The sequence below is a fragment of the Pseudomonas syringae genome (genome assembly GCF_002157375.1).
In the GTDB taxonomy this organism is placed as follows: Bacteria; Pseudomonadota; Gammaproteobacteria; order Pseudomonadales; family Pseudomonadaceae; genus Aquipseudomonas; species Aquipseudomonas syringae_T.
Genome location: NZ_MTSA01000014.1, coordinates 1 through 173,965 on the forward strand (window position 1 = coordinate 1; position 173,965 = coordinate 173,965).

Consider the following 173,965-nt stretch of genomic DNA (forward strand, 5'->3'; position numbering starts at 1 on the left):
GTCGAGGCGCGGGGCATTGTCAGGCGTCTGAGCGCCTGGTTCCGAATCATTCATAACGCTCCCTGCCAACATGCCTCAAGCACGGGCAAATCTAATCAGATGGTCAATAAGTGTAATGACCCACTTTTGTAGGTTTGACGCCTGCACAGCCAACGTCGCCAGGCCACTGAAACTTCCGATAAGCGACGTCAGAACCTCAACTGCCCGGCGGCAAAAAATCGCGGGCCGGGTCGTAGTCCTGTTTCAAGTAATGCGCGAGTGCGTTCAAATCATCGGGACCGAGGGTGCCCGCAGCCTGTTTCAGCTTGAGCGTGTCGAGAATATAGTCATAACGGGCATCGTTATAATCGCGCACGGCCGCATACAGCTGGCGCTGCGCATTGAGTACGTCTGCAATGTTGCGCGACCCCACGTCAACGCCGACCTGATTGGCTTCCACCGACTTCTGCCCGGAAACAATGCTCTGACGGCGGGCCGAGATCTGCTCTATGCCGGCGTTGATACCGCGAAACGCATTACGCGTGTTCAGTACTACTTCGCGGCGGCGGTCTTCCTGTTCGTCCTGAGTTTGATAAAGACGCTCGGTGGACTCCTTGATCTGGGAGTGGGTCATTCCGCCCGAGTAAAGAGGGATATTGAGTTCAATGCCGATGCTGCTTTGCGCAACCCGGTCGCGATAACCATTACTGCCAAAGTCAGTCGGGTTGCTGTAACCAAAGCTGTCATTGTCCCCCTTTCGATAGGACGCCACTGCGTCGATCGTGGGGGCATGACCGGACTTTCGCTGACTGAGCGTGTGTGTCGCCGCGCTGACCGCGTATTCGCTGGCCTGAAGTTCCAGATTTTGCCGAATAGCGGTATCCACCCAGACGCGAGCGTCATTAGGCACAGGCGCTTCGATCGGTAGTTGATGCCCCATGCCGGCAATCGAGGTGTAAGTGTGCCGGGTCAGACGCTCTAATGCTTCATAAGCGTCATCCACTTTGCGCTGAAACTGTTGTCGATTGGCGCGCGCATTGTCATAAGCAGCCTGGGCGTCATACACGTCGGTAATACTTGAGGCGCCGTCTTCAAGGCGCCCCTGCGCCTGATCACGTTGGCGCAGCAACGCAGCCTCTTCCGCTTGAGCGGCAGCATAAGCATCCAGTTGCCTGAGCGTTTCAAAATAGGCTTGAGCAGCCGTCAGCACCAGCGTTTGCTCTTGGGCGGAAAGCTCAAGCTCCGCTTGGCTCACACTCGATTGCGCAGCCTTCAGTTGAAACCAGCGATCGATACGAAACAACGGCTGACTGAGATTTGCACGAACCGTTGTCCCGCTGCGCTCGCGGCTCAGAGCAGGCTCATCACGCTTCAGGTTGGTGACTTCCGTTGTGGCGCCGGCAGTTACGTTCGGCAAAAGACCGGCGCGTGCCTGAGGGACTGCCTCGCGCTCCGCTTTGTAAGCATGGCGCGCAGCAGACAGTCGCGCATCATTGTAAGAGGCAGCCTCATATACGCTTAAAAGATCCGCGCGCGACGTTGTCGTATCCTGCCGCTGGCGAGCACGGTCCAGCGCACTTGATGTATCAACCTGGGCAGAGGCTGCAGACAAGGGCGCAGCGATAACAGCGAACGAGAGCAGCAGCACCGTTTTGAAAGCAGGTAAGTACACAGCGCATCCTTGCAGTAGCATATCGACATCAAAAAGGTGAGAAATATTAGATCGCCATCACGTTGGCGTCAAATAATTGTATCGACCGTGTATCCGGTTTATTGAACTTTATTTAACAACTAATCGCTGCCCTATTCCCTCTCCTCCTGCTCCTTCAATCCCGGCCTATCTCATCAAAAAAACAGATAGGCCCGCACGGCAAACACAACTAATATTTGCCAATGATCAAAGAACTGAAAACCCTCATCGCCGTTGCCCGGGAAGGCACGTTTGCCGCTGCCGGTGACCGCATCGGTTTGACCCAGGCGGCGGTCAGCGCGCAGATGCAGCGCCTTGAAGCGGAACTGGGTGTCGAACTGTTCGACCGCAAGGGACGTTCGGCGCAGTTGAACCGGATGGGCCAGCAAGTGCTGCTGCAAGGTCAGGAACTGGTGCGGCTTTACGGCAACCTGGGCAGTGCCGCCGTCGGCTTCGCCCCCGATGTGCTGGTGACGCTCGGGGCCATTGCATCGGTGCAGCGCTCGTTCCTGCCGGACGCGCTGGCGCTGTTTCATCAGCAATGCCCGCAGTGCCGGACGCGCGTCGTTCCTGGCCTGTCAATGGACCTGGTCAATCAGGTGGACGCCGGCGAAATCGATCTGGCGGCGATCATTCGTCCACCCTTTTCGCTGCACAGCGACCTGCGCTGGACCACCCTGACACGCGAACCCTATTGCCTCATCGTCCCGGCCGATGTGCAGGGAGACGACTGGTCAGCGCTGATCTCGAATCAGCCCTTCATCCGTTACGACCGGTCATCGTTCGGCGGGCGGCAAGTCGATCGCTTTTTGCGTCAGACGCACGTTTCGTTACGTGAGGTGTGCGAGCTGGATGAGCTGGACGCGATCGTCAAACTGGTCGCCAACGGCGTAGGCGTTGCACTGGTGCCGGAAACGGCCACCCTTCAGGCATGGCCCGCCGGGGTGCGGGCTGTGGGCCTGGGGCCGCATACGTTTCATCGGGATATCGGCCTGGTGCATCGGGCACGCCGAAGCCTCGCGGAACCGGTGAAAATCCTCGCCCGGCTGCTGACGGCACAGGTTCAGGAAGCGCAGTGACCGAGGTCACTGCGGGCACGTGAAAATCATTTGGCGAACAGCTGGCTCATGTCCTTGAATGCCTTGAACTCAAGCGCATTGCCGCACGGGTCAAACAAAAACATGGTGGCCTGCTCGCCAACCTGCCCTTTGAAACGAATGTAAGGTTCGATCACGAACTGAGTGCCGAATGACTTCAACCGCTCGGCCAGCGCCTCCCACTGTGCCCACTCCAGAATGATGCCGAAATGCGGGACGGGTACGTCATGCCCATCCACCGGATTGCTGTGAACGCTTTCCTGGGAGTGGGTCTTGGGATGCTCGTGGATGACCAGTTGATGGCCGTAGAAATCGAAATCGACCCATTGCGCACTGGAACGGCCTTCGGCGAGCCCAAACACTTCACCGTAGAACGTGCGGGCGGCGGCCAGGTCATAGACGGGAATGGCCAGATGGAAAGGAGAAAGGCTCATCAGAACTCCGGGGGCATTTTTATGGGAGGCGGACGTCGAAGCGCCGCTGTTGCGCTGCAACCACCCGCTTGATCTGTCGCCATCCTAGAGTCGGCGAGTGAAAAATAAAATCAACATGTTTTATTGAGAAGCACAAATAATATTTGTGCTTCTCAGGCATCAGCCGTTCAGGCCTGGCACGTCAAGGTTGACCGGAAAGCTTCATGATCATCCGCGACAGCAGGTAGATCCGCGGTGCCACGCTGCCCACTTCGGCATACTCTTCAGGCGTGTGGATATTGCCGCCGACAATGCCGAAGCCGTCCAGCGTTGGTGTGCCCACGCTGGCAGACAGGCTTGAGTCCGCCGCGCCGCCGCTGCCTTCGATGGTCAGCGTACGGCCTAATTCGCCATAGATGCCCTGCGCCATCGCAACCAGCGCATCGGACTTCGCCGTTTGTGGCATCGGCGGCAGGCCGCGCACCAGGCTGGTCTTGACCTGAGTATCAGGCACCAGCTTATTGGCAGATACTTTGGCGAGGTCTTGCTCGATCCGGTCGAACTCCTCCGGCACCGCTGCGCGAACGTCGGCTTTGGCGCTGGCCTGATCCGGAATCACATTGGTGCGATCACCCGCCTTGAGCACCGTGAAGTTGATGGTGGTTTTCTTCTCTTCATCACCCAGCTTGCCGAGTTGCAGGATCTGATGCGCCACTTCGGTGGCCGCGTTGCGACCCAGCTCCGGCGCGACGCCGGCGTGCGAGGCCTTGCCGGTGACTTCGACCAGCGCGGTGGCAGAGCCTTTGCGCCATACCACCAGCCCGTCCGCTGGGCGACCTGGCTCCAGGTTCAGCGTGACATCGTGTTCTTTGGCCGTTTTCTTGATCAGTTCGGTCGCGACCACCGAGCCGGTTTCTTCACTGGCGTCGAGCAGTACGGTGATTTGCGCGTAGTCGGTGAACTTCAGGTTGTGCAAAACCTTCAGCGCGTAGATCGCGGCGACGATGCCGCCCTTGTCGTCCATTACGCCGGGGCCGTAAGCGCGGCCGTCCTTGATATGAAACGGCCGCTCTGCCGCCGTACCTTCCTTGAAGACGGTGTCCATGTGCGCCATCAACAGGATTTTCGCCTTGCCGGTGCCCTTCAGGGTGGCGATGACATGATGACTGGCTTCAGGCGTGTTCGGAACGAGTTCGATGCTTGCACCGAGCTTTTTCAGCTCTTCGATAGCGATATCGCTGACCTTGGTCAGGCCCGGCACGTAGCCGGAACCCGAATCGATATTCACCAGCCGCTCCAGCAGTTTCAAGGCGTCGTCCTGGTAGTGCTCGGCATCCGCCTGAATCGCTTTGTGAGGCTCGGCCATCGCCATCGGTGCCGACGCAGTCAACGCCAGGGCCAAGGCCAACCGGGCAGCCAGTGGCGAGCGGAGAAATGAGCGCATGGTTATCTATCCTTGCTTGAATGAGCGGGCTTTTCAGGACCATACCCTACCGCGCTATCAGCCGTCATGAGTGCGATGCGTCTACACCGCACACTCAACCCCCCTTCAGGTCCGGTCACGTCCGCGCTCAAGCTTTTCGAACAGCAGCCAGTAAAGGATGGGAATCAGGCCCAGCGTCACCAGCGTGCCCAACGCCAGCCCGCCCATAATAGTGATTGCCATGCCTTCCCAGAGCGGACCGGCGAACAGCATCAGCGGGATCAGACCGATGATGCAGGTCAGTTTGGTCATCACGATTGGCCGCAGTCGCTTGATCGCTGCCGTGACCACGGACTCACGCACCGAATGCCCGTTTTCGCGCTCGACCTCGATACGCTCCAGCAGCAGTACCGCGTTATTGACAATGATCCCCGCCAGCGACAGCAGCCCGAACGTGGCCATGAAACCGAACGGATACCCGGTGAGTACCAGCGCCAATGCCACGCCGATCAGCACAAAGGGCACGCTGGAAATGACAATCAGCAATTTGCGAAACGAATTGAATTGCCAGATAAACAACAGCAGCATCGCCACCAGCGCGTGGGGCATGTATTGCAGCAGCGCCTGGTTGGCTTCAGCCGAGTCTTCTATCTCGCCCCCCAATTCAATGCGATAACCCGCTGGCACGTTGAGCGCAGCCACTTGCGGTGCCAGTTGCTCTACGATGGACGTCGCCGTCAGCGACGGATTGTGTCCGACCACGGTGATGGCCCGCTCCAGATTGCGGCGCTGAATGGTCGACGCTTCGGCCTTGGGCTCGACAGTGGCAATGGCGGACAACATCAGCGGCGCAGCCCCTGAAGACGGATAGATCAGCGTGCCGTCCAGATCGTCGGCCGGCATGCCCGGTGTCCCCTGCTCTCGAGCCACAATGGCCACCGCCGTTTCGCCATCCTGCAGCGAGGACACTGTCAACCCGTCATTTCTCAGCTGCAACGCCTGCGCAATGTCCTGAGTGGAAACACCGGCCTGCAATGCCTTGTACGGGTCCACCGCCACGTCATACCGCAGCAGCCGGGTACGCCAGTCATCGCGTACGTCCAGCGTCCCCGGTAACGCCGATAACGCCTGCTCGATCCTGCGGGCAATATTTCGCAGGACCTTTTCGTCCGGGCCAATCACCCGGTAGATCGCGACACCCGCCTCGGTGGTTCCCAGTGAGAACCGTTTGGGCTGTGCTTCGATTTCGGGGTGCTGTGACAGAAGAAAATGCCGGGTTCGCTCAATCACCGCATCGACGTCGGCACTTTCGCGCACGCTGACCGTGAAATAGGCAATGTCAGGGGCAGACAACGGCGGGTTGAGGCCCAGAACGATTCGTGGACCGCCGTCGGCCACATAGCCGATGCTGTCTTTGACATCCTTGTCGTTGCTCAGCCACTGACTGATATCGCGCACCGCCCGTGACGTCGCGCGCGAACTGCTGCCGGGTTCCAGCACCAGCGGAATCTGGAACTGCATGCGGTCCGACTTCGGCAGAAAGTCGTAGGGCACGTGAGTCAGCACCAGGACGGCGATTGCCAACAACCCCATCATGCTGGCGATAAAGATCAGGTAATGATTCAGCAGCCCCTCGATAATCTTCCGATAGCCGCGGTAAAAACCGGAGGCATATTCATCGGCCGCAGGCGCCACGGCAACGGTCGGAGACCGGGCGAAGTAGAAACACAACAGGGGCGTTACCGTCACGCTGAGCAGCCAGGAACTGATCAGCGTGGTCGCCAGTACGATCGCCAGTGAACGCAGGTACTCATTGGTACTGGTCTGGCCCAGAAAGAATGGCGAAAACGCCAGCACGATGACCAGTGACGAGGTCAGCAAAGGGATCATCAGCGTGCGCCCCGCCTCCTCACAGGCGCGTCGTCGATCTTCTCCGGCATGCAATCGCCGTTCGATGTCCTCGGCGATGACAATACCGTTGTCCACCAGCAACCCCAGGGCCAGGATGATCGCGGCAATCGACACCGTCTGCAGCTCGATGCCCAGCGCACGCATGACAAGCAGCGTACTGAGGATGGTCAACGGCACAATCACCCCGACCACCAGCCCGGTACGCCAGCCGAGGAACAGCATGACCACGCACATCACGATCACCACCGTTTCAGCCATGACGTGGTACATCTTGCCCATCTCGTGCTGAACCACGTCGGACTGGAATGTCACGATGTGCAGGGTAAAACCGGCCGGAAGTTGTTGTTCGAGTTCACCGAGTCGTTTGCGCAACGCGCTGCCGAAGGTCTGAACATTGAGGCCTGGCTGCATGGAAACCGCCAGTACGACGGCGTCCTGACCTTGGTAGACGGCTTCGGTGTCCGGTGGATCGACGGCGGCCACTGACACGCGGCTAAGGCTGTGCAACGCAACCTTCTGACCGTCGGCCAGTTGCACGGGAAACTGGCGCAATTGCTCCAGCGAAAGGATTTCGCCACTGACCGAGAGTGTGGTGCTTTGCTGACCGATAACCGGATTGCCTCCCGGCGCGATCACATTTCTGGCCTGCAATTGCTGTAACAACTGTTGAGGCGACAGTCCGGCAGCGGCCAGCGTCTGATGATTGAAATCCAGGTAGATACGCTCATCCTGCAAGCCGTACAGCTCGACCTGATCGACGCCTTTAAGCGCGTAAAGCTGATTGCGCAGCCGTTTTATCGGGCTGCGCATTTCGCTCATGCTGAAACCCGGAGCGGTGACCGCAACGGATGCCACCGCAACCCGACCAAAATCGTCATTCACGAAGGGACCTTGGGTGCCCGGCGGAAAAACACCACTCGTTTCGCCCACCTTGGCGCGCAGTCTCTGCCACAAGAGCCCGAGGTCCTTGACGCTGTCGTACGCCGTTACCTGCACGATCACCCGGCCCGGCTTGACCGTGGTGACCACGTTCCTGATCTCCGCCAGTTCGCGGATTTTCTCTTCGAGCGGCCTGGCAAGCAGCTCCTCGGTGCGTTCTGCGGAGAGCCCGGGCAGAGCGACACTGACCAACGCGTCCCGGACGGTCACCGAAGGTTCTTCCTGAGAAGGGAAACCCAGAAAAGTGGCAACACCGGCCAGCAAAATCAGGCAGGCAGCAAACAGGGTCAGGCGACTTGCGCCCATTGCTCGGTGGGTAAGGTTCATGGCGCACTTCCGTCCAGACGGGTTTCAGGCTGAAACAAACTGACGGTCTGCCCGTCCTGCAGAAAAGCGGCCCCGGCGGTCACCACTCGCTCACCGACTGTCAGCCCGCTGGCAATGACCGCTCGCCCTTCCCTGACCGCCCCCAGAGAAACCGAGCGGATCGACACCGTTCCACCGGGCTGATAGACAAACACCTCGGCGGTGTCGTGGCCAGCCCCCATCCACAGCGCCTGAACAGAAATCGACAGAGGTTGCGGGCCTGAATCAGGGTGTATCTGCACGAGCAGCGTGATGCCGCTGGGCAGTCGGCTGGCTGGACGCAACACACGAAACACTGCCGTTCTGACCAGACCGTCATCGGCTCGCGGGGAGATCCCCTCAAGCGCCAGATCGAAGCCGGACGTATTGTCGGCCGCGCTTGACGCGCGGGCGAGATCACCGGGTTTGAGTGCCTCGGCAAGTGCCACCGGCACAGCCGCCACCACCTGTTGCCCCTCGCCAGACTCGATGTCCAGCACCGCCTGCCCGGCAGGCAATACGCTGCGCGGTTCTGCGCGACGTGCCACCACTCGCCCGGCAAAAGGTGCGAGCAATTGGGCGTGACTCAGTTCACGACGCGCCAGTTCCAGTTCGGCTTGTGCGCGAACCTGCTCGCCCCGAGCCTGCTCGCGGGAAGACAGCGCCGACTCGACCACGCTTTGCGCCACACTGCCTGCCGCGAACAGGCGCTGCTGGCGCTGATAGTTTTGCTCACGCTCGACCGCTTGCGCGGTGGCCAGGCGGGCGCTGGCCTGCGCCTGCTGCACGCGCAATGTGGCGGGCTGCCGATCAAGGCTGGCGAGTACCTGCCCTTTCTCCACGGCATCGCCGACATCGACCCGCAGCTCGGCCAAAGTGCCTGCCGATTCAAATGCCAGACTGGCGCGCTCCTGCTGCCGAACGGTGCCGATAAAACGCACCGTGGCCCCCTCGCCTGCACGCACCGCCTCAACCTTGACGGCACGAACGGCAGCAACGCTGGCCGGATGTTTATCGCTGCATCCACCGACCAGCAAGGCGATCAGTGCAAGGCTGCAAGCCTGTGCAACACATCGGCGTGAAACAGAAAACGCGTCAGGATGAAATCGCATGGCAGGCGTCCACTCGTCAGAAGGCGTAGTTCAAGGCAAGCAGGCCGCTGCCTTCCGCATCGGTCTCGATCAGCGGGCTGCCACGGGTCTGGTCGGTGTAGTGAGTCACCCCGACGCTGGCAACGGTTGACCAGTGCGCGTCGAAGGTGTGCTGCCAGGCGAGCGCCGCCGAGTAGGCGTAAATGCCGCTGTCTGCGGTGAATCTGGAAAAGCCGGTGCGCTGGCTCTGAAACGGGCTGACCCCGAAGTACGTCTGGTTGTAACGGCTGTCACCGGCATGCGCATCAATGTCGAGCGTCACCGTATCGGTCTGACTGTGGTAGGCAATGCCCTCGAAACCAAGGCGGTAGCGGTTGCCACGCTTTTCACCTGCGACCCGTAATTCGGCCTCGGCACTGGCCGACAACCAGGGCGTGAGCTGCTGAGAGACCATGAAGTCGCCAACGGTTGCGCCCTCGACGGTGCCCATGCCCCTGAGTTCGTTGGAGCCAGGGCGATTCGTACTGTTTTTCTCGGTACGGCCGAAGTCGTAATTGAGCGCCGCGCTGGCACCGAATCCGGACGCTGATTGAAACTGAAGCCCGACACCGCGCGTGGTGTCAGCGAAGAAGATCCCGCGCTGGATCGTGAGCATTGGCAGCACCTGACTGCGGTATTCATCCGCGCCCATGTAGCGAGGCAACACGGCCATGCCCAGACCGAAATTGACGTTGAACCTGTCACCTAGAATGGACGAGGTGCCGGCAGAGTCGCCCTCCTGGGCATAGACGTGCCCCATCAAGGTCATCGCCGCGGATGCGATCAACACGTTGAGCAACGGCTTGAGCACAGCGGTTCGTGCAGGGGAATGGGAGAGGTCATGGTTCATGGTGATACTCCGGTCAGTCAGGATTTCGAGAGGGTGGTGGGTTCTGCGCCGTGAAGCGCCCGGAACAGATCGATCCGGTTCTGCTGCCATTCATCAACGGACTTGCGACATGCCGCATCGGCTTCGGCGATGCGAATGCTGGAAGCCAGCAATGCCGTACGGTCGGCGGCACCGGCATTCAGTTCAAAGGACAGACGCCGCACTTTTTCCTGAATCAGCGCGACGCGTTCGATCTCGTTCCGGGCATGGGCCAGCGCCTGCTGACGTCGGCTCAGCACTCCGGACATTTCGCGAAAAGCGTTCTGGACAGCCTTCTCGTATTCGGCGACAGCGATCTGCTGGCGCACATGGGCAAGGTCCAGATTGGACTGATTGCGCCCGCCGTCGAACAGCGGCAGGTTCAGTTGCGGGCTGAACAGCCAGGCACCGCTGCCGCCGCTGAACAGAGTGCGCAGGCTGTCGCTCTGGAGGCCGACGCCGGTGCTGAGTTTTATGGACGGAAAGAACGCCGCGCGCGCAGCCCCGATATTGGCATTGCTGGCTTTGAGCGCTTCCTCGCGCTGGCGGATGTCGAATCGCTCCAGCAGACGCTGTGACGGCAGATTCGCCAGCCAGGCGGGCGTGTCCAGCAGCGCGCCGGTCAGCGCAGGCGCCTCCGCTGGTGTGGTCGGCAGTGCTGTCGAGTAGCCCGTCAGCAACAGCAACGCCTGCGCTGCGTTCGCATGTTCGCTGACGGCATCCTGCGCCTGCTGCTGCGCACTCAACGCCTCCATGCGCTGCGCCAGCAGGTCATCCAGAGAGACAGCGCCTTGACGCTGCTGCTCTTCGACCGCGTTCACCCACATCTGCCGGGCGTCACGAACAGCCTGGGCATCCTGCTGCAAAGCAGCGCTCAGGCGCTCCGCCAGCCAGGCGCGCGCCACTTCCGCGACCAGCGCACTTCGCGCGGCCTGCTGACCATAAACGCTGGCCAGATAATCATGCCGCGCCGCTTCGGACAGGCTGCGCACACGGCCAAAGAAGTCCAGCTCGAAGTCGGAAATACCCAGCGAGGCAATGGCGATGTCCTGGCCATATCGCTCGTCCGCAGCGGCATTGTCGAAGTGCTGACGGTCACGCTCGACGCCTGCGGCAATGGTTGGAAAACGGTCGGCGCGGCTGATACCGCGCATGGCTCTGGCCTCGTCCACGCGCAGTGCCGCCATACGAAAGTCGCGATTGAACGCCAGAGACGACGTCAACAACGCCCGCAACTCGCCGTTGGGAGACAGCTCGGTCACCAGCGCCTCTTCGTCTGCGCTCAATACGACATCAAGGGCTTTCCGGCTAGCAGGCGCCACACTTGAGGAGAGGTCCGCAGGGACCGGCGGCGCCGGGCGCTGGTAGTCCGGAATCAGCGAACAGGCAGAAACAGTCAGGCTCAGAAGCACTGCCAGGCAACGGCATCCGGGGTTGCAGATACGCTTGGACAGCGGTGTACTCATCGGCATAGGATCTGTCCGCGACAGTGGGGTCTGGACGCCATCCTGAACGCCGACTTTCAATAAACCGTTCGCGAATTATCAAGATTTGATCAAGAGGCACTCTCGTGTCAGGAAAACGCATTCTTATCGTCGAAGACGATGCCGACAGCGCCAGCATTCTGGAGGCCTATCTGCGTCGTGATGGCTTCACCGTAGGACTGGCGGAAAACGGCCAGCGCGGCATCGACATGCACCGTCAATGGAAGCCCGACCTGATGCTGCTGGACGTGATGCTGCCGCTGGTCAGCGGCACCGACGTGCTGTCGGCGGTCAGGCGCTGCAGCGATACGCCAGTGATCATGGTGACGGCCATGGGCGACGAGCCGGAAAAGCTCGGTGCCCTGCGCTACGGCGCCGACGATTACGTGGTCAAACCCTACAACCCTAAAGAAGTGGTCGCCCGGGTGCATGCGGTGCTCAGGCGCTCCCAGCAAAATGGCAATAACGACCGTCACCTGCGTCATCAGCAATTGCTGGTGGACCTCGAATCGGTGACCGCCGTGATCGAAAACGCCGATACCGCAGACACCGTACTCGACCTCACGCCCACCGAATTCAAGATTCTCTCCACCCTGCTGAAAACCCCGTCCAAGGCTTTCACCCGCGAAGAACTGCTTGAGATCTGTCTGCCCGACAGCGAGGCGCTGGCCAGAGTGGTCGATGCACACGTGCATAACCTGCGACGCAAACTCGAAATTCATGGCGTGGATAACGTGCTGGTGACAGTGCGTTCGGTCGGCTATCGGTTCAGGTAAATCCCATGCGACCTTTTTCCCGGCACAGGCAGCAACCGTTGTGGCATTGGGTCGGCATGCGCATGAGCATGCTGGCGGTCGGTGCCGTCATCGTCATCGCGTTTTGCATGTGGCTGCACGTGACCGTGTCTGACTGGATGACGGTGCAGGCCATGCCGGTCGAGGTGCGCAGTGAACTCCTGCGGTTACAGACCGAGCCCGAAGCCAACATTGCCAGACTTCGCGAACTGTTCGTTCAGTACTACCCCGTCGAATACCTCCTGCCGGGCATAGCCAACAAAGAGTGGTGGGTCTTGGCGGGGCTGGTGATGGCGGCCATTCCCATCGTCATCTTTTTCGGGTTTCTGTTCTCACGCCCGCTTTCCAGTCAGTTCTCTTCGATTGCCAGAGGCGCGCGACGCGTGGCTCAGGGCGACTTCAAGACCCGACTGCCGATGGATGCCAACGGGCCGGACGAACTTCAGGCGTTGGTCAGCGACTTCAACACCATGACCACGCAACTGGGCCGTTACGAACTGGAGGTCAGCGAGTCCAGCGCGATGATCGCTCATGAACTGAGAACCCCGCTGAACGCCGCCATGGGCCGCGTTCAGGGCATGATCGATGAAGTCTTCCCGCGCGATCTCGCCCAATTGGAGATGGTCCATCGGCAGCTTCACCAACTGAACAAACTGGTCAGCGACCTGCACCTGCTGTCACTGGCCAGTGCCGGCCAGTTGACGCTGGACAAGTCAGCGTTCTCCCTGCAGAAACTGGTGGCCGAACGCTTGAGCTGGTTCGCCACGCCACTTGACGAAGCAAACATCCGCGTGGCCATCGACATACCGCAAGGGTTGGCCATTACGGCAGACCGGGACCGTATCGGCCAGGTGGTCAATATCCTCGTGGATAACGCGCTGCGCTATTCGGCGCTGGGCGGCGAGCTGCTGATAGTGGCCAGAGCAACCGCCCGGAATGTCGAGCTGACCTTCTCGGACCGCGGCCCCGGTTTCGGCTCGGAAAACCTTGAGCAGGTGTTCGACCGTTTCTGGCGTGCAGAACGTTCGCGGGCACGCTATTCAGGTGGCAGCGGCCTTGGACTGTCCATCGCCCGCGCCATATGTGTCGAACACGGTGCGCGCATCGAGGTGCAGGACAGGCCCGGCGGCGGGTCAATCATCCGGATTGAAATGCCGGAGTGATCCGGCCATGCGGATATCAATGCCCCATCAATGAATCAATGCCGTCCGGTTTGTCATGCACGCCAAACCGGTCCACCAGTGTCGCCGTGGCGCGGTTCATGCCGACCACGTCCACACTGACGCCGGCCTTTCTCAGCTTCAACACCACCTTGTCCAGCGCAGCCACCGCCGTGATGTCCCAGAAATGCGCCTCGCGCAGGTCGATGGCCAGTGTGTCGAGGTTTTCCCGCAGATCGAATGACGCCATGAAGCGGTCGGAGGAAGCGAAGAACACCTGGCCGGTGACGTAGTAAGTGCGGTGGCTGTGGAAGGGATCACGGTGCGACGTCACATCAAGGTAGTGGGCGATTTTGCTGGCAAAGAACATCGCGGCCAGCAAAGAGCCGACCAGCACGCCATACGCCAGGTTGTGGGTCGCCACGACCACCACCACGGTGACGACCATCACGATGTTGGTCGAGAGCGGGTACTCTTTGAGGTGGCGGATCGACGCCCAACTGAAGGTGCTGATGGATACCATGATCATGACCGCCACCAGCGCAGCCATCGGAATGCGCGCCAGCCAGTCACCCAGAAACAGCATCATGATCAACAGCAGCACACCCGCACTGAGCGTTGAAAGGCGCGTCTTGCCGCCGGACTTCACGTTGATCATCGACTGACCGATCATCGCGCAGCCGGCCATCCCGCCAATCAACCCACTGACGATGTTGGCAATGCCCTGCCCTTTGCACTCACGATTACGGTCACTGGGGGTATCGGTCAGGTCATCAACAATGGTTGCGGTCATCATGGACTCAAGCAGGCCCACCACCGCCAGCGCGGCGGAATACGGCAGGATGATCAGCAGCGTGTCGAGATTCAGCGGCACGTCCGGCCACATAAACGTCGGCAGACTGTCAGGCATCGCGCCCATGTCGCCCACTGTCCGGACATGAAGCCCCATGTACATGGAGATCGCGGTGAGCACCAGAATGCACACCAGCGGCGAAGGCAGCAGCTTGCCCACTGCCGGCACGCGCGGGAACAGATAGATGATTGCCAGGCCTGCGGCGGTCATCGCATAAACCGGCCAGGTCACATGCGTCAGCTCCGGCAACTGAGCCATGAAGATCAGGATCGCCAAGGCGTTCACAAAACCGGTGACAACTGATCGCGACACAAAGCGCATCAACTGCCCCAGCCGCAGGTACCCGGCAATGATCTGCAACACACCGCACAGCAACGAGGCCGCCAGTAAATACTGAAGACCATGCTCTTTCACCAGGTTCACCATCAACAGAGCCATCGCCCCCGTAGCAGCGGAGATCATGGCCGGACGGCCACCCACCAACGCGATGATCGTGCAGATACAGAACGACGCGTACAGCCCGACTTTCGGGTCCACGCCGGTAATGATCGAGAACGCAATGGCCTCTGGAATCAGCGCCAGGGCAACGACCAGCCCGGCCAGAACATCGGCCCGGACATTGGAAAACCACGCAGTTTTGATTTTTTCGAGCATAGAAATACCTGTGACAGACGCAGCAGGACGCACAGCAGCGAGTGCCGGACGAGCAAGAGCATCAGTTTTCGATTGATTGATAAGGGGCGTGGCAGCGACCGTAAAACGGACACAGCAACAGGCGACCGCAACCAGTGGCAGTCAGGGTGTGGCGAGGGGGCGTAGCGCTAAGGCGGCGTAGGCAGCCAGTTGGAACGGGGCACGAATACTTCCTTACAGGGATGGAAGGACGGCCGCATGATAGACCCATCCGTTTGAGGGGTTCAAGCAGGTTTGCCCGCCTGATCGCCTGTGCTGACGGATGGTTCAGCGCCTGTACCGGTCAGCAAACATCATCTGATACGGCTTTTTGCGTAGATGTTGCCTCTGTTCGCCAAGGCTTCTTTCACTCATGATGCCTGCATCACTCAACCGACGCCGATCATGAAGCGCTACGAACAATTTGCCGCCGACATCTCGGAAATGATTCGCAGCGGCGTGCTGCCCGCCGGTGAAAAAATCCCCTCTGTCAGGGTCGCGAGTCGTACCTGGTCGGTCAGCCCGGCCACTGTCTTCAAGGCGTATTACCTGCTGGAAGACAAGGGGCTGATTCAGGCCCGCGCACGCTCCGGCTATTACGTGCGAGAACATGCCACCCATGCACTGACCGAACCTGAACTGGTCCGGCATGCCAGCGAAGGCACCGATCTGGGGGTCAGTGACCTGATCTTTTCGGTGCTGGGGTCACTCAAGGACCCTGAAACGGTGCCTTTCGGTTCGGCGTTTCCCAGCCCGCATTTGTATCCATTGCCCCGTCTGGCGAAGTCGATGGCCTCCGCCGTACGAGCAATGACGCCCGCCGGCATCGTCAGTGACATGACCACCGGAAATGCCGAACTGCGCCGACAGATCGCCCTGCGTTACATGATCAGCGGCTCGCGCCTGTCTGCCGATGAGCTGGTGATTACCAACGGCGCGATGGAAGCCCTGAACCTGTGCCTGCAATGCGTCACCGAACCCGGCGATCTGGTCGCCATCGAAGCTCCGGCGTTTTACGCCTGCCTGCAAGTGCTCGAGCGGCTCAAGCTCAAAGCCGTCGAGATTCCCGTGCATCCGCGTGACGGTGTGGACCTGGACTCGTTGCAGGACAGCCTCGCGCGATTGCCGATCAAGGCCTGCTGGTTCATGAGCAGCTTCCAGAACCCGCTGGGCGCGAGCATGAATCAGGAGAAAAAAGTCAGGCTCTATGACCTGCTTGAGCGGCAGCAGATACCGTTGATTGAAGACGATGTATACGCCGAGCTTTACTACGGTGCCAAAGCGCCCCACCCGATCAAGAGCCTGGATCGCAGCGGGCTGGTCATGCACTGCAGCTCATTCTCCAAAACCCTCGCCCCCGGCTACCGGGTGGGCTGGGTCGCTGGCGGACGTTATACCGGGCAGATTGACCGTCTGAAACTGATGACCACCCTTTCACCTTCTGTGCCCGCTCAGGCCGCCATTGCCGATTACCTCAAGCACGGCGGCTACGACCGGCACCTGCGCAAACTGCGCGACACCCTTGAACTCCAGCAAGGCGCAATGCTGGCCGCTGCCGCCCGTTACTTTCCGTCCGGAACGCGCGTGACGAAACCGGTTGGCGGCTATTTTCTGTGGTTTGAATTCCCCGAGCAGGTGGATTCGTTGCAGCTGTTCCAGTTGGCGCTGGCACAAGGCATCAGCCTCGCGCCCGGCCCGATTTTCTCGGCCTCGCACCGGTTCAAAAACTGCGCACGCCTGAATTACGGCACACCGTGGGATGAACGCAGCGAACAAGCGATGGCGATGCTCGGGCGGATTATCGCGTCGTTTTAAACGCTGAAAAAACCTGGCTTTCCGACAACTGATCCGTATTTTTCATTTCTTTCTGAATCTGTACCAGAAATTGATCGCATCGGATAATAGCAGCGTATTCAAATGCGCAGCCCACCGCCATTGACTGGCGTCTGCGGCCTGCGATTTCACACTGCAGCGGGAGACGCTCATGGGCAAGCTCGGACTTTCATTGATAGGCTTTTTGTTATTGGCGATTGGGGTGGGCCTGCTAGGGACTATTTCGCCGTATTGATAAGCCGCAGAAACAGGCCCGGATCGCAGTAACGCTCGCCACGGCACTCTGCGCCCGCGTTATGACTGAAACGAAAAAACCCGCCAAAAGGCGGGTTTTTTTCAGGGTTCAGACGCTTTTAAAACCGCCTCTGAACCCGCATATGGCTCCACGACCTGGACTCGAACCAGGGACCCAGTGATTAACAGTCACTTGCTCTACCAACTGAGCTATCGCGGAATGAGCGCTATGTTACTGATTCGGAAAAGGAAGTCAAGCAAGGCCTGAAAAATTTTCGGCGCTGAGGCTCGAGGGATATCAGGCGTGTTCAAGGTTCGGACTTCACCCCTGCCAGCGGTTCGGCATCGAGCTGATGCGATGCGCTGTCGGCTCAATGTGAAGCAGCGCGTCACGAACTGCTTGCCGACGCGGAGCCATCGACACGATAGTCATCCAAAGCCCCGTAGATGACGGTCAGCGTGCATAACGGGAGCTTTGTCACTTCGTACTGAAGTTGGCACTTATGTCACATCAAGAAACACTTTCGCCAGCCGACATCAGACCTAGACAGCTCCCTTTCCACGGCTCAGGTATAACAAAAAAATGGCCTCGCTCAAGACAGTTCAAGCTCGCTACACCGCCACCTTCGTGGGGTTCATGGCCTTGGTGATCGTTCTGACGGTTTATGGCATCGGTCAGTTCGTCTCCCCCAGGCTCACCGCCAACGATGAAAACATGCTGACCGTCAAGGCAGCGGACATCAGTAACGAGATCAAGACCGAGCTGGCCCGCGTACAGGCGCAGGCGCGGGTGATTACCGAACTGGTGCCACAGCTTTCCAGCGACGATATTGATCGCCTGCTGCCCTTCATGGTCAACCAGTACGGTGAGGCCAAGGTATTCGGTGGCGGTATCTGGCCTTTGCCGAACGTGCGCACGCCCGGTCGCGCCAAGCACAGCACCTTTTACCACCGCGATGCGTCGGGCAAGTTGATCGTCAACACCCACTGGAACTCGCCTGAGTCGCTCAATTATTTCGAACAGGGCTGGCACAAAGGCGGTTTGAACGCCCCTGCCGGTCAATGCGCCTGGGCGCCGGCCTATCAGGACGCCGCCAGCCCGGAACCGCGCACCAACTGCGCCATGGCCATCGTCAAGGACGGCCAGCCGTGGGGCGTGTCGACCATCGACGTGACGCTGGGCTTCTTCAACAAGCTGGTTGAAGCCAAAGAGCAGGAAGTCCACGGCCGGATCATGATCATCGAAGCAGATGGCAAGATTCTGTCCAACGTGCCAGGCAGCAGCGACAAGATCGTGTTGCGCAATGTCTCCGAACTGGCCGCGCAGTCGCCGTTCATCAATGGCATCAAGTCGGCGCTGGCCGCTAAAGGTGCAGGCACTTCGCGCCTGACTTACCAGAACAGCGATGGCGAGGAGTCGACCCTGTTTATGATGCCGATCGCAGGCACGCCCTGGCTATTGGCGGTCGCGCAAAATACCGATTTGCTGAAAAGCCAGAGCGAGACGGTCCTCAAGACCCTGGCCTGGCTGCAGATCCCGATGGTTCTGGTCCTGCTGATACTGATGATCGTCGCGCTGCGCACGCTGATGAATCGCCTGAGCGTACTCAAAGTCAATATCGACACGCTGTCGGCTGGCGATGCCGACCTGACTCGGCGCATTGCCGTCAAAGGGCATGATGAAGTCGATCAGGTGGGCGAGTCGGTCAACAGCTTCATTGCCTATTTGCAACGCATGATGCTCGACGTCAGCAGTTCCACCAGTGAGATTGCCAGCGGTATCGAACAATTGCGCAGTCAGGCAGGCGTGACCAATGCGATTCTGATCCGTCACGCCAACGAGACTGATCAGGCCGTCACGGCGATCACCGAGATGTCCTCCACCGCTGACGAAGTGGCCCGCAGCGCAGCGCAGACCGCAAGCTTCACTCAGTCGGCCAACGAAAACGCGCAGGTATCGAAAACCGTGGTTGCGCAGGCGTCGGACAGCGTGAATGCACTGATCAGCGAAGTCGACTCGGCGACCGTCAAAGTGCAATCAATGGAGCAGGACGCCAAGCGCATCAACGCGGTGCTGGCGGTGATCGGCGAAATCGCCGGGCAGACCAACCTGCTGGCGCTCAATGCGGCCATCGAAGCGGCGCGTGCCGGTGAACAGGGTCGCGGTTTTGCGGTGGTCGCCGATGAGGTCCGCGCCCTCGCCGCCCGAACCCAAGCCAGTACGTCAGAAATCAACGAAATGCTCAGCAGCCTGCAGCAGGGCGTCAGCGCTGCCGTTGCGGCAATGGAAAAAACCCGTCAAAGCTGCCAGGCCACAGCGGGCAAGACCACCGCCGTGACCACCGGGCTGGACGACATGACCCGCTCGGTTCTGCAGATCAACGACCTGAGCACGCAAATCGCCACGGCGGCCGAAGAGCAAAGCGCGGTGTCAGAGGAAATCAGCCGCAACATCATCGCCGTGCGCCACATCGTCGAGGAACTGGTCGAAGGTGGCTCCAGCAACGAGCGAAGCACGGCGGCACTGTCCGAGTCCAATACCCGTCTGATTGCGCTGGTACGACGCTTCAAAGTCAGTTGAGGCGTGTGCGGGCCTGACGCGCCTTGCGTCAGGTCCGCTTGCTACTTGATCCGGTAATGAAACGTGTTCTTCACCCCGGACACCGTCACGGCCCTGCCCTCGATAATCCTTGGCTGATAACGAAACGTTTCTGCTGCGGCCAGTGACGGGCGGATAAACAGGGGATGGCAGGTGCCTTGTACTTGCGGGTTGACCACATTGCCTTGCGGCGACACGTCGTAGACCACCGTGCAATCGCCCTCGATGCCTTTGTCCAGTGCCCGCTCCGGGTAGTCCGGGGCTTCTTTGCTCAGCGGCTGGTATTGGCTGCTGTCCGCGGCGGCTTGTTGCCGGGTTTGCGGTGGTGTCTGTTGCTGCGTCTGCGATTGGCGAGCCTGCTCGGCGGCCTGACGTTGCAGCTCAAGCTGAGCCTGTTGACGCTGCTGTTCTTGCCGCTTTTGCTGCTCGGCGTCCCGTGTTCTTTGGGCATTCTGGCGCTGTTCCAGATCACGCTCGCGCTTTTGGTCATCCACACGCTTGCGCGCCAGAGCCGCCTGCTCCACCTTGCGCTGGGGATCGGCCTGCGGGCGCGGTGTTTCAAGCGGTTTGGCCACAGGTGCTGGCGCGGGGACTGGCGCTTGAACGGGTTCGGTTACCGCCGCCAATGCTGCTGGCTGCGGTGCGGGCGCGGGCGGCAGGATCAGCAACTGAGTGGTCAGGGTTCTGACGGGTTCAGGCAGTTTCTCCCGCACACTCCAACCCGGCATCAGTAACCCGCCCAGCAGCACGCCATGCAGCGCCAGCGCGACAGCAGCCGCCAGGCCGTTGCTGCGCAGCCAGGGCCAGCTCACCCCTTCGCGGTCAGGCCGGGCACAGTCGAGGGTCATGCTGCTCATTGCGGCGCCTCGGTCACCAACCCCAGTTGCGTGACACCGCTGCGTTGCAGCGCGGCCATGGCAGCGACCACCCGACCATAATCGGCTTTGTCATCGGCCCGAATGAACACTTGAGTGTCTTTTCGCTCGGCCACCAGTTGCGCAATGCGCCCCTGCATGTCTTCCAGGCTGGCGGCCTGATCGGTTTGCGACTGCGTGTCGACCGTGTCGCCCAGGTTCCAGGAATAACCGCCCTGCGCCTTGACTGACAACGTAACGATGCGTTGCCGGGTATCGCTGGCGAGGGCTTCGCTGGCGACTTTCGGCAACTCGATCTTCACGCCCTGAGTGAGCATCGGCGCGGTGACCATGAAAATCACCAGCAGCACCAGCATCACGTCGATATAGGGCACGACGTTCATTTCGGCTTTCGGACCGTGTTTGCGTTGCGGTTTGACCAACATGGCGAGTCCTCAGGCCGCAGCGGCCAGGTTGCGTGGCAGGCCTTGCAGCGTGCGGTTCAGGCGCACCTGCAGTTCGTTGCCGAAGGTGTAGTAACGCGCGGTCAGGGTCTGGCCACGTGCGGCAAAGCGGTTGTAGGCGATGACCGCTGGTATGGCGGCAAACAGGCCGATGGCGGTGGCAATCAAGGCTTCGGCAATGCCCGGCGCAACCGTTGACAACGTGGCCTGCTGCACCTGCGACAAGCCGATGAAAGAGTTCATGATCCCCCAGACAGTGCCGAACAGGCCGATGTAGGGGCTGACCGAGCCGACCGTGGCGAGAAACTGCAAGCCCTTTTCCAGTTGCAGCTCCTGCTCGCTGATGGCGACCTGCAACGAGCGCTCGACGCCCGACAGCACGACATCAGGCTCGATGCCCGGACGCTGTTTGAGCTGCACATACTCGGCATAGCCGGCCTGGAACACCTGCCCGACTCCGCCTGCCTCGTTGCGGGCTGCGCTCACCTGCGCGTGCAGCGCTGCCAGTTCGCCTTCGCTGCGAAAGCGCTGCTGAAAGGCATCCATCGCGCGCTCGTAATGGCGCAGGGCAAGGCTGCGCTGGACGATCAGAAACCAGCTGACCAGCGACGCGAGCAGCAGAAGCAGCATCACGGCCTTGACCAGCAGGCTGGCGTCGCTGATCAGGCCCCACAGGGTCATGTGTTCGAGGGTGGCGTGCATCGGGGTATTCCTCTGTGTTGAACGAATGATTAGCACCGCTTGATGACAAACGACTTACGGCAGCGACAGGGTTTTCACCACCTCGCTCCACGGCACAAACTTGAAGTTTTGCGCCTGCTCCGGCATGCGCTTGCGCCCGTCCTGAACCACCAGTATGCCGGTGCTCCAGGGCCCGCCCAGGTTCAAGGACGTCACGTCGATGCCGTCGGTCTCCGACGTGCCGTCAATCCCGGCCTCTGCGTTCAGACCGACCCGAAAGGCGCCGCGCAAGGCATACGGCGGCTCGGCGTCGACCACCACGTAGCTGTCATTGCCCTGGCTGGAGATCACCAGATAGTCGTGCTTGTCGCTCTGATAGAGCGCCAGCCCCTCGACATCGGCATGCACGGCCTCGCCGACTTTGATCACGCTGGACAGCGTCGCTGGCTGATCGGCACGCGCATCGACTTCCCACACGCCCACGTCCTCTTCGCCAAGGAACAGGCGCTGACGCTGGTCGTCGGCAACGCAGCCTTCGGGTTGGGTATCGACCTTGAAGCGGCGCACCAGCTCGCCGCGGGCCTTGCCGTCCGGCGCACTGAGCCGGTACTGCAGAAAGTTGCCATCCTTGCCGTTGGCGAAGGCATACAGTTCGCCGCTGGCCGGCTTGAACAGGCACACACCGTAGATGTCCGCCAATGGCGTGGGAATTTCGCCGGCTTCGCGGACCACGCCACTGGTGCGGTCGATGCTGAACAGGCTCAGGCTGTTGTGATCGCGATTGCTGGCCACCGCCAGATCGACCTTTTTCTTGCCCAGCATGAAACCGGGCCGCACATCGACGTTGTTCAGGCGCCCGACCGGCAGTTCCTGCAATTGCTTGCCACTCAGGTCGTAAGCCAGCAGGCCCTGTTTCTTGTTGGTGCCCAGCACCCGGCTGTGCGCAGGATTCTGCGGGTTGACCCAGATCGCCGGATCATCGGCCGCGTCACCCTGGCGACCCACCGGCTGGCTCTGGCTGACCGGCAGGACACTCGGCAGCGGCGCAGCGATGGCCACCGGTGTGGGCGTCCAGCTCAACTCGCCCTGATACAGCCGCTCGCCGTCGTTGTCGTTGACCAGCAGCTGCAAGCCAGCCTTGTCTTCACGTGCAGACAGGCCTTCGGGCTTTTTCAGGTTCATCAGGGACAGGTCAGCGACCGGCGTCCAGCCCTGCGCAGGCCCTTGTTGCTGATAAAGGTGCAAAGACTTGCCTTTCGGGTCCAGCGCCAGCAGCCCGCCCGGAACAACGGCCATCGCACCTGCCGCCTGTTTCAGCTCGCCGAACGGTTCGCGCAAGGCCACCGGCTGGCGAGCGACATCGGCTTCGGGGTGCGCCGGGTAAGCCCACCAACCGATATTTTTTTCGTTGACGAACAAACGGTGCGCAGCGTCGTCCACCTGACAGAACTCGGCGTTGGGCGGCAGCGGCAGATGGCGAACCAGACGCGGTGCTTTATTGAGCCTGTCGCCCGCACCGACCAGCCATTGCTCGCCCTTGCCCTCCTCGCCGACCAGAAACACGAACAGGTTGCTGGCGTCGTCGCGGTACAGGCACAGACCGGCCACCGAGTAATCGCGAGCGGGCAGATACACGGGCTTCGACCACTGCGCGTTCACCGGGTCGAGCAGTGTCAGCATCGCCTGCTGGCGGTCGTTGTCCAGTGTCGCCACCAGCACACTGGCACCTGTCAGGCGACTGTCGAGCCCTTGAAAAGACCCCGGCAGGTTCGCCAGTTCGCGGCCCTGATCGTCCAGCATCAACAGCCCGGCCTTGACGCTGGCGGCCAGGCGTCGCGTTCCATCGCTGCCAGGCATGAAGGCCGCAGATTGTGCCTTGAACGGCATGTTCTCGGCCCAGCGCGTCAGGTTCAGGTCGGTGGGCGGTGAAGCCTGGACAACCCCGGCGATGAGGCTCAGCCACAGCAACAGACGAGCCGGTTTGGGCGATAACGAAATCATCATGAACGGTTGAATCCTTGAATGAGCGCTTCAGGTCGATCAGAAATGGGTGAAGGTCAGGCCGACTTTGTAGGTCGGGCCGTACTCTTCGTACTGGCCGTTGTAGGCGCGATGGCCGCTGTAGAAGAAGTACGGCTGATCAGTAAGGTTCTGTGCCTCGAAGCTGACCTTGAGGTTCTTGGTCAGCGAGTAGCGCGCGCTGAAATCGACGAAGGTCTGCGCGTCTACGTATTGGTCATGGTCCTTGTCGCCGATGGCCGCCAGCTCATAGAGATAGGCCGACTTGTAGTTGGCCGACAGACGCAGGCTCAGCTTTTCGTTTTCCCAGCCGAGCATGACGTTGCCGACGGTTTTCGACTGGCTGGGCAGGTCGATGTCACGCTTGCGGTCAGTGCCGGTGCTCTGATCAAAACCGTTGATGCTCGCGTCGGAGCGGCTCAACGTGGCGTTGGCCCCCAACAGCAACCCGTTCCAGGGCGACGGCAGCCAGTCGAGCTTCTGTGAATAGGCCAGTTCCAGCCCATACAGCTTGGCCTTGTCGCCGTTGGCATAGGTGTTGGCTTCGGAGAAGTTCGCCCACTGGCCGGTGCCCGCCAGGTCGGTGTTGTAGACGAAGTTCTGAATGTCCTTGTAGAACACGAACGCCGACACCGTGCCCGCACGGCCCATGAAATGTTCGATGCCCAGGTCCAGATTGCTGGATTCCAGCGGCTTCAGAGTGGGGTTGCCAAAGGACGCTTCGTCGTCATCGATCACAAACCCCGGCGCCAGTTGCCCGAAGGTCGGGCGCACCACGGTCTTGGTCCAGGCAGCGCGTACTTGGGTGCTCTTGTCGATCTGGTAACGGGCATGCAGCCCGGGCAACCAGTGGTGATACCGGCGTTGGGTAACATCGGACTCGAAAGCACCGTCGCGCACGCCCGTGCCCTTGGCGTCCATTTCCGTCCCCTCGTAGCGCAGGCCGGCGATGAAACGCCACTTGTCGACATCCAGGGTGTTCATGAAATAGCCGGCGTTGATGTCTTCGCTGATCTTGAAGTCGTTGGCGCGGGACTCGGCCTGATCATAGGCATCGGCGGCGTTCAGCCCGCCTATCAGCCCCTTGACCGCACCAGGACGGATGCCGCTGCCGAAATCGCCCAACCGGTAATCGATGCTGCCTTTCTGGAACCGGGTCAGGTTCAGTTGCTCGTCACTGAGCCCCAGCTCATCGAAGTCCTCGTACTTCCAGACTTCCAGGTCGTTGCTCTTATCGCGGCGACTGACCTTGCCGCCAAACTTGAACTGCGAGGCGTAACCCTTGAAGTCGTAGTCGCGGGCCAGGTCCAGCCGCAGGTTCTTTTCGGTGTCCTGGGTGTACTGCTTCTCCCAGTCGACCTTGTCCAGGGTGAAATTCGAATTGTCGTAGAACGAAGCGCCGACGATCGGCCTGGGCTTGTCGCGGTCGTAGAATCCGGTGTCGGTAAAGTCATCGTTGCCGACAAACGTGGCGCCTGCGATATGGCCGGGGCTGTCTTCGCTGGATTGGCTGTAACCGGCCTGGCCGCTGAGGGTCCACAGGCCAACCATGCGCTCGCCGCCGAAGACGTAGGACTGGATTTCCTGGGTTTCAGTGCGCGCCTTGAGTTTGCGTGTGCCCTCGGCATCGCCGGTCTCGCCTGCGGCTTGCGCGTCGGCAAACTCGAAACCGTTGGTGGTGCGGACTTCGTCGTCCTTGAAGCGGCTGTACAGGGTGCGCAGGTAATATTGGCTGACGTCATCGGGCTTGTAATCAAAGTTCAAACCGCCACCTGCGCGCTCGCGGCTGATGCCGTAGTCGCGCTGCTCGAATGATTGCAGGCGCGCACCGTCCCAGTCACCGCCGGTTTCGACGTTGTCGGAGCCGAAGTCGCGTTTTTGCCAGCTCAGCGCTGCTGCCACGCCGAAGTTGTCGACACCGTCGCCCAGGCTGAAGCGATTGCTCGCCGCGCCGGAGAACTTGGGGCTGGTCTGGCGGGTGTTCTTGTCGTAGCTGGCTTCGCTGCTGCCGGTGTAGAACAGGCCTTTGTGGTCGAAGGCCGACAGGCTCTCGACATCGATCGTACCGCCCAGCGAGTTGGCGTCCATGTCCGGGGTGAGGGTCTTGATCACTGACAGCGACTGCACCAGTTCGGCAGGCAGAACGTCCAGTGCCACAGCGCGGCGACCGCTTTCCGGGGCGGGCACCAGCGTGCCATTGATGGTCACGCTGTTGAGGTCGGGGGCCAGGCCACGAACCGTGACAAAGCGCCCCTCGCCCTGATCGCGCTCGACGCTGACGCCTGGCAGGCGCTGCACCGCTTCGGCGACGTTCTGGTCCGGTAACTGCGCGACGCCATCGGCGTGAACGACGCTTTTGATGCTGTCGGCACTGCGCTGTTCCTTGAGTGCGCTGTCGATACTCGCCGCCTGCCCGACCACTTGAACGTGTTCGGTGGCGTTGGCATCGGCAGCCTGCAGTCGTTCGCTGGCGATGGCCAACGCCAGTGAACCGAGTGTGAAGCCGACCAGTTGAGCCTTGCTGCGACGCCTGTGCATGTAAGTCCTCCCCCATAATCTCGACAGGCCAGGCAAATGGCCCGGCAACTGGAGGCGCACGCTAGAGTCGTGCAATGACGGTTCTGTGACAGGTCACGGGCGCGGGGGCTGAAACCAGCGGGTTTGAGGGGGATCGGGCAGGTAAATGAGCTGATTTGACTTTAGGGTGACGCTGGCCGGAATCAAAAGCCGACGTGTGACGCGGAGCGTCACGAACGGCGTGCCCACGCAGAGCGTCGGCACGATAATCAACAATCTCATGCCGTGCCCGCCGTTGCTGCCAACGCAGTGCTTTTCGAACGCGATGGCACTGGCGACGCAGAGTGCGACGTAAGTGACGGCTGAGTCCTGGCGCTGATCCGGGGGTAGCCTGGCAGGACGCCAGGCTAGCCGCACCGGGCCATGGATGGCCCGTTGCGGCGACCCCCGGATCAGTGTCAGGACGAAGTCGGGCCGGAAACGGAGCCAAGGGCTTTGGTTACTTTGGCCCCATCAAAGTAACTCGCCGAGGGGCGAAAAGGTGACCTGAGTCGAACCTTGATCTACCTGAAGCCGCAGAACCGCTGTGTGACGCAGAGCGTCACGAACTGCATGTGTTCGGCACGCGAACCAGCCGGGATGTCCCTCAGGCCCTTAGAAAAACCTGCAACACAGGTGAGCTGATTCGACCTTCGGTCATTCGTGCGACCCGTCACCCAAACGTCATGTGCATCTGTTCTGCTGGCCGACAGTCAGCACATCAGGAGCCGTCTTTTCATGTTCAGGATCATCCAACCTCATCGCTGGAAGCTCGCCGTGCTGATGATTGCCGCCAATCTGGGGCTGCTGGCTTTTCTGGCATTCGGCAATATCAAGCCGGTCAGTGAATGGCAATGGCTCGACATCGTCGGCGAAGGCGGCTCGGCGCTGCTGTCGCTGGTCTGGCTGTTTCTGGTGTTCAAGAGCCGCCCTGCCGGGCGAGTGACCAATTACCTGTCGGTGGGCCTGAGCTGTGTGTTTTTTTCTTGGTGGATCGACGCGCTGGATGAATTCATTCGCCTGCCCGCCGCTATCGAATGGGACCACTGGCTGGAGTCCGGCCCCATGCCGGTCGGGCTTATTTTGCTGACCCTTGGCATCTACCACTGGCACCGCGAGCAACTGGCGATCAGCGCGCAGATGGAAAAGCGCGAACGCGGCTTTCGTGAGCATCGGCTGTACGACAAGCTCACGCCACTGGGCAGCGCCGATTACCTGAAACGCCAACTGGTGGTGGGCATGGAGCAAAGCGTCTGCGAGCAGCAACCGCTGTCGTTGCTGGCGCTGGACGTGGACAATTTCAGCGCCATCAATAACGCCTTCGGCCACGCCGAGGGAGACGAAGTGCTGTCCGCGCTGAGCCATCTGCTGGTGCTCAACCTGCGACGTCACGACCTGCTCTGTCGTCTGGCGGGCGACCGGTTTGTGGTGCTGCTGCCGAATACCGGCGAGAGCCAGGCAAAAATGCTGGCACTTGAGCTGCAGCAAGCCGTCGCCAGCCTCGCACACAAGACCCGGCAACAAGGGGAACGCCTTCACCTGTCGGCCAGTGTGGCGGTGGTGATGGCGCTCAATGAAACGCCAGACAACCTGCTGCGGCGCCTCAATCTGTCGCTGGCACGCGCCCGGCGTCCGCTGACGCGCACTGCCTGAGCCGCGGCCGTGACCATCAAGAGCGCCTGGTACGAGGCCGACAGCCGCTTCATACCCGGCCACTACCAGCCCGCCACGTTGATCGACCTGGCCTTGTCACGCGGGATCGACAGCCATCACCTGCTCAAAGGCACCCGCCTGTTCTACGAAGACATTGTGGCCGGCAAGGCACGGCTCAGCCCGCAGCAGTTTTTCGCCCTGATCGGTAATACGCAACGCCAGATGGACGCCGATGACACCAGCTTTCTGTTCGGTCAGCGGCTGTTTCCCGGCCACTATGGCGCGGCCAGTCATGCCTTGCGCCATGCGCAGAATCTGCATCAGGCTCTGGAGATTCTGATCCGTCAGCACGCTTTGCTCAGCCCGCTGCTGACCCCGCGTCTGGAGCTGGACGAACACTTCGCCTACCTCTACTGGAGGGACAATTGCGGCGCAGGCGAACAGCAGCGCTTCCTTCTGGAAGCGAGCATGACCGCGCTGGTCGCGATGAGCCAGCTACTGGGCGGCGAGCGCCTGCCGTGGGAGTGCAGTTTTTGTCACGAAGAGCCGCGCTACATCGAGCAATACTGGGTTCATCTGGGTGAAAATACGGTATTCAATCGCCCGCTGGACATGATGCGTCTGCCCCGGCATTGCCTCACGCACCCGTGGCCGGGCGAATCGCCCATTGCTGCGCAGGTGGCCCGGCAGGAAGCCGCTGCGCAACTGGCCGCGCTGGGCATGCAGGCCAGCCTGCTGGATCGGCTGCATGAGCATTTGCTCGCTCACGTGCGTGACGTCACCGGCCTTGAACAGGTGGCGCAGGCGTTCGCCATGAGCCCGGCCACGCTCAAGCGCAAGTTGCAGAAACACGGCACCTGCTTTCAGGCCCAGCATGACCTGGCGCGCAAACAAGTGGCGCTGTACCTGTATCAGATCAAGGGAATGAGCAACGAAGCGGTGGCCGATTACCTGAATTTCAACGACCCGGCCAACTTTCGCCGCGCGTTCAAGCGCTGGACCGGCAGCACACCCACGCTGATCCAGCGACTATTCAACTTCAACTGAGGCCTGTCAACGCTGTACGCACAGCTTGTAGCCAAGCCCGTGGGCAGTGTGCAACAGCGGCGTCTCATGGCCGCTGTCCAGCGTGCGTCTGAGGATGTGAATACTGCTGCGCAGGCTGCTGGTGTTCGGAGCATCGTGTCCCCAAAGCGCTTTTTCCAGCTCGACGTGCTTCACAATGTGCGGGCTTTTGCGCATCAACAATTCCAGCAGTTTCATGCTGGTGGGGTTGAGCTTCAATAACGTGCCATTACGGGTCACCTCGAGGGTGTCCAGGTCAAACCGCAGGTCGGCGACCATCAGCACCCGGCTGTCCTTGCGCTGCCGCCGACCCACCACCGCTTCGATCCGGGCCAGTACTTCGGACATCGCAAAAGGCTTGGTGATGTAGTCATCCGCACCGACCTTGAAACCGGTCAGACGATCATCCAGTTCATCGCGAGCGCTGAGCATGACAATCGCCACTTCCGACTTCGAATACTGGCGCAGGCTTCGGCAAATCTGATTGCCGTCAATGCCAGGCAACATGATGTCGAGAAGGATTGCATCAAAGCGTTTCGAGGCAGCCAGGTGCAGCCCGCTCAACCCGTCCAGCGCACCTTCGACCGCGTGCCCCCGGAGTTCGAAAAACTCCAGAAGGTTGTCGTGGATATCGCGGTGGTCTTCAATCACCAGAATGTTCATTGCAGCATCTTCCTGTTTTCCTATCCGACCGACCGGGACACCGCAGTTGGGGCCTTCAGAGGGGCGGCGACAGGCCGGTCGCTGCCGAGCGACCGCGATGCCTTGCGGATCGGCTGTTGCAGCCGGGCCCGACCGTAGAAGCACAAGGCAACCAGCAATGAACTCAACCACACCACGATGCCCGCCCAGAACGTGTGCGACATAAAGTGCCAGCCCTGCAGCACCCGTGTCGTGCCGTAGATCATGCCCAGCAGCAAAATCCCGGCCAGCAACAGGTTCGAATGCCGCCAGGCATAGCGTCGCGCCACGAAGTACAAGGCCAGCAGGCTGAATGCACTGGACGCATGACCGCCCGGCCAGCAACGTCCGGCACCCGCTTCATGCAGCAGGTTGAAGTTCCTGAACCATTCAACATGCGCCTGAGTGCCGCCGTACAACGTTGTTTCAACCGGGCAATACACGCTGGTGTGGCTTTTCAGGTAATGAATCATGCCTGTGCTGAGCGCGAACGCGACCGTCACAAAGAAGAAATCGAGGCGATGCCTGCGGGCAAACCGCAAAGGGGTTTCAAGCCGTGCTCGTAGTGCAAGCCGTGTCAGGGCCGAGTCACGACGCTTCTCCAGCAGTGGCCACACGAACGACACGATGGCGCCGATGATCGCCAGTTCGCCGGTGAGGTTGGGAATGATCCTGGCCCATTTGTGGGTGATGGTCTCGAACAAATGAATCTGCCCGATAGGAAATACACCGGCTGCCGAGTCAAACAGCATGTCACTCAATTGCCGGTCGACAGTGGTCAGGTCGAACGTCACGAAGACCAGTAACGCCAAGAACACCGGCACCCCCAGGTTGATGCCGTAAAACCGCAGTCTGGCACTGTTCGTTGTCATCAATTGAATTGCTCGCTGTTGAGGTTTGCCCATTGTTCGGCGTTCAGGGAGCCGAGCAGCCTGGGTCGATGGTGATCATCCATCTGCACGAAAAACGCTTCGGCGTAGTCACTCGAGCGCTCGCCGCCCGGCACACCGATCTTGCGTTCAAACTGGTCGATGCAACCACTGTGGGTGACCAGTACCAGGTTTTCACCGCTGACTTTGTGAGCCTGCACCGCTTTCAGGAAGCCGCTGTCGCAGTCGTTGATCCAGTCCTGCCCGCCGACCGCATGCCCTGCCAGCAGTTCTGCTGTCTGTTGGGTGCGAACCTTCGGGCTGGCGATCATCCGGGCATGGGCCATGCCCATCTTCTGCATACCGGCACCGACCGCCAGCGCCGCGTCCCGGCCTTTGGAAGTGATGCCTTCGGCACTGGCCATGCAAGGGTTGCTCGAGCGGTCACAGCGTTCGGCGTGGCGAATCATCACCACCACGTCGCCGTGCAACCAGTGCTCTCGCAAACCGGACGTCTTCAGATTGTTACCGAAACCAAGATCCACTACATGCACGCCTGAAAACGAGGTGTAACACCACGCACAAAGCGCTGCCAGAACGACCACCACGGACAACGAAGCGATGTGCTGATGCATTTTGAAACGCTGGCGAATACCCGCATCGGGAAGCAGATTCTTGTTATTGATTAGCGTGTCAGCCAAGTGACCACTCCTACACTGAGCCTATGTGTGGCGGTGACCCGGAACGCACCCAAAGTCGTTACCGCCCCTGCGGAGCAAACATAGGTTCAGCATGGTGTCGAAGCGGTGAAGAAGATGTGAAAACCGTGTTGTAAGCGAACACCCCGATTCCCTCTGAACGCCATGTAACACGTGGCTTCCGGGATTTTCGGCGTTCGAACATGAAGATAATTTAAGCGTTTTCACGCACCTTGAGCGTTACGGAACCGGCTCGCGTGCTGCGGGCGTGTGCTTTTCCGCCAGAACCCCGCCTGTTGACGCAAAGCATTAGCCACTAAAACCCTTATCGTTTACCATGCCGGCCGTCGGTTTCCGAGAGGAACTAACAGGGAATTCGCAGCCTTTGTTTCTACAAGGCCAAAACGAAACTGCCCCCGCAACTGTAGGCATCGAGCCAGCTCCATGACTGCCACTGGATTGATCTCCGGGAAGGCCGGAGCCCGGCGATGACATGCCAGTCAGGAGACCTGCCGACCCGATTCAACCTAACTAACCGGCGGGGTGTCCGGGAAGGACATCCGCACGCGTCGGCGATTCTCTGCCGTGCCCGGTCTTTTTTGACAGGTCGGGGATGTGTTTTCCTGATGTGCATTGCGCCTTGGCACCTGCCCCAATGGAGACCGCATTTCATGTCGCTGCCCCGCCTCGCCGCCTTCGCCGCCTGCCTCACCCTGTCTGCGCTGACCTTCGCCGCACCCACGTCGTACCCGCTGACGCTGGAGAACTGTGGCTCGACCCTGACCTTCGCCCAGGCGCCCACCAAGGCCGTGACCATCGGCCAGGCCGGTACCGAAATGCTGTATGAGCTGGGCCTGGGCGACACACTGGTGGGTACTTCACTGTGGTTCAACAACGTGCTGCCTCGTTTCAAGGCGCAGAACGACAAGGTAGAGCGCCTGGCCGACAACGACCCCAGCTTTGAAGCGGTGATCGGCAAACGCCCTGAACTGGTGGTGGTGCAACTGGAGTGGATGGTCGGCAAACAGGGCGTGGTCGGCACCCGCGAGCAGTTTCATGACCTGAAGATACCCACTTATATTCTGCCGTCCGATTGCGAAGGCAAAAACAACCTGGTCGGCGCCGATGGCACGCGCATCGAGCCGTTTCGCATTGAAACCATCTACAAGAGCATTGAACAACTGGCGCAGATTTTCGACGTGCAGGAGCGCGGCGAAAAGCTGGTCACTGACCTCAAGGCGCGCTTGAGCGCGGCGATTGCCAACGTCAGGCAGAACCAGGCAAACGATGTCTCGGCGCTGTTCTGGTTCTCCAGCTCCGATCTCGCCAGCGACCCGTTTGTGGCGGGCCGCAAAGGCATCCCGGACTTCATGCTCAACAGCCTGGGCATGCGCAACATCGTGCAGTCCGACGAAGAATGGCCGACCGTGGGCTGGGAAACCATTGCCAAGGCCAACCCGAGCATTCTGGTGATTGCACGCATGGATCGCCGCCGCTTTCCGGCCGACGACTACCTGAAGAAAATCGAATTCCTCAAGACCGACCCGGTCACGCGCAACATGGACGCGGTCAAGCATGACCGCATCGTGATCATTGATGCCGAGGGCATGCAGGCGGGCCTGCGCCTGTTCACTGGTTTCGAAGAACTGGCTGACGCCGCCAACCGTTTCAACGCCGCACAATGAAGCTGACTGCGGCGCTGGGCCACACCCTTTGGGTTTCAGCTGTGCTGGTGCTGGCCATTATGATCGGCGCTGCGATTGGCGAGACCTCGATCAGCCTGCCAGTGGTTTTTCAGGTGCTGGCCAACAAATTGTGGGCAGCCGGTTATGTGCTCGACCCCATCGATGAAGGCATCGTCTGGAATTACCGGCTGACCCGCGCCATCGTCGCGGCAGCCTGTGGGGCGGGTCTGGCGATCTGCGGCGTGGTGCTGCAATCGTTGCTGCGCAATCCGCTCGCCGATCCTTATTTGCTGGGCATTTCCGCCGGGGCCTCGACCGGCGCGGTACTGGTTGCCATTCTGGGTTTCGGCGCTGGCGCGATTTCCATGTCTGCCGGCGCCTTCGCCGGGGCTGTGGCGGCGTTTTCGCTGGTTGCCCTGCTGGCGCATTCATCACGGGGCACCACCGCAGCCGGGCAAATCATTCTGGCCGGCATCGCCGGTTCACAATTGTTCAACGCGCTGACCTCCTTTCTGATCACCAAATCCGCCAGCTCGGAGCAAGCGCGCGGCATCATGTTCTGGCTGTTGGGCAACCTCAGTGGCGTGCGCTGGCACTCGGTATGGCTGGCGGTGCCGACGGTATTGGTCGGTCTGCTGGTCTGCCTGTGGTACCGACGTGCGCTGGACGCGTTCACTTTCGGCAGCGATTCTGCCGCTTCGCTCGGCATTGCGGTGCGACGTGTGCAGATCATCCTGATTGCCACGGCAGCGCTGGTCACGGCGGTGATGGTCTCGATTGTCGGCTCCATCGGTTTTGTCGGGCTGGTCATCCCCCACGCCGTGCGCATGCTGGTCGGCGTACGTCACGCACGGCTGGTGCCGTTGAGTGCCTTGAGCGGCGCGCTGTTTCTGATCGCCGCCGACATCCTCTCGCGCACCCTGATCAAGGGGCAAGCGCTGCCGATCGGGGTGATCACCGCGCTGATTGGCGCACCGGTCTTTGCATTGATTCTCATCCGGGGCAACAGCACACGATGAACGCCTTTCCTCATCTGTCCGGCGCGCCGGTACTCGGTTGTTCCGGGCTGGGCTACTCGGTACGTGGCACCACGCTACTGCGGGATGTCGACCTGAGCATCACCAAGGGCGAAACACTGGCGGTGGTCGGCCCGAACGGTTCGGGCAAATCCACCCTGCTCAAGCTGCTGGCCGGCATTCAGAAGCCGGTCAGCGGTGCGGTCACGCTGGGCAAGCAGCCACTTGCCACCATGAGCCGCAGGGACGTCGCACGCCTGCTGGCGGTGGTCGAGCAACAGGCCGAAACCAGTGACGCCGTCACGGTGCAGGATGCGGTGGAGCTGGGGCGCACGCCCTGGCTGTCGGCGCTGGAGCCGTGGAGCGCCGAAGACGACGCCATTGTTCGCCAGGCCTTGCAGGACGTGGACATGCTGCACATGCAAAAGCGTGCCTGGCACACGTTATCCGGAGGTGAGCGGCAACGCGTCCATATCGCCCGAGCGCTGGCACAACGGCCACAAATTCTGCTGCTGGACGAACCGACCAACCATCTGGATATCCAGCATCAACTGACCATCCTCGGACTGGTCAGGGCATTGCCGGTGACCACGGTGATTGCCCTGCACGACCTGAATCAGGCGCTGGATTGCGACCGGGTGGCGGTCATGGAAAAAGGCCGGCTGGTGGCGCTGGGCGCGCCGGTGGACGTCCTGACCCCGGAACGCCTGCTGAGTACCTTTGGTGTCGTGGCGCATTGGCTGACCGACCCGTACGACGGCGCGAAAATCCTGCGCTTGCGTTCCCGCTGAAGAAGCGCCGACGGTCAGCCCGTGCGCCGTCGGCATCGTCAACAGGTGCGCCGCGCGGCCTGTCGCACTACAATGCGCGCTTTGCTCGCCGCCGGATCCCGTAGCCATGTCGTTACCCAAGCACCACCTGGAATTGCTCAGCCCTGCCCGGGACGTGACCATCGCCCGTGAAGCCATCCTGCATGGCGCCGACGCGGTGTACATCGGCGGGCCCAGCTTTGGTGCGCGGCACAACGCCTGCAACGAGGTCAGCGACATTGCCGAGCTGGTGACATTCGCCCATCGCTATCACGCGCGAATCTTCACCACGATCAACACCATCCTGCATGACGACGAGCTGGAGCCAGCCCGCAAGCTGATCCACCAGCTCTACGACGCAGGCGTGGACGCACTGATCGTGCAGGACCTCGGGGTAATGGAGCTGGATATTCCGCCCATCGAACTGCACGCCAGCACGCAGACCGACATCCGCACCCTGGGCCGGGCCAAATTTCTCGATCAGGCCGGGTTCTCGCAGCTGGTGCTGGCCCGCGAGCTGAACCTCCAGGAAATTCGTGAAATCGCCCGTGAAACCGATGCCGCCATCGAGTTTTTCATTCACGGCGCGCTGTGCGTGGCGTTCTCCGGCCAGTGCAACATTTCCCACGCGCAAAATGGCCGCAGCGCCAACCGTGGCGATTGCTCGCAAGCCTGCCGCCTGCCCTACACGCTCAAGGATGACCAAGGCCGTGTTGTCGCGTTCGAAAAGCATTTGCTGTCGATGAAAGACAATAACCAGAGCGCCAACTTGCGCGACCTGGTGGATGCCGGCGTGCGCTCGTTCAAGATCGAAGGCCGTTACAAAGACGCGGGTTACGTCAAAAACATTACGGCCTATTACCGCCAGCGTCTGGACGAGATTCTTGAAGACCGTCCGGACCTGGCGCGTGCGTCCAGCGGCCGCACTGCGCACTTCTTCGTCCCGGACCCGGAGAAGACGTTTCACCGTGGCAGCACCGATTACTTCGTCAGCGACCGCAAGATCGACATCGGCGCATTCGACACGCCGACGTTTACCGGTCTGGCAGTGGGCACCGTCGAAAAACTCGGCAAGCGGGACCTGATCGTTGTCGCCCACGAGCCGCTGTCCAACGGTGACGGCCTCAATGTGCAGATCAAGCGCGAAGTGGTGGGCTTCCGGGCCAACATCGCCGAGCTCAAGGGCGAGTTTGAAGAGGACGGTCAGAAGCGCTGGCGCTATCGCGTAGAGCCGAACGAAATGCCGGCAGGCCTTTCCCGCGTGCGCCCGAACCATCCGCTGAACCGCAACCTGGACCACAACTGGCAGCAGGCGCTGCTCAAGACTTCTGCCGAACGCCGCATCGGCATTCAGTGGCAGGTGATGCTGCGTGAAGATCGCCTGAGCCTGAACGCCATCAGCGAAGAAGGCGTGAGCGTGACGGTCGGGCTGGACGGCCCGTTCGGGGCAGCCAACAAACCCGAGCAGGCGCTGGATCAGCTGCGTGACCTGCTGACTCAACTGGGCACCACGATCTATCACGCTCAGGACGTCAGACTGGATGCGCCTCAGGCGTTTTTCGTGCCGAACTCGCAGCTCAAGACCCTGCGCCGCGACGCCATCGAAGCGCTGACAGAAGCCCGGGTCAAGGCGCACCCGCGCGGCGGGCGCAAGGCCGAGACCACCCCGCCACCGGTTTACCCTGAGTCACACCTGTCTTTTCTGGCCAACGTCTATAACCAGAAGGCCCGTGATTTCTACCACCGTCACGGCGTGCAGTTGATTGATGCGGCGTACGAGGCTCACGAGGAAACCGGCGAGGTGCCGGTGATGATCACCAAACACTGCCTGCGCTTCTCCTTCAACCTGTGCCCGAAACAGGCCAAAGGCGTGACGGGCGTGCGCACCAAGGTCGCGCCGATGCAACTGGTGCAGGGTGATGAAGTGCTGACCCTGAAGTTCGACTGCAAGCCTTGTGAAATGCACGTCATCGGCAAGATGAAAGGCCACATCCTCGACCTGCCGCTGCCCGGTAGCGCTGCGGCCAAGTCAGTGGTCGGGCACATCACGCCCGAAGACCTGCTCAAGACCGCCCGCCAGCGTCATCCACGCTGATCGGTTAAAGGGGGCCGGCTCGCCCCCGCCCTCTTACGTGTTACAGCACGCGCTCCATGTGCGTGGTGTTCCACACCGGGTCGCTTTCCACGTCGGTCACGGCAAAGCCCTGCTTTTCCCAAAAGCGGATGGCGCCGGGTAAAAACGGGTGGGTGTGCAGGTACAAAACCTCGATATCATCCGCCTCGGCATGCACCCAAAGCGCCTGACACAGGCGACTGGCCAGCCCGTCACCGCGAAACTCAGGCATGACGTACAGCCTCACGATCTCCACGGTCCTGCGGCCCGAGTAGTCGAGCTGCGGGAAGCGATGGTCGAACGGCAGATAGCCCACGGCAGCGATGATTTGCTCGTCACAGCGGGCAATCAGAAACTTTCCGTCCTTGCCACTCAGATAAACCTGCTCGAAACCGGCCAGGTCAGGCGGCACGGTCACGGTGTCGAGCAAAGGAAATATCTCGGCGCGGGCGCGCATGACGAAATCGACGGTTTGCGGGATGTCGGCGGGCTGTACTTCGGTGATGCTGATCTTCATGGCTACTGGCCTGGCTGAGTTGACGCAGGGTAATACAAAAGTTGCGCCAGACTGGAGTGAGCCAGCTGACTCTCGCTACTGCTCTGTTTTACAAAATCCCCGATGCCCTCGTGAAACGGTACTCAGACCTCGACGAATCTCGTTCCCACGCTCCGCGTGGTATTGCATTTCGTGACGCTCCGCGTCACACAGCGGTTCTGCGATGTCAGTGATGTTCGTTCACGGCTCAAGGCACCTTTTCGCCCCTCGGCGACTCACTTTGAAGGGGCCAAAGTGAGCAAAGCCCCTGGCTCCGTTTCCGGCCCGACTTCGTCGGGTTCCTTCGCCCTGCCACTGATCCGGGGGTCGCCGCAACGGGCCATCCATGGCCCGGTGCGGCTAGCCTGGCGTCCTGCCAGGCTACCCCCGGATCAGCGCCAGGACTCAGCCGTCACTTACGTCGCACTCTGCGTCGTCAGTGCCATCGCGATAAAAAAGCGCTTTGACTATCGTGCCGACGCTCTGCGTCGGTACGCCCTTCTGGACGCTCTGCGTCCGATCTTGAGTGTGCCTGACGCGGGGCGTGATCTCGACCGCATTTGAAGCAGCGAACAGGCCATACGCACCAATCCAAGGCAATAACCGGAGCGGACTGTCCCGGCATGTTGCCCCGCAAACACCGCTATACCGCAGCCAGAAGGCCCCAACCACAAACTGGCACATCCTCTGCATAACCCTGAATAGCCCCACCATGAATGTGGTCGGGCTTGCCCCGGCGGATCGAAGCAGATCGCTAGTCTCGCAGAGACCGAAGGGCGACTCAGGTGCATCCGGCAACGTGGCTCGATGGCACCCCGAACACCCCATAAGAGAACAGGCAAAGGCGCCTGGAACCGAAAGGTTCCGGGCGCTTTTTTTTTGCTTTGAAAACCTGATTGGCCTCGGCCGGGACTCGCTATGAACACAGTCTTCCCCCTCAACGATGTAAAAACCCTGATCGTCGTCGGCAACGGAATGGTCGGGCATCATTGCGTCGAGCAGTTGATCGCAGGCGGCGCCCTTGAGCGCTATCGCATTCATGTGTTCGGCGAAGAAGCACAGCGTGCCTATGACCGCGTGCATCTGTCCGAATACTTCACCGGCCGCGATGCCGAATCGCTGGCCATGAGCGAAATGTCTGTCTACGAGCAGGCAGGCCTGACCTTGCACCTCGGCGTTCCTGTGCTGGAGATTGACCGCGACCGTCACGAGATCATCACCGCCGAAGGTTGCTTCAGCTACGACAAGCTGATCCTCGCCACCGGTTCCTACCCTTTCGTGCCGCCGATTGAAGGCGCACAGGGCAACTCGCGGCTGGTCTATCGCACACTCGAAGACCTGGACAACATCCGTTACGCCGCCACCAAGGCACGGCGCGGCGTGGTGGTCGGTGGTGGTTTACTGGGGCTGGAAGCGGCCAACGCCCTGAAGTCTCTCGGGCTTGAAGCGCACGTGGTCGAGTTCGCCCCGCGCCTGATGCCGGTGCAGTTGGACGATCATGGCGGTGCCGCGTTGAAGGCGCGCATCGAAGCGCTGGGCGTCGGCGTGCATCTGTCACGCGCCACACAGTCGATCAGTGACGGCAAGCAATATCGCTACCGCATGAACTTTGCCAATGACGAATTTCTTGAAACCGATTTGATCGTGTTTTCTGCCGGCATCCGCCCGCAGGATGCGCTGGCTCGTCAGTGCGAACTGCAACTGGGCCCACGCGGCGGTGTTGAGATCGACGAACACTGCCGCACCAGCGACGCCGACATCTACGCGATTGGCGAGTGCGCGGCGTGGAACGGCAGCGTGTTCGGCCTCGTGGCACCCGGCTATCAAATGGCCCGTGGCGTGGCAGCGCAATTGTGCGAAAAAGACACCGAACCGTTCTTCGGCGCCGACATGTCCACCAAGCTCAAACTGCTGGGCGTGGATGTCGGCTCCATCGGTGACGCGCATGGCGCACTGGCCGGTGCAGTGAGCTATCGCTACATCGACGAAGCCACCGCCAGCTACCGCCGACTGGTCGTTTCGGCCGACGGAAAACAGGTACTCGGTGCCGTGCTGGTCGGCGACAACAGCTATTACGACACGCTGCTGCAATACGCTCAGAACGGCATCACCCTGCCCGCCGATCCCTCGAGTCTGATCCTGCCGCGCGGCGAAGGCGCGCCAACGCTGGGCGTCGATGCGTTGCCTGCGACCGCGACGGTGTGTTCCTGCCACAACGTCAGCAAAGGCTCGATCTGTTCGGCCATCGATAACGGCTGCACCGACCTCGCCGGCATCAAGGCCTGCACCAAGGCCGCGACCGGTTGCGGCGGTTGCACGGCGTTGCTCAAGCAGGTTTTCGAGCACGAACTTGTCGCCCGAGGCGTCGCGGTCGACAAGAGCCTGTGCGAACACTTTGCCTACACCCGCCAGGAGCTTTACTCGATGGTGCGCGTCGAGGGCATCGAAACCTTCGAGGCACTGCTGACCCGTCACGGCAAAGGCGCCCACGGCTGCGACATCTGCAAGCCTGCAGTCGGCTCGATTCTCGCGTCGTGCTGGAACCGTCCGATCACCGAGCCTTCGCTGGTGCCGTTGCAGGACACCAATGACACGTTCATGGCCAACATGCAGAAGAACGGCACCTACTCGGTGGTGCCGCGCATTCCGGGCGGCGAAATCACCCCGGACGGGCTGATCGCAATCGGTGCAGTGGCCAAGAAATACGACCTGTACACCAAAATCACCGGTGGTCAGCGCATCGACCTGTTCGGTGCGCAACTGCATGAACTGCCGGACATCTGGAGCGAACTGATCGCCGCCGGTTTCGAGACCGGTCATGCCTACGGCAAATCGACCCGCACCGTGAAGTCCTGCGTCGGCAGCACCTGGTGCCGCTATGGCGTGCAGGACAGCGTCGCGATGGCATTGCGCATTGAGGACCGCTACAAGGGCTTGCGCTCGCCGCACAAGCTCAAGTTTGCGGTGTCCGGTTGCACCCGCGAATGCGCTGAAGCACAGAGCAAAGACGTCGGTGTCATCGCCACCGAGAACGGCTGGAACCTGTACCTGTGCGGCAACGGCGGCATGCGCCCGCGTCATGCCGAACTGTTTGCCACCGACCTGGATGACGAAACGCTGATCCGCTACATCGACCGCTTCCTGATGCTCTACATCCGCACCGCCGACAAGCTGCAACGCACATCAGTCTGGCGAGAAACACTGGAAGGCGGCCTGGACTACCTCAAGGCGGTGATCCTCGACGACAGTCTGGGCCTGGCCGAAGAGCTGGAAGCGCAGATGCAACTGGTGGTCGACCGCTACGAATGCGAATGGGCCAATGCGCTCAAGGACCCGGAGAAACTCAAGCGTTTCCGCACATTCGTCAACGATGGCCGAAGCGATCCCGACGTGCAGTTCGTCAAGGAGCGCGCCCAGCGGCGCCCGGCAAAACCTGAAGAACTGGCGCTTATTCCGTTGTTCAAGGAGGTGGTGTAATGAACTCGACCGAAACAGCATTCGCTGAACAAAACGCATGCGCTGTACAGCATCAACACTGGAACGCCTTGTGCGCACGCAAGGACCTGGTCGCCAACTCAGGTGTTGTGGCCTGGCTGGACGGCAAGCAGATCGCGCTCATCTACCTGCCTGAGGCAGCAGAGGGCGAACAGCTCTTTGCCATCGACAACCGCGACCCGAAATCCGGGGCCAATGTGATCGGGCGCGGGCTGATCGGCCAGATCGGCGGTGAGCTGGTCATTGCGTCGCCGTTGTACAAGCAGCACTTTCGCCTCCACGACGGCAGCTGCATCGAGTACCCGGAGCAGCGCCTGGACGTCTGGCCGGTGCGCCTGAATGACGAACAGGTCGAGATCGCGGTCTAGCGTGCAGGCCTGTCGGCCACAGCCTGATCGTTGCGGATCAGGTTGTGGCGTTACATGCTTCGCGGCTTACTTGAGTTCGGACACCAGCGAAGCATTGAAGCCTGCCGGGTCTTCCATCTGCGGGGCATGGCCCATGCCTTTGAACTCTACGAGTCTGGCGCCCGGAATCATCTGCGTGACCTGCTTGCCCAACACGTTGTAGTGACCGATCTTCGCCTTGACCTCTGGCGGCGCAATGTCGCTGCCGATGGCGGTGGTGTCGACATCGCCGATCATCAACACCGTTGGCACCTGCAACTTCGGAAATTCGTAGAACACCGGCTGGGTGAAAATCATGTCGTAGATCAGCGCCGAGTTCCAGGCAACGATCTTGTGACCCGGCCCCCTGTTCAGACCGGCCAGCATGTCCACCCACTTGTCATACTCCGGCTTCCAGCGCCCGTCGTAGTAGGTTTTCTGTTCGTAGGCGCGAATGCCTTCGGCGGTGGTCTTCAGTTCGCGCTCATACCATTGATCTACGCTGCGATACGGCACACCCAGCGCCTTCCAGTCTTCCAGACCAATAGGGTTGACCATCACCAGCTTTTCGGTCTGTTTCGGGTACATCAGCGCGTACCGGGTGGCCAGCATCCCGCCGGTGGAATGACCGATCACTGACACCTTGTCGACCCCCAGCTTTTCAAGCAGCGCATGGGTGTTCATCGACAGTTGCTGGAAGCTGTACTGATAGTGCTCCGGTTTGGTCGAAGTGCAGAAACCGATCTGATCCGGCGCAATGACGCGATAGCCCGCCGCACTCAAGCCCTTGATGGTGTCTTCCCACGTGGCGGCGCAGAAGTTCTTGCCATGCATCAAGACCGCGGTGCGGCCGTTGGCTTTGCCTGTGGGTTTCACGTCCATGTAACCCATTTCCAGAGACTGGCCCTGCGAATCGAACGGAAACTTCATCAACGGGTGAGGATAGGCGAAACCTTCCAGTTGCTGACCGTATCCGGGCGTGTCGGCCAGGGCCGTGGCTGACAGTGTCAGAGACATCAACATACCGGCAATCTTTGCAGCCCGCATAAGGGGCACCTCCTGTAAATGGAATCAGATGCTTGAACCGCTGTACTGCATGCGGCAGACCTGCAAGTAGACCCTGTTTCCCACAACAGATTCGCCCCTTTCCTACCAATAGAACCGTAAGCAGACGTTTCGTCATACAGCCCCCGCCAAGGCAAATCGCTGGACGCCTCACGCCGTGCTTGCCTAGACTGAGCCGTCCGTTACGGGCCGTCGTGGCCAGCAGGGTCTGATGCCAAGGAATAGCAATGAACCGAAATGAACTGCGCAAGGCTGACATCAACCTGATGGTGGTCTTCGAGACCTTGATGCAGGAACGTAACGTGACCCGTGCAGCGGAAAAACTGTTTCTTGGCCAACCCACGATCAGCGCGGCGTTGAACCGTCTGCGCAGTCAGCTCAATGACCCGCTGTTCATCCGGGTCGGCCATCGCATGGAGCCGACCGCTCGCGCCCATGAAATCCTCAAGCACCTCACCCCCGCGCTGGACGCCATGTCCACTGCGCTGAGCCTGACCACCGATTTCGAGCCTTCGGTCAGCAAGATGACCTTCCGCATCGGCTTGAGCGATGACGTGGAGTTCGGCTTGCTGCCGGCCATGCTCAAGGCCATTCGCCAGGAAGCACCAGGGGTGGTGATCGTGGTCAAGCACGTCGACTACCTGAATATCTCCGAAGTATTGATGTCCGGCGACATTACCGTCGGCGTCTGCCTGACTCGCGAGCTGCCGGCCAATGCCAAGCGCAAGACGCTGCGCAACGTGCAGCCACGCCTGGTGCGCGCCGACAAACCTTCCGGGCCTATGAGCATGGACGAATACTGCTCACGCCCACACGTGGTGGTGTCGCACGTGGCGAGTGTCAGCAGTTTTGCGGATGAGTGGCTGACCGCACTGGGTCGCAAGCGTCAGGTGGTGCTGTCGGTGCCGCAATTCACGACGCTGCCCGCGCTGATGGCCGGCACTGACCTGATCTCGGGTTTGTCCGACTACGCGGCCAAGGCCATGAGCGCGCTGGGTTTGCTGTATGACGAACCGCTGCCCTTCCCCACACCAGGGCTGGACCTGTCGATGACATGGCTGAGCGTGATGGACAGCGATCCTGCCGAGCGCTGGTTGCGCGACAGGATCGAGGAATTCATGGGCGAGCGCCGTGAGACGCCCGCCCTGACAGGCTGATCAGCCGAAACGACCGGTGATGTAGTCTTCGGTCTGGGTCTTGGAGGGCTTGGTGAAGATGGTGTCGGTGTCGCCGTGTTCGATCAGTTCGCCCATGAACATGAACGCCGTGTAATCCGAGCAACGCGCCGCCTGCTGCATGTTGTGCGTCACGATGATCACGGTGAACTGCTCTTTCAGCTCGGTGATCAGTTGCTCGATACGACCGGTGGAAATCGGGTCGAGCGCAGAAGTCGGCTCATCCAGCAGCAGCACCTGAGGGCGCAACGCGATGGTACGGGCGATGCACAGACGCTGCTGCTGACCGCCGGACAGGCCGGTCGCGCTTTGCTTGAGCTTGTCCTTGACCTCGTCCCACAGCGCGGCACCGCGCAGCGCCTGCTCGACGCGATCTTCCATTTCGCGACGCGACAGCTTTTCGTGGTGCTTGATGGCGTAGGAAATGTTGTCGTAGATCGACATCGGGAACGGTACAGGCTTCTGGAACACCATGCCCACATGACTGCGCAGGCGGTTCATCGAGTAGCCCGGCGCCAGGATGTTCTCGCCATTGAGCAGCACTTCGCCGCGCGCTTCCTGTTTCGGGTACATCGCGTAGATGCGGTTGAACACGCGCAACAGCGTTGATTTACCGCAACCCGACGGGCCGATGATCGCAGTGATGCGCTTCTCGGGAATGGTCATGTCGATGGACTTCAACGACTTCTGGTTGTTATAGAAAAACTCCAGACCGCGTACTTGGATCTTGGTTTTTTCGTTGGCCAGGGAAAGGTTGTTCATCAGGACGCCCTATTGCGCAGAAGAATTAAGCGAGACAGCAGACTCAGTATCAGTACGAACAGCGTCATGACCAGCGCACCGGCCCATGCCAGGGAGTGCCAGTCGTCGAACGGGCTCATGGCGTACTGGAAAACCACCACCGGAACACTGGCGATTGGCTTGAGCAGATCACTGCTCCAGAACTGGTTGCCGAAAGCGGTAAACAGCAACGGCGCGGTTTCGCCGGTGATGCGTGCAAGTGCCAGCAAGATGCCTGTGACCACGCCGGCCTTGGCCGCACGCAGGACAATTTGCAGGGTCAGCTTCCATTGCGGCACACCCAGCGCCAGCGCCGCTTCACGCATGGTCGAAGGCTGCAATTGCATCATTTCGTCGGTGGTGCGCACCACCACCGGGATCACCAGCAGCGCCAGCGCCAAAGCGCCTGCGAGTGCCGAAAAGCCGACCTGATGCCCGGTCACCGCGTTGAGTGGCAATACCACAACGGTGTAGACGAACAGACCAAGCACGATGGAAGGTGCCGACAGCAGGATGTCGTTGATAAAGCGTACGGCATTGCCCAGCTTGGTGTAACGGGCAAACTCGGCCAGCCAGATACCCGCCATCAGACCGATCGGCGTACCGATCAGCAGACCTATGCCAGACATCAGAAGGCTGCCGTAGAACGCGTTGGCCAAACCACCCGGGGTACCCGGCGGCGGGGTCATGCCGGTGAACAGTTGCAGGTTGAGCGCGTCGATGCCTTTGATGATGGTAGTCAGCAGAATCCACACCAGCCACAACAGGCCGAACGCAGTGGCGCCGCAACTGAGCACCATCGCTATTTTGTTTTTAAAGTTGCGAGCCCGATAAATGCGCTCGCTACCCGTCATGTCCTTACTCATAACCCCTCCTTACGCGAAAGGCGCGACAGCATCAGACGTGCGAGGGCCAGCACGATAAAGGTGACGACAAACAACAGGAAGCCCAGAGCGATCAATGCCGAGCGGTGCAAGTCGGTGTAAGCCTCGTTGAACTCGTTAGCGATTACCGAAGCGATGGAGCTGCTCGGCATCATCAGCGACGCCGAAAACTGATGCGAGTTACCCAACACAAAAGTGACTGCCATGGTTTCGCCCAGCGCACGTCCCAAGCCGAGGAAAATGCCACCGACCACTGCCGAACGGGTGTAAGGCAGCACGATGTCCCAGACGACTTCCCAAGTGGTGCCGCCCAATGCGTAGGCAGACTCCTTGAGGGCAACGGGCACGGTGCGAAAAACTTCCTGCATCACCGAGGTAATGAACGGGATGATCATGATCGCCAGAACGATGCCGGCGGTCAGCATCCCGATGCCCAATGGTGGGCCCTGAAACATCGGGCCGATCAGTGGCAGTGCGCCGAGGTTTTCGCTGATCCAGGGGGACAGGTGTTCAGCCATGAACGGGCCGAATACAAACAGCCCCCACATGCCATAGATGATCGAAGGGATACCGGCCAGCAGTTCGATTGCCGAGGCAATCGGCATGCGCAGCCAGGGCGGAGCCACTTCGGTCAGAAAGATTGCGATGCCGAAGCTCACCGGAACGGCGATCAGCAACGCCAGAAAAGAAGTCACCAGGGTGCCGTAGATCGGAACCAGCGCGCCAAACTTGCCAGCGTTCACGTCCCAATCGGTACTGGTCAGAAATTCAAAGCCGAAGGTCTGGAACGCCAGACTGCCGCCCCACAGGGTCGACAAGGCAATACAACCCAGCAAAGCAAGCACCAGCATCGCTGCGGCTTGCAATGAACGCTTGAACCACAGGTCATGACGATGATCCCGTTTGGCGCGCTTCTCGCCCTCGGACTCACCAGCGGAGACATTCGCGGACAGGTATTGGGTGTTTTCAGTCATGTAGAGGCCACTCGCAAGGAAAAGCCCCTGTCACCGAGCCGATATCGCGGCTGGTGACAGGGGTGGTACGGGTTGAATCACTTACTTGGTGAATTCCGTTTTCCAGTACTCTTCCACTTTCGTAACCAGTGATTTCGGCAAAGCGACATAGTCCAGTTTCTCGGCCTGTTGCTGGCCGTTTTCCAGGGACCATTTGAAGAAGTCGAAAGCGGCGACGCTTTTCTCTTCGTTCTTGGCTTTCTTGTACATGATGATCCAGGTCGTCGCCGTGATCGGCCACGCAGTGTCACCCGGAGCATTGGTCATGAGCAGGTTGAAGTCCTTGGCATCTTCCCACTTGGCCGAGTCGGCAGCGGCCGCGAACGCTTTGGCGTCTGGTTTGATGAATTTGCCAGCAGCGTTCTTCAACTGGGTGTAGGACAGCTTGTTGGTAACGGCGTAAGAGTATTCAACGTAACCGATCGCACCCTTGATCTGCTTCACGTAGGCAGAAACACCTTCGTTACCCTTGCCGCCAACGCCGACAGGCCACTTAACGGTTGAACCGAAGTTAAGCTTCTCTTTCCACTCCGGGCTGACCTTGCTCAGGTAGTTGGTGAAGTTGTAGGTGGTGCCCGAGCCGTCAGAGCGTTGAACGACGGTGATCGCGGTGTCCGGAAGTTTCACGCCAGGGTTGAGGTCCACGATTGCCGGGTCGTTCCACTTCTTGATTTCACCCATGAAGATCTTGGCCAGCACAGCGCCATCGAGCTTCAATTCGCCGCTTTCAACGCCTTCGACGTTGACGATCGGCACGATACCGCCGATCACGCTTGGGAACTGGCCCAGGCCGCCTGCTTGCAGGTCTTCAGCGGACATAGGGGCATCGGATGCGCCGAAATCAACGGTCGCTGCCTTGATCTGAGCGATACCACCGCCCGAACCGATCGACTGATAGTTGATACGATTTTTGGCGTCGTTGCTTTTGCTGTAGTCCTGGGACCACGCGGAAATAACCGGGAAAACGAAACTCGAACCAGCGCCTGTGACGTCAGTCGCATGGGCCACACCACTGAGGCACAGCGAAGCAATCAGAAGCGACAAGCGTTTTTTAGTCAGCAGTATCACGGTAATACCTCAGTCCAGGAGATTGTGTGGTGGTCCACTTAAGGAGGCCCGAGGCGGATTTAAAACCTGAAATGTTGCTGTTTAATGACAATCAAACGATTGGTGTCGGATCGGGAACTTTTTTGTCGCATTTTTTTCGAGGCATTTGGGTTGAAAAAACAGGTATCGACCCGTGTTTACAGCGAGATCACGCCTTTCAGAGTGAAATAGCGTATTGCCACCTACAGGCCGATAGCTGAAAGCCATCACCGTTATAAAAGTGTAAGAAAGTGTGCATTTTTAGACCCGATATAAATGACTGATCAGTCACGTTATAGCTAAATTGACTTAAAAACCGGCTTGAGAACGCCCGCACACACAACGTGAAAACGTACGGAAAAGACTGGCTCAGAAATGCGGCTACCACGTCATGTCATGATGGCTGACTTACCGTTCGTCGGGTTGGAGGGCACCTATGGCCACTGGCCAATGACCAACGTGGGTACTTTAAAACAACGGAGCAAACATCATGATCAAGACCAAACTGACTGCCCTCACCCTGGCTGGCCTGATGGCTGTGGCTTCCGGTGCAGCTTTCGCTGAATCGACAACCAGCACCGAGACGCCAATCAACAAGAACGCCACCAAACTGCCGGGCACCAACACCCAGCCAATGGACCGCACCTCGTCCGAAACCCCTGGCGCGCAGACTGACAGCAAGAAAGCGGCTGCCGAAAAGTCGATGAACCACGACAAAGGCGCCCACGGCACCCACGACAAGAGCAACGTTACCGAGAAAACCAAGACTCAGTAATTCGACAGCTCACGCGGACAGGGCGACGCCCTGCCCGCTGGTCGGCTGCCCCTTCGATGTACTGCACCCTGAGCCGCGCTGACCGCCCAATGATGTAGCGACCCCACACATAGAGGTTTTCATCATGATGGATAAACGACTGACGGCACTAAGTCTCGCAGCGCTGTTGGCGTGTGCCAGCGCCAGCGCTATGGCAGGCTCGACCGGCCCTACCCACCCGGACAGCGGTATGCAACCTTTGCCGGGAACCGGTATGGACAAGAATGTAGACGGGTCCAGCACGGGTGCAAAAGGCACCAGCCCCGGCACCAAAGGCATGGACCCTGAGCCTGGCAAGAAAGGCAGCGTAAGTGGCCAGCCACATGATTCAAAGAAAACAACCGACATGGGCGATGACGACGATCAGGATGATGACAAGGCGCCTTGACTGATCGGCTGCTCAGCATTTTTCTGCGCCCACTGCACGTAACACACCTCCACCGGCATGCCATGCTCGGCACAGAAGTCCAGCCAGCGCAGTTGGTTGTCCTGGAGACGGTCGCCCGGACCTTTGACCTCAATCATCCGATAGCGGCGCTGTTCCGGAAAAAACTGGATCAGGTCCGGCATTCCGGTCCGGTTGGCTTTCATATCCTGCAACAAACGACGAAACCAGCGAAGCAAATGCTCCGCCGGCAGGCAATACAGTGCCTGTTCGAGCAGCTCTGGCGTTAATGCGCCCCAGAAAACGAAAGGCGATTGCAGGCCAGCCTTGCTCTGGAAATGCTCACGAATTGTCGCCAGGTACTCATCGGATTCCAGTTGTTTCAGACAGGCATCGAATAATGCGGCTCTGCGCGGGTAGAAATCCGGGCTGTAGAGGTCGCTGGGCGCACTGTGAAACGGGTGGAAGAATGCGCCCGGCAACGGGGCGAAAATGGCCTGCCAGCACAGCAACCCGAACAATGAATTGATCAACGCATTCTCGACGTAATGCACTTCGCCACCCTGCGCCTCTTCAAGGTGCAGGCGTATCAGGCGCTCGACACTGACGCCCGGCAAGGGTGTGATTTCCACGTCCAGACGCGAAACGGTGCGTGCCGCACGCCGTCCCCCGGCGGCCAGGCCGAGCTTGCGCTGCAGCCGTGGCATGACGCGTGACAGGTGCTGGACCTCGGCGTCGTTTTCCGGTGCCAGTCGGGCCTGCTCCGCCAGCGTCAGGGCTTCGACGTACTCAGCGTTGCGCTCCAGCACCCGAATCTGTCGTGAGCGCGCTCCGGGGTAACGGCATTCGCGGTATACCGACATCGCCAAAGGCCAGTCCTGCACGCGCTCGGCCTGTTGTCCGATGCGAAACAACACTTTGGCGCGGCGCATCTGCAGCCAGGGGTTCTGGCACTGAATCGCGAGGGCGCGTTCTGCAAGCTCATGCAGCTCGCTGCAGGTTTCCAGCGCTTCACGGCAGTCGTGCAATTGCACGCAGACATCGATGTCGGCGCGCGCGTTGATCGCCCGCGACGCCAGTGAGAACTCGACCTTTTCGTACCTGTAGATGCCCAGGTCGGCCAGAACGAATTCAGACCACTCCTGATACAGATTGCCGAAATACAATAAACGCAGACGATCACAGAGCGGCATGATCTTCAGGCCAAAAACCGCGTCGGACAATTGCGGGTGCCACTGCTCAAGAGCCTGCGATGACTCGTACAGCGGTTGCAGGCGCGCCCTCCATTCGTGCTTGCGCTCCGGGCCTTTGACCGCATGGCTCTTGAAGCACTGGCTCAGTTCTTCCCTGCGCAGCAGTTGGAACAGTTCGTTCAGGCACAATGGCGGACTCGTATCGACCCAACCGCGCGCCAGCAGTGGTAACACCGCTTCACGGGGGTCGCCAATCTCGACATAACTCAGTTTGCTGGCCCGAAACAGCACCCCTTTGCGCATCACCATGCGCACCAGCAATCCCTGAGCGGAGACCGGCAGTTCAGCAAACTCTCTGATGAATCGACGTTCGGACGCGTCGAGCAAATCATCGTAACGCTGCACGATCCAGTCGAGGACGTGACGGAAGTTTTCGAGGTAATAAAAGGGATTGTCGAGAGGTGACATATTCAAGGCCAGCGTTCACACCGCAGATGAGCAGACCGCATAAGGATACTGGTTATCCGTACAGATTCCAGCGTAAACGCCGAATGATTGCCTGCTGACCGATCAGCGGCGTGTATCCCGGACCACCAGTGCGTCGTAGTATTAGCCGGATTTTATCGGCAGCAGAGAGTCGGATATGCAAGCGCCCCTGGTTTATCTCGCAGGTTTTGACGTGTTCAGGCCGGATGCAGTCGAACACGGTTGCTACCTCAAAGCGCTGTGTACCGCGCATGGGCTTGAGGGTTTGTACCCTTTCGACAATGAGGTCATGCCTGAACGAACGCCTCATGAAACCGCGCAGCAGATCTACGCGATGAACGTTGCGATGATCCACCGCTGCTCCGCAGTGCTTGCCAACCTGAACGTGTTTCGCGGTCTGGAGCCGGATTCAGGAACGGCGTTTGAAATTGGCATGGCGGCTGCCCTGAACAAGCCGGTGTGGGCGTACTTTGATCCCGTGGATTCGTTACGCGAACTGGTGCCTCATGATGAAAACGGTCTGGACCAGGACGGTTTCACGGTTGAAGACTTCGGGTTGCCACGCAACCTGATGCTCGCCTGTAGCTGGACAGGAACCAGCTCGACCGTTGAATTGGGGGCCGAGGCGCTGGCGAAGTACCTGAGTACGCTGTGAAGCTGGCTTATTCCCACCCCAGAAAATCGCCACCGTTATCGCGCAGCATTTGCAACATCCCTTCGGCGGCGGGCGACAGGTAGCCACCCTTGCGCAGGGTCACGCCGATGGTGCGTTTCAGTGTGGTCTGCTCCAGCGGCACCTCACGTAAATGTTGCATGGTCTTGCCAAACTCCAGCGACTCGCGAGCGATGAAGCTCAGCAGGTTGCCTTGAGCAATCAACCCCGGCAGCAGGGAAATCGAGTTAGCTTCGATCTGCACCGTCGGCAACGGCAGGCCGTGAGCAGCAAAGGTTGCGTCCAGCCATTTGCGCGATGAAACGCTGACCGGCGGCAGTACCCAGCGGTACGCACACAGGTCACTCATCTTCAGCGGGGCCTTGAAGATCGGGTGATGCTTGCTGGCAACCACCACGGCTTCGTCCCTGAGAATCGCAAAGCTGGTGACGTCATCGGTGTCGGGGGCCAGGGCGCAAATGATCATGTCCAGTTGACCGGAGCGCAGGGATTCGCGCAACAGGTCATCCTGGCCTATCACCAGCTTGAACGTGACGTCCGGCGTCCGCTGCAACAAGGCCGACGTCAGTTTCGGCATCAGGTATTCCGCCATCGTCGCAGCGCAGCCAACGCGAATATTACCCACCATGCCGCTGGCAAAGTCCCGCACCTCACGCTGCGTCTGAGCCACGCTTTGCTGTAACTCCTTGCCCCGGGCCTGCAGCAGCTCGCCGACAGGGGTCAGTTTGATCCGCCGGCCGTCTCGCTGAAAGAGCTTCGTTCCAAACGATTCTTCCAGGCGCTGAATGCTCTTTGTCAGCGCCGGCTGGCTGCGATTGAGCTTTTCCGCCGCCCGACCGAGGTGGCCCAGCTCAGCAATGGTTTCGAAGTAATTGAGATCGCGCAGGTCCATATTCATCAACCAAAGTTATTAATTCATGATTATTAGAAAATAGACTTGATCGGTTTCGATGTCGATACTGGTGGCCTGAAACTCATACCGCTCAAGGAGACCGTCCTTGTCACAGGCTGCACGCTTTTCGATGTCCACCCTTCCCCCACTCGCCCAATGGGCGGGTCTCATCCTGCTGGCCGGTACTGCCGGACACCTGCTTAAACTGTTCGACATGCCCGCCGCGATGTTCCTCGGCCCCATGCTGGTCGCCATCGGTTTTGGCGTATCGGGTGCCACTATTCGTTTGCACAAAAGAGTGTTTCAACTGGGTCAGGGCACGGTCGGCGTACTCATCGCCCACGCGATGTCGGCCAGCGTACTGCTGACCGCACTGCAATCCTGGCCAGTCATGCTGTTGGCGACGATTCTTACCGTCATGCTCAGCGCAGCAGTCGGTCTGGTATTGGTGCGCTTTGCCGGCATCCCGAGCAACACGGCAGCCTGGGGGACCTCACCGGGCGCCGCGTCGGCGATGGTCGCCATGTCCGAGGATTACGGCGCCGATTCACGCGTCGTGGCAACCATGCAATACGTACGAGTGGTCTGCGTAGTGACCATTGGCGCGCTGGTCAGCCACTTCATCGGCGCAGCGGATTCCGGCGCTGACCTGCACAGCAGCGTCGCCGTCGCACAGAGCCTGAGCCTGCCCGATCTGGGGTTGAGCCTCGCGGTGATTGTCGCAGGCGTGGTACTGGGTTCGCGCTTGCCTGCGGGTGCCTTGCTGGTGCCATTGATGCTGGGCGGCGCACTGCAATTGAGCGGCGTGATGCAAATCACCATTCCGGACTGGCTGCTGCCCATAGGTTACGGCGCAATCGGGTGCTACGTCGGATTGCGCTTCGATCAACCCACCGTGCGGTACGTCTGGAGAAGGCTGCCGATGATGATACTGGCCTCGCTGCTGCTGATCGTGCTTTGCGCGCTGTCGGCCTGGTTGATCGCCGTCATGATGGACAAGGACTACCTCTCGGTGTACTTGGCGACCAGCCCGGGTGGCCTGGATACGATGGCAATCATTGCCATCGACACACACGCCGACGTCGGGTTTGTGCTGGCCATGCAGACCCTGCGCCTGTTCGGTGTGATTCTGACCGGCAGCTTCCTGGCCCGGCAGATCATTCGCCTGACCGACAAGCGCATCCCTGCGCTCTGACACTTATGCCTACAGCGCCCCTTCAGGCGCTGACAGTGCGCTGGCCAGACTGGGCGCAAGAGGCAACACCGGCAATAACGTGGCTTGATACGCGTGATACAAGTCAGGCTTGCCCGGCCAGATATCCTCGCTGGGCTCGTTGCGTTCATTCAGCTCGTGACGCCAACTGCCATGTTCATGGTCGATGAACAGGGTCTCGTTGAACTCCCAGAAACAGCGATACCAGTTTTCATACTGCTGCTCGCCAGTGCGTTGCAACAGGGCAGCGGCAGCAGCGGCAGCTTCACAATGAACCCAGTGAAGGCGGTGGCGAACCACCGGCGCGTTTTGCCAATCGAGGGTGTAGACAACGCCGGGGTTCCCGTCCACATCCCAGCCATAGCGACAGGCGTTGGCGAAAAGCTGCCGGGCATCATCGAGCAACCATTCAGGACTGCTACGCCCTGCACGCCGCCGCGCGGCCTCCAGGTGCAGCACCAGGCGTGCCCACTCGAAGGCGTGGCCAGGCGTGGTGCCAAAAGGTCGAAAACCGTCAGCCGGGTTTTCACGGTTGTAATCGGGCAGCGGTTCCCAGTCTCGGGAAAAATGCTCGATGACCTGAAAGTCATTGGCACCGGCATGTTGATGGATGACCCGCTCAACAATGCTCAGTGCCCGGTCGAGCCATTGCGCATCGCCCGTCACGTCTGCCAGGGCGAGAAACGCTTCGGTGCTGTGCATGTTGCTGTTGGCGCCGCGATAGGACTCTTCACCGCTCCAGTCTTGCGCGAATGACTCGCGCATTGCACCTTCCTGATCACTCCAGAAGCGGGTCTGAATCACATTGATGGCGTCGGACAGCAAGGCTTGCGCGCCAGGGCGCCCGGCGACCACCGCCGAGCTGGCAGCCAGTGCAACAAAGGCATGCAGGTAAGCCTGTTTGTCGGTCCTGCCGCCATCTTCAAGCGCGGCACTGAACCAGCCGTCGTGCTGCGCATCACGCAGCGGCCCCTGTAATGCCGCGATGCCGTGATCGACCAGCGCCGCACAACCGGGTATGCCTTGCGCGTGCGCCATGGCAAAACAATGGGTCATGCGTGCGGTGTTCATGGTTTCGGCCGTGGCGCCCACCATCAGACGGCCATAGTCATCAAGACTGCCAAAACCGTTTTCAAGCCTGGCGGCCTTGGCAAAGGCCAGCAGGCGATTGCCTTCCAGTGCCAGCCACTGCTGATGGGCTGGAGAGCGCAACCAACTGCTGAAGGTATGATTGTTATTGTCCATGACGCGATGCCACCCCCTTCGATAAGGTATGTGCCCAGACTGTACCGGCGGTCATTTTGACCGTGGGCATAATGCGCGCACGGTCGAGCGGCGGCAAGCGGACACAACCTGTATCAATGTAGGGTTTTACACCTTGAAGCGTGAGACCACTTGGTTCAGGTCTGCTGCCAGACGCGACAATTCGTGGCTCGACGCGCTGATCTGGTTGGCGCCCTGAGTCGACTGCATCGACAGATCACGAATGTTGACGATGTTGCGGTCGACCTCTCGCGACACTTGGGCCTGCTCTTCCGCAGCACTGGCAATAACCAGATTGCGCTCGGAAATCTGATTGATCGACGACGTGATTTCACTCAACGACTCGCCCGCCCCCTTGGCCAGCGCCAAGGTCGAATCAGCCCGGTCGCGGCTGGTGTTCATCGAGTCCAGCGCCTGCGCGGAACCGCTGCGCATGGCGTTGACCATCGAATCGATCTCCAGCGTCGACTGTTGAGTACGGTGCGCCAGCGCTCGCACTTCGTCAGCCACCACCGCAAAGCCGCGACCCGACTCACCCGCGCGTGCCGCCTCGATCGCCGCATTGAGCGCCAGCAGGTTGGTTTGTTCAGCGATCGAGCGAATCACGTCCAGCACCTTGCCGATGTCCTGGGACTGGTTGGCGAGGCTCTGTACCAGGGTCGAGGTTGCCTGCACGTTGTCGGTCAGCGTCTGGATCGACTGCACGGTTTCGATCACCCGCGTCTGCCCCGCACGCGCCGACGTGCTGGACTGGTTGGATGCGTCGGAAGTGGACACTGCGTTGCGCGCCACCTCTTCCACTGCGGAGGTCATTTCGTTGATGGCAGTGGCGGCCTGATCAATTTCTGCGTTCTGCTGGTTCAACCCGCGGTAGCTGTCTTCAGTCACGGAGTTGAGTTCAGTGGCGGCCGACGCCAGTTGGGTGGCCGAGCTGCCGATATGGCGCATGGCTTCTCGCAGGTTGACTTGCATCATCGCCAACGCACGCAACAGACGGGTGACTTCGTCATCGCCGTCGACTTCGATGCTGTGGGTCAGGTCACCGTTGGCAACCTGCTCGGCGGCCGTGACGGCACGCTGCAACGGACGAACGATACTGCGAGTCAGCCACAGCGCCAGACCGATGGTGCAGAGTGCTGCGAGGACAACAAAAGCAATCACGATATCGCGCGATTTGTCGTATTGGGCCTCGGCTGACTTGCCTTCCGCATCGACCCTGGTGACATAGAAATCGGCCAGATCATTGAGCTGCTTGCCGGAGCCGTCGACGATCTGTTTCATATCGACCAGCAGCAGCTTGTTCAGCCCGGCACTGTTGCCCTGGCCTGCGAGTGCAAACGAGTTGTCCAGCGCGCTGCGGTATTGGCCCATGGTCACCATGAACTGATCGGTCAGGGATTTTTCTTCAGGGGTGTCAACGAACGTCTTGAGGGTGTCCAGCTTCTTGTTCAGGTCGCCCAGACGCACGTCCATTTGCCCACGATAGGTCGGAATACTCGCCGGATCAGTGTCCAGTGCCATGCGCAGAGAGATGGTACGGATACGCAGCATGATTTCCCGGATATCGTTGACCACCCGCATACTGGGCAGCCAGTTGGTTTCCACCGCCACCTCGCTCTGGCGAATGGTCGACATCTGCGCCAGCGCGAACCAGCCGAGCAACGCCACCAAGAGGGAAATGAGGGTAAAACCCAGACCGGCACGACGAGCGATAGTGAGTTTGCGTAAGTTCATGACCAGGGCTCTTTTGTATTTGGAGGGCGATGCCTGAGGTAAAGTTGTCAGACAACCGACAGCATATCGTCGGTGCCTGACAATTCTTTAGCGCGGTCAGTGAACTTTTAGCTTTTTACTCAAACATGCCCGAGCGCCTCATGGCAGAGGCTGCCATCAGCGTCTGCCCGCAAGCTGCCAAAGCAGCGCCACGTCCCGCGCGCGATCATGCAGCAGGCGACGAGCATCGCGACAGGCTTGCTCAAGGCTCATTGGGCCGCTGGCCAGCGCAAACGCGGCGCTGATGCCGTGAGAGTAAAGCTGCTCGTACCCCTCGCCCAGCGTTCCCGCCAGCACAATGACCGGCACTCCCTGACGCTGCGCGACTCTGGCTACGCCGAGGGGCGTCTTGCCGCGCAGGGTCTGGGCATCGAATCGGCCTTCGCCCGTAATCACCAGATCGGCCCCTGTCAACAAAGGCTCAAGCCCGGTCAGGTCGGCAACCACCTCAACGCCTGCGCGAAACGAAGCATTCAGGTAGGCCTTGGCTGCAAAGCCCATTCCCCCCGCCGCACCGCTGCCGGGGCTGTCGCGCAGGTCCTGGCCAAGGATTTGCGCCGAATGATCGGCGAAGCACCCCAGTGCAGCGTCAAGCGCCATCACCTGTGCCGGCGATGCACCTTTTTGCGGACCGAAGACATGTGACGCGCCATTCGGTCCGCACAGCGGATTATCGACATCGGCGGCAATTTCGACTTGCACGGCAGACAAGCGAGGATCGAAACCGCTCAGGTCGATACGGGCCAGATCGGCCAGGGCCAGCCCGCCGGGCGGCAACGGCGTGTTTTCGACGTCGAGAAAGCGTGCGCCCAATGCCGAGAGCATGCCGCTGCCACCATCGTTGGTGGCGCTGCCGCCGATGGCCAGAATAATTCGTTGGGCACCTGCGTCCAGCGCCGCCAGAATCAACTGCCCGGTGCCTCGCGTGCTGCTCACACACGCGTTGCGCTGCTCAAGCGCCAGCAGCTGCAAGCCACTGGCCATGGCCATTTCAATGATTGCCGTCCGGCTGTCCGCCAACCAGCCCCACCGGGCATCGACCGGATCGCCCAGCGGTCCGCTGACGCTGGCGCTCATGAGTCTGCCGTTGCAGGCCGCCAGCAGTGCTTCTATGGTCCCTTCCCCGCCATCTGCCATCGGGCACTTGATCAGCTCCGCCTCGGGCCAGGCTTCGGCCAGGCCGGTGGCGATGGCATCGGCAACGGCCTGGGCGCTGAGGCTGTCCTTGAACGAGTCGGGGGCGATCACTATTTTCATTGTTGTTCTCCATATCGATGCCCGCATGCTCTCACCCCAAGAGCGGTTTGCCCCTGGGCCTTCGCACAATGATCCTTGATGCTTAACCGGCATTTGACCAAAAAACCGTTTATGCCTGGCGAGTGATCATCTGCGCGCCCAGATAGAGGCGCAGCACGTCATCGGTCTTGTAGGGATCACAGCCGGTCAGTCCGGCAATCTTTTCCAGCCGATAGCGCAAGCTGTTGCGATGGATGCCCAAGGCTTCTGCGCAGGCCTGACTCTCGCCGCTGTGTTCGAACCACTGGCACAAGGTGTCGAGCAGTAGCGCATGGTTGTGCAAACGCCTCATCGGCTCGGCGACCTCCTCGGCCAGCCAGTCATGGCGGTAGCGCCAGAACAGCACCGGCAGGCGGAACGCTTCAAGACGCAGAAGGCGTTGCGCCGGTCGGGCCTGAGCGGCGTACTCCAGCAAGTCCCGCGCCGCTGCGCAGGCATGACGCAAGGCGGCGAGGTCAGCAGACGGCGCGACCGTTGCCATGCGCAGCACCGACCAGCCCTGATCATCAAGTTGCTTGAGCAACAGCCCGTCGTCACGGTCCTTGATCACCGTGCGGCACCAGTACAGCACACCGGGTTCGCGCAGCACGCACCAGCTGTCGGCGTACCGCGCGCCAAGCCAGCTGGCAATCCGGCTGGCGCATGCGCCCTGCGGGTCGACCTGAATCAAGACGGCCTGGCGCCGCACCTGCGGCTGTAGGCCTAATTGCCTGGCCTCGTCCACCAGGCTCTCGGGGCAATCCGGCAACAGCAACCGGGCCAGCAGTTCCTCGCTGCGTTGCGCACGCCACTGCCGGTCAGCCTGCTGACGACGCTGTTCCATGAGCATTTCGGCGGTCATCTTCACCAGTTCGCCATACACGCGAACCTCGTCCGGCTCACCGGTAATCCCGAGTACACCGACCAGTTGATGATCGAGCATCAAAGGCAGATTGACGCCAGGCTTGACGCCACCCAACTGCAACGCCGCCTGAGCGTCGATCTCTACAATCCGACTGCTGGCCAGGACTCTTTGCGCGCCTTCATGCCGAGTACACAGCCGCTCCGGATCACCGCTGCCGATGATGATGCCGAGATAGTCCATGACGTTGACGTTGTAAGGCAGAATGGTCATCGCACGGTCGACGATGTCTTGGGCCAGCGCTCGATCAAGGGCAAACATGAAAGGCTCCCGCCGCCGGGAACGGCTTGCAATGGTGCGACATGGGGTTTCATTTTTATTGAAGTGATTGAGCGCCCGAGTGTGCCTGAAAGTGCTGCGACGCGCGATGTGCGGGCTGGGCAGACCGCTGTGGCGCCCAGGCCCATATCGGGCCGGCAAGACTTGCGCAACGCCTGGCCCCCTACTCCAGCGGCACCAATCGCTCACGACTGTTGCTCAGGTGTGTCCACATGGCGGCGCGGGCCGCGTCCGGGTCCTTGCGGCGAATCGCGCTGAGCAGCGCTTCGTGTTCCAGATTGGCCAGGTAGCCCTGATGCGCCAGGTTGCTGCCGGCCCTTTCGCTTGAGGCGATGCGGCTGCGCGGGATAACCGCACTGCCGAGGTGCTGCATGATTTCCATGAAATACGGGTTGCCGGTCGCTTCGGCAATCAGCATGTGGAAGCGCTTGTCGGCCTCGACACAACTGTCGTCATTGGCCAGCAGGTCCTGATAATCGTCCAGGGCCTGACGCATGGCCGCCAGTTGCTCATCGGTGCGACGCACGGCGGCCAGCGCCACGGCTTGAGTTTCGAGGCCGATGCGAAGCTCGATGATGTCGCGCACTCGCGAAACAGTCTCGACTTTCAGGCGCAGGCCGGTCTGATCGGCGCGTTCCAGCACAAAGGTGCCGATGCCGTGATGGGTCACGACCAACCCCGACGCCTGCAACTTGGAAATCGCTTCGCGCACCACGGTGCGGCTGACGCCGTGCTCGCGGACGATCTGATTTTCGGAGGGCAACTTCTGACCCGGGGCGATCTTGCCCAGCAAGATGCGCTGGCTCAGTTCGGTGACCAGATCCGTGGCCAGACTGTGCTGACGGCGCTTGGGCGCTGCGCTGACGGGTTCCTGCATGGCGAGTGATTCCTGACTTGTCTGATTGTGCAGCCCTGTCCTGCCCGAACGGGCGCGGACATGCCGGTCGGTGCGCTCAATCGCCGGGTTTTACAGCCCTGATGAGTTGTTCAACTTGTATTACAAGTAGCTTGCCACTGTCAAAAACTCTTTTCTCGTCCAAACCTTCACGCTTAACAGCCCAGTAGCGGTAAATCCGCTGAAGCAAGGCTCACCTTTTTTCTGTAATCCTTCCTAAAACCCATGTTCATAGGCATTTTCTTTTATATTGTTACTGTCATACCAGTTGCTCCGGACCTTCCTTACCAACTTGCAAAACGCCCGGTATCTTTCCAATCAACTGCGTTGGGGGGATTGCGCGACAAACTTTTACTTGTATGATGACCGACAATGCAAAGGACACGCTTTGCACATACCCGCATAAAAACAACGAGTGGGAGATTCAACTGTGAGCACATCCAATTCCAGGATGGCCGACGGCTCAGATTCGGTCCTGAGTTCAGCCGTTTCGAAAGTCAAACGTCATGTCCTGCCGCTTTTCGTCATCATGTTCATCGTCAACTACATCGACCGGGTGAACATCGGTTTCGTGCGCTCTCATATGGAACACGACCTGGGGATCGGCGCTGCCGCCTACGGGCTGGGCGCCGGGCTGTTCTTCATCGGCTACGCCCTGTTCGAAGTCCCTTCCAATATCCTGCTGCAAAAAGTTGGCGCGCGCATCTGGCTGACGCGGATCATGCTCACTTGGGGCATCGTGGCCGCCTGCATGGCCTTCATCCAGAACGAAACGCACTTTTACATCCTGCGATTTTTGCTCGGCGTGGCCGAGGCCGGGTTCTTTCCGGGCGTGATCTATTACTTTACGCGCTGGCTGCCAGGCGTTGAGCGCGGCAAGGCCATCGCCATTTTTCTGAGTGGTTCGGCCATCGCCTCGCTGATTTCCGGCCCGCTGTCCGGCCTGCTGCTGCAGATCACGGGGCTCGGCCTGAAAGGCTGGCAATGGATGTACTTCATCGAAGGCATGTTCTCGGTCGGCCTGTGCTTCTTTGTCTGGTTCTGGCTGGACTCCAAACCGCACGATGCCAAGTGGCTGACCCGAGAAGAACAGGACGCGCTGGTCAATGCCATCGATGCCGAGCAAGCCGCCCGTGAAGCAGCAACACCGGTCAAGGCCTCCATCGGCAAACTGCTCAAGGACAGCCAGATCATTCTGTTTTGCCTGATCTACTTCTTCATTCAGTTGACCATCTACGCCGCGACCTTCTGGCTGCCGAGCATCATCAGAAAAATGGGCAACATGACTGACTTTGAAGTCGGCATGTTCAACTCCATTCCGTGGCTGCTGTCAATCATCGGCATGTACGTATTCGCCACGCTCTCAGCCAAATGGAAACGCCAACAGGCCTGGGTCGCGATTGCCCTGCTGATCGCCGCCGCCGGGATGTTCATGTCCACCACCGGCAGCCCGATCTTCGCCTTCGTTGCCATCTGCTTTGCCGCACTGGGTTTCAAGTCCGCCTCTTCGCTGTTCTGGCCTATTCCGCAGGCGTATCTGGACGCGCGAATCGCTGCTGCAGTCATCGCGCTGATCAACTCGGTCGGCAACCTCGGCGGTTTCGTGGCGCCGACCACGTTCGGGTTGCTGGAAGAACACACCGGTTCGATTCAGGGCGGGCTGTATGGCTTGACCGCCACGTCGATCATCGCCGCAATCATCGTCTTCGCGGCACGCAACACACCCAAACCGGGCGCGACGCCGGTGGCCGCCATTCAGACCCCGGCGACTCATTGATACGCGCGCGCAGCGACGCTTTTACAGATCATATTTTTCTACAGGATCAGCCATGAACACTCAGCACTCCAACATCATCGGCAAGGCTCCCGTCATCACTGACATGCAGGTTGTGCCGGTGGCCGGGCATGACGACATGCTGCTCAATCTCAGCGGCGCGCACGGTCCCTACTTCACCCGCAATATTGTGATCCTCAAGGACAACGCCGGGCATGTCGGCGTCGGCGAAGTGCCTGGCGGCGAGCTGATCCGCCAGACCCTGGAAGATGCCCGCTCGCTGGTGGTCGGCAACAGCATCGGCACCTACCAGAAGATTCTCAACGAGGCACGCAAAGCCTTCGCCGATCGCGATTCCGGCGGTCGCGGCCTGCAGACCTTCGACCTGCGCATTGCGATCCACGCGGTGACCGCACTGGAAGCCGCGCTGCTCGACCTGCTGGGCCAGTACCTGGAAGTGCCGGTTGCTGCCTTGCTGGGTGAAGGTCAGCAACGCGATCAGGTCGAGATGCTTGGCTACCTGTTCTATGTCGGCGACCAGCGCAAGACCGATCTGGCCTACCGCAGCGAACCCGACGCGGACAACGACTGGTTCCGCATCCGCCATGAAGAAGCGCTGACCCCGGACGCCGTGGTGCGCCTGGCCGAAGCGGCGCATCAGCGTTATGGTTTTCAGGACTTCAAGCTCAAGGGCGGGGTTTTGAGCGGCGACCAGGAAATCGAAGCCGTCACCGCTCTGGCCGAGCGTTTCCCCGAGGCACGCATCACGCTGGACCCCAACGGCGCCTGGTCGCTCAAGGAAGCCATCCGCCTGTGCCGCGATCAACACCACGTGCTGGCGTATGCCGAAGACCCATGCGGCGCGGAAAACGGCTTTTCCGGTCGCGAAGTCATGGCCGAGTTCCGACGCGCCACCGGCCTTAAGACCGCCACCAACATGATCGCCACCGACTGGCGGGAAATGGGCCATGCCATTCAGTTGCAATCAGTGGACATCCCCCTCGCCGACCCGCACTTCTGGACGATGCAGGGCTCGGTGCGTGTGGCGCAGATGTGCAATGAGTGGGGGCTGACCTGGGGCTCGCATTCCAATAACCATTTCGATATCTCACTGGCCATGTTCACTCATGTGGCTGCCGCTGCACCGGGCAACATCACAGCAATCGATACCCACTGGATCTGGCAGGACGGCCAGCGCCTGACCAAAGCTCCGCTGCAAATCATCGGCGGCAAGGTTGATGTGCCGAAGAAACCGGGGCTGGGCGTCGAACTGGACACGGATCAATTGGCCAAGGCTCACGAACTGTATAAAGGCATGGGCCTGGGCGCCCGCAACGACGCCGTCGCCATGCAGTTTCTGATCGCGGACTGGAAATTCAACAACAAGCAGCCTTGTCTGGTGCGTTGAGCCTGACCGTCATTCATCACTGACTCGCCACACTGCTGGCACACGGCGCGCAACCCCCTTGCGCGCCGTTTTTTTCAAATCGAATGGGGCATGCTCATCTGGCGTGCTACTGTCTTGCAACATCCAGTAACGACTAGACCGCATGCGCCACCTCGCCCGCACCCGTCCTCGCTTGACCCTTGCTGCTTTGGTTGGCGTGATCGCCGGTATCGCCTGGTCCTGGCTTATCCCCCACGCAACACTCACGCAGAGCCTGCTGACGGGCTGGGACACTGGCGTGTGGCTGTACCTGATCCTGATTTTTGTCCGTACGCTGCGCAGTAACGCTGAAGACGTTCGCCGGGTTGCGCTGATGGAAGACGAAAATGCCGGCGTCATTCTGGTCACGGTGTGCGTCGCGGCGCTGGCCAGTCTGGCCGCAATCATTGTTGAAATCGCGGCCAGCAAGGGGCTTTCCAGCGATGCACGCATGCTTCATCACGCGTTTACCGGTGTGACCGTCATCGGTTCCTGGTTGATGATCGGCGTGATCTTCAGCCTGCACTACGCACGCGTGTTCTATACCTGGAAAGGCAAGGAACCGTCGCTGGCCTTTGTCGGCGGTGAGCAGCACCCTGACTACTGGGACTTCCTGTATTTCTCGTTCACCATCAGCGTCGCGGTACAGACCTCCGACGTGGGCGTGGCAACACGTGAAATGCGCAAGGTCGTGCTGGGCCAGTCGTTGATCTGCTTCGTCTTCAACACCGCTATTCTGGGTTTCTCGATCAACATTGCCGCCAGCCTGTTCAACTAGCCTTTTCAGCCAACTCCGCCATGAGGACTGCAGACATGACCCCATTGAACATCGCCGTGCTTGATGACTGGCAGAACGTCGCCAGTGACGTGGTGGACTGGTCGGCACTCGACTCGGTGGGGGAAGTCAGCTTTTTGCACGACTACCCTGCCGACACCGCGACGATGGTGCGGCGCCTGCAGGATTTCGACATTATCTGCGTGATGCGCGAACGAACCCTGTTCGACGAGGCACTGCTCAGTCAACTGCCCCGGCTCAAATTGCTGGTCACTGGCGGTATGCGCAATGCGGCCATTGATACGGCAGCCGCCAAGCGTCAGGGCATTGCCGTATGTGGCACTGAAAGCTACAAAAACGCGGCGCCGGAGCTGACCTGGGCGCTGATCATGGGCATTACCCGCAACCTGGTCAGCGAAGCCAATTCGCTGCGCGCAGGCCACTGGCAAGTCGGGTTGGGCAGTGACCTGCACGGCAAGACGCTTGGCATTCTCGGACTGGGCAGCATCGGCAAGTGGATCGCTCGCTACGGGCAAGCGTTCGGCATGAAGGTCATTGCCTGGAGCCAGAACCTGACCCCCGAAGCCGCTGCCGAAGCGGGCGTTACTTACGTCAGCAAACAGCAATTGTTCGAACAGGCCGACGTGCTGTCCGTGCATCTGGTGCTCAGCGACCGCAGCCGAGGACTGGTAAACGCAGAAGCGCTGGGCTGGATGAAACCGGGCGCTTATCTGATCAACTCGTCGCGCGGCCCGATCATCGATCAGACCGCCCTGATCGAGACGCTGCAACAGCGTAAGATTGCAGGCGCAGCACTGGACGTCTTCGACATCGAGCCGCTGCCCGCCGATCACCCGTTCCGCACGCTGGATAACGTGCTGGCAACGCCGCATATCGGTTACGTTACTGAAAACAACTACCGAACCTTTTACGGGCAGATGATCGAAGACATTCGGGCGTGGCATGCGGGGACGCCGATTCGGGTGTTTGGGTGACGTGTGCTGCCACATGGCGACGCTGCGCCGGCCCCCGGACTCTGCGTCGCCCTGATCATTCAGCTATAGCTGAAAATGCCTCAACCTCTCGTTCAGCCCATTGGCAAGCTCTGCGAGTATCTGACTGGCGCTGGTGGTCTTGTCCGCGCGAGTGGCCGACTGAGCCGCCAAATCCCGAATGCGCACCAGGTTGCTATCGACCTCACGGGCGACTTGCGTTTGCTCTTCGCAGGCGCTGGCGATTACCAGATTACGATCATCAATGATCATCACCGAGCTGGCGATAGAGGCCAGCGCAGCATTGGCCAATTCTGCCTGGGCTTTCGTGCGATGGGCCTGCTCGCGGCTCAGCGACAACGCCGTTACGGTATCCTGGGTGCCTTTCTGTACGTGCTCGATCATGCTCTCGATCTCCCGTGTTGAGTCACTGGTGCGGTGAGCCAACGCACGAACCTCATCCGCAACAACGGCAAACCCTCGACCGGCGTCACCAGCACGGGCAGCTTCAATGGCTGCATTCAAGGCAAGCAGATTCGTCTGTTCGGAAACAGACCTTATAACTTCCAGCACTTTCGAAATTTCCAGCGTGCTGACGGCCAGTAGTTGTGCCTGCCGGGTGGCCTGCTGCACGTCTTCCGTCAGTTGTGTAATCGAACCCACTGTCAGACCGAGTTCACCCTGTCCTTCCCGCGCAGCGCGAGCCGAAGCCCTTGACTCTTCTGAAGTGGAAACAGCATTGCGCGTCACTTCCTGTACCGCTTGGCTCATCTCGGTAACCGCCGCCGCAGACATCTCTATTTCACTGTTTTGAACACGCAGGTCAGCGTTGTTATCACGCATCAGTATGTTCAATTCTTCTGTCGCCGCGAACAATTGCCCCGCCACCTGCCCGACGTGACTCAGCGTGTGCCTTAGGTTTTCGCGCATTCGAACCATCGACTGGAGTAACAGGGCCGCCTCATCGCTGCCCCTGCTGTCGATGTGTTCGATGCGAAGATCGCCTGCAGCGATCATTTCGGATGCCGCCAATGCCTGTCTTATCGGACCCGACAGGCTGACAGTCAGTCGCCAGGCAAGGATCAGGGTCACCATCAGCGCGAACCCCATTGTAAACAACGTGACCCGGTTGGCAGTGGCATAGGTATGACTGGCGCTGGTGCTGGCTTCGACTTGCGAAGCATCATTGAGCTGTTTCAGATCTTCCAATTGCCCCATCAGAGACTTTGCGGTATTTGCCATCTCATTCCAGGCCAGCAGACGGCCTGCGTCCTCCTGTCCTGCCGTGATCATCGCGTGAACCTGTTCGGCATGACCCGCATAGTCCCGGAAAGTCTTCTCCACGCCCTCAACAAGATCACGCTCGCCTGGCGAGTCGATGAATGGCCGATACGCGTCTATGGCTTTTGCGAACGCTGACTCGCGCTGCATCAACTCGTCTCGCGCCTGAACCCGTTGTTCGGCAGTGCGAGCGGATAACATTTTCATCACGTCGTAACGCGTATTCGAAAACGCCAGAGCAATCGCATCGCCCAAGGCTATCCCAGGCAACGAGTCGTTTTCGATTTCAAGCCCTTTGGCACGGATACTGGATAACTGCACGAGATTGAAAACACCCAACCCCAGTACCAGCAACACCATGATTGCAAAGCAGGCCAACGTTCGCGTGGCTATTTTAAAACGTCGCAGGGACATCACACTTCCTCTTGATAGAACGTGCCAGGCACGCACTGACGTACCGCCAACACCCTAAGGGCAGGCAAACAGTTTCCTCACCGAGTTAAATAATTGACGACGCGCCTGACATCACAGGCCACACACCAATACTTTTTAACAACGAGACCAATACTTTCTTGCCCACGAGGGCGAATGAATAAGCGTCCTGCGCAGGGCAATTAATCAGACCCGTGGCGCAACACAAAAATCCCGGCAATTAATCCAGAACTTCCGCCATTAAGCCACTTATTTTTAAGTCCTAAACAACACTCAACACTTTAAAAGTAAGACTATTTATTCGGCCTCCTACACGTAACTTATAATTGCCCATTCACCCTACCCATAACACCCAACACAACAGCACACCTCCGTGCCTTGATCTTATAAAAAAACACTCCACCTCGGCGCCCGCAAAATCAACACGCGCATCCATTTCAACCCCTTACATGAACATTGACATTTAACAATTAACAACCCCGCCCACTGAGCGCTTTTCTTTTTAATGACTTGAAATAAGTAATGGCCACCTCTAGCATCGCCGCGCCCCCTTTAAGAGACAGTTGATGAATATCAATTCAATCCGGTCCTATGACCTCACGATGGCCGCGACAGAACGATCTGCTGCCACCACCAAGACCGTCCTGCCCGTGGACGCTGACAACCGTGATCCCCATACGAACAGGCAGGCAAAACTTGATGTGTACACGCCCTCAGACAGGCACGACTCTTCAGGGAGCTCCACAGAGGCGCCGGAAGCCTTTCCGGTCTATACAAGAACACTGCTCAATCGCAACGCCGAGTTACAAAGGTCAACGGTCTCATCGGAGACTGTTTCGGTCCGCCAACAGAGCTTTGCAACTGCAGCCATAGCAAACGTTCTCCAGGGCAATGTTGCAACGGTCGACGCAAAGACTTCAAACCCGGCCGCCGCTGTCAAAGCGGCGGATACCGGCTCGCAGGGTGGCGCCAATGTTGATCCTGATGACATCGCCACACCTGCTGCTGCAACCAAAATGATTCAAGACCTGAAAGGAATTGGAGGCGGGACTTTACGTATTCAGATGACGCACGATCACCTCCAGAACGCCCAACAGATGGATAAACTCACTGCCTTGATTAATGAAGGGGACAAGCAAGGCGTTAAGGTTCAATTTGCGCTTCGTGACAATGCAAACGGAGGGGGCGGAAGTGTGCTGGCGGGGGACGCGTTGAAACAAGCCTCGACCGATATCAGCAACGTCGTCAAAACGTTCGGCCATCGCCCCAGCCTTGTATTGGACACGTTCAATGAAGGTGGTACAAAAGCCAGTCAGGACTGGGCCGACATGGAAAGTACATTAATCAGATCGGCACGCAGCGCCGGTTATAAAGGAAGTATCGTTGTTGAGGACAGCAACTGGGGAGGCGGTTTGACCGCAGGCCCCGACAGTGGCTTGGTGAAATACGCCGATCAATTAAAGGCCGCCAACGGTAAAGGCAACCCAGGCCTGATTGGCAGCATTCACGAATATGCCAATGATGCAAACGCCTCTGCCCGCTTGGCCAGCGAGATCAAAGCACTGCAAAATGCCGGCTATAAACCTCAAATCGGCGAAGTGGGCAATGCTAACTGGCTGGGGGGAAATAAGTTTGAGGAAAGGGACGGCGCCACTCAAGCAGTGCGGGATAATCTTGCCGCACTTAAAGCGGCGGGAGCAGACATATTGCCTTGGAAGGACCAGTTCCAGGATGGCAAACTTCGCCACCATGTCGGCTTTTCAAAGTCCGATCAATACTGATGATTCAAGGCTCCGAGCGACTGACCGCAGTAGTTCATGACGCACGCCGCCGAACCCGCCCCCGAAAAGGGCGGGCTTTCCATGCAGAACCCGATACCGGCGGCGTCACAACGTATACGCAATCCCCACCTGCACCGTCCGCGGTGCTCCCGGATACGCGTAGACGTTACCAAACGCGCCCTCCTCGTACTCGGTATTGAAAACGTTCTTCAGGTCGAGGTTGAGTTTCACGTTCGGGTTGACCTTGTAGTAGGCCAGCAGGTCAAACACGGTGTAGCTGTCCATCGAAAAGGCGACGTTGGCGGTGCGGCCAGCGCGCTGATCGACATAGCGACCACCGGCGCCCAGCCCCAGACCACGCAAGGCACCGTCCTGAAACTCATAGACATTGAGCAGGCTGAAGGTCTGTTCGGGGATGTTCATCAGGCGTGTGCCGGAGCGCAGCGTGTTGTCCTTGGTCACTTCCGCGTCGACATAGGCGTAGCTGCCCATCATCCGCCACTCGGGGGTCAGGTTGCCGACTGCATTGAGGTCCAGGCCACGGCTGCGCACTTCGCCTGCCGCCACACTGAAGGTGGAATCGACCGGATCGGTGGTCAGCACGTTGCGTTTCTCGATCTGGTAAATCGCCGCATCGACGCTCAACTGTCCCTCCAGTGCCTCCCACTTGGTTCCGATTTCATAAGACTTGCCTTCTTCCGGCTTGAAGCCGCCACCCAAACGGCTGGCACCGCTGTTGGGTTTGAACGAACGCGCCGTGTTGGCGTACACCGCGACGGTGTCGGTCAGGTCATAGCTGAGACCGATCCGTGGCGTGACCGCATTGTCGCTGGCAGTCCAGCTGCTGGTGCCGGGCAGAAAGGAATCGTAATCATGCTCGAAGCGCTCCAGGCGCACGCCGCCCAACAGTTTCAGGCGCTCGGTCAACGCCACCTGATCCTGCACGAAGGCAGCCCAGGTTTTCAGGTTTTCCTTGTCGTGGGTGGTGGTTCGGGTCAGTGCAGGCCGAGCCTGGCCGTAGACCGGGTTGAAAATATCGATGGGGTAGGCACTGACCGCGCCACTGGAGCGCTGGATGATTGATTTGTAGTCGTAGTCTTCGTATTCGACGCCGGTCAGCAGCGTGTGGTCGAAGCCGCCAGCGGAAAAATACCCGGTCAGGTTCAGTTGCACATCGCGGTCAGTCCACTCCAGTTTGCGGTAATTGAAGTTGCGTCCAAGGGTGCGCCCGTCAGCAGCCAGCCCGTTGGCCTCGATGGCGTCGCCCTGCAGCGAGCCGTCGAGTATCTGCACGCCGCCGCCCAGTTTCCAGTCAGCGTTCAGGTCGTGATCGAAGCGCAATTGCGCCATGTTGTTATCGTTATGCAACTTGCCCACGCTCTTCTCGCCGAAGAACGTGTCGCGCGAGGCCGTACTCGTCTGGTTGGCATAGCGCGTCAGGCCTCGGTCCAGCGGCGCATTGTTGCGCATGAAGTCACCCTCGAACGTAATGCGCGTGGCGTCATTGACCTGCCAGCTCAATACCGGTGCAACACCGTAACGCTCGGTGTCGACATGATCCCGAAAGGTATCACCGCCCTCGCCCACGACATTCAGGCGATAAGCGAAGCGCCCCTCGTCATCCAGCGGGCCGGAAGCGTCCAGTGTGCCGCGCTTCATGCCTTGGTCATTGAGCTGGCTGCCCAATGTGACCTTGCGTTCGGCCAACGGCTGTTTTGAGACGACGTTGAACGTGCCTCCGGGATCGCCGCGACCATACAGCGTGGTCGCCGGACCGCGCAGCACTTCAAGGCGTTCGAGGGTGTTGGCGTCCGGCATGTTCGGATAGCCACGGTTGATGGGGAAGCCGTTGCGATAGAACTCGCCAGTGGTAAAACCGCGAACGGTAAACGTCGTCAGGCCCTGGCCGCCGAAATTGTTGGCCCGCCCGACCCCGCCCGCATAATCGAGCGCGTCCTGCAGGCGCGTGGAACCAATGTCTTCTACCGCGTCTCGGGTCATGACGCTGACGGATTGCGGGGTTTCATGCAAAGACGTGTCGGTGCGTGTCGCACTGGCAGAACGTGTGGCCCGATAACCCTCGACCGGCCCCTGCGCCGTCTCGGTGCTGGCGGTGCTCTGGATGTCGATGTTCTGCAATTCCAGTGAAGGCTGCCCGGCAGCAACCTCCTCAGCCCAGGCAGTTTGAGAAATGGCTTGAATGATAAAAAGAGAAACGAGAGTACGACGCATCGACGTGCAGCCCTTGGCAAGAAACCGGGCCTCATAGGACCTGGCAGGATTTTTTTGCGAATAGTACAGATTCGTATTAGTACTTGATACAAATTCCCAAAAATGACACTTCAGGCTACGCATCTTGCTGAGCAAACTCAGGGACAAACAGGCAAACTGACGCCCTGATCAGCCCTCCGCCGAGAAAACCGACAATGCCCCTTTCCAACAAGCCTGCCGACCCTCGCTGCGCCTTGCTGGTGATCGACATGCAATATGACTTCATGCCCGGCGGGCAACTGGCAGTGGCCGATGGCGATGCGTTGTTGCCGCTGATCAACCGCCTGGGTCAACGCTTCGCACAGGTGATCGTCACTCAGGACTGGCACCCGGCCGGGCATATTTCGTTTGCTTCCCGTCACCCGCAACGTGTGCCGTTCGAGAGCATCACCCTGCCCTATGGCCCACAGACCCTGTGGCCAGACCACTGCGTGCAGGGCAGCCACGGCGCGCAATTGCATGCCGACCTCGATCTGCCTCACGCGCAACTGATCCTGCGCAAAGGCTGCAATGCGCATATCGACAGTTATTCAGCCTTTCTGGAAGCCGATCGCACCACGACTACCGGGCTTGCCGGGTATCTGAAGGAGCGCAGTGTCGACACGTTGTTCGTGGTCGGGCTGGCGCTGGACTTCTGCGTCGCGTGGTCGGCGCAAGACGCGCGCAGTGCCGGTTTCACTACGTACGTGATCGAAGATGCCTGTCGCGCCATCGACATGAACGGCTCGCTGGAACAGGCCTGGAAGACCCTGTCGGGCATGGGCGTGGAGCGCGTGCAGAGCGCCGACCTGCTGGGCCAGGCCCAGGAATAACCGGACGTGTTCATACTGCGCTCGATGTGTAAAGCCGTTAGCGAACGACGGCGCGCTACACCTGTCTGAAGCATCGGACTGACGCCACTCGCGCAGGACCATTCATCACTTGCGCTGAGGACGTTGTATGGATCATGAAGTAGACGGCAAGACCCCCGGCCTTTCCGCCGAGGAAGAGCGCGAGATTGACGAGAACCAACCGCCTCGTGCGGCGGTGCTGCACGAGACGATCCGTATTCAGGGCGATCACGAGCTGGAGCGCAGTGTTGCCGCGTTGTGGTGGTCAGCGCTGGCTGCAGGCCTGACCATGGGCCTGTCGCTGATGGCGATGGGGCTGCTGAGTTCTCGCCTCGAAGGCATCCCCGGCAGTCATGTGATCAGCAGCCTGGGCTACTCGGCTGGGTTTCTGGCGGTGATTCTGGCACGCCAGCAACTGTTCACGGAAAACACCATTACCGCTGTGCTGCCCGTCATGAGCAAACTCAACCTGGCCAACATCGGACGGTTGTTTCGGCTGTGGGGTGTGGTGCTGACCGGCAACCTGGTCGGCACACTGCTGGTGGCCTATGTCATGCTCAATCTGCCGATCTTCGATGCCAGCACAGACAAGGCGTTTCTGGAGATCGGCCGCAAGGTCATGGAAAACGACATCAGCCAGATGTTTTCCAAGGGCATCGTGTCCGGCTGGATGATCGCGACCATGGTCTGGATGATTGCCTCCATGGAAAACGCCAAGATCGCCATCATTGTGCTCATTACCTACCTGATGGCGCTCGGAGATTTCACCCACATCGTGGTGGGTTCGGCCGAAGTGTCCTATCTGGTGTTTGCCGGAGAGCTGGGCTGGAAGGACTTCTGGTTTGCCTTCGCTGCGCCTACGCTGGCAGGCAATATCATCGGTGGCAGCTTTATTTTCGCCCTGATCAGCCATGCGCAGATTCGCAGTGAAAAAGACACCACGGCCAGAATGGAACGCGATCGCAAAAACAAGGTGGAAAAACTTCGTCGGGAAAAAGAGCAAAGGCTCAAGGACGCTGATGCCGGGGCAAATAAAGAGATATGATCCCTGTCATTAAACTTTCTTTCAGAAACGGCGCCTTCTTTTAGAGGCAGAATGACGCTTTGAACGCACCTATTCAGGCAGGGACCATGACCCGAATTCTGGCAATCGAAGATGATGCCATCACCGCCAAGGAAATCGTCACAGAACTCAACAGCCACGGGCTGGAAGTGGATTGGGTCGACAATGGCCGTGATGGCCTGGCGCGTGCAGTGAGTGGCGATTACGACCTTATTACCCTGGACCGCATGCTGCCGGAGATGGATGGCCTGACCATCGTCACCCACCTGCGTGCCCAGGGCATTTCGACCCCCATCCTGATGATCAGCGCGTTGTCCGATGTGGACGAACGCGTGCGCGGGTTGCGTGCCGGGGGGGATGATTACCTGCCAAAGCCGTTCGCTTCGGACGAAATGGCGGCGCGCGTCGAAGTGCTGTTGCGTCGCAGCAACCCCGTCAGCGCGGCGAAGACCGTGCTGCAGGTTGCCGACCTCGAACTGAACCTGATCACCCGGGAGGCCTGCCGCGGCGGCGAACCGCTGACCTTGTTGCCCACCGAGTTCAAGCTGTTGGAGTTTCTGATGCGCAACAGCGGGCAGATCATCACGCGAATGATGATCTTTCAGGAAGTCTGGGGCTATCACTTCGATCCGGGCACCAACCTGATCGACGTACACATTGGCCGTCTGCGCAAGAAGATCGACCAACCCGGCACCGCACAGCTTATTCAGACCGTGCGAGGATCGGGTTATGTCATTGCCGAACCCGTCTAAGGGCTGGCGATCTTCAACGAGCCGTCTGCTGGCGCTATACAGTTCTCTCTTCGTCGCCTGGAGCGTCATTCTTCTGGGCGTTCTCTACTGGGAAGTCACGTCCTATCTGGACACCCTCGCCCGCCAGTCACTGACCCATCGGCAGCAACTGTTTTCGCGCTTCGAAGGTCAGGCGCTGGAGGATGCACTGGCCACCAGCATGACGTTCGATTCACGCTCGGTGGATGCTTACGGGCTGTTCGACGAAAACTTCCGCCCTGTGGCCGGGCCGATCAACAGCGTGCCGAGAAACCTGCCTATCGACGGGCAGATCCACGTCCTGAACGATTGCATCGAGTCGGATGATCCCGGCATGCCGCAGGGCAGCTGCGACGCAATCGTCAACCGGACCTCAGACGGGCGCTGGCTGGTACTGGTGCGTGAGAATGGCTCGCTGTTTGCGGTCAGCACCTTGATTCTGCATGCGTTGCTGTGGGGCATCTCGCTGACCATTATTCCGGGCGTTGCCGGCTGGCATCTGCTGCGGCGGCGTCCGTTGCGGCGTATTCGTGCCATTCAGGCCAGTGCCGAGTCGATCATCGCCGGCGACATGGCGGGACGTCTGCCGGTCTCAAACAGGCGTGACGAGCTGGACATGCTGGCGGTGATCGTCAACGCGATGCTCGACCGTATCGAAAAGCTCATGAATGAGGTCAAGGGCGTTTGCGACAATATTGCCCACGACCTTCGCACCCCGCTCACCCGCCTGCGCGCTCAGCTCTATCGCATTCAACAACAATCCGCGCACGATTCGACCCATGCCACCCAGATCGCTCAGGTCATTGGCGAAGCCGACACGCTGATGGCACGCTTCCGCGGGCTGTTGCGCATTTCGGAGCTTGAAGACCGCCAGCGCCGCTCGGCGTTTGTCGAGCTGGAACTTCAGCCTTTGCTGCAAGAGCTGCACGACTTTTACCTGCCGCTGGCAGAGGAAGACCAGATCACCCTGTTACTGGAACTGCGCGATCCGCTGCCAACCCTTGTGGGCGATCGCGCACTGTTGTTCGAAGCGCTGACCAACCTGTTGGGTAACGCGATCAAGTTCACCCCGGCCGGTGGCATCGTGAAAATCAGCGCATTTGCCGGCAAAGAGGGCAATACGCCCTGTATCGAAGTGCAGGATTCGGGACCTGGCATCCCGCTCGTTGAACGGGCAGCCGTCTTTCAGCGCTTCTACCGCAGCGAAGCCGGCAATGAACAGAGCGGCTTCGGCCTGGGTTTGTCCGTCGTCGCCGCCATCGTCAACCTGCACGGCTTTACGCTGCACATCGGCACCAGCGAGTACGGAGGCGCCAGTCTCCTGCTGGAATGTCGGACGGCGAGCACCCTCGCCTGAGACGCTGACCCCGCAGTTCAAGGTGATTGCCAGTCACAAGCGGCTAGCCTCACCTGCGGTCAGAATCAACTCGGACGCGCACGTGGCGATTCCCCTCGAAGACGTTTCTGTGCCTGCTTTTTGACGAGCTTGAAGCGTCTGGCTCAAGGGTTTTAAAGATTAAGATATTAATCTGGCGCACGTTGCCAAGTGCTAAAGTGTAACTTTATGTTTCAAAAATGACGTGGCTTGACCGTTTCAGCGCCAACAGGTTCCGCTCAAGAATCGGGCTTTTATGCCTTGATACTGCACTTTTCCCCGAACAACCCCATCGACCGGTCAATCCGCGATCATCGGCTGTGCGCTTAAAATGTAACGCATCATATATTTTTTGACGCCAATGGCTTGTCGCTGAGCTGGCACTGCGCTATCTATAGCCGGGCAACCAAAGTTCCTGCTGCACAGCATCTGCTGCACCCAAAATAATAACTCACCGGATTCGCCGCTCATCGGGCGAGGCTTTGGCATGGCCGCCAGAGCAGAGGAACGCTGGACTTAATCGTAGGATCGACATCGGCTGGGAGGCTGTTATGGGCGCACAATCAAAGATTTTAAGCGTGGGTGATTACAAGGTTTACACCGAGACTTACTGGAAGAGCAGCGACGCCAAGACCATCTTGCTGGTCAACGGCGCTCTGTCCACCACAGGCTCTTTCGGGCAAACGGTCAAGTACTTGCAGCCCCACTACAACCTGGTGCTGTTCGATCTGCCGTTTTCGGGTCAATCCCGGGCGCACAACTCCGACGACATGATTGTCAGCAAGGAAGATGAAGTACAGATCCTTCTTCAACTGATCGACCTGTATCAGGTCAACTACCTGCTTTCCGTTTCGTGGGGTGGCGTCTCGGCGTTGCTGGCCTTGGCCGAATGCCCTGCATCGGTTGAAAAGGCGATCATCAGCTCGTTCTCGCCGGTGCTTAACGAGCCGATGCTCGACTACATCGACAAGGCGCAGGTCTTTTTGGCCGCGCGCGAAAAACGCAAGATCGGCTCGCTCCTGAACGACACCGTCGGCAAGCACCTGCCGCGTCTTTTCAAGCTCTATAACTATAAGCACCTGATCAGTCTTGCTGAACATGAGTACGGCCAGATCGACTTCCACATCAGTCAGATCCGCCAACTAAGCGCCAGTAACTACGTAGAGCGTTTTTCATCGATCAAGATCCCGGTACTGTTCATCAACGGCGAAAAAGATGAATACACCACGGTTGAAGACGCCCGCATGTTTTCCAACTACATCGCCGAAAGCAGCTTCAACGTCGTTCCCGACACCGGGCACTTTCTCGACCTCGAAAGCAAGGCCGCCTGGCATCACTCCCAAAAGACCGCGTTGACGTTCCTGGGTACCGAAGTCGCCAAACAGGCATGGCCCAGCGTTCCTGCGATGGCATGAAGCACGTTCGTCTGCACCCGGGAAGCTGATCGGCTTTTCCGGTGCGGCGCTGTGATGCATGGACGCTGTTTTACTTCACTGGGCAGTGCTATTTGTTGATGACTTTTTCTTTTACGGCGCCTTTGCGCGCGTTCTGCCGTGTGTCCGGAACCGTCCGGCCGTTACGCTCCATCCCCTTCCAGCCTGCTCTCGTGCTGGGTTTTATCTCGCTGCTCTCGCTCAGCGCATGCTCTGCAGGGAAACCTGCTGAAAAGGCGCTGGTGCGGGTCGAGGTGCAGCCCGTCGCCTTGGCGGATGTCACCGACAGCGTGACGCTGACAGGCGATATCCAGGCACGCAAGGTGACCGAGCACGCCTTTCGCGTGTCAGGCAAGTTGATCAAGCGCTATGTAGACGTCGGCGATCGGGTCCGGGCCCATCAAGTGCTGGCCAGGCTGGACCCACGCGAACAGAAGACCGACCTGGCGTCAGCCAATGCGGAAGTCGCCATGCGCGAATCACGGCTGCACCTGGCCGAACAGAATTACCAGCGTCAGCAGGTCCTGCTGCCCAAGGGCTATACCAACCTCAGCGAATACCAGAAAGCCCGCTCAAACCTGGAGAGCGCGCGCGCCGACCTTGCAGCGCTGCACGCACAACGGGCCAACGCACGTGATCAGGTGACTTACACCGAGCTGTTCGCGATAGCCGACGGTGTCATCACGGCGCGTCATGCTGAAGAAGGCCAGGTGGTGCAGACTGCCACGCCGGTGTTCAGCCTTGCCCATGACGGTGAACGCGAAGCGGTATTTTCCGCGTACGAGTCACTGCTAAGCACCGATCAGACGGGCCGCCAGGTCACGGTCACCGCACTGGGTCAGCCCGGTGTCCCGTTGACCGGCACCATCAGAGAGATCACACCGATGGTCTCCGCCGCGAACGGCACGCTGCGTGTACGCGTTGCGTTGCCGGACAATGCCGCTGCGCCCTCGCTGGGTTCGGTGGTGCGCGCGCGTCTGCAGACACAATCGCAGCGGGCGTTTGCATTGCCCTGGTCGGCATTGAGCCGCACACAGGGTCAACCGGCAGTCTGGCGGGTGGATGCGCAGGCCAGGGTTGCGTTGGTCCGGGTGACCGTGCTGCGCTACGAACAGGGTCAGGTAGTCGTTTCCGAGGGGTTGTCGGAAGGTGATCGCGTGATTTCCCGAGGGCAGCAGTTTCTTTACCCCGGGCAACAGGTGGAAGTGGTCGAGCGCGCACCGCGCGAAAACACTGTTTCGCTGGCGACATCGGAGCGTGCGCAATGAATTCGGCGTCGCGAGAGCCACGACCGAGACACTGCTTTTGGCTTTTCTGCGCGCTGATTCTGGCGCTCCCCGGCTGCCGCGACAAACCGCTTCGCGACGCCGTGGAGCGTCCCGTGCTGTTCACCGAAATAACCGACCCTGGCAGCACCTCCTACGGTCGCTTTGCAGGCAGTATCCAGCCGCAATATGAAGTAGCGCTGGGCTTTCGTGTCGCCGGGCGCCTGATAACCCGGCATGCCGAAACCGGTGCTCAGGTGCGCAAAGGCGATCTGCTCGCCACCCTTGAACCCGGCGACCAACAACACCGACTAAGTGCGCGCCAGGCAGAACTGAGCAAAGCCCTCTCCTCTTGGCAGCAAGTACGTGACGAGCACATACGCTACCTGCAACTGTACGAGCGTGGGGTCGGCTCGCAGGCACGGCTCGATCAGTTGGCCAGCGACCTGCACGGTCAAAGCGCGTTTCTCGACCAGGCCCGCGCCGCCGTGCAACAAGCCCGCGACCATGTCGCTTATACGCGTCTGTCAGCAGAGTTCGACGGGCTGGTCACCGGCTGGCAGGCCGAAGTCGGCCAGGTCATGGCCACTGGACAGGCAGTCGTCAGCCTGGCCCGGCCGGACAGCCGTGAAGCGGTGGTGGACCTGCCGCTCGGGGTCCTCGCCTCGCTGAGTGACGACCGGCAAATCAGGGTGATCTCACAGCTCGACGAGCAGGTATTCGTGACGGCACACGTTCGCCAACTGGCGCCGCAGATCGACGTCGGCACTCGCACGCAGCGCGTTCGCCTGGCCTTGCAAAACAGCCCGGACAGCTTCCGTCTGGGCTCGACGGTCACGGTCGAGATCAGCGGCCACGCAGCGACTTTTCACGAGCTGCCCAACAGTGCCGTACTGGAGCGTGACGGCAAGGCGCAGGTCTGGGTGATTGACCCATCGACATCGACTTTGAGCCCGCGCGCCGTTCAGGTGCTGGCACGTAACGGCGTCAGGGTACAACTCAGCGGCGAGCTGCATGAAGGGGAAAAAGTGGTGATTGCCGGCGTCAATGGCCTGCAAACCGGCCAGAAGATTCGTCTGCAACGCGAGGTCGGTTTGTGAAAGAGCGCTTCAATCTATCGGCCTGGGGGCTGAAGCATCGCACGCTGGTCTGGTACATGATGTTCGTTTCACTGCTGATGGGCAGTTGGTCATTTCTCAATCTGGGGCGAGAGGAAGATCCCTCATTCGCCATCAAAACCATGGTCATCCAGGCCCGCTGGCCAGGTGCAACGCTGCCCGATACCTTGCAGCAGGTCACTGATCGACTGGAAAAGAAGCTCGAAGAAATCGATGCACTGGATTACGTGAAAAGCTACACGCTGGCCGGTGAATCGACCATTTTCGTATTCCTCAAAAGCGAAACCCGTAGCGCCGACATCCCGGCAGCCTGGTATCAGGTGCGCAAGAAGATCAACGACGTGCGCGCCGAGTTACCCAGTGGCATTCAAGGCCCGGCATTCAACGACGAGTTCGGTGATGTATTCGGCAGCATCTATGCGTTTACCACCGACGGTCTGTCGTTTCGCCAGTTGCGCGACTACGTCGAGCAGGTGCGTGCCGATATTCGCAGCGTGCCTGATCTGGGCAAGATCGAGCTGCTGGGGGCCCAGCGCGAAGTCATCTACCTGAATTTCTCCATCCGCAAACTGGCGGCGCTGGGGATCGATCAGCGTCAGGTCCTGCAAAGCTTGCAGGCGCAAAACTCCGTGACGCCCGCAGGCGTGATGGAGGCAGGCCCTGAACGCATCGCGGTGCGCGCCAGCGGTCAGTTCAGCAGCGAAGAAGACCTGATGGCCGTCAACTTGCGCTTCGGTGACCGGTTCTTTCGCCTCAGTGATCTGGCGACCATCGAGCGCCGCTACGCCGACCCGCCCTCTTCGCTGTTCCGCTTCAATGGTCAACCCGCCATCGGCCTTGCGGTCGCCATGAAACAAGGCGGCAATATTCAGGAATTCGGTACCCGGTTGCAGCAGCGCATCGACGACCTGACCACCGAGCTGCCGCTGGGGATCGACGTGCATCGGGTGTCCAGCCAGGCCGAGGTGGTTGACAAGGCCATCGGAGGGTTCACCCATGCGCTGTTCGAGGCGATTCTGATTGTGTTGGTGGTGAGCTTCATCAGCCTCGGGATTCGCGCCGGGCTGGTCGTCGCCTGTTCGATCCCGCTGGTGCTGGCGCTGGTCTTTGTGTTCATGGAATACAGCGGCATCACCATGCAGCGCATCTCGCTCGGCGCACTGATCATCGCCCTCGGGTTGTTGGTGGATGACGCCATGATCACCGTCGAGATGATGGTGACCCGACTGGAAAGTGGCGATTCATTGCCCCAGGCCGCGACGTTCGCCTACACGTCGACCGCCTTTCCGATGCTCACCGGCACGCTGGTGACGGTTGCCGGTTTCGTGCCCATCGGCCTGAACTCCAGCTCGGCAGGCGAATACGTGTTCACCATGTTCGCGGTCATTGCCGTGGCCTTGTTGCTGTCGTGGCTGGTCGCCGTGCTGTTCGCGCCATTGATCGGCGTACACATCCTCAAAGCCTCGGCACAACACGCCGCGCCGGGACGCTGGATGCGCGGCTTCAGTCGTCTTTTGATCAAGACCCTTGAACACCGCTGGTGGGTAATCGGGCTGACCGTGCTGCTGTTCATCGGCTCATTGTTCGCGGGCAAGTTGCTGCAGAACCAGTTCTTCCCGGACTCCGACCGCCCGGAAATCCTGGTGGACATCTACATGCCGCAAAACGGCTCCATCGAAGGCACTCGCCAGACGATGGACCGCTTTGAAGCATCGCTCAAAAATGATCCCGATGTGCTGCGCTGGAGCTCCTACGTCGGTAAGGGCGCCGTGCGCTTCTACCTGCCACTGGACCAGCAATTGAGCAATCCGTTTTATGGACAACTGGTCGTCGTCAGCCAGGGCGGCGCAGCGCGTGATCGCCTGATCGAACGCCTGCGTCAGCGCTTTCGTGATGATTACGTCGGTGTCGGCGGCTACGTCCAGCCCCTGAACATGGGGCCGCCCGTGGGCTGGCCGGTGCAATACCGTGTCAGCGGTCCAGACATCGAACAGGTGCGCAGTCAGGCGATGGCACTGGCCGCTATCCTGGATGCCAACCCCGATATCGGTCAGGTCATTTACGACTGGAACGAGCCGGGAAAAGTGCTGAAGATCGACATCGCTCAGGACAAGGTGCGCCAGTTTGGCCTGTCTTCGGAAGATGTCGCGCAAATCCTCAACAGCCTCGTCAGCGGCACGACCATTACTCAGGTACGGGACAGTACCTATCTGATCGATCTGGTAGGACGCGCCGAAAACGACGAACGCAGTTCGGTGCAGACCCTCAGCAACCTGCAAATCCCTACGCCCAACGGGTCGACGGTACCGCTGCTGGCATTTGCCACCCTGCGCTACGAACAGGAACAGCCGCTGGTCTGGCGTCGCGACCGGCTGCCGACCATCACCCTGAAAGCCAACGTACTGGGCAAGTTGCAACCGGCTGCGCTGGTCAAGCGATTGAAACCTGACGTTGACGCCTTCATCGCCAACCTGCCGCCACGGTATTCGGTTGCCACCGGCGGCGCAGTCGAGGCCAGCGCCCGCTCGCAAGGGCCGATATTGAAAGTCGTGCCGCTGATGCTGCTGTTGGTGGTGAGTTTCCTGATGATCCAGCTGCACAGCGTTAAAAAAATTCTGCTGGTGGTCAGCGTGGTGCCGCTCGGGCTGATCGGCGTGGTCGCCGCGCTGTTGATTTCAGGCTATCCGCTGGGTTTCGTCGCGATTCTGGGCGTGCTGGCGCTGATCGGCATCATCATCCGCAACTCGGTCATTCTGGTGACGCAGATCGATGAGTTCATGGCGGCCGGTGAAAGCGCCTGGTCGTCCGTGGTCAAGGCCACCGAGCACCGTTGCCGCCCTATCCTGCTCACTGCAGCCGCCGCCAGCCTGGGCATGATCCCGATTGCCCGCGAAGTATTCTGGGGACCGATGGCCATCGCCATGATCGGCGGCATCGCCATCGCGACCTTGCTGACGCTGTTTTTCCTGCCGGCGCTGTATGTGGTGAGTTATGGGATCAAGCGGCCGGACTGACTTGCAGGCATTTGCCGAGCGGACCCAAAAGGGTTTGGCTCAGGAGGCCCGCAAAGCCTTGAGACGACGAATCACGTTTACCAGAACGGGAGAAAAGGCCTGAAGCTGTTGTTGGCCATCAGGGATCGATAGCTCGTCATGCAGCAAATCAAGTACGTCATCGCTCTCTAAACCCAGTCCTGACGAGTTCATGCCCTGTGAATACAGCAAATTATCGATCATTGCTTTACGCTCGCTAATCAACCACTTGTTGGAGGCTTGATCACTGCCCAGATTAAGCACCTTGATACAGTCTTGCGCTCGGTCGGTTTTGCCTTTTACCAACCCGGACAGTTCGAACTGTAATTCCGTCTCACACTCGACCATAAATGGCGTCAAACGCAACAACTGGTGACCATGCGCTTTGCCACACCGATCCGGCTGATTGCAACTGGCAACAATATTCTGAAAATCTAGCGTGCGGTCGGGTGCCAGGCGTTGCGCTTCGACGTGTTCATTGTGAGCGCTGTCCTTGAAAGGGGTGATGCTGCGGCAGCAATAGGCACATAAACCATGTTGCTCCCGGACACAAGCATGTCGAATGGCATTCTTGATATCTTCCCGGTTCGCTAAATCCTTATATTGCTTACCCTTGTTCAAGCGCGCCCACCGCTCCAGAACTTCGAGACTTCCCTTCTCAATCTTTCGCACGACGTACTTCCAGCTTGCGGATCAACAAAGACGCTTTGGCCAGTTCTATGTGTCCAGAAGGCAAGTCATTGGCCAGCTTTGTGTAAAGAGAGCGAACCGCCTCCAGATCACCGACCATCAGCAGCTCTTGGAGTCTGTCCAAGCGTTTCTGAACATCAACATTCCGAATATCGGTGTCCATTACACTCAATAGGACTTGATTGGCATCAAGACCATAAAGACTGTCTTGCTCGAGTAGCGCTCCGTCATTCATGACATACACCAGCACATCCTTGCTATCGCTGATGACCAATGGCGAATGCGTGGTCAGGAGGAACTGACAATTGGGGAACGTCGTAGTGAGCTGAGCGATCAGACTGCGTTGCCATTTGGGATGCAGGTGCAGATCAACTTCATCGATCAGCACGATGCCATTGCCGCGCAAAGGATTTTCAAGGGCCGGGTTCATCATGGCGAGGCGTCTGGCAATGTCACCGACGAGCGCCATCATGGATTTTTCACCCTGTGACAGCTGCGATACGTTCAGCGTCTTGCCATCTTTATCGATAGCCATGTGCAGGCGCGGCTTGCGCTTGACACGCAGTTTTGTGAAGCCAGGCATAAACGCCTCAACTGCAGTTCTGACCGCAGTTAGCTGACGGTCACGCGACGAGGCATGCTCCCTGGTCAGTATTTTCCAGAGCTCTGTATCAACCAAGATCTTATGAGACAGTTCGTTAAGCAATTCGGTCGAAATGCCCGTTTCATTCTCGCTGTCTTCGCGCTCCCTGAACCACTCAAAAAATCGCCGAAAATCCACGCCACGGCCCAACGCGTTGTCGTAGCCATCCAGTTGATCAAAGGTGTGTCTGGCATGGACTTTAAGCGGTATCTCAAGCACTGAGCGCTCAACTGGATAGAACGCCAGAAGAGGAAGAGACGAATCACTCTTTTCAGTCAACTGTGACCGATAGCCATCCGCGAGCTTGGTGAGTTCGCCTAAAACTGTCGATGAGGTAGCATTCCGACCTTTCCGGGTAGCGGTTATTCCCCATTCAGATTCAAGTGGATTGACCTCGGAATCCGAAATCAGCACATCCTCTACCCGAATGGTAATTGAGGACGAGGCAGCACCGTTCTGAACCATACCTTCATCAATCCGACTGCCGACACCTTTCGGCGTTCTAACCCTGGCCACCAGCCAACTCAATGACGTAGCAACAGACTTGAGCAGCGTGGTCTTCCCCGCCCCATTGTTCCCGACCAGCACCGTCACCTTCGACGCGTGCTTTTCGGTAGGTGCCAGAGCCACTTCCAGATCCCTGAAACGCCCCACGTTGATGAGCCTGAAGCTTTTGATTTCCATGAAGGTCCCTGAAGGGATTGATCCAGAACAGAATGACGGTCGGCATTATGGCATTCCTGCGCGCCCCGTGAAGACTTCCCTGAGCAACAGCCCATTTCCATCCATCACTCACAGAAATATCCTGTATCAACTCGCCGTGCCTACTTAAACCCTGACAAAACCGTTAGCCTGCTCGCCATCAATCAAAACCTCCGCCTGTTACAGACGCTTCAGACGCCTGACAGGCTTGCGCCCAAGCGAGATGTTCATGTCCAACCCATCCCGAACCCCGCATAACGCCGTGACCATGACGCCCGGTCTGGTGATGCTGTTCGCATTCTGCTGCGGCGCGATTGTCGCCAATATCTACTATGCCCAGCCGATCATCGAGCTTATTGCCCCGGACATCGGGCTGTCGAGCACCGCGGCCAGCCTGATCGTTTCGCTGACGCAGATCGGTTATGCGTTGGGCTTGTTCTTTCTGGTGCCGCTGGGTGATTTGCTGGAGAACCGCCGGTTGATGCTGATCACCACCGTGGTGGCGGTGCTCAGTCTGCTGGGCGCTGCATTTGCCGAGCAGCCGAATCTGTTTTTGCTGGTGTCGTTGCTGGTGGGCTTCAGCTCGGTGTCGGTGCAGATGCTGATTCCGCTGGCGGCGCACCTGGCACCGGAAGAGTCCCGTGGCAGAGTGGTGGGCGGGATCATGGGCGGGTTGCTGTTGGGGATTCTGCTCGCGCGGCCCATCGCCAGTCTGGTGGCGGACCACTTCGGCTGGCGTGCGGTATTCGGCTCCGCTGCCGTGGTGATGATCGGCATCAGCGTGGTGCTGGCGACGACCATGCCGAAACGTGTTCCGGATCATCGCGCCTCTTACGGCCAGTTGCTGTTCTCGCTCTGGACCCTGCTGCGCACCCAGCCCGTGCTGCGCCAGCGTGCCTTTTATCAGGCCTGCATGTTCGCAACGTTCAGCCTGTTCTGGACGGCTGTCCCCCTGGAGCTGTCACGCAACCACGGACTGTCGCAAACCCAGATCGCCCTTTTTGCCCTGATCGGCGCAATTGGTGCAATCGCGGCGCCCATCAGCGGTCGTCTGGCAGACGCTGGTCACACCCGGTCAGCGTCACTGGGCGCTTTACTGCTCGGCGCGCTGAGCTTTCTTCCAGGCCTCGTTCACCCTGTGTACAGCGTGATCGGCCTGGCAATCACGGGGGTCATTCTGGATTTCTGCGTACAGACCAGCATGGTGCTGGGCCAGCGCACCGTTTACGCACTGGATGCCGCGAGCCGCAGCCGGCTTAACGCGTTGTACATGACCAGCATTTTCATTGGCGGTGCCATTGGCTCTGCGGTGGCCAGCCCGTTGTTTGATCATGGCGGCTGGACCTGGGTGCTGATCGCAGGCACGGCATTGCCGCTGATCGCCTTGCTGGCGTTGCTCAAAGACCGGGCCGGTCAGCGCAAAAGCTGATCGCTTCTGAACCTGCGCACACCCGTTCGATGGCTAGCGGGCTGACTGCTGCAACCAGTTTGCCAGGTCCACCACTTCAGCTTCGCTGATGCTGTGACCCAGCCCTTCATACGCGTGAAACTCCGGCTTGAGGCCGAGCGACTTCAACGTAGCGTCGGCTTGCGGACCGCTGGCGAACGCCACCTGGCGGTCCTGTACGCCATGACCGATGAAGACCTTCAGTGCCTTCAGCTCGTCGGTCGGTTTGATCTCGGCTTTCACCACCGGCAACAAGCGGCCGCTCAGTGCCGCAATCCCGCCAACGCGTGTCGGCTGACGCAGGGCGACTTCGTAGCTCATCATTGCGCCTTGGCTGAACCCGACCAGGAACACCTTGTCTGGCTGCGTGTGGAATTTTTCAGTGGCCTGGGTGATAAACGCCGTCAACTGCTTGCCGCTGCTTTTCAGGTCTTCGGTGACACCATCGTAATCCGGCACACCCGGCTTCTGGGCGAACCATTTGTAGCTGTCAGGCTGCAGCGCCACCGGGGCCTGAACCGACAGGTAATTGTAATCGGCTGGAAGGTGTTCCTTGAGTCCGAACAGGTCAGCCGCATTGCTGCCGTATCCGTGGATGAAGATCACCAGCGGTCGGTCAGGTTTTTCGACGTTGACTTGCGCCAGGTAATCCAGCGGCAGATCGGTGTGCAAGGTGTCCTGCGCCTGCGCCATTCCGGCGACGGTAAACAACAAGGCAGCGAAAAATTTCAGCATCTGTTCATGACCTCTGTTTGACGCTGCCGGATGGGCAGCGTCGTGAGCGGAAACCGGCACGCCTCAGTTCTGCATGCTGGTTCGCGAAACCTCGGGCTTGAGCAATTGCATCTGTTGACGGTAATCATCCGTCACCTGACGCGCCTGACTGCTGCTGGTGATGACTCGCGGCGTGATCAGCACGATCAGTTCGGTGCGGTCCTTGGACTTGCTGGTACTGCCGAACAGCCATTTCAGGCCGGGGATGCGCCCAAGATAAGGTACGGCACTGACCGACTCGGCGTTGTCCTGCTTGATCAGGCCGCCCAGCAGTACAGTCTGCCCGCTTTGCGCAGCCACTTGCGTCGCCACAGAACGGGTGGAGATCCGTGGGTTGCCATTGGTGTCGGTGAGCCCGTTATCCGCGTCACTCACCTGCTGCTGAATGTCCATGTACACCAGACCGCCCGGATTGATGCGGGGTACCACGTCGAGAATCACACCGGTCTGCACGTATTCGACGCTGCTCAGCGTCGTCGCGGAAGCGTTGGTGTTGACCGTGGTCTGGCTGATCGGAATGTTGTCGCCGACCTGAATCTGCGCCTGCTGGTTGTTCATCACCACCAGCGACGGCGCTGACAGCACTTGCGTGCGGCCATTGGTCTCCAGCGCACGCAACGCGACCTGCAGGTTATTGCTGACAAAGGAGTAGAAAAACGAGTCCGTGGAAACCAGTGCTGCACCGCCCGCGCCCAGCGCGCCCTGACTGCCTGCGGTGTTGGTGACGTTACCGGTCGTTCCCGCGTTCCCCGCCAGCCGCCCCAGGTACCACTGCACGCCCATGTCCAGTTCGCCGGTCAGTTTGACTTCCAGAATCCGCGTTTCGATCTGCACTTGCAGTGGCGGGTTGTCGAGGCGCTTGATCGCCGATTCGATCTCCTTCCACTGCGCCGGACGCGTGCGGACCAGCAACTGGTTGCTGCTCTTCTGCGCGGTAATACGGGTGCTGGCGTCCAGGGACTTGCCGTTGCCCGTCGAGCCGCTTTCGTCCTGGCTGGTCGAATCGGATTCGCTGCCGCTCTGATCCTCGCCCTCGGCTTCGCTGTCGGCATTGTTCTGGCTGTTGTTCATGCCCTGGCTGTTACCAAAGCCGCCGCCATTGCTCATGCCACCGCTGTTGCCGCCCAGGCCGTTGGAGCTGCTCATGCCGCCCGCACCGCCGCCGGTGGAGTTGAGCGACGACAGCGTAGTGGTGCGCAACCCCGGTGCCACCTTGGCCGGCGAATCGTCCTTGATCGCACCCGTGCCATAGATCTGCCGCAGGTACTTGGCGAGGTCAGTGGCTTTCATGTTTCGCACGTCGTACACGTACATCTGCGGTTCGTTGCCGCCGCCTTCGTCGATGGTATGAATCCACTCGCCCACTTCACGCAGGTACTCGGGCTGCGACGAAATCGCCACCACCGAATTGGTCCGTTCAATCGGCAGAAAACGCACCATGCCTGCCAGCGGCATGCCGCTTTCCGGGCCGAACATCTTCTGCAGTTCAGGCATCAGTTCGCCGACCGAGGCACGTTGCAGTCCGAACACGCCGACCGACATACCTTTCAGCCAGTCCACATCGAAGGTGTCGATGGTGTCCTGATAGTTGGCCAGTTCCTCAGGCGTGCCCGCCAGGCTGAGCACGTTGCGCGCCGGATCGACCAGCAGGAAAGCGTTTTCCCGGGCGAACGGCTTGAGCAGTTTCTGCATTTCGGTGGCCGAGATGTAACGCAGCGGGAACAACCGCGCCGACATGCCTGCCGAGGGTTGCGCCACACGCATTTCCGGCACCAGTTTGCCGGCAACGGCCTGATTCGATGGCAGGATTACATAGCGATTGCCCTGCTTGATCATCGCGTTGTCAGTCCAGGACAGCAGTGTTTCGAGAATCGACAGCGCCTGCTGCTTGTTGACCGGCTTGGACGTCGAGAAGCTCACGTCACCCTTCACGCCTTGGGCGATGCTGTAATTCTCGTGCAGCAGATCACCCATGATGCTGTTGATAACGGCCTGAATCGGCTGATTGGTGAAATTGAAGACAATGTCGCCGGTCTCCCCCGGACGCGCTGCCGGGGCCGCCGCGGGCTGGCGTATGAAGCGCTGATTGCCCTTGATGATCTGGCGTTGCGGCGATGCCGTCGGCTGCTGAGAAGGTGGCTCGACAGGCGGCCGCTCGCTGCGCGGGTCTACCGGCGGGCGTTGTGAACCGGTTCCCTGGAGCGCTTCCTGCAGCATGCCATTGTCGGGGTCGAGTGTGTCTGACTGTGACGCGCAGCCGCCAAGGGCGACGGCGGTGGCCAGGCAAAGCAAGGGTGTGCGCAAGGTAGCGATGGCAGGAACTCCAGAAAAGGTACCCATCACAGGGTGGAATCGTTGGTTAAGGTAATCGGGGGTGTATTCGACGGCGGCGGCAGGCGCAGAGCCGGCAGACGCAGGACTTGCGTACGCTCATCGAGTTTGAACGTGGCTTGCGTGGGCTCCAGGCGATCCAGTGTCCAGCCGTTGGGCAGCCGGTCACCCTGACGGACTTTCAGCGCCGGACCGCTGGCCTGCTTGAGCAAGGCCACACGCAGCGAGCCGTCCATGATCACCCCGGTCAGGGTCAGGCCAGCCAGGCTGGACGCCTGCGCATCCGCTTTGCGGACAGCCGCGTCAGGGCTGCGATCAGGGCTGAACAGCGGCGTCTTCCAGGTGTTGGCCAGGCTGTCCAGGGTTGCCGACGGAGCGCTGTGAATCTGGGTCTTCTGATCGATCAGGTTGCGCGGTGCCTGCTCCGGCAGCCAGTCCGGTGAATGCGCAGCGCCGCTGAAAATCAGCGCGATCAGCGCAGCCAGTACAGCGGCGAAGGCCAGCAAGGCCCACTCCAGCGGGCGTAGTGAACCAATCATTGCTCGCCCTCTCCGACACTGGCCGGTTGCAGGTAGCCACGCACCAACAGGTGAACAACCAGTTTGCCGGCCCCACCGCTGGCGGGCGCATTGGCGTCTCGGCGCATACTCATCTCATCAATGAACAGAAACGGACGCTGGTATTCCAGCGCATGCAGAATGGCAGTCAGCGGCTCGATGGCGCAGTTCAGGGTCAGGCTGACCTTGACTTGCCGATACGGCTCGGCGCTGTCCTGTTCCGGGGTGATCGGCATACGCTGGGTCAGCTCGCAGCCTCCGCCGGTGCTGGCCTGGCTGCTGATCAGATCAGCGATGCGCTGCATCAGGTCCGCCGCCACCGCGCTGGGATCTTCCCCGGGCAGCAGGCTGGTGCTGCTGGCCGGATCGCGGCGCGCCTGTTCGAGTTGCTCACGCAATGAATCGCCCTGCTGCAAAAGCCCGGCGTAACGCTGCTGCTGTTCACGCAATTGCTCGGTCTGCTCGCCGATGTCACGCAACGGTCCGGCGAACCAACTGTCGATCAACAGCCAGTAAGCCAGGCAAAGTACCAGCGCCAGAATAATCAGGGCTGCGCCCCGCCGCTCACGGCTTGTCAGTGGACGGCGCATCGGCGTTCTCCTGATGCTGGTTCTGGTGCAAATGCGCACGCAGGGAATACTGATCCTTGCCGGTCTTGGTGTCGGGCTGAATCACCCCCTGAAACTGTGCATTGTCCAGACTGTGGCAGTCTTTGACGCGCGCAATCAGCGCACTGGCCTTGCCACTCTGCCCCGAAAACGCCACATCGGCGCTGTCGCTGATTTCCAGGTGTTCGATCCAGGTGTCCGAAGGCAGGCAGGCGGTCAGTTCGCTGAGCAATGCCGAGAGCGGCGGTTGCGCCGCCTTGCGCCGCAACAGGTAATTGGCCGCGCCAAGGGTATTGGTCAGTTGCTGGCGCAGTTGTTGAATCTCGCCGACCTGGGCTTTCTGCGCCTTGACGCTGGCCTGCATATCGTCGAGCAGGCTTTGACGATCATTCAGCCACAGCAGCATGGCGCTCAACAGCAGAGCGGCACACAGCCAGGCCAGCCAGCGTTGCAGGCGATGCCCGGTGCGCGATTGTTGCGGGCGCAACGGCATCGGCAGCAGATCGACACCCATTCGCTGACCGTCAGACGCGACGTCGACGGCATCGGGACGCAGACCGCGCTCGGCACACTCGCTGAGTATCGCATCCAGTCGCTCGCGCAATATGGCCACCAGCGTGACCTGCACAAAGCTGGCGTTGCGGCTGTCCTGGCGTGCCACGAAGTACAGTTGGCCGGCGTCGAAGGGCGTGAAGCGGTCCAGCTCGTAACCGACGACCGTGGACAGATTGCGCGCTGCGGCCGCCGGCAGTTGCAAGGTCTGCACCAGCACGGCTGACGCGGGCAGCAGCAGAACCCGCCGCACGTGGGCCGATGCGACGGGCAGCGGCTCGACCAACGGCCAGACGTGCGTCTGCTCGACGGTTTCGCGACCCAGCCAGCGGCGTACACGCAACGGCAGACAGGCGCGCAGTTCCGCGACCCACCATTGCCATGCCTGTTGCGCCGGGCTGCCACGCCACTGCCGGGCAACCTGCTCGCGTAACGCGTACACAGGTGCCAGACGTGCAGAAACTGATGAATTCATTCTTGCCAACGCAATACCCTGTAGGGCTGTGCGCTTCCCTCCGATGGGCTCAATAAAACAGTGGTTTGTAACAAGGCAGTCACTCCGCCCGGTCGTTCTGCGCGTGTATCAATGGCCAGCACCTCGCCAGGATCGGCCCCTGCCGCGCTCTGGTTCGGCAAGTTCAAGGCCCGACGCAGCAGCGCCGAAGCGAATGCCGGATCAGGCCGGTCCAGCCCGCTCCACAATGTAATTTCCGGCAACAGCCGGGCATACAGTGCCTGACTCATGCCGGGCAACTGACGCACTTCCTCGACCACTCGCAACGGCGACTGACCGCCATTGCGCTGGGTTTCCAGCACCTGGGCAATACCGCTGGCCTGATTCCTGGCGGCGCCGCAAGCCTGCAGCAACCGGGATATATCGGCGACCGGCGCGCTGTTGAGGTCCAGCTTGCCGCGCTCGCTCCTGATACTCACAACCAGTTGCGTGTCATCCATACGCAACGACACCAGGCGCCCATCGGCAATCCAGCGTTTGCGCTGCGCAGGATCCAGCAAGCCCTGCACAGCCATATTCATGCCAGCCTCAGCGGCCATCAGCGCCTGCGTATTCTGCCGCAACCAGAGTGCCTGCCGGCTTTCCAGTTGCACCCACCCGGCCAGCCCGCCCAGTAACAGGCTGAGCAGCGCGAGCACCCAAAGCACCACCAGCAGCGCAACGCCACGTTGGTGTCGAGATGAATCGATCATTCGCCGCTCGCTCCACCGGACAAATCCAGACGCAAGGCCACCACCTCGGGGACCCACTTGACCGTCCCCTTGGTCTGCATGTCGATCCGTACCGCGCCCGGCAAACGATTCGGCCAGGGCCATTGGGGCAGCCAGCCTGTCGGCTTGCCCTTCGGGTTCAGCCCCCGATAACTGAACGTCAGTGACTCGACGTTTTGCAGCAACACTTGAGGCTCGCCCCACGGCTTCAGTGAAATGCCGTTTGCGCCGGACTGAACCTGAGCAAAAGACACCTGCAAGGCTCGGTGACCTTCCGGCCCTTTGAGTTCGAGGCTGTGAACCTGAATGCCCCCGCCCAGCTCGCCAGGCAACGTGGCGACAAACCGCAACTGCTGCGCCGCCCCTTCGAAAAAACCGCTGTTGACGTCGTCTTCTGCTGACGTGTCCAGCGGCAGTGCCTGACTGATCGAGCTGCGCAAAAATGCCTGCGCGGCGCGGGTCTCATCCAGGTTGACCGTGTAACGCTCAGCCTTGAGCACCGCGCGATTGGCGCCCAGCAACGCCCCGGCCACCAGCACCAGCAGCACACCCAGCAGGCTGATCACCAGCAGCACTTCCAGCAACGTGAAACCCCGCTGAGCACGCCTCATGATCCGGCCCCGGTAACCGGGCCACGCAACTTCAGCGTGCTGAACTGCGCCTTGCGCTGATGCTCGCTCAGCAGCAGATCAAGGCGAAACAGCCTGGGTTGTCCGTTTGCGCCTGACAACTGACGAATGTCCAGCGTCCAGTCAATGCCGGACAGTGTTCCCTGACGCGTCCCGTTTTCGAGCGGCCCCGTGCTTTCCTGATCCATGAGGGTGCGGGCAGCGTGACTGAGGCGGTCACTGCGTGACACCTGCTGCAGCGAGCGCGCACTTTGACCAAACGCCACCAGCAAAACACCGCTGCAGACCGCCATGACGGTCAATGCAGCCAGCATCTCCAGCAGGGTGAACCCTGACTGCGATGTTTTCATTAAAGCGACCGAACCTGAACGCTACCGGTCAGCCAACCAATGTCGATACGCCAGCGTCGGTCACCGTCGGCGACCAGTACGTTGCCGCCACTGGACCCCCCGTCCGGGTAGAACTCGACGGAAGAGCCCAGGTCCGACGCCGTCTGCATCGTTACGTGCAGATTTTGCGGCCAGTGCATTTCGCGCTTGCCAGGTGCTTTGAACGTCGCCTTGCGCAGATTGAACTCGGTTCGCGCCGGCTGCCCGGTCACAATGGCGCGCACCCGTGTCGCCCTCAGTGCCTCAACCATGTCACCCACCGCGCGGCGCTCGCTGGCCGTACTCAAACCCTGTTGCAGACCGAAACCCACCAGACCGACGGCGATGCTCATCAACACCAGCACCACCAGCATTTCCATGAGGGTAAAACCCCGGCTTGCAACAGACGTTTTCATACCGGTCGTTACTCCCAGTTACCCAGGTCGGCGCTATAGCCTTCACCGCCCGGCTGACCGTCCTGACCATAGAAAATCAGGTCGAAGCTGCCGTGCTGGCCAGGGAAGCGATAGCCGAACGCATGCCCGAACGGATCCTTGAGGTCCGAAGGCTTGGCATAAGGACCATTCCAGTTGGAGGCATTGCCCGGCTTTTCTGTCAGCTGCTGCAAGGTCTTGGGCGGCGAGCCGACATCCAGCGCGTAGCTTTCGATCTTCATGCCCAGGCTTGCCAACTGGGCCTTGCCCGCGCCGTACTTGCCCTTGTCGACGTTGCCGCCCACTTGCCGCACGACGATGGTCGCCACGATGCCCAGCAGGACAATGACCGCCAGCATTTCCAGCAAGGTGAAGCCGCCCTGACGGCGTGCGGGTTTGAAGCGTATGCGGCTAAAGCTCATCGGGATGGTTCCTCATTCATGAATTCAGATATTGCTGGTCAGGCTCATCAGCGGCAGCATGATGGCAAGCATGATCACCGCGACCATGCCCGCCATCACCACGGTCAACGCCGGGACCAGCGCCGCCAGCATCCGGTCGATGCCCCGTTTGGCCTCGACGTCAAAAACGTCGGCGACCTTGAGCAACATGGTGTCCAGTTCGCCAGCCTGTTCGCCGACCTCGATCATTTGCAGAGCCAGGTCCGGCAACAGGGGTTGCGCGCCGAACGCACTGGCCAGCGTTCCACCGCCCTTGACCGATTCGGCTGCCTGCTCGACCTGTGCCTGCAAGGCACGGTTGGTGCAGACCTGGCGAGCGATCACCAACGCCTGAAGCAGCGCCACGCCATTGGTCAAAAGAGTGCCTAGCGTCCGGGTCAGGCGTGCAGCTTCGATACGCTGCAACAACGGGCCTATCACCCGAATACCCAGCAAGCGACGGTCGTGGCGTTCGCGGCGTTGCGGGTCGCGCATGCGGATCGCCGTGCCCCATATCAGCGCAATCAGCCCCGCCAGCACCGCCAGACCGTAGCTGCCGAGAAACTGTCCGAGGTCGAGAATGACCTTGGTGATCAACGGGATCGGCACCCCGAGGTCCTTGAAAATCGGTACGAATTGCGGCACCACATAAGCCAGCAGCAAGGCCAGTGAGCCCAGCACACCGACGACCAGAAACGCCGGGTAGATCAGCGCGTTGATCACTTCGCCACGCAACAACTGGCTACGCTCCAGGTAATCGCTCAACTGACGCAGCGTGCTTTCCAGCGCACCACCGGCTTCACCGGCGCGCACCATGCTTATATAGAGGGGCGAAAACTGGCTGCCCTCTTCTTCCAGCGCAACAGACAACGGCTTACCGGCCTTGACCTGCTCACGAATGCGCTCGATCAACGCCCTGGTCTGAGGTTGTCCGGGCTGTTTGAGCAGAATTCCGAGGGATCGTTCCAGAGGCTGCCCTGCCCCCAGCAAGGTCGCGAGCTGCTGAGTGAAGCTGACCAGCGCTGCGCCGTTCAGCAAGCCACTGCCCAACGCACGGCGCAGCCCGCCGAGACCGGCGGTATCGACCTGCAACACCATCAAACCGCGTTTTTGCAGGGCCGCAATGGCGGCCTCCTGATCCCGAGCCTCCAGCGTGCCATTCTGCGGCGCGCCCTGGGTGTCGAGCGCGCGGTATTTGAACAGGCTCATGTGCCATCACCGCGGGTGACGCGCAACACTTCTTCCAGCGAGGTGACGCCGGCCACGGCCTGACGCAAGCCCTCTTCGTGCAGGGTGCGCAACCCGCCACGGCGGGCAGCCTCTTCCAGCGTCGATGCGTCGGCGTGACGCATCAACAGGCTGCGCAGCTCTTCGTTCATGACCAGCAATTCGGTGATCGCACTGCGCCCGCGATAACCGCCGCCTGGCGCGTCGGCGCGCGGGCGATACAGACGAATCGGGCGTTCGTCGGTGAAACGTTCCAGCCCGTGCTCGGCAATCAGCTCCGGCGGCGCATCAAAGGCTTCGCGCGTGGCCGGGTCCAGACGTCGCACCAGGCGCTGGGCCAGAATGCCGTTGACCGTCGAGGCGATCAAATAGCTCTCGACGCCCATGTCGAGCAACCGGGTGATACTCGCCGCCGCGCTGTTGGTGTGCAGGGTCGACAGCACCAAGTGACCGGTCAGCGAAGACTGGATAGCGATGCGGCAGGTTTCGAGGTCGCGCATCTCACCGATCATGATGACGTCCGGGTCCTGACGCACAATGGAGCGTAGCGCGCCGGCGAAGTCCAGACCGATGGAGGGTTTGACCTGAATCTGGTTGATGCCTTCGAGCTGGTACTCCACCGGGTCTTCTACGGTGATGATCTTGCGCTCGGCGGTGTTGAGCCGCGACAACGCCGTATAAAGGGTGGTGGTCTTGCCGGAGCCGGTCGGCCCGGTGACCAGCAGGATGCCATGCGGCCGTTCCAGCACATCGAGAAATTCGTCCAGGCGCTCGCCATCGAAACCCAGGCTGGGGAAGTCGAAATTAATGGTTTGCCGGTCCAGCAAACGCATCACAACCGATTCGCCGAAACTGGTGGGGACGGTGGACACCCGCAGGTCAAGTTCCTTGCCCTGAATACGCAGCATGATCCGGCCATCCTGAGGCAGACGCCGCTCGGCGATGTCCAGGCGGGCCATGATTTTTACCCGGGAAATGACCGCCGCCGAGGAACTGGACGGAGGCGCTTCGGCTTCGTGCAGCACGCCGTCGATGCGATAACGCACCTTTAACTGGCTCTCGAACGGCTCGATGTGAATGTCCGACGCACGCTGCTCGACCGCGCGCTGCAGGATCAGGTTGACCAGACGAATGACCGGTGCTTCGGAGGCCAGGTCCTTGAGGTGCTCGATGTCTTCCAGCGAGCCGCCTTCATCGTCGAGGTTCTCGATCAAAGTGCCCATCGCCGAGCGGCCCTGCCCGTAATAACGTTCGATGAGGGTTTCCACTTCATTGCGCGGCCCCACGGACATCCGCACCGGCACCTCGCAGGCATAGGCAATGGCCTGAAACGGATACAGCGTGCCGGGATTGGCGCCCAGCACTTGAAGGCCCTGATCGCTCCAGCCTACCGGCACCACCTGGTAGTGGCGCATGAAGCGTTCGGTCAGCGGCGGCAGCGGGTCCAGCATGGGAGGTACGCCATCGGCCAGCAGCAGCGGAGCGTTCAATAAAGCCGCCCAGGCGCGCGCCAGCTCGAATTCCGACACCAGCCCCAGCCGGGTCAACAGGCCGAGCAACTCGGTACCTTCGGACTCCTGTTGCAAACGATGCGCCCGTTCCAGATCGACCGCTTTCAGACCGGCGTTTTCGACCAGCCAGGCGCAAACCTGCTCGGCATCCGGGAGAGCGACTCGGGCTATATCAACGGGAACTGGCGACATGAATGAGGGCATTTTGCTACTTCGGAGGGGCATGTTACAGCACTCTCCGCGAGGAAAGCGCTGCGTTCAAAGGCATCAAACGATCAGTTTGACTGCTTTTGAGGGGTTGCGTTCTGCGGGCGACCGCCTTTTGTCGTCTCGGTCTTTTGTTTTTGCGCCGCTTTGGCGTCCTGGGTCTGGGTCATGACGGTCGAATCGGTGGCACCGGAAGTGGCGTCTGCGTCCGTTGCCTCTTCCGCCAGTGCGGCGCCACTCAGGGCCAGACCTAATACTACAGCTGCACTCATCACAGAAAACTTCATCATGGTAACTCCTCGGGAAAAACAAGTGAACACTGCACTACGCAGGGTCCGTATAAAGACCGGGCAAGAATGAACGCACAGCACACATCTCAACTTGCGAGCTGTCTTTCTTCGTCCTGAAAAATCTTAAACCCATCGACCAGTAGGTTTAAGAAGAGTTCCTCAATTGTAAAGAAAAAAGACAAAAATAAAGAAAAATACGCTTTTGTTTGACATTTATGGCTTGTTTTAGACTTAATTGTAACCGTTCACACACCCGAGGCGCTGTTAAGTAACATCAAAATAGTGGCACCTCAGAGACAGCAAAACATAATAAATTAAAATAAATCGCTAACTAAATTGCCGTTAATCGCCGCCACTAAACAGTGGAAAAGCGCGAAGACGGGCAACGATTGTCTCCAGAATTATTTAACGCCGATGGCAAGTTATAACGCTTTAAACCGGCGCGAAAGCGCGGGCGTACAGTTAATCTAAACGCAGTTGGAGAGCAGCATGAACAAACGAAAGATGATAGGCGCGCACTCGGCCCTCGCCTTGTTGGCCCTGGCCGTTTCGCAGGTATACGCCGCTGACGCGACCGTGCAGCAGGGACGTGAAGATCGCGCCGAAAAAGCCGCGCAAAAGACCCTGGCCAAAATGACCATGGAAGAAAAGCTGGCCTACATCGGCGGCACTGGCGGCTGGGACGTCAAACCGCTGAACAACTACGGCGTTCCACAGATTCACGGCGCTGACGGCGGCGTCGGTGTGCGCTACACCAGCGAAGGCAACGATCAGGGCGTGGTCTACCCGTCCGGCCCTAACCTGGCAGCCACCTGGAACCCGCGTCGCGCCATCGACCTGGGCCGCGCGCTGGGCTATGACACGGCCACCGGCGGCTACCAGTTCATCACGGGTCCGGGTGTCAACCTGTACCGCATGCCGTACGGCGGCCGTGCATTCGAATACCTCTCCGGTGAAGACCCGTTCCTCGGCGCCAGCCTGGCACCGGGCGTCATCAACGGTATCCAGTCTCGCGGTGTATGGGCCAACGCCAAGCACTACGCGGCCAATGACCAGGAAAGCAACCGCTTCAACCTGGACCAGAAGATGAGCGAACGCGTCCTGCGCGAAATGTCGCTGCCTGCGTTCGAATCGTCGTCGAAAAACGGCAACGTTGCGATGATGATGTGCGCCTTCCAGAAAGTGAACGGCGAGTTCGCTTGCGAAAGCGAGCACCTGATCGCGCAAATCCTGAAGAAGGAATGGGGCTACAAAGGCTTCGTGCAGAGCGACTACAACGCTGTGGTTCACGGCTTCAATGCCGCCCGCGCCGGTACCGATCTGGACATGATGGGCTACCAGATGAACAGCTCCGTGCTGAAACCTCATCTGGACGCCGGCGACCTGAGTGCTGCGACCATCGACGACAAGGTCCGCCGCATCCTCAAGCAGATCTACCTGTACAAGTTCGACAGCAAGGCTCCGCTGACCACCCACAACATGAACAGCTCGACCAGCAACAAGGTTGCTCTGAACGCTGCGCGTGAAGGTATCGTGCTGCTGAAGAACCAGGGCAACCTGCTGCCGCTGGACAAGCAGAAAGTCAAGAAAATCGCTGTTGTCGGCACCTTGGCCAAGTACGCGCCACCGACCGGCTTCGGCAGCGCCAACGTCATGGCCAGCCATTACGTCAGCGAACTGAGCGGCCTGCAGCAAATGGCCCCTAACGCCAAGGTCGAGTTCATCGACGGCCTGTCGCTGGACCCGAGCACAAGTGCCTGGACCACCACCGACACCGCTGGCAACGACGTTCAGGGCATGAAAGTCGAGTACTTCAGCAACACCAACTGGTCCGGTGATGCAGCCGTCACCCGCACCGAGAAGCACGTTGACCTGGACTGGGCCAACGACAAGAACCTGCCGTTCGCAAGCAACACGTCGTCGTCCGATCCGTACACCAGCAAAGGTTCGACCGCTGGCGAGCTGAATGGCGATACGTCTTCGACCTCGATTCGCTACACCGGCAAGATCACCCCGACCCAGAGCGGCGAGCAAGTGTTCAAGGTTCGCGCCGACGGTGCCGTGCGCCTGTGGGTTAATGGCAAGAAAATCATCGACAACGGTGACGGCAAGCCACTGCCGGGCAACAGCATTCCGCCGACCATCCCGGAGTTCGCCAAGATCAACCTGGAAGCTGGCCAGTCGTATGACGTGAAGCTTGAATATTCGCGCCGTGCCGGCTACCTGTCGACCATGGGCGGCCTGGTGGGCGTACAGCTGAGCTCGGCTTCGCTGAACGCGCCGCAAGACCTGTCCGGCTATGACGCGGTCGTGGTTGCAGTGGGTAACAGCAGCGAATACGAAGGTGAAGGTTTCGACCACAGCTTCGATCTGCCCGAGTTCCAGAACGAACTGATCCAGTACATCGCCAAGGTCAACCCGAACACCGTGGTGACCATGTATGGCGGTACCGGCCTGAAGATGAGCGACTGGATCGAACAGGTTCCGGTAGCCCTGCACGCCTTCTACCCGGGTCAGAACGGTGGTCAGGCGCTGGCCGAGATTCTGTTCGGCAAGGTCAACCCGTCGGGCAAGCTGCCGATCAGTATCGAACGCAACATCGAAGACAACCCTGTCTACGCGTCTTTCCCGAAATTCGACAACCAGAACACGCTGACCGACATGGATTACAAAGGTGACCTGATGCTGGGTTATCGCGGTTACGAGAAGAAAGGCATCAAGCCTCTCTACCCGTTCGGTTACGGCCTGTCGTACACCACCTTCGGTTACAGCAACATCAAAGTGACGCCAGGTGTCGCAGTGGGCAACACGCCGATCAAGGTGTCGTTCGACCTGACCAACACCGGCAAGGTCGGCGGTTCGGAAGTCGCGCAGCTGTACGTTGGCCAGCAGAACCCGAAAGTCGAGCGTCCGATCAAGGAACTCAAAGGCTACAAGAAGGTGTTCCTCAAGCCGGGTGAAAGCAAGCGTGTGACCATCGAGCTGAATGATCGCTCGCTGGCCTACTTCGACGAGAAGAGCAAGCAGTGGGTGGTCGATGCCGACACCTTCAACATCTCGCTCGGTGCCTCGTCGCAGGACGTTCGCCTGAACGCCAAGCTGGTCAACTCGTTCCGCCAGGAACTGTCGACCACCACCAGCAACCCGCTGCCACGTTCGGCATTGAACTCGGTTCTGGTCGAGAAGCCACCGGTCAAGACCGGCGGTGTGTTCAAGCAGACCGTCGAGTAAGCATCACGCGGACTGACTGAACAACGGACGAACAAAGGCTCAGGGACGAGCCCTTACCGCTGCATCGACCTGCGCAATGTAGGCATCGAAACACTCGACCAGATCCAACTGATCGGGAAAGCGTAACCACTGAATCTGCAAGCCGTCCATCATGGCCAGAATCTGCTGGATCACCTTCGACAAATCCACGTCTTTACGCACTTCCCCCCGCTCTGCCAATTCCGAAAACTGACGCAGCAAGTGCGCGTGAATACGCGCGTAGCGGGTCTGGAACCATTCGTAGGCAGGCTGATTTTCCAGCAGGCTTTCGGCATTCAGAATCGAAAAGGCACGCACGACACCCGGTGCGGTGGCGTTGGAACGATTGATGGCCCGTAACCCGTTGAGCAGGCCGGTCAATGTGTTATCCGTGCGGACTTCGGCGGCAATTCGACCGTTGACCTGATCGCGGCGCTCCAACACGCCCATCAACAACGAGATCTTGCTCGGAAAGTGGTGCAACAATCCGGCGACGGAAATGCCGACGATGGCGGCGACCTTGGCAACAGACGCCCCGGTATAACCCTCAAGGGAAAACACCTGCAAGGCTGCATCCAGCAATTCTTCGCGACGCTTCTCGCCCTTGGGCGCACGACGCTGTCGGATGACTACAGCTCCCGTTTCCGTGGGTTCATGCCGGGTCATATCAGGCTCCTTCTTGAACAGCCGCGTACCCTAACCATTCAGACCGCCTCTGGCAACGCTAATGAAGCGCGATTGTTGGACAATTTTTCGGCGTATTACAGTAGCGCTGGCGCAGAATTGCAAGCAGGTGCCGCCAAGCCTCCAACACCACTGGTCGCCTGGCCCGCAAGCCTTCATGGGGATATCGACCGTCAGATCGTATCGGACGGCACGCTGCAAGAACCATCGCCCAGCGTCCTCTGCATCAAAACCGTGTCCACCCAGCGACCATGCTTGAAGCCGACCGACTCAAAGACCCCAACCCGCCGAAAGCCCATACGCTCGTGCAAACGCAGCGATGCAATGTTTTCGCTATTACCGATCACCGCGATCATCTGCCGCCAGCCGCCCTGCTCGCAGCGCTCGATCAACGCGCTCAGCAGTGTCTGCCCGATGCCCAGCCCGCCCATGCCATTGCGGACGTACACGGAATCTTCCACAGTAAAACGATAAGCCGGACGCGGGCGATACGGTGTGACGTAGCCATAACCCACCACCTCCCCGGCACGCTCCGCGACCAGATAAGGCAGGCCTTTGGCAAGCACGTGCGCACGACGCTGCAACAGTTCGGCGAGGCTGGGTGGCGCCAGCTCGAAGCTGGAAATCCCGTGCAGCACATGGTCGGCGTAAATGGCATGGACAGTACGCATGTCATCGTCGCGGGCATCGCGCAGGATAAAAGTCGGGGGCATGGCAGGCTCTCGTGCAGGTCTCGGTGAATAGACATAATGATGCCGTTCGCCCTGACATTAAAAAAGCTATGATTTGTCATTCACAGCATAAGAAATACTTTGCCATGCGCCGACTCAGTCTGACCCATTTGCACACCTTCTCGCTGGTCATCGCGCATGGCAGTTTTTCCATAGCGGCCAGGCACCTTCATCTGACCCAGCCTGCCGTGAGCCTTCAAGTGCGACAGCTGGAGGATCAGTTGAACCTGCAACTGATCGAGCGCGTGGGCAAACGCCTCAAGCCAACGTCCGCCGGCAAGGCACTGCTGGAGCACATCGTGCGCATTGAAGCCGTGGTCGAGGATGCGCTGCTGGACTTGTCCAGCCATGCCAGCGGCGTTGCCGGGCAAGTTGCCATTGGCACGGGCGCGACCGCCTGCATCCACTTGCTGCCACCGATGTTGCAAGCCTTGCGCCAGCGCTTCCCCGGCCTCGATGTGCGAGTCAGCACCGGCAACACCGACGGCATCCTCAAGGCAGTGGAGGAAAATCGTCTGGACCTTGCGCTGGTCACCCTTCCCGCCACCGGTCGCAGCCTGGACATCAGGCCGCTGCTGGAGGATGAGTTCGTGGCGATCTTTGCCAGTGGCGAACAAATCCCGAAGGCCGGGATGACGCCCGACGGGCTCGACCCGCTGCCACTGGTGGTATTCGAAGCCGGAAGCAGTACACGCCTGGTGATCAGTGAGTGGTTTTTACAATCCGGAATTCGCGTCAAACCCGTCATGGAACTGGGCAGCATCGAGGCCATAAAAGAAATGGTCGCTGCGGGCCTGGGCTACAGCATCGTGCCACGCATGGCCGTTGCTGCCATTCATCATCGGCGCGGGTTGCAGGTGCATTCACTGACGCCCGGATTGAGCCGGACCCTGGGCATCGTCGTGCGCCAGGACAAACCGGTCAGCAAGGCCCTGCGTCAGGTACTGGATGCGTTGTGGTGCCTGAAAGGGTCATAAAGACGGCTCATCCTGAGCGCTGGACCTGGTGGGTGCGCTATAACGACAGTTGCATCGGCAGCGAATCAGGTTGTACGATGACTGCCCACTAATTCACGATAAATGATTGCCGGCCTGCTTTTTTACGCCGCAACACCGTCACCCCGCAAAGCAACTCGGCAACCCATAAGGAGCGCACGGTCCTGACTCATTCGGTGCCCGCCTCCCACTTCAAACAACAGGAGATACCGATGCCTAACATTCTCGGCCAGAACTTCATCGCAGGCGGCCGCAGTGCCCTCGGCCAAAGCCTGCAGAAGAGCCTGGATGCCACCACTGGTGAAGAATTGCCTTACAGCTTTCACCAGGCCACCGATGGCGAAATCGATGCTGCCGCACTGGCTGCCAAATCTGCCTTTCCTGAGTTCCGTCAACTGAGCCCGGCCCGCCGCGCTGACTTCCTTGAAGCAATCGCCGACGAGCTCGATCAACTGGGTGACGATTTCGTTGCCATCGTCTGCCAGGAAACCGCCCTTCCACAGGCACGTATTCAAGGTGAACGCGGTCGCACCAGCGGTCAGATGCGCTTGTTCGCCAAAGTGTTGCGACGCGGTGATTTTGTAGGTGCGCGCATCGACCTCGCCCTGCCGGACCGCAAACCGTTGCCGCGCGTCGATCTGCGTCAGTACCGCATCGGCGTCGGCCCGGTGGCCGTGTTCGGTGCGAGCAACTTCCCGCTGGCCTTTTCCACCGCTGGCGGCGATACCGCTGCCGCACTGGCGGCCGGTTGCCCGGTAGTGTTCAAGGCCCACAGCGGCCACATGGCGACCGCCGACCTGGTCGCCAGTGCCATCATCCGTGCCGCCGAACGCACTCAGATGCCGAAAGGCGTGTTCAACATGATCTTCGGCAACGGTGTGGGCGAAGGTCTGGTCAAACACCCGGCCATTCAGGCCGTCGGCTTTACCGGCTCGCTGAATGGCGGTAACGCGCTCTGCAAAATGGCCGCCGAGCGTCCGCAACCGATTCCGGTGTTTGCCGAGATGTCCAGCATCAACCCGGTGGTGTTGCTGCCCGGCGCGCTTCAGGCCCGTGGCGAAACCGTGGCCAAGGAGCTTGCAGCCTCGGTGGTAATGGGCGCCGGCCAGTTCTGCACCAATCCAGGCGTGGTCATCGGCCTGCGCTCACCGGCGTTTTCGACGTTTGTAGAACAGCTCACTGAACAGATGAGCAGTCAGGCACCTCAGACCATGCTCAATGCAGGCGGCCTGCGCAGTTACAGCAAGGGCGTCGAGCATCTGCTCTCGCACTCGGGCGTGACCCATCTGGCCGGCAAGCCGCAGGAAGGCAAACAGGCTCAGGCCCAGTTGTTCAAGGCGGATGTCAGCCTGTTGCTCAATGGCGATCAGTTGTTGCAGGAAGAAGTCTTCGGACCGACCACGCTGATCATTGAGGTCGCTGACGACGCGCAGCTCAAAGAGGCCTTGCAGGCCTTGCGCGGACAACTGACTGCCACCGTGATCGGCGAGCCTGCCGACTTGAGCCAGTACAGCTGGCTGCAACCGGTACTGGAAGAAAAAGTCGGTCGCATCCTGTTCAACGGTTACCCGACCGGTGTTGAAGTCTGTGAAGCGATGGTTCACGGCGGTCCATACCCGGCAACCTCCGACGCGCGCGGCACGTCAGTGGGCACCCTGGCCATTGATCGTTTCCTGCGTCCGGTCTGCTATCAGAACCTGGCCGACAGCCAGTTGCCCCCAGCCCTGCAGAACGCCAATCCGCTTGGCCTGCGTCGTCTGGTCAACGGCGAGTGGAGTGACCAGCCTGTCGTTTGATGGCTGACCGGTCACAGCAACCATGAAAAGCGGCACCCCCTGATGAAGGGGGTGCCGCTTTTTTTTGGGAAAAAATGGATGAGCCGGTAAAAATATTTCTGTTTTTGTGTGTTCAGTCGCTTCGCGCACGCCTGTTTTTCACCCTGCCCACAGCACCATATGCGTGCGTTTTACAGGCTGTTCATAAATTAACCACACGACTGTAAGCCACGTGCAACAAGGGTTTCAAAAAGTTACCCACAGACATACCCACGATTTCCGTGGACAACTTTTAGCCGGTTTCGGAACTTAAAAACCCTGAGCAGTGCAAGCGTAAATTTTTTGGCGAGCGGCGTAATCGGCACGGCGCACGCCGACTGCCCTTTGACATACGCCCAGCCTTGACTGACTGTGGCTGTCCATCACTCATCCTGCTGAAATGATTGCTTTTTTCGAGGTGCAAGATTCATGGAACAGCATTGCAAGGTAGCCGTACTCGGCCTGGGTGCAATGGGGGCAGCCACGGTCTACCAACTGGCCAAGGCCGGCGTCGACGTGATAGGGATAGATCGTCATGACCCGCCGCACACCTTTGGCTCCAGCCACGGCGACACACGCATCACCCGGTTGTCGGTAGGCGAAGGTGAGCAATACCTGCCACTGGTGCGCAGCTCTCACGCCATCTGGCGCGAACTCGAAGCACTCACCGGTGAATCGCTGTTCGAGCAGTGCGGCGTGCTGGTCATGACTTCCAGCCCGACTTACACCCCTGAGGACGACGAAGACTTCACCCATAAGACCATTGCATTGGCACGGGCCTACGGTGTGGAACACGAGGTGCTGACGGCTGCCGATATTCGCGAGCGGTTTCCGCAGTTCGCTCCGGTGCTGGACAGCGCCATCGGCTACTTTGAACCCGCTGGCGGTTTTGTGCGGCCGGAACGCTGCATCGCCGTGCAGCTCAGGCAGGCCAGGGAACACGGGGCGCGGTTGCTGACCAACGAGACGGTCATGGCCTTGGAAAACCGTGGCGACCGTGTTCGGATCACCACGGATAAAGGCTTGCTTATCGCTGACCGGGTGGTGGTCAGCGCAGGCATGTGGTCGTCCGACTTGCTGGGCGCACCGTTCAACGAGCGGCTCAGGGTCTGTCGTCAGAAGCTGTTCTGGTTTGGACTGCAAGAAGATGCCGTGTTTGCACCGTCATCGCCGAGCTTCATCATGACTCACGGGCCGGGCGACACGGACGTCAGTTACGGCTTCCCGCCTCTGCCCGGCGAAAACAGCATGAAGATCGCCACCGAGCAGTATAAGGACGCTTCGACGGCGAGCGAACTGGATCGTACCGTCACAGCGCAGGAGGCGCAGGATATGTTTCAGACACAGGTGCAAGGCAAGATCGCCGGCTTGACATCAACGGTGGTCAAGTCATCGGTCTGCGCCTACACCGTCACGCCGGACTATCACTTCATCATTGACGAGCACCCGCACCTGAAAAACGTGACGGTGGTGTCGGCCTGCTCCGGTCACGGCTTCAAGCACTCGGCAGGGCTCGGGTTGGCGCTGGCGCAACGCTGCATTCACGGCAAGAGCGAGACAGACCTCTCGGCCTTCTCGCTGCAACGCTTCGCACAGCAGGCTTGACCGGGGTTCTCAGCGCGCCAGCACGAACGCCTCGTCGATACGGGCCAGGTCGGTATCGCGCAGGGTGCCCGCGTAGTAGTGCAGCTTGATCCAGGCCATCAGGTAGTCGTAACGGGCTTTTGCCAGGTCGCGCCGCGTGCTGTAAAGCTGCTGCTCGGCATTGAGCGCGTCCAGGCTGATACGTTCGCCACCCAGAATGCTCTGCCGTGTCGATTCGACCAGCGCCTGCGCCGACACCAGCGCTTTCTGATAAGCACGCAGCTTGCTCACCCCGGAGGCACAGGCATTGAACTGACGCCGCAGCTCGATCAGGGTTTCGCGCGTCTTGCCGTCCAGCTCATATTCAGCCTGCTCACGCTTGCTGTTGGCCTGGCGCACGGAGGCGCTGGTGCCGCCCCCGGCGTACAGCGGCAAACTCAGTTCGATGCCGACGGTGTTGGTGTCGTAACGCTGATTGTAGGTATTGCCGCTGTCAGACTCGTTCTGGCGAATGCTCGCGTAGGCATTGACCGTCGGCAGGTGACCGGCGCGGTTACGCTCGACCTCGTACCGTGCCACTTCCAGCGCCTGACGCTGCGACGCCAGAATCGGACTGTTGGCCATTGCCAGCGCATGCCACTCGGTAAAGCTGGACGGCGCCAGCACCAGAGCCTGGAAGTTGTCTTTCAACGGCTCCAGCTGAGCGACATCAATGCCCGGCTCCCCCAGCAATGCGGCAAGTTCACGCAAGGCCGCGTCCTGCTCATCACTGGCTTCGATCTGTTCGGCAATCGCCAGTTCGTTGCGCGATTCTGCTTCGAGAATATCGGTGCGTGTGCCTTCGCCCTGCTGAAACATCTGCCGGTTCTGTGCAAACTCTCGCTCGAACGCCTGCTGTTTGGCGCGCGCAATGTTGATCTGGTCCTGCGCAAACAACGCCTGGGTATAGAGCGTCAAAACGCGAACCAGCAATTCCTGACTCTTGCTGCGAAAGGTTTCGTCGGCAAACAACGCCTGAGCCAGGCCCTTGCGGTAATTGGCGTAGGCCTCGTAGTCGATCAGCGGCTGCTGGATGGTCAGGCTTGAACCAAAACTGTTGTAGTGGCGGTGGTCCGTGGTGTCGTCTCGGGCGCCTTTGACGGTGGCTTTTGAATCGTTGCGTCCTTTGTTGTAGCTGTACGACACACGAGGCAACAACCCGGCGCGACCAATGACGCGATTTTCAAGGCCTGCATCGCGCTCTTTGAGCGCGCCGAGGTAAGTCGGGTCATTGCGCAGCGCCAGCTCATAGACCTGAAACGGCCCCATCGCATTCGCCTGCGAGGCCGTACCGAGCAGAATGGCCGTCAGCAAAGCGGCTTTCAGCGGATAACGAAACATCCTATTCCTCCGTCAACGCGGAGCCGGCACGGTCCAGCAAAGGTTTGAACAGGTAATTGAGCAACGAGCGTTCGCCTGTTCGCACAAACATTTCAGCGGGCATGCCCGGTTTGATCACCAGACCGTTGAGTTTTTCCAGTGCGGCATCACCCACCGAGGTGCGCAACACGTAGTACGGCTGACCGGTTTTTTCATCCTGCATCTGGTCGGCGGAAATCAGGCTGACCTCCCCGGAAACCCTGGGTGTACGGCTCTGGTTGAACGCGGTAAACAGGATATCCACCGGTAAATGGCTGGCGACCTTGTCGATCAACTGCACCGGCAGACGCCCTTCGACTTCCAGCCGCGTACCTTGCGGGACGATTTCCAGCAGGGTTTCGCCGGCACGCACCACTGCGCCTTCGGTGTGTACGCCCAGGTTGACGGCAATGCCGTCGGCAGGCGCAAGAATGGCGCTGTGTTGCAGGCTGAAACCGGCAGAGGCCAGTTGCTGTTCCAGGGTCAGTGCCTTGACCTGAGCATCGGCCCATTGGCTGCGCACTTCTTTCTGGTACTCCTCGCGCTGTTGCTGAAGACGAAGCCGCGACTCGACGATGCTTTGCTCTATCCGCCCGGTCTCGCCTGCGTTCTGCGCCAGGTTTTGCTGCACTTGAGACAGCTGGCGCTGAAACTCCAGCAGGCGATTGCCCGGAATGAAGCCGTTCTGTGCCAGAGGCTCCAGGTTCTTCAGTTGCTGACGCAGCGAGTCGGCCTGAGCCAGCAGGTCGGAGCGAGCACGACGCATGCCGGCGAGTTGCAGACCGGCACCTTCGATGCTCGCCTGCAAACCGGCCTGCTCACGAGCCAGCGCCTGTCGACGGCTGCTGAACAATTGCCGCTGACCTTCGAGTACCAGGGCCAGCCGCGGATCCGGGCGTTCTCCCTGCCCGGCGGCGATCAGTTCGGCGGGAAAGCGTATCTCGTCCAGGTTATCGCGCTCGCTCTGCCAGCGAGCAAGGCTCGCCCAGGCCATGCGGTACTGAGCGCGCAGCGATTGCACATCCGCTTCCACCTGCGTCTGATCAAGGCGAAACAGTGGCTCGCCTTCTTTGACCTGTTGGCCTTCACTGACGAGGATCTTGCTTACCACGCCCCCATCCAATGACTGCACGGCCTTGCGCTTGCCCGAGACCACCACCGTCCCCTGCACCGCAATGCCTTGGTCCAGCGGCGCCAGACTTGCCCAGAGGAAAAAACTGCCTGCCCCTGCCAGCATGAGGATCCAGCCGGCGCGAACAAAGAATTGCACCCCGCGTTCCTTGCCCGGCACCGCGTAATGATTGTCGAGAGCGCTGCTCATACGTCGGACTGCCTGTTCTGGGTGCCGTATTGACGGCTCATGGAAAGCCCGGCAGGCGCCGGGCGGGGTTGCGGTTGAGGTGCCTGGCCGGATGCCGCCTGACCGGACAGGGCTTGCAGCACCTGAGCGGTAGGGCCGAATGCCTGCATGCGGCCCTCGCTCAGGACCAGCAGCCGATCCGTCTGATTCAAAGAGAGCGTGCGATGAGTGACGAGAACAACCGTACACCCCCGGGCCTTGAGCTCGCCAATCGCCTGGGTCAAGGCCGCTTCACCTGCGGCATCCAGATTGGAGTTGGGCTCGTCCAGCACCACCAGGCGGGGCTCGCCATACAACGCGCGGGCCAACGCAACGCGCTGTTTCTGGCCGCCCGACAAGCCTGCGCCATCATCACTCAGCCGCGTGTCATAGCCTTGCGGCAAGCGCAGAATCAATTCATGCACTCCCGCCAACTGCGCAGCAGCAACCACTGCGCTCGCATCGCCCTCGCGAAAGCGCGCGATATTCTCTGCGACGGTGCCACCGAACAATTCGATGTCCTGCGGCAGATAACCGATACAGGGGCCAAGCGCTTCACGGTCCAGGCGGTGCATGTCAGCGCCGTCCAGTCGCACCGTGCCGCCGAGCGCTGGCCAGACACCGACCAACACGCGAGCCAGGGTCGACTTGCCGGAACCCGAGGCGCCCAGCACGCCGAGCACTTCCCCGGCCTGCAACTGGAAGCTCACTTGCTGCACGGTAGGCGAGGTGTGGCCCGGAGGGGCGGCGCTGACCTGCTCTGCGCTGATCTGACCGCGCGGTGTCGGCAACGCCATACGCGGCGCAGGCTCCGCATAGGTCTTGAGCAACTGGTCAAGACGCCCGTAGGCCAGACGCGCAGAACTCCACTGTTTCCAGACGGCAATAAGCTGGTCGATGGGGCTGAGCACGCGCCCCATCAGAATCGAACCGGCAATCATCATGCCTGCGGTCATCTCACCACGAATCACCAGCAAGGCCCCCAGCCCCAGCACCAGCGATTGCAGGCACAGGCGCAGTGCCTTGCTGATCGAGCTGATCACCGCGCCGGTGTCGCTGGCACGGTTTTGCAACGCGAGAAAACGGCCATGAACAGCGAACCAGCGACGACGCAACGCCTCCAGCATGCCCATGGCCTGAATGGCCTCGGCCTGTTGCAAATGGCGGGTCGCCAGTTGCGCGGATTGCTGCGAATAGCCACTGGCTTCGGCCAGCGGTTTGCGGGTCAGCCACTCGTTCAGGCAGGCCAGCCCCACCAGCAGCACTGTGCCGACACTGGCCAGCACGCCTAGCCAGGGGTCAAAAAGAAAAATGACCGCCAGATAAACAGGAAACCAGGGGGCATCGAAGAACGCGAACAACGCCGGGCCGGTGAGGAACTGCCGAATGAAGGTCAGGTCGCCCAAGGCCTGCCCTGCCTGGCGCTGTCCGGCATGCAGGTTGCTTTCGAACGCGGCCTGATAGACGCGCAGGTTGAAACGTCGCTCCAGCTCGCTGCCGATGCGGATCACCACAAAGCTGCGAATCATCTCCAGCAGCCCGATGAACGCAAAGAAGCCGACCACCATCAGGGTCAGCATGGCCAGCGTGGTCTGGTTCTGTGACGTCAACACGCGGTCATAGACTTGCAGCATGTAAATCGATGGAGCCAGCATCAATACGTTGATCAGCGCGGTGAAACAACCGACTCCGATCAGCGCGCTCTTGTAATCAGCCAGCGCTTTGTAAAGCGGCGGCTGCGCGTTTTTGGGCAACGCACTCATGGTTGTTCCTTGATGGTCTTACTGACGACGGGGTGACATCCCTGGGTTTTATCAAACTACTCGCGTCTGTCCATGAAACGCTTAATCGGCGAGCCGTCCAAGGATCAGCACCTCACCGTCAGGCAGACGCGCCTGGTAGGTCTGCTCCCCCATGTTATTGAGGTGGATCAGGCGATTGCCTTCCTTGTCGGTAAAAGCCAGACCGTCCGGGGTCGGAAACCAGCCGGCGGGTGTTCCGTGCAACCACGTTGCTGCACAGGCAAGATCACCCCCCAGTTGCGGTACTTCGGTATTCAACTGCAGCTCACAGGTATCGCCCGCCTTCCCCTGAAGAGAAAGTCGCCACTTGCCGCTGAGTTCAGCAGGGTCGGGCAGTTTCAAACTCATGGCCATGCTTGCTCCAGAAATCCCCACCAGCAGCGCAAAAGCAACTGGCACGATTCGAACAAAGTGATTCTTCATGATGGGGGTACATTCCAGATCATGGGCGACAGCAGACAGTCGCCCATGATTGTTACAGATTAAACCACGATATCAGTGGCAAACGCTTGACCAACGGTTCCCACGAGGAAGTCACCCAGCCCCTGCCCCGTGAAGTCGATAGCCAGGCTGCCCAGGTTGCTGCTCTGGTTGTAGTTCAGGATCGCTTCGCCAGCATGACCGCTGAACGCGTTGACGAACTGCAACGCATTCAGGGTGGAAATGGCCGATACGTCGATCTTGTCCTGACCGCTGACAAAATCACGAATCGTATCCTGAGCCGCCCGGTTGGAATCGGAACTGGCACCGAACACAAACACGTCGGCACCTGCCCCTCCGGCCAGGCTATCCGCACCCGCACCACCGTAGATGATGTCGTTGCCGGCACCGCCTTTCAGGTCATTGGCAGCCGCATTGCCGATCAACAAATCGTTGCCCGAACCGCCCACTGCATTTTCAACCACGACGCCCTTGGCAATGGAGACGTTACCGACCATGCCGCCGACGTCCGAGAACGAGGCTGCATTGAGGTTGATCTTCTGGTTCTGAGTGAACCCCGAGAAGTCGAGGGTATCCTTGCCCCCGCCATCCCACACCGAGAACACCACCTTGGAAGAGGCGGAGGTGGCGCTGTAGAAATCGCGCCCGGCCGTGGAGTTGAAACCGTACACCGTATCGCCGGCACGGGTGCTCATGTTCGCGCCATAGAGTTGCTGAACGGCAGCAATATCATCCAGCAACGGCGCCGAGGAATACGACGGAGCGCCGCCCTTGACGAAGTTCTGGTCGGTATTGGATTCACTCCAGTAGCTCATGACGCTGTAACCGCGGGTGTCTTCCGCGTAGCTGGCATCCTTGTAGGACGGGTTGCCTTCGCCAGCGTTGTAATCACCGGGATGGGAAAGGCCCAAGGTATGGCCAATTTCGTGGGTCAGGGTCTGACGACCGTAATTGCCATTGTCGGGTGTGGTGTTGACCTTGTAGCTGTTATCGACAAGGTACCAGGACTGGCCGTCAGTACGGCTGTTGCCGCTGGGCAGATAGGCGAAAGCCGCCCCGCCTGCGCTGCCGTTACTGTAGTTGCCGAATGTCATGTGCCCGTCGCCGCCGGAGGCAGCCTGGGTAAAACTGACTTTGGCGACGTCCGCCCAGGACTGCATCGACAGCACGGCTTGAGCTTTCTGTTGCGCGTTGAACGCACTGAAAGTCCCCAGAGAGTTGTCGAACCCGGAAGGTTTGGCGGTCAGGAAGGTGTAAGTGAGGTTGATGGTGCCGTTACCGTCGCGATCCACCCAGGCGGCGTCGTCGCGAAGAATGTAGTCAGCGGCCTGATCAACCGAATACGAAGGCTTGCCATTGATCGTGAGGTTACCGCCACGGTCATAGGCGTGAGCAAACGTATTGATCTGGTCGAAGGAGGTACTGGTAGCGGCGGAGAGTTGAATTGCAGCATTTTCTTTGACTTTCGTCATGACACTTCCTTGTTTGCTGGTAGACAGATTGGTACGACAGGACTCCATCTGTAGCGAGGAAATCCTGTCACTCGCCTTGTGGTGCGTAACAAAGCTGACACATTTTGAAATCTAGTGTCCAGCCCTCTCCGGCGATGTCAATTTGCCTTAATCGGGGAAGTGCCTACAGACGCTAAGGAATCGCCCGATATTTTTTTTCGTGATGGTCAAAGGTCGATAAGCGCCTGAACAGACTGTAACAATCTTGATAAAAATGACTGATCGGTCAATTTTTTTGACTGGCTTTGCGACAGGTCTTCGGGGTCGTAAAACGCAAAAATACAAAAGCCCCGACAAGTCGGGGCTTCTGGTTTGCGCAGCGAGGCCTGAATGTTCAGGCCGTGTTGATCAGTCGTCGCGGCTCATGATGCCGAAGATCTGCAGCAAGCTGATGAACAGGTTGTAGATCGACACATACAGGCTGACGGTCGCCATGATGTAGTTACGCTCGCCACCCTGGATGATCGCGCTGGTCTGGAACAGAATGCAGACCGACGAGAACAGGACGAAGCCTGCGCTGATCGCCAGTTGCAGACCGCTGATCTGGAAAAACATGCTGGCCAGCACTGCACCCAGCAGAACGAAGAAGCCTGCGGTGATAAAGCCACCCAGGAAGCTCATGTCCTTGCGGGTGATCAGTACGTACGCCGACAGACCACCGAATACCAGAGCAGTCATCGCGAAAGCGGAACTGACGACCTCGGCACCGCCAGCCATGCCCAGATAACGGTTGAGGATCGGGCCAAGCAGGAAACCCATGAAACCTGTCAAGGCGAAGGTCGACACCAGGCCCCATGCCGAGTCACGCAGCTTGTTGGTCAGGAAGAACAGACCATAGAAACCGATCAGTACCACGAAAATATTCGGGTAGCCGACGTGCATCTGCTGTGCGACAAATGCCATGACACCGCTGAACGCCAGGGTCAGGGCAAGAAGACCATAAGTGTTGCGCAGGACACGACTAACCTCGAGCTGGTCGGCCTGCATGCCGGTTTTAAGGCTGTAATCCTGTTCGCGCATGGCGAAACTCCTTCCTGTTGAAATGTTGAGTTGCAAAGATCATAACAGAGGCGCTGCAACTGGCTAGTCACAGAGTTTGACAGCTTGTTTCATTCCGGTATTATGGCGCCCGCAACGAAGTGGAGGTATGGCCGAGTGGTTTAAGGCAGCAGTCTTGAAAACTGCCGACTGTAACAGGTCCTAGAGTTCGAATCTCTATGCCTCCGCCATATTTGATAGCACAAAGCCCTGATTTCTCAGGGCTTTGTCGTTTTCGGGGTTTGGCGGGCGCCCCAGTCGATTCACCGGCAAGACAGGGCACACACCCTGCCGGTTTGAAGCGACCTACATATCAAGCACCAGACGGTCCGACGTACATCTCGACACGCAGATCATCATCGTCTTCCCGGAAGCGCGTTCCGAAGCACTGAGAACCGCGTCGCGATGCTCCAGCGCCCCTTCCAGCACACTGACTTCACACGCCCCGCACACCCCTTCCCTGCAGCTATAAGACACGTTGTGCCCTGTGGCGATCAACGTATCAAGCAAGCTGCCCTGGCCATCGTGATGAAGCTGCTTTCCCGAGCGAGAGAGAATCACCTGATGCCCTTTGCCGATCCCTTCCGGGATAGGCGTCACGACGCCAGAAAATCGCTCGGTGTGACTGTGCCTGATCCTAAGCGAAGAACAGGCCTGATCAAACGCAGTCAACATGGGGGCCGGGCCGCAGCAGTAAAAATGCGTGTCGGCTGGAAAACCCTGCATGAACGACTGCAGATCGGGCGGACGCCCCTGCTGATCATCGAAGTGGTAACTCACTCTGCCTGAAAGCCCCTCCAGTTCGTCGCGAAAGGCCATCTCGCCCTCCGAGCGCGCGCAATAGAGCAGCTCGACCGCCGCGCCTCGCTCCTTGAGCTGCCTGGCCATGCCGATAAGCGGTGTGATGCCAATGCCTCCGGCGATGAACACAGCGTGTTTCGCACTGGCCACCGGAAAATTATTGCGAGGCGGCGACACCTTGAGCAGGACGCCTGCACGGAGGTACTGATGGATGAATGCAGACCCGCCACGACTTTGCCGATCATGCAGCACGCCAAGACGGTAGTGGCCTGAATACGCCGAAGTGCCCATCAATGAGTAGCTGCGCACCAACCCGTTGGGCAAATGGACGTCTATGTGTGCGCCCGGATCGAAAGCCTGCAGGCTATCGGAACCGACGGGCGCGAGGTCGATGGAAACAATGCTCGGTGTGTGCCGGGTGATATTCGTCACGCGGACGGTCTGCAGGCCAATGCCCATAGTTACTTTCCTTGTACAGATCAACAGCCGGGCGATGCCCTGCGCACCGCCCACGCAAGAGCCGTCAGGCATCTTGACGCTGACCGACCGGCTCCTTTATTTTGAGTGAATAACACGTACAACCTCACTCTGGATTTTCTATGCCGCTCATGGATGAATGTATAGGGCTGTTGAACGCAGCCAACTCACAGGACTGGTTCAACTGCCTCCTTGTGGCGGCACGCAAACTGGGGTACGGCGAAGTCCTGTATGCGCTGAAACCGACCAAAGAGTCATCCAATGCTGAGGCCGATATTGTCAGCAACTTCCCGTCCGAGTGGCGTCGCCGCTATGACAAAGAGAACTTCGCTTCCATAGACCCTACGGTCTCTCACAGCTTCTCGTCCTCTTTGCCTGTCCACTGGCACGACACGCTTTACAGAACCCGATCAGAAAGCGAGTTCGCTGAAGAAGCCAGAGGCGCAGGCCTCAGCCACGGTATAACCTTGCCCATACACGGCCCACAGGGTCAGGTCGGAATGCTCAGCCTGAGCTGCGACTCAATGCCGGAAACCGAATATTGCAAGATGCTGCGTCACAGTTCCGGGGCGGCAGCGATACTTCGCGACTACACGGTGACCAGTGGCAGTCAGTACCTGATGCAACACTCCAGCTCGAGAACCCCCCACCTCACGTCGCGAGAGCTGGAAGCCCTTCGTTGGGCCTGTGCTGAAAAAACCACATGGGAAATCGGAAAGATCCTGGCTATTTCCGAACCCACGGTGGAGTTTCATTTCAAAAATATCCGGCGAAAACTAAATGTCACGTCGCGAAGACTGGCCGTGGCCAGAGCCATACAACTGGACCTTATCGCACCGTAATAACGGGTTCGTGTTCGCTCGCGCCCCCAGCAGATCGTTATCGTTTATCCGCCCTGCGAAATAAAGACGAAGCAACACGATCAGGCTGGGCGACCCTTTGCCTCCGCACTCCAGCCGGCTCGCCGCCGGCTGACTCAATCCAAACATCCGCCAGAAAACACCCTGGCTCTTGCCCAGCGCCAGCCGCATGGCAACGGCCTGCTGAATTAAGGGTTGCTCAGTCTCCATGTCCACACCTTCGCTCGATACCAGCACCCTAATCGACCGCCGCAGCAGCGCCTACCTATCAGATTGATAGGCTGCCGGTTATCCACATCGGATATATAAAAGTCCCTCTTTCCGAGGTGACGTTCATGACCATAGCCATTGATGCAAGAAGCAACTTCGACAGTGTTCGTCTGCAAAAAATGCATGCGCTGCGGGCGAGAGTCTTTCGCGATAAAAAAGCCTGGGAGGTCAGCGTTATCTGCGGGATGGAAATCGACGGCTACGATGCCTTGAACCCTTATTACATGATTCTTCAGGACGCCGACCGGGAAGAAAGTGTCTCGGGGTGCTGGCGGCTACTGCCCACCACGGGGCCAAACATGCTCGCCGATACCTTTCCGGAACTCCTGGCCGGCTCTCCTGCGCCGTGCGCTGAAGATACCTGGGAACTGAGCCGGTTCGCGATCTGCCAGCAAAGCGGACGCCCGTACGCGTTTTCTGACCAATCCCTCATCGCCATCAGAGCCGTTGTGTATTTCGGTGTAGAGCGAGGCTTGAAGCAGTTCGTGACGGTCACCACCGTGGGTGTCGAGAAACTGCTGATCCGGCTGGGCCTGGATATTCAGCGGCTCGGCCCCGCTCAAAGGGTCGGAGTAGAGCGCGCTGTTGCACTCTCCATTGCGCTCAACCGCAAAACACTGGACGCACTAGCCGAGCAAGGGGGGCAATCCAACCTGTCAAACTGATAGGTTCTCCCAAACGCAGATTGGTAGATGATCTGTACATCGCCTGGCGCCTGTCCCTTCATGCAGACCGGCGATAAGGCTTTACCTCATTTCATAATAACTACAATTGGACTGTGGAGAAGACACATGGAAACCGTGATTGATTCGCCCAAACGTGATGCCGTCGAATTCTCAGGCCCGGAGACCTGGCCGGGGTTCATGACCGCTACTGCACTCCAGGACTACCTCAGTGCAGAAGCCGGGTTACAGACCGCACTTGAACAAGGTTATAGCCACTGGTACATCGACGGTAGCCTGGAAGGCGAGCGTCCGGCCGACTTCACCGCGGCGCGCATTGCTGCGCTGAACGAGATGATCGACGCCACCGGGTTGAAACCGATCTTTCATGGCAACTTCAAAGCCCCGCTGGGCAGCGACGTCGATGCGCTCGCTGCAGCGGCGCTGGCTTACGTCAAGCAAGAAGTCGATATATGCGCAGCACTCGGCGGCGCGCCTCTTATCGTTCACGGCGGCGGCGTTGTGGAGCCGCGTCTGGTCAAGGAAGCCCGCGAGAAAGGCCTGGAGCGCCTCATTGCAAACCTTCAGGAACTGGTCGCCTACGGCAAAGAGCGCGGTGTGGAGATATGGCTGGAGAACCTGTGTAACTACACCCGTTTTCATCCGTTCTATTACATTTGCACCACGGAAGACGAAGTTGAGCGTGTGCTCAATTCGGTGCCCGGTCTGCACATGTTCCTGGACGTATCACACGCTTACGTGAACGAAGGTGATCCCCTCTCCTTCTTCTGGAAGTTCACCCCTCGGGTGGTCGGCATGTCGTTCAGTGACAACAACGGCGACCGGGATTCACATTTCCCGCTGGGCCGTGGCAACCTTAACTTCACAGGCTTGGTGGATGCCATCCAGTACACCGGCTGGAAGGGCATGGTGGGCTTTGAAACGCGCGGCGGCACCCTGCGCGGCAGCGTCGACTTTCTCAACCAACTCGTAGCGTCCTCCGCTCGATAATATGAAGTGCTGACGACGGGTAACACCGTCGTCGGCGTTGAGGTTTTTTATGGGCAATCCATTATCGTCCACACCGTCATCCGGCAGCCGGCGTCTAAGCCCCCGTAGCTCCTTCGCTGAAGGCTGTGTGGACTCACTCCCCGTGTGCCTGACCTTCATGTTCCTGTTTTTCTCCATTGGTGCAGCCTGTCGGGACGCCGGGTTCAACGGGCTTCAGGCTTTGACCATGACCTTTACGGTGCATGCCGCGCCGCTGCAGGTGTTCATTGCCCAGCATGGCGAAAACCTCACGATCATGTCGATCCTGTTCACCACCCTGGTGGTCAACTTCCGGTTTCTGATCATGTCGTCCGTACTGACAGAGCATTTCAAGGGCGTGCCGCTGTGGAAAGCGTTGCTCTCGGCGCAATTGCTCTCGATTTCAACGTTTACCCTGTCCAATGCCAGAAAAGACAAGATCGCCGACATCTACGACTACTACCTCGGCTGCGGCATCAGCACCCTGACAATCGCAATTATCGCAACCGGTCTCGGGTTCTGGATCAGCGGAGAGCAAAACCCCTTCATGCAGTCGGTCATCAGCGTGATTCTGCCCATCCACTTCACCGTACTTGCTTCACTGGCATGGCCGAAGCTCAAACCGCTGATTGCAACGATTGCTGGCTTCATATTGACCCCTATCGTTGGCAGCTACCTTCACGAATACCAGATCTTCGTGGTCCCTTTTGTGTTGGGTGGCGCGCTGCTGCTCTGGGACGAACTGTTTGAACGGAACGCAAAATGAATAACTGGACGATTATCCTCATCGCGTCGGTCGGGTCCTACGCACTGCGTGCCCTTCCCATCCTGGTCTTTCACAAACTCCAGATAGCGTCCGACGGGCTCATCTACCGCTTTTTGAACTACGCGGCGTTTGGCGTCATGGGCGGCATCATTTACTCCGCGTTGCTGGGCGAAACGTATTACAGCAACTTGATGGGCCATTTCAGCAATCACACGGTGCTGCTCAAGCTGGCAACTCTTTGCCTCGCGGTGTTCATCGCTGCACGGTTCAGAGGCGTATTCAAAACCCTCTTTATCTGCCTTGGCTTTTTCATCGCCATGACCTTTCTTACAGGAGTTTGATACGATGCCCAGCACCTGCCCACCACTGCCTGACCTCCAGACGCTGCAAGAAAAACACACGCGTTTCTGCGAGCGCCTCGACCCCATCAACATGACCCGAGGGCTGCCCTCGCCAGAGCAGATATCCCTGTCGCGAGACTTTCTCAGCCTTCCGGGAACGCATCAGTTTGCATCTGCTGATGGCCAGGACTGGCTTAACTACGGCGGGCTTCAGGGCGTCAAGGAAGTGCGTGACCTCTTCGGCCCCGTCATGCTGAACCTCCCGGGTGATCAGATTGCTATCGGCGAGAATTCCAGCCTGTCATTGATGCACGAAGCCATTGCACATGCATGGATCAAAGGCTTTCCCGGCACATCGCCTTGGGGCAAAGCCGATAAGGTCCGTTTTATCTGCCCGGAGCCTGGCTACGATCGCCACTTTTCAATCTGTGAGTATTACGGGATAGAGATGATCCCCGTCGCCATGAATGAACATGGCCCGGACATGGATGAAGTCGAGCGGATTGTCGCGTCCGACCCCAACGTGCGAGGCATGTGGTGTGTGCCCAGGCATGCCAATCCCAATGGGGCGACCTTCAGCGAGGCGGTGGTCAGCCGACTCGCACGCATGACAACGGCGGCTCGGGACTTCAAGTTATTCTGGGACAACGCCTACGCGGTCCACGATTTTGACATGCCGGGTCCGCAAATAAGCAATATCTACGAAACATGTGTCAGCAATGGCAACCCTGACCGTCCGATCATGTTCTCATCGACGTCGAAAATGGTCGTTCCGAGCGCCGGTATCGCCATGATTGGAGGCAGCCCTGAGACCGTTCGCTGGTGGCTGGCATGCCGTCAACATAAAACCATTGGCCCAGACAAGGTCAATCAGGTCAGGCACCTGATGTTTTTTCAGACGCCAGAAAACCTCATCGCACACATGCAGCGCCATGGCCAGTCTCTCGGCTCAAAGTTTGATCGAGTCTTGCGCACCTTCAGTCGAGAACTTGGGGGTATTTCGGGCGTCAGTTGGTCAACACCGCTTGGCGGCTACTTCATCTCGCTTCTGGTGCCCGAAGGGCTGGCCGGACGCGTGGTTGCGATTGCTGCGCAGGCAGGGGTGAAAATGACCCCGGCGGGAGCGACCCATTGTCACGGCCTGGATACCACAGGACGCCATCTGCGAATCGCGCCCTCCTACCTCAACCTTGCACAGATCGACCAGGCGGCCGAAGTCATCGCCAACTCGGTACTGCTTGCCTGCGCCGAACAGAAGGCTAAAGGCTAGCGCTGCGGCAGGTGTTGCATTTGAAAAGGGCTATCGAGTGCCATTGGTGCAACAGCGGGCCAGAAAACCGGTAGAAGATTGTCGAGCAACGACGGCGACCTGGAGTACCATGCGAGCCTGCTCCCAGCAGGCTTTCCACCAGGAGATACTCGAAATGGACTCATTCATGGACGCTCAGGCCTTACTCGCGCTGACCACACCGTCATCGGCTGCACCCACTGACTGTAGCTGCCTTCAGCGGGATCTCGCGGGCTGGAGCAGTTGGCCAGTGGGCTATCATGAAGAGGCGTTCAAAAAATTGGGAACGCTGGCGCAGTACTCACCTGAAGAAGCGACCATCGATGAATATCACCCCGAGGGCACGCTTTATTGGTCGCCTGACGCTCCGATAGCTCCTCGCTATTACCCTTACAACCAATCCACCGTCTGGCAGTGCGACCAGTGCCGGCGCATCTACCTGCGCCACAACGATGACGGCGCTTATCATGTCGAGCGGCGTATTCGTCTGGTTCAACCGCACCTGATAACAGACGCGCAACATGCCAATGAAGGGCGCGACGCTGGTTGCTGATTGACGCGTTGCGGGGCGTGGCAAACCGGTGGACCGGGCACGTGCCGGGCAAATCTCATCGAGGCCAGACCGGCTCGCTCTGATATATTGATGTTCATCACGTATTAATCATCCGGTCTCGCAATGCCCATCAATTTTGATCTCAACGACCTCCAGGCATTCCGCGCCGTGGTCGAGAATGGCAGCTTCCGCAAGGCAGCGGACACTGTGCAGATCACCCAGCCGGCCCTCAGTCGTCGCATAGAAAAGCTCGAATCCGCACTGAATGTGAAGCTGTTCGAACGCACCACGCGCAAGGTCAGCCTGACCACTGTCGGCCGCGCCTTTCTGCCTCAGGTCGAGCGAATTCTGGACGACCTGGACATCGCCTTGATGACCATCGGCGAGGTCGGCTCCACCCGGATGGGCAATGTCACCATCGCATGCGTGCCGTCAGCGGCTTACTACTTCCTGCCGCAGGTCATCAGCGCGTTCCACGAGCTGTTTCCAAAAATCAGAATCAAGGTCATGGACGCCAGCGCCAACGAGGTCAATAGCGCGGTTGCCTTGGGCGAGGCAGATTTCGGGGTGAGTTTCAGCGGCAACCTGGCGCCGGAGGTCGACTTCGAACTGCTTTTGCAGGAGCACTACGTGATGGCGTGCCGTCGCGATCATCCGCTTGCGACACGGCAAAGTGTCAGTTGGGACGAGATGTACCGCTTCGACTATATAGCCCTGGACATTACTTCAGGTAACCGGCTGGTGCTGGATCAGGCACTGATGTCCTCACGCCCGCAACGGGAAAGCATCTGCGAAACGCGGCATGTCACGACCATGATCGGTCTTGTGGAGGCCGGGCTGGGCGTGGCAGCGGTGCCTTCGATTGCCATGCCGATGACCGCTCACCCGTTTCTGGTGAGCGTGCCATTGGTTGAGCCTGAAGTGGTCCGTAACGTAGGGCTGATCAAACGTCGGGGCCGAACGCTGACACCTGCCGCCCTGGAACTGGAACGGCTGGTCAGAAGAATGCCGTCTCGATCAGTCGGGAACTGAATCCAGACCCGTCGACTGCACGGCGGCCTGCGCTTTGGGCGATGCGAGGTACTCCAGCAAGGCTTTGGCCTGCTTCGGATGCTCCGCATTGACCGGAATGCCTGCCGCGTAACGTGTGATCGACTGGACGTCTTCCGGAATCTTCGCCACGAATGTCACGCCGGGGATCGGCAACAACTCGGCAACCTGCTGAAAGCCCAGTTCGTAGTCCCCTTTGGCAACCACCGAGGCGACCGGAATGCGCTCGATCATTTTGCTTTTCGGCGCAAGCTGTTGCTGAATGCCCAGTTTCTTGAACAGCTCTTTTTCGATGTACATGCCACTGGCGCTGTCCGAGTACGCGACCGACCGGGCCTTGAGCAGCGTGTCTTTCAGCTCGCTGTCGGTTGCGATCGAGGGCTTGGCTGCGCCCTGCTTCACGACCATGCCGATGCGCGAATCAGCCAGTTCGACGCGCGATGCCGGATCCACCTTGCCCTGCTTGATCAGGTCGTCGAGCGCATAACCCACCATGATCACCACATCGGCGTGCTCGCCCCGGGCCAGGCGATTGGGAATAGCCTCGGGTGCCTTGCCCATCGAAGGGCCGAGAATGGTCTCCAGCGTGTCACCGGAAGACGCTGCGTATTGAGGACCGAGCAGCGAATAGGCGGCAGTAAAACCACCGGAGGTCATGACCTTGAGCTCTTCGGCCTGAGCCGCGGCGCTGACTGCAACACAGCCCAGAAACAGCAGTGCCAGTTGATGTTTATGCAATGATTTCATCTTCATTTTCCTTGATTACACAGCCAATTGCGGGCGGGCTGAAATGTGTCGGTACAGCACCAGTGTCGCGCCCAGCGCGCACGCTGCAGCGAACGTCATCCAGTAAGCAGGCGCGGCCTTGTCGCCGGTCAGGTGGATGAGCCAGGTCGATATGGCCGGGGTAAAACCACCAAAAACCGCCGTCGCCAGGCTGTAGGCCAGAGAGAATCCGGCAACACGAACTTCTACCGGCATGATTTCAGCCAGCGCGGGGATCATTGCGCCGTTGTACAAGCCGTAGAGGCACGAGAACCACAGCAATACTTCCAGCATGTGACCGAAGCTGGGCGCCTGAGCGAGGAAGGACAGTGCGGGGTAAGCACTGACGATGGTCAGCAGCGTCATTGCCACCAGCAGTGGCTTGCGCCCGAAACGGTCACTCAGCATGCCGCCGATGGGCAACCAGACAAAATTGGACACACCGACCAGCAAGGTCACCAGCAGCGCATCACCAGTACTCAGGTTCAACACGGTTTTGCCAAACGTGGGTGCGTAGATGGTGATCAGATAGAACGTCGTTGTCGTCATCGCAACCATCAGCATGCCTGCAACCACTACGCGCCAGTTCTGCAAGAGGGTCGCAAACACCTGGCGCATGCTTGGCCGGTGCGTGCGGGTGGCGAACTCTTCGGTTTCCTGAAGGCTGCGACGCAGCAGGAAAATGAACGGAATGATCAGGCAGCCGATGGCGAACGGAATCCTCCAGCCCCAATCGGCCACTGCCGCGGGGGCCATCCACTGATTAAGGGCATACCCCAAGGCAGCAGCAACGACGATAGCCACCTGCTGACTGCCGGATTGCCAGCTGGTGTAGAAGCCTTTGCGACCCGGCGTGGCCATCTCGGCCAGATAAACCGACACCCCACCCAGCTCGGCTCCGGCCGAGAACCCTTGTAGCAAACGCCCTATCAACACCAGCGCCGGTGCCCAGAGCCCGATGCTCGCGTAGCCGGGCACCAACACAATGAGCAGCGTGCCGCTGGCCATGATCGACAGGGTCACGATCAAACCTTTGCGGCGCCCCACGTCATCGATGTAGGCACCGAGAATCAAAGCACCCAGTGGACGCATAAGGAAGCCCGCACCGAAGACTGCAAACGTCATCATCAGCGAGGCGAACTCGCTGGTCGCGGGGAAGAAGACAGCGGCGATTTGAGTGGCGTAAAAGCCAAACAGGAAAAAATCGAACTGCTCGAGGAAGTTGCCTGAGGTGACGCGAAATACCGCGCCGGCCCGGGACCGGGCGGACGCAGTTTTATGAAGGGATGAGCCGTTCATGTTTATTCTCCAGCGATCTTATTAGAGTGCTTGTCAGCGCTTGTGATCGAGGAGTCTGCCGGACACACTTTGAAACGATAAGTGCTATATTTTCATGGATTGATGTTCAACCGTTATATATCAGCCGAACGCTGATCCGCACAGGCTGCTCGCCTCTGCATCTGACCTTGAGCGTGCCGTGCGGCGCATCGGCGCGGGCGCCAGCCAGGCAAACGTCATGCACTTTCGCGGCAAAGCCACACGCACGCTCATGAATTCTTTATCATTGCTCATGTTTTGTTGGCAGAGTCGATCATGAAATTCGCCATTTCGCTTTTTTCCGCCGCGCATGCGCCCTCCTCTCGGCGTGCTCTGCTGTTCGCAAGAGCTGCGCTCGCCGGCGGCCATGAGATTGTCCGGCTGTTTTTTTATCAGGACGGCGTTCACAGCGCTTCGGCCAATGTCGTGACACCACAGGATGAACAGGATATAGCGCTGCAATGGCGTGATTTCATCGCCGAGCACAGCCTGGACGGTGTGGTGTGCATTGCTGCCGCACTGCGTCGTGGCGTGCTCGATAGCCAGGAAACCGAACGTTACCAACGGCCAGCGGCGAATCTGCATGAGCCGTGGGAATTGTCTGGGCTGGGCCAGTTGCACGATGCGGTGCAATCGGCTGATCGCCTTATCTGCTTCGGAGGACCGTGAAATGCCCCGATCATTATTGATTGTCAGCCGGCAGTCGCCGTGGTCCGGTCCCGGCGCCCGTGAAGCGCTGGACATCGTGCTGGCGGGCGGTGCATTCGATCTGCCGGTCGGCCTGCTGTTCATGGATGACGGCGTTTTTCAATTGTTGCCACAACAAGCACCGACAGCCTTGCAGCAGAAGGACCTGACCGCAAACCTGAAGGCCCTGTCGATGTTTGGCGTCGAAGACTTGTATGCCTGCGGGCAAAGCCTTGCAGAGCGCGGTATTGCCACCAGCACCCTGAGTGAGGAGATCAATCAGTTGCCAGCCCGGTCCGGGTTGTCGGCACTTTTTGACCGCTATGACGAGGTGATTACGATCTGATGGCTACCTTGCACGTTCTTTCCCACTCCCCCTTTGACGACAATCGCCTGGACAGCTGCATGAGCCTGCTGGGCGATGAGGACGGTTTGTTGCTGTGTGGCGACGCCACTTATGCACTGCTGTTCTCCGGCGCTCGCTTGCAGACCCTGCAAACGCTGATCGGCTCCGCCAGGTTGTTTGCGCTCGATGAAGACATCAAGGCGCGCAACCTGACGCTTCTGCCTGGCATAGACAGCATCGACTACCCGACTTTCGTGGAACTGTCGCTGCGCTTCGACAAGGTCAATACCTGGTTATGAAACAGTTGATCATTGGAGGACGCAGCATCGAGCTGGACAAGGACGGGTTTCTCAAGGACCTCAACGACTGGTCAATGGACGTTGCTCATGCACTGGCTGCCGAGGAAGGCATTGTCGTGAGCGCCGAACACAGCGAGATTCTGCAGTTGCTGCGGGATTTCTACGACGAGTTTCAGCTTTCGCCCGCCACCCGGCCGCTGATCAAATACACCGCGCTCAAGCTGGGCGTGGAAAAAGGCAACAGCCTGCACCTCAATCGCCTGTTCAATGGCACCCCCGCCAAACTTGCCGCCAAGCTGGCGGGCCTGCCAAAGCCGACCAATTGCATATGACCGATTACGCCCCACTGGTGACCGAAACGCCAGAAGAACATCCCTTTGCCCCTTTCGTCCGCATTCTGGGCAAAGGAAAGCGCGGCGCGCGCAACCTGACCCGCGAAGAAGCACGCGAGGCGATGGGCATGCTGCTTGATGAAAAGGTCGAGGACACGCAGCTCGGCGCATTCCTGATGCTGCTGCGGCACAAGGAAGAAAGCCCCGAGGAACTGGCAGGTTTTACCGAAGCGCTGCGTGAGCGTCTGAATGCCCCGCCCATACCGGTCGACATCGACTGGCCGACCTATGCCGGCAAAAAGCGTCATCTGCCGTGGTACTTGCTGGCCGCAAAATGCCTGGCGCAGAACGGCGTGAAGATCCTCCTGCATGGCGGTGGCGCACACACGGCGGGCCGCCTGTACACCGAGCAGTTGCTGGGTCTGTTGAACATCCCGCTGTGCCGCAACTGGGCATCGGTAGGCACCTCGCTCGAGCAAGGCAACCTGGCGTTCATACCGCTCGCGGACTGGGCACCGCAGTTACAACGCATGATCGACCTGCGCAACACGCTGGGCCTGCGCTCGCCGATCCACTCACTGGCGCGCATTCTCAACCCGTTGCAGGCCCGTTGTGGCCTGCAAAGCATCTTTCATCCGGGCTATCAAAGCGTGCATCGCGATGCCAGCAGTCTGCTGGGCGACAACGCCATCGTGGTCAAGGGTGACGGCGGCGAAATCGAGATCAACCCCGACACCATCAGCCATCTGTACGGCACCACCGGCGGTCAGCCGTGGGACGAGGAGTGGCCAGCGCTCTCCCCGCGTCGCCATGTCAAACCGGCAACGCTGGATCCGCAACAACTGCTAGCATTGTGGCGCGGTGAAACAGAGGACAGCTACCCGCAACTGGCCTTGATCTCGACCATGGCACTTGCCCTGCGCGGTCTGGGCGTCGTCCGTGAGGAGGCGTTTCGGCAGGCGCACGTGTTCTGGGATCGCCGCGACAAAACCCTCTGACTTATCGGCTGCGGCGATGACCAAGGTCCATAATCCTGCGCTTTTCAGATCGAACTGATGCGCCTGAGCTGACCTCCAAGTTTCATCACTCAGCAACGGGAGTCAGACATGGGCCTTCTGGTCGAAGGACGCTGGCAAGACCAGTGGTATGAAAGCAGCAAAGACGGCGCTTTCCAGCGCGAAAATGCTCAGCGCCGCAGTTGGGTGACCGTGGACGGGCAGCCGGGGCCTTCCGGTGAAGGTGGCTTTGCTGCCGAAGCAGGTCGCTACCACCTTTACGTGTCACTGGCGTGCCCTTGGGCCCACCGCACGCTGATTCTGCGCAAGCTGAAAGGCCTGGAAAATCTGATAGATGTTTCAGTTGTCAGTTGGCTGATGCTGGAAAACGGCTGGACCTTCGATCAGCAGAAAGGCTCCAGCGGCGATGCACTGGATGATTTTCAGTTCTTTCACCAGCGCTACACGGCCGATGACCCTCGATACACGGGCCGGGTCACGGTTCCGGTGTTGTGGGACAAACAGCAGCAACGCATCGTCAGCAACGAATCGGCGGAAATCATCCGCATGTTCAATTCCGCGTTCGACGAACTGACCGGCAATACGCTGGATTTCTACCCCCCGGCGTTACAGCCGACCATTGACGAACTCAACGAGCAGATTTACCCGAACGTCAACAACGGCGTGTATCGGGCAGGTTTTGCGACGTCGCAAGGCGCTTATGAAGACGCCTTTGACGATGTATTCGCCGAACTCGATGCGCTGGAAAAGCGCTTGGGTGAGAAGCGTTATCTGGCCGGCGAGCACTTGACCGAGGCCGACATCCGCCTGTTCACCAGCGTGGTTCGCTTTGATGCGGTGTATTACAGCCACTTCAAATGCAACCTGCGGCGCATTGCGGACTATCCAAACCTGAGCAACTGGCTGCGCGAGCTTTACCAATGGCCGGGCATCGCCGAGACGGTGGACTTTGAGCACATCAAAGGCCACTACTACGGCAGCCACCGCACCATCAACCCGACCGGCATCATTCCAAAGGGGCCTGCACTTGACCTGCAAGCCGCTCATGATCGTGAGCGGCTGTCCGGAAAGGGTGTCTGGAGCCAATAGGCGCCTGCCCGCGAAGGCTAATAGCTGGAAAGCCGGATAGCCCTGAACGGGGGCTATCCCCTTCAGGCATCAGAGCGTCGCCTGAGCGCCTTCGAACCAGGCCAGCTTCTCACGTAGCTTGACCACTTCACCGATGATCACCAGCGTGGGCGCATGAACCTCATGCTCGGCAACCATCTGCGGCAAGTTGGCCAAGGTGCCCGTGAACACCCGCTGATTGACGGTAGTGCCCTGCTGAACCAGCGCCGCCGGCGTATCGGCAGAACGACCGTGCCTGATCAGTTCCTCGCAGATGATCGGCAAACCGATCAGCCCCATATAGAACACCAGCGTCTGAGCGGGCGCCACCAGATCAGACCACGGCAGGTCTGTCGTACCGTTTTTCAGGTGGCCGGTGATGAAACGCACAGACTGCGCATGATCACGATGCGTCAGCGGTATGCCCGCGTACGCCGCGCAACCACTGGCAGCGGTAATGCCTGGAACCACCTGAAACGGAATACCGTGCGCGGCCAGCTCTTCGATCTCTTCGCCACCACGACCGAAGATAAAGGGATCGCCACCTTTCAGGCGCACGACCCGTTTGCCTTGTTTGGCCAAGGCAACCAGTTGCTGATTGATCTGTTCCTGAGGAACAGCATGCTCTGCACGACGCTTGCCGACATAGACACGCTCGGCATCGCGACGGCACAGGTCAAGAATGGTCGGTGCCACAAGACGGTCGTACAGCACCACATCGGCTTGCTGCATCAGGCGCAAGGCACGGAAAGTCAGCAGGTCGGGATCACCGGGACCAGCCCCCACGAGATAGACCTCACCGGTTTCCGGAGGCGGCTCACCCGCGATCTTGGCAATCAGCAGACGCTCGGCCTCGGCCCCCTGCCCGGCCAGCTGGCGATCGGCAATGGCCCCCTGAAAAACCTCTTCCCAGAAGGCGCGGCGCTGCTGCACGTTCGGAAACAGGCCTTTGACTTGATGACGAAAACGCGCGGCAAGCCCGGCAAGTTGCCCATAAGTAGAGGGAATCCAGGTCTCCAGCTTGGCACGGATCAAACGCGCGAGAACCGGCGCGTCGCCGCCACTGGACACGGCGATCACCAATGGCGAACGGTCAACAATGGCGGGAAATATCACGGTACACAGCGCCGGAGCATCCACCACATTGACCGGCACGCAACGCAGCCGGGCATCGTGGGAAACCTGAGCGTTGAGTGGTTCGTCGTCCGTCGCGGCAATAATCAGCACGCAGCCATCAAGGTCGCTTTCACTGTAACCACGCAGGATCAACTCACCGCCGCTGCTTGCGACCAGCTCACGCAACTGGGTTTCTATTTCCGGTGCGACCACGCGCAGCACCGCCCCGGCATCAGCGATCAGGCGGGATTTGCGCAGGGCAATCTCACCGCCACCGACCACCAGTACCCGGCTGCCACGCAGGTTATGAAACAGCGGCAGAAACTCCATTTAACCGATGACCTCAAGGCCACCCATGTACGGTTTAAGCACATCCGGCACACGAATCGAGCCGTCGGCCTGCTGGTAGTTTTCCAGCACCGCAACAAGTGTACGGCCCACTGCCAGCCCGGAACCGTTGAGGGTATGGACCAGCTCCGGCTTGCCGGTTTCCGGGTTGCGCCAGCGCGCCTGCATGCGACGCGCCTGGAAATCACCACAGTTGGAGCACGAAGAGATCTCGCGGTACTTGTCCTGACTCGGAATCCACACTTCCAGGTCGTAAGTCTTCACAGCGCTGAAACCCATGTCGCCGGTACACAGCGCCAGCGTACGGTACGGGAGCTCCAGCAACTGCAGAACACGCTCGGCGTTGCCGGTCAGCGATTCCAGGGCGGCCATCGAGTCGTCCGGCGCAACGATCTGGACCATCTCGACCTTGTCGAACTGGTGCTGGCGAATCATCCCGCGCGTGTCACGGCCCGATGCGCCGGCTTCGCTGCGGAAGCATGGCGTGTGGGCAACGAACTTGAGCGGCAGTTGTTTTGCGTCAAGAATTTCACCGGACACAATGTTGGTCAGCGACACTTCAGCCGTCGGGATCAGGTACAGATCGGCTTCACCTTCGCGCGAGATCTTGAACAGGTCTTCCTCGAACTTCGGCAGTTGACCCGTGCCTTGCAGCGCAGGTGCCTGCACCAGATAAGGCGTGTAGGTCTCTTCGTAGCCATGCTCGTTGATGTGCAGGTTGATCATGAACTGCGCCAGTGCGCGGTGCAGGCGCGCGATGGGGCCGCGCAACAAGGCGAAACGCGCGCCGGACAGCTTGGCGGCGGTCTCGAAATCCAGCCAGCCGAACTTTTCGCCCAGCGCGACGTGGTCCTTGACCTCAAAATCGAAGGCGGTCGGCGTGCCCCAGCGACGCACTTCAACGTTGCCTTCTTCATCGGCGCCTACTGGCACTGACTCGTGAGGCAGGTTCGGAATATTCAGCACCAGCGCGTCCAGCTCGGACTGGATCGCGTCCAGCTCGACCTTGCCTTCGCTCAGCTCGTTGCCCATACGCTCGACGTCTGCCATCAACGGTGCCGTGTCTTCGCCCCGTTGCTTGGCCTGACCGATGGACTTGGAACGTGCATTGCGCTCGGCCTGCAACTGTTCGGTGCGGGTCTGCACCACCTTGCGCTGGGCTTCCAGCGATTCAATGCGAGCCACATCCAGTGTAAAGCCACGGGAAGCCAAGCGATCCGCTACGTCCTGAAGTTGAGTACGTAACAGTTTGGAATCGAGCATATCGTTCTCTCGTCTATCAAAGTCTGGTCAGGGACAGGCCAACCCAGGTCGCGAGCAGCCCGCCGAATACACTGATACCGGCATAGCCCAGAGCCAGCGGTACTTGCCCGCTTTCCAACAAGCGCAGCGTATCCAGTGAAAAGGATGAAAAGGTCGTAAGACCGCCTACAAAACCGACGATAAGGCCGGCACGAATTTCGATGGGGACTTCCGGGCGTAACAAAAACAGGCCGTACAGCACACCGATAATCAGACAGCCGACAATGTTGACGGCCAGCGTTGCCGCATAGAAATAACGCGGCCAGTTGGCACTGACCCAGGTGCCGGTGGCGAATCGCAATAATGTACCAGCGATCCCGGCAATCGACACCGCAAGAATGGTTTGAATCATCACTTTCTCCGCTTGCGAGGGCTGGCCTCGTCCAGTGCGCTCAGGTGCCTGAGCTTTTCACCAATCTTCAGCTCGAGGCCGCGAGGCACTGGCTGGTAATACTGACGCGGTGCCAGTTCGTCCGGAAAATAGTCCTCGCCTGCCGCGTAGGCGTCCGGCTCGTCGTGGGCGTATCGGTATTCTTCGCCATAACCGAGTTGCTTCATCAGCTTGGTCGGCGCGTTGCGCAAGTGCAGCGGCACCTCAAGAGACCCGTGCTCGCCGGCTTCGCGCATGGCGGCCTTGAATGCCATGTAGACCGCGTTGCTTTTAGGCGCGCAAGCCAGATAGACAATCGCCTGCGCCACTGCCAGTTCACCTTCGGGGCTGCCAAGGCGCTCCTGAACATCCCACGCCGACATGCACAACGGCAACGCACGCGGGTCGGCATTGCCGATGTCCTCGCTGGCCATGCGCACCACACGACGAGCGAGGTACAGCGGATCGCAGCCACCGTCGATCATCCGCGCGAACCAGTACAGGGCTGCATCGGGGTTCGAACCGCGTATGGATTTGTGCAGCGCCGATATCTGGTCGTAAAACGCTTCGCCCCCCTTGTCGAAGCGACGCCGACTGTCGCCGAGCAGGCTCTGCAACAACTCGATGTCAATCTCACTGCCGTCCTCGGCCAGATCGGATGCATTCTCCAGCAGGTTGAGCATGCGCCGCCCGTCACCGTCAGCGGCTGACATCAGAATCGCAAAGCCTTCGTCACTCAGGGTCAGTTTGCGCTGACCCAGCCCGCGGTCCTCGGTGAGCGCGCGATTGACCAACTTGCGCAGCGCCGCCTCGTCGAGGCTCTTGAGCACGTAGACACGGGCTCGGGACAGCAGGGCGTTATTGAGCTCGAACGAAGGGTTCTCGGTGGTCGCACCAATGAAGATCAGCGTGCCATCTTCAACGTACGGGAGGAACGCATCCTGCTGCGACTTGTTGAAACGGTGGACTTCGTCAACGAACAGGATCGTGCGCTTGCCATACTGGCCGGCCTGCTGCCTGGCAACCTCGACCGCCTGCCGAATCTCCTTGACCCCCGCCAGCACCGCAGAAACAGTCTCGAAATGCGCATCCGACACTTTGGCCAGCAGCCTTGCCAGGGTGGTCTTGCCCACACCCGGCGGCCCCCAGAAAATCATCGAGTGCAAAGCGCCTTGTTCCAGCGCCTCGCGCAAAGGCTTGCCCTGTGCGAGCACGTGCTCCTGACCAACGTATTCGTCCAGATTGGTAGCACGCAAACGTGCAGCCAGAGGCTGAGCTATCGGTTCGCGGCTGAACAGATCCATGATCAGGAATAGGCCCTTTTACTCTTGAATGACATCAGCGCCCTTGGGAATCTGGAACTGAAACTTGCTGGCGGCAATAGGCTCGTTGGCCTTGACGCCTGTGAACAGGATATTGGTTCGCTGACCGACGCTGTCAATCAACTGCATGTCGTTGATGATGCCGTTGCGAAACGACAGGCGAAGGCTGTCAAACAGCGTGTCCTTGGTCTTGGGCTTGAGCACGAAGTCGATCACCCCCCCCGCCTCCTTTGCGGTGATATCGAAGCTTTCGCTGATTTTGGACACATCACCGGACAGCAGCAATGCCGGCGTCTGGGTCAGACGCTGATCGAGTTTCTTGATAGTGACCTGCTCCAGGTCCGGGTCCCACAACGAGACCTTCTTGCCGTCAGAGACCATCAACTGTTCCTGAGGCGCATCGGTGTGCCAGTTGAACAGGCCCGGACGCTGCAACGCCATTTCACCGGTAGTCTCCTGCAATTGAGTCCCGCCACCGTCCAGGGTCAACTGCGAAAAGCGCGCGCTCAGGGTCTGGGACTTTTCCAGCAGTTGCGTCAGACGGGCCACGTCCTTGCTGTCGGCATGGGCGGGGATCACGGAGAAGGTCAGTGCGGTGGCCAACAGCATGCGGATAAGACGCATGGGATTCCTCTTTGGAGTCGATGATGGTACGGCGGCGCGCACTGCACGCCGCCGATGCAATCCGGGGTGATAGAACTCAGTCGCGAACAGGGCCAGGGGCCAGGACTTCACGCGATCCGTTGGTATTCATCGAGGTTACGACACCGGCCATTTCCATTGCCTCGATCATTCGTGCGGCGCGGTTGTAACCGATCTTGAGCTTGCGCTGTACGGCGGAAATCGATGCGCGACGGCTTTCAAGCACGAACTTCACCGCTTCATCGTAAAGCGCGTCGCTCTCGCTGTCCTCACCGCCCTCGCCACTGCCGCCGTCGAAGCCGCTACCGGCCTCTTCCACGCCCGCAAGGATGTCGTCGTTATACTCTGGAGAACCGCGCAGTTTCCAGGCCTCCACCACACGATGCACCTCTTCATCGGAAACGAAGGCACCGTGTACACGGATCGGCAGGCTGGTGCCGGGCGGCATGTAAAGCATGTCACCATGACCCAGCAACTGCTCGGCACCACCCTGATCAATGATGGTCCGGGAGTCGATCTTGCTCGACACCTGAAACGCCATGCGCGTCGGGATGTTGGCCTTGATGAGACCGGTAATGACATCCACCGACGGACGCTGGGTGGCCAGAATCAGGTGGATACCGGCAGCACGGGCTTTCTGGGCAATACGCGCGATGAGTTCTTCGACCTTCTTGCCGACGATCATCATCATGTCGGCGAACTCATCGACCACCACCACGATTGTGGGCAGTTTGGTCAGCAGCGGTGCTTCGTCGTGGATGCTTTCGCGCTTGTACAACGGATCGACCAGCGGCTCTCCGGCATCCTGGGCGTCTTTGACCTTCTGGTTGAAACCAGACAGGTTACGCACGCCCATTTTCGCCATCAGCTTGTAGCGGCGCTCCATCTCGGCGACGCTCCAGCGCAACGCGTTGGCAGCGTCTTTCATGTCGGTTACAACCGGACACAACAAGTGCGGGATGCCTTCGTAGATCGACAGCTCAAGCATCTTCGGGTCGATCATGATCAGCTTGGCGTCTTCCGGGCCGGACTTGAACAGGATCGACAGGATCATCGCGTTCACACCCACCGACTTGCCGGAACCAGTTGTACCTGCCACCAGCAAGTGGGGCATTTTTGCCAGATCAGTAATGACCGGTTTGCCACCGATATCGTGCCCCAGCGCCAGCGTTACCGGCGACTTGGCATTATCGTATTCCGGCGTCGACAGGACCTCGGAAAAACGCACGATCTGGCGGTCTTCGTTCGGGATCTCGATACCTACGGTGGTCTTGCCTGGAATCACCTCAACCACACGCACGCTGGTCACCGCCAGCGAACGCGCAAGGTCTTTGGCCAGATTGGAGATGCGACTGACCTTGACGCCTGCAGCGGGCTGGATTTCGTAGCGCGTAATGACCGGACCCGGGTGAATGGAGTCTACCGACACCTCGACACCGAACTCCTTGAGCTTGATCTCCAGCAAATGCCCGACGGCGGCCAGCGACTCTGGCGAATAGTTGAGCTGCTTCTTTTCTGCCGGGTCGAGAATCGAAATCGGCGGCAAGGTGCCTTCTACTGCGCTGTCAACGAACAGCGGAGCCTGTTTTTCCTTCAGCACGCGCTTGCTGGGTTCCGCTGGCTTCGAAGGTGCCGGAGCAATGACAGCAGGCACGTGCTTTTCGCGCTCGGTCATGTGCTTGCTGAGCGACACTTCGCGCTCCATGAGGCGCTCTTTGGCTTTGGCCTGCTCACGACGATCGGGGGCAACAGGCGCCACCACGTCATGCACCCGCATATCCACCTCACGCAACTGGGCAACCATCTGCTTGCGCTCAGCGCGTGCTGTCCACCAGCGGTTGGCCGCACCTTGAAACAGCTCGAAAAGATCCAGCGTGATCTTGCCGGTGACGTCCATCACCTTGAACCAGGAAAGGTCGGTGAACACCGTCAGACCGAATAGAAACAGAGCGATGAACAACAGGGTGCTGCCCTGAATATTCAGCGCTTTCTTGGCCAGATCACCCAGCACTTCGCCCAGCACACCGCCTGCCGACCCCGGGAAACCGGCCGAAAAATGAAAGTGGATATGCGCCAGTGCCGCGCCCGCCAATATCAGGAACACGAGCCCGATCAGACGCCAGGAGAAAAGCCAGCCGCTCCACTGCCACGGCTCATGGCGGTGCCGGAACACTTGCCAGGCCTTGATGGCCAACAGCAACGGGAATATGTAGGCGAAATAGCCGAGGATCATGAACAGGATATCGGCACAGAACGCACCTGCACGCCCGGCCGCATTCTGAACCTGCGCCGCGTTGCTGCTGGTATGGCTCCAGCCGGGATCGCTCTGATCGTAGGTCAGTAACGCCATCATCAGGTACAGGCACAGAGCGCCAAAGGCGATCAGGGCCCCTTCCTTGAGCCGATAGTGCAATTGCTGCCGCCAAAGCGGGACTGCGCTGGGTGCTGGGGTGGATTTCTTCAAAACGCTTTATTTCCTGCGCTGGAGCGCGAACATCTCGTTGATTGACTAAAAACGCTGGCCGAACGGCAATGGCTGCTCCCGTATGAACAGGGATCGCAGGCACCGGGAAGGCCGCTTGCCAGACGCTTGAATGATAACGCCCAAAAACGGCATTGTACGGCTTTACACCTGCCGGGGTCTGTACGAAAACGCCTCAAACCGACTTGGGACGTATGCCGACCCCCGGAAAGACCGGGCACGCCTTCATGTTTACCGACAGTGTTCAATTTGAGCATGCATTCCGTTTTGTGACAAAGGCTTATGACGTGATTCTGTCAACGGCCCGCAACTTTCAGGGTGACGCCACTTGCGTCGCATATGCGCTCTACCGAAAGCACAGGGTACGCGCCATAATGACAACCGCTTGTGACCACGCCTGCCGAATAGAGTTGCACCGGCAGGCCCGTGCGCCCTCCCCTTCCGCAAAGTCGTGATGCCATGCTGACCTGGTTAAACCGCAACAGCCTTGACTTCCCCACGCTGGACAAAGCCCTCCGCGAGCCGAACGGACTGCTTGCCGCAGGCGGCGACTTGTCGGCAGACCGCCTCATCAAGGCTTATCGACACGGCTGTTTCCCTTGGTTTCAGGAGGGTCAGCCAATCCTGTGGTGGTCGCCAGACCCGCGCACGGTGCTTTTCCCCGAAGAGCTGCATGTTTCCCGCAGCCTCGCCAAGGTTCTGCGCCAGTCTCGCTACAGCGTGACCTTCGACAAGGATTTCGCCAGCGTGATCAGGGCCTGCGCTGCACCGCGCAGCTACGCCAACGAAACCTGGATCACGGGCTCGATGCAGGACGCCTATCTCGAACTGCATCGCCGTGGGCACGCCCACAGTGTCGAAGTCTGGCATCAGGGCGAACTGGTGGGCGGGCTTTACGGCCTGGCAATGGGTCGGTTGTTTTTTGGAGAGTCGATGTTCAGCCGCGCAGACAATGCATCCAAAGTGGGCTTCGCCACGCTGGTGGAGCACCTGACGGCTTGGAGATTTGTGCTGATTGACTGTCAGATGCCCACCGGACACCTGCAAAGCTTTGGCGCACGCTCGATTTCTCGTCAGGATTTTGCAGGCTACCTCACGCAGCATCTGGATCAGCCGACCGACGCGGATTGGTTATCTAGGCGAGTTTGACAGGCTGGCATACACTCATGAGTAGGGATTTACCATTAGGCGGCGATCATGACAGAGCTGGCAAGGCTGAAATTTTATGCCACTCAACCCCACACCTGCAGTTACCTGCCCGAAGAGCAGGCGACGACCCTGTTTCTGGACCCCAGCCAGCCTATGGATGTGCAGGTCTACGCCGACCTGTCGGACATGGGATTTCGCCGCAGTGGCGATCATCTTTACCGCCCACACTGTCAGAATTGCAGCGCCTGCGTGCCGGCTCGCATTCCGGTGAAGCTGTTCGTGCCCGACAGGCAGCAGAAACGCATTCTGAAACGCAATGCCGACGTTGAGGTACACAGTGCAAAGCCGGTGTTCACTCAAGAATATTTTGATCTCTATCAGCGCTATATCGAGCAGCGCCACGCCGACGGCGACATGTTTCCGCCCAGTCGCGAGCAGTTTTCGACCTTTCTGATTCGAGACCTGCCTTTCTCGCGGTTTTACGAATTTCGCGTCGATCAGCGCTTGCTGGCCGTTGCGGTCACGGACGTGCTGCCCAACGGGCTTTCTGCGGTCTACACCTTCTACGAACCTGATGAAGAGCGCCGCAGCCTGGGTCGCTACGCCATCTTGTGGCAGATCGCCGAAGCCGCCAGACTTGAACTGCAGGCGGTGTATCTCGGTTACTGGATAAAGAACTGCAAAAAGATGAATTACAAGACTCAATATCGCCCCATTGAGCTACTGACCAATCAAAGATGGGTCACTCTGTACTGAACCCCTTGGCTTAAACAGGTTTTTTCGGGCACAATGCACGCCGCTTTTGCCTGGCGCCACTTGCACCGGGCCACTCATTTGTATACCGAGGGCTTTACTGCATGTCGAAAGAAGACAGCTTCGAAATGGAAGGCACTGTCGTCGACACCCTGCCCAACACCATGTTTCGCGTGGAGTTGGAAAACGGGCACGTCGTAACCGCGCATATCTCCGGCAAGATGCGCAAGAATTACATCCGTATTCTGACCGGTGACAAGGTTCGTGTAGAACTGACGCCCTATGACCTGAGCAAAGGGCGGATCACCTACCGCGCCCGTTAATCAGGCATTGACGAAAACGCCCGGCATAAGCCGGGCGTTTTTGTTTGCGGGTTTTATCAACCCGTGTTGCCAGTTGCCTGCCCCGCATCAACCACTCATGCGGGGACAGGTTTACAGCGTCAGGCCATTTCTGCCGTCGTTTCAAAGTCGAAGGTAATCTCGCCATCTCTGATGTCGATATGAACCACCCCGCCATGCTCCGACAGTTCGCCGAACAGAATCTCTTCAGCCAGCGGCCGTTTGATCTTGTCCTGAATCAGGCGCGCCATCGGCCTGGCACCCATCGCCGCATCGTAACCGCCCTGCGCCAGCCAGCTTCTCGCTGCCTCCGACACTTCGAGCAATACGCGCTTGTCTTCCAGCTGGGCTTGAAGCTCGGTAAGGAACTTGTCGACCACGCTCTTGATGACTTCGTGGCTGAGACGGCCAAACTGGATGATGGTATCCAGACGGTTGCGGAACTCGGGCGTAAAACTCTTCTTGATCACTTCCATTGCGTCAGACGAGTGATCCTGATGCGTGAAACCGATCGAAGCACGCGCAGCGGACTCGGCACCGGCGTTGGTGGTCATGATCACGATCACGTTGCGGAAATCCGCCTTGCGCCCGTTGTTATCGGTCAGCGTACCGTGGTCCATGACCTGCAACAGCAGATTGAAGACTTCCGGATGCGCTTTCTCGATTTCATCGAGCAACAGTACGCAATGCGGCTGGCGCGTGATGGCCTCCGTCAACAAACCGCCCTGATCGAAACCGACGTAGCCCGGAGGCGCACCGATCAGACGAGACACCGTATGGCGCTCCATGTACTCGGACATGTCGAAACGAATCAACTCGACACCCAGCGCCTTGGCCAACTGACGCGCCGCCTCTGTCTTACCGACCCCGGTAGGGCCTGCAAACAGAAAAGAACCAACCGGCTTGTCCGGCGATTTGAGACCCGCGCGCGACAGCTTGATGGCGGTCGACAGCGAATCAATCGCAGCATCCTGACCAAAGACGGTGAGCTTGAGATCACGCTCCAGGTTACGCAGCAGTTCCTTGTCGGAGCTGTTGACGTGTTTAGGCGGAATACGCGCAATCTTGGCGACGATGTCTTCAACCTGAGGCACGTCGATGCGCTTGACACGCTTCTCGACCGGCTGCAAGCGCTGATAAGCACCCGCCTCGTCAATCACGTCGATAGCCTTGTCCGGCATATGGCGATCATTGATGTAACGCGAAGCCAGTTCAGCCGCTGCACGCAGGGCCTCATCGCTGTACTCGATGCTGTGATGCTGCTCGAAACGGCTTTTCAGGCCGCGCAGGATACCGATGGTGTCTTCAACCGAAGGCTCGGACACATCGACTTTCTGAAAGCGACGTGCCAAAGCACGGTCTTTCTCGAAAATCCCGCGAAATTCCTGAAAAGTGGTCGAGCCAATGCAGCGAATATCACCTGACGACAGCAACGGCTTGAGCAGATTCGATGCATCCATCACACCACCGGACGCAGCACCGGCACCGATGATCGTGTGAATCTCGTCAATGAACAAAATTGCCTGAGGACGCTTGCGCAGCTCATTGAGCAACGCCTTGAAGCGCTTCTCAAAGTCGCCACGGTATTTGGTCCCGGCCAGCAAGGCGCCAAGGTCAAGCGAATACACAACGCTGTTGGCAAGCAGGTCAGGAACCTGGTTGTCGACGATGCGCTTGGCCAGACCTTCAGCGATGGCCGTCTTGCCGACGCCCGCCTCACCGACCAGCAAAGGGTTGTTCTTGCGACGACGAGCCAGAATCTGGGCCACACGCTCGACTTCGCTTTCACGGCCGACCAAGGGATCGATGCGTCCCTGACGCGCCAATTCGTTCAGATTGCTGGCATAGGCATCCAGAGGATTGCCTGAGGAAGATGCTTCACCGCCCTCGTCGTCCTGCATATCTTGCTCACCTTCAGAAGAGTGCTCGCCATGCCCCGGAACCTTGGAGATCCCGTGGGCGATATAGTTGACGACATCGATCCGGGCCACACTCTGCTGCTTGAGCAAGAACACGGCCTGGCTTTCCTGCTCACTGAAAATTGCAACCAGCACGTTGGCACCGGTCACTTCGCGCTTGCCGGAGCTTTGCACGTGGAAGACTGCGCGTTGCAGAACGCGCTGGAACCCGAGCGTCGGCTGGGTCTCGCGGTCCTCGTCATGGACGGGGATCAACGGCGTGGTGGAGTCGATAAACTCCTGCAGATCATGCTTGAGCTTATCGAGGTTTGCGCCGCAGGCACGCAAGACAGTGGCTGCAGCCTCGTTATCCAATAGAGCCAGCAGGAGGTGCTCGACCGTCATGAACTCATGACGCTTCGAACGTGCCTCCTTAAAGGCAAGATTGAGGGTGACTTCGAGCTCACGGTTTAACATAGCTTCACCTCATACCCAAGTGGTCGGCGTTTAACCGTCCTTCTCGATCTCACAGAGTAGCGGATGCTGGCTCTCCCTGGCGTATTGATTGACCTGCATTGCCTTGGTCTCGGCGATGTCACGGGTAAACAATCCGCAGACTGCCCGTCCCTCTGTATGGACGGCCAGCATGACTTTGGTGGCCAGCTCACGATTCAGGTTAAAAAACACCTCGAGCACTTCTACGACGAAATCCATCGGGGTGTAGTCATCGTTGAATAAAACCACCTTGTACATCGGTGGCGCCTGCAGGGTCGGTTTGGCGTCCTGCACTGCAATGCCTGCCGAGTCGTCCTCGTGTGACTGCGGACCATCCTGATTGAATGTTAGTCGAATCTTGCTGAATGCATGCATGGAAAGAAATGTTCGTGTGAGGGCGGATTGAGCTGCCAGTCGCGGTCTGGACGGTTTTCAAATGGACTGCCGCATGACCTTGACTATCAGCTAAACGGTGTTACAAACAATAGAGCCCACATTGGGTAAAAAGGGTCCGTGCAGTCAACCAAAATTTTTGGTGAGGCGGATTGAAGTGGATGATACTCCTGACGGAGTCCTTTGCAGAGGGATATGGCGATGCTTAACGGAAAAGTCAAGTGGTTCAATAATGCAAAAGGCTATGGCTTCATACTTGAGGAAGGCAAAACCGAGGATCTGTTTGCTCACTATTCGGCCATCCAAATGGACGGATACAAGACTCTAAAAGCCGGCCAGACGGTCAGCTTTGACATCATTCAGGGTCCGAAAGGACTGCATGCGGTGAATATCTCTTCGACGACAGCCCGCACAGGCGAACCGGCGAAAGATGCTCACGCCACAGAACAGCACGCACCTGAACACGCACACGCTTGAGCCCTGCCGTTCAAAATAGTATGACAGGCGACAGCTGAACCCCGATTGTCGGTTCAGTTGGCAACATTGCAGGCAGTACGCAATGAGATTGTGCCGGCCTTGAGAAAGCTGCAGTTCTGCTTTCCCTCAAACCGTCATGACTCCCCAGGGTGTCGAATTAGCGGTTATTGCACCGCGGATGCCCCGACCATAACGTGTAGCAACGACTGCGCCGCTCGAATCGCGTCACAACCCGCAACAATTATGCCGCTATTTTCTCTCCCTCTCTTGAATGACCCGACCTGCCGTCAGGCGTGCATCCTGCACCTTGTGCATTCGAAATGCATGCCAGAAACCCGACACCTTCGACCATCGGCGGATATTCATCATTCGATAGCACGCATAGCATTAATGCCTCGCGCCAATGGTTTGATATACTCGCGCCGTGACCGCAGAGTCATCAAGGCTGACCCGTCTGAATTCTGACCCTCAGCCTTCCATATGCGTCGGGCCGCTACCTGACCCGACAGCTTGACGCTCGACTGACGCACCCAACATCACCGCGAATAAACCTCGACCTGGCTCATGGCCGAACTGTGGGCAAACGTGCATACCCTGCACGAATCGAGATTTTGTGCATGTTCAGCAAAACAGAGAGTTAATACGAATGTCCAACCGCTCGAAGATCATCTACACCTTCACCGACGAAGCTCCGGCCCTCGCCACCTACTCCCTGCTGCCTATTATCGAAGCTTTCACGGCGACCTCCGATATCGACGTGGAAACACGCGATATCTCTCTGGCAGGCCGTGTTCTCTCCAGCTTCCCGGAGTCCCTTGGCGCCGATCAACACGTGCCGGATCATCTCGCCGAGCTGGGCAAACTGGCCACTACGCCAGAAGCCAACATCATCAAGCTGCCTAACATCAGCGCTTCGGTCCCCCAACTGAAGGCGACGATCAAGGAGCTCCAGGATCAGGGCTACAAGATTCCCGACTACCCTGAGAACCCTTCCACTGACGCGGAAAAAGAAGCCCGCGCACGCTACGACAAAACCAAGGGCAGCGCGGTAAACCCGGTCTTGCGCGAAGGCAACTCCGATCGTCGCGCACCGCTGTCGGTCAAGAATTACGCCCGTAAGCACCCACACAAAATGGGCGCCTGGTCTGCCGATTCGAAAGCGCACGTTGCACACATGAGCAACGGTGACTTCTACGGCAGCGAGAAAGCAGCGCAGATCGAAGCCGACAACTCGGTCAAGATCGAGCTGGTTGCACAAGACGGTACGACCACCGTTCTGAAAGAGAAAACCGCCGTCAAGGCTGGCGAGATCGTGGATTGCTCGGTCATGAGCGCCAAGGCGCTGCGCAGCTTCATCGCTGCCGAGATCGAAGACGCCCGCAAGCAAGGCGTGCTGTTCTCGGTGCATTTGAAAGCCACCATGATGAAGATCTCCGACCCGATCATGTTCGGGCAGATCGTCGCCGAGTTCTATAAGGATGCGCTGACCAAGCACGCCGATACGCTGAAACAGATCGGCTTCAGCCTGAACAACGGCATCGGCGACCTGTATGAGCGCATCAGCGCCCTGCCCGCCGAGAAACAGGCCGAAATCAAGGCTGACATCGAAGCGGTCTACGCGGTCCGTCCTCAACTGGCGATGGTCAACTCCGACAAGGGCATCACCAACCTGCACGTACCGAGCGACGTGATCGTGGATGCATCGATGCCTGCGATGATCCGTGATTCCGGCAAGATGTGGGGCACCGACGGTCAGTTGCACGACGCCAAGGCAGTGATTCCGGATCGCTGCTACGCCACCATTTATCAAGCCGTCATCGACGACTGCAAGAAAAATGGCGCTTTCGACCCTACCACTATGGGCAGCGTACCTAACGTTGGCCTGATGGCTCAGAAAGCCGAAGAGTATGGCTCCCACGACAAGACCTTCCACATCCAGACCAATGGTGTGGTGCGTGTGACCGACAGCCAGGGCAACCTGCTGATGGAGCAAAACGTCGAAGCCGGCGATATCTGGCGCATGTGCCAGGCCAAGGACGCACCGATCCAGGACTGGGTAAAACTGGCCGTGAACCGTGCCCGCGCCAGCAACACCCCGGCCATTTTCTGGCTGGATTCGTCTCGCGCCCACGACAGCGTGATGATCGAGAAAGTCCGCAAGTACCTGGGCGACCACGACACGTCGGGCCTGGATATTCAGATCCTCTCGCCAGTCGACGCCATGAAGCTGACCCTGGAGCGCACCCGCGCCGGCAAGGACACCATTTCGGTGACCGGTAACGTGCTGCGCGACTACCTGACCGACCTGTTCCCGATCATGGAACTGGGCACCAGCGCGAAGATGCTGTCGATCGTTCCACTGATGAACGGCGGCGGTCTGTTCGAAACCGGCGCTGGCGGTTCGGCTCCCAAGCATGTTCAGCAGTTCGTTGAAGAGAACTTCCTGCGCTGGGACTCGCTGGGCGAATTCCTGGCCCTGGCAGCGTCCCTGGAACACCTGGGCAATGCTTACAACAACCCGAAAGCGCTGGTTCTGTCCAAGACCCTCGACCAGGCCACTGGCGAGTTTCTGGATCGCAACAAGTCGCCATCGCGCAAGGTCGGCGGCATCGACAACCGCGGCAGCCACTTCTACCTGACCCTGTTCTGGGCTCAGGCACTGGCCGCACAGAATGACGACGCGGACCTGAAAGCGCAGTTCACCCCGTTGGCCAAAACCCTGACCGACAACGAAGAAAAAATCGTTGCCGAGCTGAACGCCGTTCAGGGCAAACCCGTGGAAATTGGTGGTTACTATTTCCCTGACGCAGAAGTGACCAGCAAAGCCATGCGCCCAAGCGCAACGTTCAACGCAGCCATCGCCGCGTTGTAACAGGCAAACCGGCGCCGTGCATTGATCATGCGCGGCTTCGCAAAAAAATCCCCGGCCTGGTGCCGGGGATTTTTTTCATCCAGGGAAATAACTCAGCTACACGCCTGGCTCCAGGCGTCCGAACGCCACCCTGCGACGCACCTCATCCCGCTCACTGGCTTTTCAACGTGCGCGAGAGAAATTCCCGAATGTATTCGGCCACTTCCGGCGCGTGTGTTTCCAGTGCAAAGTGGCCTGCATCCAGAAGATGCACTTCAGCGGCTGGAACGTCCTTGCGGTACGCTTCAGCGCCAGGCGGTATGAAGGCCGGGTCATGCTTGCCCCAGACTGCCAGCAATGGAGGCTGATGGTGACGCAGATAAGCCTGGAACGAGGGGTACGCGGCGACGTTACTTCGGTAATCCAGAATCAGGTCCAGCTGAATGTCTTCTGCACCTGGCCGTGACATGTAGAGAATGTCCAGGTTGTAACCGTCGGGCGAAAGTTTTTCAGGGTCGGAGCCCGTGCCGTACTGCCAGTCACGAATGGTTTCCGGTGACAACGAAGCGCGACACGCCTCGCGATTGGCCGCTGTAGGCTCGCGCCAATAGGCCTGCCAAGGCCCCCATTGATCACTGAAACCTTCCAGATAAGCGTTGCCGTTCTGGCTGATGATTGCAGTCACCTTCTCCGGGTTCGCGACCGCGAGCCTGAAGCCGGTCGGCGCACCGTAGTCAAATACGTATAACGCGTATTTTTTCAGCCCTAACGCCTCGGTGAACCCCTCGATCACGTTGTAGAGGTTTTCAAAACTGTAATCGAACTGCCCGCGTGGAGGCGCTTTAGTGTTGCCGAAACCGGGCAGATCCGGAGCGATCAGGCGGTATTGGGTTGCCAGCAATGGCATCAGATCGCGAAACATGTGGCTGGAACTCGGAAAGCCATGAAGCAGCAAAAGAACCGGTGCCTCTTTGGGACCGGCTTCACGATAGAACACGTCCACGTCACCCACTTTTTGAGTGCGATACGTGACGCGGAAGGCATCATCAATATTCATTGTATTTCCCTTGGACAGTGGCTTTTTACTGGATGAGGCGGCGCTCGCCAGCGATGCACCGAGCGCCGAGGCAGCGCCTAACGCCGAGGCCTGTAAAATCCTGCGCCTGCTGACGCCAGACACCACGTTTTCATTGAGCGGATCAAAATTATTCATGCGAAAAACCGGACCTGATGAATTGACCGCAAGCCTAGCCGTTGCAAAATTTGTAGAGAATCACCTAAAAGATCAATTCACCATTTCCATTTCTGAAATGCTGGTAGGATTTCAAAGAAAGTTTTTACAGGCAGCAGACGACAGATGGACCGTATTCAGGAAATGAGGCTTTTTGCGGGACTGGCTGAACAGACCAGCTTTGCCGGCGCGGCTCGTCAGGCGGGCCTGTCGACCGCCACCGTGACTCGGGCAATCGCCAGTCTGGAGAAGCGCCTGGGCGTTCTGTTGGTGGTGCGCACCACCCGTAATATGAGGCTCACTGAAGCAGGCCAGCGGTTTGCCATCGATTGCCACCGGCTGCTTGCCGACCTTGACGACGCCGAAAGCGCAGCAGCCGGCTTGCACGCGCTTCCTGCAGGTTTGCTGACGGTGACAGCACCGCAAATGTTCGGCGCACTGCATGTCGTGCCCGTATTGACGAATTTTCTCGACCGGTTCCCATCGATAGAAGTGCGCGCCATCCTCGTGGATCGAGTGGTGTCCATGCTCGACGAAGGCGTCGACGTGGCCGTCCGGATCGGCGCCCTGCCCGACTCATCACTGACTGCGATACCGGTCGGCAGCGTGCGGCGCATGGTCTGCGCGTCTCCGGCCTACCTGGCAAAACAGGGCGTCCCGCAACACCCTGACGACCTGCGACGGCATTCGACCGTCTCGACCACCACCTCCGAACGTCAACCCCGCTGGCCTTTCAGGGTCGATCACGCAGACTATTCGGTGGATGTCGGCTCCAGGCTCAGCCTGACGTCCTACCAGGCCGCCATCAGCGCGGCACTGCAGGGCGGGGGGCTGACCCAGGTGCCGTTCTACCAGATACGCGAATATTTGCAGGACGGCAGGCTTGAATGCGTGCTGGCCGCGTTCGAAATCGCGCCGGAGCCGGTCCATGTGGTTTACCTCGAGGGTCGCCGCGGGTCCTCCAAAGTGCATGCCTTTGTGGATTTCTGCGTCAGCGCCCTGCGCCGCGATCTTCACGACGAACAGCGCTAGCGCAAAGAATTTTCCCACACCGTCTGTTACGGTTGACTGAATCCCACGACGAGCACCCTCTCATGACCTGGCAAGCCCACGTTACCGTCGCCACCCTTGTAGAAGATCAGGGTCGCTTCCTGTTCGTCGAAGAAATGAAAGGCGGTCGCTCCGTCCTCAATCAGCCTGCTGGTCATCTGGACCCAAATGAAAGCCTGCAGCGCGCTGCGGTTCGGGAAACCCTTGAGGAAACCGGCTGGGACGTCGAACTGACCAGCGTAACGGGCATCTACCTCTACACGGCGCCGAGCAACGGCGTGACCTACCAGCGTATCTGTTTCGCGGCCAAAGCCCTGCGCCACCACCCCGAATACTCACTGGATGACGGTATCGTCGGCCCCGTATGGCTGACACGCGACGAACTCCTGGCGCAACAGACACGCTGGCGCAGCGAATTGGTCATGCGTTGCCTTGACGATTACCTCAATGGCGAACATTTCAGTCTCGACCTGCTGCGCGACAAGGCGTGAGACTCGACGCCTTCAGCCTGATAGAATCGCGTCCTTTTACAGGTCAGCCGTTTAATCCCCATGCATGATCCAGCCCCCTCGAGTTCAGAAATGAAGCGCGTCATAGTCGGCATGTCCGGTGGCGTAGACTCTTCCGTTTCCGCCGTACTGCTCATGGAGCAGGGTTACCAGGTGGAAGGCTTGTTCATGAAGAACTGGGAAGAAGACGACGGAACGGAGTACTGCACCGCTCGCGAAGACCTGGCAGACGCCCAGGCCGTGTGCGACAAGATCGGCATCAAGCTGCACACCGCCAACTTCGCCGCCGAGTACTGGGACAATGTCTTCGAGCATTTCCTTGAAGAGTACAAGGCCGGCCGTACGCCCAACCCGGACATCCTCTGCAACCGGGAAATCAAGTTCAAGGCCTTCCTTGACTACGCGTTGATGCTGGGTGCAGACCTGATCGCCACCGGCCACTACGTGCGCCGCCGCGACATCGATGGCCGCACTGAATTGCTCAAAGGCCTGGACCCCAACAAGGATCAGAGCTATTTCCTGCATGCAGTCGGCGGCGAACAGATTGCCCGGACGCTGTTCCCGGTCGGCGAACTGGAAAAGCCGGAAGTGCGTGCCATTGCCGAAAAACACGGCCTTGCCACGGCCAAGAAGAAGGATTCCACCGGTATCTGCTTCATTGGCGAGCGCAGGTTCACCGATTTTCTTCGTCAGTACCTGCCCGCCCAGCCCGGCGAGATCAAGACCACCGAAGGGGAAGTCATCGGGCGTCACAGCGGGCTGATGTACCACACCATCGGTCAGCGTCAGGGCCTGGGCATTGGCGGCCTGAAGGACGCCAGCGATGATCCGTGGTACGTGCTGGTCAAGGACCTGGACAATAACGAACTGATCGTCGGTCAGGGCAATGACCATCCGTGGCTGTTTTCAAGCGCACTGGTTTCGTCGGAAATCTACTGGGTCAACCCGATCGACCTGAGCAGCCCGCGCAGGCTCACCGCGAAAGTCCGTTACCGTCAGAGCGACCAGCCCTGCACGCTGGAAAAAACCGCTGACGGCTACCGCGCCACATTTGATGACCCGCAACGCGCAGTCACGCCCGGTCAATCCGTGGTGTTCTACGATGGCGAAATCTGTCTGGGCGGCGGCGTGATCGAAATCGCCGAACCCTGGACCAGCAAGGACAAGCGTTGATGACCCCGATTCAGGAACAACTGATTGCCTTGGGCGGTGTATTCCAGGCTGCCGTGCTGGTTGATCGAATCGCCAAGACCGGACAGATCAGCGAAGCGGCCCTGAGCTGCATGCTCGGCAGTCTGCTGGTGGTCGATCCGAAAGATACGCTGGAGGTCTACGGCGGTGACGACCTCAATCTGCACGAGGGTTATCGCGCTATGGCCAGCGCCCTGGAGCGCGACCCTGCAACGCTGCAACGCGAACCGCTGCGCTATGCCCTGTCGATGCTCGGACTCGAGCAGCAACTGGCAAAACGCGACGACCTGCTCGAAGTGATCGGCAAGCGCATTCCGGTGATTCAGTCTCAGGTCGAGCATTTTGGTGTGGCACACGAAAACGTGATTGCCGCGACCGGCGCCCTGTACCAGGACACCCTGAGCACGCTACGCCAGCGCATTCAGGTGCAAGGCGACATGCGCAACCTGCAGCAGCCGAATAACGCATCCAAAATTCGCGCCATCCTGCTGGCAGGTATTCGCTCCGCCCGTCTGTGGCGGCAAGTTGGCGGTCATCGCTGGCAACTGGTGTTCAGCCGCCGCAAGTTATTGAAAGAACTCTACCCATTGCTGCACGGCTGATTCGCTGCGCACCAATGGCCTTCACCACCATAGGCACGACGCTGTCTACGCGGGTCAGCGGACTCCGGTCCGCCTGACTTTTCATGTATGATACGCGCCCCTTTTCGTCGCCCGACTGTCCGAGAGCATCCCATGCAGCTTTCTTCGCTCACCGCGGTTTCCCCTGTTGATGGCCGCTACGCCGGCAAAACCCAGGCCTTGCGCCCTATTTTCAGCGAGTACGGCCTGATCCGTTTCCGCGTGATGGTTGAAGTTCGCTGGCTCCAGCGCCTGGCGGCTCACCCACAGATCACTGAAGTCCCGGCGTTCTCCGCGCAGGCCAACGCCATTCTCGATACCCTGGCTGAAGATTTTTCGGTGGAGCATGCCGAGCGCGTCAAAGAGATCGAGCGCACCACCAACCACGACGTCAAGGCGGTGGAATACCTGCTCAAGGAGCAGGCTGCAAAGCTGCCAGAGCTGGAAAAGGTCAGCGAGTTCATCCACTTCGCCTGCACCAGCGAGGACATCAACAACCTGTCCCACGCTCTGATGCTGCGTGAAGGCCGTGACACCGTGATGCTGCCGCTGATGCGCCAGACCGCTGATGCCATCCGCGAACTGGCGATTCGTTTCGCTGACGTACCAATGCTGTCGCGCACCCATGGCCAGCCAGCCTCCCCGACCACACTGGGCAAGGAGCTGGCCAACGTGGTCTATCGCCTTGAGCGTCAAATCGGCCAGATCGCCGCGGTTCCGCTGCTGGGCAAGATCAACGGCGCGGTCGGCAACTACAACGCACACCTTTCCGCGTACGCCGACATCGACTGGGAAGCCAACGCCCGGGCGTTCATCGAAGACGAGCTGGGCCTGGGCTTCAACCCGTACACCACGCAGATCGAGCCGCACGACTATATCGCCGAGCTGTTCGACGCCATTGCGCGTTTCAATACCATTTTGATCGACTTCGATCGTGATATCTGGGGCTACATCTCTCTGGGCTATTTCAAACAGCGCACCATCGCTGGCGAAATCGGCTCGTCGACGATGCCGCACAAGGTCAACCCGATCGACTTCGAAAACTCCGAAGGCAACCTGGGCATCGCCAATGCCCTGTTTCAGCACCTGGCCAGCAAGCTGCCCGTGTCGCGCTGGCAGCGTGACCTGACCGACTCCACTGTGCTGCGCAACCTGGGCGTCGGTTTTGCCCATAGCGTCATTGCTTACGAAGCCAGCCTCAAGGGCATCAGCAAACTGGAGCTCAATGAGCAGCGTATTGCCGCTGATCTGGACGCCTGCTGGGAAGTTCTGGCCGAGCCGATTCAGACCGTGATGCGTCGCTACAACATCGAAAACCCGTATGAAAAGCTGAAAGAACTTACACGCGGCAAGGGCATCGGCCCTGAAGCGCTGCAGACTTTCATCGACGGTCTGGACATGCCTGCCGAAGCCAAAGCGGAGCTGAAGAAGCTCACACCGGCTAACTACATCGGTAACGCAGCCGCTCAGGCCAAGCGCATCTGACACGCAAAAACATTGCACACGCCCGGCTGTGCCGGGCGTTTTCATTTCAAGGGCTTACACATGAATCCTGACATCCCTCTTCAACTTCTCGGCGGCATCAGTGCCCGGGTTTTCCTGCGTGATTACTGGCAGAAAAAGCCACTGCTGATTCGTCAGGCCTTGCCGGGCTTCGAAAGCCCGATCGATGCGGACGAGCTTGCCGGCCTTGCCCTGGAAGAAGAAGTCGAGTCACGTCTGGTCATCGAAAACGGCGAACGCCCCTGGGAGCTGCGCCGTGGCCCGTTCGCCGAAGACGAGTTCAGCAAACTTCCCGAGCGCGACTGGACGCTGCTGGTACAGGCCGTGGACCAGTTCGTCCCGGAAGTCAGCGAACTGCTGGAAAACTTCCGCTTTCTGCCCAGTTGGCGCATCGACGATGTGATGATCAGCTATGCAGCGCCCGGCGGCAGTGTCGGTCCGCATTTCGACAACTACGACGTGTTCCTGCTTCAGGGCCACGGCAAGCGCCATTGGCAGATTGGCCAGATGTGCGATGCCGAAAGCCCGTTGTTGCAGCATGCGGACCTGCGCATCCTTGCCGAATTCGAGAAAACCGAAGAATGGACGCTGGAACCGGGCGACATGCTGTATCTGCCGCCGCGCCTGGCCCACTGTGGTGTCGCGGTCGATGACTGCCTGACCTACTCGGTCGGTTTCCGCGCACCCAGCGCGGCCGAAGTGCTGACCCACTTCACCGACTTCCTCAGCCAGTTCATTCCGGACGAAGAGCGCTACACCGACGCTGATGCACAGCCGGTCAGCGACCCTCATCAGATCCAGCATGACGCGCTCGACCGCCTCAAGGCATTGCTCACAGAACACATGAGCGACGAACGTCTGCTGCTGACCTGGTTCGGCCAGTTCATGACCGAGCCGCGCTACCCGGAACTGGTAACAGGTCCGGAACTGGAAGAAGAAGACTTGCTCGACAGCCTTGACCAAGGGGCCGTGCTGATTCGCAACCCGAGCGCCAGGCTGGCCTGGTCTGAGGTTGATGACGATCTGCTACTATTTGCCAGCGGGCAAAGCCGCCTTTTGCCGGGCAGCCTGCGCGAACTGCTCAAACTTATCTGCGCAGCCGATGCGCTGCACAGCGAAAACCTTGGCCAATGGTTGGCCGATGACGAGGGGCGCAATCTACTTTGCGAACTCGTAAAACAAGGAAGCCTGGGATTTGCCGATGAATAAAGTCACTGTATCTGTCGCACAATGGCAGAAAAACAACGCCGACATCCGACGCATACGCGAGTCGGTATTTATCGTTGAGCAATCAGTGCCCGCAGAACTGGAATGGGATGCCGAAGACGCCGAAGCCGTGCATTTTCTGGCGTATGAAGGCGATTACGCGATAGGAACTGCACGCCTGTTGCCTGACGGGGAAATCGGCAGGCTGTCGGTGCTCAAGGACTGGCGCGGCCTGAAGGTCGGAGAAATGCTGCTCGACGCAGTACTGCTCGAAGCCAGGCAGCGCGGACTCACTACGTTAAAGCTCAGCGCTCAGGTTCAAGCAGTCGAGTTCTACCAGCGTTTTGGTTTCAAGGTTGTCAGCGACGAGTTTCTGGAGGCCGGCCTGCCTCATGTCGACATGCTGCGTGAAGCCTGATCGCCTGATTATGTAGGCGTTCGTCAAGGCACTACATATTCCCGCCCTGTCCTTTTTCATTCGGTGTCACTGACACTGAACAGCGAAAGGCAGGGCGTTTTCATGCCTGGCCGCTCAGCTTGCATCACTCGCGGCCGACAACGTGACACACTCTTGTTTTACGTGCTTATCGCGGAGAATGACCATGCCCGTACGCCACTTGCTCAACTCCCTGCTTGCCTCATTGCTGATCATTTTCAGCGCCAGCACGCTCGCCGCCACTGAGGTGGTTCAGCTGAACTATCGCACCAGTGCCGACCTCCTGCCTGTGGCCAAGTCTTTTCTAGGGGCCGACGGATCGGTCAGTGCTTATGGCAATCAACTGATCATCAACGCCGAGTCTCGCAAGATCGAAGAACTTCGCACCTTGATCGCTCAGCTCGACACCGCACCAAAGCGCCTGATGATCAGCGTCGATACCAGTGACAGCGCGACTCGCAGCACCATTGGCTCACGCGTGATCGAATACGGGACCGCCAGCCGTGAAGGCGGCGTGCAACAAGTGCAGACCAGCGAAGGTACACCCGCTCTGATCCAGGTCGGCCAAAGCGTACCGCTGACCTCATCCTCCACTGACTCGTATGGCTATTCACAAAGCAATACCGAATATCGCAACGTTACCCAAGGGTTTTATGTCACGGCCAGCGTGACCGGCGATACCGTCCACCTGACGATCAGCACCAATCACGACCGAATGAGCCAGGAGCGCCCTGACGCCATCAAGGTGCAAAGCACCGACAGTCAGGTCAGCGGCAGACTGGGAGAATGGATCACACTGGCCAGCAATAGTGGTCAATCAATTGCCGATCAACGCGGCATCGCTCAGCGCTATTCAACGCAGGGTCGAGACGACATGGTTTTGCGCGTAAAGGTCGAAACGCTTGAATAGCGCGGGCTGGCGTGAAAGCCAGCACCTGCGGGCCTTTTAGTGACCCACGAGTCTGATTCTGAAAATATGTAGTGAACATAAAAAAGCACTACAAAACGTTTGACGACCCCCACCCCCCGAGGCATGATTGCCTCGCTCCCGCCGGTTGGAGACGGTCAGACAAACGTCTGATTACCCCTCTTTAACCAGCGAGCAGCCATACACAGTGCCTTCCATAAACGGGGCTTAATTGGCGGAGCAGGACTTTCGACAAGACCTACTTCCAGCAGGGGTTTATCACCATGGCACTGACACGCGACCAACAAATAGCGGCCCTCGAGAAAGACTGGGCTGAAAATCCGCGATGGAAAAACGTGACCCGCACTTACTCTGCAGCGGATGTGGTCCGCTTGCGTGGCTCGGTTCAGCCGGAGCATACCTTCGCAAGGCTGGGTGCCGACAAGCTGTGGAATCTGGTGACTCAGGGGGCCAGGCCTTCCTTTCGACCGGACAAGGACTTTGTCAATTGCATGGGCGCTCTGACAGGCGGGCAAGCCGTGCAACAGGTCAAGGCTGGCATTCAAGCCATCTACCTCTCTGGCTGGCAGGTCGCCGCCGACAACAACTCTGCCGAATCCATGTACCCGGACCAGTCGCTGTACCCGGTCGACTCGGTGCCAACGGTGGTCAAACGCATCAACAACTCATTCCGCCGTGCCGACCAGATTCAATGGAAGGCGGGCAAGGCGCCCGGCGATGAAGGCTACATCGACTATTTCGCCCCTATCGTGGCAGACGCGGAAGCGGGCTTTGGGGGCGTGCTCAATGCTTATGAGCTGATGAAAAGCATGATCGAAGCCGGCGCGGCGGGCGTGCATTTCGAAGATCAGCTGGCATCGGTGAAAAAATGCGGTCACATGGGCGGCAAAGTGCTGGTTCCAACTCAGGAAGCGGTCCAGAAACTGGTGGCGGCGCGCCTTGCGGCTGACGTTGCCGGTGTACCGACGATTATCCTGGCGCGTACCGACGCCAACGCTGCAGATCTGCTGACCTCGGACTGCGACCCTTATGACAAGCCGTTCGTGACCGGTCAGCGCACCCATGAAGGGTTTTACAAAGTCCGCGCAGGCCTGGACCAGGCCATCTCGCGGGGCCTGGCGTATGCGCCCTACGCCGATCTGATCTGGTGCGAAACGGCAAAACCGGATCTCGACGAGGCCCGTCGCTTTGCCGAAGCGATCAAGAAGGAGTACCCGGATCAGTTGCTGTCATACAACTGCTCACCGTCCTTCAACTGGAAGAAGAACCTTGATGACGCGACCATCGCCAAATTCCAGCGCGAGCTGTCGGCCATGGGCTACAAGCATCAGTTCATCACGCTGGCGGGCATCCACAACATGTGGCACAGCATGTTCAACCTCGCGCACGACTACGCGCGCAATGACATGACCGCGTATGTGAAGCTGCAGGAACAGGAGTTCGCCGATGCCGCCAAGGGGTACACCTTCGTGGCTCACCAGCAGGAAGTGGGCACCGGGTATTTCGACGACATGACCACTGTGATCCAGGGTGGAGTGTCGTCCGTCACTGCGCTGACAGGCTCGACAGAGGAAGAGCAATTCCACTGATCAACCGCGCAACACGTTGAAAAACAGGCCGTCCGTAGGGACGGTCTGTTTTTTTGTCAGGTATTTCCTTAATTGATTTCGGACAATCATCAGTTCTTTCAAGAATGCTAAAAAGGACGTACTTATTAACGACGACCGCCGATAACTAGGCCCGGACTAACACGCGATAAACCATCCGCACGCCTTAAATGATATCAATTATCATTCAAATTGCGTTTCGTTCTTTTTTGTCCCTCGGAAACACAATTGACGAAAACGCTGTCGATGCCCGCCCGGCAGGCCCTGCAGCCACGTTGGGAGCCCGCTTGCGATTGATTCCGTAAATAAATTTGATGTAGAAAATTTACTTGCCAACTGTTTGCACATAAAATCAATCCGTTGACCGCGCTGCGACATTTCGTCACTGCCTCGACTCTTTATCAAGCACAGAGACCTTTGCTCTCTAACAAGGACTGCCAGCATGCCCGAATCGACAGGTCTGATTGCCCATAACTGGGGCTTCGCCATTTTCCTTTTGGGTGTTGTCGGCCTTTGCGCCTTCATGCTCGGTCTGTCCAGCCTGCTCGGAAGCAAGGCCTGGGGCCGCAGCAAGAACGAACCGTTCGAATCCGGCATGCTGCCTACCGGCAGTGCGCGCCTGCGACTCTCGGCAAAATTCTATCTGGTCGCGATGCTTTTCGTGATCTTTGACATCGAAGCCCTTTTTCTCTTTGCCTGGTCTGTGTCCGTCCGCGAAAGCGGCTGGACCGGATTCGTCGAAGCTCTCGTTTTCATAGCAATTCTGTTGGCAGGTCTTGTCTACCTATGGCGGGTTGGGGCTCTTGACTGGGCTCCTGAAGGTCGCCGTAATCGGCAAGCGAAGCTGAAACAATGAGGCTTTGGCGATGCAATATAATCTCACCAGGATCGACCCGGACGCTCCTAACGAGCAGTACCCCATCGGCAAGCGGGAAACCGTTTCCGATCCGTTAGAAGATCAAGTCCACAAAAACATCTACATGGGCAAGCTGGAAGACGTGCTGAATGGTGCGGTCAACTGGGGACGTAAAAACTCCCTGTGGCCCTACAACTTCGGCCTGTCGTGCTGCTATGTGGAAATGACCACTGCCTTCACGGCGCCCCACGACATCGCGCGCTTTGGCGCCGAAGTCATTCGGGCATCGCCGCGTCAGGCTGATTTCATGGTCATTGCCGGTACCTGCTTCATCAAGATGGCGCCGATTATCCAGCGCCTCTACGAGCAAATGCTCGAACCCAAATGGGTCATTTCAATGGGTTCGTGTGCCAACTCCGGTGGCATGTACGACATCTACTCAGTGGTCCAGGGGGTGGACAAATTCCTTCCCGTGGATGTCTACGTGCCCGGCTGCCCGCCCCGCCCCGAAGCGTTTCTGCAAGGCTTGATGCTGTTGCAGGAATCCATCGGCAAGGAGCGTCGCCCTCTTTCCTGGGTTGTAGGTGATCAAGGCGTGTACCGCGCCGAGATGCCTTCGCAAAAGGAACAGCGCCGCGAACAGCGTATTCAGGTAACCAACCTGCGCAGCCCCGACGAAGTCTGATACAGCCCGTTCTGCTTATAAAAAAGACAGGAACCGGGGTTGATTCTGTACGTTGACCGAAGTGATTGAGACCTATGACTGCAGACAACGCTCTGTACATCCCGCCTTACAAGGCTGACGACCAAGATGTCGTCGTTGAACTGAATAACCGTTTTGGCGCCGAGGCCTTTACCGCCCAGCCAACTCGCACCGGCATGCCTGTGCTGTGGGTCGAGCGTGCTCGACTGTTTGAAATTCTGACCTTCCTGCGCAACGTGCCCAAACCCTACTCCATGCTCTATGACCTGCATGGTGTGGATGAACGTTTGCGCACTCACCGCCGCGGCCTGCCCGGTGCTGACTTCACCGTTTTCTATCACATGCTGTCGATCGAAAGAAACAGCGATGTGATGATCAAGGTGGCGCTGTCCGAAAGCGACCTGAGCGTGCCGACCATCACCAGCATCTGGCCTAACGCCAACTGGTATGAGCGTGAAGTCTGGGACATGTTCGGCATCGACTTCCCGGGCCATCCGCACCTGAGCCGCATCATGATGCCGCCGACCTGGGAAGGTCACCCGCTGCGCAAGGACTTTCCTGCCCGCGCGACCGAATTCGACCCTTACAGCCTGACCCTCGCCAAACAGCAACTGGAAGAAGAAGCTGCGCGCTTTCGTCCGGAAGACTGGGGCATGAAGCGCTCAGGCCAGAACGAGGACTACATGTTCCTCAACCTGGGGCCGAATCACCCCTCTGCCCACGGTGCGTTCCGCATCATTCTGCAGCTGGACGGCGAAGAGATCGTCGACTGCGTTCCGGACATCGGCTACCACCACCGTGGCGCCGAGAAAATGGCCGAGCGTCAGTCCTGGCACAGTTTCATCCCGTACACCGACCGTATCGACTATCTCGGCGGGGTGATGAACAACCTGCCCTACGTCCTGTCTGTCGAGAAGCTGGCCGGTATCAAGGTGCCGGAAAAAGTCGACGTCATCCGCATCATGATGGCCGAGTTTTTCCGTATCACCAGTCACCTGCTGTTTCTGGGTACCTACATCCAGGACGTGGGCGCCATGACCCCGGTGTTCTTCACCTTCACCGACCGTCAGAAAGCCTACACGGTGATCGAGGCCATCACCGGTTTCCGCCTGCACCCGGCCTGGTACCGTATCGGCGGGGTTGCTCACGACCTGCCGCGCGGCTGGGAAAAACTGGTCAAGGACTTTGTCGACTGGCTGCCGAAGCGTCTCGACGAATACACCAAGGCCGCGCTGCAGAACAGCATTCTCAAAGGCCGTACCGTCGGCGTCGCGGCCTACAACACCAAAGAAGCGCTGGAATGGGGCGTCACCGGTGCTGGCCTGCGCTCGACCGGCTGCGACTTCGACTTGCGCAAAGCGCGCCCTTACTCGGGTTACGAGAACTTCGAGTTCGAAGTACCGCTGGCCGCGAACGGCGATGCCTATGACCGTTGCATGGTCCGCGTCGAAGAGATGCGCCAGAGCATCAAGATCATCGACCAGTGCATGCGCAACATGCCGGAAGGCCCGTACAAGGCGGATCACCCGCTGACCACGCCGCCGCCAAAAGAGCGCACGCTGCAGCACATCGAAACCCTGATCACCCACTTCCTGCAGGTTTCGTGGGGCCCGGTCATGCCGGCCAACGAATCCTTCCAGATGATCGAAGCGACCAAGGGTATCAACAGTTATTACCTGACGAGCGACGGCGGCACCATGAGCTACCGTACCCGGATCCGCACCCCAAGTTACCCGCACCTGCAGCAGATCCCTTCGGTGATCAAAGGCAGCATGGTCGCAGACCTGATTGCGTACCTGGGTAGTATCGACTTCGTTATGGCCGACGTGGACCGCTAAGCATGAACAGCCCGCTAATCCAGACAGACCGTTTCGCCCTGAGCGAGACCGAGCGCTCGGCCATCGAGCATGAGATGCATCACTACGAAGACCCGCGCGCGGCGTCTATCGAAGCCCTGAAGATTGTGCAAAAGGAACGTGGCTGGGTGCCCGACGGCGCCATCTACGCCATCGGCGACCTGCTGGGCATTCCTGCCAGCGATGTCGAAGGTGTCGCTACCTTTTACAGCCAGATATTCCGCCAGCCGGTCGGACGTCACATCATTCGTGTCTGCAACAGCATGGTGTGCTTCATCGGTGGTCACGAGAACGTCGTGGACGAAATCAAAAGCTCGCTGGGTATCGGCCTCGGACAGACCACTGCCGACGGCCGCTTCACGTTGCTGCCCGTCTGCTGCCTCGGCAACTGCGACAAGGCCCCGGCCGTGATGGTCGATGACGACACTTTCGGTGATGTACAGCCTGCTGGCGTTGCCAAGATGCTGGAGGGTTACCTATGACCATCACTTCCTTCGGCCCTGCCAACCGCATTGCGCGCACGGCAGAAACCCACCCGCTGACCTGGCGCCTGCGCGATGACGGCGAGCCGGTCTGGCTTGACGAGTATCAGGCTAAAGACGGCTATGCGGCGGCGCGAAAAGCGCTGACCCAGCAGACACCTGACGATATCGTCCAGTCGGTCAAGGATTCGGGCCTCAAAGGTCGCGGTGGTGCGGGCTTCCCCACCGGCGTGAAGTGGGGCCTGATGCCCAAAGACGAATCCATGAATATCCGCTACCTGCTGTGCAATGCGGATGAGATGGAGCCCAACACCTGGAAAGACCGCATGCTGATGGAGCAACTGCCCCATCTGTTGGTCGAGGGCATGCTGATCAGTGCCCGCGCCTTGAAAGCCTATCGCGGCTATATCTTCCTGCGTGGCGAATACGTGACTGCGGCGAAGCACCTGAACCGCGCCGTGGCGGAAGCCAAGGCTGCCGGTCTGCTAGGCAAGAACATCCTCGGCACCGGTTTCGATTTCGAGTTGTTTGTCCATACCGGTGCCGGTCGTTATATCTGTGGTGAAGAAACCGCACTGATCAACTCGCTGGAAGGCCGCCGCGCCAATCCGCGCTCCAAACCGCCCTTCCCCGCTGCCGTAGGCGTGTGGGGCAAGCCGACCTGCGTCAATAACGTCGAAACCCTGTGCAACGTGCCAGCCATCGTCAACAACGGCAACGACTGGTACAAGTCGCTGGCTCGCGAAGGCAGTGAGGATCACGGCACCAAGTTGATGGGCTTCTCCGGCAAGGTGAAAAACCCGGGTCTGTGGGAACTGCCGTTTGGTGTTCAGGCGCGGGAATTGTTCGAAGACTACGCCGGTGGCATGCGCGACGGCTTCAAGCTCAAGTGCTGGCAGCCCGGTGGTGCGGGAACCGGTTTCCTGCTGCCGGAGCATCTGGATGCCCAGATGTATGCTGGCGGTATTGCCAAGGTCGGCACCCGCATGGGTACGGGTCTGGCGATGGCCGTCGACGATTCGGTCAACATGGTGTCGCTGCTGCGCAACATGGAAGAGTTTTTTGCCCAGGAATCCTGTGGCTTCTGCACCCCATGCCGCGACGGTTTGCCGTGGAGCGTCAAAATGCTTCGTGCCATCGAGAAAGGTCAGGGCCAGCCAGGGGATATCGAAACCCTGTTGGGTCTGGTCAATTTCCTAGGCCCTGGCAAGACCTTCTGTGCCCACGCACCGGGTGCCGTTGAACCGTTGGGCAGCGCGATCAAGTACTTCCGCCCGGAGTTCGAAGCAGGCATTGCGCCAGCCAGCGCATCCACGCTTGTTCCGGGTAAAAGTCCGACCGTGGTCGGCGCATAACAAGACAGACCGGTCGGCGGCTGATCGGGCCGCCGTCCTCGTACCTGCTGACGCCCTCGCGGGCTGAACGATACGGGTACTACCGAGATTCCATTAGCCACGCCCGCTGACAACGGGCCAACGAAGACCTTTGAACCATGGCTACTATTCACGTAGACGGCAAAGCGCTCGAAGTCGATGGTGCAGACAACCTGTTACAGGCATGTCTGTCGCTGGGCCTCGATATTCCTTATTTCTGCTGGCACCCTGCCCTTGGCAGCGTTGGCGCCTGTCGCCAATGCGCGGTCAAGCAGTACACCGACGAGAACGACACCCGTGGTCGTATCGTCATGTCCTGCATGACGCCAGCCACCGACAACACCTGGATTTCCATCGAAGACGATGAATCCAAGGCTTTTCGTGCCAGTGTTGTCGAATGGCTGATGACCAACCACCCGCACGACTGTCCGGTCTGCGAGGAAGGCGGTCATTGCCACCTGCAAGACATGACCGTGATGACCGGCCACAATGAGCGCCGTTATCGCTTTACCAAACGTACCCACCAGAACCAGGAGCTGGGGCCGTTCATCGCTCACGAGATGAACCGCTGCATCGCCTGCTACCGTTGCGTGCGCTTTTACAAAGACTACGCTGGCGGTACCGACCTGGGCGTCTATGGCGCGCACGACAACGTGTACTTCGGCCGCGTCGAAGACGGTACCCTGGAAAGCGAGTTCTCCGGCAACCTCACTGAGGTCTGCCCGACCGGTGTCTTCACCGACAAGACTCACTCCGAGCGCTACAACCGCAAATGGGACATGCAGTTCTCGCCGAGCATCTGCCACGGCTGCTCCAGCGGTTGCAACATCAGCCCGGGCGAACGTTACGGTGAACTGCGCCGCATCGAAAACCGCTACAACGGTTCGGTCAACCAGTACTTCCTGTGTGACCGGGGCCGGTTCGGCTACGGCTACGTCAACCGCACGGACCGTCCACGTCAGCCACTGCTGGCCGACGGCCAGGTCAAATTGAGCCTGGATGCAGCCCTGGACAAGGCCGCTGACCTGTTGCGCGGTCGTAACATTGTCGGCATCGGCTCGCCTCGTGCCAGCCTGGAAAGCAACTACGCACTGCGTGAACTGGTCGGGGCCGAACACTTCTACAGCGGCATCGAAGCCGGCGAGCTGGAGCGTGTGCGCCTGATCCTCAAGGTATTGAACGACAGCCCGCTGCCGATTCCGACCCTGCGCGACATCGAAGACCACGACGCCATTTTCGTGCTTGGCGAAGACCTCACCCAGACCGCAGCGCGCATGGCGCTGGGCCTGCGTCAGGCCGTCAAGGGCAAGGCGGAAGACATGGCTGCGGCGATGAAAGTCCAGCCGTGGCTGGATGCTGCGGTGAAGAATATCGGTCAGCACGAACTGAACCCGCTGTTCATCGCCAGCTTGGCTGAAACCCGGCTGGACGATATCGCAGAAGAATGCGTCCACGCAGCGCCTGACGACCTGGCACGCATCGGCTTCGCCGTCGCCCACGCCCTGGATGCCAGCGCACCGGCTGTCGAAGGCCTGGACAGTGAAGCACTGGAACTGGCGCAACGTATCGCCGACGCACTGCTTGCCGCAAAACGTCCGTTGATCATCTCCGGCAGTTCGCTGGGGTCGACAGCGCTGATCGAGGCAGCGGCAAACATTGCCAAAGCCTTGAAGCTGCGTGACAAACAAGGCTCCATCAGCCTGATCGTGCCGGAAGCCAACAGCATGGGCCTGGCGATGTTCGGCGGCGAATCTGTCGATGCGGCCCTGCAAGCCGTAATCTCCGGCCAGGCCGACGCGATCGTGGTGCTGGAAAACGACTTGTATCGTCGCGTGGACGCAAACATCGTCGACGCCGCGCTGAGCGCTGCGAAAGTCGTGATCGTGGCCGATCACCAGAAAACAGCGACCAGTGATCGTGCGCATCTGGTCCTGCCAGCCGCCAGTTTCGCTGAAGGCGATGGCACGCTGGTCAGCCAGGAAGGCCGCGCCCAGCGCTTCTTCCAGGTGTTCGATCCTACTTATCTGGACGCCAGTATCCTGGTTCATGAAGGCTGGCGCTGGCTGCATGCCCTGCGCGCGACCTTGCTGAACAAGCCTGTCGACTGGACACAACTGGACCACGTCACTGAAGCCTGTGCCAGCAGCACTGCGCAACTGGCCGGTATCGTCAACGCTGCACCGTCTGCCTCGTTCCGTATCAAGGGCCTGAAGCTGGCACGCGAACCGTTGCGCTACAGCGGTCGTACCGCGATGCGTGCCAACATCAGTGTTCACGAACCTCGCACCCCGCAGGACAACGACACCGCGTTCTCTTTCTCGATGGAAGGCTACTCGGGTTCTGCCGAGCCTCGTCAGCAAGTGCCTTTCGCCTGGTCTCCGGGCTGGAACTCGCCGCAAGCCTGGAACAAGTTCCAGGACGAAGTCGGCGGTCACCTGCGTGCCGGTGATCCGGGCACACGCCTGATCGAAAGCCAGGGCGATGGTCTGTCATGGTTCTCCAGCGTCCCGCGCGCGTTCTCCCCGGAACGCGGCACTTGGCAGGTCGTGCCGTTCTTCCACCTGTTTGGCAGCGACGAAACCTCGTCATTGGCCGCGCCGGTTCAGGAACGTATTCCACAGCCTTATGTTGCACTGGCCAAATCCGAAGCCGACCGTCTGGGCGTCAACGAAGGTGCCCTGCTCTCTTTGAGCGTTGCGGGTCAGTCGCTGACACTGCCGCTGCGTATCAACGAAGAACTGGGCGCAGGTCTGGTGGCATTGCCCGCCGGGCTGCCGGGCATTCCTCCGGCGATCTTCGGCAAATCCGTTGACGGTCTGCAGGAGGCAGCGCAATGACATGGTTCACCCCTGATGTGATCGACGCGATCATCGCGGTGGTCAAGGCAATCGTTGTGCTGCTGGCCGTCGTGGTCTGCGGCGCACTGCTGAGTTTCGTGGAGCGCCGTCTGCTGGGCTGGTGGCAGGACCGTTACGGTCCGAACCGCGTCGGCCCGTTCGGCATGTTTCAGATCGCAGCCGACATGCTGAAAATGTTCTTCAAGGAAGACTGGACGCCGCCGTTTGCCGACAAGGTGATCTTCACCCTGGCACCGGTCGTGGCCATGAGCGCTTTGTTGATTGCCTTTGCCGTCATCCCGATCACCCCGACCTGGGGCGTAGCGGATCTGAACATCGGCCTGTTGTTCTTCTTCGCCATGGCCGGTCTGTCGGTGTATGCCGTGCTGTTTGCGGGCTGGTCGAGCAACAACAAGTTTGCCCTGCTGGGCAGCTTGCGCGCTTCGGCGCAAACCGTGTCCTACGAAGTGTTCATGGGCCTCGCGCTGATGGGCATCGTGGTGCAGGTCGGCTCGTTCAACATGCGCGACATCGTTGAATATCAGGCACAAAACCTGTGGTTCATCATTCCGCAGTTCTTCGGCTTCTGCACCTTCTTCATCGCAGGCGTCGCGGTGACTCACCGTCATCCGTTCGACCAGCCGGAAGCGGAGCAGGAACTGGCTGACGGTTACCACATTGAATATGCCGGCATGAAGTGGGGCATGTTCTTCGTGGGCGAGTACATCGGGATCATTCTGATCTCGGCGTTGCTGGTGACGCTGTTCTTCGGCGGCTGGCACGGTCCGTTCGATATTCTGCCATCGCTTGCGTTCTTCTGGTTCGCCTTGAAAACCGCGTTCTTCATCATGCTGTTCATTCTGCTGCGCGCTTCCATCCCGCGTCCGCGTTATGACCAGGTCATGGATTTCAGCTGGAAGTTCTGTCTGCCGCTGACCCTGATCAATTTGCTGGTGACTGCTGCGATCGTGTTGTTGAACACACCGGCAGGCTCGGTTCAGTGAGGATTTGACCCATGTTCAAATATATTGGCGACATCGTTAAGGGTACCGGTACCCAGTTGCGAAGCCTGGTGATGGTGTTCGGTCACGGCTTCCGCAAACGCGACACCCTGCAATACCCCGAAGAACAGGTCTACCTGCCACCGCGTTACCGTGGCCGTATCGTCCTGACCCGCGACCCTGATGGTGAAGAGCGTTGCGTGGCCTGCAACCTGTGCGCCGTGGCCTGCCCGGTGGGTTGCATCTCCTTGCAGAAGGCAGAAACAGAGGACGGGCGCTGGTATCCGGATTTCTTCCGTATCAACTTTTCGCGCTGCATCTTCTGTGGCCTGTGTGAAGAAGCCTGTCCTACCACCGCGATCCAGCTTACGCCGGATTTCGAGATGGCCGACTTCAAGCGTCAGGATCTGGTGTACGAGAAAGAGGATCTGCTGATCTCCGGCCCCGGCAAGAACCCCGACTACAACTTCTATCGCGTGGCCGGTATGGCCATCGGCGGCAAGCCCAAGGGCGCCGCACAGAATGAAGCCGAGCCGATCAACGTCAAGAGCTTGCTGCCTTAAGGAAGTAAAGATGGAATTCGCTTTCTATTTCGCATCCGGAATCGCTGTTGTGTCCACCCTGCGGGTGATCACCAACACGAATCCGGTGCATGCCCTGCTCTACCTGATCATTTCGCTGATCGCCGTCGCGATGACTTTTTTCAGCCTTGGCGCGCCGTTTGCCGGGGTGCTGGAAGTCATCGCCTATGCGGGCGCGATCATGGTGCTGTTTGTGTTTGTGGTGATGATGCTGAACCTCGGCCCGGCCTCGGTTCAGCAAGAACGTGCCTGGCTCAAACCTGGCATCTGGGCAGGCCCTGTGATTCTCGGCACCCTGTTGCTGGCGGAGCTGCTGTACGTACTGTTCGCCAACCCGACCGGCGCTGCCATCGGTCACACCACGGTCGACGCCAAGGCGGTCGGCATCAGCCTGTTCGGGCCTTATCTGCTGGTGGTGGAACTCGCCTCGATGCTGCTGCTTGCTGCAGCCATCACGGCGTTCCATCTGGGCCGCAACGAGGCCAAGGAGCCAAGCCAATGAATGCTATCCCTCTTGAACACGGTCTGGCGGTCGCCGGGGTCCTGTTCTGCCTGGGTCTGGTCGGCCTGATGGTGCGCCGCAACATTCTCTTCGTGTTGATGAGCCTGGAAATCATGATGAACGCGTCTGCTCTGGCGTTCGTAGTTGCCGGCAGTCGCTGGGCGCAACCGGACGGACAGGTCATGTTCATCCTGGTGATCAGCCTTGCGGCAGCCGAGGCCAGTATTGGCCTGGCGATCCTGATGCAGTTGTATCGCCGCTTCCACACTCTCGATATCGATGCTGCCAGCGAGATGCGCGGATGAACCTTCTCTTTCTGACTTTCGTATTTCCCCTCATCGGTTTTCTGCTGCTGTCGTTCTCACGTGGACGTATCTCGGAAAACCTCGCGGCGCTGATCGGCGTTGGCTCCATTGGCCTGTCGGCCATCGTCACAGCCTGGATCATCTGGCAGTTCAACGTCGCACCGCCAGAAGGTGGCCATTACACCCAGGTGCTGTGGCGCTGGATGGACGTCGATGGCTTCCAGCCCAACTTCGCACTGTATCTGGACGGCCTGTCCGTCACGATGCTGGGCGTGGTGGTAGGCGTCGGCTTCCTGATCCACCTGTTCGCCTCCTGGTACATGCGTGGTGAAGCAGGTTATTCACGCTTCTTCTCCTACACCAACCTGTTCATTGCCAGCATGCTGTTCCTGATTCTGGGCGACAACCTGCTGTTCATCTACTTCGGTTGGGAAGGTGTAGGCCTGTGCAGCTACCTGTTGATCGGTTTCTACTACAGTAACCGCAACAACGGCAACGCGGCGCTCAAGGCTTTTATCGTCACCCGTATCGGCGACGTGTTCATGGCCATCGGCATGTTCATCCTGTTCCAGCAATTGGGTACGCTCAATGTGCAGGAACTGCTGATCAAGGCACCGGAGCACTTCAAGGTCGGCGATTTCTGGATCGTTCTGGCGACGCTGATGCTGCTGGGCGGCGCTGTCGGTAAATCCGCACAGCTGCCATTGCAAACCTGGCTGGCAGACGCAATGGCCGGCCCTACTCCGGTTTCGGCATTGATTCACGCTGCCACGATGGTCACGGCAGGTGTCTACCTGATCGCGCGGACTCACGGCCTGTTCGCACTGGCACCCGACATCCTGCACCTGGTTGGTCTGGTCGGCGGCGTTACGCTGGTGCTGGCAGGTTTTGCAGCACTTGTGCAGACCGACATCAAACGTATCCTCGCCTACTCGACCATGAGCCAGATCGGCTACATGTTCCTGGCGCTGGGCGTTGGCGCATGGGAAGGTGCGATCTTCCACCTCATGACCCACGCCTTCTTCAAGGCGCTGCTGTTCCTTGCTTCCGGTGCGGTCATCGTGGCCTGTCACCATGAGCAGAACATCTTCAAGATGGGCGGCCTGTGGAAGAAATTGCCACTGGCCTATGCCAGCTTCATCGTGGGCGGTGCGGCACTCTCCGCCTTGCCATTACTGACTGCCGGTTTCTACTCCAAGGACGAAATCCTCTGGGAAGCGTTTGCCAGCGGTAACAACGGCTTGCTGTACGCCGGGCTGGTCGGCGCGTTCATGACCTCGCTGTACACCTTCCGCCTGATCTTCATCGCGTTTCATGGTGAAGCCAAGACCGAAGCGCACGCAGGTCATGGCATTGCTCACTGGCTGCCACTGTCGGTGCTGATCGTACTGTCGACGTTCATCGGCGCAATGATCACCCCGCCCTTGGCCGGTGTTCTGCCGCAGAGCGTGGGCCACGCCGGTGGCGAAGCGAAGCACAGCCTGGAAATCGCCTCGGGCGCCATTGCCCTGGCCGGTATCCTCTTGGCTGCGTTGCTGTTCCTGGGCAAGCGTCGTCTGGCAACGGCTATCGCCAACAGCGGCCCGGGTCGTTTCCTTTCAGCCTGGTGGTTCGCTGCCTGGGGCTTCGACTGGATCTACGACAAGCTGTTCGTCAAACCTTATCTGGCGATCAGTCATGTGCTGCGTAGCGATCCGTTCGACCGCACCATCGGCTTGATCCCACGTCTGGTCAAAGGCGGTCATGACACCATGAGCCGCACCGAGACCGGCCAGTTGCGTTGGTATGCTGCCTCGATTGCCGTGGGTGCCGTTCTGGTACTCGGTGCCGTCGTTCTGGTTGCGGTCTGACATGAACCTTGCGAATTTGCGAAAGGAATTGAGCCCGTCATGATTCTGCCTTGGCTAATCCTGATCCCCTTTATCGGCGGCCTGCTGTGCTGGCTGGGTGAGCGCTTCGGCTCTACCCTGCCGCGCTGGATCGCGCTGCTGACAATGACCCTTGAACTGGTTCTCGGCCTCTGGCTGTGGGCGACCGGCAACTTCGGCTACGCGCCGATGCCCGGAGCCGATCCGACCTGGACCCTGGAATTCCACCACCCGTGGATCACCCGCTTCGGCATTGATGTGCATCTCGCACTCGATGGCCTGTCGCTGTTGATGATCCTGCTGACCGGCCTGCTCGGCGTGCTGTCGGTGCTGTGCTCGTGGAAGGAAATCCAGCGCAAGGTGGGTTTCTTCCACCTTAACCTGATGTGGATTCTGGGTGGCGTCGTCGGCGTGTTCCTGGCCATCGACATGTTCATGTTCTTCTTCTTCTGGGAAATGATGCTGGTGCCGATGTATTTCCTCATCGCGCTCTGGGGTCATAGCTCTTCGGACGGCAAGAAGACGCGTATCTACGCGGCGACCAAGTTCTTCATCTTCACTCAGGCCAGCGGTCTGATCATGCTGGTGGCGATTCTGGGTCTGGTGCTGGTTCACTTCAACCAGACCGGCGTAATCACCTTCGCCTACGCAGACCTGCTGAAGACCAAACTGGCGCCAGGCACTGAATACATCCTGATGCTGGGCTTCTTCATCGCGTTCGCCGTGAAGCTGCCAGTGGTGCCACTGCACTCCTGGCTGCCTGACGCGCACGCCCAGGCGCCGACTGCCGGCTCTGTCGACCTGGCCGGTATCCTGTTGAAAACCGCAGCTTATGGCCTGTTGCGCTTTGCCCTGCCTTTGTTCCCCAACGCCTCGGCGGAATTCGCGCCGATTGCGATGGCGCTGGGTCTGGTCGGTATCTTCTACGGTGCGTTCCTGGCCTTCGCCCAGACCGATATCAAGCGTCTGATCGCGTTCTCCAGCGTTTCGCATATGGGTTTTGTACTGATCGGTATCTACTCGGGCAGCCAGCAAGCTCTTCAGGGTGTACTGATTCAGATGATCGCCCACGGCCTGTCGGCTGCGGCACTGTTCATCCTCAGCGGTCAGCTGTACGAACGCCTGCACACCCGTGACATGCGCGAGATGGGCGGCCTGTGGTCACGCATCGCCTACATCCCGGCCATCAGCCTGTTCTTTGCAGCCGCCTCTCTGGGTCTGCCGGGCACTGGCAACTTCGTGGGTGAGTTCCTGATTCTGCTGGGCAGTTTCGCCAGTTCACCGTGGATCACGGCGATTGCGACTTCCGGCCTGGTATTCGGTTCTGTCTACTCGCTGATCATGATCCACCGCGCCTACTTCGGCCCGTCGAAGTCCGACGAGGTTCTGAAGGGCATGGACGGGCGGGAAATGATCATGGTGCTGGGCCTTGCCGTGTTGCTGATCGTGCTCGGGGTTTTCCCGCAGCCGTTCCTCGACACATCGGCAGCGACCATGCACGGCGTGCAGCAATGGCTAGGCACTGCCTTCACTCAACTCGCTTCGGCCCGGTAAGAGCGCTATGGACCTGACGATTCAACACTTTATTGCGCTTGCGCCACTGCTGATCACCAGCCTCACCGTTGTTGTGGTGATGCTGGCGATTGCATGGCGCCGCAATCACTCGCAAACGTTCCTGCTTTCGGTAGCAGGCCTCAACCTGGCACTGCTCTCGATCTATCCGGCACTCAAGGTTGCACCGCTGGTGGTGACACCGCTGCTGCACATCGACAACTTCGCCTGTCTGTACATGGCAATCATCCTCGCCTCTACTCTGGCGTGCGTGACGATGGCACATGCTTATCTGGGCGACGGCAAAGCCGGTTACCCCGGCAACCGCGAAGAGCTGTACCTGCTGATTCTGCTGGCCGCTGCCGGTGGTCTGGTACTGGTTAGCGCTCAGCACCTGGCGGGCCTGTTTATTGGGCTCGAACTGTTGTCGGTGCCCGTTTATGGTCTGGTGGCCTACGCCTTCTTCAACAAGCGTTCGCTGGAAGGCGGCATCAAGTACATGGTGCTGTCGGCAGCCGGTTCGGCCTTTCTGCTGTTCGGCATGGCGCTGTTGTACGCAGAAGCGGGTTCACTGAGCTTCGACGGTATCGGCAAGGCCATTGCAGCCACCGGTATGCCTAGCCCGATTGCCAGCCTGGGTCTGGGCATGATGGTCGTGGGGCTTGCCTTCAAGCTGTCGCTGGTGCCGTTCCACTTGTGGACCCCAGACGTGTACGAAGGCGCTCCTGCTCCTGTCGCAGCGTTCCTGGCCACGGCGAGCAAAGTTGCAGTGTTTGCGGTGCTGGTTCGCCTGTTCCAGATTTCCCCCGCCGCAAGCAGCGGCGTGCTGCATGACGTACTGGCAGTGATCGCCGTAGCATCGATTCTGGTCGGTAACCTGCTGGCCCTGACTCAGACCAACCTCAAGCGTCTGCTGGGCTACTCGTCCATCGCGCACTTTGGTTACCTGATGATTGCGCTGGTGGCCAGCAAAGGTATGGCGGTCGAGGCCATTGGCGTCTATCTGGCGACCTATGTCCTGACCTCGCTGGGCAGTTTCGGTGTGATCACCATGATGTCCTCGCCTTACAGCGGTCGTGATGCCGATGCAATGTTCGAGTACCGTGGCCTGTTCTGGCGTCGCCCGTACCTGACCGCCGTCATGACCCTGATGATGCTGTCGCTGGCCGGTATTCCGCTCACCGCAGGCTTCATCGGCAAGTTCTACATCATTGCCACCGGCGTCGAGTCGCAATTGTGGTGGCTGATCGGCGCACTGGTGATTGGCAGTGCCATCGGCGTTTTCTACTACCTGCGTGTCATGGTCACCATGTACCTGGTGGACAACAAACTGCCGCGCCATGACGCAGCAATCAACTGGGCGCAGCGCACAGGCGGCGTGATGCTGCTAGCGGTCGCAATCCTGACCTTCGCGCTTGGTGTGTACCCACAACCGCTGCTGGATCTGGTGGTCAATGCAGGTCTGCACGTAGCAGGCTGATCACCCGGAAACAAAAAAACCCTGCTATCGAGCAGGGTTTTTTTTGCCTCAGGGAAAACTAGCCCGGCAGCCTCACCGGCTTCTTGGCACCGCTGAACAATCCCCAGCTGGAGATGAACAGCGCAGCAATCAGCGGCCCGATCACAAAGCCGTTCAGACCGAAAACCGACATGCCGCCCAAGGTGGAAATAAGGATCAGGTAATCCGGCATCTTGGTGTCCTTGCCGACCAGAATCGGACGCAACACGTTGTCCACCAGCCCGATGACGAAGACCCCGAACAACATAAGCACAACACCCTGCCAAATCATGCCGCTAAGCAAGAAGTAGACCGCAACAGGCGCCCAGACAATCCCCGCGCCGACTGCCGGGAGCAGCGACAGGAAGGCCATGATCACCGCCCAGAGCAAGGCACTTGGAATATCGAGCGCCCAGAAAATGAAGCCGCCCAACGCACCTTGCGTCACGGCGACCACCACGTTGCCCTTGACTGTGGCCCGCACCACACGAGTGAATTTGAGCTGCAGACGACGCTTCTGCTGTTCCGCAAGCGGAAAGGCAGTGCGTATTTTGCGCACCAGTTCCTGCCCGTCGCGCAGGAAGAAGTACAACAGATAAAGCATGATGAAGACGCTCACCACGAAATCGAACGTACCCTGCCCGAAGCTGAAGGCCTGCGTTGCCAGGTACTGGCTGCCTTGCATCGCACCCTTGGTGATTTTATCGCGCAACCCTTCAAGGTCACCCATGCCCAGACGGTCGAGCAAGGCCTGAATCGAGTGTGGCAGCAGGTCCTTGAACTCAGCCAGATAACCCGCGATATCCAGTTGGCCGGTTTCGACGTTCTTGTACAGCGTGGTGCCTTCCTGAACCAGCAAGGCACTGATGACGATCACGGGCAGAATCGCGATGACCAGACAGATCGTCAGGGTACACAGGGAAGTGAGGTTACGTGACCAGTTGAACTTGATCTGCAGCCTGCGCTGCACGGGTGCAAAGATGATCCCGAGAATGACCGCCCAGAATACTGCGCCATAGAACGGCAACAGAATCCATATGAAAGCAATGGTCACCAGCACCAATAGCAGAATGAGGGTTTTGTATTGCAACGTGGTTTCGTTCATGTCCTGTCCATGTCAGTAGACCGTGCATCCGCGCCCGGTCTGGAGCTTAGTCAGCACATCAACGTACGAGTGCCATCTGATGACAGCAATATGATCACCGCTGACGAACGCACAACAGCAAGGGTCGACAGCGCCTTGAAACGCGTTCAGATCCACGTCAGACGCGGAACTGACCTACCAGTTTGTCGAGGCTGGTACCCAGCTCGGCGAGACTGCGCGACGTCTGGGCACTCTGCCGGGTTTCGTCCGCTACGCTTTCAACTGCACCGGCGATCTGGTGAACACTGCGATTGATCTCTTCGGCAACCGCCGTCTGCTCTTCGGCCGCGCTGGCGATTTGTGCGTTCATGGCATTGATGGTTGCAATCAACTCACCGATGGTTACCAGCGACAGACCCGCTTCATTGGCTTGCGTTGACGTCCCGTCGCCGGCTTCACTGGAACGCCGCATGGCCGTGACGGCCTCCTGCGTACCCTGCTGCAAGCGGTCGATCATGCCTTGAATTTCCTGGGTGCTCTGCTGGGTGCGGCTGGCCAGTGCCCGGACTTCGTCGGCAACCACCGCAAACCCGCGTCCTGCTTCCCCTGCCCTCGCGGCCTCGATAGCGGCGTTGAGTGCGAGCAAGTTGGTCTGTTCGGCAATCGAGCGAATGACACCCAGCACGCTGACGATGGAAGACACATCTTTCTGCAGCACATCCAGTGAAGAACCGCTTTTGCGAATGTCCTCTACCAGCGCATGAATCTGCTTGATGCTGCCGTCGACCACGCGCTTGGCGGCACGTCCCTGCTCGTCAGTCTGCTGTGCTGCCACGGAGGCTCCTTGCGCACTCTTCGCGACTTCCTGGGCGGCAGCGGACATCTGATTGATCGCAGTGGCCACCTGATCGGTCTCGTGGCGCTGGCGGTCCATTGCGGTTTCCGAGCGTTGCGCCTGGGACGAGACCTCTCCGACCAAGCCATTGAGCTGTCTGGTCATTTCACTGATCTGGCGAACCATGCCGTGAATCTTGTCGACAAACCGGTTGAACGAGCCCGCGAGCTCTCCGAGTTCATCATTGCTGGTGATGGCGAGACGCCGGGTCAGATCGCCTTCACCCGCAGCAATGTCATCGAGGTTGTTTTTCATCAGGGCCAGTGGACGCAGCAAGGTGCCTGCCATCACTATCCCGACGATGCTGATGACCACCAGCACCAGAACGGTAATCCCCAGAATGCTGTAGAGCATTTCCTGCAAGCGTGCTTCGACGTTCTGCCTGACTACCGCCACCTGTGCGTCGATACCGTCTAGATTGACGGCAGAACCGATGACCAGGTCCCATTTGGGCAGGTAATCCGTGTAGCCAATCTTGGGCACCGGTTCGGTCTTGCCCGGCAGCGCCGAAGAGTACATCACGTAGTGAGTGCCCGCCTTGCCGACCGCGACCAGCTCGCGATTGATGTAAACCCCGTTCGCGTCACGGGCATCATTGAAGCTTTTCCCCAGACCGTCAGGGCTGGTACTGCGAAAGATACGGATGACCTGTGAGTCGTAGCCGAAGATATAACCGTCTTTGCCGTAGCTGACGGCCGACAACAACTTGATGGCATTGGCACGTGCCGTCTCATCGCCGGGTGCTGCCGCATCATAGAGCGGTTTGATCGCGGTCATGGCAATCGCCACGTAGTTCTGCAGCGTGGCCTTGGCCTCGGACAACAGACGCTCTCGCGTGTCACTGACCTCGCGCTCAGCCTGCTTGTGCAGCATGAACACCGTCGTAGCACTGATCACCAGCGCAAATATCAGGACCGGCAATACTGCCAACGACAAAACCTTGGCTTTCAGACTGAGACGCATAGGATTATGCCTTATGGTTATTTTTATAAGTCGGAGGTGCCCATCAGGCTATCGGCATCCTCCGTCCGACATTAAGGCTAGTCCTGATTTTTCGTAAGAAAACTCCGTTTAGTTCGAACTGACAACTTATGGCGCCGTACGCTCAGGCAAGTCGATACGTACGCGAAGCCCGCTGGAAGGGCTTTCCAGAAGTTGCAACTGACCGCCCCATGCTTCAACGATGTCGCGCACGATGCCCAGACCCAGTCCGTGGCCGGTAATCTGCTCGTCCAGACGAGCGCCACGGCTGAAGACTTCTGCACGCTGAGATTCGGGAATGCCAGGCCCATCGTCGTCCACCAACAGGCAGAACCCTTGATCCTGGCGCACAATGCTCAGACGCACTTCGCTGTCAGCCCACTTGCAGGCGTTGTCCAGTAGATTGCCCAGCAGCTCAAGGATATCTTCCCGGTCCCAAGGCAGGTACATGCCAGGCTCGACGTCGTTGAGTAGCTGAAGGTGAGCGCCGTGGATCATGCCCAGCGTGGAAAACAGCCCGGGCAGTTCCGCATCACAATCAAAACGAGCGCCCGGCAGCGCGTCACCGGAAAGACGTGCCCGATTGAGCTCTCTCTCAAGACGCAGACGGATGTTTTCCAGTTGCTCCTGCAGTGTTTTGCGCAAGGCAGGATTGGCGTCCAGCTGTCCGCTGAGCGCCAGGCTGAGCAGGACAGCAAGCGGAGTTTTCAACGCATGCCCCAGGTTACCCAACGCGTTGCGTGAACGTTTCAGGCTGTCTTCGGTGTGCGCAAGCAGATGGTTGATCTGGGCCACCAGCGGTTCGAGCTCAAGGGGGACTTGATTATCCAGCTGCGAGCGTTGGCCCTGCTGGAGCTGGGATATCTGTTCACGAACGGTTTCCAGTGGACGAAGTGCCCTTCGCACTGTGATGCGTTGCAGCACCAGCACCAGCACCAACGCGGCGAACCCCAGCCCGAGGCCTATCTGCTGCATGAGACGAAAGCTTGCCCTGACCGGGGTGTAGTCCTGCGCGACGGTGATGGAAATCTGTTGACCGAACTTGCGGTATTCGCTGGTCAGCATCAACAGTGACTGCCCTGTTTGGCCCAGCTCGAGGTTGGCGTGCAAACCTACACCGGGCTGAGGCAGCTCGAAGTCCCATAGAGATCGGGAACGCCAGTGGCCCTGCGGCAGGTCCATACGAAAATAGTGACCGGACAACGGACGCTGATAAGCTCCCGACAAGCGATGATCGTCCAGTTGCAGCCCGGCAGGACCACGCACCAGCGCCACCAGAAGGTTCTCGCTTTCATTGCGCAGACCTGATTCGAGATAGCGCTGCAGACCCACTTCAAACAGCCAGAGACTGGTCTGTGCCATCACCAGACCGACCACCACCATCACGGCGATCAAGCCCAGGCTCAAACGCCGCTGTATGGACTTCAACCTCCGGCTCCGCCGTAAAGATAGCCTTGCCCGCGACGGGTCTCGACGACCGCGCGGCCCAGCTTGCGCCTCAGGTGATTGACGTGAACCTCGATGACATTGGAGTCGCGCTCGTTTTCGCCGTCATACAGGTGCTCGGACAGATGGCTTTTGGAAAGAATCTGCCCGGGGTGCAGCATGAAATAGCGTAGAAGACGAAACTCTGCGGAGGTAAGCTGAATATCAACGCCATCGCGGCTGACACATTGCCGCCCCTCGTCCAGATTGAGACCTGCGGACTCCAGCGTTGGCTGGTTGGCCAACCCGTGCGAGCGTCGCAGAAGTGCCTGAATACGCAGTTGCAGTTCTTCAGGATGAAAAGGCTTGGTCAGGTAATCGTCGGCACCGGCCTTCAGCCCTTCAATTCGCTCGGACCATGATCCCCGCGCCGTCAGGATCAATACAGGTGTTGCCAGACCTTTCCCACGCCATTGCTGGAGAACTTCAAGCCCGGACATACCGGGCAGCCCCAGGTCCAGAACAATCAGATCGTATGGCTCACTCGCCCCCTGATAGACCGCATCACGCCCGTCGGCCAGCCAGTCGACGGCATAGCCCTGGCGCCCCAACGCAGCGAGTAGCTCATCGGCGAGGGGAACATGATCTTCAACCAGTAACAGGCGCATCAGTCATCATCCTCGTCTTTCAATAATCGGCTGTCCCGGGCATCAAACTTGAGCTCTCGTACAACGCCCTGCGGCGTCAGCAGCTCGAATTCATAAACGTACATATTGTTTTTCTCTTCGAGCTCGGCTTCCAGCAGACGGGCGCCCGGATGGAGACCCAACGCCCGCTCGATGAACTGCTCAAGAGGCAGAATCACACCGCGCTGCCGCAAGCTGAGCGCTTCGTCCTGATTCAAATCTCTGGCGTACGCGAAGGAGCAGATCAGGCTCAAACCCAGGATGGCACAGAGATGCTTGTCGACATTCATTAGTTATCCTGATGATTCCTGTAGACCTGGCCTGTGGCGGCGTCTATTTCGAGATACCACTCAATATCCTGCGCATCACGCAGCTCGACATTGTAAACGTACCTGCCGTAGATGTTCTTGAGCTGTGTGCCGATAATGCTGGCACCGGGATGTTTGCTCAACGCCTTGGCATCAAGCCTCTCGCTTGACTGGAGGGTGCCGGCATCACTGAGACGCAGTACCTCCTCGGGATCAATGCCCCGCGCCTGAATGACAGTAGAGGTGAGAACAAGCGTAAGGGCCGCCAGCAAGGCCGTCAGCGTTTTCATTATCAAAGGGATCCATAGCCGTCGATGCTTTTATGGTATTCACCTTAACCGGTGCAACTTAACTCAAGCTGAAGGGTTCTGGCCGAGTGCCATCAGCCTTTTGAAGAAATCGTCATCTGCCGACCGCATGGCGTTTCATACCATTGCTGTTAAACTCGCCGACTGCATTTATCGCGTAGGCGATCGCCATTTTTCGGGACCAATACACAGTGGAAATCTTCAAAGAGTTTACGTTTGAGTCGGCACACCTCCTCCCCAACGTTCCAGAGGGGCACAAGTGCGGGCGCCTGCACGGGCATTCATTTCGTGTCGGCATTCACCTGGCCGGCAAGGTAGACCCTCATACAGGCTGGATCCGGGATTTTTCCGAAATCAAGGCCATTTTCAAACCGCTTTACGAGCGGCTTGATCATCACTACCTGAATGACATTCCAGGCCTTGAGAATCCAACCAGCGAGAACCTTGCAAAGTGGATCTGGGACGAGTTGAAACCGCTACTGCCTGAGCTGTCGGCGATTCGGATTCATGAGACCTGCACCAGCGGATGTGAATATCGCGGAGACTGACCTTTCCGGCTTAAGAAAAACCACCTTAAGGGTGGTTTTTTTATGCCTGTGTGTACGCCCTGGCAGCAAGCTGGCCGGCATGGGGGTGTTCAACTGAAATGTGTTTCAAAGCGGGATGGCGGACGCCACAAAAACAAAAACCCTCAACGCATAAGCGATGAGGGTTTTTGGAATTTAATCTTGACGATGACCTACTCTCACATGGGGAAACCCCACACTACCAT

General features: G+C 59.3%; 153 protein-coding genes, 2 tRNA genes, 4 pseudogenes and 1 riboswitch. Of the genes and pseudogenes, 82 read left to right on the forward strand and 77 right to left on the reverse strand.

Annotation, left to right across the window (positions count from 1 at the left end):
* Positions 1–196 precede the first annotated feature (196 nt).
* A complete protein-coding gene (locus tag BW686_RS18105) occupies positions 197–1,603 on the reverse strand; it encodes a TolC family outer membrane protein (protein WP_143514200.1) in 1,407 nt (468 codons plus the stop codon).
* Positions 1,604–1,872: 269 nt separating this feature from the next.
* On the opposite strand from BW686_RS18105, the gene BW686_RS18110 reads away from it, so the two are divergent.
* A complete protein-coding gene (locus BW686_RS18110; RefSeq protein ID WP_084918906.1) occupies positions 1,873–2,748 on the forward strand; it encodes a LysR family transcriptional regulator in 876 nt (291 codons plus the stop codon).
* 26 nt (positions 2,749–2,774) lie between these two features.
* Here BW686_RS18110 and BW686_RS18115 read toward each other — a convergent pair whose 3' ends face one another.
* From BW686_RS18115 to BW686_RS18140, 6 genes are all read right to left on the reverse strand, one after another.
* On the reverse strand, positions 2,775–3,200 hold the full coding sequence (locus BW686_RS18115) for a VOC family protein (RefSeq protein WP_084918907.1): 426 nt from the start codon (positions 3,198–3,200) through the stop codon (positions 2,775–2,777).
* A 181-nt stretch (positions 3,201–3,381) separates the two neighbouring features.
* A complete protein-coding gene (locus BW686_RS18120; protein ID WP_084918908.1) occupies positions 3,382–4,623 on the reverse strand; it encodes a M20/M25/M40 family metallo-hydrolase in 1,242 nt (413 codons plus the stop codon).
* Positions 4,624–4,728: 105 nt separating this feature from the next.
* Positions 4,729–7,779, reverse strand: coding sequence for an efflux RND transporter permease subunit (locus tag BW686_RS18125; protein WP_179149308.1), 3,051 nt, complete (start codon positions 7,777–7,779; stop codon positions 4,729–4,731).
* Complete coding sequence (locus tag BW686_RS18130; protein ID WP_084919034.1) at positions 7,776–8,843, reverse strand: efflux RND transporter periplasmic adaptor subunit; 1,068 nt, start codon at positions 8,841–8,843, stop codon at positions 7,776–7,778. Before BW686_RS18130 ends, BW686_RS18125 begins: the two co-directional genes overlap by 4 nt.
* Positions 8,844–8,925: 82 nt before the next feature.
* Positions 8,926–9,777: a MipA/OmpV family protein gene (locus tag BW686_RS18135; protein WP_084918910.1), complete on the reverse strand. Its 852-nt coding sequence runs from the start codon at positions 9,775–9,777 to the stop codon at positions 8,926–8,928.
* 17 nt (positions 9,778–9,794) lie between these two features.
* Entirely contained in the window at positions 9,795–11,267 is a 1,473-nt protein-coding gene (locus BW686_RS18140) for an efflux transporter outer membrane subunit (protein WP_084918911.1), read from the reverse strand.
* A 98-nt stretch (positions 11,268–11,365) separates the two neighbouring features.
* Between BW686_RS18140 and BW686_RS18145 the strand changes: the two genes are divergently transcribed.
* Together BW686_RS18145 and BW686_RS18150 are read left to right on the forward strand one after the other, a co-directional pair.
* The gene (locus tag BW686_RS18145; protein WP_084918912.1) at positions 11,366–12,055 is read left to right on the forward strand and encodes a response regulator; all 690 of its coding nucleotides are present in this window, start codon (positions 11,366–11,368) and stop codon (positions 12,053–12,055) included.
* Between the two features lie 5 nt (positions 12,056–12,060).
* Positions 12,061–13,236: a sensor histidine kinase gene (locus tag BW686_RS18150; RefSeq protein WP_084918913.1), complete on the forward strand. Its 1,176-nt coding sequence runs from the start codon at positions 12,061–12,063 to the stop codon at positions 13,234–13,236.
* Between the two features lie 16 nt (positions 13,237–13,252).
* Here BW686_RS18150 and BW686_RS18155 read toward each other — a convergent pair whose 3' ends face one another.
* A complete protein-coding gene (locus tag BW686_RS18155) occupies positions 13,253–14,740 on the reverse strand; it encodes a SulP family inorganic anion transporter (RefSeq protein WP_084918914.1) in 1,488 nt (495 codons plus the stop codon).
* Between the two features lie 423 nt (positions 14,741–15,163).
* On the opposite strand from BW686_RS18155, the gene mapR reads away from it, so the two are divergent.
* Positions 15,164–16,573 carry a GntR family transcriptional regulator MpaR gene (gene mapR / locus BW686_RS18160; protein WP_084919035.1) on the forward strand — a complete coding sequence of 470 codons (1,410 nt, stop codon included), beginning with the start codon at positions 15,164–15,166 and terminating at the stop codon, positions 16,571–16,573.
* A gap of 396 nt (positions 16,574–16,969) precedes the next feature.
* On the opposite strand, the gene BW686_RS18165 is transcribed toward mapR, so the two are convergent.
* A tRNA-Asn gene (locus BW686_RS18165) sits at positions 16,970–17,045 on the reverse strand.
* Between the two features lie 630 nt (positions 17,046–17,675).
* On the opposite strand from BW686_RS18165, the pseudogene BW686_RS27550 reads away from it, so the two are divergent.
* A pseudogene (locus BW686_RS27550) lies at positions 17,676–18,545 on the forward strand (cache domain-containing protein); the annotation flags it as partial.
* Between the two features lie 270 nt (positions 18,546–18,815).
* Positions 18,816–19,406: pseudogene (locus BW686_RS27555) on the forward strand (methyl-accepting chemotaxis protein); the annotation flags it as partial.
* A 41-nt stretch (positions 19,407–19,447) separates the two neighbouring features.
* On the opposite strand, the gene BW686_RS18175 reads toward BW686_RS27555, so the two are convergent.
* The 5 genes from BW686_RS18175 to BW686_RS18195 are packed head-to-tail and all read right to left on the reverse strand — an operon-like array spanning position 19,448 to position 25,980.
* Positions 19,448–20,281: an energy transducer TonB gene (locus BW686_RS18175; protein ID WP_084918916.1), complete on the reverse strand. Its 834-nt coding sequence runs from the start codon at positions 20,279–20,281 to the stop codon at positions 19,448–19,450.
* On the reverse strand, positions 20,278–20,724 hold the full coding sequence (gene tolR / locus BW686_RS18180) for a protein TolR (protein ID WP_084918917.1): 447 nt from the start codon (positions 20,722–20,724) through the stop codon (positions 20,278–20,280). The genes BW686_RS18175 and tolR overlap by 4 nt, the downstream gene beginning before the upstream one ends.
* 9 nt (positions 20,725–20,733) lie before the next feature.
* Positions 20,734–21,444 carry a protein TolQ gene (gene tolQ, locus BW686_RS18185; protein WP_084918918.1) on the reverse strand — a complete coding sequence of 237 codons (711 nt, stop codon included), beginning with the start codon at positions 21,442–21,444 and terminating at the stop codon, positions 20,734–20,736.
* 54 nt (positions 21,445–21,498) lie between these two features.
* On the reverse strand, positions 21,499–23,427 hold the full coding sequence (locus tag BW686_RS18190; RefSeq protein WP_084918919.1) for a phytase: 1,929 nt from the start codon (positions 23,425–23,427) through the stop codon (positions 21,499–21,501).
* Positions 23,428–23,463: 36 nt separating this feature from the next.
* On the reverse strand, positions 23,464–25,980 hold the full coding sequence (locus BW686_RS18195) for a TonB-dependent receptor (RefSeq protein ID WP_084918920.1): 2,517 nt from the start codon (positions 25,978–25,980) through the stop codon (positions 23,464–23,466).
* 756 nt (positions 25,981–26,736) lie between these two features.
* Between BW686_RS18195 and BW686_RS18205 the strand changes: the two genes are divergently transcribed.
* On the forward strand, positions 26,737–27,651 hold the full coding sequence (locus BW686_RS18205; protein ID WP_084918921.1) for a GGDEF domain-containing protein: 915 nt from the start codon (positions 26,737–26,739) through the stop codon (positions 27,649–27,651).
* A 9-nt stretch (positions 27,652–27,660) separates the two neighbouring features.
* Positions 27,661–28,698, forward strand: a complete 1,038-nt coding sequence (locus BW686_RS18210; protein WP_084918922.1) for an AraC family transcriptional regulator — start codon at positions 27,661–27,663, stop codon at positions 28,696–28,698.
* 6 nt (positions 28,699–28,704) lie between these two features.
* Here BW686_RS18210 and BW686_RS18215 read toward each other — a convergent pair whose 3' ends face one another.
* The 3 genes from BW686_RS18215 to BW686_RS18225 are packed head-to-tail and all read right to left on the reverse strand — an operon-like array spanning position 28,705 to position 30,967.
* Entirely contained in the window at positions 28,705–29,379 is a 675-nt protein-coding gene (locus BW686_RS18215; RefSeq protein ID WP_084918923.1) for a response regulator transcription factor, read from the reverse strand.
* A gap of 20 nt (positions 29,380–29,399) precedes the next feature.
* Entirely contained in the window at positions 29,400–30,269 is an 870-nt protein-coding gene (locus BW686_RS18220) for a phosphatase PAP2 family protein (RefSeq protein WP_179149309.1), read from the reverse strand.
* Complete coding sequence (locus BW686_RS18225; protein WP_084918924.1) at positions 30,269–30,967, reverse strand: histidine phosphatase family protein; 699 nt, start codon at positions 30,965–30,967, stop codon at positions 30,269–30,271. The genes BW686_RS18220 and BW686_RS18225 overlap by 1 nt, the downstream gene beginning before the upstream one ends.
* 328 nt (positions 30,968–31,295) lie before the next feature.
* Positions 31,296–31,495, forward strand: a riboswitch (cobalamin riboswitch).
* A 140-nt stretch (positions 31,496–31,635) separates the two neighbouring features.
* On the opposite strand from BW686_RS18225, the gene BW686_RS18230 reads away from it, so the two are divergent.
* From BW686_RS18230 to BW686_RS18245, 4 genes are all read left to right on the forward strand, one after another.
* Positions 31,636–32,649 (forward strand): ABC transporter substrate-binding protein, encoded by a 1,014-nt coding sequence (locus tag BW686_RS18230; protein WP_084918925.1) that lies wholly within the window; start codon positions 31,636–31,638, stop codon positions 32,647–32,649.
* Positions 32,646–33,668, forward strand: a complete 1,023-nt coding sequence (locus tag BW686_RS18235) for a FecCD family ABC transporter permease (protein ID WP_084918926.1) — start codon at positions 32,646–32,648, stop codon at positions 33,666–33,668. Before BW686_RS18230 ends, BW686_RS18235 begins: the two co-directional genes overlap by 4 nt.
* Positions 33,665–34,456 carry an ABC transporter ATP-binding protein gene (locus tag BW686_RS18240; protein ID WP_084918927.1) on the forward strand — a complete coding sequence of 264 codons (792 nt, stop codon included), beginning with the start codon at positions 33,665–33,667 and terminating at the stop codon, positions 34,454–34,456. The genes BW686_RS18235 and BW686_RS18240 overlap by 4 nt, the downstream gene beginning before the upstream one ends.
* Before the next feature lie 106 nt (positions 34,457–34,562).
* The gene (locus BW686_RS18245; protein ID WP_084918928.1) at positions 34,563–36,569 is read left to right on the forward strand and encodes a peptidase U32 family protein; all 2,007 of its coding nucleotides are present in this window, start codon (positions 34,563–34,565) and stop codon (positions 36,567–36,569) included.
* 40 nt (positions 36,570–36,609) lie between these two features.
* Here the strand turns inward: BW686_RS18245 and BW686_RS18250 are convergent, their stop codons facing one another.
* Positions 36,610–37,104: a GNAT family N-acetyltransferase gene (locus BW686_RS18250; RefSeq protein WP_084918929.1), complete on the reverse strand. Its 495-nt coding sequence runs from the start codon at positions 37,102–37,104 to the stop codon at positions 36,610–36,612.
* Between the two features lie 273 nt (positions 37,105–37,377).
* Here BW686_RS18250 and BW686_RS27205 point away from each other — a divergent pair, with 273 nt between their 5' ends.
* From BW686_RS27205 to nirD, 3 genes are all read left to right on the forward strand, one after another.
* Positions 37,378–37,686 carry a hypothetical protein gene (locus BW686_RS27205; protein ID WP_256898854.1) on the forward strand — a complete coding sequence of 103 codons (309 nt, stop codon included), beginning with the start codon at positions 37,378–37,380 and terminating at the stop codon, positions 37,684–37,686.
* Between the two features lie 354 nt (positions 37,687–38,040).
* A complete protein-coding gene (nirB, locus tag BW686_RS18265; RefSeq protein WP_084918930.1) occupies positions 38,041–40,599 on the forward strand; it encodes a nitrite reductase large subunit NirB in 2,559 nt (852 codons plus the stop codon).
* Complete coding sequence (gene nirD / locus BW686_RS18270) at positions 40,599–40,985, forward strand: nitrite reductase small subunit NirD (RefSeq protein ID WP_084918931.1); 387 nt, start codon at positions 40,599–40,601, stop codon at positions 40,983–40,985. Before nirB ends, nirD begins: the two co-directional genes overlap by 1 nt.
* A 66-nt stretch (positions 40,986–41,051) precedes the next feature.
* Here nirD and BW686_RS18275 read toward each other — a convergent pair whose 3' ends face one another.
* Positions 41,052–42,050 carry an alpha/beta fold hydrolase gene (locus BW686_RS18275; protein ID WP_084918932.1) on the reverse strand — a complete coding sequence of 333 codons (999 nt, stop codon included), beginning with the start codon at positions 42,048–42,050 and terminating at the stop codon, positions 41,052–41,054.
* Positions 42,051–42,295: 245 nt separating this feature from the next.
* Here BW686_RS18275 and BW686_RS18280 point away from each other — a divergent pair, with 245 nt between their 5' ends.
* Positions 42,296–43,225: a LysR family transcriptional regulator gene (locus BW686_RS18280; protein ID WP_084918933.1), complete on the forward strand. Its 930-nt coding sequence runs from the start codon at positions 42,296–42,298 to the stop codon at positions 43,223–43,225.
* Here BW686_RS18280 and pstB read toward each other — a convergent pair whose 3' ends face one another.
* From pstB to pstS, 4 genes are all read right to left on the reverse strand, one after another.
* On the reverse strand, positions 43,226–44,005 hold the full coding sequence (gene pstB / locus BW686_RS18285) for a phosphate ABC transporter ATP-binding protein PstB (RefSeq protein ID WP_002553918.1): 780 nt from the start codon (positions 44,003–44,005) through the stop codon (positions 43,226–43,228).
* Complete coding sequence (gene pstA / locus BW686_RS18290) at positions 44,005–44,889, reverse strand: phosphate ABC transporter permease PstA (protein WP_084918934.1); 885 nt, start codon at positions 44,887–44,889, stop codon at positions 44,005–44,007. The genes pstB and pstA overlap by 1 nt, the downstream gene beginning before the upstream one ends.
* Positions 44,886–45,881: a phosphate ABC transporter permease subunit PstC gene (gene pstC / locus BW686_RS18295; RefSeq protein WP_084918935.1), complete on the reverse strand. Its 996-nt coding sequence runs from the start codon at positions 45,879–45,881 to the stop codon at positions 44,886–44,888. The genes pstA and pstC overlap by 4 nt, the downstream gene beginning before the upstream one ends.
* An 81-nt stretch (positions 45,882–45,962) precedes the next feature.
* The gene (pstS, locus tag BW686_RS18300; protein WP_084918936.1) at positions 45,963–46,988 is read right to left on the reverse strand and encodes a phosphate ABC transporter substrate-binding protein PstS; all 1,026 of its coding nucleotides are present in this window, start codon (positions 46,986–46,988) and stop codon (positions 45,963–45,965) included.
* Between the two features lie 508 nt (positions 46,989–47,496).
* On the opposite strand from pstS, the gene BW686_RS18305 reads away from it, so the two are divergent.
* Entirely contained in the window at positions 47,497–47,781 is a 285-nt protein-coding gene (locus BW686_RS18305; protein ID WP_084918937.1) for a hypothetical protein, read from the forward strand.
* Between the two features lie 124 nt (positions 47,782–47,905).
* Positions 47,906–48,208 carry a hypothetical protein gene (locus BW686_RS18310; protein ID WP_084918938.1) on the forward strand — a complete coding sequence of 101 codons (303 nt, stop codon included), beginning with the start codon at positions 47,906–47,908 and terminating at the stop codon, positions 48,206–48,208.
* Here BW686_RS18310 and BW686_RS18315 read toward each other — a convergent pair.
* Positions 48,184–49,872, reverse strand: a complete 1,689-nt coding sequence (locus BW686_RS18315; RefSeq protein ID WP_084918939.1) for a VRR-NUC domain-containing protein — start codon at positions 49,870–49,872, stop codon at positions 48,184–48,186. The genes BW686_RS18310 and BW686_RS18315 overlap by 25 nt on opposite strands.
* A gap of 169 nt (positions 49,873–50,041) precedes the next feature.
* On the opposite strand from BW686_RS18315, the gene BW686_RS18320 reads away from it, so the two are divergent.
* Complete coding sequence (locus tag BW686_RS18320; protein ID WP_084918940.1) at positions 50,042–50,539, forward strand: nucleoside 2-deoxyribosyltransferase; 498 nt, start codon at positions 50,042–50,044, stop codon at positions 50,537–50,539.
* 7 nt (positions 50,540–50,546) lie between these two features.
* Here the strand turns inward: BW686_RS18320 and BW686_RS18325 are convergent, their stop codons facing one another.
* On the reverse strand, positions 50,547–51,449 hold the full coding sequence (locus tag BW686_RS18325; RefSeq protein ID WP_084918941.1) for a LysR family transcriptional regulator: 903 nt from the start codon (positions 51,447–51,449) through the stop codon (positions 50,547–50,549).
* A gap of 106 nt (positions 51,450–51,555) precedes the next feature.
* Between BW686_RS18325 and BW686_RS18330 the strand changes: the two genes are divergently transcribed.
* The gene (locus tag BW686_RS18330; RefSeq protein WP_084918942.1) at positions 51,556–52,644 is read left to right on the forward strand and encodes an AbrB family transcriptional regulator; all 1,089 of its coding nucleotides are present in this window, start codon (positions 51,556–51,558) and stop codon (positions 52,642–52,644) included.
* 9 nt (positions 52,645–52,653) lie between these two features.
* On the opposite strand, the gene BW686_RS18335 is transcribed toward BW686_RS18330, so the two are convergent.
* From BW686_RS18335 to BW686_RS18355, 6 genes and pseudogenes are all read right to left on the reverse strand, one after another.
* On the reverse strand, positions 52,654–53,907 hold the full coding sequence (locus BW686_RS18335) for a D-mannose isomerase (RefSeq protein ID WP_084918943.1): 1,254 nt from the start codon (positions 53,905–53,907) through the stop codon (positions 52,654–52,656).
* Positions 53,908–54,033: 126 nt separating this feature from the next.
* The gene (locus tag BW686_RS27560) at positions 54,034–54,900 is read right to left on the reverse strand and encodes a methyl-accepting chemotaxis protein (protein ID WP_373271035.1); all 867 of its coding nucleotides are present in this window, start codon (positions 54,898–54,900) and stop codon (positions 54,034–54,036) included.
* A pseudogene (locus tag BW686_RS27565) lies at positions 54,889–55,659 on the reverse strand (MCP four helix bundle domain-containing protein); the annotation flags it as partial. The gene BW686_RS27560 and the pseudogene BW686_RS27565, both read right to left, overlap by 12 nt.
* 156 nt (positions 55,660–55,815) lie before the next feature.
* Positions 55,816–56,955: a glycerate kinase gene (locus BW686_RS18345; RefSeq protein ID WP_084918945.1), complete on the reverse strand. Its 1,140-nt coding sequence runs from the start codon at positions 56,953–56,955 to the stop codon at positions 55,816–55,818.
* A 109-nt stretch (positions 56,956–57,064) separates the two neighbouring features.
* Positions 57,065–58,156, reverse strand: coding sequence for a sugar diacid recognition domain-containing protein (locus BW686_RS18350; protein ID WP_084918946.1), 1,092 nt, complete (start codon positions 58,154–58,156; stop codon positions 57,065–57,067).
* A 181-nt stretch (positions 58,157–58,337) separates the two neighbouring features.
* On the reverse strand, positions 58,338–59,051 hold the full coding sequence (locus BW686_RS18355; RefSeq protein WP_084918947.1) for a FadR/GntR family transcriptional regulator: 714 nt from the start codon (positions 59,049–59,051) through the stop codon (positions 58,338–58,340).
* 469 nt (positions 59,052–59,520) lie between these two features.
* Between BW686_RS18355 and BW686_RS18360 the strand changes: the two genes are divergently transcribed.
* The 4 genes from BW686_RS18360 (at position 59,521) to BW686_RS18375 (ending at position 64,039) form a co-directional block, all read left to right on the forward strand.
* Positions 59,521–60,846: an MFS transporter gene (locus BW686_RS18360; protein ID WP_084918948.1), complete on the forward strand. Its 1,326-nt coding sequence runs from the start codon at positions 59,521–59,523 to the stop codon at positions 60,844–60,846.
* A 52-nt stretch (positions 60,847–60,898) separates the two neighbouring features.
* On the forward strand, positions 60,899–62,251 hold the full coding sequence (gudD, locus tag BW686_RS18365) for a glucarate dehydratase (RefSeq protein ID WP_084918949.1): 1,353 nt from the start codon (positions 60,899–60,901) through the stop codon (positions 62,249–62,251).
* A 142-nt stretch (positions 62,252–62,393) separates the two neighbouring features.
* The gene (locus BW686_RS18370; protein WP_084918950.1) at positions 62,394–63,047 is read left to right on the forward strand and encodes a DUF1345 domain-containing protein; all 654 of its coding nucleotides are present in this window, start codon (positions 62,394–62,396) and stop codon (positions 63,045–63,047) included.
* Positions 63,048–63,082: 35 nt separating this feature from the next.
* Entirely contained in the window at positions 63,083–64,039 is a 957-nt protein-coding gene (locus BW686_RS18375; RefSeq protein WP_084918951.1) for a D-2-hydroxyacid dehydrogenase family protein, read from the forward strand.
* Between the two features lie 63 nt (positions 64,040–64,102).
* Here the strand turns inward: BW686_RS18375 and BW686_RS18380 are convergent, their stop codons facing one another.
* On the reverse strand, positions 64,103–65,731 hold the full coding sequence (locus tag BW686_RS18380) for a methyl-accepting chemotaxis protein (RefSeq protein ID WP_084918952.1): 1,629 nt from the start codon (positions 65,729–65,731) through the stop codon (positions 64,103–64,105).
* Positions 65,732–66,315: 584 nt separating this feature from the next.
* Here BW686_RS18380 and BW686_RS18385 point away from each other — a divergent pair.
* Positions 66,316–67,530 (forward strand): cellulase family glycosylhydrolase, encoded by a 1,215-nt coding sequence (locus BW686_RS18385; protein WP_084918953.1) that lies wholly within the window; start codon positions 66,316–66,318, stop codon positions 67,528–67,530.
* Between the two features lie 105 nt (positions 67,531–67,635).
* Here BW686_RS18385 and BW686_RS18390 read toward each other — a convergent pair whose 3' ends face one another.
* Positions 67,636–69,762 (reverse strand): TonB-dependent siderophore receptor, encoded by a 2,127-nt coding sequence (locus BW686_RS18390; protein WP_084918954.1) that lies wholly within the window; start codon positions 69,760–69,762, stop codon positions 67,636–67,638.
* A gap of 194 nt (positions 69,763–69,956) precedes the next feature.
* Between BW686_RS18390 and pncA the strand changes: the two genes are divergently transcribed.
* The 4 genes from pncA to BW686_RS18410 all read left to right on the forward strand — a co-directional run bounded on the left by pncA (position 69,957) and on the right by BW686_RS18410 (position 73,821).
* Positions 69,957–70,613: a bifunctional nicotinamidase/pyrazinamidase gene (gene pncA / locus BW686_RS18395; protein ID WP_084918955.1), complete on the forward strand. Its 657-nt coding sequence runs from the start codon at positions 69,957–69,959 to the stop codon at positions 70,611–70,613.
* Positions 70,614–70,740: 127 nt separating this feature from the next.
* Positions 70,741–71,676 (forward strand): formate/nitrite transporter family protein, encoded by a 936-nt coding sequence (locus tag BW686_RS18400; RefSeq protein ID WP_084918956.1) that lies wholly within the window; start codon positions 70,741–70,743, stop codon positions 71,674–71,676.
* 86 nt (positions 71,677–71,762) lie between these two features.
* The gene (locus BW686_RS18405; RefSeq protein WP_084918957.1) at positions 71,763–72,446 is read left to right on the forward strand and encodes a response regulator transcription factor; all 684 of its coding nucleotides are present in this window, start codon (positions 71,763–71,765) and stop codon (positions 72,444–72,446) included.
* Positions 72,424–73,821, forward strand: a complete 1,398-nt coding sequence (locus tag BW686_RS18410) for a sensor histidine kinase (protein ID WP_084918958.1) — start codon at positions 72,424–72,426, stop codon at positions 73,819–73,821. The genes BW686_RS18405 and BW686_RS18410 overlap by 23 nt, the downstream gene beginning before the upstream one ends.
* A gap of 318 nt (positions 73,822–74,139) precedes the next feature.
* Here BW686_RS18410 and BW686_RS26900 read toward each other — a convergent pair whose 3' ends face one another.
* The gene (locus BW686_RS26900; protein WP_179149311.1) at positions 74,140–74,310 is read right to left on the reverse strand and encodes a hypothetical protein; all 171 of its coding nucleotides are present in this window, start codon (positions 74,308–74,310) and stop codon (positions 74,140–74,142) included.
* Positions 74,311–74,390: 80 nt separating this feature from the next.
* On the opposite strand from BW686_RS26900, the gene BW686_RS18415 reads away from it, so the two are divergent.
* From BW686_RS18415 to BW686_RS18430, 4 genes are all read left to right on the forward strand, one after another.
* Complete coding sequence (locus BW686_RS18415; RefSeq protein ID WP_102048023.1) at positions 74,391–75,254, forward strand: alpha/beta fold hydrolase; 864 nt, start codon at positions 74,391–74,393, stop codon at positions 75,252–75,254.
* Between the two features lie 98 nt (positions 75,255–75,352).
* The gene (locus tag BW686_RS18420; protein WP_084918959.1) at positions 75,353–76,540 is read left to right on the forward strand and encodes an efflux RND transporter periplasmic adaptor subunit; all 1,188 of its coding nucleotides are present in this window, start codon (positions 75,353–75,355) and stop codon (positions 76,538–76,540) included.
* Entirely contained in the window at positions 76,537–77,637 is a 1,101-nt protein-coding gene (locus BW686_RS18425) for an efflux RND transporter periplasmic adaptor subunit (protein WP_084918960.1), read from the forward strand. Before BW686_RS18420 ends, BW686_RS18425 begins: the two co-directional genes overlap by 4 nt.
* Complete coding sequence (locus BW686_RS18430) at positions 77,634–80,669, forward strand: efflux RND transporter permease subunit (RefSeq protein WP_084918961.1); 3,036 nt, start codon at positions 77,634–77,636, stop codon at positions 80,667–80,669. The genes BW686_RS18425 and BW686_RS18430 overlap by 4 nt, the downstream gene beginning before the upstream one ends.
* Positions 80,670–80,708: 39 nt before the next feature.
* Here BW686_RS18430 and BW686_RS18435 read toward each other — a convergent pair whose 3' ends face one another.
* Complete coding sequence (locus BW686_RS18435) at positions 80,709–81,359, reverse strand: hypothetical protein (protein WP_084918962.1); 651 nt, start codon at positions 81,357–81,359, stop codon at positions 80,709–80,711.
* A complete protein-coding gene (locus BW686_RS18440; RefSeq protein WP_084918963.1) occupies positions 81,346–82,704 on the reverse strand; it encodes an AAA family ATPase in 1,359 nt (452 codons plus the stop codon). The genes BW686_RS18435 and BW686_RS18440 overlap by 14 nt, the downstream gene beginning before the upstream one ends.
* Positions 82,705–82,990: 286 nt before the next feature.
* Between BW686_RS18440 and BW686_RS18445 the strand changes: the two genes are divergently transcribed.
* Complete coding sequence (locus tag BW686_RS18445) at positions 82,991–84,151, forward strand: MFS transporter (protein ID WP_373271037.1); 1,161 nt, start codon at positions 82,991–82,993, stop codon at positions 84,149–84,151.
* Positions 84,152–84,184: 33 nt separating this feature from the next.
* Here the strand turns inward: BW686_RS18445 and BW686_RS18450 are convergent, their stop codons facing one another.
* The 13 genes from BW686_RS18450 to BW686_RS18510 form a co-directional block, all read right to left on the reverse strand.
* Positions 84,185–84,904 (reverse strand): alpha/beta hydrolase, encoded by a 720-nt coding sequence (locus tag BW686_RS18450; RefSeq protein WP_084918964.1) that lies wholly within the window; start codon positions 84,902–84,904, stop codon positions 84,185–84,187.
* Between the two features lie 63 nt (positions 84,905–84,967).
* Complete coding sequence (gene gspD, locus BW686_RS18455; RefSeq protein WP_084918965.1) at positions 84,968–87,283, reverse strand: type II secretion system secretin GspD; 2,316 nt, start codon at positions 87,281–87,283, stop codon at positions 84,968–84,970.
* The gene (locus tag BW686_RS18460; RefSeq protein WP_084918966.1) at positions 87,283–87,813 is read right to left on the reverse strand and encodes a general secretion pathway protein GspN; all 531 of its coding nucleotides are present in this window, start codon (positions 87,811–87,813) and stop codon (positions 87,283–87,285) included. The genes gspD and BW686_RS18460 overlap by 1 nt, the downstream gene beginning before the upstream one ends.
* Complete coding sequence (gene gspM, locus BW686_RS18465) at positions 87,810–88,421, reverse strand: type II secretion system protein GspM (protein ID WP_084918967.1); 612 nt, start codon at positions 88,419–88,421, stop codon at positions 87,810–87,812. The genes BW686_RS18460 and gspM overlap by 4 nt, the downstream gene beginning before the upstream one ends.
* Positions 88,396–89,466, reverse strand: a complete 1,071-nt coding sequence (locus tag BW686_RS18470; RefSeq protein ID WP_084918968.1) for a type II secretion system protein GspL — start codon at positions 89,464–89,466, stop codon at positions 88,396–88,398. The genes gspM and BW686_RS18470 overlap by 26 nt, the downstream gene beginning before the upstream one ends.
* Complete coding sequence (locus BW686_RS18475) at positions 89,463–90,197, reverse strand: general secretion pathway protein GspK (RefSeq protein WP_084918969.1); 735 nt, start codon at positions 90,195–90,197, stop codon at positions 89,463–89,465. The genes BW686_RS18470 and BW686_RS18475 overlap by 4 nt, the downstream gene beginning before the upstream one ends.
* The gene (locus BW686_RS18480) at positions 90,194–90,826 is read right to left on the reverse strand and encodes a prepilin-type N-terminal cleavage/methylation domain-containing protein (RefSeq protein WP_084918970.1); all 633 of its coding nucleotides are present in this window, start codon (positions 90,824–90,826) and stop codon (positions 90,194–90,196) included. The genes BW686_RS18475 and BW686_RS18480 overlap by 4 nt, the downstream gene beginning before the upstream one ends.
* A complete protein-coding gene (locus tag BW686_RS18485; protein ID WP_084918971.1) occupies positions 90,823–91,194 on the reverse strand; it encodes a type II secretion system protein in 372 nt (123 codons plus the stop codon). Before BW686_RS18485 ends, BW686_RS18480 begins: the two co-directional genes overlap by 4 nt.
* Positions 91,194–91,628, reverse strand: coding sequence for a prepilin-type N-terminal cleavage/methylation domain-containing protein (locus BW686_RS18490; RefSeq protein WP_084918972.1), 435 nt, complete (start codon positions 91,626–91,628; stop codon positions 91,194–91,196). The genes BW686_RS18485 and BW686_RS18490 overlap by 1 nt, the downstream gene beginning before the upstream one ends.
* 8 nt (positions 91,629–91,636) lie before the next feature.
* Positions 91,637–92,068 carry a type II secretion system major pseudopilin GspG gene (gspG, locus tag BW686_RS18495; RefSeq protein ID WP_007249177.1) on the reverse strand — a complete coding sequence of 144 codons (432 nt, stop codon included), beginning with the start codon at positions 92,066–92,068 and terminating at the stop codon, positions 91,637–91,639.
* A gap of 24 nt (positions 92,069–92,092) precedes the next feature.
* Positions 92,093–93,295 carry a type II secretion system inner membrane protein GspF gene (gene gspF / locus BW686_RS18500; RefSeq protein ID WP_084918973.1) on the reverse strand — a complete coding sequence of 401 codons (1,203 nt, stop codon included), beginning with the start codon at positions 93,293–93,295 and terminating at the stop codon, positions 92,093–92,095.
* The gene (gspE, locus tag BW686_RS18505; RefSeq protein WP_179149312.1) at positions 93,292–95,016 is read right to left on the reverse strand and encodes a type II secretion system ATPase GspE; all 1,725 of its coding nucleotides are present in this window, start codon (positions 95,014–95,016) and stop codon (positions 93,292–93,294) included. The genes gspF and gspE overlap by 4 nt, the downstream gene beginning before the upstream one ends.
* 83 nt (positions 95,017–95,099) lie before the next feature.
* Entirely contained in the window at positions 95,100–95,318 is a 219-nt protein-coding gene (locus BW686_RS18510) for a hypothetical protein (protein WP_179149314.1), read from the reverse strand.
* 492 nt (positions 95,319–95,810) lie between these two features.
* On the opposite strand from BW686_RS18510, the gene BW686_RS18515 reads away from it, so the two are divergent.
* Entirely contained in the window at positions 95,811–98,552 is a 2,742-nt protein-coding gene (locus BW686_RS18515; protein ID WP_084918975.1) for a beta-glucosidase, read from the forward strand.
* Between the two features lie 39 nt (positions 98,553–98,591).
* Here BW686_RS18515 and BW686_RS18520 read toward each other — a convergent pair whose 3' ends face one another.
* A complete protein-coding gene (locus BW686_RS18520) occupies positions 98,592–99,236 on the reverse strand; it encodes a TetR/AcrR family transcriptional regulator (protein WP_084918976.1) in 645 nt (214 codons plus the stop codon).
* 191 nt (positions 99,237–99,427) lie between these two features.
* Positions 99,428–99,967 (reverse strand): GNAT family N-acetyltransferase, encoded by a 540-nt coding sequence (locus tag BW686_RS18525; protein ID WP_084918977.1) that lies wholly within the window; start codon positions 99,965–99,967, stop codon positions 99,428–99,430.
* A 104-nt stretch (positions 99,968–100,071) separates the two neighbouring features.
* Between BW686_RS18525 and BW686_RS18530 the strand changes: the two genes are divergently transcribed.
* The 3 genes from BW686_RS18530 to solA all read left to right on the forward strand — a co-directional run bounded on the left by BW686_RS18530 (position 100,072) and on the right by solA (position 104,399).
* The gene (locus tag BW686_RS18530; RefSeq protein ID WP_084919040.1) at positions 100,072–100,962 is read left to right on the forward strand and encodes a LysR family transcriptional regulator; all 891 of its coding nucleotides are present in this window, start codon (positions 100,072–100,074) and stop codon (positions 100,960–100,962) included.
* 230 nt (positions 100,963–101,192) lie between these two features.
* Positions 101,193–102,776: an aldehyde dehydrogenase (NADP(+)) gene (locus BW686_RS18535; RefSeq protein WP_084918978.1), complete on the forward strand. Its 1,584-nt coding sequence runs from the start codon at positions 101,193–101,195 to the stop codon at positions 102,774–102,776.
* Between the two features lie 447 nt (positions 102,777–103,223).
* Positions 103,224–104,399: an N-methyl-L-tryptophan oxidase gene (gene solA, locus BW686_RS18545; protein ID WP_084918979.1), complete on the forward strand. Its 1,176-nt coding sequence runs from the start codon at positions 103,224–103,226 to the stop codon at positions 104,397–104,399.
* Between the two features lie 9 nt (positions 104,400–104,408).
* Here the strand turns inward: solA and BW686_RS18550 are convergent, their stop codons facing one another.
* From BW686_RS18550 to BW686_RS18575, 6 genes are all read right to left on the reverse strand, one after another.
* Positions 104,409–105,758, reverse strand: coding sequence for a TolC family outer membrane protein (locus BW686_RS18550; protein ID WP_084918980.1), 1,350 nt, complete (start codon positions 105,756–105,758; stop codon positions 104,409–104,411).
* A 1-nt stretch (position 105,759) separates the two neighbouring features.
* Positions 105,760–107,097: an HlyD family type I secretion periplasmic adaptor subunit gene (locus BW686_RS18555; RefSeq protein WP_084918981.1), complete on the reverse strand. Its 1,338-nt coding sequence runs from the start codon at positions 107,095–107,097 to the stop codon at positions 105,760–105,762.
* Positions 107,094–108,878, reverse strand: coding sequence for a type I secretion system permease/ATPase (locus BW686_RS18560; RefSeq protein ID WP_084918982.1), 1,785 nt, complete (start codon positions 108,876–108,878; stop codon positions 107,094–107,096). The genes BW686_RS18555 and BW686_RS18560 overlap by 4 nt, the downstream gene beginning before the upstream one ends.
* Before the next feature lie 81 nt (positions 108,879–108,959).
* On the reverse strand, positions 108,960–109,340 hold the full coding sequence (locus tag BW686_RS18565; protein WP_179149313.1) for a protease inhibitor Inh/omp19 family protein: 381 nt from the start codon (positions 109,338–109,340) through the stop codon (positions 108,960–108,962).
* Positions 109,341–109,399: 59 nt separating this feature from the next.
* Complete coding sequence (locus BW686_RS18570; RefSeq protein WP_084918983.1) at positions 109,400–110,830, reverse strand: serralysin family metalloprotease; 1,431 nt, start codon at positions 110,828–110,830, stop codon at positions 109,400–109,402.
* Positions 110,831–111,217: 387 nt separating this feature from the next.
* Positions 111,218–111,889 (reverse strand): Bax inhibitor-1/YccA family protein, encoded by a 672-nt coding sequence (locus BW686_RS18575; RefSeq protein ID WP_084918984.1) that lies wholly within the window; start codon positions 111,887–111,889, stop codon positions 111,218–111,220.
* A 121-nt stretch (positions 111,890–112,010) separates the two neighbouring features.
* Between BW686_RS18575 and BW686_RS18580 the strand changes: the two genes are divergently transcribed.
* A tRNA-Ser gene (locus BW686_RS18580) sits at positions 112,011–112,098 on the forward strand.
* Positions 112,099–112,213: 115 nt separating this feature from the next.
* Here the strand turns inward: BW686_RS18580 and BW686_RS18585 are convergent.
* Entirely contained in the window at positions 112,214–113,167 is a 954-nt protein-coding gene (locus BW686_RS18585) for a PDR/VanB family oxidoreductase (protein ID WP_084918985.1), read from the reverse strand.
* Between the two features lie 140 nt (positions 113,168–113,307).
* Between BW686_RS18585 and BW686_RS18590 the strand changes: the two genes are divergently transcribed.
* A complete protein-coding gene (locus tag BW686_RS18590) occupies positions 113,308–114,027 on the forward strand; it encodes a helix-turn-helix transcriptional regulator (RefSeq protein WP_084918986.1) in 720 nt (239 codons plus the stop codon).
* Here BW686_RS18590 and BW686_RS27570 read toward each other — a convergent pair.
* Positions 113,962–114,255, reverse strand: a complete 294-nt coding sequence (locus tag BW686_RS27570) for a helix-turn-helix domain-containing protein (RefSeq protein WP_373271034.1) — start codon at positions 114,253–114,255, stop codon at positions 113,962–113,964. The two genes, BW686_RS18590 and BW686_RS27570, sit on opposite strands and share 66 nt — an antisense overlap.
* A gap of 125 nt (positions 114,256–114,380) precedes the next feature.
* On the opposite strand from BW686_RS27570, the gene BW686_RS18600 reads away from it, so the two are divergent.
* The 7 genes from BW686_RS18600 (at position 114,381) to BW686_RS18630 (ending at position 119,986) form a co-directional block, all read left to right on the forward strand.
* A complete protein-coding gene (locus BW686_RS18600; RefSeq protein ID WP_084918987.1) occupies positions 114,381–114,980 on the forward strand; it encodes an acyl-homoserine-lactone synthase in 600 nt (199 codons plus the stop codon).
* 126 nt (positions 114,981–115,106) lie between these two features.
* Positions 115,107–115,988, forward strand: a complete 882-nt coding sequence (locus tag BW686_RS18605) for a sugar phosphate isomerase/epimerase family protein (protein WP_084918988.1) — start codon at positions 115,107–115,109, stop codon at positions 115,986–115,988.
* A 127-nt stretch (positions 115,989–116,115) separates the two neighbouring features.
* The gene (locus BW686_RS18610; RefSeq protein ID WP_256898876.1) at positions 116,116–116,772 is read left to right on the forward strand and encodes an AzlC family ABC transporter permease; all 657 of its coding nucleotides are present in this window, start codon (positions 116,116–116,118) and stop codon (positions 116,770–116,772) included.
* Positions 116,769–117,113, forward strand: a complete 345-nt coding sequence (locus BW686_RS18615) for an AzlD domain-containing protein (protein ID WP_084918990.1) — start codon at positions 116,769–116,771, stop codon at positions 117,111–117,113. The genes BW686_RS18610 and BW686_RS18615 overlap by 4 nt, the downstream gene beginning before the upstream one ends.
* Before the next feature lie 4 nt (positions 117,114–117,117).
* Complete coding sequence (locus BW686_RS18620; RefSeq protein ID WP_084918991.1) at positions 117,118–118,383, forward strand: aminotransferase class I/II-fold pyridoxal phosphate-dependent enzyme; 1,266 nt, start codon at positions 117,118–117,120, stop codon at positions 118,381–118,383.
* A gap of 154 nt (positions 118,384–118,537) precedes the next feature.
* On the forward strand, positions 118,538–118,954 hold the full coding sequence (locus BW686_RS18625) for a hypothetical protein (protein WP_084918992.1): 417 nt from the start codon (positions 118,538–118,540) through the stop codon (positions 118,952–118,954).
* Between the two features lie 123 nt (positions 118,955–119,077).
* On the forward strand, positions 119,078–119,986 hold the full coding sequence (locus BW686_RS18630; protein ID WP_084918993.1) for a LysR family transcriptional regulator: 909 nt from the start codon (positions 119,078–119,080) through the stop codon (positions 119,984–119,986).
* Here the strand turns inward: BW686_RS18630 and BW686_RS18635 are convergent.
* Together BW686_RS18635 and BW686_RS18640 are read right to left on the reverse strand one after the other, a co-directional pair.
* Positions 119,972–120,751, reverse strand: coding sequence for a substrate-binding domain-containing protein (locus tag BW686_RS18635; RefSeq protein WP_084918994.1), 780 nt, complete (start codon positions 120,749–120,751; stop codon positions 119,972–119,974). The two genes, BW686_RS18630 and BW686_RS18635, sit on opposite strands and share 15 nt — an antisense overlap.
* Positions 120,752–120,766: 15 nt before the next feature.
* A complete protein-coding gene (locus tag BW686_RS18640) occupies positions 120,767–122,068 on the reverse strand; it encodes an MFS transporter (RefSeq protein ID WP_084918995.1) in 1,302 nt (433 codons plus the stop codon).
* 294 nt (positions 122,069–122,362) lie between these two features.
* Here BW686_RS18640 and tusD point away from each other — a divergent pair, with 294 nt between their 5' ends.
* From tusD to BW686_RS18670, 6 genes are all read left to right on the forward strand, one after another.
* Complete coding sequence (tusD, locus tag BW686_RS18645; RefSeq protein WP_084919042.1) at positions 122,363–122,755, forward strand: sulfurtransferase complex subunit TusD; 393 nt, start codon at positions 122,363–122,365, stop codon at positions 122,753–122,755.
* Between the two features lies 1 nt (position 122,756).
* Positions 122,757–123,119: a sulfurtransferase complex subunit TusC gene (tusC, locus tag BW686_RS18650; protein WP_084918996.1), complete on the forward strand. Its 363-nt coding sequence runs from the start codon at positions 122,757–122,759 to the stop codon at positions 123,117–123,119.
* Positions 123,119–123,418: a sulfurtransferase complex subunit TusB gene (tusB, locus tag BW686_RS18655; RefSeq protein ID WP_084918997.1), complete on the forward strand. Its 300-nt coding sequence runs from the start codon at positions 123,119–123,121 to the stop codon at positions 123,416–123,418. Before tusC ends, tusB begins: the two co-directional genes overlap by 1 nt.
* Entirely contained in the window at positions 123,415–123,750 is a 336-nt protein-coding gene (locus BW686_RS18660) for a TusE/DsrC/DsvC family sulfur relay protein (RefSeq protein ID WP_084918998.1), read from the forward strand. Before tusB ends, BW686_RS18660 begins: the two co-directional genes overlap by 4 nt.
* Positions 123,747–124,748: a glycosyl transferase family protein gene (locus BW686_RS18665; RefSeq protein ID WP_084918999.1), complete on the forward strand. Its 1,002-nt coding sequence runs from the start codon at positions 123,747–123,749 to the stop codon at positions 124,746–124,748. The genes BW686_RS18660 and BW686_RS18665 overlap by 4 nt, the downstream gene beginning before the upstream one ends.
* 108 nt (positions 124,749–124,856) lie before the next feature.
* On the forward strand, positions 124,857–125,855 hold the full coding sequence (locus BW686_RS18670) for a glutathione S-transferase family protein (RefSeq protein WP_084919000.1): 999 nt from the start codon (positions 124,857–124,859) through the stop codon (positions 125,853–125,855).
* Positions 125,856–125,924: 69 nt separating this feature from the next.
* Here BW686_RS18670 and cysG read toward each other — a convergent pair whose 3' ends face one another.
* The 6 genes from cysG to ftsK all read right to left on the reverse strand — a co-directional run bounded on the left by cysG (position 125,925) and on the right by ftsK (position 133,437).
* Positions 125,925–127,319 carry a siroheme synthase CysG gene (gene cysG / locus BW686_RS18675; RefSeq protein ID WP_084919001.1) on the reverse strand — a complete coding sequence of 465 codons (1,395 nt, stop codon included), beginning with the start codon at positions 127,317–127,319 and terminating at the stop codon, positions 125,925–125,927.
* Positions 127,320–128,600: a serine--tRNA ligase gene (serS, locus tag BW686_RS18680; RefSeq protein ID WP_084919002.1), complete on the reverse strand. Its 1,281-nt coding sequence runs from the start codon at positions 128,598–128,600 to the stop codon at positions 127,320–127,322.
* A 16-nt stretch (positions 128,601–128,616) separates the two neighbouring features.
* The gene (gene crcB / locus BW686_RS18685; protein ID WP_003405077.1) at positions 128,617–128,991 is read right to left on the reverse strand and encodes a fluoride efflux transporter CrcB; all 375 of its coding nucleotides are present in this window, start codon (positions 128,989–128,991) and stop codon (positions 128,617–128,619) included.
* Positions 128,991–130,313 carry a replication-associated recombination protein A gene (locus BW686_RS18690; RefSeq protein ID WP_084919003.1) on the reverse strand — a complete coding sequence of 441 codons (1,323 nt, stop codon included), beginning with the start codon at positions 130,311–130,313 and terminating at the stop codon, positions 128,991–128,993. The genes crcB and BW686_RS18690 overlap by 1 nt, the downstream gene beginning before the upstream one ends.
* A gap of 18 nt (positions 130,314–130,331) precedes the next feature.
* Positions 130,332–130,955, reverse strand: a complete 624-nt coding sequence (gene lolA / locus BW686_RS18695; protein WP_084919004.1) for an outer membrane lipoprotein chaperone LolA — start codon at positions 130,953–130,955, stop codon at positions 130,332–130,334.
* Between the two features lie 76 nt (positions 130,956–131,031).
* The gene (ftsK, locus tag BW686_RS18700; RefSeq protein WP_084919005.1) at positions 131,032–133,437 is read right to left on the reverse strand and encodes a DNA translocase FtsK; all 2,406 of its coding nucleotides are present in this window, start codon (positions 133,435–133,437) and stop codon (positions 131,032–131,034) included.
* A 477-nt stretch (positions 133,438–133,914) separates the two neighbouring features.
* On the opposite strand from ftsK, the gene aat reads away from it, so the two are divergent.
* The 3 genes from aat (at position 133,915) to infA (ending at position 135,680) form a co-directional block, all read left to right on the forward strand.
* Entirely contained in the window at positions 133,915–134,604 is a 690-nt protein-coding gene (gene aat, locus BW686_RS18710; protein ID WP_084919006.1) for a leucyl/phenylalanyl-tRNA--protein transferase, read from the forward strand.
* 48 nt (positions 134,605–134,652) lie between these two features.
* Complete coding sequence (locus BW686_RS18715; RefSeq protein ID WP_084919007.1) at positions 134,653–135,360, forward strand: arginyltransferase; 708 nt, start codon at positions 134,653–134,655, stop codon at positions 135,358–135,360.
* 101 nt (positions 135,361–135,461) lie between these two features.
* The gene (gene infA / locus BW686_RS18720; protein WP_002553999.1) at positions 135,462–135,680 is read left to right on the forward strand and encodes a translation initiation factor IF-1; all 219 of its coding nucleotides are present in this window, start codon (positions 135,462–135,464) and stop codon (positions 135,678–135,680) included.
* A 119-nt stretch (positions 135,681–135,799) separates the two neighbouring features.
* Here infA and clpA read toward each other — a convergent pair whose 3' ends face one another.
* Both clpA and clpS read right to left on the reverse strand, forming a co-directional pair.
* Positions 135,800–138,073: an ATP-dependent Clp protease ATP-binding subunit ClpA gene (gene clpA / locus BW686_RS18725; protein WP_084919008.1), complete on the reverse strand. Its 2,274-nt coding sequence runs from the start codon at positions 138,071–138,073 to the stop codon at positions 135,800–135,802.
* A gap of 30 nt (positions 138,074–138,103) precedes the next feature.
* A complete protein-coding gene (clpS, locus tag BW686_RS18730; RefSeq protein WP_004884680.1) occupies positions 138,104–138,466 on the reverse strand; it encodes an ATP-dependent Clp protease adapter ClpS in 363 nt (120 codons plus the stop codon).
* 219 nt (positions 138,467–138,685) lie between these two features.
* On the opposite strand from clpS, the gene cspD reads away from it, so the two are divergent.
* Both cspD and BW686_RS18740 read left to right on the forward strand, forming a co-directional pair.
* Positions 138,686–138,961 carry a cold shock domain-containing protein CspD gene (gene cspD / locus BW686_RS18735; protein ID WP_084919044.1) on the forward strand — a complete coding sequence of 92 codons (276 nt, stop codon included), beginning with the start codon at positions 138,686–138,688 and terminating at the stop codon, positions 138,959–138,961.
* 646 nt (positions 138,962–139,607) lie between these two features.
* Positions 139,608–141,833 (forward strand): NADP-dependent isocitrate dehydrogenase, encoded by a 2,226-nt coding sequence (locus BW686_RS18740; RefSeq protein WP_084919009.1) that lies wholly within the window; start codon positions 139,608–139,610, stop codon positions 141,831–141,833.
* Positions 141,834–141,984: 151 nt separating this feature from the next.
* On the opposite strand, the gene BW686_RS18745 is transcribed toward BW686_RS18740, so the two are convergent.
* Positions 141,985–142,869, reverse strand: coding sequence for an alpha/beta fold hydrolase (locus BW686_RS18745; protein WP_084919010.1), 885 nt, complete (start codon positions 142,867–142,869; stop codon positions 141,985–141,987).
* Between the two features lie 10 nt (positions 142,870–142,879).
* Between BW686_RS18745 and BW686_RS18750 the strand changes: the two genes are divergently transcribed.
* The 23 genes from BW686_RS18750 to nuoN all read left to right on the forward strand — a co-directional run bounded on the left by BW686_RS18750 (position 142,880) and on the right by nuoN (position 167,488).
* Positions 142,880–143,191 carry a hypothetical protein gene (locus BW686_RS18750; RefSeq protein ID WP_084919011.1) on the forward strand — a complete coding sequence of 104 codons (312 nt, stop codon included), beginning with the start codon at positions 142,880–142,882 and terminating at the stop codon, positions 143,189–143,191.
* On the forward strand, positions 143,170–144,075 hold the full coding sequence (locus BW686_RS18755) for a LysR family transcriptional regulator (RefSeq protein WP_084919012.1): 906 nt from the start codon (positions 143,170–143,172) through the stop codon (positions 144,073–144,075). Before BW686_RS18750 ends, BW686_RS18755 begins: the two co-directional genes overlap by 22 nt.
* A gap of 62 nt (positions 144,076–144,137) precedes the next feature.
* Complete coding sequence (locus tag BW686_RS18760; protein ID WP_084919013.1) at positions 144,138–144,584, forward strand: NUDIX hydrolase; 447 nt, start codon at positions 144,138–144,140, stop codon at positions 144,582–144,584.
* 60 nt (positions 144,585–144,644) lie between these two features.
* The gene (mnmA, locus tag BW686_RS18765; RefSeq protein WP_084919014.1) at positions 144,645–145,775 is read left to right on the forward strand and encodes a tRNA 2-thiouridine(34) synthase MnmA; all 1,131 of its coding nucleotides are present in this window, start codon (positions 144,645–144,647) and stop codon (positions 145,773–145,775) included.
* Positions 145,775–146,395 (forward strand): high frequency lysogenization protein HflD, encoded by a 621-nt coding sequence (hflD, locus tag BW686_RS18770; protein ID WP_084919015.1) that lies wholly within the window; start codon positions 145,775–145,777, stop codon positions 146,393–146,395. Before mnmA ends, hflD begins: the two co-directional genes overlap by 1 nt.
* 132 nt (positions 146,396–146,527) lie before the next feature.
* Complete coding sequence (gene purB, locus BW686_RS18775; RefSeq protein ID WP_084919016.1) at positions 146,528–147,898, forward strand: adenylosuccinate lyase; 1,371 nt, start codon at positions 146,528–146,530, stop codon at positions 147,896–147,898.
* A gap of 60 nt (positions 147,899–147,958) precedes the next feature.
* Positions 147,959–149,125, forward strand: coding sequence for a ribosomal protein uL16 3-hydroxylase (locus tag BW686_RS18780; protein ID WP_084919017.1), 1,167 nt, complete (start codon positions 147,959–147,961; stop codon positions 149,123–149,125).
* Positions 149,118–149,540 (forward strand): GNAT family N-acetyltransferase, encoded by a 423-nt coding sequence (locus BW686_RS18785; RefSeq protein ID WP_084919018.1) that lies wholly within the window; start codon positions 149,118–149,120, stop codon positions 149,538–149,540. The genes BW686_RS18780 and BW686_RS18785 overlap by 8 nt, the downstream gene beginning before the upstream one ends.
* 184 nt (positions 149,541–149,724) lie before the next feature.
* On the forward strand, positions 149,725–150,468 hold the full coding sequence (locus BW686_RS18790; protein ID WP_084919019.1) for a secretin N-terminal domain-containing protein: 744 nt from the start codon (positions 149,725–149,727) through the stop codon (positions 150,466–150,468).
* Between the two features lie 281 nt (positions 150,469–150,749).
* On the forward strand, positions 150,750–152,075 hold the full coding sequence (aceA, locus tag BW686_RS18800) for an isocitrate lyase (RefSeq protein WP_084919020.1): 1,326 nt from the start codon (positions 150,750–150,752) through the stop codon (positions 152,073–152,075).
* A 460-nt stretch (positions 152,076–152,535) separates the two neighbouring features.
* Entirely contained in the window at positions 152,536–152,949 is a 414-nt protein-coding gene (locus BW686_RS18805) for an NADH-quinone oxidoreductase subunit A (RefSeq protein WP_002554011.1), read from the forward strand.
* A 10-nt stretch (positions 152,950–152,959) separates the two neighbouring features.
* Positions 152,960–153,634: a NuoB/complex I 20 kDa subunit family protein gene (locus BW686_RS18810; protein WP_002554012.1), complete on the forward strand. Its 675-nt coding sequence runs from the start codon at positions 152,960–152,962 to the stop codon at positions 153,632–153,634.
* A 74-nt stretch (positions 153,635–153,708) separates the two neighbouring features.
* Positions 153,709–155,490, forward strand: coding sequence for an NADH-quinone oxidoreductase subunit C/D (gene nuoC, locus BW686_RS18815; RefSeq protein ID WP_084919021.1), 1,782 nt, complete (start codon positions 153,709–153,711; stop codon positions 155,488–155,490).
* A 2-nt stretch (positions 155,491–155,492) separates the two neighbouring features.
* A complete protein-coding gene (nuoE, locus tag BW686_RS18820) occupies positions 155,493–155,990 on the forward strand; it encodes an NADH-quinone oxidoreductase subunit NuoE (RefSeq protein WP_002554014.1) in 498 nt (165 codons plus the stop codon).
* A complete protein-coding gene (gene nuoF / locus BW686_RS18825; RefSeq protein ID WP_084919022.1) occupies positions 155,987–157,345 on the forward strand; it encodes an NADH-quinone oxidoreductase subunit NuoF in 1,359 nt (452 codons plus the stop codon). The genes nuoE and nuoF overlap by 4 nt, the downstream gene beginning before the upstream one ends.
* Before the next feature lie 137 nt (positions 157,346–157,482).
* A complete protein-coding gene (gene nuoG, locus BW686_RS18830) occupies positions 157,483–160,200 on the forward strand; it encodes an NADH-quinone oxidoreductase subunit NuoG (RefSeq protein WP_084919023.1) in 2,718 nt (905 codons plus the stop codon).
* A complete protein-coding gene (gene nuoH / locus BW686_RS18835; protein WP_003411662.1) occupies positions 160,197–161,204 on the forward strand; it encodes an NADH-quinone oxidoreductase subunit NuoH in 1,008 nt (335 codons plus the stop codon). Before nuoG ends, nuoH begins: the two co-directional genes overlap by 4 nt.
* A gap of 11 nt (positions 161,205–161,215) precedes the next feature.
* Positions 161,216–161,764, forward strand: coding sequence for an NADH-quinone oxidoreductase subunit NuoI (gene nuoI / locus BW686_RS18840; protein ID WP_024657350.1), 549 nt, complete (start codon positions 161,216–161,218; stop codon positions 161,762–161,764).
* 10 nt (positions 161,765–161,774) lie between these two features.
* Positions 161,775–162,284 (forward strand): NADH-quinone oxidoreductase subunit J, encoded by a 510-nt coding sequence (gene nuoJ, locus BW686_RS18845; RefSeq protein WP_084919024.1) that lies wholly within the window; start codon positions 161,775–161,777, stop codon positions 162,282–162,284.
* On the forward strand, positions 162,281–162,589 hold the full coding sequence (nuoK, locus tag BW686_RS18850) for an NADH-quinone oxidoreductase subunit NuoK (RefSeq protein WP_002554020.1): 309 nt from the start codon (positions 162,281–162,283) through the stop codon (positions 162,587–162,589). Before nuoJ ends, nuoK begins: the two co-directional genes overlap by 4 nt.
* Positions 162,586–164,439: an NADH-quinone oxidoreductase subunit L gene (gene nuoL, locus BW686_RS18855; protein ID WP_084919025.1), complete on the forward strand. Its 1,854-nt coding sequence runs from the start codon at positions 162,586–162,588 to the stop codon at positions 164,437–164,439. Before nuoK ends, nuoL begins: the two co-directional genes overlap by 4 nt.
* A gap of 39 nt (positions 164,440–164,478) precedes the next feature.
* On the forward strand, positions 164,479–166,011 hold the full coding sequence (nuoM, locus tag BW686_RS18860; RefSeq protein ID WP_084919026.1) for an NADH-quinone oxidoreductase subunit M: 1,533 nt from the start codon (positions 164,479–164,481) through the stop codon (positions 166,009–166,011).
* 7 nt (positions 166,012–166,018) lie between these two features.
* Positions 166,019–167,488 (forward strand): NADH-quinone oxidoreductase subunit NuoN, encoded by a 1,470-nt coding sequence (gene nuoN / locus BW686_RS18865; protein WP_084919027.1) that lies wholly within the window; start codon positions 166,019–166,021, stop codon positions 167,486–167,488.
* 58 nt (positions 167,489–167,546) lie between these two features.
* Here nuoN and BW686_RS18870 read toward each other — a convergent pair whose 3' ends face one another.
* From BW686_RS18870 to BW686_RS18895, 7 genes and pseudogenes are all read right to left on the reverse strand, one after another.
* Positions 167,547–168,611, reverse strand: coding sequence for an AI-2E family transporter (locus tag BW686_RS18870; protein ID WP_084919028.1), 1,065 nt, complete (start codon positions 168,609–168,611; stop codon positions 167,547–167,549).
* A 157-nt stretch (positions 168,612–168,768) separates the two neighbouring features.
* Entirely contained in the window at positions 168,769–169,611 is an 843-nt protein-coding gene (locus tag BW686_RS27575; RefSeq protein ID WP_373271038.1) for a methyl-accepting chemotaxis protein, read from the reverse strand.
* A 15-nt stretch (positions 169,612–169,626) separates the two neighbouring features.
* A pseudogene (locus tag BW686_RS27580) lies at positions 169,627–170,448 on the reverse strand (cache domain-containing protein); the annotation flags it as partial.
* A gap of 126 nt (positions 170,449–170,574) precedes the next feature.
* Positions 170,575–171,894: an ATP-binding protein gene (locus tag BW686_RS18880; protein ID WP_084919030.1), complete on the reverse strand. Its 1,320-nt coding sequence runs from the start codon at positions 171,892–171,894 to the stop codon at positions 170,575–170,577.
* A complete protein-coding gene (locus BW686_RS18885) occupies positions 171,891–172,559 on the reverse strand; it encodes a response regulator transcription factor (protein ID WP_084919031.1) in 669 nt (222 codons plus the stop codon). Before BW686_RS18885 ends, BW686_RS18880 begins: the two co-directional genes overlap by 4 nt.
* Positions 172,559–172,867, reverse strand: coding sequence for a PepSY domain-containing protein (locus BW686_RS18890; protein ID WP_084919032.1), 309 nt, complete (start codon positions 172,865–172,867; stop codon positions 172,559–172,561). Before BW686_RS18890 ends, BW686_RS18885 begins: the two co-directional genes overlap by 1 nt.
* Positions 172,867–173,175 (reverse strand): PepSY domain-containing protein, encoded by a 309-nt coding sequence (locus tag BW686_RS18895; protein ID WP_084919033.1) that lies wholly within the window; start codon positions 173,173–173,175, stop codon positions 172,867–172,869. Before BW686_RS18895 ends, BW686_RS18890 begins: the two co-directional genes overlap by 1 nt.
* A gap of 209 nt (positions 173,176–173,384) precedes the next feature.
* Here BW686_RS18895 and queD point away from each other — a divergent pair, with 209 nt between their 5' ends.
* Positions 173,385–173,741 carry a 6-carboxytetrahydropterin synthase QueD gene (gene queD / locus BW686_RS18900; RefSeq protein WP_005886646.1) on the forward strand — a complete coding sequence of 119 codons (357 nt, stop codon included), beginning with the start codon at positions 173,385–173,387 and terminating at the stop codon, positions 173,739–173,741.
* The last annotated feature ends 224 nt before the right edge of the window (positions 173,742–173,965 follow it).

What these genes read in the sequence shown, in the direction of transcription:
- BW686_RS18420 (WP_084918959.1), top strand. Translation starts at nt 75,353, where the DNA reads ATGACTTTTTCTTTTACGGCGCCTTTGCGCGCGTTCTGCCGTGTGTCC.
- gspM (WP_084918967.1), bottom strand. Translation starts at nt 88,421, where the DNA reads ATGCGCCGTCCACTGACAAGCCGTGAGCGGCGGGGCGCAGCCCTGATT.
- BW686_RS18305 (WP_084918937.1), top strand. Translation starts at nt 47,497, where the DNA reads ATGATCAAGACCAAACTGACTGCCCTCACCCTGGCTGGCCTGATGGCT.
- nuoK (WP_002554020.1), top strand. Translation starts at nt 162,281, where the DNA reads ATGAATGCTATCCCTCTTGAACACGGTCTGGCGGTCGCCGGGGTCCTG.
- BW686_RS18345 (WP_084918945.1), bottom strand. Translation starts at nt 56,955, where the DNA reads ATGAAAATAGTGATCGCCCCCGACTCGTTCAAGGACAGCCTCAGCGCC.
- aat (WP_084919006.1), top strand. Translation starts at nt 133,915, where the DNA reads ATGCTGACCTGGTTAAACCGCAACAGCCTTGACTTCCCCACGCTGGAC.
- BW686_RS18665 (WP_084918999.1), top strand. Translation starts at nt 123,747, where the DNA reads ATGACCGATTACGCCCCACTGGTGACCGAAACGCCAGAAGAACATCCC.
- hflD (WP_084919015.1), top strand. Translation starts at nt 145,775, where the DNA reads ATGACCCCGATTCAGGAACAACTGATTGCCTTGGGCGGTGTATTCCAG.
- BW686_RS18535 (WP_084918978.1), top strand. Translation starts at nt 101,193, where the DNA reads ATGCCTAACATTCTCGGCCAGAACTTCATCGCAGGCGGCCGCAGTGCC.
- BW686_RS18175 (WP_084918916.1), bottom strand. Translation starts at nt 20,281, where the DNA reads ATGAGCAGCATGACCCTCGACTGTGCCCGGCCTGACCGCGAAGGGGTG.
- aceA (WP_084919020.1), top strand. Translation starts at nt 150,750, where the DNA reads ATGGCACTGACACGCGACCAACAAATAGCGGCCCTCGAGAAAGACTGG.
- BW686_RS18150 (WP_084918913.1), top strand. Translation starts at nt 12,061, where the DNA reads ATGCGACCTTTTTCCCGGCACAGGCAGCAACCGTTGTGGCATTGGGTC.
- BW686_RS27570 (WP_373271034.1), bottom strand. Translation starts at nt 114,255, where the DNA reads ATGGAGACTGAGCAACCCTTAATTCAGCAGGCCGTTGCCATGCGGCTG.
- BW686_RS18550 (WP_084918980.1), bottom strand. Translation starts at nt 105,758, where the DNA reads ATGTTTCGTTATCCGCTGAAAGCCGCTTTGCTGACGGCCATTCTGCTC.
- clpS (WP_004884680.1), bottom strand. Translation starts at nt 138,466, where the DNA reads ATGCATGCATTCAGCAAGATTCGACTAACATTCAATCAGGATGGTCCG.
- cysG (WP_084919001.1), bottom strand. Translation starts at nt 127,319, where the DNA reads ATGGAGTTTCTGCCGCTGTTTCATAACCTGCGTGGCAGCCGGGTACTG.
- BW686_RS18575 (WP_084918984.1), bottom strand. Translation starts at nt 111,889, where the DNA reads ATGCGCGAACAGGATTACAGCCTTAAAACCGGCATGCAGGCCGACCAG.
- BW686_RS18810 (WP_002554012.1), top strand. Translation starts at nt 152,960, where the DNA reads ATGCAATATAATCTCACCAGGATCGACCCGGACGCTCCTAACGAGCAG.
- BW686_RS18590 (WP_084918986.1), top strand. Translation starts at nt 113,308, where the DNA reads ATGCCGCTCATGGATGAATGTATAGGGCTGTTGAACGCAGCCAACTCA.
- BW686_RS18625 (WP_084918992.1), top strand. Translation starts at nt 118,538, where the DNA reads ATGGACTCATTCATGGACGCTCAGGCCTTACTCGCGCTGACCACACCG.
- BW686_RS18360 (WP_084918948.1), top strand. Translation starts at nt 59,521, where the DNA reads ATGGCCGACGGCTCAGATTCGGTCCTGAGTTCAGCCGTTTCGAAAGTC.
- BW686_RS18670 (WP_084919000.1), top strand. Translation starts at nt 124,857, where the DNA reads ATGGGCCTTCTGGTCGAAGGACGCTGGCAAGACCAGTGGTATGAAAGC.
- nuoC (WP_084919021.1), top strand. Translation starts at nt 153,709, where the DNA reads ATGACTGCAGACAACGCTCTGTACATCCCGCCTTACAAGGCTGACGAC.
- nuoI (WP_024657350.1), top strand. Translation starts at nt 161,216, where the DNA reads ATGTTCAAATATATTGGCGACATCGTTAAGGGTACCGGTACCCAGTTG.
- nuoM (WP_084919026.1), top strand. Translation starts at nt 164,479, where the DNA reads ATGATTCTGCCTTGGCTAATCCTGATCCCCTTTATCGGCGGCCTGCTG.
- BW686_RS18745 (WP_084919010.1), bottom strand. Translation starts at nt 142,869, where the DNA reads ATGAATATTGATGATGCCTTCCGCGTCACGTATCGCACTCAAAAAGTG.
- BW686_RS18520 (WP_084918976.1), bottom strand. Translation starts at nt 99,236, where the DNA reads ATGACCCGGCATGAACCCACGGAAACGGGAGCTGTAGTCATCCGACAG.
- BW686_RS18390 (WP_084918954.1), bottom strand. Translation starts at nt 69,762, where the DNA reads ATGCGTCGTACTCTCGTTTCTCTTTTTATCATTCAAGCCATTTCTCAA.
- purB (WP_084919016.1), top strand. Translation starts at nt 146,528, where the DNA reads ATGCAGCTTTCTTCGCTCACCGCGGTTTCCCCTGTTGATGGCCGCTAC.
- BW686_RS18605 (WP_084918988.1), top strand. Translation starts at nt 115,107, where the DNA reads ATGGAAACCGTGATTGATTCGCCCAAACGTGATGCCGTCGAATTCTCA.
- BW686_RS18325 (WP_084918941.1), bottom strand. Translation starts at nt 51,449, where the DNA reads ATGGACCTGCGCGATCTCAATTACTTCGAAACCATTGCTGAGCTGGGC.
- BW686_RS18205 (WP_084918921.1), top strand. Translation starts at nt 26,737, where the DNA reads ATGTTCAGGATCATCCAACCTCATCGCTGGAAGCTCGCCGTGCTGATG.
- BW686_RS18525 (WP_084918977.1), bottom strand. Translation starts at nt 99,967, where the DNA reads ATGCCCCCGACTTTTATCCTGCGCGATGCCCGCGACGATGACATGCGT.
- BW686_RS18480 (WP_084918970.1), bottom strand. Translation starts at nt 90,826, where the DNA reads ATGAGGCGTGCTCAGCGGGGTTTCACGTTGCTGGAAGTGCTGCTGGTG.
- BW686_RS18320 (WP_084918940.1), top strand. Translation starts at nt 50,042, where the DNA reads ATGCAAGCGCCCCTGGTTTATCTCGCAGGTTTTGACGTGTTCAGGCCG.
- BW686_RS18890 (WP_084919032.1), bottom strand. Translation starts at nt 172,867, where the DNA reads ATGAATGTCGACAAGCATCTCTGTGCCATCCTGGGTTTGAGCCTGATC.
- BW686_RS18620 (WP_084918991.1), top strand. Translation starts at nt 117,118, where the DNA reads ATGCCCAGCACCTGCCCACCACTGCCTGACCTCCAGACGCTGCAAGAA.
- BW686_RS18780 (WP_084919017.1), top strand. Translation starts at nt 147,959, where the DNA reads ATGAATCCTGACATCCCTCTTCAACTTCTCGGCGGCATCAGTGCCCGG.
- BW686_RS18510 (WP_179149314.1), bottom strand. Translation starts at nt 95,318, where the DNA reads ATGAAGTTTTCTGTGATGAGTGCAGCTGTAGTATTAGGTCTGGCCCTG.
- BW686_RS18470 (WP_084918968.1), bottom strand. Translation starts at nt 89,466, where the DNA reads ATGAATTCATCAGTTTCTGCACGTCTGGCACCTGTGTACGCGTTACGC.
- serS (WP_084919002.1), bottom strand. Translation starts at nt 128,600, where the DNA reads ATGCTCGATTCCAAACTGTTACGTACTCAACTTCAGGACGTAGCGGAT.
- crcB (WP_003405077.1), bottom strand. Translation starts at nt 128,991, where the DNA reads ATGATTCAAACCATTCTTGCGGTGTCGATTGCCGGGATCGCTGGTACA.
- BW686_RS18275 (WP_084918932.1), bottom strand. Translation starts at nt 42,050, where the DNA reads ATGCGGGCTGCAAAGATTGCCGGTATGTTGATGTCTCTGACACTGTCA.
- gspE (WP_179149312.1), bottom strand. Translation starts at nt 95,016, where the DNA reads ATGTCGCCAGTTCCCGTTGATATAGCCCGAGTCGCTCTCCCGGATGCC.
- pstB (WP_002553918.1), bottom strand. Translation starts at nt 44,005, where the DNA reads ATGAACAACCTTTCCCTGGCCAACGAAAAAACCAAGATCCAAGTACGC.
- BW686_RS18715 (WP_084919007.1), top strand. Translation starts at nt 134,653, where the DNA reads ATGACAGAGCTGGCAAGGCTGAAATTTTATGCCACTCAACCCCACACC.
- BW686_RS18785 (WP_084919018.1), top strand. Translation starts at nt 149,118, where the DNA reads ATGAATAAAGTCACTGTATCTGTCGCACAATGGCAGAAAAACAACGCC.
- nirB (WP_084918930.1), top strand. Translation starts at nt 38,041, where the DNA reads ATGAACACAGTCTTCCCCCTCAACGATGTAAAAACCCTGATCGTCGTC.
- BW686_RS18385 (WP_084918953.1), top strand. Translation starts at nt 66,316, where the DNA reads ATGAATATCAATTCAATCCGGTCCTATGACCTCACGATGGCCGCGACA.
- BW686_RS18355 (WP_084918947.1), bottom strand. Translation starts at nt 59,051, where the DNA reads ATGCAGGAACCCGTCAGCGCAGCGCCCAAGCGCCGTCAGCACAGTCTG.
- BW686_RS18310 (WP_084918938.1), top strand. Translation starts at nt 47,906, where the DNA reads ATGATGGATAAACGACTGACGGCACTAAGTCTCGCAGCGCTGTTGGCG.
- BW686_RS18230 (WP_084918925.1), top strand. Translation starts at nt 31,636, where the DNA reads ATGTCGCTGCCCCGCCTCGCCGCCTTCGCCGCCTGCCTCACCCTGTCT.
- BW686_RS18805 (WP_002554011.1), top strand. Translation starts at nt 152,536, where the DNA reads ATGCCCGAATCGACAGGTCTGATTGCCCATAACTGGGGCTTCGCCATT.
- gspF (WP_084918973.1), bottom strand. Translation starts at nt 93,295, where the DNA reads ATGAGCCTGTTCAAATACCGCGCGCTCGACACCCAGGGCGCGCCGCAG.
- BW686_RS18250 (WP_084918929.1), bottom strand. Translation starts at nt 37,104, where the DNA reads ATGAAGATCAGCATCACCGAAGTACAGCCCGCCGACATCCCGCAAACC.
- BW686_RS18350 (WP_084918946.1), bottom strand. Translation starts at nt 58,156, where the DNA reads ATGTTTGCCCTTGATCGAGCGCTGGCCCAAGACATCGTCGACCGTGCG.
- BW686_RS18490 (WP_084918972.1), bottom strand. Translation starts at nt 91,628, where the DNA reads ATGAAAACGTCTGTTGCAAGCCGGGGTTTTACCCTCATGGAAATGCTG.
- BW686_RS18215 (WP_084918923.1), bottom strand. Translation starts at nt 29,379, where the DNA reads ATGAACATTCTGGTGATTGAAGACCACCGCGATATCCACGACAACCTT.
- BW686_RS18895 (WP_084919033.1), bottom strand. Translation starts at nt 173,175, where the DNA reads ATGAAAACGCTGACGGCCTTGCTGGCGGCCCTTACGCTTGTTCTCACC.
- tolQ (WP_084918918.1), bottom strand. Translation starts at nt 21,444, where the DNA reads ATGCACGCCACCCTCGAACACATGACCCTGTGGGGCCTGATCAGCGAC.
- lolA (WP_084919004.1), bottom strand. Translation starts at nt 130,955, where the DNA reads ATGCGTCTTATCCGCATGCTGTTGGCCACCGCACTGACCTTCTCCGTG.
- BW686_RS18245 (WP_084918928.1), top strand. Translation starts at nt 34,563, where the DNA reads ATGTCGTTACCCAAGCACCACCTGGAATTGCTCAGCCCTGCCCGGGAC.
- BW686_RS18380 (WP_084918952.1), bottom strand. Translation starts at nt 65,731, where the DNA reads ATGTCCCTGCGACGTTTTAAAATAGCCACGCGAACGTTGGCCTGCTTT.
- BW686_RS18280 (WP_084918933.1), top strand. Translation starts at nt 42,296, where the DNA reads ATGAACCGAAATGAACTGCGCAAGGCTGACATCAACCTGATGGTGGTC.
- BW686_RS18585 (WP_084918985.1), bottom strand. Translation starts at nt 113,167, where the DNA reads ATGGGCATTGGCCTGCAGACCGTCCGCGTGACGAATATCACCCGGCAC.
- BW686_RS18110 (WP_084918906.1), top strand. Translation starts at nt 1,873, where the DNA reads ATGATCAAAGAACTGAAAACCCTCATCGCCGTTGCCCGGGAAGGCACG.
- BW686_RS18600 (WP_084918987.1), top strand. Translation starts at nt 114,381, where the DNA reads ATGACCATAGCCATTGATGCAAGAAGCAACTTCGACAGTGTTCGTCTG.
- gudD (WP_084918949.1), top strand. Translation starts at nt 60,899, where the DNA reads ATGAACACTCAGCACTCCAACATCATCGGCAAGGCTCCCGTCATCACT.
- BW686_RS18560 (WP_084918982.1), bottom strand. Translation starts at nt 108,878, where the DNA reads ATGAGTGCGTTGCCCAAAAACGCGCAGCCGCCGCTTTACAAAGCGCTG.
- BW686_RS18120 (WP_084918908.1), bottom strand. Translation starts at nt 4,623, where the DNA reads ATGCGCTCATTTCTCCGCTCGCCACTGGCTGCCCGGTTGGCCTTGGCC.
- BW686_RS18660 (WP_084918998.1), top strand. Translation starts at nt 123,415, where the DNA reads ATGAAACAGTTGATCATTGGAGGACGCAGCATCGAGCTGGACAAGGAC.
- pncA (WP_084918955.1), top strand. Translation starts at nt 69,957, where the DNA reads ATGCCCCTTTCCAACAAGCCTGCCGACCCTCGCTGCGCCTTGCTGGTG.
- nuoE (WP_002554014.1), top strand. Translation starts at nt 155,493, where the DNA reads ATGAACAGCCCGCTAATCCAGACAGACCGTTTCGCCCTGAGCGAGACC.
- pstA (WP_084918934.1), bottom strand. Translation starts at nt 44,889, where the DNA reads ATGAGTAAGGACATGACGGGTAGCGAGCGCATTTATCGGGCTCGCAAC.
- BW686_RS27560 (WP_373271035.1), bottom strand. Translation starts at nt 54,900, where the DNA reads ATGATGCAAGTCAACCTGCGAGAAGCCATGCGCCATATCGGCAGCTCG.
- BW686_RS18570 (WP_084918983.1), bottom strand. Translation starts at nt 110,830, where the DNA reads ATGACGAAAGTCAAAGAAAATGCTGCAATTCAACTCTCCGCCGCTACC.
- BW686_RS27575 (WP_373271038.1), bottom strand. Translation starts at nt 169,611, where the DNA reads ATGGTTCGCCAGATCAGTGAAATGACCAGACAGCTCAATGGCTTGGTC.
- BW686_RS18195 (WP_084918920.1), bottom strand. Translation starts at nt 25,980, where the DNA reads ATGCACAGGCGTCGCAGCAAGGCTCAACTGGTCGGCTTCACACTCGGT.
- BW686_RS18630 (WP_084918993.1), top strand. Translation starts at nt 119,078, where the DNA reads ATGCCCATCAATTTTGATCTCAACGACCTCCAGGCATTCCGCGCCGTG.
- BW686_RS18530 (WP_084919040.1), top strand. Translation starts at nt 100,072, where the DNA reads ATGCGCCGACTCAGTCTGACCCATTTGCACACCTTCTCGCTGGTCATC.
- BW686_RS18140 (WP_084918911.1), bottom strand. Translation starts at nt 11,267, where the DNA reads ATGCCGATGAGTACACCGCTGTCCAAGCGTATCTGCAACCCCGGATGC.
- nuoL (WP_084919025.1), top strand. Translation starts at nt 162,586, where the DNA reads ATGAACCTTCTCTTTCTGACTTTCGTATTTCCCCTCATCGGTTTTCTG.
- BW686_RS18425 (WP_084918960.1), top strand. Translation starts at nt 76,537, where the DNA reads ATGAATTCGGCGTCGCGAGAGCCACGACCGAGACACTGCTTTTGGCTT.
- BW686_RS18335 (WP_084918943.1), bottom strand. Translation starts at nt 53,907, where the DNA reads ATGGACAATAACAATCATACCTTCAGCAGTTGGTTGCGCTCTCCAGCC.
- BW686_RS18235 (WP_084918926.1), top strand. Translation starts at nt 32,646, where the DNA reads ATGAAGCTGACTGCGGCGCTGGGCCACACCCTTTGGGTTTCAGCTGTG.
- BW686_RS18410 (WP_084918958.1), top strand. Translation starts at nt 72,424, where the DNA reads ATGTCATTGCCGAACCCGTCTAAGGGCTGGCGATCTTCAACGAGCCGT.
- BW686_RS18885 (WP_084919031.1), bottom strand. Translation starts at nt 172,559, where the DNA reads ATGCGCCTGTTACTGGTTGAAGATCATGTTCCCCTCGCCGATGAGCTA.
- BW686_RS18450 (WP_084918964.1), bottom strand. Translation starts at nt 84,904, where the DNA reads ATGCTGAAATTTTTCGCTGCCTTGTTGTTTACCGTCGCCGGAATGGCG.
- BW686_RS18870 (WP_084919028.1), bottom strand. Translation starts at nt 168,611, where the DNA reads ATGAACGAAACCACGTTGCAATACAAAACCCTCATTCTGCTATTGGTG.
- nirD (WP_084918931.1), top strand. Translation starts at nt 40,599, where the DNA reads ATGAACTCGACCGAAACAGCATTCGCTGAACAAAACGCATGCGCTGTA.
- BW686_RS18635 (WP_084918994.1), bottom strand. Translation starts at nt 120,751, where the DNA reads ATGAAATCATTGCATAAACATCAACTGGCACTGCTGTTTCTGGGCTGT.
- BW686_RS18125 (WP_179149308.1), bottom strand. Translation starts at nt 7,779, where the DNA reads ATGAACCTTACCCACCGAGCAATGGGCGCAAGTCGCCTGACCCTGTTT.
- BW686_RS18375 (WP_084918951.1), top strand. Translation starts at nt 63,083, where the DNA reads ATGACCCCATTGAACATCGCCGTGCTTGATGACTGGCAGAACGTCGCC.
- BW686_RS18475 (WP_084918969.1), bottom strand. Translation starts at nt 90,197, where the DNA reads ATGATCGATTCATCTCGACACCAACGTGGCGTTGCGCTGCTGGTGGTG.
- BW686_RS18485 (WP_084918971.1), bottom strand. Translation starts at nt 91,194, where the DNA reads ATGAAAACATCGCAGTCAGGGTTCACCCTGCTGGAGATGCTGGCTGCA.
- BW686_RS18405 (WP_084918957.1), top strand. Translation starts at nt 71,763, where the DNA reads ATGACCCGAATTCTGGCAATCGAAGATGATGCCATCACCGCCAAGGAA.
- BW686_RS18370 (WP_084918950.1), top strand. Translation starts at nt 62,394, where the DNA reads ATGCGCCACCTCGCCCGCACCCGTCCTCGCTTGACCCTTGCTGCTTTG.
- mapR (WP_084919035.1), top strand. Translation starts at nt 15,164, where the DNA reads ATGAAGCGCTACGAACAATTTGCCGCCGACATCTCGGAAATGATTCGC.
- BW686_RS18190 (WP_084918919.1), bottom strand. Translation starts at nt 23,427, where the DNA reads ATGATGATTTCGTTATCGCCCAAACCGGCTCGTCTGTTGCTGTGGCTG.
- tusC (WP_084918996.1), top strand. Translation starts at nt 122,757, where the DNA reads ATGCCCCGATCATTATTGATTGTCAGCCGGCAGTCGCCGTGGTCCGGT.
- BW686_RS18240 (WP_084918927.1), top strand. Translation starts at nt 33,665, where the DNA reads ATGAACGCCTTTCCTCATCTGTCCGGCGCGCCGGTACTCGGTTGTTCC.
- BW686_RS18415 (WP_102048023.1), top strand. Translation starts at nt 74,391, where the DNA reads ATGGGCGCACAATCAAAGATTTTAAGCGTGGGTGATTACAAGGTTTAC.
- solA (WP_084918979.1), top strand. Translation starts at nt 103,224, where the DNA reads ATGGAACAGCATTGCAAGGTAGCCGTACTCGGCCTGGGTGCAATGGGG.
- BW686_RS18565 (WP_179149313.1), bottom strand. Translation starts at nt 109,340, where the DNA reads ATGAAGAATCACTTTGTTCGAATCGTGCCAGTTGCTTTTGCGCTGCTG.
- BW686_RS18690 (WP_084919003.1), bottom strand. Translation starts at nt 130,313, where the DNA reads ATGGATCTGTTCAGCCGCGAACCGATAGCTCAGCCTCTGGCTGCACGT.
- BW686_RS18790 (WP_084919019.1), top strand. Translation starts at nt 149,725, where the DNA reads ATGCCCGTACGCCACTTGCTCAACTCCCTGCTTGCCTCATTGCTGATC.
- BW686_RS18460 (WP_084918966.1), bottom strand. Translation starts at nt 87,813, where the DNA reads ATGATTGGTTCACTACGCCCGCTGGAGTGGGCCTTGCTGGCCTTCGCC.
- cspD (WP_084919044.1), top strand. Translation starts at nt 138,686, where the DNA reads ATGCTTAACGGAAAAGTCAAGTGGTTCAATAATGCAAAAGGCTATGGC.
- clpA (WP_084919008.1), bottom strand. Translation starts at nt 138,073, where the DNA reads ATGTTAAACCGTGAGCTCGAAGTCACCCTCAATCTTGCCTTTAAGGAG.
- BW686_RS18755 (WP_084919012.1), top strand. Translation starts at nt 143,170, where the DNA reads ATGGACCGTATTCAGGAAATGAGGCTTTTTGCGGGACTGGCTGAACAG.
- nuoN (WP_084919027.1), top strand. Translation starts at nt 166,019, where the DNA reads ATGGACCTGACGATTCAACACTTTATTGCGCTTGCGCCACTGCTGATC.
- BW686_RS18115 (WP_084918907.1), bottom strand. Translation starts at nt 3,200, where the DNA reads ATGAGCCTTTCTCCTTTCCATCTGGCCATTCCCGTCTATGACCTGGCC.
- nuoJ (WP_084919024.1), top strand. Translation starts at nt 161,775, where the DNA reads ATGGAATTCGCTTTCTATTTCGCATCCGGAATCGCTGTTGTGTCCACC.
- tusB (WP_084918997.1), top strand. Translation starts at nt 123,119, where the DNA reads ATGGCTACCTTGCACGTTCTTTCCCACTCCCCCTTTGACGACAATCGC.
- pstC (WP_084918935.1), bottom strand. Translation starts at nt 45,881, where the DNA reads ATGACTGAAAACACCCAATACCTGTCCGCGAATGTCTCCGCTGGTGAG.
- gspG (WP_007249177.1), bottom strand. Translation starts at nt 92,068, where the DNA reads ATGAGCTTTAGCCGCATACGCTTCAAACCCGCACGCCGTCAGGGCGGC.
- nuoF (WP_084919022.1), top strand. Translation starts at nt 155,987, where the DNA reads ATGACCATCACTTCCTTCGGCCCTGCCAACCGCATTGCGCGCACGGCA.
- BW686_RS18400 (WP_084918956.1), top strand. Translation starts at nt 70,741, where the DNA reads ATGGATCATGAAGTAGACGGCAAGACCCCCGGCCTTTCCGCCGAGGAA.
- BW686_RS18155 (WP_084918914.1), bottom strand. Translation starts at nt 14,740, where the DNA reads ATGCTCGAAAAAATCAAAACTGCGTGGTTTTCCAATGTCCGGGCCGAT.
- BW686_RS18740 (WP_084919009.1), top strand. Translation starts at nt 139,608, where the DNA reads ATGTCCAACCGCTCGAAGATCATCTACACCTTCACCGACGAAGCTCCG.
- tolR (WP_084918917.1), bottom strand. Translation starts at nt 20,724, where the DNA reads ATGTTGGTCAAACCGCAACGCAAACACGGTCCGAAAGCCGAAATGAAC.
- BW686_RS18440 (WP_084918963.1), bottom strand. Translation starts at nt 82,704, where the DNA reads ATGGAAATCAAAAGCTTCAGGCTCATCAACGTGGGGCGTTTCAGGGAT.
- BW686_RS18615 (WP_084918990.1), top strand. Translation starts at nt 116,769, where the DNA reads ATGAATAACTGGACGATTATCCTCATCGCGTCGGTCGGGTCCTACGCA.
- nuoG (WP_084919023.1), top strand. Translation starts at nt 157,483, where the DNA reads ATGGCTACTATTCACGTAGACGGCAAAGCGCTCGAAGTCGATGGTGCA.
- BW686_RS18445 (WP_373271037.1), top strand. Translation starts at nt 82,991, where the DNA reads ATGACGCCCGGTCTGGTGATGCTGTTCGCATTCTGCTGCGGCGCGATT.
- nuoH (WP_003411662.1), top strand. Translation starts at nt 160,197, where the DNA reads ATGACATGGTTCACCCCTGATGTGATCGACGCGATCATCGCGGTGGTC.
- BW686_RS18640 (WP_084918995.1), bottom strand. Translation starts at nt 122,068, where the DNA reads ATGAACGGCTCATCCCTTCATAAAACTGCGTCCGCCCGGTCCCGGGCC.
- infA (WP_002553999.1), top strand. Translation starts at nt 135,462, where the DNA reads ATGTCGAAAGAAGACAGCTTCGAAATGGAAGGCACTGTCGTCGACACC.
- BW686_RS18555 (WP_084918981.1), bottom strand. Translation starts at nt 107,097, where the DNA reads ATGAGCAGCGCTCTCGACAATCATTACGCGGTGCCGGGCAAGGAACGC.
- tusD (WP_084919042.1), top strand. Translation starts at nt 122,363, where the DNA reads ATGAAATTCGCCATTTCGCTTTTTTCCGCCGCGCATGCGCCCTCCTCT.
- BW686_RS26900 (WP_179149311.1), bottom strand. Translation starts at nt 74,310, where the DNA reads ATGAGCGGCGAATCCGGTGAGTTATTATTTTGGGTGCAGCAGATGCTG.
- mnmA (WP_084919014.1), top strand. Translation starts at nt 144,645, where the DNA reads ATGCATGATCCAGCCCCCTCGAGTTCAGAAATGAAGCGCGTCATAGTC.
- gspD (WP_084918965.1), bottom strand. Translation starts at nt 87,283, where the DNA reads ATGGGTACCTTTTCTGGAGTTCCTGCCATCGCTACCTTGCGCACACCC.
- BW686_RS18515 (WP_084918975.1), top strand. Translation starts at nt 95,811, where the DNA reads ATGAACAAACGAAAGATGATAGGCGCGCACTCGGCCCTCGCCTTGTTG.
- BW686_RS18135 (WP_084918910.1), bottom strand. Translation starts at nt 9,777, where the DNA reads ATGAACCATGACCTCTCCCATTCCCCTGCACGAACCGCTGTGCTCAAG.
- BW686_RS18760 (WP_084919013.1), top strand. Translation starts at nt 144,138, where the DNA reads ATGACCTGGCAAGCCCACGTTACCGTCGCCACCCTTGTAGAAGATCAG.
- BW686_RS18220 (WP_179149309.1), bottom strand. Translation starts at nt 30,269, where the DNA reads ATGACAACGAACAGTGCCAGACTGCGGTTTTACGGCATCAACCTGGGG.